This is a genomic window from Pseudomonas sp. MPDS (assembly GCF_013283895.1).
GTDB lineage: Bacteria > Pseudomonadota > Gammaproteobacteria > Pseudomonadales > Pseudomonadaceae > Aquipseudomonas > Aquipseudomonas rhizophila.
The window spans coordinates 937,501-1,168,186 of sequence record NZ_CP054128.1; the positions used below are offsets into that span (position 1 = coordinate 937,501).

Annotated in this window: 203 protein-coding genes, 6 tRNA genes, 3 rRNA genes, 1 other RNA gene and 3 pseudogenes (2 of these 216 running past the window's edge); 149 read left to right on the forward strand and 67 right to left on the reverse strand. The window is 59.5% G+C overall.

Going from position 1 to position 230,686, the window contains the following annotated elements:
* From HQ912_RS04010 to bfr, 55 genes are all read left to right on the forward strand, one after another.
* Positions 1-286: ribosomal RNA gene (locus HQ912_RS04010) — 16S ribosomal RNA — on the forward strand; it begins 1,233 nt to the left of the window's first position.
* Between the two features lie 65 nt (positions 287-351).
* A tRNA-Ile gene (locus tag HQ912_RS04015) sits at positions 352-428 on the forward strand.
* Positions 429-455: 27 nt separating this feature from the next.
* Positions 456-531 (forward strand) — tRNA-Ala (locus HQ912_RS04020).
* 248 nt (positions 532-779) lie between these two features.
* A 23S ribosomal RNA gene (locus HQ912_RS04025) occupies positions 780-3,671 on the forward strand.
* Between the two features lie 150 nt (positions 3,672-3,821).
* A 5S ribosomal RNA gene (gene rrf / locus HQ912_RS04030) occupies positions 3,822-3,937 on the forward strand.
* Together the 16S, 23S and 5S rRNA genes with 2 tRNA genes alongside form the textbook arrangement of a ribosomal RNA operon.
* A gap of 132 nt (positions 3,938-4,069) precedes the next feature.
* On the forward strand, positions 4,070-5,026 hold the full coding sequence (gene birA / locus HQ912_RS04035; RefSeq protein ID WP_047230554.1) for a bifunctional biotin--[acetyl-CoA-carboxylase] ligase/biotin operon repressor BirA: 957 nt from the start codon (positions 4,070-4,072) through the stop codon (positions 5,024-5,026).
* Positions 5,016-5,765: a pantothenate kinase gene (locus tag HQ912_RS04040; protein ID WP_047230553.1), complete on the forward strand. Its 750-nt coding sequence runs from the start codon at positions 5,016-5,018 to the stop codon at positions 5,763-5,765. The genes birA and HQ912_RS04040 overlap by 11 nt, the downstream gene beginning before the upstream one ends.
* 7 nt (positions 5,766-5,772) lie before the next feature.
* Positions 5,773-6,225, forward strand: coding sequence for a hypothetical protein (locus HQ912_RS04045; RefSeq protein ID WP_047230552.1), 453 nt, complete (start codon positions 5,773-5,775; stop codon positions 6,223-6,225).
* 142 nt (positions 6,226-6,367) lie between these two features.
* Positions 6,368-6,452 (forward strand) — tRNA-Tyr (locus tag HQ912_RS04050).
* Positions 6,453-6,476: 24 nt separating this feature from the next.
* Positions 6,477-6,550, forward strand: a tRNA-Gly gene (locus tag HQ912_RS04055).
* Between the two features lie 26 nt (positions 6,551-6,576).
* Positions 6,577-6,652 (forward strand) — tRNA-Thr (locus tag HQ912_RS04060).
* An 84-nt stretch (positions 6,653-6,736) separates the two neighbouring features.
* Positions 6,737-7,930 carry an elongation factor Tu gene (tuf, locus tag HQ912_RS04065; protein WP_003186103.1) on the forward strand — a complete coding sequence of 398 codons (1,194 nt, stop codon included), beginning with the start codon at positions 6,737-6,739 and terminating at the stop codon, positions 7,928-7,930.
* 53 nt (positions 7,931-7,983) lie between these two features.
* Positions 7,984-8,059, forward strand: a tRNA-Trp gene (locus HQ912_RS04070).
* Between the two features lie 45 nt (positions 8,060-8,104).
* Positions 8,105-8,473, forward strand: coding sequence for a preprotein translocase subunit SecE (secE, locus tag HQ912_RS04075; protein ID WP_003186101.1), 369 nt, complete (start codon positions 8,105-8,107; stop codon positions 8,471-8,473).
* A 9-nt stretch (positions 8,474-8,482) separates the two neighbouring features.
* Complete coding sequence (nusG, locus tag HQ912_RS04080; RefSeq protein ID WP_003186097.1) at positions 8,483-9,016, forward strand: transcription termination/antitermination protein NusG; 534 nt, start codon at positions 8,483-8,485, stop codon at positions 9,014-9,016.
* Between the two features lie 117 nt (positions 9,017-9,133).
* Positions 9,134-9,565: a 50S ribosomal protein L11 gene (gene rplK, locus HQ912_RS04085; RefSeq protein WP_003176435.1), complete on the forward strand. Its 432-nt coding sequence runs from the start codon at positions 9,134-9,136 to the stop codon at positions 9,563-9,565.
* Positions 9,565-10,260, forward strand: a complete 696-nt coding sequence (gene rplA / locus HQ912_RS04090) for a 50S ribosomal protein L1 (RefSeq protein ID WP_003186095.1) — start codon at positions 9,565-9,567, stop codon at positions 10,258-10,260. The genes rplK and rplA overlap by 1 nt, the downstream gene beginning before the upstream one ends.
* Before the next feature lie 198 nt (positions 10,261-10,458).
* Positions 10,459-10,959 (forward strand): 50S ribosomal protein L10, encoded by a 501-nt coding sequence (rplJ, locus tag HQ912_RS04095; RefSeq protein ID WP_047230484.1) that lies wholly within the window; start codon positions 10,459-10,461, stop codon positions 10,957-10,959.
* Positions 10,960-11,037: 78 nt separating this feature from the next.
* Entirely contained in the window at positions 11,038-11,403 is a 366-nt protein-coding gene (gene rplL, locus HQ912_RS04100; RefSeq protein ID WP_027617682.1) for a 50S ribosomal protein L7/L12, read from the forward strand.
* A 220-nt stretch (positions 11,404-11,623) separates the two neighbouring features.
* A complete protein-coding gene (gene rpoB / locus HQ912_RS04105) occupies positions 11,624-15,697 on the forward strand; it encodes a DNA-directed RNA polymerase subunit beta (RefSeq protein WP_047230483.1) in 4,074 nt (1,357 codons plus the stop codon).
* Between the two features lie 64 nt (positions 15,698-15,761).
* On the forward strand, positions 15,762-19,961 hold the full coding sequence (gene rpoC / locus HQ912_RS04110; protein ID WP_047230482.1) for a DNA-directed RNA polymerase subunit beta': 4,200 nt from the start codon (positions 15,762-15,764) through the stop codon (positions 19,959-19,961).
* A gap of 216 nt (positions 19,962-20,177) precedes the next feature.
* Entirely contained in the window at positions 20,178-20,549 is a 372-nt protein-coding gene (gene rpsL / locus HQ912_RS04115) for a 30S ribosomal protein S12 (RefSeq protein ID WP_003186084.1), read from the forward strand.
* A 102-nt stretch (positions 20,550-20,651) separates the two neighbouring features.
* Complete coding sequence (gene rpsG / locus HQ912_RS04120; RefSeq protein WP_003186074.1) at positions 20,652-21,122, forward strand: 30S ribosomal protein S7; 471 nt, start codon at positions 20,652-20,654, stop codon at positions 21,120-21,122.
* Between the two features lie 30 nt (positions 21,123-21,152).
* Entirely contained in the window at positions 21,153-23,258 is a 2,106-nt protein-coding gene (fusA, locus tag HQ912_RS04125; RefSeq protein ID WP_047230481.1) for an elongation factor G, read from the forward strand.
* A 30-nt stretch (positions 23,259-23,288) separates the two neighbouring features.
* Positions 23,289-24,482, forward strand: coding sequence for an elongation factor Tu (tuf, locus tag HQ912_RS04130; protein ID WP_003186103.1), 1,194 nt, complete (start codon positions 23,289-23,291; stop codon positions 24,480-24,482).
* A gap of 155 nt (positions 24,483-24,637) precedes the next feature.
* Entirely contained in the window at positions 24,638-24,949 is a 312-nt protein-coding gene (rpsJ, locus tag HQ912_RS04135) for a 30S ribosomal protein S10 (protein ID WP_003186070.1), read from the forward strand.
* Positions 24,950-25,029: 80 nt separating this feature from the next.
* The gene (gene rplC, locus HQ912_RS04140; RefSeq protein ID WP_003186059.1) at positions 25,030-25,665 is read left to right on the forward strand and encodes a 50S ribosomal protein L3; all 636 of its coding nucleotides are present in this window, start codon (positions 25,030-25,032) and stop codon (positions 25,663-25,665) included.
* 12 nt (positions 25,666-25,677) lie between these two features.
* Complete coding sequence (gene rplD / locus HQ912_RS04145; RefSeq protein ID WP_003186057.1) at positions 25,678-26,280, forward strand: 50S ribosomal protein L4; 603 nt, start codon at positions 25,678-25,680, stop codon at positions 26,278-26,280.
* Positions 26,277-26,576, forward strand: coding sequence for a 50S ribosomal protein L23 (gene rplW, locus HQ912_RS04150; RefSeq protein WP_002555488.1), 300 nt, complete (start codon positions 26,277-26,279; stop codon positions 26,574-26,576). Before rplD ends, rplW begins: the two co-directional genes overlap by 4 nt.
* A 14-nt stretch (positions 26,577-26,590) precedes the next feature.
* Positions 26,591-27,415 (forward strand): 50S ribosomal protein L2, encoded by an 825-nt coding sequence (gene rplB, locus HQ912_RS04155; RefSeq protein ID WP_003186055.1) that lies wholly within the window; start codon positions 26,591-26,593, stop codon positions 27,413-27,415.
* A gap of 16 nt (positions 27,416-27,431) precedes the next feature.
* A complete protein-coding gene (gene rpsS / locus HQ912_RS04160) occupies positions 27,432-27,707 on the forward strand; it encodes a 30S ribosomal protein S19 (protein WP_002555486.1) in 276 nt (91 codons plus the stop codon).
* Positions 27,708-27,718: 11 nt separating this feature from the next.
* On the forward strand, positions 27,719-28,051 hold the full coding sequence (gene rplV / locus HQ912_RS04165) for a 50S ribosomal protein L22 (protein ID WP_003103908.1): 333 nt from the start codon (positions 27,719-27,721) through the stop codon (positions 28,049-28,051).
* Positions 28,052-28,064: 13 nt separating this feature from the next.
* Positions 28,065-28,751: a 30S ribosomal protein S3 gene (gene rpsC / locus HQ912_RS04170; RefSeq protein ID WP_003176422.1), complete on the forward strand. Its 687-nt coding sequence runs from the start codon at positions 28,065-28,067 to the stop codon at positions 28,749-28,751.
* 12 nt (positions 28,752-28,763) lie between these two features.
* Positions 28,764-29,177 (forward strand): 50S ribosomal protein L16, encoded by a 414-nt coding sequence (gene rplP, locus HQ912_RS04175; RefSeq protein WP_003186052.1) that lies wholly within the window; start codon positions 28,764-28,766, stop codon positions 29,175-29,177.
* Positions 29,177-29,368 (forward strand): 50S ribosomal protein L29, encoded by a 192-nt coding sequence (gene rpmC / locus HQ912_RS04180; RefSeq protein ID WP_002555481.1) that lies wholly within the window; start codon positions 29,177-29,179, stop codon positions 29,366-29,368. The genes rplP and rpmC overlap by 1 nt, the downstream gene beginning before the upstream one ends.
* Positions 29,369-29,370: 2 nt before the next feature.
* The gene (gene rpsQ, locus HQ912_RS04185) at positions 29,371-29,637 is read left to right on the forward strand and encodes a 30S ribosomal protein S17 (protein ID WP_003194644.1); all 267 of its coding nucleotides are present in this window, start codon (positions 29,371-29,373) and stop codon (positions 29,635-29,637) included.
* A gap of 23 nt (positions 29,638-29,660) precedes the next feature.
* On the forward strand, positions 29,661-30,029 hold the full coding sequence (gene rplN / locus HQ912_RS04190) for a 50S ribosomal protein L14 (protein ID WP_002555479.1): 369 nt from the start codon (positions 29,661-29,663) through the stop codon (positions 30,027-30,029).
* An 11-nt stretch (positions 30,030-30,040) separates the two neighbouring features.
* Complete coding sequence (rplX, locus tag HQ912_RS04195; RefSeq protein ID WP_003186046.1) at positions 30,041-30,355, forward strand: 50S ribosomal protein L24; 315 nt, start codon at positions 30,041-30,043, stop codon at positions 30,353-30,355.
* Between the two features lie 20 nt (positions 30,356-30,375).
* Complete coding sequence (gene rplE, locus HQ912_RS04200) at positions 30,376-30,915, forward strand: 50S ribosomal protein L5 (protein ID WP_003186044.1); 540 nt, start codon at positions 30,376-30,378, stop codon at positions 30,913-30,915.
* Between the two features lie 13 nt (positions 30,916-30,928).
* On the forward strand, positions 30,929-31,234 hold the full coding sequence (rpsN, locus tag HQ912_RS04205; protein WP_003186042.1) for a 30S ribosomal protein S14: 306 nt from the start codon (positions 30,929-30,931) through the stop codon (positions 31,232-31,234).
* Between the two features lie 210 nt (positions 31,235-31,444).
* Complete coding sequence (gene rpsH / locus HQ912_RS04210) at positions 31,445-31,837, forward strand: 30S ribosomal protein S8 (protein WP_017848802.1); 393 nt, start codon at positions 31,445-31,447, stop codon at positions 31,835-31,837.
* 12 nt (positions 31,838-31,849) lie between these two features.
* Positions 31,850-32,383 carry a 50S ribosomal protein L6 gene (rplF, locus tag HQ912_RS04215; RefSeq protein ID WP_003186039.1) on the forward strand — a complete coding sequence of 178 codons (534 nt, stop codon included), beginning with the start codon at positions 31,850-31,852 and terminating at the stop codon, positions 32,381-32,383.
* A gap of 10 nt (positions 32,384-32,393) precedes the next feature.
* A complete protein-coding gene (rplR, locus tag HQ912_RS04220) occupies positions 32,394-32,744 on the forward strand; it encodes a 50S ribosomal protein L18 (RefSeq protein ID WP_003186037.1) in 351 nt (116 codons plus the stop codon).
* Positions 32,745-32,747: 3 nt separating this feature from the next.
* Positions 32,748-33,248, forward strand: a complete 501-nt coding sequence (gene rpsE / locus HQ912_RS04225) for a 30S ribosomal protein S5 (protein ID WP_003186035.1) — start codon at positions 32,748-32,750, stop codon at positions 33,246-33,248.
* A 2-nt stretch (positions 33,249-33,250) separates the two neighbouring features.
* The gene (rpmD, locus tag HQ912_RS04230; protein ID WP_003186033.1) at positions 33,251-33,427 is read left to right on the forward strand and encodes a 50S ribosomal protein L30; all 177 of its coding nucleotides are present in this window, start codon (positions 33,251-33,253) and stop codon (positions 33,425-33,427) included.
* Positions 33,428-33,430: 3 nt separating this feature from the next.
* Positions 33,431-33,868: a 50S ribosomal protein L15 gene (gene rplO, locus HQ912_RS04235; protein ID WP_003186032.1), complete on the forward strand. Its 438-nt coding sequence runs from the start codon at positions 33,431-33,433 to the stop codon at positions 33,866-33,868.
* Positions 33,869-35,197 (forward strand): preprotein translocase subunit SecY, encoded by a 1,329-nt coding sequence (secY, locus tag HQ912_RS04240; protein WP_047229771.1) that lies wholly within the window; start codon positions 33,869-33,871, stop codon positions 35,195-35,197.
* 30 nt (positions 35,198-35,227) lie between these two features.
* Positions 35,228-35,344 carry a 50S ribosomal protein L36 gene (rpmJ, locus tag HQ912_RS04245; protein ID WP_002555468.1) on the forward strand — a complete coding sequence of 39 codons (117 nt, stop codon included), beginning with the start codon at positions 35,228-35,230 and terminating at the stop codon, positions 35,342-35,344.
* 130 nt (positions 35,345-35,474) lie between these two features.
* Entirely contained in the window at positions 35,475-35,831 is a 357-nt protein-coding gene (gene rpsM / locus HQ912_RS04250) for a 30S ribosomal protein S13 (RefSeq protein ID WP_047229770.1), read from the forward strand.
* 30 nt (positions 35,832-35,861) lie between these two features.
* Positions 35,862-36,251 carry a 30S ribosomal protein S11 gene (rpsK, locus tag HQ912_RS04255; RefSeq protein WP_002555466.1) on the forward strand — a complete coding sequence of 130 codons (390 nt, stop codon included), beginning with the start codon at positions 35,862-35,864 and terminating at the stop codon, positions 36,249-36,251.
* A gap of 18 nt (positions 36,252-36,269) precedes the next feature.
* Positions 36,270-36,890: a 30S ribosomal protein S4 gene (rpsD, locus tag HQ912_RS04260; RefSeq protein ID WP_003176404.1), complete on the forward strand. Its 621-nt coding sequence runs from the start codon at positions 36,270-36,272 to the stop codon at positions 36,888-36,890.
* 22 nt (positions 36,891-36,912) lie between these two features.
* Positions 36,913-37,914 (forward strand): DNA-directed RNA polymerase subunit alpha, encoded by a 1,002-nt coding sequence (locus HQ912_RS04265; RefSeq protein ID WP_003186012.1) that lies wholly within the window; start codon positions 36,913-36,915, stop codon positions 37,912-37,914.
* Between the two features lie 42 nt (positions 37,915-37,956).
* Complete coding sequence (rplQ, locus tag HQ912_RS04270) at positions 37,957-38,343, forward strand: 50S ribosomal protein L17 (RefSeq protein WP_003186009.1); 387 nt, start codon at positions 37,957-37,959, stop codon at positions 38,341-38,343.
* Positions 38,344-38,567: 224 nt separating this feature from the next.
* Positions 38,568-40,016, forward strand: coding sequence for a catalase (locus tag HQ912_RS04275; RefSeq protein ID WP_076383443.1), 1,449 nt, complete (start codon positions 38,568-38,570; stop codon positions 40,014-40,016).
* 157 nt (positions 40,017-40,173) lie between these two features.
* Complete coding sequence (gene bfr / locus HQ912_RS04280) at positions 40,174-40,638, forward strand: bacterioferritin (protein WP_025215751.1); 465 nt, start codon at positions 40,174-40,176, stop codon at positions 40,636-40,638.
* A 123-nt stretch (positions 40,639-40,761) separates the two neighbouring features.
* Here the strand turns inward: bfr and uvrA are convergent, their stop codons facing one another.
* Positions 40,762-43,596: an excinuclease ABC subunit UvrA gene (uvrA, locus tag HQ912_RS04285; protein ID WP_047229768.1), complete on the reverse strand. Its 2,835-nt coding sequence runs from the start codon at positions 43,594-43,596 to the stop codon at positions 40,762-40,764.
* 179 nt (positions 43,597-43,775) lie between these two features.
* Between uvrA and HQ912_RS04290 the strand changes: the two genes are divergently transcribed.
* A complete protein-coding gene (locus HQ912_RS04290) occupies positions 43,776-45,173 on the forward strand; it encodes an MFS transporter (RefSeq protein ID WP_076383444.1) in 1,398 nt (465 codons plus the stop codon).
* Positions 45,174-45,182: 9 nt separating this feature from the next.
* Positions 45,183-45,701 carry a single-stranded DNA-binding protein gene (locus tag HQ912_RS04295; RefSeq protein WP_047229766.1) on the forward strand — a complete coding sequence of 173 codons (519 nt, stop codon included), beginning with the start codon at positions 45,183-45,185 and terminating at the stop codon, positions 45,699-45,701.
* 108 nt (positions 45,702-45,809) lie between these two features.
* On the opposite strand, the gene HQ912_RS04300 is transcribed toward HQ912_RS04295, so the two are convergent.
* Entirely contained in the window at positions 45,810-46,364 is a 555-nt protein-coding gene (locus HQ912_RS04300) for a cysteine hydrolase family protein (protein WP_139049050.1), read from the reverse strand.
* A 96-nt stretch (positions 46,365-46,460) separates the two neighbouring features.
* Between HQ912_RS04300 and HQ912_RS04305 the strand changes: the two genes are divergently transcribed.
* The 3 genes from HQ912_RS04305 to HQ912_RS04315 all read left to right on the forward strand — a co-directional run bounded on the left by HQ912_RS04305 (position 46,461) and on the right by HQ912_RS04315 (position 49,523).
* Positions 46,461-47,453, forward strand: a complete 993-nt coding sequence (locus HQ912_RS04305) for a GlxA family transcriptional regulator (RefSeq protein ID WP_173406491.1) — start codon at positions 46,461-46,463, stop codon at positions 47,451-47,453.
* Positions 47,454-47,665: 212 nt separating this feature from the next.
* Positions 47,666-48,775, forward strand: a complete 1,110-nt coding sequence (locus HQ912_RS04310; RefSeq protein ID WP_173406492.1) for a DUF3182 family protein — start codon at positions 47,666-47,668, stop codon at positions 48,773-48,775.
* Positions 48,765-49,523, forward strand: a complete 759-nt coding sequence (locus HQ912_RS04315) for an alpha/beta hydrolase family protein (protein WP_047229762.1) — start codon at positions 48,765-48,767, stop codon at positions 49,521-49,523. Before HQ912_RS04310 ends, HQ912_RS04315 begins: the two co-directional genes overlap by 11 nt.
* 153 nt (positions 49,524-49,676) lie before the next feature.
* Here the strand turns inward: HQ912_RS04315 and HQ912_RS04320 are convergent, their stop codons facing one another.
* From HQ912_RS04320 to HQ912_RS04340, 5 genes are all read right to left on the reverse strand, one after another.
* A complete protein-coding gene (locus HQ912_RS04320) occupies positions 49,677-50,693 on the reverse strand; it encodes a lysylphosphatidylglycerol synthase domain-containing protein (RefSeq protein WP_047229761.1) in 1,017 nt (338 codons plus the stop codon).
* On the reverse strand, positions 50,680-51,978 hold the full coding sequence (gene clsB, locus HQ912_RS04325) for a cardiolipin synthase ClsB (protein WP_047229760.1): 1,299 nt from the start codon (positions 51,976-51,978) through the stop codon (positions 50,680-50,682). The genes HQ912_RS04320 and clsB overlap by 14 nt, the downstream gene beginning before the upstream one ends.
* Positions 51,975-52,787, reverse strand: a complete 813-nt coding sequence (locus HQ912_RS04330; protein WP_076383448.1) for an endonuclease/exonuclease/phosphatase family protein — start codon at positions 52,785-52,787, stop codon at positions 51,975-51,977. Before HQ912_RS04330 ends, clsB begins: the two co-directional genes overlap by 4 nt.
* Positions 52,784-53,710, reverse strand: a complete 927-nt coding sequence (locus HQ912_RS04335; protein WP_047229758.1) for a DUF72 domain-containing protein — start codon at positions 53,708-53,710, stop codon at positions 52,784-52,786. Before HQ912_RS04335 ends, HQ912_RS04330 begins: the two co-directional genes overlap by 4 nt.
* Positions 53,711-53,918: 208 nt before the next feature.
* On the reverse strand, positions 53,919-58,232 hold the full coding sequence (locus HQ912_RS04340; RefSeq protein ID WP_173406493.1) for a DEAD/DEAH box helicase: 4,314 nt from the start codon (positions 58,230-58,232) through the stop codon (positions 53,919-53,921).
* A 293-nt stretch (positions 58,233-58,525) separates the two neighbouring features.
* On the opposite strand from HQ912_RS04340, the gene HQ912_RS04345 reads away from it, so the two are divergent.
* Together HQ912_RS04345 and HQ912_RS04350 are read left to right on the forward strand one after the other, a co-directional pair.
* Positions 58,526-59,410 carry a sugar nucleotide-binding protein gene (locus HQ912_RS04345; RefSeq protein ID WP_076386543.1) on the forward strand — a complete coding sequence of 295 codons (885 nt, stop codon included), beginning with the start codon at positions 58,526-58,528 and terminating at the stop codon, positions 59,408-59,410.
* Entirely contained in the window at positions 59,403-60,332 is a 930-nt protein-coding gene (locus HQ912_RS04350) for an NAD-dependent epimerase/dehydratase family protein (RefSeq protein ID WP_076383450.1), read from the forward strand. Before HQ912_RS04345 ends, HQ912_RS04350 begins: the two co-directional genes overlap by 8 nt.
* A gap of 135 nt (positions 60,333-60,467) precedes the next feature.
* Here the strand turns inward: HQ912_RS04350 and HQ912_RS04355 are convergent, their stop codons facing one another.
* The 5 genes from HQ912_RS04355 to HQ912_RS04375 all read right to left on the reverse strand — a co-directional run bounded on the left by HQ912_RS04355 (position 60,468) and on the right by HQ912_RS04375 (position 64,682).
* Entirely contained in the window at positions 60,468-61,166 is a 699-nt protein-coding gene (locus HQ912_RS04355; protein WP_107321784.1) for an OmpW/AlkL family protein, read from the reverse strand.
* Positions 61,167-61,422: 256 nt separating this feature from the next.
* Positions 61,423-61,941, reverse strand: a complete 519-nt coding sequence (locus HQ912_RS04360; protein WP_047229754.1) for a DUF3299 domain-containing protein — start codon at positions 61,939-61,941, stop codon at positions 61,423-61,425.
* A gap of 11 nt (positions 61,942-61,952) precedes the next feature.
* On the reverse strand, positions 61,953-63,218 hold the full coding sequence (locus HQ912_RS04365) for an ABC transporter permease (RefSeq protein ID WP_047229753.1): 1,266 nt from the start codon (positions 63,216-63,218) through the stop codon (positions 61,953-61,955).
* A gap of 1 nt (position 63,219) precedes the next feature.
* A complete protein-coding gene (locus HQ912_RS04370) occupies positions 63,220-63,930 on the reverse strand; it encodes an ABC transporter ATP-binding protein (protein WP_173406494.1) in 711 nt (236 codons plus the stop codon).
* A gap of 161 nt (positions 63,931-64,091) precedes the next feature.
* Positions 64,092-64,682, reverse strand: a complete 591-nt coding sequence (locus HQ912_RS04375; RefSeq protein WP_047229751.1) for a DUF2796 domain-containing protein — start codon at positions 64,680-64,682, stop codon at positions 64,092-64,094.
* 132 nt (positions 64,683-64,814) lie between these two features.
* Between HQ912_RS04375 and HQ912_RS04380 the strand changes: the two genes are divergently transcribed.
* Positions 64,815-65,162, forward strand: coding sequence for a hypothetical protein (locus HQ912_RS04380; RefSeq protein WP_047229750.1), 348 nt, complete (start codon positions 64,815-64,817; stop codon positions 65,160-65,162).
* Between the two features lie 67 nt (positions 65,163-65,229).
* On the opposite strand, the gene trxA is transcribed toward HQ912_RS04380, so the two are convergent.
* The 3 genes from trxA to HQ912_RS04395 form a co-directional block, all read right to left on the reverse strand.
* Positions 65,230-66,102, reverse strand: coding sequence for a thioredoxin (gene trxA, locus HQ912_RS04385; RefSeq protein ID WP_076383454.1), 873 nt, complete (start codon positions 66,100-66,102; stop codon positions 65,230-65,232).
* Between the two features lie 183 nt (positions 66,103-66,285).
* Positions 66,286-66,939 (reverse strand): class I SAM-dependent methyltransferase, encoded by a 654-nt coding sequence (locus HQ912_RS04390; RefSeq protein WP_076383455.1) that lies wholly within the window; start codon positions 66,937-66,939, stop codon positions 66,286-66,288.
* A complete protein-coding gene (locus HQ912_RS04395) occupies positions 66,936-67,406 on the reverse strand; it encodes a YbaY family lipoprotein (protein WP_173406495.1) in 471 nt (156 codons plus the stop codon). The genes HQ912_RS04390 and HQ912_RS04395 overlap by 4 nt, the downstream gene beginning before the upstream one ends.
* A gap of 127 nt (positions 67,407-67,533) precedes the next feature.
* Between HQ912_RS04395 and nrdR the strand changes: the two genes are divergently transcribed.
* The 12 genes from nrdR (at position 67,534) to HQ912_RS04455 (ending at position 76,203) form a co-directional block, all read left to right on the forward strand.
* A complete protein-coding gene (gene nrdR, locus HQ912_RS04400) occupies positions 67,534-67,998 on the forward strand; it encodes a transcriptional regulator NrdR (protein WP_024778359.1) in 465 nt (154 codons plus the stop codon).
* Positions 67,995-69,128, forward strand: coding sequence for a bifunctional diaminohydroxyphosphoribosylaminopyrimidine deaminase/5-amino-6-(5-phosphoribosylamino)uracil reductase RibD (ribD, locus tag HQ912_RS04405; protein ID WP_047229746.1), 1,134 nt, complete (start codon positions 67,995-67,997; stop codon positions 69,126-69,128). The genes nrdR and ribD overlap by 4 nt, the downstream gene beginning before the upstream one ends.
* Before the next feature lie 46 nt (positions 69,129-69,174).
* Positions 69,175-69,837 carry a riboflavin synthase gene (locus HQ912_RS04410; RefSeq protein ID WP_047229745.1) on the forward strand — a complete coding sequence of 221 codons (663 nt, stop codon included), beginning with the start codon at positions 69,175-69,177 and terminating at the stop codon, positions 69,835-69,837.
* Between the two features lie 16 nt (positions 69,838-69,853).
* Positions 69,854-70,945 carry a bifunctional 3,4-dihydroxy-2-butanone-4-phosphate synthase/GTP cyclohydrolase II gene (gene ribBA / locus HQ912_RS04415; RefSeq protein WP_076383459.1) on the forward strand — a complete coding sequence of 364 codons (1,092 nt, stop codon included), beginning with the start codon at positions 69,854-69,856 and terminating at the stop codon, positions 70,943-70,945.
* A 90-nt stretch (positions 70,946-71,035) separates the two neighbouring features.
* Positions 71,036-71,512, forward strand: coding sequence for a 6,7-dimethyl-8-ribityllumazine synthase (ribE, locus tag HQ912_RS04420; RefSeq protein ID WP_047229743.1), 477 nt, complete (start codon positions 71,036-71,038; stop codon positions 71,510-71,512).
* A complete protein-coding gene (gene nusB, locus HQ912_RS04425; protein ID WP_047229742.1) occupies positions 71,509-72,009 on the forward strand; it encodes a transcription antitermination factor NusB in 501 nt (166 codons plus the stop codon). Before ribE ends, nusB begins: the two co-directional genes overlap by 4 nt.
* 18 nt (positions 72,010-72,027) lie before the next feature.
* The gene (thiL, locus tag HQ912_RS04430; RefSeq protein WP_173406496.1) at positions 72,028-72,993 is read left to right on the forward strand and encodes a thiamine-phosphate kinase; all 966 of its coding nucleotides are present in this window, start codon (positions 72,028-72,030) and stop codon (positions 72,991-72,993) included.
* On the forward strand, positions 72,990-73,493 hold the full coding sequence (locus tag HQ912_RS04435; protein ID WP_047229740.1) for a phosphatidylglycerophosphatase A: 504 nt from the start codon (positions 72,990-72,992) through the stop codon (positions 73,491-73,493). Before thiL ends, HQ912_RS04435 begins: the two co-directional genes overlap by 4 nt.
* 11 nt (positions 73,494-73,504) lie before the next feature.
* The gene (locus tag HQ912_RS04440; protein WP_076383461.1) at positions 73,505-74,263 is read left to right on the forward strand and encodes a substrate-binding periplasmic protein; all 759 of its coding nucleotides are present in this window, start codon (positions 73,505-73,507) and stop codon (positions 74,261-74,263) included.
* 109 nt (positions 74,264-74,372) lie between these two features.
* Positions 74,373-74,990, forward strand: a complete 618-nt coding sequence (ribA, locus tag HQ912_RS04445; protein WP_047229738.1) for a GTP cyclohydrolase II — start codon at positions 74,373-74,375, stop codon at positions 74,988-74,990.
* The gene (locus HQ912_RS04450; protein WP_047229737.1) at positions 74,987-75,406 is read left to right on the forward strand and encodes a hypothetical protein; all 420 of its coding nucleotides are present in this window, start codon (positions 74,987-74,989) and stop codon (positions 75,404-75,406) included. Before ribA ends, HQ912_RS04450 begins: the two co-directional genes overlap by 4 nt.
* Positions 75,406-76,203: a cobalamin-binding protein gene (locus HQ912_RS04455; RefSeq protein WP_107321786.1), complete on the forward strand. Its 798-nt coding sequence runs from the start codon at positions 75,406-75,408 to the stop codon at positions 76,201-76,203. The genes HQ912_RS04450 and HQ912_RS04455 overlap by 1 nt, the downstream gene beginning before the upstream one ends.
* Before the next feature lie 137 nt (positions 76,204-76,340).
* Here HQ912_RS04455 and HQ912_RS04460 read toward each other — a convergent pair.
* The 4 genes and pseudogenes from HQ912_RS04460 to HQ912_RS04475 all read right to left on the reverse strand — a co-directional run bounded on the left by HQ912_RS04460 (position 76,341) and on the right by HQ912_RS04475 (position 81,493).
* Positions 76,341-78,214: pseudogene (locus HQ912_RS04460) on the reverse strand (TonB-dependent receptor domain-containing protein).
* A 148-nt stretch (positions 78,215-78,362) separates the two neighbouring features.
* Positions 78,363-80,261: a 1-deoxy-D-xylulose-5-phosphate synthase gene (gene dxs / locus HQ912_RS04465; RefSeq protein WP_173406497.1), complete on the reverse strand. Its 1,899-nt coding sequence runs from the start codon at positions 80,259-80,261 to the stop codon at positions 78,363-78,365.
* Between the two features lie 105 nt (positions 80,262-80,366).
* Positions 80,367-81,254, reverse strand: coding sequence for a (2E,6E)-farnesyl diphosphate synthase (gene ispA, locus HQ912_RS04470; protein ID WP_047229734.1), 888 nt, complete (start codon positions 81,252-81,254; stop codon positions 80,367-80,369).
* Positions 81,251-81,493 carry an exodeoxyribonuclease VII small subunit gene (locus tag HQ912_RS04475; protein ID WP_047229733.1) on the reverse strand — a complete coding sequence of 81 codons (243 nt, stop codon included), beginning with the start codon at positions 81,491-81,493 and terminating at the stop codon, positions 81,251-81,253. The genes ispA and HQ912_RS04475 overlap by 4 nt, the downstream gene beginning before the upstream one ends.
* Before the next feature lie 497 nt (positions 81,494-81,990).
* Between HQ912_RS04475 and HQ912_RS04480 the strand changes: the two genes are divergently transcribed.
* From HQ912_RS04480 to HQ912_RS04540, 13 genes are all read left to right on the forward strand, one after another.
* Positions 81,991-82,779, forward strand: coding sequence for a YfaP family protein (locus tag HQ912_RS04480; RefSeq protein WP_047229732.1), 789 nt, complete (start codon positions 81,991-81,993; stop codon positions 82,777-82,779).
* A 35-nt stretch (positions 82,780-82,814) separates the two neighbouring features.
* Positions 82,815-84,524, forward strand: coding sequence for a DUF2138 domain-containing protein (locus tag HQ912_RS04485; protein WP_173406498.1), 1,710 nt, complete (start codon positions 82,815-82,817; stop codon positions 84,522-84,524).
* Entirely contained in the window at positions 84,509-85,168 is a 660-nt protein-coding gene (locus HQ912_RS04490; protein ID WP_047229730.1) for a DUF1175 domain-containing protein, read from the forward strand. Before HQ912_RS04485 ends, HQ912_RS04490 begins: the two co-directional genes overlap by 16 nt.
* Positions 85,165-89,733, forward strand: a complete 4,569-nt coding sequence (locus tag HQ912_RS04495; RefSeq protein ID WP_173407510.1) for an alpha-2-macroglobulin family protein — start codon at positions 85,165-85,167, stop codon at positions 89,731-89,733. The genes HQ912_RS04490 and HQ912_RS04495 overlap by 4 nt, the downstream gene beginning before the upstream one ends.
* Before the next feature lies 1 nt (position 89,734).
* On the forward strand, positions 89,735-91,354 hold the full coding sequence (locus tag HQ912_RS04500) for a DUF2300 domain-containing protein (protein ID WP_173406499.1): 1,620 nt from the start codon (positions 89,735-89,737) through the stop codon (positions 91,352-91,354).
* 3 nt (positions 91,355-91,357) lie between these two features.
* Positions 91,358-92,173, forward strand: a complete 816-nt coding sequence (locus tag HQ912_RS04505) for a YfaP family protein (protein ID WP_047229728.1) — start codon at positions 91,358-91,360, stop codon at positions 92,171-92,173.
* A gap of 332 nt (positions 92,174-92,505) precedes the next feature.
* Positions 92,506-93,087: a YjfI family protein gene (locus HQ912_RS04510; protein WP_092394936.1), complete on the forward strand. Its 582-nt coding sequence runs from the start codon at positions 92,506-92,508 to the stop codon at positions 93,085-93,087.
* 24 nt (positions 93,088-93,111) lie between these two features.
* Positions 93,112-93,810: a PspA/IM30 family protein gene (locus HQ912_RS04515; protein WP_047229446.1), complete on the forward strand. Its 699-nt coding sequence runs from the start codon at positions 93,112-93,114 to the stop codon at positions 93,808-93,810.
* A gap of 376 nt (positions 93,811-94,186) precedes the next feature.
* Positions 94,187-95,224, forward strand: coding sequence for an ion channel (locus tag HQ912_RS04520; protein ID WP_047229447.1), 1,038 nt, complete (start codon positions 94,187-94,189; stop codon positions 95,222-95,224).
* A complete protein-coding gene (locus tag HQ912_RS04525; protein WP_047229448.1) occupies positions 95,211-95,885 on the forward strand; it encodes a DUF2491 family protein in 675 nt (224 codons plus the stop codon). Before HQ912_RS04520 ends, HQ912_RS04525 begins: the two co-directional genes overlap by 14 nt.
* Positions 95,886-95,900: 15 nt before the next feature.
* On the forward strand, positions 95,901-96,329 hold the full coding sequence (locus HQ912_RS04530) for a DUF350 domain-containing protein (protein WP_047229449.1): 429 nt from the start codon (positions 95,901-95,903) through the stop codon (positions 96,327-96,329).
* An 18-nt stretch (positions 96,330-96,347) separates the two neighbouring features.
* A complete protein-coding gene (locus HQ912_RS04535; protein WP_076383471.1) occupies positions 96,348-97,067 on the forward strand; it encodes a DUF1190 domain-containing protein in 720 nt (239 codons plus the stop codon).
* Between the two features lie 12 nt (positions 97,068-97,079).
* Positions 97,080-98,237, forward strand: a complete 1,158-nt coding sequence (locus HQ912_RS04540; protein ID WP_047229451.1) for a glutathionylspermidine synthase family protein — start codon at positions 97,080-97,082, stop codon at positions 98,235-98,237.
* A gap of 246 nt (positions 98,238-98,483) precedes the next feature.
* Here HQ912_RS04540 and HQ912_RS04545 read toward each other — a convergent pair whose 3' ends face one another.
* The 6 genes from HQ912_RS04545 to HQ912_RS04570 form a co-directional block, all read right to left on the reverse strand.
* A complete protein-coding gene (locus HQ912_RS04545; RefSeq protein WP_047229452.1) occupies positions 98,484-99,416 on the reverse strand; it encodes a phosphatidate cytidylyltransferase in 933 nt (310 codons plus the stop codon).
* A 1-nt stretch (position 99,417) separates the two neighbouring features.
* Complete coding sequence (locus HQ912_RS04550) at positions 99,418-100,038, reverse strand: lysophospholipid acyltransferase family protein (RefSeq protein WP_047229453.1); 621 nt, start codon at positions 100,036-100,038, stop codon at positions 99,418-99,420.
* A 175-nt stretch (positions 100,039-100,213) separates the two neighbouring features.
* Positions 100,214-100,669 carry a hypothetical protein gene (locus HQ912_RS04555; protein WP_173406500.1) on the reverse strand — a complete coding sequence of 152 codons (456 nt, stop codon included), beginning with the start codon at positions 100,667-100,669 and terminating at the stop codon, positions 100,214-100,216.
* Positions 100,659-102,002, reverse strand: a complete 1,344-nt coding sequence (locus tag HQ912_RS04560) for a phosphatase PAP2/dual specificity phosphatase family protein (protein WP_173406501.1) — start codon at positions 102,000-102,002, stop codon at positions 100,659-100,661. The genes HQ912_RS04555 and HQ912_RS04560 overlap by 11 nt, the downstream gene beginning before the upstream one ends.
* Positions 102,002-103,759: a bifunctional alpha/beta hydrolase/class I SAM-dependent methyltransferase gene (locus HQ912_RS04565; protein WP_173406502.1), complete on the reverse strand. Its 1,758-nt coding sequence runs from the start codon at positions 103,757-103,759 to the stop codon at positions 102,002-102,004. The genes HQ912_RS04560 and HQ912_RS04565 overlap by 1 nt, the downstream gene beginning before the upstream one ends.
* A gap of 10 nt (positions 103,760-103,769) precedes the next feature.
* Entirely contained in the window at positions 103,770-104,393 is a 624-nt protein-coding gene (locus HQ912_RS04570) for a CDP-alcohol phosphatidyltransferase family protein (protein WP_173406503.1), read from the reverse strand.
* Between the two features lie 662 nt (positions 104,394-105,055).
* Here HQ912_RS04570 and HQ912_RS04575 point away from each other — a divergent pair.
* The 11 genes from HQ912_RS04575 to brxL all read left to right on the forward strand — a co-directional run bounded on the left by HQ912_RS04575 (position 105,056) and on the right by brxL (position 123,785).
* Entirely contained in the window at positions 105,056-105,415 is a 360-nt protein-coding gene (locus HQ912_RS04575; RefSeq protein WP_173406504.1) for a DUF6124 family protein, read from the forward strand.
* Between the two features lie 494 nt (positions 105,416-105,909).
* Positions 105,910-107,184: a glycoside hydrolase family 68 protein gene (locus HQ912_RS04580; protein ID WP_173406505.1), complete on the forward strand. Its 1,275-nt coding sequence runs from the start codon at positions 105,910-105,912 to the stop codon at positions 107,182-107,184.
* A 592-nt stretch (positions 107,185-107,776) separates the two neighbouring features.
* On the forward strand, positions 107,777-108,136 hold the full coding sequence (locus tag HQ912_RS04585; protein WP_173406506.1) for a DUF6124 family protein: 360 nt from the start codon (positions 107,777-107,779) through the stop codon (positions 108,134-108,136).
* Positions 108,137-108,350: 214 nt separating this feature from the next.
* Positions 108,351-109,244, forward strand: coding sequence for a WYL domain-containing protein (locus HQ912_RS04590; protein WP_173406507.1), 894 nt, complete (start codon positions 108,351-108,353; stop codon positions 109,242-109,244).
* Positions 109,244-110,023: a hypothetical protein gene (locus tag HQ912_RS04595; protein WP_173406508.1), complete on the forward strand. Its 780-nt coding sequence runs from the start codon at positions 109,244-109,246 to the stop codon at positions 110,021-110,023. Before HQ912_RS04590 ends, HQ912_RS04595 begins: the two co-directional genes overlap by 1 nt.
* Positions 110,016-110,561: a BREX protein BrxB domain-containing protein gene (locus HQ912_RS04600; RefSeq protein ID WP_095018751.1), complete on the forward strand. Its 546-nt coding sequence runs from the start codon at positions 110,016-110,018 to the stop codon at positions 110,559-110,561. Before HQ912_RS04595 ends, HQ912_RS04600 begins: the two co-directional genes overlap by 8 nt.
* A 65-nt stretch (positions 110,562-110,626) precedes the next feature.
* Complete coding sequence (gene brxC / locus HQ912_RS04605) at positions 110,627-114,091, forward strand: BREX system P-loop protein BrxC (RefSeq protein ID WP_173406509.1); 3,465 nt, start codon at positions 110,627-110,629, stop codon at positions 114,089-114,091.
* Positions 114,091-117,588, forward strand: a complete 3,498-nt coding sequence (locus HQ912_RS04610; RefSeq protein ID WP_173406510.1) for an Eco57I restriction-modification methylase domain-containing protein — start codon at positions 114,091-114,093, stop codon at positions 117,586-117,588. Before brxC ends, HQ912_RS04610 begins: the two co-directional genes overlap by 1 nt.
* A gap of 3 nt (positions 117,589-117,591) precedes the next feature.
* The gene (locus tag HQ912_RS04615; RefSeq protein ID WP_173406511.1) at positions 117,592-119,385 is read left to right on the forward strand and encodes a DUF262 domain-containing protein; all 1,794 of its coding nucleotides are present in this window, start codon (positions 117,592-117,594) and stop codon (positions 119,383-119,385) included.
* A gap of 32 nt (positions 119,386-119,417) precedes the next feature.
* Complete coding sequence (gene pglZ / locus HQ912_RS04620) at positions 119,418-121,736, forward strand: BREX-1 system phosphatase PglZ type B (RefSeq protein ID WP_173406512.1); 2,319 nt, start codon at positions 119,418-119,420, stop codon at positions 121,734-121,736.
* Between the two features lie 6 nt (positions 121,737-121,742).
* Positions 121,743-123,785 carry a BREX system Lon protease-like protein BrxL gene (brxL, locus tag HQ912_RS04625; protein ID WP_222129870.1) on the forward strand — a complete coding sequence of 681 codons (2,043 nt, stop codon included), beginning with the start codon at positions 121,743-121,745 and terminating at the stop codon, positions 123,783-123,785.
* A gap of 502 nt (positions 123,786-124,287) precedes the next feature.
* Here the strand turns inward: brxL and HQ912_RS04630 are convergent.
* The 9 genes from HQ912_RS04630 to HQ912_RS04670 form a co-directional block, all read right to left on the reverse strand.
* Positions 124,288-125,019 carry a helix-turn-helix transcriptional regulator gene (locus HQ912_RS04630; protein ID WP_173406514.1) on the reverse strand — a complete coding sequence of 244 codons (732 nt, stop codon included), beginning with the start codon at positions 125,017-125,019 and terminating at the stop codon, positions 124,288-124,290.
* Positions 125,020-125,215: 196 nt separating this feature from the next.
* The gene (ppa, locus tag HQ912_RS04635; protein ID WP_123448269.1) at positions 125,216-125,743 is read right to left on the reverse strand and encodes an inorganic diphosphatase; all 528 of its coding nucleotides are present in this window, start codon (positions 125,741-125,743) and stop codon (positions 125,216-125,218) included.
* 111 nt (positions 125,744-125,854) lie between these two features.
* On the reverse strand, positions 125,855-126,667 hold the full coding sequence (locus HQ912_RS04640) for a zinc-dependent peptidase (RefSeq protein WP_173406515.1): 813 nt from the start codon (positions 126,665-126,667) through the stop codon (positions 125,855-125,857).
* Between the two features lie 7 nt (positions 126,668-126,674).
* A complete protein-coding gene (locus tag HQ912_RS04645) occupies positions 126,675-127,331 on the reverse strand; it encodes a DedA family protein (RefSeq protein WP_047229470.1) in 657 nt (218 codons plus the stop codon).
* A gap of 466 nt (positions 127,332-127,797) precedes the next feature.
* Positions 127,798-128,259, reverse strand: a complete 462-nt coding sequence (locus HQ912_RS04650; protein WP_092394658.1) for a GNAT family N-acetyltransferase — start codon at positions 128,257-128,259, stop codon at positions 127,798-127,800.
* Positions 128,260-128,365: 106 nt separating this feature from the next.
* Positions 128,366-129,190, reverse strand: a complete 825-nt coding sequence (gene eutC, locus HQ912_RS04655; RefSeq protein ID WP_173406516.1) for an ethanolamine ammonia-lyase subunit EutC — start codon at positions 129,188-129,190, stop codon at positions 128,366-128,368.
* A 27-nt stretch (positions 129,191-129,217) separates the two neighbouring features.
* Positions 129,218-130,612 (reverse strand): ethanolamine ammonia-lyase subunit EutB, encoded by a 1,395-nt coding sequence (locus tag HQ912_RS04660; RefSeq protein ID WP_047229473.1) that lies wholly within the window; start codon positions 130,610-130,612, stop codon positions 129,218-129,220.
* A 57-nt stretch (positions 130,613-130,669) separates the two neighbouring features.
* Positions 130,670-132,118 carry an ethanolamine permease gene (gene eat / locus HQ912_RS04665; protein ID WP_107321810.1) on the reverse strand — a complete coding sequence of 483 codons (1,449 nt, stop codon included), beginning with the start codon at positions 132,116-132,118 and terminating at the stop codon, positions 130,670-130,672.
* 224 nt (positions 132,119-132,342) lie between these two features.
* The gene (locus HQ912_RS04670; protein ID WP_092394646.1) at positions 132,343-133,863 is read right to left on the reverse strand and encodes an aldehyde dehydrogenase family protein; all 1,521 of its coding nucleotides are present in this window, start codon (positions 133,861-133,863) and stop codon (positions 132,343-132,345) included.
* Positions 133,864-134,361: 498 nt separating this feature from the next.
* On the opposite strand from HQ912_RS04670, the gene HQ912_RS04675 reads away from it, so the two are divergent.
* From HQ912_RS04675 to HQ912_RS04690, 4 genes are all read left to right on the forward strand, one after another.
* A complete protein-coding gene (locus HQ912_RS04675; RefSeq protein ID WP_107321811.1) occupies positions 134,362-136,266 on the forward strand; it encodes a sigma-54-dependent Fis family transcriptional regulator in 1,905 nt (634 codons plus the stop codon).
* Positions 136,267-136,526: 260 nt separating this feature from the next.
* Positions 136,527-137,876 (forward strand): UDP-N-acetylmuramate:L-alanyl-gamma-D-glutamyl-meso-diaminopimelate ligase, encoded by a 1,350-nt coding sequence (gene mpl / locus HQ912_RS04680; protein ID WP_173406517.1) that lies wholly within the window; start codon positions 136,527-136,529, stop codon positions 137,874-137,876.
* Positions 137,873-138,520: a flavin prenyltransferase UbiX gene (ubiX, locus tag HQ912_RS04685; RefSeq protein WP_047229478.1), complete on the forward strand. Its 648-nt coding sequence runs from the start codon at positions 137,873-137,875 to the stop codon at positions 138,518-138,520. Before mpl ends, ubiX begins: the two co-directional genes overlap by 4 nt.
* Positions 138,513-138,797 carry a YceK/YidQ family lipoprotein gene (locus tag HQ912_RS04690; protein ID WP_047229479.1) on the forward strand — a complete coding sequence of 95 codons (285 nt, stop codon included), beginning with the start codon at positions 138,513-138,515 and terminating at the stop codon, positions 138,795-138,797. The genes ubiX and HQ912_RS04690 overlap by 8 nt, the downstream gene beginning before the upstream one ends.
* A gap of 146 nt (positions 138,798-138,943) precedes the next feature.
* Here the strand turns inward: HQ912_RS04690 and HQ912_RS04695 are convergent, their stop codons facing one another.
* The 3 genes from HQ912_RS04695 to HQ912_RS04705 all read right to left on the reverse strand — a co-directional run bounded on the left by HQ912_RS04695 (position 138,944) and on the right by HQ912_RS04705 (position 141,884).
* The gene (locus tag HQ912_RS04695; protein WP_047229480.1) at positions 138,944-139,585 is read right to left on the reverse strand and encodes an oxidoreductase; all 642 of its coding nucleotides are present in this window, start codon (positions 139,583-139,585) and stop codon (positions 138,944-138,946) included.
* Positions 139,586-139,612: 27 nt separating this feature from the next.
* Positions 139,613-141,331, reverse strand: a complete 1,719-nt coding sequence (locus HQ912_RS04700; protein ID WP_173406518.1) for a C13 family peptidase — start codon at positions 141,329-141,331, stop codon at positions 139,613-139,615.
* Between the two features lie 97 nt (positions 141,332-141,428).
* The gene (locus HQ912_RS04705; RefSeq protein WP_047229482.1) at positions 141,429-141,884 is read right to left on the reverse strand and encodes a MaoC family dehydratase; all 456 of its coding nucleotides are present in this window, start codon (positions 141,882-141,884) and stop codon (positions 141,429-141,431) included.
* Between the two features lie 193 nt (positions 141,885-142,077).
* Here HQ912_RS04705 and HQ912_RS04710 point away from each other — a divergent pair, with 193 nt between their 5' ends.
* From HQ912_RS04710 to HQ912_RS04720, 3 genes are read left to right on the forward strand one after another with little or no spacing between them, the layout of a single operon-like run.
* Entirely contained in the window at positions 142,078-142,443 is a 366-nt protein-coding gene (locus HQ912_RS04710; RefSeq protein ID WP_047229483.1) for a CidA/LrgA family protein, read from the forward strand.
* Positions 142,440-143,156: an LrgB family protein gene (locus tag HQ912_RS04715; protein WP_173406519.1), complete on the forward strand. Its 717-nt coding sequence runs from the start codon at positions 142,440-142,442 to the stop codon at positions 143,154-143,156. The genes HQ912_RS04710 and HQ912_RS04715 overlap by 4 nt, the downstream gene beginning before the upstream one ends.
* Before the next feature lie 10 nt (positions 143,157-143,166).
* The gene (locus HQ912_RS04720; RefSeq protein WP_047229485.1) at positions 143,167-143,757 is read left to right on the forward strand and encodes an LON peptidase substrate-binding domain-containing protein; all 591 of its coding nucleotides are present in this window, start codon (positions 143,167-143,169) and stop codon (positions 143,755-143,757) included.
* Positions 143,758-143,961: 204 nt separating this feature from the next.
* On the opposite strand, the gene HQ912_RS04725 is transcribed toward HQ912_RS04720, so the two are convergent.
* Together HQ912_RS04725 and HQ912_RS04730 are read right to left on the reverse strand one after the other, a co-directional pair.
* Positions 143,962-145,278, reverse strand: a complete 1,317-nt coding sequence (locus tag HQ912_RS04725; RefSeq protein WP_107321814.1) for a bifunctional DedA family/phosphatase PAP2 family protein — start codon at positions 145,276-145,278, stop codon at positions 143,962-143,964.
* 157 nt (positions 145,279-145,435) lie between these two features.
* The gene (locus HQ912_RS04730; protein WP_047229487.1) at positions 145,436-146,116 is read right to left on the reverse strand and encodes a DNA-3-methyladenine glycosylase; all 681 of its coding nucleotides are present in this window, start codon (positions 146,114-146,116) and stop codon (positions 145,436-145,438) included.
* Positions 146,117-146,302: 186 nt separating this feature from the next.
* Between HQ912_RS04730 and HQ912_RS04735 the strand changes: the two genes are divergently transcribed.
* From HQ912_RS04735 to HQ912_RS04800, 14 genes are all read left to right on the forward strand, one after another.
* Positions 146,303-147,574 (forward strand): glutamate-5-semialdehyde dehydrogenase, encoded by a 1,272-nt coding sequence (locus HQ912_RS04735; RefSeq protein ID WP_047229488.1) that lies wholly within the window; start codon positions 146,303-146,305, stop codon positions 147,572-147,574.
* 1 nt (position 147,575) lies between these two features.
* Positions 147,576-148,262, forward strand: a complete 687-nt coding sequence (gene nadD / locus HQ912_RS04740) for a nicotinate-nucleotide adenylyltransferase (protein ID WP_047229489.1) — start codon at positions 147,576-147,578, stop codon at positions 148,260-148,262.
* 73 nt (positions 148,263-148,335) lie between these two features.
* On the forward strand, positions 148,336-148,830 hold the full coding sequence (rsfS, locus tag HQ912_RS04745) for a ribosome silencing factor (RefSeq protein WP_014340379.1): 495 nt from the start codon (positions 148,336-148,338) through the stop codon (positions 148,828-148,830).
* Positions 148,831-148,839: 9 nt separating this feature from the next.
* Positions 148,840-149,307 (forward strand): 23S rRNA (pseudouridine(1915)-N(3))-methyltransferase RlmH, encoded by a 468-nt coding sequence (rlmH, locus tag HQ912_RS04750; RefSeq protein WP_173406520.1) that lies wholly within the window; start codon positions 148,840-148,842, stop codon positions 149,305-149,307.
* A gap of 10 nt (positions 149,308-149,317) precedes the next feature.
* Positions 149,318-151,213: a penicillin-binding protein 2 gene (gene mrdA / locus HQ912_RS04755; RefSeq protein WP_047229491.1), complete on the forward strand. Its 1,896-nt coding sequence runs from the start codon at positions 149,318-149,320 to the stop codon at positions 151,211-151,213.
* A 31-nt stretch (positions 151,214-151,244) separates the two neighbouring features.
* Positions 151,245-152,348 (forward strand): rod shape-determining protein RodA, encoded by a 1,104-nt coding sequence (gene rodA / locus HQ912_RS04760; protein ID WP_047229517.1) that lies wholly within the window; start codon positions 151,245-151,247, stop codon positions 152,346-152,348.
* A gap of 17 nt (positions 152,349-152,365) precedes the next feature.
* On the forward strand, positions 152,366-153,376 hold the full coding sequence (gene mltB, locus HQ912_RS04765) for a lytic murein transglycosylase B (protein WP_047229492.1): 1,011 nt from the start codon (positions 152,366-152,368) through the stop codon (positions 153,374-153,376).
* Positions 153,376-154,401, forward strand: coding sequence for a septal ring lytic transglycosylase RlpA family protein (locus HQ912_RS04770; RefSeq protein ID WP_047229493.1), 1,026 nt, complete (start codon positions 153,376-153,378; stop codon positions 154,399-154,401). Before mltB ends, HQ912_RS04770 begins: the two co-directional genes overlap by 1 nt.
* A 170-nt stretch (positions 154,402-154,571) precedes the next feature.
* Entirely contained in the window at positions 154,572-155,729 is a 1,158-nt protein-coding gene (locus tag HQ912_RS04775; protein WP_047229494.1) for a D-alanyl-D-alanine carboxypeptidase family protein, read from the forward strand.
* A gap of 81 nt (positions 155,730-155,810) precedes the next feature.
* On the forward strand, positions 155,811-156,086 hold the full coding sequence (locus HQ912_RS04780) for a DUF493 domain-containing protein (protein WP_047229495.1): 276 nt from the start codon (positions 155,811-155,813) through the stop codon (positions 156,084-156,086).
* Entirely contained in the window at positions 156,086-156,733 is a 648-nt protein-coding gene (gene lipB, locus HQ912_RS04785) for a lipoyl(octanoyl) transferase LipB (protein ID WP_047229496.1), read from the forward strand. The genes HQ912_RS04780 and lipB overlap by 1 nt, the downstream gene beginning before the upstream one ends.
* Position 156,734: 1 nt before the next feature.
* Positions 156,735-157,757, forward strand: coding sequence for a lipoyl synthase (lipA, locus tag HQ912_RS04790; RefSeq protein WP_047229497.1), 1,023 nt, complete (start codon positions 156,735-156,737; stop codon positions 157,755-157,757).
* Between the two features lie 502 nt (positions 157,758-158,259).
* Positions 158,260-158,661 carry a hypothetical protein gene (locus tag HQ912_RS04795; protein ID WP_173406521.1) on the forward strand — a complete coding sequence of 134 codons (402 nt, stop codon included), beginning with the start codon at positions 158,260-158,262 and terminating at the stop codon, positions 158,659-158,661.
* A gap of 160 nt (positions 158,662-158,821) precedes the next feature.
* Positions 158,822-159,778 (forward strand): LD-carboxypeptidase, encoded by a 957-nt coding sequence (locus HQ912_RS04800; protein WP_173406522.1) that lies wholly within the window; start codon positions 158,822-158,824, stop codon positions 159,776-159,778.
* Positions 159,779-159,881: 103 nt separating this feature from the next.
* Here the strand turns inward: HQ912_RS04800 and HQ912_RS04805 are convergent, their stop codons facing one another.
* From HQ912_RS04805 to leuS, 5 genes are all read right to left on the reverse strand, one after another.
* Entirely contained in the window at positions 159,882-161,204 is a 1,323-nt protein-coding gene (locus HQ912_RS04805) for a lytic murein transglycosylase (RefSeq protein WP_107321819.1), read from the reverse strand.
* A gap of 73 nt (positions 161,205-161,277) precedes the next feature.
* Positions 161,278-161,442 (reverse strand): alternative ribosome rescue factor ArfA, encoded by a 165-nt coding sequence (gene arfA / locus HQ912_RS04810; RefSeq protein ID WP_076383504.1) that lies wholly within the window; start codon positions 161,440-161,442, stop codon positions 161,278-161,280.
* 275 nt (positions 161,443-161,717) lie between these two features.
* The gene (holA, locus tag HQ912_RS04815; protein WP_047229501.1) at positions 161,718-162,755 is read right to left on the reverse strand and encodes a DNA polymerase III subunit delta; all 1,038 of its coding nucleotides are present in this window, start codon (positions 162,753-162,755) and stop codon (positions 161,718-161,720) included.
* A gap of 39 nt (positions 162,756-162,794) precedes the next feature.
* Positions 162,795-163,400 carry an LPS assembly lipoprotein LptE gene (gene lptE / locus HQ912_RS04820; protein ID WP_107321820.1) on the reverse strand — a complete coding sequence of 202 codons (606 nt, stop codon included), beginning with the start codon at positions 163,398-163,400 and terminating at the stop codon, positions 162,795-162,797.
* An 88-nt stretch (positions 163,401-163,488) separates the two neighbouring features.
* Complete coding sequence (gene leuS / locus HQ912_RS04825; RefSeq protein WP_173406523.1) at positions 163,489-166,095, reverse strand: leucine--tRNA ligase; 2,607 nt, start codon at positions 166,093-166,095, stop codon at positions 163,489-163,491.
* Between the two features lie 293 nt (positions 166,096-166,388).
* Here leuS and HQ912_RS04830 point away from each other — a divergent pair, with 293 nt between their 5' ends.
* Positions 166,389-166,709 carry a hypothetical protein gene (locus HQ912_RS04830; RefSeq protein ID WP_047229504.1) on the forward strand — a complete coding sequence of 107 codons (321 nt, stop codon included), beginning with the start codon at positions 166,389-166,391 and terminating at the stop codon, positions 166,707-166,709.
* Between the two features lie 103 nt (positions 166,710-166,812).
* Positions 166,813-167,574: a YdcF family protein gene (locus HQ912_RS04835; RefSeq protein ID WP_047229505.1), complete on the forward strand. Its 762-nt coding sequence runs from the start codon at positions 166,813-166,815 to the stop codon at positions 167,572-167,574.
* A 141-nt stretch (positions 167,575-167,715) separates the two neighbouring features.
* Here HQ912_RS04835 and lnt read toward each other — a convergent pair whose 3' ends face one another.
* The 5 genes from lnt to miaB form a co-directional block, all read right to left on the reverse strand.
* Positions 167,716-169,239, reverse strand: coding sequence for an apolipoprotein N-acyltransferase (gene lnt / locus HQ912_RS04840; protein ID WP_173406524.1), 1,524 nt, complete (start codon positions 169,237-169,239; stop codon positions 167,716-167,718).
* A gap of 27 nt (positions 169,240-169,266) precedes the next feature.
* Complete coding sequence (locus HQ912_RS04845) at positions 169,267-170,106, reverse strand: HlyC/CorC family transporter (protein ID WP_025215634.1); 840 nt, start codon at positions 170,104-170,106, stop codon at positions 169,267-169,269.
* A gap of 40 nt (positions 170,107-170,146) precedes the next feature.
* On the reverse strand, positions 170,147-170,605 hold the full coding sequence (ybeY, locus tag HQ912_RS04850; RefSeq protein WP_047229507.1) for an rRNA maturation RNase YbeY: 459 nt from the start codon (positions 170,603-170,605) through the stop codon (positions 170,147-170,149).
* Entirely contained in the window at positions 170,598-171,608 is a 1,011-nt protein-coding gene (locus HQ912_RS04855; protein WP_047229508.1) for a PhoH family protein, read from the reverse strand. The genes ybeY and HQ912_RS04855 overlap by 8 nt, the downstream gene beginning before the upstream one ends.
* A 215-nt stretch (positions 171,609-171,823) precedes the next feature.
* Positions 171,824-173,152: a tRNA (N6-isopentenyl adenosine(37)-C2)-methylthiotransferase MiaB gene (gene miaB, locus HQ912_RS04860; RefSeq protein ID WP_172833785.1), complete on the reverse strand. Its 1,329-nt coding sequence runs from the start codon at positions 173,150-173,152 to the stop codon at positions 171,824-171,826.
* A gap of 133 nt (positions 173,153-173,285) precedes the next feature.
* On the opposite strand from miaB, the gene HQ912_RS04865 reads away from it, so the two are divergent.
* Positions 173,286-173,615 carry a DUF1820 family protein gene (locus HQ912_RS04865; protein WP_016773045.1) on the forward strand — a complete coding sequence of 110 codons (330 nt, stop codon included), beginning with the start codon at positions 173,286-173,288 and terminating at the stop codon, positions 173,613-173,615.
* Positions 173,616-173,755: 140 nt separating this feature from the next.
* On the opposite strand, the gene HQ912_RS04870 is transcribed toward HQ912_RS04865, so the two are convergent.
* From HQ912_RS04870 to HQ912_RS04885, 4 genes are all read right to left on the reverse strand, one after another.
* Positions 173,756-174,310: a tetratricopeptide repeat protein gene (locus HQ912_RS04870; RefSeq protein WP_047229510.1), complete on the reverse strand. Its 555-nt coding sequence runs from the start codon at positions 174,308-174,310 to the stop codon at positions 173,756-173,758.
* Positions 174,311-174,528: 218 nt separating this feature from the next.
* Entirely contained in the window at positions 174,529-175,812 is a 1,284-nt protein-coding gene (hemL, locus tag HQ912_RS04875; RefSeq protein WP_047229511.1) for a glutamate-1-semialdehyde 2,1-aminomutase, read from the reverse strand.
* Positions 175,813-175,836: 24 nt separating this feature from the next.
* Complete coding sequence (thiE, locus tag HQ912_RS04880) at positions 175,837-176,463, reverse strand: thiamine phosphate synthase (RefSeq protein WP_173406525.1); 627 nt, start codon at positions 176,461-176,463, stop codon at positions 175,837-175,839.
* 16 nt (positions 176,464-176,479) lie between these two features.
* Positions 176,480-177,277, reverse strand: coding sequence for a hydroxymethylpyrimidine/phosphomethylpyrimidine kinase (locus HQ912_RS04885; RefSeq protein WP_076383510.1), 798 nt, complete (start codon positions 177,275-177,277; stop codon positions 176,480-176,482).
* Between the two features lie 313 nt (positions 177,278-177,590).
* Here HQ912_RS04885 and HQ912_RS04890 point away from each other — a divergent pair, with 313 nt between their 5' ends.
* The 4 genes from HQ912_RS04890 to HQ912_RS04905 all read left to right on the forward strand — a co-directional run bounded on the left by HQ912_RS04890 (position 177,591) and on the right by HQ912_RS04905 (position 185,308).
* Positions 177,591-179,975, forward strand: a complete 2,385-nt coding sequence (locus HQ912_RS04890) for a hybrid sensor histidine kinase/response regulator (protein ID WP_173406526.1) — start codon at positions 177,591-177,593, stop codon at positions 179,973-179,975.
* 74 nt (positions 179,976-180,049) lie between these two features.
* The gene (locus HQ912_RS04895) at positions 180,050-181,699 is read left to right on the forward strand and encodes an acyl-CoA dehydrogenase family protein (protein WP_173406527.1); all 1,650 of its coding nucleotides are present in this window, start codon (positions 180,050-180,052) and stop codon (positions 181,697-181,699) included.
* Positions 181,700-183,084: 1,385 nt separating this feature from the next.
* A complete protein-coding gene (gene amn, locus HQ912_RS04900) occupies positions 183,085-184,584 on the forward strand; it encodes an AMP nucleosidase (RefSeq protein WP_160893475.1) in 1,500 nt (499 codons plus the stop codon).
* Between the two features lie 157 nt (positions 184,585-184,741).
* Entirely contained in the window at positions 184,742-185,308 is a 567-nt protein-coding gene (locus HQ912_RS04905; RefSeq protein ID WP_173407511.1) for a pseudouridine synthase, read from the forward strand.
* Here HQ912_RS04905 and HQ912_RS04910 read toward each other — a convergent pair.
* Complete coding sequence (locus HQ912_RS04910; RefSeq protein ID WP_047230243.1) at positions 185,303-185,512, reverse strand: DUF2788 domain-containing protein; 210 nt, start codon at positions 185,510-185,512, stop codon at positions 185,303-185,305. The genes HQ912_RS04905 and HQ912_RS04910 overlap by 6 nt on opposite strands.
* Positions 185,513-185,641: 129 nt before the next feature.
* Positions 185,642-187,087 (reverse strand): SulP family inorganic anion transporter, encoded by a 1,446-nt coding sequence (locus HQ912_RS04915; RefSeq protein WP_173406528.1) that lies wholly within the window; start codon positions 187,085-187,087, stop codon positions 185,642-185,644.
* Positions 187,088-187,432: 345 nt separating this feature from the next.
* On the opposite strand from HQ912_RS04915, the gene HQ912_RS04920 reads away from it, so the two are divergent.
* The 4 genes from HQ912_RS04920 (at position 187,433) to HQ912_RS04935 (ending at position 191,649) form a co-directional block, all read left to right on the forward strand.
* Positions 187,433-188,782, forward strand: a complete 1,350-nt coding sequence (locus HQ912_RS04920) for a gluconate:H+ symporter (RefSeq protein ID WP_047230241.1) — start codon at positions 187,433-187,435, stop codon at positions 188,780-188,782.
* A 27-nt stretch (positions 188,783-188,809) separates the two neighbouring features.
* Complete coding sequence (locus HQ912_RS04925) at positions 188,810-189,670, forward strand: MurR/RpiR family transcriptional regulator (protein WP_047230240.1); 861 nt, start codon at positions 188,810-188,812, stop codon at positions 189,668-189,670.
* Between the two features lies 1 nt (position 189,671).
* A complete protein-coding gene (locus HQ912_RS04930) occupies positions 189,672-191,144 on the forward strand; it encodes an N-acyl-D-amino-acid deacylase family protein (RefSeq protein WP_173406529.1) in 1,473 nt (490 codons plus the stop codon).
* A 136-nt stretch (positions 191,145-191,280) separates the two neighbouring features.
* Positions 191,281-191,649 (forward strand): glyoxalase superfamily protein, encoded by a 369-nt coding sequence (locus tag HQ912_RS04935; protein WP_047230238.1) that lies wholly within the window; start codon positions 191,281-191,283, stop codon positions 191,647-191,649.
* 150 nt (positions 191,650-191,799) lie between these two features.
* On the opposite strand, the gene HQ912_RS28045 is transcribed toward HQ912_RS04935, so the two are convergent.
* The 3 genes and pseudogenes from HQ912_RS28045 to katG all read right to left on the reverse strand — a co-directional run bounded on the left by HQ912_RS28045 (position 191,800) and on the right by katG (position 196,350).
* Positions 191,800-192,663, reverse strand: a complete 864-nt coding sequence (locus tag HQ912_RS28045) for a methyl-accepting chemotaxis protein (protein WP_409936843.1) — start codon at positions 192,661-192,663, stop codon at positions 191,800-191,802.
* A gap of 42 nt (positions 192,664-192,705) precedes the next feature.
* Positions 192,706-193,722: pseudogene (locus HQ912_RS28050) on the reverse strand (methyl-accepting chemotaxis protein); the annotation flags it as partial.
* A gap of 363 nt (positions 193,723-194,085) precedes the next feature.
* On the reverse strand, positions 194,086-196,350 hold the full coding sequence (katG, locus tag HQ912_RS04945; RefSeq protein WP_173406531.1) for a catalase/peroxidase HPI: 2,265 nt from the start codon (positions 196,348-196,350) through the stop codon (positions 194,086-194,088).
* A gap of 362 nt (positions 196,351-196,712) precedes the next feature.
* On the opposite strand from katG, the gene HQ912_RS04950 reads away from it, so the two are divergent.
* From HQ912_RS04950 to HQ912_RS05015, 14 genes and pseudogenes are all read left to right on the forward strand, one after another.
* The gene (locus tag HQ912_RS04950; RefSeq protein WP_107321829.1) at positions 196,713-197,303 is read left to right on the forward strand and encodes a hypothetical protein; all 591 of its coding nucleotides are present in this window, start codon (positions 196,713-196,715) and stop codon (positions 197,301-197,303) included.
* Between the two features lie 117 nt (positions 197,304-197,420).
* Positions 197,421-198,449: a homoserine dehydrogenase gene (locus HQ912_RS04955; protein WP_173406532.1), complete on the forward strand. Its 1,029-nt coding sequence runs from the start codon at positions 197,421-197,423 to the stop codon at positions 198,447-198,449.
* A 400-nt stretch (positions 198,450-198,849) separates the two neighbouring features.
* On the forward strand, positions 198,850-199,536 hold the full coding sequence (locus HQ912_RS04960) for a hydrolase (RefSeq protein ID WP_047230248.1): 687 nt from the start codon (positions 198,850-198,852) through the stop codon (positions 199,534-199,536).
* A gap of 272 nt (positions 199,537-199,808) precedes the next feature.
* On the forward strand, positions 199,809-201,647 hold the full coding sequence (locus HQ912_RS04965) for an amidohydrolase (protein WP_047230233.1): 1,839 nt from the start codon (positions 199,809-199,811) through the stop codon (positions 201,645-201,647).
* Positions 201,648-201,649: 2 nt separating this feature from the next.
* Positions 201,650-203,248, forward strand: a complete 1,599-nt coding sequence (locus HQ912_RS04970) for an MFS transporter (protein WP_173406533.1) — start codon at positions 201,650-201,652, stop codon at positions 203,246-203,248.
* 24 nt (positions 203,249-203,272) lie between these two features.
* Positions 203,273-203,377: pseudogene (locus tag HQ912_RS04975) on the forward strand (LysR family transcriptional regulator); the annotation flags it as partial.
* Between the two features lie 11 nt (positions 203,378-203,388).
* A complete protein-coding gene (locus HQ912_RS04980; protein WP_173406534.1) occupies positions 203,389-204,171 on the forward strand; it encodes an alpha/beta hydrolase in 783 nt (260 codons plus the stop codon).
* Positions 204,137-207,310, forward strand: coding sequence for a sensor histidine kinase (locus HQ912_RS04985; protein ID WP_260990063.1), 3,174 nt, complete (start codon positions 204,137-204,139; stop codon positions 207,308-207,310). Before HQ912_RS04980 ends, HQ912_RS04985 begins: the two co-directional genes overlap by 35 nt.
* Positions 207,311-207,333: 23 nt before the next feature.
* Positions 207,334-207,945, forward strand: coding sequence for a response regulator transcription factor (locus tag HQ912_RS04990; protein ID WP_218938993.1), 612 nt, complete (start codon positions 207,334-207,336; stop codon positions 207,943-207,945).
* A 108-nt stretch (positions 207,946-208,053) separates the two neighbouring features.
* Positions 208,054-208,668 (forward strand): helix-turn-helix transcriptional regulator, encoded by a 615-nt coding sequence (locus tag HQ912_RS04995; protein ID WP_173406535.1) that lies wholly within the window; start codon positions 208,054-208,056, stop codon positions 208,666-208,668.
* Positions 208,669-209,399: 731 nt separating this feature from the next.
* Complete coding sequence (locus tag HQ912_RS05000) at positions 209,400-212,192, forward strand: class I SAM-dependent DNA methyltransferase (RefSeq protein WP_173406536.1); 2,793 nt, start codon at positions 209,400-209,402, stop codon at positions 212,190-212,192.
* Positions 212,189-213,250 carry a YhcG family protein gene (locus tag HQ912_RS05005; protein ID WP_173406537.1) on the forward strand — a complete coding sequence of 354 codons (1,062 nt, stop codon included), beginning with the start codon at positions 212,189-212,191 and terminating at the stop codon, positions 213,248-213,250. Before HQ912_RS05000 ends, HQ912_RS05005 begins: the two co-directional genes overlap by 4 nt.
* Before the next feature lie 95 nt (positions 213,251-213,345).
* Positions 213,346-215,361, forward strand: a complete 2,016-nt coding sequence (locus tag HQ912_RS05010) for a DEAD/DEAH box helicase (RefSeq protein WP_260990064.1) — start codon at positions 213,346-213,348, stop codon at positions 215,359-215,361.
* The gene (locus tag HQ912_RS05015) at positions 215,354-216,544 is read left to right on the forward strand and encodes a GIY-YIG nuclease family protein (RefSeq protein ID WP_173406539.1); all 1,191 of its coding nucleotides are present in this window, start codon (positions 215,354-215,356) and stop codon (positions 216,542-216,544) included. The genes HQ912_RS05010 and HQ912_RS05015 overlap by 8 nt, the downstream gene beginning before the upstream one ends.
* A 420-nt stretch (positions 216,545-216,964) precedes the next feature.
* Here the strand turns inward: HQ912_RS05015 and HQ912_RS05020 are convergent, their stop codons facing one another.
* Complete coding sequence (locus tag HQ912_RS05020; RefSeq protein ID WP_173406540.1) at positions 216,965-218,191, reverse strand: three-Cys-motif partner protein TcmP; 1,227 nt, start codon at positions 218,189-218,191, stop codon at positions 216,965-216,967.
* 28 nt (positions 218,192-218,219) lie between these two features.
* Complete coding sequence (locus tag HQ912_RS05025) at positions 218,220-219,005, reverse strand: phage Gp37/Gp68 family protein (RefSeq protein ID WP_173406541.1); 786 nt, start codon at positions 219,003-219,005, stop codon at positions 218,220-218,222.
* Positions 219,006-220,195: 1,190 nt separating this feature from the next.
* Between HQ912_RS05025 and HQ912_RS05030 the strand changes: the two genes are divergently transcribed.
* From HQ912_RS05030 to HQ912_RS05045, 4 genes are read left to right on the forward strand one after another with little or no spacing between them, the layout of a single operon-like run.
* A complete protein-coding gene (locus tag HQ912_RS05030; RefSeq protein ID WP_173406542.1) occupies positions 220,196-221,596 on the forward strand; it encodes a YfjI family protein in 1,401 nt (466 codons plus the stop codon).
* On the forward strand, positions 221,589-221,942 hold the full coding sequence (locus HQ912_RS05035; protein WP_173406543.1) for a hypothetical protein: 354 nt from the start codon (positions 221,589-221,591) through the stop codon (positions 221,940-221,942). Before HQ912_RS05030 ends, HQ912_RS05035 begins: the two co-directional genes overlap by 8 nt.
* Positions 221,926-222,906, forward strand: coding sequence for an integrase domain-containing protein (locus HQ912_RS05040; protein ID WP_173406544.1), 981 nt, complete (start codon positions 221,926-221,928; stop codon positions 222,904-222,906). Before HQ912_RS05035 ends, HQ912_RS05040 begins: the two co-directional genes overlap by 17 nt.
* Complete coding sequence (locus tag HQ912_RS05045; protein WP_173406545.1) at positions 222,903-223,172, forward strand: hypothetical protein; 270 nt, start codon at positions 222,903-222,905, stop codon at positions 223,170-223,172. The genes HQ912_RS05040 and HQ912_RS05045 overlap by 4 nt, the downstream gene beginning before the upstream one ends.
* Before the next feature lie 146 nt (positions 223,173-223,318).
* On the opposite strand, the gene HQ912_RS05050 is transcribed toward HQ912_RS05045, so the two are convergent.
* The 7 genes from HQ912_RS05050 to HQ912_RS05080 all read right to left on the reverse strand — a co-directional run.
* Entirely contained in the window at positions 223,319-224,575 is a 1,257-nt protein-coding gene (locus tag HQ912_RS05050) for an integrase domain-containing protein (protein ID WP_173406546.1), read from the reverse strand.
* A gap of 187 nt (positions 224,576-224,762) precedes the next feature.
* Positions 224,763-225,156: a transfer-messenger RNA gene (ssrA, locus tag HQ912_RS05055) on the reverse strand.
* 99 nt (positions 225,157-225,255) lie between these two features.
* Positions 225,256-225,543: a hypothetical protein gene (locus HQ912_RS05060; protein WP_047229080.1), complete on the reverse strand. Its 288-nt coding sequence runs from the start codon at positions 225,541-225,543 to the stop codon at positions 225,256-225,258.
* A 97-nt stretch (positions 225,544-225,640) separates the two neighbouring features.
* On the reverse strand, positions 225,641-228,508 hold the full coding sequence (locus tag HQ912_RS05065; protein ID WP_173406547.1) for an FAD-binding and (Fe-S)-binding domain-containing protein: 2,868 nt from the start codon (positions 228,506-228,508) through the stop codon (positions 225,641-225,643).
* Positions 228,505-229,176 carry a lactate utilization protein C gene (locus tag HQ912_RS05070; RefSeq protein ID WP_076383522.1) on the reverse strand — a complete coding sequence of 224 codons (672 nt, stop codon included), beginning with the start codon at positions 229,174-229,176 and terminating at the stop codon, positions 228,505-228,507. Before HQ912_RS05070 ends, HQ912_RS05065 begins: the two co-directional genes overlap by 4 nt.
* Positions 229,173-230,630 (reverse strand): LutB/LldF family L-lactate oxidation iron-sulfur protein, encoded by a 1,458-nt coding sequence (locus tag HQ912_RS05075; protein WP_047229077.1) that lies wholly within the window; start codon positions 230,628-230,630, stop codon positions 229,173-229,175. Before HQ912_RS05075 ends, HQ912_RS05070 begins: the two co-directional genes overlap by 4 nt.
* On the reverse strand, positions 230,627-230,686 hold the 3' portion of the coding sequence (locus tag HQ912_RS05080; protein WP_107321857.1) for a (Fe-S)-binding protein. It continues 765 nt past the right edge of the window; 60 of the gene's 825 nt are visible here — the last part of the coding sequence; its start codon lies off the right edge, out of view; its stop codon occupies positions 230,627-230,629. The genes HQ912_RS05075 and HQ912_RS05080 overlap by 4 nt, the downstream gene beginning before the upstream one ends.

Consider the following 230,686-nt stretch of genomic DNA (forward strand, 5'->3'; position numbering starts at 1 on the left):
TGCCAAGCCGCGAGGTGGAGCTAATCCCACAAAACCGATCGTAGTCCGGATCGCAGTCTGCAACTCGACTGCGTGAAGTCGGAATCGCTAGTAATCGCGAATCAGAATGTCGCGGTGAATACGTTCCCGGGCCTTGTACACACCGCCCGTCACACCATGGGAGTGGGTTGCACCAGAAGTAGCTAGTCTAACCTTCGGGGGGACGGTTACCACGGTGTGATTCATGACTGGGGTGAAGTCGTAACAAGGTAGCCGTAGGGGAACCTGCGGCTGGATCACCTCCTTAATCGACGACCGCAGCTGCTTCATGAGCTCCCACACGAATTGCTTGATTCATTGAAGAAGACGATTGGGTCTGTAGCTCAGTTGGTTAGAGCGCACCCCTGATAAGGGTGAGGTCGGCAGTTCGAATCTGCCCAGACCCACCAATTTCATGGTGTTCCCTGTAGCGATACGGGGCCATAGCTCAGCTGGGAGAGCGCCTGCCTTGCACGCAGGAGGTCAGCGGTTCGATCCCGCTTGGCTCCACCATTACAGATTGGCACCAACGTTTAAAGCTTAGAAATGAGCATTCCACCAAGACGGTGCTGAATGTTGATTTCTAGTCTTTTGATTAGATCGTTCTTTAAAAATTTGGGTATGTGATAGAAAGATAGACTGGACGTTACTTTCACTGGTAACGGATCAGGCTAAGGTAAAATTTGTGAGTTGCTCTTAGAGCATGCGAATTTTCGGCGAATGTCGTCTTCACAGTATAACCAGATTGCTTGGGGTTATATGGTCAAGTGAAGAAGCGCATACGGTGGATGCCTTGGCAGTCAGAGGCGATGAAAGACGTGGTAGCCTGCGAAAAGCTTCGGGGAGTCGGCAAACAGACTTTGATCCGGAGATGTCTGAATGGGGGAACCCAGCCATCATAAGATGGTTATCTTGTACTGAATACATAGGTGCAAGAGGCGAACCAGGGGAACTGAAACATCTAAGTACCCTGAGGAAAAGAAATCAACCGAGATTCCCTTAGTAGTGGCGAGCGAACGGGGACTAGCCCTTAAGTGGCTTTGAGATTAGCGGAACGCTCTGGAAAGTGCGGCCATAGTGGGTGATAGCCCTGTACGCGAAAATCTCTTAGTCATGAAATCGAGTAGGACGGAGCACGAGAAACTTTGTCTGAATATGGGGGGACCATCCTCCAAGGCTAAATACTACTGACTGACCGATAGTGAACTAGTACCGTGAGGGAAAGGCGAAAAGAACCCCGGAGAGGGGAGTGAAATAGATCCTGAAACCGTATGCGTACAAGCAGTGGGAGCCCACTTTGTTGGGTGACTGCGTACCTTTTGTATAATGGGTCAGCGACTTATTTTCAGTGGCGAGCTTAACCGAATAGGGGAGGCGTAGCGAAAGCGAGTCTTAATAGGGCGTCTAGTCGCTGGGAATAGACCCGAAACCGGGCGATCTATCCATGGGCAGGTTGAAGGTTGGGTAACACTAACTGGAGGACCGAACCGACTACCGTTGAAAAGTTAGCGGATGACCTGTGGATCGGAGTGAAAGGCTAATCAAGCTCGGAGATAGCTGGTTCTCCTCGAAAGCTATTTAGGTAGCGCCTCATGTATCACTGTAGGGGGTAGAGCACTGTTTCGGCTAGGGGGTCATCCCGACTTACCAAACCGATGCAAACTCCGAATACCTACAAGTGCCGAGCATGGGAGACACACGGCGGGTGCTAACGTCCGTCGTGAAAAGGGAAACAACCCAGACCGTCAGCTAAGGTCCCAAAGTTATGGTTAAGTGGGAAACGATGTGGGAAGGCTTAGACAGCTAGGAGGTTGGCTTAGAAGCAGCCACCCTTTAAAGAAAGCGTAATAGCTCACTAGTCGAGTCGGCCTGCGCGGAAGATGTAACGGGGCTCAAACCATACACCGAAGCTACGGGTATCACTTAGGTGATGCGGTAGAGGAGCGTTCTGTAAGCCTGTGAAGGTGAGTTGAGAAGCTTGCTGGAGGTATCAGAAGTGCGAATGCTGACATGAGTAACGACAATGGGTGTGAAAAACACCCACGCCGAAAGACCAAGGTTTCCTGCGCAACGTTAATCGACGCAGGGTTAGTCGGTCCCTAAGGCGAGGCTGAAAAGCGTAGTCGATGGAAAACAGGTTAATATTCCTGTACTTCTGGTTATTGCGATGGAGGGACGGAGAAGGCTAGGCCAGCTTGGCGTTGGTTGTCCAAGTTTAAGGTGGTAGGCTGGAATCTTAGGTAAATCCGGGATTCTAAGGCCGAGAGCTGATGACGAGTTACCCTTTGGGTGACGAAGTGGTTGATGCCATGCTTCCAAGAAAAGCTTCTAAGCTTCAGGTAACCAGGAACCGTACCCCAAACCGACACAGGTGGTTGGGTAGAGAATACCAAGGCGCTTGAGAGAACTCGGGTGAAGGAACTAGGCAAAATGGCACCGTAACTTCGGGAGAAGGTGCGCCGGTGAGGGTGAAGCACTTGCTGCGTAAGCCCACGCCGGTCGAAGATACCAGGCCGCTGCGACTGTTTATTAAAAACACAGCACTCTGCAAACACGAAAGTGGACGTATAGGGTGTGACGCCTGCCCGGTGCCGGAAGGTTAATTGATGGGGTTAGCTAACGCGAAGCTCTTGATCGAAGCCCCGGTAAACGGCGGCCGTAACTATAACGGTCCTAAGGTAGCGAAATTCCTTGTCGGGTAAGTTCCGACCTGCACGAATGGCGTAACGATGGCGGCGCTGTCTCCACCCGAGACTCAGTGAAATTGAAATCGCTGTGAAGATGCAGTGTATCCGCGGCTAGACGGAAAGACCCCGTGAACCTTTACTATAGCTTTGCACTGGACTTTGAATTTGCTTGTGTAGGATAGGTGGGAGGCTTTGAAGCGTGGACGCCAGTTCGCGTGGAGCCATCCTTGAAATACCACCCTGGCAACTTTGAGGTTCTAACTCAGGTCCGTTATCCGGATCGAGGACAGTGTATGGTGGGTAGTTTGACTGGGGCGGTCTCCTCCTAAAGAGTAACGGAGGAGTACGAAGGTGCGCTCAGACCGGTCGGAAATCGGTCGTAGAGTATAAAGGCAAAAGCGCGCTTGACTGCGAGACAGACACGTCGAGCAGGTACGAAAGTAGGTCTTAGTGATCCGGTGGTTCTGTATGGAAGGGCCATCGCTCAACGGATAAAAGGTACTCCGGGGATAACAGGCTGATACCGCCCAAGAGTTCATATCGACGGCGGTGTTTGGCACCTCGATGTCGGCTCATCACATCCTGGGGCTGAAGCCGGTCCCAAGGGTATGGCTGTTCGCCATTTAAAGTGGTACGCGAGCTGGGTTTAGAACGTCGTGAGACAGTTCGGTCCCTATCTGCCGTGGACGTTTGAGATTTGAGAGGGGCTGCTCCTAGTACGAGAGGACCGGAGTGGACGAACCTCTGGTGTTCCGGTTGTCACGCCAGTGGCATTGCCGGGTAGCTATGTTCGGAAAAGATAACCGCTGAAAGCATCTAAGCGGGAAACTTGCCTCAAGATGAGATCTCACTGGGACCTTGAGTCCCCTGAAGGGCCGTCGAAGACTACGACGTTGATAGGTGGGGTGTGTAAGCGCTGTGAGGCGTTGAGCTAACCCATACTAATTGCCCGTGAGGCTTGACCATATAACACCCAAGCAATTTGTTGACCCGATACAGGGCACCAGATTGCGGTGTGTGAAGACGCTATGAACCGAAAGTTCGCACAACACACAAACCTATCACATACCCATTCGCTGGAACGTGACCGCAAGGCACGCGCTGGCTACCGAATTTCTTGACGACCATAGAGCATTGGAACCACCTGATCCCATCCCGAACTCAGCAGTGAAACGATGCATCGCCGATGGTAGTGTGGGGTTTCCCCATGTGAGAGTAGGTCATCGTCAAGATTAAATTCCGAAACCCCTATCTGCTGACGCAGGTAGGGGTTTTGTTTTGCCCGCAGGAAAGACCATTTGTGTTTCTATGCAACGGTCTTGCGCATCGCTATCATGCGGGCCTCATTATCAGGTGCAGTTTGCATGCTCACGTTGCTTAAACTTCTGAAAGATGGCCGCTTCCACTCGGGTCAGGCGCTGGGTACTGCGCTGGGTATCAGTCGTAGTGCTGTATGGAAGCAGTTGCAGCACCTGGAGGCGGAGTTAGGGCTATCTGTTCATAAGGTTCGAGGTAGAGGTTATCAGCTGGCTAAGCCGCTGCTGCTTTTGGACTCGGCTGAGATTAGCGCCAAAGAGTCCTGTGAGTGGCCCATCCATATATTTGACTCCATTGATTCGACCAACGCTGAAGCGCTTCGCGCCATAGAGCGTGGAATGGGCGCGCCATTTATGATTTTGGCCGAGCGACAGACAGCCGGTCGTGGTCGTCGTGGTCGCAAGTGGGTGAGTCCGTTTGCCGACAATCTTTACCACAGTCTGGTGCTGCGAATTGATGGTGGCATGCGCCAAATTGAGGGGCTCAGCCTGGTTGTGGGGCTTGCAGTTATGCACGCCTTGCATGATATGGGGATCGCGGGGGCTGGGCTGAAGTGGCCTAACGATGTCCTGGTAGGTGATAAGAAAATCGCGGGCATCTTGCTTGAATTGGTGGGGGATCCAGCAGACGTTTGCCACGTTGTTCTCGGCGTAGGGATTAATGTGAATATGCGGTCGACCGATGAGGTCGACCAGCAATGGACGTCCATGTGCCTTGAGGCGGGCAGGGATTTTGATCGAAACGAGCTGGTTGGACGGCTGGCCGCGAAGTTTCAGCATTACCTCAGGCTCCACCAGGTGTCGGGTTTCTCCGCGATCCAGGAGGAATGGGAGCGATACCATCTGTGGCAGGGGCGGAATGTTTCCCTGATTGCCGGTATCAACCAGGTTGACGGGGTTGTGATGGGCATTGATCGTCAGGGCGCGCTGCGTTTGAAGGTAGATGGCGTGGAAAAAATCTTTAGCGGTGGTGAGCTCAGTTTGAGGTTGCGTGATGATTCTTGAGCTCGATTGCGGCAATAGCTTTATCAAGTGGCGTGTCCTTGACTTCGACGGCGTAACACCGATCGAAGGAGGGGTGGTTGGTACCGATAGTGCCCTGCTGGCAAGCTTGAGTGACGCCGATAAATTTAAGCTCAAGAAATGCCGTCTCGTTAGCGTGAGGACTCCGCAAGAGACGGATTCGTTGGTTGCTCTACTAATTGATGTTTTTGGAGTGTCTGTCTCACGCGCTGTGCCTGTTCGGGAGTTGGCCGGTGTTAAGAACGGTTACAACGATTACGAGCGGCTAGGGCTCGATCGATGGTTGGCTTTGCTTGGGGGCTTCCATCTTGCTTCGGGAGCCTGCCTGGTGCTCGATTTCGGTACGGCCGTTACAGCGGATTTCGTGGCTGCGGACGGTGAGCATCTAGGGGGGTTCATTTGTCCTGGTATGCCTTTGATGCGTAATCAGTTGCGCACTCATACCCGACGGATTCGCTATGACGATACGGCTGCCGAGCGGGCTCACGAGAGCCTCGCCCCTGGTCGCGAGACTGTAGAGGCGGTGGAGCGCGGTTGCATGCTCATGCTCAGAGGATTTGTCCTGACTCAGCTTGAACTGGCTAAAGAATATTGGGGGAACGACTTCGTAGTATTTCTCACGGGAGGAGATGCCAATTTGGTATCCGGTGTTGTGCCTGATGCCAAGGTAGTGCCTGATCTGGTTTTTGTTGGTTTGGCGATGGCCTGTCCTTTGTCTTGAGGTTCCTATGCGGTGGCTTTTTCTGCTGTTGGTGGTTTTGAATGTCTTTTATTACGTCTGGCATCAACAGGAGGCTCCGCTTCGGGCAAAAGATGTGACTCCGTTGAGTTTGTACCGGGGCTCGCAGCAGGATATTCATCTCTTGAGCGAAACGGCAGATGCGCTTGTAAGGCGGGATTCAGGCAAGTCTGCTGGTCGAGGCGCATGTGTTTATCTTGGTGGCTTCACCCGGATTGAAATGGCGCGCCAGCTGGAGCAGCGGCTCGCGGCATCCGGGATCGCGGCTCGCTCCATTGCGCAGGGCTCACCGAATCTGCCTGAGGGAGAAGGATTTTGGGTTCTGATTTCGCCAGATAGCGCGATGAAGGTGAATGAAACGCTGCTTCAAAACCTTTCTAAAGAATTCAATGAGTTAAAACATAAAATAATGCCCTGTGAGGGGGTTGCACCCGCAGGGTAGTTTGCATAGAATGGCGCCCGCTTCGCAGCGAAGGCCTTCAATGGCTAGCGCCACGAAGCGGCGTCAACGCAGCTAACCTCAGGTTTTTTATGAGAAAATGCTTGACAGAAGGCTGGCATGATATAGAATGCCGGCTCGCTTAGGAGGGGTTCCCGAGCGGCCAAAGGGATCAGACTGTAAATCTGACGTCTACGACTTCGAAGGTTCGAATCCTTCCCCCTCCACCAGTTTTAGCGTGAGCTGCAAGCTCCGCGGGTATAGTTTAGTGGTAGAACCTCAGCCTTCCAAGCTGATGATGCGGGTTCGATTCCCGCTACCCGCTCCAAGTTTGCAGGTTGTGCATAGTGTTTCGCTCTTGTAGCTCAGTTGGTAGAGCACACCCTTGGTAAGGGTGAGGTCAGCGGTTCAAATCCGCTCAAGAGCTCCATATAACAAGGCAGATATGAAAATATCTGCCTTTGTTTTAATGGTTTGTGTGACTTGCTAAATTCTTCTCCTAGGGGTGATTTCGATGGCTAAGGAAAAGTTCGAACGTAATAAGCCGCACGTCAACGTTGGCACCATCGGTCACGTCGACCACGGTAAAACCACGCTGACCGCTGCTCTGACCCGTGTCTGCTCCGAAGTTTTCGGTTCGGCCAAGGTTGACTTCGACAAGATCGACAGCGCCCCGGAAGAGAAAGCTCGCGGTATCACCATCAACACCGCTCACGTTGAATACGATTCGGCCGTGCGTCACTACGCACACGTTGACTGTCCAGGTCACGCCGACTACGTAAAAAACATGATCACTGGTGCTGCCCAGATGGACGGCGCGATCCTGGTTTGCTCGGCCGCTGATGGTCCGATGCCACAAACCCGTGAGCACATCCTGCTGTCCCGTCAGGTAGGCGTTCCGTACATCGTTGTCTTCCTGAACAAGGCTGACATGGTTGACGACGCTGAGCTGCTGGAGCTGGTTGAGATGGAAGTGCGCGATCTGCTGAGCACTTACGACTTCCCAGGTGATGACACTCCAATCATCATCGGTTCGGCTCTGATGGCTCTGAACGGCCAAGACGACAACGAAATGGGCACCACCGCTGTCAAGAAGCTGGTGGAAACTCTGGACAGCTACATCCCAGAGCCAGAGCGTGCTATCGACAAGCCGTTCCTGATGCCAATCGAAGACGTGTTCTCGATCTCCGGTCGCGGTACTGTTGTGACTGGCCGTGTTGAGCGTGGCATCGTCCGCATCCAGGAAGAAGTTGAGATCGTCGGTCTGCGCGACACTCAGAAAACTACCTGCACCGGCGTTGAAATGTTCCGCAAGCTGCTCGACGAAGGTCGTGCAGGCGAGAACTGCGGCGTACTGCTGCGCGGCACCAAGCGTGACGACGTTGAGCGTGGCCAGGTTCTGGTCAAGCCAGGCACCGTCAAGCCGCACACCAAGTTCACTGCAGAAGTTTACGTTCTGAGCAAGGAAGAAGGCGGCCGTCATACTCCGTTCTTCAAAGGCTACCGTCCACAGTTCTACTTCCGTACAACTGACGTGACCGGTAACTGCGAGCTGCCAGAAGGCGTTGAAATGGTAATGCCAGGTGACAACATCCAGATGACTGTCACTCTGATCAAGACCATCGCGATGGAAGACGGTCTGCGTTTCGCTATCCGTGAAGGCGGTCGTACCGTCGGCGCTGGTGTCGTAGCCAAAGTCATCGAGTAAACAGTTGTAATGTCTTTTTCGGGCCGGCATAATGGTCGGCCTGATTTTGTTTTAGGTCAGTAGCTCAATTGGCAGAGCGACGGTCTCCAAAACCGTAGGTTGGGGGTTCGATTCCCTCCTGACCTGCCAGATTCACTTGGTGTGTCTGGCTTTCTTTTCACAGGATCTTCATAGATGACTCCTAAAGCTGAAGCTCAAGGCTCTCGCTTCGATCTGCTCAAGTGGCTAGTGGTAGTCGCTTTGGTGGTTGTTGGCGTTGTTGGCAATCAGTATTACTCTGCTTCGCCGATCCTGTACCGTGTACTTGCATTGCTTGCCATTGCCGCTGTTGCTGCCTTTGTGGGGCTGCAAACGGCTAAGGGCAAGTCTTTCTTTGTACTCGCTAAGGAAGCTCGCACCGAGATTCGTAAAGTCGTATGGCCGACTCGCCAAGAAACCACGCAGACCACGTTGATCGTTGTGGCTGTTGTTCTGGTAATGGCGTTGCTGTTGTGGGGGCTCGATTCCCTGCTCGGCTGGCTTGTTTCCTTGATTGTTGGCTAAGGGTGTCCCGTGGCTAAGCGTTGGTACGTTGTGCATGCTTACTCGGGTTACGAGAAGCATGTCATGCGCTCGCTGGTAGAGCGCGTAAAGCTGGCTGGCATGGAAGATGGCTTTGGCGAGATTCTGGTCCCCACTGAAGAAGTGGTTGAGATGCGTAATGGCCAGAAGCGCAAAAGTGAACGCAAGTTCTTTCCAGGCTACGTGCTGGTACAGATGGATATGAACGAAGGGACTTGGCACTTGGTCAAGGATACCCCTCGGGTGATGGGCTTCATCGGCGGTACCGCTGACAAGCCTGCACCGATTACAGATAAAGAGGCAGAAGCGATTCTGCGTCGCGTCGCTGATGGTAGCGATAAGCCGAAGCCAAAAACACTGTTTGAGCCAGGTGAAGTTGTTCGGGTCACTGACGGCCCATTCGCTGACTTTAATGGCACGGTTGAAGAAGTTAACTACGAAAAGAGCCGGATCCAAGTGGCAGTGCTCATTTTCGGTCGCTCTACTCCGGTAGAGCTAGAGTTCAGTCAGGTCGAAAAGGTCTGATTGAACAGGCATCCCAACCCCGCAGCCCTAGGCTGTGGGGTTTTGTCGTCACTGGGATAAACGCGCAAGTAACCGGGGAGCCTTTCGAGGCGCTAGAACCCGTAATTGGAGTGCCTCATGGCCAAGAAAATTACCGCTTACATCAAGCTGCAAGTGAAGGCCGCTCAGGCTAACCCAAGCCCACCTGTTGGTCCTGCCCTGGGTCAGCACGGCGTGAACATCATGGAATTCTGCAAGGCCTTCAACGCCCGTACTCAGGGTCTTGAGCCAGGTCTGCCAACTCCAGTGATCATCACTGTCTACAGCGACCGTAGCTTCACCTTCGAAACTAAAAGCACCCCTGCTTCGGTTCTGCTGAAGAAGGCTGCAGGTTTGACCAGCGGTTCCGCTCGTCCAAACACCGTTAAGGTTGGCACCGTTACCCGTGCCCAGCTGGAAGAAATCGCGAAAACCAAAAACGCGGATCTGACTGCAGCTGATATGGATGCAGCCGTGCGTACTATCGCCGGTTCTGCTCGTAGCATGGGCCTTAACGTGGAGGGTGTGTAATGGCTAAGCTGACCAAGCGTCAAAAGGCTATCGCCGGCAAAATCGAAGCAGGCAAGGCCTACAACTTTGTAGACGCCGCCGCTCTGCTGGCCGAGCTGTCGACTGTCAAGTTCAGCGAGTCGTTCGACGTTGCTGTAAACCTGGGTGTTGACCCGCGTAAATCCGACCAGGTCGTTCGTAGCGCTACCGTGCTGCCACACGGCACTGGCAAGACCGTTCGTGTAGCTGTTTTCACCCAGGGCCCAGCAGCTGAAGCTGCTCTGGCTGCTGGTGCTGACCGCGTAGGCATGGACGATCTGGCTGCTGAAATGAAAGGCGGCGACCTGAACTATGACGTAGTTATCGCATCCCCGGATGCCATGCGCGTTGTGGGTCAGTTGGGTCAGATCCTCGGTCCACGTGGTCTGATGCCTAACCCTAAAGTCGGCACCGTAACGCCAGACGTAGCTACCGCGGTTAAAAACGCCAAGGCTGGTCAGGTTCGTTATCGCACCGACAAGAACGGCATCATTCACACCTCCGTTGGCAAGATTGGCTTCGACGCCGTCAAGTTGAAGGAAAACGTAGAAGCCCTGATCGCTGATCTGAAGCGTATCAAGCCAGCTTCTTCGAAAGGCATCTACGTCAAGCGCGTTACCCTGAGCACCACTATGGGCCCAGGTCTGGTCATCGATCAGAGCTCGCTCGACGCGTAAGACTCAGATTGGCGCAAGCGATTGCGCCAATCGAAAAATTGGGGTCCCTGCCTGGCGGGGGCTGTCCAAGACCGTAGGCGACGCAAGTCTTAAACCACAAGCCTACGCAGATGGTGCTCCCGGTTCCTTACCGAATCAGACACCAAAACGACATTCGGTTTCGACCGAATGAAACGGTAACAAGCAGGAGTTAAACCCGTGGCAATTAATCTCGAAGACAAGAAGGCCATCGTCGCTGAAGTCAACGAGGCTGCCAAAGTCGCTCTGTCCGCTGTCGTGGCTGATGCCCGTGGCGTAACAGTAGGCGCAATGACCGGACTCCGTAAAGAGGCCCGTGAAGCTGGTGTTTACGTACGTGTCGTACGTAACACCCTGCTCAAGCGCGCAGTTGCTGACACTGAATACAGTGTTCTCAACGACGTGTTCACCGGCCCGACCCTGATCGCGTTCTCCAAAGATCATCCAGGCGCTGCTGCCCGTTTGTTCAAGGAATTCGCCAAGGGTCAGGACAAGTTCGAGATCAAGGCAGCTGCGTTCGAGGGCAAGTTCCTCGCAGCTAATCAGATCGATGTACTGGCAACACTGCCGACCCGCGACGAAGCCATTTCGCAGCTGATGAGCGTGATTCAAGGCGCTACCAGCAAGCTGGCTCGTACTCTGGCTGCAGTTCGCGAGCAAAAAGAAGCTGCCGCAGCCTAAGGCTGAGCACTTCCTCTCGCGCTTTTTTGTTTATTTCGATGGCCGCGTAGGCCGTCCCCCAATTCAGGAAATACAGTAATGTCTATCTCCCAAGACGATATCCTCAACGCCGTAGCTGAAATGTCGGTTCTGCAGGTTGTTGAGCTGATCAAAGCTTTCGAAGAGAAATTCGGCGTTTCCGCTGCCGCTGCTTCCGCTGGTCCAGCTGCTGCTGCCGCCGTTGTTGAAGAGCAAACCGAATTCAACGTCATGCTGACCGAAGCTGGCGAGAAGAAAGTAAACGTGATCAAGGCAGTACGTGAACTGACCGGTCTGGGCCTGAAAGAAGCCAAGGCTGTAGTTGACGGCGCTCCTGCCATGGTTCTGGAAGCTGTTGCCAAAGACGCAGCTGACAAAGCCAAGGCCGCTCTGGAAGAAGCAGGCGCTAAAGTCGAGCTGAAGTAAGCATCGACTTTGCGTCTCCAGCCCGAGCGTTAAGCGACAGGCTGATGGCTGGTGGCTTTTGCCACCGGCCTTTTTCCGTTATTGGCAGCCGACTGGGTCGGTGCTTATAGCGCGCTGTATCCACCCGATGTGGTGGCGCAAACCATGGGGTTTGCACGATTTTCTGGCTGCTCCCGTCGGGAGGGGCCAAACAAGCAGGTGACCAAGCTGGGGAACGCTGATGGCTTACTCATATACTGAGAAAAAACGTATCCGCAAGGACTTTAGCAAGTTGCCGGACGTCATGGATGTGCCGTACCTCCTGGCCATCCAGCTGGATTCGTATCGTGAATTCTTGCAAGCGGGAGCGACTAAAGATCAGTTCCGCGACGTGGGCCTGCATGCGGCCTTCAAATCCGTTTTCCCGATCATCAGCTACTCCGGCAATGCTGCGCTGGAGTACGTCGGTTATCGCCTGGGCGAACCGGCATTTGATGTCAAAGAATGCGTATTGCGCGGTGTGACTTACGCCGTACCTTTGCGGGTAAAAGTGCGCCTGATCATTTTCGACAAAGAATCGTCGAACAAAGCGATCAAGGACATCAAAGAGCAAGAAGTCTACATGGGTGAAATCCCCCTGATGACTGAGAACGGTACCTTCGTAATCAACGGTACCGAGCGTGTAATCGTTTCCCAGCTGCACCGTTCTCCGGGCGTGTTCTTCGACCACGACCGTGGCAAGACGCACAGCTCCGGCAAACTGCTTTATTCCGCGCGCATCATTCCTTACCGCGGTTCGTGGCTGGACTTTGAGTTCGACCCGAAAGACTGCGTATTCGTGCGTATCGACCGTCGCCGCAAGCTGCCTGCATCGGTACTGCTGCGCGCGCTCGGCTATACCACTGAGGAAGTGCTGGACGCGTTCTACACCACCAACGTTTTCCATGTGCAGGGTGAGAATCTCAGCCTGGAACTGGTGCCTCAGCGCCTGCGCGGTGAAATCGCTGTCCTCGATATTCAGGACGACAAAGGCAAGGTTATTGTCGAGCAGGGTCGTCGTATCACCGCTCGCCACATCAACCAGCTGGAAAAAGCCGGGATCAAAGAGCTGCAGGTGCCGATCGACTACGTTCTGGGTCGCACCACGGCCAAGGTCATCGTGCATCCAGCTACCGGCGAAATCCTGGCAGAGTGCAACACCGAGCTGAACACCGAGATCCTGGCAAAAATCGCCAAGGCCCAGGTTGTTCGCATTGAAACTCTGTACACCAACGATATCGACTGCGGTCCGTTCATCTCCGACACGCTGAAGATCGATTCCACCGGCAACCAGCTGGAAGCCCTGGTCGAGATCTATCGCATGATGCGTCCAGGCGAGCCGCCAACCAAAGACGCAGCCGAGACCCTGTTCAACAACCTGTTCTTCAGTCCTGAGCGCTATGACCTGTCTGCGGTCGGCCGGATGAAGTTCAACCGTCGTATCGGTCGTACCGAAATCGAAGGTTCGGGCGTGCTGAACAAGGACGACATCGTTGCGGTGCTCAAGACCCTGGTCGACATCCGTAACGGCAAAGGCATCGTCGATGACATCGACCACCTGGGTAACCGTCGTGTCCGCTGCGTAGGCGAGATGGCCGAGAACCAGTTCCGTGTTGGCCTGGTGCGTGTAGAGCGCGCGGTCAAGGAACGTCTGTCGATGGCTGAAAGCGAAGGCCTGATGCCGCAGGATCTGATCAACGCCAAGCCAGTGGCTGCTGCGGTGAAGGAGTTCTTCGGTTCGAGCCAGCTCTCTCAGTTCATGGACCAGAACAACCCGCTGTCGGAGATTACCCACAAGCGTCGTGTATCTGCACTCGGCCCGGGCGGTCTGACCCGTGAGCGCGCAGGCTTCGAAGTTCGTGACGTACACCCGACTCACTACGGTCGTGTATGCCCGATTGAAACGCCGGAAGGTCCGAACATCGGTCTGATCAACTCGCTGGCAGCCTATGCTCGCACCAACCAGTATGGCTTCCTCGAGAGCCCGTACCGTGTGGTGAAAGAAGGTCTGGTGACCGACGAGATCGTGTTCCTGTCCGCTATCGAAGAAGCCGATCACGTGATCGCTCAGGCTTCGGCGACCATGAACGAAAAAGGTCAGCTGATCGACGAGCTGGTAGCTGTTCGTCACCTGAACGAGTTCACCGTCAAGGCGCCAGAAGACGTCACCTTGATGGACGTTTCGCCCAAGCAGGTTGTTTCGGTGGCGGCATCGTTGATTCCGTTCCTCGAGCACGACGACGCCAACCGTGCGTTGATGGGCTCGAACATGCAGCGTCAAGCTGTACCGACCCTGCGTGCCGACAAGCCGCTGGTAGGTACCGGCATGGAACGTAACGTTGCCCGTGACTCCGGCGTTTGCGTCGTGGCTCGTCGTGGTGGCGTGATCGATTCCGTCGACGCCAGCCGTATCGTGGTTCGTGTTGCCGATGACGAAGTTGAAACTGGCGAAGCCGGTGTCGACATCTACAACCTGACCAAATACACCCGCTCCAACCAGAACACCTGCATTAACCAGCGTCCGCTGGTGAGCAAGGGTGATCGGGTTCAGCGTAGCGACATCATGGCTGACGGCCCGTCCACCGATATGGGTGAACTGGCACTGGGCCAGAACATGCGCATCGCGTTCATGGCATGGAACGGCTTCAACTTCGAAGACTCCATCTGCCTGTCCGAGCGTGTTGTTCAGGAAGATCGCTTTACCACGATTCACATTCAGGAACTGACCTGTGTGGCTCGTGACACCAAGCTTGGCCCAGAGGAAATCACTGCGGACATCCCTAACGTGGGTGAAGCCGCACTGAACAAGCTGGACGAGGCCGGTATCGTTTACGTAGGTGCTGAAGTAGGCGCAGGCGACATCCTGGTTGGTAAGGTCACTCCGAAAGGCGAGACTCAACTGACTCCGGAAGAAAAACTGCTGCGTGCCATCTTCGGTGAAAAAGCCAGCGACGTTAAAGACACCTCCCTGCGTGTGCCTACCGGCACCAAGGGTACCGTCATCGACGTACAAGTCTTCACCCGCGACGGTGTAGAGCGTGACGCTCGTGCACTGTCTATCGAGAAGACTCAACTCGACGAGATCCGCAAGGACCTGAACGAAGAGTTCCGTATCGTTGAAGGCGCAACTTTCGAGCGTCTGCGCTCCGCTCTGGTCGGCCACAAAGCCGAAGGCGGCGCCGGTCTGAAGAAAGGTCAGGAAATCACCGACGAAGTTCTCGACGGTCTTGAGCATGGTCAGTGGTTCAAACTGCGCATGGCTGAAGATGCTCTGAACGAGCAGCTCGAGAAGGCCCAGGCCTATATCGTTGATCGCCGCCGTCTGCTGGACGACAAGTTCGAAGACAAGAAGCGCAAACTGCAGCAAGGCGATGACCTGGCTCCAGGCGTGCTGAAAATCGTCAAGGTTTACCTGGCAATCCGTCGTCGCATCCAGCCGGGCGACAAGATGGCCGGTCGTCACGGTAACAAGGGTGTGGTCTCCGTGATCATGCCGGTTGAAGACATGCCGCACGATGCCAATGGCACCCCGGTCGACGTCGTCCTCAACCCGTTGGGCGTACCTTCGCGTATGAACGTTGGTCAGATCCTTGAAACCCACCTGGGCCTCGCGGCCAAGGGCTTGGGCGAGAAGATCAACCGTATGATCGAAGAGCAGCGCAAGGTTGCTGATCTGCGTAAGTTCCTGCACGAGATCTACAACGAGATCGGCGGACGCAACGAAGAGCTGGATACCTTCTCCGACCAGGAAATCCTGGATCTGGCGAAGAACCTGCGCGGCGGCGTTCCAATGGCAACTCCGGTGTTCGACGGTGCCAAGGAAAGCGAAATCAAGGCCATGCTGAAACTGGCAGACCTGCCGGAAAGCGGCCAGATGCAGCTGTTCGACGGCCGTACCGGCAACAAGTTCGAGCGCCCGGTTACCGTTGGCTACATGTACATGCTGAAGCTGAACCACTTGGTAGACGACAAGATGCACGCTCGTTCTACCGGTTCTTACAGCCTGGTTACCCAGCAGCCGCTGGGTGGTAAGGCGCAGTTCGGTGGTCAGCGTTTCGGGGAGATGGAGGTCTGGGCACTGGAAGCGTACGGTGCCGCATACACTCTGCAAGAAATGCTCACAGTGAAGTCGGACGATGTGAACGGCCGGACCAAGATGTACAAAAACATCGTGGACGGCGATCACCGTATGGAGCCGGGCATGCCCGAGTCTTTCAACGTGTTGATCAAGGAAATTCGTTCCCTCGGCATCGATATCGATCTGGAAACCGAATAACACGTGACGCGAATCGAGAGCGGGGCTGTTTTGCCCGCTCTCTGCTCCGCCAGGAGGAAAGGCCTTGAAAGACCTACTGAATTTGCTGAAAAACCAGGGTCAAGTCGAAGAGTTCGACGCCATCCGTATCGGATTGGCCTCGCCTGAGATGATCCGTTCGTGGTCGTTCGGTGAAGTTAAAAAGCCGGAAACCATCAACTACCGTACGTTCAAACCCGAGCGTGACGGCCTGTTCTGCGCCAAGATCTTTGGCCCGGTAAAGGATTACGAGTGCCTGTGCGGTAAGTACAAGCGCTTGAAGCACCGTGGTGTGATCTGCGAGAAGTGCGGCGTTGAAGTCGCGCTGGCAAAAGTTCGTCGTGAGCGCATGGCGCACATCGAACTGGCCTCGCCGGTTGCCCACATCTGGTTCCTGAAATCGCTGCCGTCCCGTATCGGCTTGCTGATGGACATGACCCTGCGTGATATCGAGCGCGTTCTCTACTTCGAGAGCTATGTCGTTATCGACCCGGGCATGACCACCCTTGAAAAAGGTCAGCTGCTCAACGACGAGCAGTACTTCGAAGCGCTGGAAGAGTTCGGCGACGATTTCGATGCCCGCATGGGTGCCGAAGCTGTCCGTGAACTGCTGCACGCGATCGACCTGGAGCACGAGATTGGCCGTCTGCGTGAAGAAATTCCGCAAACCAACTCCGAAACCAAGATCAAGAAGCTGTCCAAGCGTCTGAAGTTGATGGAAGCCTTCCAGGGTTCCGGCAACCTGCCTGAGTGGATGGTGCTGACCGTTCTGCCGGTTCTGCCGCCAGACCTGCGTCCACTGGTTCCGCTCGATGGCGGTCGTTTCGCGACTTCCGACCTCAACGATTTGTATCGTCGAGTGATCAACCGTAACAACCGCTTGAAGCGCCTGCTCGATTTGTCCGCTCCGGACATCATCGTGCGCAACGAAAAGCGTATGTTGCAGGAAGCTGTCGACGCATTGCTCGACAACGGTCGCCGTGGCCGCGCTATCACCGGTTCCAACAAGCGTCCTCTGAAGTCCCTGGCTGACATGATCAAGGGTAAGCAGGGTCGTTTCCGTCAGAACTTGCTCGGTAAGCGTGTTGACTACTCCGGTCGTTCGGTAATTACCGTAGGCCCGACCCTGCGTCTGCACCAGTGCGGTCTGCCTAAGAAAATGGCTCTGGAGCTGTTCAAGCCGTTCATTTTCGGCAAGCTGGAAATGCGTGGTCTCGCGACCACCATCAAAGCCGCCAAGAAGATGGTCGAGCGCGAGCTGCCAGAGGTTTGGGACGTTCTCGCCGAAGTGATTCGCGAACACCCAGTGCTGCTCAACCGTGCACCGACCCTTCACCGTCTGGGTATCCAGGCGTTTGAACCGGTACTGATCGAAGGTAAAGCCATCCAGCTGCACCCTCTGGTCTGTGCTGCGTACAACGCCGACTTCGACGGCGACCAAATGGCCGTGCACGTACCGCTGACGCTGGAAGCCCAGCTCGAAGCGCGTGCGCTGATGATGTCGACCAACAACATCCTGTCGCCAGCCAACGGTGAGCCAATCATCGTTCCGTCGCAGGACGTTGTATTGGGTCTGTACTACATGACTCGTGAAGCGATCAACGCCAAGGGCGAAGGTCGTGTGTTCGCGGATCTGCAGGAAGTTGACCGTGTGTTCCGTGCCGGCGAAGCCGCACTGCACGCCAAGGTCAAAGTGCGGATCAACGAAACCGTGAACGATCGTGATGGCGGCAGCGTGACCAACACCCGTATCGTCGACACCACCGTCGGCCGTGCGCTGTTGTTCCAGGTTGTGCCAAAAGGTCTGTCCTTCGACGTCGTCAACCTGCCGATGAAGAAAAAGGCGATCTCCAAGCTGATCAACCAGTGCTACCGCGTGGTTGGTCTGAAAGAGACCGTGATCTTCGCTGACCAGTTGATGTACACCGGTTTTGCCTATTCGACCATTTCCGGCGTTTCCATCGGTGTTAACGACTTCGTTATCCCGGACGAAAAAGCCCGCATCATCGGTGCTGCTACCGAGGAAGTGAAAGAGATCGAAAGTCAGTACGCCTCCGGCCTGGTAACCCAGGGCGAGAAGTACAACAAGGTGATCGACCTCTGGTCCAAGGCGAACGACGAAGTGTCCAAGGCGATGATGGCCAACCTCTCGAAAGAGAAGGTCATCGACCGTCATGGCAACGAAGTCGACCAAGAGTCCTTCAACTCGATGTACATGATGGCCGACTCGGGCGCACGGGGTTCTGCTGCGCAGATCCGTCAGCTCGCCGGTATGCGTGGCCTGATGGCCAAGCCGGACGGTTCTATCATCGAGACCCCGATTACCGCGAACTTCCGTGAAGGTTTGAGCGTACTCCAGTACTTCATCTCCACTCACGGTGCTCGTAAGGGTCTTGCGGATACCGCGTTGAAAACGGCGAACTCCGGTTACCTGACTCGTCGTCTGGTAGACGTTGCGCAGGATCTGGTCGTGACCGAGATCGATTGCGGCACCGAACACGGCCTGGTAATGACTCCGCACATTGAAGGCGGTGACGTTGTAGAGCCGCTGGGTGAGCGCGTATTGGGTCGTGTCATCGCCCGTGACGTATTCAAGCCGGGTACCGAGGACGTAATCGTTCCTGCCGGCACCCTGGTTGACGAGAAGTGGGTCGAGTTCATCGAACTCAACAGCATCGACGAAGTGATCGTACGTTCGCCGATCAGCTGCGAAACCCGCTACGGCATCTGCGCCAAGTGCTACGGTCGCGACCTGGCTCGTGGTCACCAGGTGAACATCGGTGAAGCGGTCGGCGTTATCGCTGCCCAGTCCATCGGTGAGCCGGGTACCCAGCTGACGATGCGTACGTTCCACATCGGTGGTGCGGCCAGCCGAACCTCCGCAGCTGACAGCGTTCAGGTGAAGAATGGCGGTACTGTCCGTCTGCACAACCTCAAGCACGTAGAGCGCGTGGACGGTCACCTGGTGGCTGTATCCCGTTCCGGTGAGCTGGCGATCGCTGACGACTTCGGTCGCGAGCGCGAGCGCTACAAGCTGCCGTACGGTGCTGTGATTTCGGTCAAGGAAGGTGACAAGGTCGACGCTGGCGCTATCGTGGCCAAGTGGGATCCGCACACCCACCCGATCGTGACCGAAATGAAAGGTACCGTGACCTACGTGGGCATGGAAGAAGGCATCACGATCAAGCGTCAGACTGACGAATTGACCGGTATGACCAACATTGAAGTACTTGACGCGAAAGATCGTCCAGCTGCTGGCAAGGACATCCGTCCGGCCGTGAAGATGGTCGACGACAACGGCAAGGATCTGTTGCTGCCAGGCACTGACGTAATCGCTCAGTATTTCCTGCCAGCCAACGCCCTGGTCGGTGTTGCGGACGGTGCGCGGATCGCGATCGGTGATGTTATCGCTCGTATCCCGCAGGAAACTTCGAAAACCCGCGACATCACCGGTGGTCTGCCGCGTGTTGCCGACTTGTTCGAAGCCCGTCGTCCGAAAGAAGCCTCGATTCTGGCTGAAGTCAGCGGCACCATCGCGTTCGGTAAAGAGACCAAGGGCAAGCGCCGTCTGGTCATCACGCCGAACGACGGTAGCGATCCGTACGAAGAGCTGATTCCGAAGTGGCGTCACCTGAACGTCTTCGAAGGCGAACAGGTAAACCGCGGCGAAGTTATCTCCGACGGCCCGAGCGATCCACACGACATCCTGCGTCTGCTGGGTGTGAGTGCGCTGGCCAAGTACATCGTGAACGAGATCCAGGACGTTTACCGTCTGCAAGGCGTGAAGATCAACGACAAGCACATCGAGACCATCCTGCGTCAGATGCTGCGTAAAGTTGAGATCGCTGAATCCGGCGATTCGAGTTTCATCAAGGGCGACCAGATGGAGCTGACTCACGTACTGGTGGAAAACGAGCGCCTGGCGACGGAAGACAAGTTCGTCTCCAAGTTCACTCGCGTGCTGCTGGGTATCACCAAGGCGTCGTTGTCCACCGAATCGTTCATCTCGGCGGCTTCCTTCCAGGAAACCACCCGTGTACTGACCGAAGCGGCGGTAACCGGCAAGCGCGATTACCTGCGCGGCCTGAAAGAAAACGTGGTCGTGGGTCGTCTGATCCCGGCTGGTACCGGTTTGGCCTATCACAGCGAGCGCAAGCGTCGTCGTGATGCAGACAAGCCGTTGCGCGTAAGCGCCAGTGAAGTGGAAGCTGCACTGACCGAAGCACTGAACTCGAGCGGTAACTGAGTTCTGCGGTAATTAAGTGCCTGGCCCTGGTCATCCCGTTTGCTGGATCGAGACAAAATGTCGAGATCCGGCGGGCGGGGAGGTCGGGGCCTTGCCTTGACTGGGAACAAGATCCTCTTTAGACTCTTGATCCCCTAAATTTGGCGGGAATTCGTTCCTGCCATTTTGCTTTTCTTGTAAGACAATAGCGTCGCAAGACAACAGTGGAGCTAGTAGATGGCAACTATCAACCAGCTGGTACGTCAGCCGCGTAAGCGTATCGTCGAGAAATCCGACGTGCCTGCGCTGCAGAACTGCCCGCAACGTCGTGGCGTATGCACCCGTGTGTATACCACCACGCCGAAAAAACCTAACTCGGCACTGCGTAAAGTATGCCGTGTGCGTCTGACCAACGGTTTCGAGGTTTCCTCGTACATCGGTGGTGAAGGCCACAACCTGCAAGAGCACAGCGTGGTACTGATCCGCGGCGGTCGTGTAAAAGACTTGCCAGGTGTTCGTTACCACACCGTTCGCGGTTCTTTGGATACTTCCGGCGTTAAAGGTCGTAACCAGGGTCGTTCGAAGTACGGTACCAAGCGTCCGAAGTAATCGGCCGTTTTGCAGTTTTTCATTTTATTGAGTCGATAAGAGTAAGGTCGGGCACGCATTAGCTGTCCCGGGCTAACCTGAAGACCGTTTGAGGGCTTATCAATGCCAAGACGTCGCGTAGCAGCCAAACGTGAGATTCTGGACGATCCGAAATACGGAAGCCAGATTCTCGCCAAGTTCATGAACCACGTAATGGAAAGCGGCAAGAAAGCCGTTGCCGAGCGTATTGTTTATGGCGCACTGGACAAAGTTAAGGAACGCAAGAACAGCGATCCCCTGGAAATCTTCGAGAAAGCTCTCGACGCCATCGCTCCGCTGGTCGAAGTGAAGTCGCGCCGTGTAGGCGGTGCTACTTACCAGGTTCCGGTCGAAGTTCGTCCGTCCCGTCGTAACGCCCTGGCAATGCGCTGGTTGGTAGACTTCGCCCGCAAGCGCGGTGAGAAGTCCATGGCTCTGCGTTTGGCTGGCGAACTGTTGGACGCTGCTGAAGGTAAAGGTGCTGCAGTTAAGAAGCGTGAAGACGTGCACCGTATGGCTGAAGCCAACAAGGCTTTCTCGCACTACCGCTTCTAATTCTAGCGTCACTCAATTTGCGAGGGCTTTATGGCTCGTACTACACCGATTAATCGCTACCGTAACATCGGTATCGTTGCCCACGTGGATGCTGGTAAAACCACCACCACTGAGCGCGTCCTTTTTTACACTGGCAAAAGTCACAAGATGGGCGAGGTGCATGATGGCGCCGCGACCACCGACTGGATGGTGCAGGAGCAGGAGCGTGGTATTACCATTACTTCTGCTGCCATTACCGCCTTCTGGAAGGGTTCCGAGAAGCAGTATCCGCACGAGCATCGCTTCAACGTTATCGATACCCCGGGTCACGTGGACTTCACCATTGAAGTTGAGCGTTCCCTGCGTGTACTCGACGGCGCTGTGGTTGTGTTCTGCGGTACCTCGGGTGTTGAGCCTCAGTCGGAAACCGTATGGCGTCAGGCCAACAAATACGGTGTTCCACGTCTTGTTTACGTAAACAAGATGGACCGTGCTGGTGCCAACTTCCTGCGCGTGATCGGTCAGATCAAGCAGCGTCTGGGTCACACTCCGGTGCCGATCCAGCTGGCTATCGGTTCCGAAGACAACTTCCAGGGTCAGATCGATCTGATCAACATGCAAGCTGTCTACTGGAACGATTCTGACAAGGGTATGGTTCCTGTTCGCAAGGACATCCCGGCAGAGTTGCTGGAAGAAGCCGAGAAGTGGCGCGGCAACATGGTTGAGGCTGCGGCCGAAGCCAACGAAGAGCTGATGAACAAGTACCTTGAGGGTGAAGAGCTCACCAACGAGGAAATCAAGGCCGCTCTGCGTCAGCGTACCATCGCTGGTGAGATCGTTCTGGCTGTTTGCGGTTCTTCCTTCAAGAACAAGGGTGTTCCCCTGGTTCTCGATGCTGTGATCGACTTCCTGCCTGCTCCAACCGACATTCCTGCTATCAAGGGTTCCAACCCTGATAACGAGGAAGAGGAAATGGAGCGTCATGCAAGCGACGACGAGCCTTTCGCGGCCCTGGCGTTCAAGATCGCTACCGACCCATTCGTGGGCACCTTGACCTTCGTTCGGGTTTACTCGGGCGTGTTGAACTCCGGCGACGGCGTGATCAACTCTGTTAAAGGCAAGAAAGAGCGTGTGGGTCGTATGGTGCAAATGCACGCAAACGCCCGCGAAGAGATCAAGGAAGTGCGCGCTGGCGACATCGCGGCCTTGATCGGCATGAAGGACGTCACCACCGGTGAAACCTTGTGCAACGCTGACAAGCCGATCATCCTGGTTCGCATGGACTTCCCGGAGCCGGTTATTTCGGTTGCCGTTGAGCCAAAAACCAAGGATGACCAGGAAAAAATGGGTATCGCTCTGGGCAAGCTTGCTCAGGAAGATCCATCTTTCCGCGTCAAGACTGATGAAGAGACCGGTCAAACGATCATCTCTGGCATGGGCGAGTTGCACCTGGACATCCTGGTTGACCGGATGCGCCGTGAGTTCAACGTCGAAGCCAACATCGGCAAGCCTCAGGTTTCCTATCGTGAGCGCATCACGAAGAACTGTGAAATTGAAGGCAAGTTCGTTCGCCAGTCCGGTGGTCGTGGCCAGTTCGGTCACTGCTGGATTCGTTTTGCGCCGGCTGACGAAGGTCAGGAAGGTCTGCAATTCGTGAACGAAGTCGTAGGTGGTGTGGTTCCTAAGGAATACATCCCGGCGATCCAGAAGGGTATCGAAGAGCAGATGAAGAACGGCGTTGTTGCCGGCTATCCGCTGATCGGCCTGAAGGCGACTGTGTTCGATGGTTCTTACCACGACGTCGACTCCAACGAGATGGCGTTTAAGGTGGCTGCTTCCATGGCGACCAAGCAACTGGCCCAGAAGGGCGGTGGTGAGTTGCTTGAGCCGATCATGGCGGTAGAGGTTGTTACGCCTGAAGACTACATGGGTGATGTCATGGGCGACCTTAACCGTCGTCGTGGCATGATTCTGGGTATGGAAGATACGGTTTCCGGCAAGGTCATTCGTGCCGAGGTTCCGTTGGGTGAAATGTTCGGTTACGCAACCGACGTTCGTTCCATGTCTCAGGGTCGCGCGAGCTACTCTATGGAATTCAAAAAATACAATACAGCTCCGTCGCATATCGTCGAAACTGTTACCAAAAAGCAAGGCTGATTCAGCCCTTTAAGCTAGGAGTTAATTGTCGTGGCTAAAGAAAAATTTGAACGGAACAAACCGCACGTCAACGTTGGCACCATCGGTCACGTCGACCACGGTAAAACCACGCTGACCGCTGCTCTGACCCGTGTCTGCTCCGAAGTTTTCGGTTCGGCCAAGGTTGACTTCGACAAGATCGACAGCGCCCCGGAAGAGAAAGCTCGCGGTATCACCATCAACACCGCTCACGTTGAATACGATTCGGCCGTGCGTCACTACGCACACGTTGACTGCCCAGGTCACGCCGACTACGTAAAAAACATGATCACTGGTGCTGCCCAGATGGACGGCGCGATCCTGGTTTGCTCGGCCGCTGATGGTCCGATGCCGCAAACCCGTGAGCACATCCTGCTGTCCCGTCAGGTAGGCGTTCCGTACATCGTTGTCTTCCTGAACAAGGCTGACATGGTTGACGACGCTGAGCTGCTGGAACTGGTTGAGATGGAAGTGCGCGATCTGCTGAGCACTTACGACTTCCCAGGTGATGACACTCCAATCATCATCGGTTCGGCTCTGATGGCTCTGAACGGCCAAGACGACAACGAAATGGGCACCACCGCTGTCAAGAAGCTGGTGGAAACTCTGGACAGCTACATCCCAGAGCCAGAGCGTGCTATCGACAAGCCGTTCCTGATGCCAATCGAAGACGTATTCTCGATCTCCGGTCGCGGTACTGTTGTGACTGGCCGTGTTGAGCGTGGCATCGTCCGCATCCAGGAAGAAGTTGAGATCGTCGGTCTGCGCGACACTCAGAAAACTACCTGCACCGGCGTTGAAATGTTCCGCAAGCTGCTCGACGAAGGTCGTGCAGGCGAGAACTGCGGCGTACTGCTGCGCGGCACCAAGCGTGACGACGTTGAGCGTGGCCAGGTTCTGGTCAAGCCAGGCACCGTCAAGCCGCACACCAAGTTCACTGCAGAAGTTTACGTTCTGAGCAAGGAAGAAGGCGGCCGTCATACTCCGTTCTTCAAAGGCTACCGTCCACAGTTCTACTTCCGTACAACTGACGTGACCGGTAACTGCGAGCTGCCAGAAGGCGTTGAAATGGTAATGCCAGGTGACAACATCCAGATGACTGTCACTCTGATCAAGACCATCGCGATGGAAGACGGTCTGCGTTTCGCTATCCGTGAAGGCGGTCGTACCGTCGGCGCTGGTGTCGTAGCCAAAGTCATCGAGTAAGTCTCTTGTAGAGTCAGCTTGATGAGTTGAAGAGCCCCCGCCTAGCGGGGGCTTTTTTATTGGGTTGACACCTATCAGGGGCGTCTATAGAATTGCGCCTCCTTTTAACGGGCGTATTGCGCTCGGTGGGAATAGCAGCCGGAGTCTGAAATCCAATGCAAAATCAGCAAATCCGTATCAGGTTGAAGGCTTTTGACCATCGCCTGATCGACCAATCCACCCAGGAAATCGTGGAAACCGCGAAACGTACTGGTGCTCAAGTGCGTGGTCCAATTCCACTGCCTACCCGTAAAGAGCGGTTCACCGTTCTGGTCTCCCCGCACGTCAACAAAGACGCGCGTGACCAGTACGAGATCCGTACTCATAAGCGCGTTCTGGACATCGTCCAGCCAACGGATAAAACCGTTGATGCACTTATGAAGCTTGATCTTGCGGCCGGTGTGGAAGTGCAGATCAGCCTCGGCTAAGACTCGGTCTTGGTCGTGTAACGCTCTGAAATGGGCGGCCATAGCGGGTGAAAGCCCCGTACACTCATGAGGTTTACAACATGACTATTGGTGTAGTCGGTCGTAAATGCGGTATGACCCGTATTTTCACCGAAGAAGGTGTCTCCATTCCGGTCACGGTCATTGAGATCGAGCCGAATCGCGTCACCCAGTTCAAAACTGAAGAGACCGATGGCTATCGTGCAGTGCAAGTCACTGTCGGCGAGCGTCGTGCTTCGCGTGTAACAGCTGCTCAAGCTGGCCACTTCGCCAAGGCGAACGTTGCCGCTGGTCGTACCGTAATGGAATTCCGCCTTGAAGAAGGCGAGTACCAGGCCGGCGATCTGATCAACGCTGAAATCTTCGCTGCTGGTCAACTGGTTGATGTAACCGGTCAGTCCAAGGGTAAAGGCTTCCAGGGTACGATCAAGCGTTGGAACTTCCGCGGGCAAGATAACACCCACGGTAACTCCGTATCCCACCGCGTTCCAGGCTCTATCGGCCAGTGCCAGACTCCTGGTCGTGTATTCAAGGGCAAAAAAATGTCCGGTCATATGGGCGCTGAGCGCGTGACCGTGCAGTCCCTCGAAGTAGTGCGCGTGGACGCTGAACGCAATCTGTTGTTGGTCAAGGGCGCTGTTCCTGGCGCTACTGGCGGCAACTTGGTTGTACGTCCAGCAGCCAAGGCTCGCGGTTAAGGGGAAGCTGACATGCAATTAAATGTAAATGACGCTCAAGCGATCGAAGTTTCCGAACTGACATTTGGCGGCGAATTCAACGAGACGCTGGTTCACCAAGCAGTCGTGGCCTACATGGCTGGCGGCCGTCAAGGTAGCAAGCAGCAAAAGACCCGTTCCGACGTTTCTGGTGGCGGTAAGCGCCCATGGCGTCAGAAAGGTACTGGCCGTGCTCGTGCCGGTACTATCCGTAGCCCAATCTGGCGTGGCGGCGGTACCACTTTTGCAGCTCGTCCTCAGGATCACTCCCAGAAGCTGAACAAGAAGATGTATCGCGCAGCAATGCGTTCCATCCTTGCTGAGCTGGTGCGTACTGATCGTCTGGTCGTGGTTCAGGACTTCGCTGTTGAAGCACCGAAAACCAAAGATCTGCTGAACAAGCTGAACGGCATGGGCCTGACTGACGTCCTGATCGTGTCTGACGCTGTTGATCAGAACCTGTACCTGGCTGCTCGCAACCTGCCACACGTTGATGTTCGTGACGTGCAAGGTTCCGATCCGGTCAGTCTGATCGCATACGACAAGGTGTTGATCACCGTGTCGGCCGTGAAGAAATTCGAGGAGCTGCTGGGATGAACCAGGAACGCGTATTTAAAGTTCTGCTTGGCCCGCACGTTTCCGAGAAGGCTACGGTTCTGGCAGACAAGAAAGGCCAGTTCGTTTTCAAGGTTGCTACCGACGCAACCAAGCTGGAAATCAAGAAGGCCGTCGAAAGCCTGTTCAGCGTGAAAGTAGAGCGCGTTACTACCCTGAATGTTCTGGGTAAGAGCAAGCGCACTGCTCGCGGTCTGGGCAAGCGTAATGACTGGAAGAAGGCAGTTATCTCCCTTCAGCCAGGCCAAGATCTCGATTTCAGCAGCAGTGCTGAGTAAGGAAGGGGTGCATCATGGCAATCGTTAAATGCAAACCGACTTCCCCTGGCCGCCGTTTTGTGGTCAAGGTGGTCAACCAGGAGCTGCATAAAGGCGCTCCTCACGCACCGCTGCTCGAGAAAAAATCGAAGTCTGGTGGTCGTAACAACAATGGCCGTATTACCACTCGTCACATCGGTGGTGGTCATAAGCAGCATTATCGTCTGGTCGACTTCCGTCGCAACGACAAGGATGGCATCGCTGCCACCGTCGAGCGTATCGAATACGATCCAAACCGTACTGCTCACATCGCTCTGCTGCTGTACGCAGATGGCGAGCGTCGCTACATCATCGCCCCTAAAGGCGTGAGTGCTGGCGACCAGCTGATCGCAGGTGCTTTGGCACCGATCAAGCCGGGCAACGCTCTGCAGCTGCGTAACATTCCAGTTGGTAGCACCGTACACGGCATCGAATTGAAGCCAGGTAAAGGCGCACAGATCGCTCGTTCCGCTGGTGCTTCGGCTCAGTTGATCGCTCGTGAAGGTGTCTACGTGACCCTGCGTCTGCGTTCTGGTGAGATGCGTAAAGTACTGGCTGAGTGCCGTGCGACCCTGGGCGAAGTCTCGAACTCCGAGCACAGCCTGCGTTCGTTGGGTAAAGCTGGTGCCAAGCGCTGGCGTGGCGTTCGCCCAACCGTTCGTGGTGTTGCCATGAACCCGGTTGACCACCCACATGGTGGTGGTGAAGGTCGTACCTCTGGTGGTCGTCATCCGGTATCGCCATGGGGCTTCCCGACTAAGGGCGCGAAGACTCGTGGTAATAAGCGTACCGACAAAATGATCGTCCGTCGTCGCAAGTAAATAGAGGGATACGACAGTGCCACGTTCTCTGAAAAAAGGTCCTTTTATTGATCTTCACCTACTGAAGAAGATCGAAGTGGCGGCGGAAAAGAACGATCGCAAACCAGTTAAGACCTGGTCGCGTCGTTCGATGATCCTGCCACAAATGGTCGGTCTGACCATCGCAGTACACAACGGTCGCCAACACGTCCCAGTTCTCGTTAACGAAGACATGGTCGGCCACAAACTGGGCGAGTTTGCCGGTACCCGCACATACCGTGGGCACGTGGCTGACAAGAAAGCCAAGCGTTAAGGGGTAAGGAAATGGAAGTAGCCGCTAAGTTGTCGGGCGCTCGAATCTCCGCCCAGAAAGCCCGCTTGGTCGCCGACCAGATCCGCGGGAAGAAGGTGGGCGAAGCGCTCAACCTGTTGGCTTTCAGCAGTAAGAAAGCCGCCGAGATCATGAAGAAAGTGCTGGAGTCGGCCGTAGCCAACGCCGAGCATAACGAAGGCGCAGATGTTGATGACCTGAAGGTCAGCACCGTTTTCGTCAACGAAGGGCGTTCGCTGAAGCGCATCATGCCACGTGCCAAAGGCCGTGCTGATCGCATCGTCAAGCGGTCTTGCCATATCACTGTCAAGGTTGCTGACAAGTAACGGAGTCGAAGAGATGGGTCAGAAAGTACATCCCATTGGCATTCGCCTGGGAATCGTCAAGGAGCACACCTCCGTCTGGTACGCAGACGGTCGGACTTATGCGGACTACTTGTTCGCTGATCTGAAGGTGCGTGAGTATCTCCAAGACAAACTAAAAAGCGCGTCCGTAAGCCGTATCGATATCCATCGTCCGGCGCAGACTGCACGCATCACCATCCACACTGCTCGTCCAGGTATCGTTATCGGGAAGAAAGGTGAAGATGTTGAGAAGCTGCGTCAGGACCTGACCAAGCAAATGGGTGTGCCTGTGCACATCAATATCGAAGAGATCCGCAAGCCGGAGCTCGACGGTATGCTGGTTGCGCAGAGCGTAGCTCAGCAGCTGGAGCGTCGTGTAATGTTCCGTCGCGCTATGAAGCGCGCTGTACAGAACGCAATGCGCATTGGTGCCAAAGGCATCAAAATCCAAGTGAGCGGTCGTCTCGGCGGTGCTGAAATCGCACGTACTGAATGGTATCGCGAAGGTCGTGTGCCACTGCACACCCTGCGTGCCGACATCGACTATGCCAACTACGAAGCTCACACCACCTACGGTGTGATCGGTGTAAAGGTTTGGATCTTCAAAGGCGAAGTAATTGGTGGTCGCCAAGAAGAGCTGAAGCCACAAGCACCAGCGCCTCGTAAAAAAGCTGCTAAGTAAGGGGTACGCCAAATGTTGCAACCAAAGCGTACGAAGTTCCGCAAGCAGATGACCGGTCACAACCGTGGCCTGGCATTGCGCGGTAGCAAAGTCAGCTTCGGCGAGTTCGCGCTGAAGTCTGTTGCTCGTGGTCGTCTCACCGCTCGTCAGATCGAGTCAGCGCGTCGTGCTCTGACCCGTCACGTAAAACGTGGCGGCAAGATCTGGATCCGTGTATTCCCGGACAAGCCTGTCACCAAGAAGCCACTCGAAGTTCGGATGGGTAAAGGTAAGGGTAACGTGGAGTACTGGGTTGCCCAGATTCAGCCAGGCAAAGTCCTGTATGAAATCGAGGGTGTTTCTGAAGAGCTGGCGCGTGAGGCTTTCGCCCTGGCTGCTGCAAAGCTGCCGCTCGCCACCTCCTTTGTTAAACGGACGGTGATGTGATGAAAGCGAATGAACTTCGTGAAAAATCAGCACAGCAGCTGAACGAGCAACTGCTCGGCCTGCTGCGCGACCAGTTCAATCTGCGTATGCAGAAAGCAACTGGCCAGTTGGGGCAGTCTCATCTGCTCTCGCAAGTTAAGCGTGACATCGCTCGCGTGAAAACTGTGCTCAACCAGCAGGCAGGTAAGTAATCATGGCTGAAGCCGAAAAAACTGTCCGTACGCTGACTGGCCGTGTTGTCAGCGACAAGATGGACAAAACCATCACCGTTCTGATCGAGCGTCGCGTTAAGCACCCGATCTACGGTAAATACGTTAAGCGTTCGACTAAGCTGCACGCGCACGACGAAACCAATCAGTGCCACATCGGCGACAAAGTCACTATTCGTGAAACTCGTCCGATGGCCAAGACCAAGTCTTGGGCGCTGGTTGATGTTCTCGAACGCGCTGTGGAAGTCTAAGGGCTAGGGGTCGGAGAAATTATATGATTCAGACTCAATCCATGCTCGATGTGGCCGATAACAGCGGCGCTCGCCGTGTTATGTGCATCAAGGTGCTGGGTGGCTCCCATCGTCGTTACGCTGGTATTGGTGACATCATCAAAGTTACCGTCAAGGAAGCAATTCCTCGCGGTAAGGTGAAAAAAGGCCAAGTGATGACTGCTGTTGTAGTCCGCACTCGCCACGGTGTTCGTCGCGCTGACGGCTCCATCATCCGCTTTGATGGCAACGCTGCTGTTCTGTTGAACAACAAGCAAGAGCCAATCGGCACCCGTATCTTTGGGCCAGTGACCCGTGAGCTTCGTACTGAGAAGTTCATGAAGATCGTCTCGCTCGCCCCAGAAGTGCTGTAAGGAGATCCGACATGCAAAAGATTCGTCGTGACGACGAGATCATCGTGATCGCCGGCAAGGACAAGGGTAAGCGCGGTAAGGTGCTGAAGGTTCTCGCTGACAACCGTCTGGTTGTTGGTGGCTTGAACCTGGTCAAGCGCCATACCAAGCCTAACCCGATGTCGGGCGTACAGGGCGGTATCGTCGAGAAAGAAGCGCCACTGCACGCTTCCAACGTCGCCATTTTCAACGGCGAAACCAACAAGGCTGACCGCGTTGGTTTCAAAGTAGAAGACGGTAAGAAAATTCGTGTCTTCAAGTCGACCCAAAAAGCGGTTGATGCTTGAACACTGCTAGGTAGAAGACCATGGCACGACTAAAAGAGATTTACCGGAAGGAAATCGCACCGAAGCTTAAGGAAGAACTTAAGCTTTCGAACGTGATGGAAGTTCCGCGCGTTACCAAAATCACCCTGAACATGGGTCTGGGCGAAGCGATCGGCGACAAAAAAGTCATCGAGCACGCTGTTGCTGACCTGGAAAAGATCACCGGTCAGAAAGTCGTTGTGACTTACGCTCGGAAATCCATCGCTGGCTTTAAAGTCCGTGAAGGTTGGCCGATCGGCGTCAAAGTGACCCTGCGCCGTGAGCGTATGTACGAGTTCCTGGATCGTCTGCTGTCGATCTCCCTGCCTCGGGTTCGCGACTTCCGCGGCCTGAATGCCAAGTCCTTCGATGGTCGTGGTAACTACAGCATGGGCGTTAAAGAGCAGATCATTTTCCCGGAAATCGATTACGACAAGATCGACGCTCTCCGCGGTCTGGACATTACCCTGACCACCACTGCTCGGACGGATGACGAAGGTCGCGCACTGCTGCGCGCTTTCAAATTCCCGTTCCGCAACTGATTGGAGTAGGAAAATGGCCAAGAAGAGCATGAAAAACCGTGAGCTGAAGCGTCAGCTCACCGTTGCCAAGTACGCCACCAAGCGTGCAGCGCTGAAAGCTATCATCGTTGATCTGAACGCAAGTCCAGAAGCGCGTTGGGAAGCTACCGTAGCACTGCAGAAGCAGCCACGTGACGCAAGCGCTTCGCGCATGCGTAACCGCTGCCGCCTGACTGGTCGTCCGCACGGCGTGTACCGCAAGTTCGGCCTCGGCCGTAACATGCTGCGTCAAGCTGCAATGCGTGGTGACGTTCCAGGTCTGGTTAAAGCCAGCTGGTAAGCACTGTCAATGTCTCGGTGTTCGGGGTCGCAAGATCCTGACCGCCGGTGACCTTGAACTTGAATCAAGCCCCTTTTGGGGCTTGATTCATTTGTGGGGTGTGTCTAGAATACCCGGCTCGCCTGAGCCCGTGCTTTTATCGCGCGGATGTACTCGGCGACACGTAGTAGCCGAAAGGCTAATTTTTTGTGTATTAGGAGCGTCTAGCCCATGAGTATGCAGGACCCGTTAGCGGACATGCTAACTCGTATCCGTAATGCCCAGATGGCTGAAAAGTCCGTCGTAAGCATGCCATCTTCTACTTTGAAGGTAGCTGTTGCCAAAGTCCTGAAGGACGAAGGTTACATTGCGGGTTATCAGATCAGCAGCGAAATCAAGCCACTGCTGTCCATCGAGCTGAAGTACTTCGAAGGCCGTCCGGTCATCGAGGAAGTGAAGCGCGTTAGCCGTCCAGGCCTGCGTCAGTACAAGTCCGTCGAGGATCTGCCAAAAGTTCGTGGCGGTCTCGGTGTGTCTATCGTCTCCACCAACAAAGGTGTGATGACGGATCGTGCTGCGCGCGCTGCCGGTGTCGGCGGCGAAGTTCTTTGCACTGTGTTCTAAGGGGGGATAAGCATGTCACGCGTCGCTAAGAACCCCGTTAAGCTGCCAGCCGGTGTCGAAGTCAAATTCGCAGGCCAACAGCTTTCGGTGAAGGGTGCCAAGGGCACTCTGCAACTGAACATCCATTCGTCCGTTGAGATTGTTGAAGAAGCTGGTGAGCTGCGTTTCGCTGCTCGCAATGGCGATCAACAGACTCGCGCAATGGCTGGTACCACTCGTGCGTTGGTAAACAACATGGTCCAAGGCGTAAGCCAAGGCTTCGAGCGCAAGCTCCAGCTGGTCGGTGTTGGTTACAAGGCGCAAGCAAAAGGCACAGTGCTGAACCTGGCTCTTGGCTTCTCGCACCCAGTGGATTATGAACTGCCGGAAGGCATCACCGCTGAGACTCCTAGCCAGACCGATATCCTGATCAAGGGCATCGACAAGCAGCTGGTAGGTCAAGTGGCCGCCGAGATCCGCGACTTCCGTCCACCAGAGCCGTACAAAGGCAAAGGTGTGCGCTACGCGGACGAAGTCGTCCGTCGTAAAGAAGCCAAGAAGAAGTAGGGCATAGCAAATGACCGACAAAAAAGTTACTCGACTGCGTCGCGCTCGCAAAGCACGCCTGAAAATGCACGAACTCGAAGTCGTGCGTCTCTGCGTGTTCCGCTCGTCGCAGCACATCTACGCCCAGGTCATTTCGGCCGACGGCAACAAAGTCCTGGCGAGTGCCTCGACTTTGGATAAAGAACTGCGTGATGGCGCCACTGGCAACATCGACGCGGCCACTAAGGTTGGCCAGCTGGTCGCTACGCGTGCTAAAGCCGCTGGCGTCTCGCAGGTGGCTTTCGACCGCTCTGGCTTCAAGTACCACGGCCGCGTCAAGGCGCTGGCTGATGCTGCTCGTGAAGCTGGGCTGGAGTTCTAAGTTATGTCAAATAACGACCAAAAGCGCGACGAAGGCTACATCGAGAAGCTGGTTCAAGTTAACCGCGTAGCCAAAACCGTTAAAGGCGGCCGTATCTTCACTTTCACCGCGTTGACCGTGGTTGGTGATGGTAAAGGGCGTGTTGGCTTCGGCCGTGGCAAGTCGCGTGAAGTGCCTGCTGCGATCCAGAAGGCAATGGAAGCTGCTCGCCGCAACATGATCCAGGTTGATCTGAACGGCACCACTCTGCAGTACGCAATGAAGTCCGCCCATGGCGCTTCGAAGGTGTACATGCAGCCTGCTTCTGAAGGTACCGGTATCATCGCTGGCGGCGCTATGCGTGCTGTCCTCGAGGTTGCTGGCGTTCAGAACGTTCTGGCCAAGTGCTACGGCTCGACTAACCCAGTAAACGTGGTTCACGCCACTTTCAAGGGTTTGAAAGCAATGCAGTCTCCTGAATCCATTGCCGCCAAGCGTGGCAAAAGCGTCAAGGAGATCTTCTGATCATGGCTACCGTAAAAGTTACGCTGATCAAAAGCATGACCGGCCGCATCCCTAACCACAAACTGTGCGTTAAGGGTTTGGGTCTGCGTCGCATCGGTCACACTGTAGAGGTCCTGGATACTCCCGAGAATCGCGGGATGATCAACAAGGCCTACTACATGCTGCGTGTAGAGGGTTAATCGATGAAACTCAATGATCTGAGTCCAGCGCCGGGTTCCCGTCGCGAAAAGCATCGTCCGGGCCGTGGTATCGGTAGTGGTTTGGGCAAGACCGGTGGCCGTGGCCACAAAGGTCAAACCTCCCGCTCCGGTGGCACCATTGCTCCAGGCTTTGAAGGCGGTCAACAGCCGCTGCATCGTCGCCTGCCGAAGTTCGGTTTCGTTTCCCTGAAGGCCATGGATCGCGCAGAAGTGCGTCTGTCCGAGCTGGCTAAAGTGGATGGCGACATCGTCACCGTGCAGTCCCTGAAGGATGCCAACGTGATCAACCAGAACGTACAGCGTGTGAAAATCATGCTGTCGGGCGAAGTTGCTCGCGCTGTCACCATCGGAAAGGGAATCGGCGCCACCAAAGGTGCGCGTGCGGCTATCGAAGCAGCTGGCGGCAAGTTCGAGGAATAAATGGCTAAGCAAGGTGCTCTCTCTGCGCTCGGCAAAGGCGGTATGTCTGAACTCTGGGCTCGTCTGCGTTTTCTGTTCCTGGCGATTATCGTCTACCGAATAGGCGCACACATCCCGGTTCCAGGGATCAACCCGGACCGACTCGCGGACCTGTTTCGACAGAATGAGGGGACCATTCTTAGCTTGTTCAACATGTTTTCCGGCGGTGCGCTGGAACGGATGAGTATCTTTGCTCTGGGGATCATGCCGTACATCTCGGCATCGATCATCATGCAACTGATGACCGCCGTCAGCCCACAGCTGGAACAGTTGAAGAAGGAAGGTGAAGCTGGCCGTCGCAAGATCAGCCAGTACACCCGCTACCTCACCGTCGTCCTTGCTCTTGTCCAGGCTGTTGGCATGTCCATCGGTCTGGCAGGGCAAGGCGTAGCGTTCACTGGTGACTTTGGCTTCCATTTCGTCGCAGTAACCACGTTTGTGGCGGGTGCGATGTTCATGATGTGGCTGGGTGAGCAGATTACTGAGCGTGGTGTTGGCAACGGTATCTCGATGTTGATTTTCGCAGGTATCGTCGCCGGTCTTCCGAGAGCGATCGGGCAGTCTTTCGAGTCTGCGCGTCAGGGTGACATCAACATTTTTGCCCTGGTTGCGATCGGTTTGCTGGCAGTAGCGATTATCGGTTTCGTGGTGTTCATTGAGCGTGGTCAGCGTCGTATTGCTGTTCACTACGCCAAGCGTCAGCAGGGCCGCAAGGTATTTGCTGCGCAGACTAGCCACTTGCCGCTGAAGGTGAATATGGCCGGTGTTATCCCGGCTATTTTTGCGAGCAGCATTTTGCTGTTCCCGGCTTCGCTGGGTGCCTGGTTTGGTCAGTCTGAAGGTATGGGCTGGCTGCAGGACATCTCGCAGTCGATCGCTCCTGGTCAGCCGTTGAATATTCTGCTGTTTAGTGCAGGGATTATTTTCTTCTGCTTCTTCTATACGGCGTTGATGTTCAATCCGAAAGACGTAGCGGAAAACCTGAAGAAGTCCGGTGCCTTTATTCCGGGTATCCGTCCAGGCGAGCAGTCGGCGCGCTACATTGATGGCGTTTTGACTCGTTTGACCTTGTTCGGTGCTCTCTATATGACGGCCGTCTGCTTGCTTCCCCAGTTCCTGGTGGTTGCGGCAAACGTTCCGTTCTACCTTGGCGGGACCTCGTTGCTGATCGTGGTCGTGGTTGTGATGGACTTCATGTCCCAAGTACAATCGCACCTCGTTTCGCACCAGTACGAATCCCTGATGAAGAAAGCCAACCTGAAGGGCTACGGCAGCGGCATGTTGCGCTGAGTAGCGTCCATAAGGTTCGAGGAGTTGGTGATGAAAGTTCGTGCATCGGTGAAAAAGCTGTGCCGTAACTGCAAGATTATTCGCCGCGAAGGCGTTGTTCGGGTAATTTGCAGCGCGGAACCGCGTCACAAACAGCGCCAAGGCTGAGTGTGATTGTGCTTTAAGCCCGGCAGCTAGTGCGCTGCCGGGTTGATTATTTGTTATTACAGCGATATTATCTCGCGCCCTATTTCTTGGCTTCCGGGGCGTAGGTAGCTGTCAATTGGAGTCCCACTGAATGGCCCGTATTGCAGGCGTTAACATTCCAGATAACAAGCATACTGTTATCTCGCTGACCTACATCTATGGTGTTGGTCGCACTACTGCACAGAAAATTTGTGCAGTGTCTGGGGTAAACCCAGCGGCAAAGATCAAAGATCTGAGCGACGAGCAGATTGAACAGCTGCGTGGCGAAGTGGCGAAGTTCACCACTGAAGGTGACCTGCGTCGCGAAATCAACATGAAAATCAAGCGCTTGATGGACCTCGGTTGCTATCGCGGTCTGCGTCATCGTCGTGGTCTTCCAGTACGCGGTCAGCGTACCAAGACCAACGCGCGTACCCGTAAAGGTCCGCGTAAGCCGATCCGCAAGTAATCGCCCCAGCGAATCGACAGGAATTTAATCATGGCAAAACCTGCTGCTCGTCCTCGTAAAAAAGTTAAAAAGACAGTGGTTGATGGCATCGCCCACATCCATGCTTCTTTTAACAACACCATCGTGACCATTACCGACCGTCAAGGTAACGCTCTTTCCTGGGCAACCTCCGGTGGTTCGGGTTTCCGCGGTTCCCGCAAGTCCACCCCGTTCGCTGCTCAAGTAGCTGCTGAGCGTGCTGGTCAAGCTGCGCTGGAATACGGTCTGAAAAACCTCGACGTTAACGTCAAGGGTCCAGGTCCGGGTCGTGAATCCGCAGTCCGCGCTTTGAACGGCTGTGGCTACAAGATCGCCAGCATCACCGACGTGACGCCAATCCCGCACAACGGGTGCCGTCCGCCGAAGAAGCGCCGCGTGTAATCCAGGAGATTGTAAAGAATGGCTCGTTACATTGGTCCAAAATGCAAACTCGCTCGTCGCGAAGGCACCGATCTTTTTTTGAAGAGCGGCGTGCGCGCGATCGAATCGAAGTGCAACATTGAAGCAGCACCTGGTATCCACGGCCAACGCCGCGGTCGCCAGTCCGATTACGGCACCCAACTGCGTGAAAAGCAGAAGGTCCGTCGTATCTACGGCGTTCTCGAGCGTCAATTCAGCGGCTACTACAAAGAAGCAGCTGGCAAGAAGGGCGCAACCGGCGAAAACCTGTTGCAACTGCTCGAATGCCGTCTGGACAACGTTGTATACCGTATGGGTTTCGGTTCTACTCGTGCCGAATCCCGTCAGCTGGTATCGCACAAGTCGATCAGCGTTAACGGTCAGACCGTAAACGTTCCGTCCTACCAGGTTCGTGCTGGTGACGTGGTTGCTGTTCGCGAGAAAGCAAAGAACCAACTTCGCATTGTCCAAGCTCTCGATCTGTGTGCCCAACGTGGCCGCGTAGAATGGGTAGAAGTAGACACTGAGAAGAAGTCGGGCGTTTTCAAGAACGTTCCTGCTCGCAGTGATCTGTCCGCCGACATCAACGAAAGCCTGATTGTCGAGCTCTACTCCAAGTAAGGGCTAGAAAATAGGTGCATCCATGCAGATTTCGGTAAATGAGTTCCTGACACCCCGCCATATTGATGTGCAGGTTGTCAGTCCAACCCGCGCCAAGATCACACTCGAGCCTCTCGAGCGTGGTTTCGGCCACACCCTGGGCAACGCGCTGCGCCGCATCCTGTTGTCCTCAATGCCCGGCTGTGCAGTAGTCGAGGCCGAGATTGACGGTGTGCTCCATGAGTACAGCGCCATCGAAGGTGTACAGGAAGATGTAATTGAAATCCTGTTGAACCTTAAAGGTCTGGCTATCAAGCTGCACGGTCGTGACGAAGTTACGCTGACCTTGTCGAAGAAGGGTTCGGGGGTGGTTACCGCTGCCGATATTCAGCTGGATCATGATGTCGAGATCGTTAACCCCGATCACGTAATCGCTAACCTGGCGTCTAACGGCGCCCTGAACATGAAGCTCACCGTAGCTCGTGGTCGTGGTTATGAACCGGCAGACTCGCGTCAGAGCGATGAAGACGAAAGCCGCAGCATCGGTCGCTTGCAGCTCGACTCTTCGTTCAGCCCGGTTCGCCGTATCGCATACGTGGTGGAAAACGCCCGTGTCGAACAGCGTACCAACCTGGACAAGCTGGTTATTGATCTGGAAACCAACGGTACCCTGGATCCTGAAGAGGCCATTCGCCGCGCTGCAACCATCCTGCAACAGCAGTTGGCTGCGTTCGTCGACCTCAAGGGTGACAGTGAGCCAGTGGTTGTCGAGCAGGAAGACGAGATCGATCCGATCCTGCTTCGCCCGGTTGACGATCTGGAACTGACTGTACGTTCGGCTAACTGCCTTAAGGCGGAAAACATCTACTACATCGGCGACCTGATTCAGCGCACCGAAGTAGAGCTGTTGAAGACTCCGAACCTTGGCAAGAAATCCTTGACTGAAATCAAGGACGTTCTGGCCTCCCGCGGTCTGTCCCTCGGCATGCGCCTCGACAACTGGCCGCCTGCAAGTCTTAAGAAGGACGACAAGGCGACTGCCTGATCGTCGTAATCACCGAACGTTGTGTTTGGTAAGGAATGAACCATGCGTCATCGTAAAAGTGGTCGTCACCTGAGCCGCACCAGCTCGCACCGCAAGGCCATGTTCCAAAACATGGCGGTGTCGCTGTTCGAGCACGAGCTGATCAAAACTACACTGCCGAAAGCCAAAGAACTGCGCCGCGTTGCTGAGCCGCTGATCACTTTGGCCAAGACAGATAGCTTGGCTAACCGCCGTCTGGCTTTCGACCGTACTCGTTCGAAAGCTATCGTTGGTAAGCTCTTCAACGACCTGGGCAAGCGTTACGCTACCCGTGAGGGTGGCTACCTGCGCATCCTCAAGTGCGGTTTCCGCGCTGGCGACAACGCGCCTATGGCGTACGTCGAGTTGGTTGATCGTGCTACCAGCGGTGAAGCTGTATCCGCTGAGTAAGTCGGCAACATACAAATAACCGGGCCTTGTGCCCGGTTTTTTGTGCCCGGTCAAAAAGTGGCAGTCACCTCTGATGGCTGGCTTGCGCTTGGCAATGCGACAGCATTAGATAATGACTATCGATGTCCATGATTTAATGAATTTGGATACTGTCATTAACATGATCAATACTCCTTTCCAGCCGATTAGCCGGCAGTTTGAAGACCGACCTAGGAAGATTGAGCATGAGCCAGACCAAAACGCTTACGACCGCCAGCGGCGCTCCTGTCGCCGATAACCAGAACTCTCGCTCCGCTGGCCCGCGTGGCCCGCTGTTGCTCGACGACTTCCACCTTATCGAGAAGCTCGCTCACTTCAATCGCGAGAACATTCCCGAGCGCCGTGTACACGCTAAGGGATCGGGCGCTTACGGCACATTTACCGTAACCCGGGATATTACCCAGTACACCAGCGCCAAGCTGTTTGAGTCGGTCGGCAAACAGACCCCGACGTTCCTGCGTTTTTCCACCGTGGGTGGCGAGCGTGGCTCTGCCGATACTGAGCGCGATCCACGCGGTTTCGCCCTGAAGTTCTACACCGAGGAAGGGAACTGGGACATCGTGGGTAATAACACCCCTGTGTTCTTCATCCGCGATCCGCTGAAATTCCCCGACTTCATCCATACGCAGAAGCGCCTGCCCCAAAGCAATCTGAAAAGTGCCCAAATGATGTGGGATTTCTGGTCGCATTCGCCCGAGGCTTTGCACCAGGTCACCATTCTGTTCTCTGATCGTGGCATTCCCGATGGCTACCGTCACATGCACGGCTTCGGCAGCCACACATATAGTCTGATCAGCGCCGAGGGTGAGCGTCACTGGGTGAAATGGCACTACAAGACCAAGCAAGGGATCAAGAACCTGACGCCGGCTGAAGCTGCACGTCTGGCGGGCACCGACCCGGATTACGCTCAGCGTGATCTGTTCAATGCGATCGAGCGTGGCGATTTCCCGAAGTGGAGCGTCTGCATCCAGATCATGACCGAGGCCCAGGCGGCGGCCCATTACGAGAACCCGTTCGACGTGACCAAGACCTGGTCGCAGAAGGAGTTTCCGTTGATCGAGGTCGGCGAGTTGGAACTCAACCGTAACCCGCTGAACTACTTCGCTGAAGTTGAGCAGGCGGCGTTCGGGCCGAGCAATATGGTTCCAGGGGTTGGCCTTTCGCCAGACCGCATGCTGCAAGGTCGTGTGTTCGCCTACGCTGATGCACACCGCTACCGTGTGGGTACCAATCACCAGCAATTGCCAGTCAACGCCCCGCGCAGCCCGGTCAACACTTACCAGCGCGACGGAGCCATGGCGTTCGGCAGCAATGGCGGTGCAGCACCGAACTACGAGCCCAACAGCTACGTCGAGGCCCCCAAGCAGGCTCCGCGTTATGCTGAACCGGCGCTGGCGCTCGGTGGTTCGGCAGACCGTTACGATCACCGCGAAGATACCGACTACTACAGTCACGCCGGTGCGCTGTTCCGCTTGATGAATGATGCCCAGAAAGCGCTGCTGATCAGCAACATCGCGGGTGCGATGGCCGGTGTATCGGCGGATGTCGTCGATCGTCAGTTGCAGCACTTCTTCAAAGCGGATGTCGCTTACGGTGAAGGCATCGCGAAAGCGTTGGGCGTACAGCTTAACTAAGTCTAAACGAGAAGCAGAACCGCCCTCAATTGGGCGGTTTTTGCGTTATTTAACCGGCTTTTCTCGGATTTTCTTCGCTTTTATCGCGATAGGCGAGTGACCTTGCGGTCAGCTTGGTTCAAACTAGAGCCTTCAAAGCTTGTGGAGATGTAGGGCGATGCAAGGTCACCCAGACGTAATCGATTACCTCAACACGCTGCTGACAGGCGAACTGGCAGCCCGTGATCAATATTTCATCCACTCGCGGATGTACGAGGACTGGGGTTTTACCGAGCTCTACGAACGTATCAACCATGAGATGGAAGAAGAGGCCCAGCACGCCGATGCGTTGATGCGCCGGATCCTCATGCTCGAAGGTACGCCACGCATGCGCCCTGATGATCTGGACATCGGCACCACGGTGCCAGACATGCTCGCGGCCGACCTGCGCCTGGAATACAAAGTCCGTGCCGCGCTGTGCAAGGGCATTGAGCTCTGCGAACAGCACAACGATTACGTGACCCGCGAGATCCTGCGCATCCAGCTCAACGACACCGAAGAAGACCATACCTACTGGCTCGAGAAGCAGCTGGGCCTGATCAAGTTGATAGGCCTGGAAAATTACCTGCAGTCGCAGTTCTGATTGCAGGGAAAGGGAACGCAGAGCGTCCCAAGCTGCATTCCCACGCGGAGCGTAGGAACAATCAAACAAAAAAGCCCCTGTCATTGATGAGATGACAGGGGCTTTTTCGTGGCCGGGGAAAAATCAGTCCCGGTCACGCTCCAGCAACGGCTTGAGGTAGTAGCCAGTGTACGACTGCTTCATCTCGGCCACTTCCTCGGGGGTACCCACCGCGATGATCTGACCACCCTTGGAGCCGCCTTCCGGCCCCAAGTCCACCAGCCAGTCCGCCGTCTTGATCACATCGAGGTTGTGCTCAATTACCACCACGGTGTTGCCATGGTCGCGAAGGCGATGCAGGACGTCGAGCAATTGCTGGATATCAGCGAAGTGCAAGCCCGTGGTCGGCTCGTCGAGGATGTACAGGGTCTTGCCGGTATCACGCTTGGACAGCTCGCGAGACAGCTTGACCCGCTGGGCCTCGCCGCCGGACAACGTGGTTGCCGATTGCCCAAGCTTGATGTACGACAGCCCCACATCCATCAGCGTCTGGAGCTTGCGCGCCAGGGCCGGCACCGCGTCGAAGAACACCCTGGCCTCTTCGATGGTCATCTCGAGGGTTTCGTGGATATTCTTGCCCTTGTACTTGATCTCCAGGGTTTCGCGGTTGTAGCGCTTGCTCTTGCACACGTCGCACGGCACATAGATGTCCGGCAAGAAGTGCATCTCGACCTTGATCAGGCCGTCGCCCTGGCAGGCTTCGCAGCGCCCGCCCTTGACGTTGAACGAGAAACGCCCTGGGCCATAGCCGCGTGAACGGGACTCCGGCACGCCGGCGAACAGCTCGCGAATCGGCGTGAACAGCCCGGTATAAGTCGCCGGGTTGGAGCGCGGTGTGCGACCGATGGGGCTCTGGTCGATGTCGACGACCTTGTCCAGATGCTCCAGGCCCTTGATGCTGTCGTGGGCGGCGGCCTCCAGGGTCGTGGCGCCGTTCAGGGCCGTAGCGCTGAGGGGGAACAGGGTGTTGTTGATCAGCGTCGATTTGCCGGAGCCGGACACACCGGTCACGCAAGTCAGCAGCCCAATCGGGATGTCCAGGTCAACGTTGCGCAGGTTGTTGCCACGGGCGCCCTTGAGGCTCAGCGACAGCTTCTTGTTGCGCGGCGTACGCTTGGCCGGCACCTTGATCTTCACCCGGCCCGACAGGTATTTGCCGGTCAGGGAGTCGGGATGCGCCATGACTTCGGCGGCTGTGCCTTGGGCAACGATATGCCCGCCATGCACCCCCGCACCCGGACCGATGTCCACGACGTAATCCGCCAGGCGGATCGCATCCTCGTCGTGTTCGACCACGATCACCGTGTTGCCGATGTCCCGCAGGTGCTTGAGCGTCCCGAGCAGTCGATCGTTGTCCCGCTGGTGCAGGCCAATGGACGGTTCGTCGAGGATGTACATCACCCCCACCAGGCCGGCACCGATCTGGCTGGCCAGGCGAATACGCTGGGCTTCGCCGCCGGACAAGGTATCTGCGCTGCGATCGAGGGTCAGGTAGTCCAGGCCAACGTTCACCAGAAATTGCAGGCGCTCGCGGATTTCCTTGAGGATCTTGTCGGCAATTTCGCCCCGGCGGCCGGTGAGCTTCAAGCCGCCGAAGTAGTCGGTGGCGTCCCCAATCGGCAGGTTGGTCACCGCCGGCAGGGTTTTCTCGCCGACCCACACATGTCGCGCCTCCCGACGCAAGCGGGTACCGCGGCAATCGGGGCAGGGCTGGGTGCTGAGGAACTTGGCCAGTTCTTCGCGCACGCTGGCCGATTCGGTCTCGCGATAACGCCGCTCCAGGTTCGGCACGATACCTTCGAACGGGTGGGAGCGTTTGACGATATCGCCACGGTCGTTCAGGTATTTGAAGTCGACACTTTGTGAGCCGCTGCCGTGCAGGATGAATTTCTGCTGGTCGGCGGGCAGTTCATTGAAGGGTTTGTCCAGGCTGAACTTGTAGTGGGCCGCCAGCGACCCGAGCATCTGGAAGTAGTAGACGTTACGCCGGTCCCAGCCGCGAATCGCGCCCTCGGCCAGGGTTAGTTCGCCATTGACCAGGCGCTTGGTGTCGAAGAACTGCTTGACCCCCAGGCCATCGCAGGTCGGGCACGCGCCGGCCGGGTTGTTGAAGGAGAACAGCTTGGGTTCCAGCTCGCTGATGGCGTGGCCGCAGATCGGGCAGGCGAAGCGCGCCGAGAAGATGATTTCCTCGCCGGGCTCGTCGTCCATCGGCGCTACCAGGGCGATGCCGTCGGCCAGCTTCAGCGCGGTCTCGAAGGATTCGGCCAGACGCTGTTGCAGGTCGGCCCGGACCTTGAAGCGGTCGACCACCACATCGATCGAATGCTTTTTCTGTTTATCCAGCTTCGGCAGTTCGTCCAGCTCGCACAGCTTGCCGTTGACCCGTGCCCGAACGAAGCCTTGGGCGCGCAGTTCTTCGAAGACCATCAGGTGCTCGCCCTTTCGCTCGCGGATGACCGGCGCCAGCAGCATCAACTTGCTGCCTTCGGGCTGGGCCAGCACCAGGTCGACCATCTGGCTGACGGTCTGGGCTTCCAGCGGGATGTCGTGGTCGGGACACCGCGGAATACCGACCCGCGCATACAGCAAACGCAGGTAATCGTAGATCTCGGTGATGGTGCCGACGGTTGAGCGTGGGTTGTGGGAAGTCGATTTCTGTTCGATGGAAATCGCCGGCGACAGGCCTTCGATGGTGTCGACGTCGGGTTTTTCCATCATCGACAGGAACTGCCGGGCGTAGGCCGACAGCGATTCGACATAGCGCCGCTGGCCTTCAGCGTACAGGGTGTCGAAGGCCAGGGATGATTTGCCGGATCCGGACAGGCCGGTGATGACGATCAGCTTGTCCCGTGGCAGGGTCAGGTCGATGTTCTTCAGGTTGTGGGTACGGGCCCCACGAATCAGGATCTTGTCCAAAGTGGCCTCGCTCGGCGGGCGTCGAAAACGTAGGAGTATACGGGCAAATACTGGATGGATGCACACTATTGAAAGTGAGTTTGCAGTCATACATGAAGACTGCGCGGCAAACGGTCGCGATATACCCCCTCAATCGATGGGACTGGTAGAATCGCCGCCGGTTCACACGAGGTTTTTCCATGCACGATCCCCACAGCGAACGCATGAGCAGCGGCGAGACACGCGCAGCAAGCGGTCTGGCTCTTGTGTTCGCCTTCCGTATGCTGGGCATGTTCATGGTGTTGCCGGTGCTGGCGACCTATGGGATGGATCTGGCAGGCGCGACCCCGGCCCTCATCGGGTTGGCGATTGGCGCGTACGGCCTGACCCAGGCGATTTTCCAGATCCCGTTCGGGGTCATTTCCGACCGCATAGGCCGGCGTCCCGTCATCTACCTGGGCTTGATTGTCTTCGCCCTGGGCAGTGTGCTGGCGGCCAATGCCGATTCGATCTGGGGCGTGATCGCCGGACGCATCCTGCAAGGCGCCGGGGCGATTTCCGCAGCCGTCATGGCTTTGCTGTCGGACCTGACCCGCGAACAGCATCGGACCAAGGCCATGGCCATGATCGGCATGACGATCGGTCTGTCGTTCGCCGTCGCCATGGTCGTCGGGCCGTTGCTGACCCGCGCCTTTGGCTTGTCGGGGCTGTTTCTGGTCACGGGGGGCATGGCGCTGGTGGGCATCCTGATCGTGGCGTTCATGGTGCCGCGCTCCACCGGGCCGTTGCAGCACCGCGAATCAGGGGTGGCTCGCCAGGCGCTGATGCCGACGCTCAAGCACCCGGACCTGCTGCGTCTGGACCTGGGCATCTTCGTGCTCCACGCCATGTTGATGTCCAGCTTCGTTGCCTTGCCGCTGGCGCTGGTGGAGAAGGCCGGCCTGCCCAAGGAGCAGCACTGGTGGGTTTACCTGACTGCGCTGCTGATTTCGTTTTTCGCCATGATTCCCTTCATCATCTACGGCGAGAAGCGACGCAAAATGAAACGAGTTTTGCTCGGCGCCGTCGTGACGCTGATGCTCACTGAGCTATTCTTCTGGCAGTTCGGCGACAGCCTGCGGGCCCTGGTGATCGGCACAGTGGTGTTCTTCACCGCGTTCAATCTGCTGGAGGCGTCGCTGCCGTCGCTGATCAGCAAGGTTTCACCGGCGGGTGGCAAGGGCACGGCGATGGGGGTTTACTCCACCAGCCAGTTCCTCGGTTCGGCGTTGGGCGGGATCCTCGGCGGCTGGTTGTTCCAGCATGGCGGTTTGTCGGTTGTGTTCCTGGGATGCGCCGCGCTGGCTGCACTTTGGCTGGTCTTTGCTGTTACCATGCGCGAACCTCCGTATGTGACGAGCCTGCGCTTGCCGTTGTCGCCCGAAGCCATCCGCGAAGCAGGCCTGACCGAGCGCCTTAAGGCCGTCGTTGGAGTAACCGATGCAGTGGTGGTCGCCGACGAAGCGGCCGTTTATATCAAACTGGACACCGAATTATTGGATCGCGCGACGCTCGAGCGCCTGGTGAACAACCCGGCCCCGACCACGTGCGAAGCCTAGGAGAACGTTATGGCCCGTGGGGTTAACAAAGTCATATTGGTCGGTACTTGCGGCCAGGATCCCGAAGTTCGCTACCTGCCCAATGGCAACGCTGTGACCAACCTGAGTCTGGCGACCAGCGAACAGTGGACCGACAAGCAGACCGGCCAGAAGGTCGAGAAGACCGAATGGCACCGCGTGTCGATGTTCGGCAAGGTGGCCGAAATCGCCGGCGAATACCTGCGCAAGGGTTCGCAGGTGTACATCGAAGGCAAGCTGCAGACCCGCGAGTGGGAAAAAGACGGCATCAAGCGCTACACCACCGAAATCGTGGTCGACATGCAAGGCACCATGCAACTGCTGGGCGGTCGTCCACAGGGTGACCAGCAGCAAGGTGGCAACAACTACCAGCAGGCTGCTCCGCGTCAGCAAGCACCTCGCCCGCAGTCGGCGCCTCAGCCACAGCGTGAACGTCCAGCGGCTCCGCAACAGGCCGCGCCACAACCGGCTCCGGACTTCGACAGCTTTGATGACGATATTCCGTTCTAAAGCCGCTGGAAGCTCCAGGCAGCGAGCTTCAAGCTAAAAACAAAACCGCGCTTCGGTTTACGAGGCGCGGTTTTTTTTTAGCCTTGAATTTGCCGCTTGGGGCATCACTCAGTGGCGGGCAGCCAAAAACTGTTCAGTGCTCACCACATCCGCATAGGCAAAACCCAGGGCCGACATGAAGGCCGCATGTACTTGAGCCGCCGGGACGACGAGCCCATTGAATTCCAGATCGCGGCTGGCACAAGCATCGTGAATCACCGTGACCTCATAGCCCATGTCCGCCGCCGCTCGGGCGACCCCGTCGATGCACATGTGGCTCATGCTGCCGACGATCACCAGGTGCTTAATGTCGTGGCGGTCAAGGATGGCTTGCAATTGGGTTTCGCGAAACGAGTTGACGAAGTGCTTGAGCACCACCGGTTCGTCGGTGCGGTTGAGCACTTTGGGATGCAGTTGCGCACCTTCAGAGCCTGGGGTGAAGAACGGTGCGGAATCGGAGGTGAATTCGTGACGGATGTGCACCACCTGATCCGCGGCCTGGCGAAAGGCTTCGATCAGTCTGGCGGCGTTATCGGCGGCCGCTTCGGCACCGACCAATGGCCATTTTCCCTGGGGGAAGTAGTCGTTCTGGATATCGACTACGATGAGCGCTTGCTTGGACATAAGGCTTCCTCGATCAGTGGGGTCTGAAGCCAGTATTGGCTCATGCCACCGGTTTCAGAATGGGCCGTAACGACAATAAGCGAGGGAAAACTGACAATGACGCAGCAAAGGGCAGTCGCTGAGCTCGGGGTGCTCATCTACCCCGGCGCGCAACTGGCGGCGGTGCATGGCTTGACCGATCTGTTCGCCGTGGCGCAGCGGATTGCCGACGAGCAAGCCAGTTCTCAGTTGCCGCGCCTGCGGGTCAGTCATTGGCGAGCGCAGGAGGGAGAAGTGCCGACCCGGGTGTTCGAGAGTTTCGCCGGTCCTCAGGGCAGACTGGTTGCGCTGCTGATTCCACCGTCCATCGCCGGTTTCAGTGAGGGGCTGGTGTCGCAGGCGCTGATGACCTGGTTGCGAGCGCGGCATGCCGACGGCACGGTGCTGGGTGGGGTGTGTGTCGGTTCGATGCTGTTGGCCGAAAGCGGCCTGCTCGATGGGCGCAGCGCCACGACCCACTGGACCTCGGCCAAGACCTTTGCCGCGCGTTATCCGAAGATCAAGCTCGACGCTGATAAACCCATCGTCGACGATGGCGACCTGATTACCACGGCCGGGCTGATGGCCTGGTCAGAGCTGGGGCTACGACTGGTGGACCGCCTGCTCGGCCCCAGCATCGCCACGCGCACGGCGCAGTTTCTGGTGATCGAACACAGCGACAGCGCCAGCCAATGTGGCAGTAACTTTGCGCCCATCCTCGGACACGGTGACGCGGCCATTCTCAAGGTCCAGCACTGGTTGCAAGGCAGCGGCGCAGTGGACGTTTCCCTCGGCGCCATGGCCGAACAGGCCGGGCTGGAGGAACGCACCTTCCTGCGCAGGTTTCGCGCCGCCACCGGGCTCAAGCCCACCGAATACTGTCAGCACTTGCGCGTCGGCAAGGCCCGGGAAATGCTGGAGTTCACCAATGGCACCATCGACCACATTGCCTGGACGGTGGGGTATCAGGACCCGGGGGCTTTTCGCACGACGTTCAAGAAAATTACCGGGTTGGCGCCCAGTGATTATCGGGCTAGGTTTGGGGTCAGCCCGATGAATGCGCCAAAGTAGTCATCAATCCCTCGCCACAGGGGCTGTTACCGGCGCAGCCGTCGTGCAATTTGCCGGATGTCCTCAGGGTGTCGTGCAGAATGAAACAGGCCCGGTGCTATCAATTCTCCCTCCGACGCCCGTTTCGCTGCTCGTCCTGGCTCGCAACACCGTTGGCCTGATCTCTGCACCCCTTTACCTAAAGCCATCGAGCGCAGTTAAAAGGGCACCGCATGACGACGGTCAATCGCAACAAACTGGTAGTGGATCATTCGATCAACCCTCACGCGCCGCTTCATGAAGTCGAAACCAATCGGGCGCTGGCCCGCTGGCTGGCGCAGATTCTCGGGCTTGAATACGGCGGCAGCTATGACCAACAGCATCATGCGGGTCATGATCTGTACTTGCTGCCCACGCAAACCGTCATAGGTGCCGAAGCCGCCCTGCGCTTGGGCGTCAAAGGGCCGGAGGATCTATGGGGCGGTTACGTCGAGCATGATTTTATCTGCACCAAGGCAATCACCCACGGTCTGCTGAACAGGCACGCGGTCGCGCCCTTGGGCTGGTCGCCGTTGTTTGCCAAGTTGACTCGGGGGGCGGTGCTCGATGGCGTGACTGTGTTTGCGCTTCAGGATGCGCGCCAGGCGGCTGAGCACCTGCTGTACACCGGAACGATCCGCTTCAAGCCTATCCATGCCTGTGCCGGACGCGATCAGCGGGTGATCAAGAGTCTGGCGCAATTCGATGAAATCGCCGCCGGCCCCGAGGCTCAAGCGCTGTTTCGCGACGGTGTGGTGCTTGAGCAGAACCTCGAACAGGTCAAGACCCAGAGCGTCGGCCAGAGCTTCATCAACGGCAAGGTCTTGAGCTATTGCGGTGTGCAACATTTGACGCGGGACAGTGAAGGGCTGGAGGTTTACGGCGGCTCGGACCTGTTGGCGGTGCAGGGCGGCTATATTGAATTGCTCAAGCTTGAGCTGCCCGACGATGTGCGTGAGGCGGTGCGGTTGGCGCAGGTGTTTGACGATGCCGCCAATCAGGCTTTTCCAATGTTCTTTGCCTCGCGGCGCAACTACGACATCGCCCAGGGCATTGACGTCAGTGGTCAGCCTCGCGGTGGTGTGCTGGAGCAGTCATGGCGCATGGGCGGCGCCAGCAGTGCTGAGCTCGCGGCGTTGCAGGCGTTCATTGAGGATCCTACGTCCAGCGCGGTCCGTGTGTCCTCGGTGGAGACCTACACTGACCAGCCCCTGCCTCCTGGGGCCAGGGAGGTCTATCGCGGCCCGGCGCACAATGGTGACTTTCTTCTTAAATACGTAACGGTTCATTCCTATGACGGCTAGAAGCGAAACCATTCAGATCGAGATCGACGACGAATACATGAACGGCACCTTTCTGAGCCCTAAATCCAAGGTTCCAGGGGTGTTGTTCGTCCACGGTTGGGGCGGTAGCCAGGAGCGTGACCTGGAACGCGCCAAAGGCATTGCCGGTCTGGGTTGCGTCTGTCTGACCTTTGACTTGCGCGGGCATACCGGCGGGGCTGGCATTCCGTTATCCCGGGTAACACGGGAAGATAACCTGCGGGATTTGCTCACCGCCTATGACCGGCTGCTCGCCCATCCAGCCTTGGACACCTCGGCGATCGCCGTGGTGGGCACCAGCTACGGCGGTTACCTGGCGGCGATCCTGACGTTGCTGCGGCCAGTGCGCTGGCTGGCTTTACGAGTGCCGGCGCTGTATCGCGACGAGCAATGGCACACGCCCAAGCGTGACCTGGACAAGACTGACCTGCTGGATTATCGCAGTACCCTGGTGCACGCCGACACCAATCGCGCCTTGCATGCGTGCTCGCAGTTCACCGGTGATGTGTTGCTAGTGGAATCGGAGACCGACGACCATGTGCCCCACGCGACGATCATGAGCTACCGAGCGGCGTGCCAGCAGACCCATTCGCTGACGCACCGGATCATCGACGGCGCCGACCATGCCTTGAGCGACCCAGTGTCCCAACAGGCCTACACCTCAATCCTGGTGGACTGGATCACCGAGATGGTAGTGGGTGAGCGGTTGAGCATTATTCAGGCGCGGTGATTGCGCTGTGTTCATGCGGGCCTTATCGCGAGCAGGCTCGCTCCCACAGGAGATCTTTGGTGGACAGGAATCCTATGTTCGCCGCAGATCAATTGTGGGAGCGAGCCTGCTCGCGATAAGGCCCGCTCAGACAACCCATAACTCAGAACCCCGTCACTTAGGCCCCGGCTTGACCCGCAACGCCTTGGCCTTCGCCTCGATCACCAGGTACATCACCACCGTGATCAACAACGGCAAGATGAAGTAGATCGCTCGATAGGCAATCAGCCCCGCCAACAGGCCTCCGCGAGAAACCTCGTGCTGCAGCAGGGCAATGAACACCGCCTCCAGCACCCCCAATCCCGCCGGAATGTGCGTGATGACCCCGGCAATGCTGCTGATCATCAGCACCCCGAGCACCACCGGATAATCCAGCTTGCCCGGCAGCAGGGTGAAGATCACCGCCGCCATCAGCGACCAGTTCAACGCCCCCAGCGCCAGTTGCAGCCCCGCCATGCGCAGCGACGGCAGGTTGATTTCCATGCCGCGGATGGTCCAGGCCCGACGTTTGGAAAACCGACAGGCCACCAGGTAACCGGCACTGATGCACAGCAGCAGCACGCCCACGCCTTGCAGCGCAGTGCTGCTCAGTTTCCACCCCGGCGGCATCGTTACCAGGCCACTGCTGAACACCACCCCGGCCAACGTCATGTAGCCAAACCAGTTCGTGGCCAGGCTCAGGCCGAGGATCTTGGCGATGTTCCCGTTGCTGACCCCCAGCCGTGAATACAGCCGGTAGCGCATGGCGATGCCGCCGACCCAGGCACTGAGGTTCAGATTGAAGGCGTAGCTGATCACCCCCACCGGCAATATCTGCCGCCAGCCCAGTTTCTGCCGTATGTAGGTGCGGCCGATCAGGTCGTAGCAAGCGTAAGTGATGAAACTGGTAACGGTGAGCGCAGCGGCAATGAGCAACGTGCGCAGTTTGAAGTCCGCCAGGGTCGCGAACACTTCGGCCCAGTCAATGCGCCGGGCCAGGGCAGTGAACAACACGATCAGCAGCAGGAAGAAGGCCAGGGTCAGTGGGCGTTTCCAGCGGCTCCAGCGTGATTTGGGTTTGCTGTGTTCGGCCGCGTGGGCATCAGATGCGTGGGCATCACTTGGCGCCGTGTGCGCGTCAGAGTGGTTCATGGGGTTCGCTCCGAACCGCCGTGGGCGGCGAAAAAGGTTTCAGGCGCGGCTTATGGGCTGGCAGCCAGCCGGCCCAGGCCGGAAAGTGGCGCAGGAAGTGAAACACCATGAAGCCGATGGTCATGCGCCACAGCAGGCCCCGAGGGGCAGGGTTGGCCGGCATGACGGTGCAATGGTTGCGGCTCAGATCATCGAGGCGCTCGAACAATTCACGGTTGAAGGCCCGGTCGCGGATCAGCACATTGGCTTCCAGGTTCAGGGACAGGCTCAGGGGGTCGAGGTTACTTGAGCCCACCGTGCTCCAGTCCTCATCCACCAAGGCGACTTTGCCGTGCAACGGCCGTTCGCAATACTCGTAGATCACCACGCCGGCCTTGAGCAGATAGTTGTACAGCATCCGCGCTGCGAGCTTGGCGATCATCATGTCCGGCTGGCCCTGCAGGATCAGTCGTACTTCCACGCCACGCCGCGCGGCATTGCGGATCTCGCGCAGCAGCCGGAAACCGGGGAAGAAATAGGCATTGGCAATGACCACGCGTCGCTGGGCGCTGCGCAATACTTGCAGGTACACCTCTTCGATGTCGGTCTGATGCTCATGGTTGTCGCGATAGACCAGCCGCACCTGACCATCATGATCGTTGAAGGCCAACTCGTTGCGGCGGCTGCGGCGGCGTTGCCACCAATATTTGGCCCGGCTGGGCCGACCGCTCTGCAACAGCGCGAAGTGATGGATATCCACCACCGCCGGTCCTTTGACCTCCACGGAATAATCCTGCTTGGCCTCGGGACCGAAGTCGCCCAGATGGTCTGCGGAAAAATTGATCCCGCCGATAAACGCGATCACACCGTCCACCACGACGATCTTGCGGTGCAGGCGCCGGAACCAGTTGGTGCGGATGCCCAGGTGCCGGGGTGCGGGATCGAATATCTGCAAACGCACCCCGGCGTCGCTCAATGTCGCCAGAAATTCCGGGGTCAGCTCGCCGCAGCCAAAACCGTCCAGGCTGACGGTGATGCGCACGCCACGTCCGGCCGCGTCGACCAACAGGTCCCGTAGTTCGATACCGACTTTGTCCTCGAACAGAATGAAGGTCTCAAGGAGGATTTCCTTTTCGGCCCGGCGTATGGCCTCAAAGACCCTGGGAAAATATTCCTCGCCGTTCTCCAAAAGCGTGACCCGGTTATTGCCGTGCCAACCGTACTCGATGTCCACCAGCGCCGGATTGCGCTCGGTCGGCGGAACCTCTACCTGTTCCACCGTCGCCTTGTTCATAGTCGCGCTCATAATTCGATCTCCACCGAAAGCGGTGCATGGTCGGAAAGGTGCGACCAGGGGCGTACGTTCAATACCTTGGGATGACGGGCCTTGAGGTTGCGCACGTAGATGCGGTCCAGACGCAGGACCGGCAGGCGCGCCGGAAAGCTGCGGGCCGGCTTGCCCCATTGCTCGGCGAACACCTCCCGCAGGCCGCTGGGTTCAAGCAGCTCGCTGGCTTTGCCGCGCCAGTCATTGAAATCCCCGGCGACGATGACCGGCGCCTCGGGCGGCAGTTCGCTCAAACGCTGGCAAAGCAGTTTCAATTGCTCGACACGATGCCCCTCGCGCAACCCCAGGTGCACGCAGATGGCGTGGATTTCCCGCTCATCGCCGCCCGGCAGACGCAGCACGCTGTGGAGCATGCCGCGGCTTTCATGGCCGCTGATAGACACGTCCAGGTTGTCGTGGCGAATGATCTGGAATTTGGACAGCAATGCGTTGCCATGGTCCCCCGCCGGGTACACCGCGTTGCGCCCGTAGGCGAACTGTGGCCAGAGGCTATCGGCGAGGAATTCGTATTGCGGCATGCTCGGCCAGTTGGAATAGCGCTGCGGGTGGTGTTCGTGGGTGCCGTGGACTTCCTGCAAGAACACCACGTCGGCGGACACACTGCGCACCGCCTCGCGCAGTTCCGGGAGGATGAAGCGCCGGTTCAGGGCGGTGAAACCTTTATGGGTGTTGACCGTCAGGACGGTGAAGCGATTGATCCGGTCGAGGTCTTGCGTCCGTTCCTGGGTTGGATCGCGGGTCGTTTCGGTGAACTCCGGGATGCTCATGGCAATACCCCCTCGGCCGGGCGCTCGCCGGGCGTGGTGGCCAGGTCCTTGTCCAGGTCGAAGTGCTCCAACAAGTGACGCGCGTCATAGGGCGCACGGACTTTGATGTCATTGTCGAAATAGCAGAACACCTCCCGGCTCTTGCGGGCGCGGGGTTTCTTTTTCGGGTCGATCAAATGGGCATCGCGCGGTTGTGTGCCGTGGCTCCAGGCCTCGATCCGCTCGCCCCAGCGTTTCAAGGCCGCATCGGTGTAGCCGCTGGCGTATAGCTCCTCGGCTCCGTGCAGGCGCAAGTACACAAAGTCGCTGGTAACGTCTTCGCGATACGGCCATTTTCCCGCGGTGTCAGCGATCACCAGTGCCACGTCGTAGCGTTTGAGCAAGGTGATGAAGTGTGGATCGATAAAGCTTTCATGACGGATCTCCACCGCGTGACGCAGCGGCCGCTTCTTGTCGGCCTGGGTGCTGGCGTGGCCGTTCAGGCGCGGTTCGTGCTCCCGGGCCAGGGCGGCGGCATCTTCGGTGTTGTGGGGCAGTTGCTTGAGAAAGTCTTCGAACAACTCGGGATCGAATTTGAAACTGGGAGGAAACTGCCAGAGGATCGCGCCGAGTTTCTCCTTGAGCTCCAGCACGCCGGAAGCGAAGAAATTGGCCAACGGCTTGTGAATGTCCCGAAGACGTCTGATGTGGGTGATGAAACGCGGCGCCTTGACGCTGAAGACGAAGCCGGGCGGGGTCTCGGCGTACCACTGGGCATACCGTTCGGGGCGTTGCAGGGCGTAGAACGATCCATTGATTTCGATGCTGTTGACCGCTCGCGAGGCGAATTGCAATTCCCGTTTCTGGGTCAGCCCCTTGGGGTAGAAATCCCCCCGCCAAGGCGTATAACGCCAACCGGAAATGCCAATGTGGATCGCCGTCATGTGTCCCTCCCGTGCCAATGACCTCGTACCGCCTGTGTCTTTTGATGACTGTCGCGCGGGGTAGAAAGTTTCGATGGAGTTACCGACGGTGAGGGCAGGTGAAGTCCTGCAGTCTTGTTCGCTGTGTTTCAGTAGTTGCTGAATGGGCCCCCAGCGCAGATCAAATGTGGGAGCGAGCCTGCTCGCGATGAGGTCCGTCCAGACACCCTCAACTTCTCTGGATCAGCTTGTTCCTTACCTCAGTCATGCCCTGCGCATCCAGCTCCAGCCACACATGCTGTTTGCCCGCGATCTGCGCCGCCGCCGGCAGGCCATCGCGATACACCAGCCGATTGCTCGCCAGCGCCGGTACTTTCGCTCCCGGCAACAAGGTGCCGGCCAGGTTCAGCGGGTCGACACCGCACACCGCGACCAGGGCGCCGTCGCTGGGGCGGCGGCGCACTTCCCGCAGCAATGGAATGGCTTCGGGCAGGGCGAATTGCTCGCCCGCCAGACCGCTGACAAAACGTCCGCCACGAATCTCTCCCCGCGCCTCCAGGCGATGAAACGTGCGCAGTAACTCGCGCCAGCTCGGCAACCAATCCGCCTCCCGCTCCAACAGGCGCCAGAACACCACGCCATAACGGCGCAGCAAGGTCATGGCGATGTGTTCGAGGGTGTCGGGTGGTATCGCCGCTGGCCGGTTTCCTTCCTCGGGCTCTGGTGTGCTACGGCGTAACAAGGCCCAGCGTCCGGCATCGTCCATGCCGCCAACGAATGCCCCGCGCCCGCGCCGACTGCTGCGCGCCTGGCGCTTACTGGCAGGGGTGATCAACGCGCGCAACCCGGCGAAGCTGTCGGCATTTACCAGCCCGGCGCCTACCAGTTCCTGTAGCGCGATTTCCAGCTCGCTGCGCAGCAAGTGCGCCTCGTGCAACAACTCATCGAAAAACAGCGCGCCGTGTTCGCTGAGGGCCTTATGGACTTTTTGCGTCTTGGGTGACAGCTCGCTGGGTGGGGTCTGTTCAGTCAGGCTGCTCCAGAGGGCGACCTGATTGCGCGGCAGCAACACAATCGGCGTGCTGCGCAAGGCGCTGGAAGATTGCTTCTGACGAGCGCTCAGGCGAGTCCACACCAGCTTGCCGCTGCGGCACAGCTCATCGAGCCAGTTCGGGGAATAGTCCTTGATCCGCGCCGGCAACAGGTCGCTGTCCCACGCCGAGGCGGCGGCCGGATAGCCTTCGAACTGACTGATGATCGACGGCAGCACCGCGTTGCCCCGGCCTTGGGTGGACGGCGACAGATGCTGCCAGTCGAACAGGAACCGCATGAAATCCTGCAACATCACCGGCTCGATTTCCCGGCGCAGGCGCTTGACGGTGTAGCGGTGGATACGCGCCAGCAAATGCCGCTCGCACCATTCTTCCTGTCCGCTGCCGGGGGTGAATCGGCCACGCAGCACGTAGCCTTGCTGTTCCAGTTGCGCCAGGGCCTGGGTGATGGGCGGGGGCGTTAGCCCCAGCGGGTAGGCGATGGCCTCCAGCGGCAGTGGACCAAAGGCGCTGAGCCGCGCGCGCAGTACCTCCACCATGGCCTCATCGCGGTCCCAGGGTTCATCGAAACCCGCCAGCGGCGTCAGCGGCGGTCGCCATTGAGCCTGTGGATAAATGGCTTGCAGACACGTCAGTCGTTCCAGCGCCACCCACACACCTCGTTCGGCGCTGATCTGTACATGACTGGCGCGGCCGCGCTCGGCCAGGGCCTGCAGCCAGTCCAGCCACGACGGCTGAGCACCTGCCTCGCTGTCGGCGATGCAGGCCAGGCTCATCAGTGCTTCGTGCATTTCATCGAGGTTGGTGGGGGCCGGCCAGGCTTCGTCCCGTACCGCCTGGATGGCGTCGGCGTCGAGTGCACCGAGGTCGTCGGTAGACTGCGGGTCGCTCCAGCGCCGGTTGATCACCGCTTGAGTGCGGCGTTCTTCCAGCGGGGCGTCGTCGAGAAAGGTGTAGGGCCGGGCGCTGAGGATTTCCGCCGCCAGGGGCGAGGGCGCCGGCAGATCGCGGCTGATCAGGCGAACCTCGCCGGCTTCCATGCGCCGCAACAGCGTCAGCCAGCCTTCGCTGTCCATGGCTTCGTGCAGGCAGTCGTCGAGGGTCTGTTCCACCAGTGGGTGATTGGGGATTTCCCGTTCGCCGGCGAGGTTCTCCAGGCAGGCGATCTGGTCCGGGAATACGCTGGCGATCAGGTCTTCGCTTTTCATGCGCTGGATCTGCGGAGCGACTTTGCGTCCGCCCGAATAGCGCGGCAAGGCCAGGGCGACACTGGCATTCCAGCGCCAGCGCACGCCGAACAGCGGCGCATCCAGCACTGCCTGGATCAATATCTGTTCGGCACTATGGCTATTGAGATAGCGCCAGACCTCGTCCAGCTCGAAGCTGTGGCTGGTGGACAGCGACAGCACAATGGCGTCTTCGCTGGCGGCGGCCTGCAATTCGAAATTGAAGGTGCGGCAGAAACGCTTGCGCAGGGCCAAGCCCCAGGCGCGGTTGATGCGGCTGCCGAACGGCGTATGGATGATCAGTTGCGTGCCGCCGGACTCGTCGAAAAACCGCTCCATCACCAGTGTGTCCTGGGACGGCAGGGCGCCGAAGGCCAGGCGTGCCGGGGCCAGATAGTCCACCAGTTGTTCGGCACTGGCCAGGTTCAGTTGCAAGGTGCCGGTCAGCCAGTCGAGGGCCGGTTGCAAGTTGCCCGGCGTGGCACCGAGCAGTTGGTCCAGTTGGGCTTGCAGGCGGGCTACCGCCAGGGACAACTCGGCGCTGCGGCCGGGGGCTTCGCCAAGCCAGAACGGAATGGTCGGCGGCTGGCCCTGGGCGTCCTCGACCCGCACCCGACCGGTCTCCACGCGAATGATGCGGTAAGAGGTATTGCCCAGTTGGAACACGTCGCCGGCAATGCTCTCCACGGCGAAGTCTTCGTTGACGCTGCCGATGTTCAATCCTTGGGGTTCGAGCAGCACGCTGTAGTCGGCGTTGTCCGGGATAGTGCCGCCGCTGGTCACGGCGGTCAGCTTGCTGCCCCGGCGCCCGCGCAGGGTGCGGGTGACGGCGTCGCGATGCAGGTACGCACTGCGCACGCCCTGACGACCATTGAGGCCCTCGGCGAGCATGTGCAGCAGCGCCTGATAGTGGCCGTCGTCCAACTCGGCATAGGGCGCGGCGCGGCGAAAGGTTTCCAGCAGCGCCTGTTCCGGCCATTCCTGGCAACTGACCTCGGCGACGATCTGCTGGGCCAGCGCATCCAGTGGCGCCTTGGGGATGTGCAGAATGTCCAGCTCTCCCCGGCGCACGCAATCGAGCAGGGCGACGCATTCGATCAAGTCGTCGCGGGTGGTGGCGAACAGGCGTCCCTTGGGCGTGCCGCCAACCTGATGGCCCGAGCGGCCGACCCGTTGCAAAAACGCCGAGATCGACCGCGGCGAGGCGATCTGACACACCAGGTCGACGTCGCCGATATCGATGCCCAGTTCCAGGGACGCGGTGGCGATCAACACCTGCAACTCGCCGCGCTTGAGCCGTTGTTCGGCGTCGAGGCGAAACTCCTTGGCCAGGCTGCCGTGGTGGGCGGCCACGGCGTGCTTGCCCAGGCGTTCGCTCAAATGACGGCTCAGGCGTTCGGCCAGTCGCCGGGTGTTGACGAAAATCAGGGTGGTGCGGTGTTCCCGGGCCAGTTCGGCGAGGCGGTTGTAGACCAGTTCCCACACATCATTGGCCATCACCGCCGAGAGCGGCACGGGTGGCACTTCTATGTCCAGGTCCCGGGGGCGGGCGTGGCCGATGTCGACGATTTCACAGCTGCGCCCCTGGCCAACGAGAAAACGCGACACCGCTTCGATGGGTTTTTGCGTGGCGGACAGACCGATGCGCATCAACGGTTCGGCGCACAGCGCTTGCAAACGCTCCAGGCTCAAGGCCAGGTGACTGCCGCGTTTGCTGGCGGCGATGGCGTGGATCTCGTCGACAATCACGGTGCGGGTGCTGGCGAGCATTTGCCGGCCGGAATCGGAGCCGAGCAGCACGTAAAGCGATTCGGGAGTGGTCACCAGAATATGCGGCGCGGTCTTGCGCATCGCTGTGCGGTCTTTTTGTGGCGTGTCTCCGGTGCGCACGGCGGTGGTGATGTGCAACGGCGGCAGGCCCATCTGCCGCAATTGTTCGGTAATGCCGGCCAGTGGGTTTTGCAGGTTGATCTGGATGTCGTTGCTCAGTGCCTTGAGCGGCGAGACGTAGACCACCAGGGTCTGGTCCGGCAGACCGCCCTGTTCCAGGCCTCGGTGTACCAGGTCATCCAGTACGGCAAGAAATGCTGTGAGGGTCTTGCCCGATCCCGTGGGCGCAGCCACCAGGGTCGAACGGCGCTGCCCGATCAGCGGCCACGCCCGGGCCTGAGCGGCCGTGACCGCCGGGAATGTCTGGCTGAACCAGGCGCGAACGGCGGGATGAAAGCCTGCCATGGCGTGGTCGGCTGGGAAGGGCAGATTCATATGGGCAGTTATGCGGGTGGGATGGGGAAGATGCAAGTACCTCTGAGCGATGCCTGGCCTGGGAGGGCCTCATCGCGAGCAGGCTCGCTCCCACCGCATTCTTTCTGAAGAGACTCGCTCCATTGTGGGAGCGAGCCTGCTCGCGATAGAGCCTGTGAACCTTACACAAATACCGGATCTGCACTTTACGGATGACGGTTGCGCACTAAACCCGCAAAATGCAACGATTCCGACAACGCCTGCGGGCGTTGTCGACCCAATTCTTTTGCCAACAGACCGGGCCTGCTGACTTTATGCGAATGCGCCTTATGTTACTGGGCGGCGGAAATGCCCTTGGGCAGGCGCTGATTCGCCTCGGTGCGGAAGAAGACATCGGTTTTCTTGCCCCCCGCCCCCCCGAAGACGGCTGGGATGCCGCGAGCCTGACGCAGCTGCTGGACGACACTCGACCGGACGCCTTGATCAACCTGGCGTACTACTTCGACTGGTTCCAGGCTGAGACCGTCAGCGAGCAGCGCCTGGCCAGCCAGGAGCGCGCCGTCGAGCGGCTGGCCGAGCTGTGCCAGCATCACAACATCATTTTGCTGCAACCGTCGAGCTATCGCGTGTTTGATGGATCCCGCGCTACGGCGTACAGCGAAAAGGACGAACCTGTGCCCTTGGGGCTGCGCGGGCAGGCGTTGTGGCGGATTGAGCAGAGCGTGCGCGCCACCTGTCCACAACATGTGCTGTTGCGTTTCGGCTGGCTGCTGGACGACAGCGCCGACGGCATCCTGGGACGTTTCCTGGCCCGGGCCGAACAACCCGAAGACCTGCTGTTGGCCGACGACCGTCGGGGCAATCCGACGCCGGTGGACGACGCGGCGCGGGTGATCATCTCGGTGCTCAAGCAACTCGATTGCGCCGCGCCGTTGTGGGGCACCTACCACTATGCCGGGCATGAGGCGACCACGCCGCTGGCGCTGGGGCAGGCGATCCTCACCGAAGCCCGGGCCCTGCATCCCCTGGCAATCGAATCGCCTACTCCCCAGGCACACGCCGCACGGCCGGACGCCGCGGAAGAACCGCAGCATGCGGTGCTGGCCTGCAAGAAAATTCTGCACACGTTCGGGATCAAGCCCCGCGCCTGGCGCGCTGCACTCCCGGGCTTACTGGATAGGTTTTATCGTCATGGCTGAAGGTCCTGTTTTAATCACCGGCGGCGCTGGTTTCATTGGTTCGCACCTGACCGACGCCTTGCTTGCCAAGGGCCATTCGGTGCGCATCCTCGATGACCTGTCCACCGGCAAGCGCAGTAACCTGCCGCTGGACAACCCTCTGGTTGAACTGATCGAAGGCGACGTGGCCAATGCGGCGCTGGTAGCCCGGGCCGTGGCCGGTTGCAGCGCCGTGGCGCACCTGGCAGCGGTGGCTTCGGTGCAGGCCTCGGTGGACGACCCGGTGCGTACGCACCAGAGCAATTTCATCGGCACCCTCAATGTCTGCGAAGCCATGCGCCAGGCCGGGGTGAAGCGGGTGCTGTTCGCCTCCAGCGCAGCGGTCTATGGCAACAACGGCGAAGGTGAGTCCATCGACGAAGACACGCCCAAGGCTCCGCTCACGCCATATGCTTCGGACAAGCTGGCCAGCGAGTTCTACCTGGACTTCTACCGCCGCCAGCACGCACTGGAGCCGGTGGTGTTCCGCTTCTTCAACATCTACGGCCCGCGCCAGGATCCGTCCTCGCCCTATTCCGGGGTCATCAGCATCTTCAGCGAACGGGCACAGAAAGGCCTGCCGATCACGGTGTTCGGCGACGGCGAGCAGACCCGGGATTTTGTCTACGTCGAAGATCTGGTGGACCTGTTGGTGCAGGCTATCGAAACACCTGAGGTGCAAGTGGGCGCGGTGAACGTCGGCTGGAACCAGGCCACGACCCTCAAGCAATTGCTCCAGGCCCTGGCCACGGTGGTGGGCGATCTGCCGCCGATCAGCTACGGCCCGGCGCGCTCCGGCGACATCCGCCATTCCCGGGCTGACAATCGCCGGCTGTTGGAGCGCTTCAGCTTTCCACAACAGACGCCGATGAGCGTGGGGCTGGCGCGGCTGCTGGGACGCTGAATCCTACGCCACCAAAAACTGTGGGAGCGAGCCTGCTCGCGATAGCGGTTTGTCAGCTGGCATCAATGCCGGCTGATCCAACGCAATCGCGAGCAGGCTCGCTCCCACAGGTTTTTTCTTACTCTCAAGAATGAGTTAGAACTTGTAACCCAACCCCACCATGTAGATCCAAGGGTCCACATCGACATTCACCTTGGCCCGGGTACCGCTGGCCACGGCGTTGTTGTCCACATAGGCGGTGGTGTCGATGTCGATGTAGCGAATCTGGCCGTTGACCATGATGTTGTCGGTCAGCATGTAGTCGGCGCCCACTTGCCACGCCATGCCCCAACTGTTGCTCGCCCGGAAGTTGCTGAAGCCGTTGGCGCTGGCTTCGCTGCCGACGTGTTCATCGTAGATCCAGGTGTAGTTGATGCCGGCGCCGACGTAAGGCTGGAAGGCCGACGTGGCGTCGAGCGGGTAGTAGACCAGGCTCAGGGTTGGCGGCAGGTGCTTGAGGGTACCGAGCTTGTTGTTGGCCGCACCCAGGGCGGTGCCTTTGATCTTCACATCGTGCTCGAACGGCGATGCGGCCAGCAGTTCGATGCCCAGGTTGTTGGTGATCATGTAGGCGAAGTTCAGGCCTAGCTGTGTGTCGCTGCTCATGGTTGCCTTGCCGCCCAGGTCGGCGCCGGCCAGCGGGCCACGATCGACCTTGACGCTGGAACTGTCGGCTTCCGGGTTGACGGTGATGGCGCCGGCGCGAACGATGATGTCGCCAGCGGTATGAGCCTGGGCGAGCGGGGAGGCGAGCGCGAGGGCCACGAGGGAAGCGCTGAGCAGAGACTTTTGCATGGGGGCTCCAGAGGGCATCTAAAATTGATGTCTCATGGTACGCAGCGCTCTAGGGCGGTCTTTTGACTCAGCTCAATGAGTCTGGGTCTATTAATTGACTCAGCTCAATAAAATGATGATGAGGAAATCTTGAGGGCCCCATCGCGAGCAGGCTCGCTCCCACATTGGACCGGATTCCTTCTGAAGCAACTCGGTCAACTGTGGGAGCGAGCCTGCTCGCGATAGCTATTCCATTGCCAACACATCACCACCAGATTCACTCCGGCAGCTCATACACATAAATCTTCTCAGCCGCCATCTGATACCCGGCATCGGCCAGTTCACTGGTGGACGGCTTGACCTGCATCGGCCCTTCGACCCAGTACGGCTGGTACAACTCGTCGAGCTTGACCCCGATTTCACTTTTCACATGCACGATCTGATTCGACGGCGGTGGCGGTACGTGGATGCAAGCGCCGAAATACGGCACCAGCAAAAAGTCCGTGGTGCGGCCTTCTTCGCTGACTTCCAGCGGCACGATGTAACCCGGCAAACGAATCTGCTGGCCGTCGAGTTCCTTGACCACCGGCGCGTTGGGCAGATCCTGCTTGGCCGCGGGGGCCGCTTCGGCGGCCAGGGCATCGCTCATCTGCGACAGGTCGTGCAGCGGCGTCATGTTCGGCACTTCCGGCGGTGCGTCCGGCGGGATCATTTCCTGCCACGACAAGTCCCTCGGTTCGGCCGCCCACAGCGGTAGGGCGACCGTCATCAACAGCGCAAGCAAAGCGCGGGGCATCTTCAACGTCCTCATAAACGGATCGACAGGCCATCGGCCAACGATTGGCGATAGGCGCGCCAGGCCGGCACGCTACCCATCAGTAGAGCGGCGACCAGAATGCCAGCCATCAGCGTCCATTCATATTCACTTGGCCAGGCCAATGGCAGATACAACCCATAGGCCGACTGCACATAACCCTGCGCGGCGGCGATGCCGATGTACAGCAGGGCCAGCCCGGCGGCGACCCCGGCCAGCGCCAGGGCGAAGGCTTCGAGCACCAGCAGGGTCGCGATGTGCCACGGCCGCGCGCCCACCGAGCGCAGGATCGCCATCTCCCGCCGCCGCTCGTTGAGGCTGGTGAGAATCGCCGTGAGCATGCCGATCAGACCGGTCAGCACCACGAACAGCGAAATCACGAACAAGGCTTTTTCCGCCGTGCCCATCAGGCTCCATAACTCCTGCAACGCCACGCCGGGCAGGATCGCCAGCAACGGCTCGCCGCGGAACTCGTTGATCTCGCGCTGCAGGGCGAAGGTGGAAATCTTGCTATTGAGGCCAAGCATGAACGCGGTGATCGCCTTGGGCGTCAGGTCCATGTTGCGGGCCTGGTCGGCGCTGATGCGGCCCTTGCCCTGGGCCGGCACACCGTTTTTCCAGTCGATGTGGATCGCTTCCATGCCGCCGAGGCTGATGTGCAGCGTGCGGTCCACCGGGGTGCCGGTGCGCTTGAGAATACCGACCACGGTGAAGGGCTTGTCATCGTGCTTGACCAGGCTGACCACCGCCACGCCGTGGGCCAGCACCAGTTTGTCGCCCAGCGTGTAATGCAGCGCCTCGGCCACTTCGGCGCCGAGCACCACTTCGAATGGATCGGTGGCGAAGGCGCGGCCCTCGGCCAGCGCCAGGTGTTGCCGGCGACCGTATTGGTAATGCTCGAAGTAGGCCTCGGTCGTGCCCATCACCCGGTAGCCGCGATGGGAATCGCCCAGGGACATGGGGATCGCCCACTTCACTTTCGGGTTACTGGCGAACTGCTCGAAGCTGTCCCAGCGGATGTTGTTGGTGGCGTTGCCGATGCGAAACACCGAATACAGCAGCAGGTTCACCGAACCCGAGCGGGCACCGACGATCAGGTCGGTGCCACTGATGGTGCTGGCGAAACTGGCCCGCGCCTCGGTGCGTACCCGCTCTACCGCCAGCAGCAGGCACACCGAAAGGGCAATGGCGAATGCGGTGAGGATCGCGGTGAAACGGCGGTTCGCCAGGCTGGCCATGGCAAGACGGAACAAATACATCTCAGACCTCGAGTGGCGTGGCGGCGCGATTGAGATCGGCCAGCGAGAGGTTGCGGTCGAACAGCGGCGCCAGGCTCTGGTCATGGCTGACGAACAGCAGGCTCGATCCAGCCTCGCGGCATTCAGCGAACAGCAGCCGCAGGAAGTTTTCCCGGGCGTCGTAGTCCAGTGCCGAGGTGGGTTCGTCGGCGATCACCAGTTCCGGCTGGCCGATCAATGCCCGGGCGGCTGCTACCCGTTGCTGCTGGCCGATGGACAGCGAGTCGGCGCGGCGCCTAAGCAGATTCGTGTCGGTCAGGCCCAAGTGCGCCAGCAGCGTGGCAGCAGCTTGATCGACGCTGCCGTGACGCTGGATCGCCCGTTGTGCACGCAGTTTCGAGAAGTGACAGGGCAGTTCAACGTTCTCGCGCACCGAGAGAAACGGCAGCAGGTTGAATTGCTGGAAGATGTAGCCGGTGTGGTCGACGCGAAAGCGGTCACGGGCCCCGGCGCCCAGTTCGGTGAGTTCCTGGCCGAGCAGGCGAATGCTGCCCCGGTCCGGTGTCTGCACACCGCCCAGCAGCCCCAGCAGCGTGGTCTTGCCGCTGCCGCTGGGACCTTTGAGAAACAGCGTCTCTCCCGCTTCCAGGCGAAACGCCGGGATATCCAGCAAGGGTGGATGTCCGGGCCAACTGAAGCCCAGGTCGGACAGTTCGATGAGTGCTTGAGTCATGTTTGCGGGTTCAAAAGATGAATACCTGTGGGAATACCGGTGGAAGCAAAGCTTGCTCGCGATGAGGCCGTCACATTCAACTTGGGTGTCGACAATCGAACCGCCATCGCGAGCAAGCTTTGCTCCCACCAGGCTCGCTCCCACATTGGTTTTGCGGTCAATCAGAATTTCAGGGTGGGTGCCTTGGCCGTCACTTCCACGCCTTGCTGGCCGCTCGGGCTGATCAGTTGTACCTGAATTTTCTGGGTCGCCGGGAAGGTTTTGAACAGGGTCGCCAGGTCCAGGTTTTTCAACGCGCCCGGGGTGGCGCAGGTGAACTGGTAGTGGGCATGGATTTCACTGTGTTCGCCGTGGTGTTCGTCGCCATGCTCATCTTCGTCGTGGTCATCGTGGTCCGGTTCATCGCCAAACAGCGGACTCTCCAGTTCCTGCTGGGCCACGGTGCATTTGGCGGCGGCGGGCAGGCTGAACAGCGCCAGCGGCTTGTCCAGTTGCGCACGCACGGCGGCGACCTTGGCCTTGTCGGCATCGCTGGTGGCGGCGTGTTCGAAGCCCACCAGGTTCATCGCCGGGCTTTCCAGCTCCAGTTCCAGGGTTTGGCCATCCAGGGCGGCATTCAGCCGGCCGACTCCGTGTTCATGGGCGCCGAGGCTGCCGTGCTCGTGATCATGATCGTGGTCATGCTCGACCGCCGCATGGGCGACAGCCAAGGGCAGCAGGGCGAACGGCAGGGCGAGAAGCAGACGGCGCATGACGAGTCTCCAGATAAAATGAGTGTTCTGTTATGTAATCTTATAACGAAAGTGCGCAGAGTTTGACCGGCTGCTTGGCGTCGCGCAAGGCCCATGGGAGCATGGGCACATGAAATTTTCAGGAGCACGGTAATGTTGCGGATACGCGGAACCGTCGGTGATTGGCCGGTGGACTTGTCGATCGACATGGATGAGGGCGACTGGGCGCAGCTCGGCGCGCAGTTGCAAACGGTCAGGCCCGATAACACGGCGACGGCTGCGGCCAGGCCGGCCAACCAGGACGATGCCTTGTGGCAGATCGCCAGGGAATTGCTGCGCAAGGCCGGGCAACTGAGCGGTCCGGACCTGCTGGAACAGCTCGAAGGCCTGACCGGCAGCGCCCCGGCCGGCAAACGCCTGTTAGTGCGCTTGCGCCATAGTCCGGACGTGAAAGTCATCAGCGGCGGCGATACACCGCTCTACAGCTGGCACGCAGATTGAGCCGCAAGCCCCAAGCTGAAACGAATCGCCGCTTGCAGCTCGAAGCTTGCAGCTTGCAACGGCACCTCTAGTACAACGCCGCAAACAGCTTGCGGCGATAGGTCGTCACCAGCGGATGGTCGTTGCCCAGCAATTCGAAGACTTGCAGCAACGTCTTGTGAGGTAGGCCTTCGCTGTAGCTGCGGTTGCGGATGAACAGCTTGAGCAGCGCGTCGAGGGCCGGCTCGTACTGCTGGCGGGCCAATTGCTGGATTGCCAGTTGATACACCGCTTCGTCGTCCTGCGGATCTTTCGCCAGGCGGGCCTTGAGATCGGCGGCGTCCGGCAGATCCTTGGCCAGGCCGAGAAACTGGATCTGCGCCTTGGCCCCGGCCAGCGCGGCCTTGTGCTCGTCGCTTTTCACCGCGTCGAGCACGGTTTGTGCCTCAGTCAGCTCACCGCGCTCGGTCAGGCAGCGGGCATACAGGATCAGCGCCTTGGCGTTGGTATTGTCTTCCCCCAGCAGTGCAGTGAGCACGGCCTCGGCATCAGCGAAACGCCCCTCGTCGAACAGCGCCTGGGCCTGTTCAAACGGGTCGGCGGCGGCCGGAGGCGGCATCTGTACATGAGGTTCGAGCATCGCCCGCACGGCGGACTCCGGCTGGGCCCCGGCGAAACCGTCGACGGGCTGGCCGTCCTTGAACAGCACCACGGTAGGCAAGCTGCGAATGCCGAAGCGGGCGACGATGTCCTGCTCGATGTCGCAGTTGACCTTGGCCAGCAGCAGTTCGCCCTGATAGCTCTCGGCAATGCCTTGCAGCATCGGCATCAACGCCTTGCACGGTGCGCACCACTCGGCCCAGAAATCCACCAGCACCGGTTTGTGAAAAGAGTTGGCGATCACCGACTGGTCGAAGTCGGCGGTGGTGGCGTCGAAGATGTACGGGGTGTCCTGGGTCATGGGGAATCTCGTAGAACGCTTGAATGGGGCAACTATATGGCTTGGTGGGGGGCGGCTGAAAGCGGGGGGTTGCGGTGCCTTATCGCGAGCAGGCTCGCTCCCACATGGGATTTGTGATGAACACACATTTTGTATTCGACACAAAACCCTGTGGGAGCGAGCTTGCTCGCGATGCTCTTGAGGCTAACGCCGCGCGTGGTACAGGCTCACATGCCGAAACTCCTCGGGCTCGGCCAGATCCGGCAAGGTCATGGCTTCGAGCATTTCGATGCGCCGGTACAGCGGATGCTGGAAATCCCGCACCCGGGAGTCGGCCACCAGGGCCTCGCGGCCGCGACTGAGGAACTGGTCGAGCAACGGCAGGTTGGCGCGGTCGTAAAGCACATCTGCGACCAGGATCAGGTCGAAGCGATCGTCCTCGGCGAAAAAATCCTCCGAGTACCCAAGCGTTACGTCATTGAGCAGGGCATTGGCCTGGCACGCAGCAAGCGCCAGAGGATCCAGATCACAGGCCACCACCTCCAGCGCCCCGGCCTTGAGCGCGGCAATACCCGCCACGCCGGAACCGGCGCCGAAGTCCAGCACTCGCTTGCCTGCGACCCAATGCGGCTGTTCGACCAGATAGCGTGCCATGGCCAGGCCGCTGGCCCAGCAGAAGCTCCAGTAAGGTGGTTCGTGGAGAATGCGCCGGGTTTCTTCCGGGCTGAACGCGCGGTCCATGTTGTCGCCGTCGATCAGCCACAGTTTCAGCTCAGTCTCAGGCAGTGGGCAAGCCACTAGGCGCGCGTCTCCAAGCAACTGGCCCAACGCGTGTTGCAGGTCTTGCGGTGAATTCATGGCGCTTTGACAAATTGCAGCGCGCCCAGCGCCTGAGTGGTCGGCTGGCTGATGCGTTGCTCCGGCAGATGCAGGATCAACTGGCCCGACTGGCTGGCGCGGCCGCGCAGTTCCACACGGGCGCCAACCGGGAAGGCTTCGGGGTTGAAGCGCAGACGAAAGGGCAGCGCCTGGTTGGTGCCGATCAGGCTGGAGCTGGCGAGCAATTGTTGCGGACGGTCCTTGTCATCGATCACCAGCAGCGCCAGTTCGACCTCGGCCCCGGCCGGTATCCCTTGCAGGGTGCCGCTCAACTCCCGCTGGTGCGCCGGTAGCGGCCCCAGTTCGGCGGCCTGGCGGGCTTTTTCCTGGGCCTGTTTCGGCGCAGGGGGCTTGGCCGGGGCGGGGGCATCGGGTTTGGGGGCGTCGCTGCTGCACGCCATCAGCAGGCTGAATAGACTGAGCAAAACGAGCGATCGTAGCGGCATGTGTGGCTCCAGCAAGGTAAATTCCAGGGGGCTGACGGTAACCCCGTCTGTATACCGTAAACCCTATGGCTTGTCTTGCCAGTGGGATGCGCTACCATGGCCCTCCCTTTTTTTGTTGCCTGCCACCATGCACTGTCCCTTCTGCGGTGCCAACGACACCAAGGTCATCGACTCGCGACTGGTCGCCGAGGGCGAACAGGTCCGCCGCCGGCGCGAATGCCTGGCCTGCGGCGAGCGTTTCACGACGTTCGAGACCGCTGAACTGGTGTTGCCGCGCCTGATCAAGACCGACGGCAGCCGTCAGCCGTTCGACGAAGACAAACTGCGCGCTGGCATGCAGCGCGCCCTGGAAAAACGCCCGGTGAGCGTCGAGCGCCTGGAAGCGGCGCTGGTGCACATCAAGCACAAGCTGCGGGCCACTGGCGAACGCGAGGTCAAATCCCTGGTGGTCGGTGAACTGGTGATGGCCGAGCTGCAGAAGCTCGATGAAGTCGCCTACATCCGTTTCGCCTCGGTCTATCGCCGTTTCCAGGACTTGAACGAATTTCGCGAAGAAATCGACCGCCTGGCCCGCGAACCGGTGAAAGAATGACCAGCCCGGCGCAGCAGGCGGTCCTCGACGCCCAACACATGGCCCGTGCCCTGGAATTGGCGCGGCGCGGTCACTACACCACGCACCCCAATCCCCGGGTAGGTTGCGTGATCGTGCGTGACGGTCAGGTTGTCGGCGAAGGTTGGCACATTCGCACCGGCGAACCCCATGCCGAAGTCCATGCCCTGCGCGCCGCCGGTGAACAGGCTCGGGGCGCCACGGCTTACGTGACCCTCGAACCCTGTAGTCATCACGGGCATACGCCGCCCTGTGCCGATGCGTTGGTCAATGCCGGCGTGGCGCGGGTGGTGGCGGCGATGCAGGACCCGAACCCGGAAGTCGCCGGGCGCGGCCTGCAGCGGCTGGCCCAGGCCGGTATCGCCACCGAAAGCGGCGTGCTGGAAGGCGAAGCCCGCAAGCTCAATGAAGGTTTTCTCAAGCGCATGGAGCACGGCTTGCCGTTCGTGCGGGTCAAGCTCGCCATGAGCCTCGATGGCCGCACCGCCATGGAAAGCGGCGAAAGCCAGTGGATCACCGGCCCGGCTGCACGTTCGGCGGTGCAACGCCTGCGCGCCCAGGCCAGTGTGGTGCTGACCGGTGCCGATACGGTGCTGGCCGACAACGCCCGGCTGACCGTGCGCGCCGATGAACTGGGCCTGGATGCGCAGCAGACCGCGCTGATCATGAGTCGTCCGCCGTTGCGGGTACTGGTGGACGGTCGTCTGCGCGTGCCGCTGGACGCACCTTTCTTCAAGGCTGGCCCGGCGCTGGTCGCTACCTGCATGGCGGTGGAAGAACAATACGCCAATGGCCCAGAATGCATGATCGTGGCGGGCGACGATGGCCAGGTCGATCTGCGTCGCCTGCTGATGGAGCTGGCGGGCCGCGGCGTCAATGAAGTGCTGGTGGAAGCCGGCCCACGCCTGGCGGGGGCTTTTGCCCGGCAAGGATTGGTGGATGAGTTCCAGATTTTCATCGCCGGCAAGTTCCTTGGCTCTTCGGCACGACCGTTACTGGATTGGCCGCTGGCGCAGATGAAAGATGCCCCGGAGCTGAAAATCACCGAAATCCGTGCCGTGGGCGATGACTGGCGAGTCATCGCCGTTCCCGTTTCGCAGGCCCGCGTATAATTCCCGGCTTTCGCTCAAGCGGCGGCCCGTTCTCGAGGAGGACTCCATGTTTACCGGCATCATCGAATCCATCGGCAGCATCCGTGCACTGACCCCCAAGGGCGGCGACGTGCGGGTTCATGTCGAAACCGGCAAGCTCGACCTGAGCGACGTCAAACTGGGCGACAGCATCGCGGTAAACGGCGTGTGTCTGACCGCCGTCGAACTGCCGGGCAATGGTTTCCTGGCGGACGTCAGCCGCGAAACCCTCGACTGCACCGCCATGAACGATCTCAAGAGCGGCAGCCCGGTCAACCTGGAAAAAGCCCTGACCCCTACCACCCGCCTGGGTGGACATCTGGTCAGTGGCCATGTCGACGGCGTGGGTGAAGTGGTTGCGCGCAGCGATAACGCCCGGGCCGTGGAGTTTCGCATCCGCGCCCCGAAAGAGCTGGCCAAGTACATCGCCCATAAAGGCTCGATCACCGTCGATGGCACCAGCCTGACGGTCAATGCGGTGGATGGCGCCGAGTTCCTGCTGACCATCATTCCGCACACCTTGAGCGAAACCATCATGGCCTCGTATCGGCCCGGTCGCCGGGTCAACCTGGAGGTTGACCTGCTGGCCCGTTATCTGGAGCGCCTGCTGTTGGGTGACAAGGCAGCAACGCCTGCAGCCGGTAACATCACTGAAAGCTTTCTGGCCGCCAACGGCTACCTCAAATCCTGACCCAAGGGGGTGCCGCGTGGCGCTCAATAGCATCGAAGAACTGGTTGAAGACATCCGCCAAGGCAAGATGGTCATCCTCATGGATGACGAAGACCGCGAGAACGAAGGCGACCTGATCATGGCCGCCGAGTGCTGCAAGGCCGAACACATCAACTTCATGGCCAAGCACGCCCGTGGCCTGATCTGCATGCCCATGACCCGCGAACGCTGCGAGCTCTTGAAGCTGCCATTGATGGCGCCGCGCAACGGTTCCGGCTTCGGCACCAAGTTCACCGTGTCCATCGAGGCCGCCGAGGGCGTGACCACCGGTATCTCCGCCGCTGACCGTGCCCGCACTGTGCAGGCGGCCGCTGCGAAAGACGCCAAGGCCGAAGACATTGTCAGCCCCGGCCACATCTTCCCGCTGATGGCCCAGGCCGGCGGCACCCTGGCCCGTGCCGGCCACACCGAAGCGGCGTGCGACCTGGCGCGCATGGCTGGTTTCGAAGCCAGCGGCGTGATCTGCGAAGTCATGAACGACGACGGCACCATGTCCCGTCGCGCGGAACTGGAAGCCTTTGCCGCCGAACACAACATCAAGATCGGCACCATCGCCGACCTGATCCACTACCGGATGATCCACGAACGTACCGTTCAGCGGATTGCCGAGCAGCCGCTGGACAGCGAACTGGGCCAGTTCAACCTGGTGACCTACCGCGACTCGGTGGAAGGTGACGTGCACATGGCGCTGACCCTGGGCACCGTGTGCGCCGAAGAACCGACCCTGGTGCGCGTGCATAACATGGACCCGCTGCGCGACCTGCTGATGGTCAAGCAGCCCGGCCGCTGGAGCCTGCGGGCCGCCATGGCCGCGGTGGCCGAGGCCGGCAGCGGCGTGGTCCTGCTGCTCGGACACCCGCTCGATGGCGACGTGTTGCTGGCGCACATCCGTGAAACCGGCGATAACACCATCGTGAAAAAACCGACCACCTACAGCATCGTCGGCGCCGGTTCGCAGATCCTGCGGGACCTGGGCGTACGAAAAATGCGCCTGATGAGCGCACCGATGAAATTTAATGCGATATCCGGTTTCGACCTGGAAGTTGTAGAATACGTGCCCTCCGAATAATGGCCCGGGATTTCCGGCTCAGTATTCGCGGCTAATATCACTAAGGAGCGCGTATTCGAACGCGCTCTGGCTCTTTAAGAGATCTGACGAATGACCCTGAAGACCATCGAAGGTACCTTCATCGCCCCTCAAGGCCGCTACGCTCTGGTAGTGGGCCGTTTCAACAGCTTCGTGGTTGAGAGCCTGGTTGGCGGTGCGGTCGATGCCCTGGTTCGCCATGGCGTGAGCGAAAGCGACATCACCATCATCCGTGCGCCTGGCGCCTTCGAAATTCCGCTGGTTGCGCAGAAAGTCGCTCAAAAGGGCGAATATGCGGCGATCATCGCTCTGGGCGCGGTCATTCGTGGCGGTACTCCGCACTTCGAATACGTGGCCGGCGAATGCACCAAGGGCCTGGCCCAGGTGTCCATGGAATTCGGCGTGCCGGTCGCCTTCGGCGTGCTGACCGTTGATTCCATCGAGCAAGCCATTGAACGTTCCGGCACCAAGGCCGGTAACAAAGGCGCCGAAGCTGCCCTGTCCGCCCTGGAAATGGTCAGCCTGCTGGCGCAGTTGGAGGCCAAGTGATTAGCGACGAAAGCGATCGTTTCAACCCGCGCGATCCCAAGCCAGCCGATGCCGGCAAGCCTTCGAAGAGCGTCAAGCGTCGCGAAGCCCGTCAGCTCGCGACCCAGGCGCTGTATCAATGGCACATGGCCAAGCAATCGCTGAACGAGATCGAAGCGCAGTTTCGGGTCGACAACGATTTCAGTGACGTTGACGGCGCGTACTTCCGCGAGATCCTGCATGGCGTCCCGGCCCACAAGACCGAAATCGACATTGCCCTGGCTCCTTGCCTGGACCTGACCATCGAAGAGCTGGACCCGGTTGAACTGGCCGTGTTGCGCTTGTCCACCTGGGAGCTGATGCAGCGCGTCGACGTTCCGTACCGCGTAGTGATCAACGAAGGGATCGAGCTGGCGAAAGTCTTCGGGTCCACCGATGGGCACAAGTTCGTCAACGGTGTACTCGACAAGCTGGCCCCGCGTCTGCGTGAAGCTGAAGTGAAGGCGTTCAAGCGCTGACCGGCGTTTGCAGCGACTATGGGCGAATTTGAGCTGATCCGTCATTACTTCGCCGCCGCGTCTTGTGCGCAGGGCGGCGAGGGCGTTGCGCTCGGGATCGGCGACGACTGCGCCTTGCTGGCCGTTCCACCCGGGGAGCAGTTGGCGGTGTCCACCGATACCCTTGTGGCCGGTGTGCATTTTCCAGACCCTTGCGACCCGTTCCTGCTCGGCCAGCGCTCGCTGGCCGTGGCGGTCAGTGACCTGGCCGCCATGGGCGCTACTCCTTTTGCATTTACCCTGGCCCTGACCTTGCCGACGGTGACCGCCGATTGGTTGCAAGGCTATGCCCGTGGTTTGAACCAGATGGCCCAGGCGTGTGATGTCGCGCTGGTGGGCGGTGACACGACACGTGGGCCGCTGAGCATGACCCTGACGGTGTTCGGTCGCGTGCCGTGCGGCCAGGCCCTGACTCGCGGCGGCGCGCAGCCCGGTGATTGGCTATGTGTCGGTGGCGAGTTGGGCAATGGCGCTGGCGCATTGCCGCTCGTGCTGGGGCAGCGCACCGCCGAACCTGATATCGCCGAGCCGCTGCTGGCGCATTATTGGTCGCCACGCCCGCAAATCGACCTCGGCCTGGCGCTGCGGGGCAAGGCTGGCGCGGCGATGGATATCTCTGATGGCCTGCTGGCCGATTGCGGGCATATCGCCCTGGCGTCAGGTGTGGCGTTACACGTTGAACGTGACCGCCTGCCATTGTCCAAGGCTTTGGTAGCGTTCCTGGGCCGAGCGAATGCCGCGCACGCCGCGTTGAGCGGTGGTGACGATTACGTGTTGCTATTCACCTTGCCATCTGTCCGACTGATGGCGTTGCAGGCCGAGGGCTGGCCGATCCATGTGATCGGTCGCGTGGTGGCCGGGCAAGGTGTTGCGCTGCTCGACAGCGATGGACACGACATCACCCCGCAAATCCGGGGCTATCAACATTTTCGGGAGACACCGTGACAGATCATCCCAACCAGGTCCCGGCGGAATTCGTTCCGCCCTCGGTCTGGCGTAATCCCTGGCATTTCCTGGCGTTCGGCTTCGGTTCGGGCACTTTACCTAAAGCTCCGGGCACCTGGGGCTCGCTGGTTGCGCTACCCTTTATACCGTTGTGGCAGATGTTGCCGGACTGGGGCTACTGGCTGATGCTCGGCATCACCATGCTGTTCGGCTTCTGGCTGTGCGGCAAGGTGGCGGATGACCTGCGGGTGCACGATCATGAGGGCATCGTCTGGGACGAAATGGTCGGCATGTGGATTACCCTGTGGCTGGTGCCTGAAGGGTGGTATTGGCTGTTGGCGGGTTTTCTGATGTTCCGCTTCTTCGATATCCTCAAGCCATGGCCGATCCGCTGGATCGACCGCAAGGTGCATGGAGGCGTAGGCATCATGCTTGACGATGTATTGGCCGGTGTCTTCGCCTGGCTGGCGATGCAAGGATTGGTGTGGTGTTTCTCCTGAGGGATTCAGGCATGGGCGCAAGCCGCGCACTCTTACTGCTGTTGTGTCTGGTGGGCTGCTTCGGCGCGCGGGCGGCCGAGCCGACGGCACTGCCCGACAAGGTGCGCGCGGCCAGCGAGGAATGGGCGGATTACTCCCAGGCTGATGGCAAGGGCATGGCGTGGGACATCTTGCGTGAAGTGTTCGAGCCCGCAGGCGTGAGGCTGGAAACCCGCAGCGTGCCGTACACCCGTTCAATCGGGCTGGTGCAGCGCGGTGAGGTCGATGTGCAGGTGGGCGCTTATCTCGATGAGTCGGAGGGGGTGCTTTATCCTCAATGGCACTACGATGTCGATCACATCTACGCCTTGGGGCTGGCCTCCAAACCGTCTCCTACATTGGCAACGGTCGGCAACTATCGGCTGGTGTGGATGCGTGGCTACGAATACGACAGCTACCTGCCTAACATCCGCAAATTCAACGAAATTCACCGTGCTGTGGGCATCCTGCCGATGCTGGTCCATGATCGCGCCGATTTTTATATCGATGCGTTGATGGAAATCGAGAACGTACTTGCCAAGGCCGAGAACCCACAGCAATTCAAACTTTCGCCGCTGATCAATCTGCCGCTCTATCTGGGGTTTGCCAACACCGAAAACGGTCGGGTGCTACGGGGCCTGTTTGACCGGCGCATGGCTGAGCTGGTGAAGAACGGTCGACTGAAGCCGATTTTTGCACGCTGGAAACAACCCTATCCCTTCGACGAGCACGGCAGGCCACCAAAGCCGTAATCAATCTTTTCGATGTTTATGGCCGATAATTCAGCCTGAGCGTCGGTCGGGACGTGCTGTTACAATGCCCGCCTCTGCGAATCTCCAGTAATAGATCAGGAGCACACCGGTGCCTGTCGTTTTTGTTGCCGCTTCCAAGCTGCCAACGCCTTTTGCGCAATTCACCATGCATGGTTTTCTCGATGAAGCCACTGGCCGCGAGCACGTCGTGCTGAGCCTGGGTGATTTCGCCGACGGTGCCCCGGTACTGGGCCGCCTGCACTCTGAATGCCTGACGGGCGATGCCTTGTTCAGCCAGCGCTGTGATTGCGGCTCGCAACTTGAGGCCGCGCTGCGGGCCATTGCCCGCGAAGGGCGTGGCGTGCTGCTTTACTTGCGCCAGGAAGGCCGCGGCATTGGCCTGCTGAACAAGATTCGCGCCTATGAGCTGCAAGATGGCGGCGCCGACACGGTCGAAGCCAACGAGCGCCTGGGGTTTGCGGCCGACCTGCGTGACTACAGCATCTGCCTGCCGATGCTCGAGCATCTGGGCGTCAAGTCGCTGCGCTTGATGACCAACAACCCGCGCAAGGTCAAGGCGATGTCCGATATGGGCATCGTGGTGGCCGAACGCGTGCCACTGCACACCGGGCACAACCCCCACAACAAGCTTTACCTGGCGACCAAGGCCAGCAAGCTCGACCACATGATGGGCAACGAGCACCAGGGCGAGGTTGATCGGGCGTGACGCGCGGTCAGGTTCGGCGGCGACTGTCCGTCAGTTGGTGGCAATACCTGGCGCTGGCCTTGCTGCCGCTGTTCGTGATCAACGCGGTATTCGGCCAGGGCGAAGCGATTCTGCCGGTGCTGGCGATGCCGCTGTTTATCGCTGGCGTGGCCTCCATGTTCGTCAGCCTGCGCTTCTTTGGCGCTTACAAACACGCTTTGATCGCCACCCAAAAAGCCCTCGACACCCCCGAAGAGCCTCAAGCCTGGATCGCCTTGGCGGCCCGGCGGCGTGTGGCCTTTCTCGCTGCTGGCCTGCCGGCCTGGATCGGCGCCCTGGCGGTGTTCGTGGGCCTGGAAGCGGTGCCGTTGATGCTGCTGGCATTGTCCACGACGGTCTTGTTCTACCTGTATCGCATCCCGCGTCAGCTCGGTTGATGATCCGCTGGCTGGCGGTCCTGCTGTTGGCCGTCAGCGCCTCGACGGTGGCGGCCCAGCGTGTGGTCAGCCTGGCTCCGTCCCTGTCTGAAATCGTGGTTGAACTGGACTCCGCCGATCTGCTGGTGGGCGTGTTGGATGGCGGCGATCGGCCCTTGGCGTTGAAAGACCTGCCTTCTGTGGGGCGTTATGGGCAATTGGACATGGAGCGCTTGCTCAGTCTCAGGCCCGATCTACTCCTGCTCTGGCCCGGCAGTGTCGGCCACGCCCAGCGCCGGCAGCTCAAGGGATTGAAGATTCCTGTCTACGTCGCCGAACCCCACAGTCTCGACCAGCTCATCACCCAAATCGAAGCCATCGCCACGCAACTCGGCCGCCCGGAACGGGGCGTGGAGCGAGCGGCGCAGTTGCGCGGGCGTCTTGAGGCGTTGCGTCAGCGCTACCGGCGCGACACGCCGTTGCCGGTGTTCTATCAGGTCTGGGACCGGCCGCTGTACACCGTTGGCGGCGAGCAGATCATCAGTGATGCGCTGGCGGTTTGCGGGGCGCGCAATGTGTTTGCCGACCTGACCTTGCCGGCGCCGCAGGTGAGTGTGGAGTCAGTGTTGCAGCGCAATCCGCAGATCATCCTGGCCACGGACCAGGCCCAGCTCGACGCGTGGAAAGCCTGGCCGCAGCTGGCGGCGGTGGCGCAGGGGCGGCTGCTGTTGGTCAGTGACAAGGGGCTGGAGCGACCCAGTGGGCAGATGATCGAGGCGACGGCGCGGTTGTGCGGGCTAATTGCGCCGGACAGATAAACCGCGGTGCTCCCAATCGCGAGCAGGCTCGTTCCCACAGGGATTTGTGGCACCGCTGATTTTGTACTCACATCGGATCAAATTGTGGGAGCGAGCCTGCTCGCGATGAGGTCAGTCCCGGCACCACAATCTCTGGATCAGAGCGCCGGCGTCCAGGTTACCCCAAACAACCAGGCCCGGCCTTCCTCACGATACCCATACTGCCCACCTTCATGGCTATACAGCGCCCGGCTGTAGCCCTTGTCCAGCAGGTTATCGACCTTCATCTCCAGCTTCACCTCGCGGTTCAACGTCCAACTGCCGCGCGCAGGGCGTATCCGCCCAGGGCATTGCGGTTGTTCTCATCGTCGTAGCTGCTGCTCACCGCTTGCCAGGTGGCGCCCAGGCTCAAGCGGTCAAACTGGCGGTCCAGGTCCAGGCTCAAGGTCCGGCGGGCGCGGCGGGCCAGGGTGTGGCCGCTGTCGCGGTCCCGTGGGTCGATGATGGCCAGGCCCAAATTGCCCTGCCAGCCGAATAACTCCTGGCTCAGGGCTGCTTCGAAACCGTTGATTCGTGCCGAGGCGACGTTTTGTGGGCGTGAGTTGCTGCCGAAAATAATCGCGTCTTCCAGGTCGGTGCGGTACAGCGAAGTCTCCAGGCGGGCGCTGTCGCTCAGTTGGCTGCGCCATTGCAGTTCGTAGCTTTTGGCGGTTTCGGGCGCAAGGTCCGGGTTACTGAAGTCCGGGTAGTACAGGTCGTTGAAGGTCGGTGCGCGGAAGCTTTCGCTGTAGGTCAGCAGTACATCATTGTCCGGATTCACCGGCAGGGTGAACGTGCCGCTCCAACTATTCTGGGCGCCGAATTGCTGGTTCTGGTCGCGGCGCACGCCCAGTTCGGTGGAGAACGTTTCGCCCCGGAAACGATGCTGGATAAACGCCGCACGGTTCCAGCGGCTGTCTTCGTCATACGGCGTGCTGCTGTTGATCCGATCCTCATACCAATCACCACCGACAATCAGGCTGTTGCGATCGTCCAGCGTTACATCGTTCTGCCAGGTCAGCGAGTCGCGGTAGGTGTTGAACACTTCCCGGACATCGCTGAGCTTGTCGAAGGTTTTTTCACGGTTTTCGCTGTGGCCCAGTTCCAGGCGCGATTTCCACGCGTCGTTTATGCGCCCATCGACATAAGTGCTGAAACTGCTCACCGCAAATTCACTGTAGGGCTGCTGGGGCAACGACTCGAAGGTGTTCGGGTCGAAGCGGCCGAACGGGTTGTCGTATTCGCTTTTGCCGCGGTTATCCAGCAGGTTCAGGCCCACTTCCAGGTCAGCGTTGAGCTCATGACTCAAGCTCAGGCTCAAGGACTGGTTGCGGTTGGCATCAAGGTCACGGTCGCTGGCGTAGGACTCATGGGTGCGATTGGTCCCATCGCTTTCATCCAGGCTGGCGCCGAGGCTGAAGCGTGTTCGATCATCACCGCCGGACAGGCCCAGGCTGCGCTCCCAGGTCTGGTGGCTGCCGAAACCCAGGTGCAAGCGCGGTTGCAGGCCTTGTTCGTTACCGCGACGGGTGAAGATCTGGATCACCCCGCCCACCGCGTCGGCGCCGTAGATCACTGAGCGCGAACCGCGCAGCACTTCCACCCGTTCGATCTGGTTGATGTTCAGGCGTTGCAAGTTGCTGTCGCCGGAGGTGGAGTTGCCGATGCGCTGGCCGTCCACCAGCACCAGGCTCTGGGCCGATTTGGTGCCGCGAATGTAAATCCCCGGCAGGCTGCCACGCCCGCCCAGCGGCGCCACCTGAACCCCCGGCACACGGCTGAGCAGGTCGGTCACGCTGGCCGGTTGCAGGCGTTCGATGTCGTCACGGGTGAATACCGTGTTGGCGGCGCTACTGTCGTTGCGGGCCTCGACCTGGCGATTGGCGCTGATGACCACGTCGGGGAGCTTGAGGGCCTGGTCGCGTTCGAAGGTGTCGGCCAGCAGCTCGGTGGTTGGTAGCAGTGAGAAGGTCAGGGCGAGGCGCAGTTTCATGGGTGTTCCGAGAAATATGGCTCCACGCATACCCCTGTGGGAGCGAGCCTGCTCGCGATGGCGTAAGACCAGTCGACATCTATATTGACTGACGCACCGCTATCGCGAGCAGGCTCGCTCCCACAAGGGATTTGTGTGGTCTGAAGATTTACCGGCCCAGCACCTGCAACCGCTGGCGCACGGCCGCTTCGATCCCGGCCTCGTCCAGCCCGCATTCAGCCAGCATCTGCGCCGGTTTGGCGTGTTCGACGTAGATGTCCGGCAGGCCCAGGTGCAGCACCGACTTGAGGATGTTTTCCCGGGCCAGGAACTCGCTGACCGCCGCTCCGGCGCCGCCCATGATGGCGTTTTCCTCGACGGTCACCAGCAGTTCGTGACTGCCGGCCATCTCGCGCACCAGGGTTTCGTCCAGGGGTTTGACGAAGCGCATGTCCACCACGGTGGCGTCCAGGGTTTCGGCGACCTTCAAGGCCTCGGCCAGTTGCACGCCAAACACCAGCAGGGCGGTCTGCTTGCCCTGGCGGCGAATCACGCCCTTGCCGATTTCGATCGGCTCAAGATCAGCATCAATGGTCGCGTTCGGGCCGCTGCCGCGAGGGTAGCGCACCGCCGCCGGGCCATTGAACAGGTGCCCGGTGGTGAGCATTTTGCGCAACTCGTTTTCATCGCTCGGCGTCATCAGCAACATGCCGGGGATGCAGCGCAGGAACGAAAGATCGAAGCTGCCGGCGTGGGTCGGGCCGTCTTCGCCTACCAAACCTGCACGGTCGATGGCGAACAGCACATCGAGGTTCTGCACCGCGACGTCATGAACAAGCTGGTCGTAGCCGCGTTGCAGGAAGGTCGAATAAATCGCCACCACCGGTTTTGCGCCTTCACACGCCATGCCGGCGGCGAGGGTGACAGCGTGCTGCTCGGCAATCGCCACGTCGAAGTAGCGCTGCGGGTAGCGCTCGCTGAAGGCCACCAGGTCCGAGCCTTCCTTCATCGCCGGGGTAATGCCCACCAGGCGTGGGTCGGCGGCGGCCATGTCGCACAGCCATTGGCCGAACACCGCGGAATACTTCGGTCCGCTGGCCTTCTTCGGGGCGGTGGCCGGGGCGTCCACCGGCTCAAGCTTGGTGATGGCGTGGTAACCGATCGGGTCGACTTCCGCCGGGGCGAAGCCTTTGCCTTTCTTGGTGACCACATGCAGGAACTGCGGGCCTTTGAGATCGCGCATGTTGCGCAGGGTGGCGATCAGAGTGGGCAGATCATGGCCGTCGATGGGGCCGATGTAGTTCCAGCCCAGCTCCTCGAACAGCGTACCGGGCACCAGCATGCCCTTGGCGTATTCCTCGGTGCGGCGGGCGATTTCCCAGGCGCCTGGCAGGCGTGAGAGCACCTTTTTACTGCCTTCACGCATGCTGGCGTAGGTGCGGCTGGAAAGAATCTTCGCCAGGTAGTTGGACAACCCGCCGACGTTGCGCGAGATCGACATGTCGTTATCGTTGAGGATCACCAGCATGTTGGCGTTGACTTCCGGTGCGTGGTTCAGCGCCTCGAAAGCCATGCCTGCCGTCAGAGCGCCATCACCGATCACGGCAATCGCCTTGCGCTCGCTGTTTTGCAGACGGGCGGCAATCGCCATGCCCAGGGCGGCGCTGATGGAGGTGCTGGAATGGCCGACACCAAAGGTGTCGTACTCGCTCTCGGAGCGCCGCGGGAATGCTGCCACGCCGTCCTTCTGGCGCAGCGTGCCCATGCGCTCGCGACGGCCGGTGAGGATTTTGTGCGGATAGGCCTGATGACCGACGTCCCACACCAGCCGGTCGTCCGGGGTGTCGAATACGTAATGCAGCGCGATCGTCAGCTCGATGACGCCAAGGCCGGCGCCAAAGTGGCCACCGGTCTGGCCGACCGTGTAGAGCAGCTCCAGGCGCAACTCATCGGCCAGGGTTTCCAGCTCGGCTTCACCCAGGCGACGCAAGCCGTCCGGCGTGTTGGCGCGGTCCAGCAGCGGCGTGGTCGGGCGTTTGCGGGGAATCTCTTGAAACGTCGTGGGCATCAGGCGAATCGTTATAGGTATAGAAAGAGGCGGCAGTTTACCTTATGCATCGCAAGCTGCCCACGCGTAGGCCGGAACTTGGCCGATACGCAGTCTGACCCCGTATCAGCTACGGCGTTCGACGATATATCGGGCCAGCTCGCGCAACGGCTCGGCCGCCGCGTCAAAGGGTCGCAGCGCGCTCAAGGCCTGGTCGCGCAACTCCAGGGCATAGGCCTTGGCAGCGTCGAGGCCGAGCAGGGCCGGGTAGGTCGGTTTGTCGCGAGCGATATCGGCGCCCTGGCGTTTGCCCAGGGTCTGGGTATCGCTTTCGACGTCAAGGATGTCGTCCTGCACCTGGAACGCCAGGCCAATGGCCCGGGCGTAGGTCTGCAAGGCTTGCAATTGGTCAGGCGTGGCCCGACCGCTGGCCAGGGCACCGAGTTTGACGCTGGCCTCGATCAAGGCGCCGGTCTTGTGCCGATGCATGTATTCCAGCGCGCTCTGATCCAGCTTGAGGCCCACCGAACCGAGGTCGATGGCCTGGCCGCCGACCATTCCGGCCGGGCCTGCCGCCAGCGCCAGGGCGCTGACCATGTCCAAGCGAATCTGCGCCGGGCAATCGTTCAGCGTCGGCTCCAGCAGGGCGCTGAACGCCAGGCTCTGCAAGCCGTCACCGGCCAGGATCGCGCAGGCTTCGTCGAATTTCTTGTGGGTGGTGGGTTGGCCGCGACGCAAATCGTCGTCGTCCATGGCCGGTAAATCATCATGGACCAGCGAATACGCGTGGATCAGCTCCACGGCGCAGGCCGCGCCGTTGGCCTGTTCAGGCGCACCGCCCAAGGCTTCGCACGCCGCGTAGGCCAGCAGCGGACGCACGCGCTTGCCGCCGTTCATCACGCTGTAGCGCATGGCCTCGTACAGCCGCGCCAGCTCAGGGCTTGGGGCGGTGAACAGGGTGTCCAGTGCCGCGTTGACCCGGGCCTGACTGCCGGCCTGATAAGCGCCGATCATTCAGGCTGGTCCGCGTCGAAAGGCTCTTCGGTCAGCTCACCATCGCGTTCGAGCAACAGTTGTACCTTTTGCTCGGCCTGGGCCAGCGCCGCCTGGCAGTCGCGAGTCAAGCCGATACCCTGCTCGAAGGCGGTCAGCGAGTCTTCCAGCGACAACTCGCCGTTCTCCAGCCGCTCGACCAGCGTTTGCAGGTCGGCCAGAGATTGTTCGAAGTCCAGTGCAGCTTTTTTGCGGGCCATGGCGGCGATTCCGGTTGACTGTTAAACGGGCGCGACACTAGCAGACATGGGGTATTGGGGCAATCAGAGCAGGACCTGCGCGGTCTGTGAAACACTGCTTTTTGGTAAGGGGCAAGCTCCTGCTGGACTTGTAGGAACTGTCGAGTGCAACGAGGCTGCGATCTTCCCCCTGCCAATTGAATCTTGAGCGAAAGTTAAAAGATCGCAGGCTTCGCCAGCGCCAATAGAGGCAACGGGATTACCTCCGAAGCTACGTCAGTTTCCGTATTCGGCTCATTTCGTGAGCCGAATAGCCGCGCTAATCGGCTCACGCCCCCCTCAGTACGTGATTTCCCACACAGATTCGCGCGTTCCCTGATTGTGAATAATCCGCCGAATCGCTAACCTTCGCCGCATCTACGGGCCCCTTGTGGCGGGGCCTTCAGACGTAACCCGAATAATGACAGGCAGCGCCGAGGAAGGGCGCCGGGTTGGGTCATGCATGGCAGGAGGCAGACATGCGTTTTCTTTCATTGTTGATCGTGCTGGCGGGCGCGCCACTGGCGTGGGCCGAGCCTGCCGCCGAGCTGTCGGAACCGGTGGGCGGCTGGCGCTACAGCGGCTTGCTCGATCGCACTGAAAACCCACGCGTGGCCTATCCCACGCCGCCCATCGACCGCGGCGTGCAGCGCAATCGCACGATGATCGAGGGTCGGCTCAAGGCCATGGGCACGGCCCGGGCGCCCCACAGCCTGGCCGTCAACGGCAATCCACTGAATCTCTATACCGACGATGAAGGGCGTTTCGCCCGCCCGTATGCCTTTGGTGCTGGCTCCAACAGCGTCGAGGTACGCAGTTCCGCAGGCCAGTCCCTCAAGCGCGTGCAGTTCTATGAAGCCAACAATCAGCGAACCCCGGCGCAGATCCGCGTGGTGCTGGGCTGGGACGATCCCAAGGCCGAGCTGGACCTGCACATCGTCACCCCCGACGGCCAGCATGCGTTCTTCGGCCGGCCGGCGCTGAGCAACGGCGGCGGCCTCGACCCCGATGGCGTCGATGGCCCTGGCCCTGAGATGTTCACCATGACCGCGCCGATGCACGGTACCTACCTGGTCTACGTGAACTACTGGGGCAACTACAGCAACGGTGGCTACAACTTCGAAGAAACCAGCAACCAGAACGAGGTGATCACCTCGCAGATCAACCTGGTGCTCAACGAAAACACCGTCGATGAAAAACGCGAAACCTTTGTCGTGCCCCTGCGCGCCATCGGCGATCTGTTGCTGGTCAAGACTTTCAACTACTAAGTATCCGCTCCACGGATGAACAGGCCCTTGTGAATATGAGCGACAACACTGCTTCCCCGACCGCGCCGGCCCCCGCCACCAAACCTGTGCGCCGCTGGCCGGCGCTGCTGATCGGGCTGTGCCTGGTGGCCGGTGTCGCCGCCGGACTGGGTTGGTTCATGACCAAGCCCAAGGCACCGCCCATGGAACTGGCGTTGGAAAAACTCGGCCTGAGCCGCCCCGACGGCCTGCTCGAGGCCCACTCCCTGAGCCAGTTGCCCAAGGACTTGCTGGCGGTGCCGTTCCTCAAGGCCACGCTCACCGAGGATTTCGTCTTCTATTACGAAACCCATGCCGACCGCCTCGGGCTGATCGGCAGCCTGCGGCGGATCATCTACGAGCATGATCTCAAACTGCAGGACAGCCTGATCGAGCAGCTTTTCGACCAGCCGGCCGATGTAGCGCTATGGCGCGGCGCCGACGGGCGGCTCAAGGATTTTCTGCTGGTGATGGATCGCGGTGGCCTGGCCAAGGTGCTGGAGCCGCTGGCAAAAGTGGCGCTGGATGATTCGCAACTCAGCCAGCTCGGTGAGATGAACGTGGCCGGCGACGTGGTGCCGGTCTATCAACTCACCTATAACGCCAGCAAAGCCCTGATATTCGCTTCCCATGGCGACAAGCTGGTGGTGTTGTCCAATCCGACCAGACTCTACGACCTGGGAAGTGGCCCCACCGACGAACCCGGCATGGTCTCGACCCAGGCCCTCGAAGCGCTGCTGGCCGGTGAAAAACTCTTCCCCGAAGCCTTTGGCCTGCTGCCCAAGGCGCCTGAGGTCAAGCAACGCATCTCGGTCAATGCCAGCGTGCTCGCCATGGGCTACCAGCGATTCATCCCGAACTTCGCCGGGTTGCGTTTCGACATGGACGACAAGGGCTGGCACAGCTTCCTGGCCATGGACGAGCTGGAAGACCAGCCAGACTTCGACTTCAAGCCAATCTGGCAAGCCATGCCCATGGGCGCCAGCGCCTGTGTCGCTTTGCCCCTGGCCGCCGAACAACAGAAGCCATTGCTGGTGAAACTCGGTGCCGACGACAACGCGGCCCAGGCCATGATCGAGCACATGGCCGGCGCGGCGGGGCTGTGCTGGTACGCCGATTCGCGGCTTTACACTCCACTGCTGGTGGCGAACCTGAACGATGACGGCGGCAAGCTCGATGCCGACCTGGGCAACCTGTTCGGTTCGATGGTGGGCGCCTACGAAAACAACGTGGCCGAACATGCGTTTCCCGTTGTTGAGACACAGGAAGGCCCGATGCACCGCTGGCAACGCCAGGTCAGCTCCAACTTCGGCCCTTACCCGGCCAAGGACGCCGCGCAGCCCGAGTCGATCACCGGCAAGGCGTTCATGCAAGTCAGCCTGGCGCGGCACGGTTCGACCCTGTTGTTTTCCTTCGACGACAAACTGGTAGACAAGGCCCTCGGCACCCTCGACAAACGTTTCCCGCCCATGGCCGACGTGGTGCCCAAGGACCTGCTGATGCCGGTCTACTTCGGCCCGGATGCCATGGCGCAACTGATGCAACGCGAAACCCTCGACAGCTTGCCCCAGGACATGGAACCGGTGTTCTACAACGCCGCGCAAACCTACCTGATTCCGAAGCTGCGCACCCTTGGCGGATACGGCAAATACGCCCTGACGTTGCCTGAAGGCAGCGAACCGGACGGCCACTGGCAGTGGTTGCCACTGGAATGGAAAGCGCTGTGACCGGGTTGATCCGCCGCCCTGGATGGGTATTGATGCTGGCGCTGCTGCTGGGCGGGCAGGCGTTTGCCGCTCAGACACCCGCGCTGGATGTGCAGCAATCGAAGGTCTTTCGTGCCTGGTTCGTGCGCATTGCCCAGGAACAACTGACCAAAGGCCCGAGCCCGCGCTGGTACCAACAGGACTGCGCCGGGCTGGTGCGCTTTGCGGCCAATGAAGCGCTGAAGGTCCACGACCAGAAGTGGTTGCGCAGCAATGGCCTGTCCAATCGCTACCTGCCGCCAGAGCTTGAACTGAGCGATGCCCAGCGACGTCTGGCCCAGCAGTGGCAACAGGGCGGCGGCAAGGTCGGACCCTACGTCAACGCCATCAAGCTGATCCAGTTCAACAGCCATCTGGTGAGCCGGGATGTCACCCAGGCCCGTCCGGGCGATCTGATGTTCTTCGATCAGGGCGATGACCAGCACCTGATGATCTGGATGGGCCGCAACATCGCCTATCACACCGGCACCACCACCCCAACCGACAACGGCATGCGCTCCGCAAGCCTGCAGCAACTCATGAACTGGAAGGACACCCGATGGATACCCGACGCAGCCAACCCCAACTTCATCGGCGTCTATCGACTCAACTTTCTCTCCCAATGACCGGTGCCCGCATGCTGCGCTTGTGTTCAAAATTGCCCCTGCTGTTGGCCCTGTTGCTGGCGCCGATCGTTCATGCCGAAGACACTGTGCAGCCCAGCGGCTACACACCGTTGGCCGGTGAAAGCTTCTTCCTGCTGGCCGACAGCAGTTTTGCCAGTGACGAGCAAGCCATGGTCCGCCTCGAAGCGCCGGGGCGCGACTATCGGAAATTCCGCATGGAGCCGTACGGCGGTGCCGATATCCGCGTTTATCGCATCGAAAAACCGCTGGATTTCCTCAAGCGCCAGAAGAACCTGCACCGGGTGGTCAGCGACGGCCAGTTCAAGGGCGAAGGGCTGTCGAACACCCTGGCGTACCTGTGGGACAATTGGTACCGCAAATCCCGTCGGGTGATGCAGCGGGCGTTTTCCTACGAGTCGCGTCAGCAAGTCACCGAGCAAGTGCCGGAACTGAAAATGGGCAGCGCCATCGCCGCGCCGACGCCGTACGACGCGCAACCACAGTTCGCCCTGATTCCGGGTTTGCCGGTGGTCAGCCAGTTCCGTTATCCGCTCTGGCAGGCCAAGCCGATCCAACCGCCAGCGGGGGTCAACCTGGCGGGTTCGTCGAGTGAATTCATCAGCGTCGCGCCAGGCAACGTCTACGTGCCGCTGGGCCAGTTGAAACCGGGGCTGTATCTGGTGGAAGCACTGATCGGGAAATACCGGGCCACCACCATGGTGTTTGTCTCCAACACCGTAGCGGTGAGCAAGATCGCCGGGGACGAGCTGCTGGTCTGGGCCGCGCGTAAACACGAAGGTCGTTCGGTGCCCAAGGTCAACGTGCTGTGGACCGACGGCCTGGGCGTGATGAGCAGCGGCGCCACCGATGAAGACGGCTTGCTGCGCCTCAAGCACGTCAGCCCGGAGCGTTCGTTTGTCATCGGCGAGGACGAGGAGGGCGGGGTATTCGTCTCGGAAAACTTCTACTACGACAGCGAAATCTACGACACCAAGCTGTTCGCCTTCACCGACCGGCCGCTGTATCGGCCGGGGGATTGGGTGTCGCTGAAAATCGTCGGCCGTGAATTCAAGAATGCCCGGGACTCGGTGCAGCCGACGGCCGCCGACGTCAATGTCAGCGTGCTGGATGCCACCGGCACCGAGCTGCAGACCCTGGCCCTGAAGCTGGACTCCAAGGCCGGCACCCAAGGCCGTTTCCAGCTGCCGGAAAACGCCGTGGCCGGTGGTTATGAGTTGCGCTTTGGCTACAAGGACCAGCTCTACAGCAGTGCCTTTCGCGTGGCCGAATACATCAAGCCACACTTCGAGATCGCGCTGAACCTCGCCAAGCAGGATTACCGCACCGGCGAGCCGGTCAAGGGCGCTCTCGTGCTGCTGTACCCGGACGGCAAACCGGTGGCCAACGCCAAGGTGAGCCTGAGCCTGCGGGCCCAGCAACTGTCGATGGTGGATAACGAGCTGCAATATCTGGGGCAATTCCCGGTGGAGCTGACCAGCAGCGAAGTGACCACCGATGCCAAGGGCAGCGCCACCCTCGAACTGCCGGCCGCCGACAAGCCGAGTCGCTATACGCTCACTGTGTTTGCCAGCGATGGCGCGGCGTATCGAGTTAAGACCACCAAGGAAATTCTCATCGACCGTGGCGCGGCGAACTTTCGCCTGAGCGCGCCCCAGCGTTTCAGCGCCGCCGGCGAGAACGTCTCGTTCAGCTACACCAACGAGGGTGGCAACGCGCAAAGCAACGCCGTGACGCCGGGCAGCTACGCCTGGGTGCGGCTGGAAGACCAGACCACCGGCGAAGGCAAACTGGCGGCCAAGGACAAGGGCTTCAGCCTGACCTTCGAGCGTCCGGGCACCTACAACCTGACCCTCAAGGATGACCACGGTCGAGTCATTGGCGCCACTGGCCATTCGGTGACCGGCGAAGGTATCAAGGCCGTGCCGGGCACGGTCGAGATCGTCCTCGACAAAGCCCAGTATCAGGCCGGTGACGAAGCCCTGGCGCTGATCACCTTCCCGGAGCCGGTCAGCGATGCGCTGCTGTCACTGGAGCGGGACAAGGTCGAGGCCACGGCGCTGCTGTCCAAGGGCGGCGACTGGCTGAAAATGGAAAAGCTCAGCGACACTCAATACCGCGCGCGCATCCCGGTGAAAGACGCTTTTGCGCCAAACCTGACCTTCTCGGTGCTGTACACCAAGGGCGGCCAATACAGCTTCCAGAACGCCGGTATCAAGGTGGTCGCGCCGCAGATCGACGTCGCCATCGTTACCGACAAAGCCACTTATCGGCCTGGCGACACGGTGACCGTGGACCTGAGCACCCAGTTCGTCGGCAAGGCGATCCCGGCGCACCTGACCGTCAGTGTCGTGGATGAAATGATCTACGCCCTGCAACCGGAAGTGGCGCCCACCATCGATCAGTTTTTCTACCATCCGCGCCGCAACAACGTGCGCACCAGCGCCAGCCTGTCGTTCATCAGCTACGACGTCGCCCTGCCGGGCAGCCCCGGCGCGCCGGGCAAGGCCAACCGCAGCGAGCGCGGGGTCAAAGTGCTGGAGCGGCCTCGTCGTGAAGATGTCGACACTGCCGCGTGGCAACCGGAGCTGGTCACCGACGCCAACGGCAAGGCCCGCTTCACCTTCAAGATGCCGGACTCCCTGACTCGCTGGCGCATCACCGCCAGGGCCATCGCCGACGACGGTCAGGTGGGGCAGAAAAAGCAATTCATCGGTTCAGAGAAACCGCTGTACCTGAAGTGGAGCGGCCCGACCCGGTTCCGCAGTGGTGACAAACCGCAAATGGGCCTGTTCGCTTTCAGCCAGTCCGAACAGCCGTTGAAGGCCGAACTGCTGATCCGTTACGCCGGTACTGAACAGCGCGTGGTGGCGGACCTGAAGCACGGCATCAACTATGTGGCGCTACCGTCTCTGGAGTTGAGCAACGGCGACTTGAACGTGCAGTTGCAGGTCAATGGCGAAACCCAGGACACCCTGGCCGTGCAACTCAATGCCATTGGCAACGGTTGGCAAGTCACCCAGAGCCAGCGCCTTGACGTGGCGAGCGGTGACACACCGCTGAGCCTGCCGCTTGATGCCAGCGATATCCGCCTGCGCCTGGACGACAGCCCGCAAGCGCTGTTCCGTTCGGCCCTGGATGACTTGTTGAGCTACCCCTACGGCGGCGTCGAGCAAACTGCCAGTCGTCTGCTGCCGCTGAGCATCGCCTACCCGACCCTGGCGGCGAACCCGCAGATTCGCGATCGCTTGCGGCTGATCATGCAAAACAGTCGCCTGCGCCTGGTGCAAATGGCCGGGCCTGCGGCGAGCTTCACCTGGTGGGGCCAGGCTGGCGAACCGGATGCGTTCCTCACGGCCTACGCTTATTACGCCGACTGGCACGCCAGCCAGGCCCTGGACCTGAGCCTGCCGCCGGAGCACTGGCAGCGGGTGCTGGAGGTCTACGCCAAACAGGCCGGCGATACGCCGTTGCTGCAGCGTGCGCTGATCCTGTCGTTCGCCAAACAGATGCAACTGCCGGTGAACACCTTGCTCAGCGGCTTGATGGACGACCTGGCGAAAGCCGGCGAGGGCGGCGATTCGAGCGTGATGGACAGTGGCGAAGACAGCCTGGTCATGAGCGCGCCGGATTCGGCCCTGGGCTTGGCCAGCGCCCGCATGCTGACGGCGTCCCTCGCCAGGCAGGTGAAGGTGCCGCTGCCGGAGGCCTTCAGCCGGCAACTCGACGCCGCACAACAGCAACTGGACGTCAGCTCCCAGCCGTTCGTCGAGGCCTTGAGCCTGTCACTGCAAAGCTTCGATCAGGCGCGTGCCAAGGCATTGCTCGAACGTCTGCTGCCGCAGCAATCGACCCTTGAACGGGCCCTGGCCTTGACCTGGCTGCAACGCAGCATCGAGCAGGCCGCGCCCGCCGTGGCCCTGACCCCGGGCGAAGGCTGGAAGGCCCGGCAAGGCGCCACCGGTGAAACCTACTGGCAATGGCAGGGCGCGCAGCTACCGACCCTGCTGACCTTAAGCGGCGCCGAGGAGCGCCCGCTGCAAGCGGCACTGAGCTTCCAGAGCCAGCAAGCGCCCGTGACGCCGATGGCGGTGACCATTACCCGGCGCTTGTCCCGCCTGGTACCGGGCGACGAGGCCTTCACCTTCAAGCTCGAAGCCGTGGGCAGCAAGCCGCTGTCCAGTGACAGCCTTTATCTGGATGAAGTGATCATCAACAGCAAGGCGCCTACGCCGCTGCGCTACGGCATGCTCGAAGTGCCGCTGCCGCCGGGTGCCGATGTGGAGCGCACCACCTGGGGCATCCAGTTGCTGGGCAAGGCCGGCAGTGAGCCGACTTCCCTGGAGAAGGCGCGCTTCGAGCCGGGTCAGATGGGTTACGCGGTGCCGCTGGACGCCCTGAGTGGCGAGCTGCGCCTGCGGCATCTGGTGCGCTTCTCCCATAAGGGCCAGTTCAGCTTGCCGCCGGTGCGTTTCACCCAGGTCTATGCGCCGCAGCATCAGGCTCTGGAACAGAAACCTGCGCTCGGTCAGGTCACGGTCAACTGACATGCGCTGGCCGCGCCTTGGGTGGTTGTTGTGCTTGATCCCTGCGCTGGGCACAGCGCAGGAGGAACCGTTGCGCCTGGCTTTCGATGGTCAGTTGCTGCGGGTGAGCCAGACCCAGGTGCTGGACCGTCAGCCCTTGCCCGAGGCCTTGCAGGCGCCGCTGGGCAGTGTGTGGAAGCTATTTGTCTACGCATGGCTGGTGGACACCGGCGCTCGCGAACCGGCATATGAATGTCGCGGTGAGTCCAAAGAGGAAGTCTATTGCTGTAGCGCCGGGCAGAGCATCGGTCGCGATCAGGCGTTGGTGAAATCCTGCGGTCTGTATTTCGAGCCGCAGCGACTTGGGCTTTCGGCTTCGAACTGGCGCGATTACTGGCAGGCCCGCCAAGCGCCGTCGTGGCTGCTGGACCTGCCGAGCCTGCAACCGCAAAAACAGGTACGCGTGGCTGAACTGCTCAAGGCACTGGCGATGCTGCCGGCTCAGGATCAGGCCCGTCGGGTACTGCTGGACGTGGTGCTCAACGCGGCGGATGGGCGTCTCGTCGGCCAGTTGGGCAGTCGTCTGCGGGTCAAGACTTGGAGTTGGCTGGGTGAGCAGGATCCTTCATCGCGTCAGGGTGGTTTCGCTGGGTGGCTGGCCGACGGCACGCCGGTGTGGGCCGGTGGGCGTGGCACCAGCGAGCAGATATTGAAGGCATACGGTGATGGATTGGCGGCGGCGCTGCCGTCCCGTTGGCCGGCGGAAACGGGGCGATGTGTGGAAGTTGAGCTGTTCGCCCGGTATCCCTTGCAGCGGGTGATGGCGGGTGACGGGCCGGCCACCCCAGGCCCGTTGCGCGGCGATTACCGTGTCGAATTCGCCAATGGCAACCAACTGGATATCCACAGCGACGGCGAGCTGTTTCTGCTGCCCGGCAAACTGGTGGCGCGACTGGATCGGGAAGAGTACGTCGCCCGGGTCCTGCAGCGCGAAGCCAAGGCTGAACCCGTCGAAGCGGCCAAGGCCCTGGCCGTGGCGATCCGCAGCTACCTGCTGCAAAACGCCCAGCGTCACGGCGATTGCCTGAGCATCGATGACAGCAGTCATCGCCAGCGCGTCGCCCCACGTCCGGCGGCGCCGCAAACCCGCGCCATCGCCGCCTGGACCAGCGATCTGGTGCTGGCGGGCACCGACGTGACCTACCACTCTGACCAATCCGCCCCGGACAAACTGTCCTGGGCGCAAGCCGTGGAGCAGGCCAGCGCCGGCCAGCGCTACGACGCCATCCTGCTGCATGCCTACCCGCGCGCCAGCCTCAGCCGCTGGGACAATCCGGTGGCGTCCTGTGAAGCGCTGCCCGCCGCCCAGGACTGGCTGTTGAAACAGCGACGCGGCTGGCGCCCCCGTCTGGCAGGTGAAGTGGGTTACAACGAAATCAGCACGTTCGCCGTCTGCCGTGTTGCCTTCGGCCGGCCCTATGTCGACCGCGAACGCCGGCGCATCTACGTGCGCGGTGTGCTGTCGCTGCAAGACCGCCTCGACCTGACCCACGAATACTTGCACCTGGCCTTTGAAGCTCACCCCAATGGTCAGGACGAAACCTACATCGAAGGGCTCGCCCGTCACCTCTTGCTGGAATAGACCATGACACTCCGTTATCCACAGGCCTTGCTGTTGTTCTGCGCTTTGGCCGTGTTGCCGCCGGCCATTGCGGGCGAGGGCATCAAACTCGACACCCCGGTTGGCGGCTGGCGCAGTGGCGCGCCGGGCGGTGAAGGCGAAAGCTTCAGCCAGACCGTCAACTACCCGGCTTCGTCGGTCAACACACCCCAGGGCCAGGCCAATACTGCCCGCATCAGTGGCCAGATCAAAGGCACGCCCAAGGACAGTAACGAGCCGGGCAAACTCATCATCAATGGCGTGACCCTGCCGCTGAAACTCGACCCGCAAGGGCGCTTCGACCGACCGTTCTCGTTCCCCAATGGCAGCAACAGCATCGAAGTGCGCAGCCCCGACGGCCAGCAACGCCACCGTACGCAATTTCTCAACACCAGCGGCGGCGCCACCCCGGCCAAACTGCGGGTCTTGTTGACCTGGGACAGCGACGGCACCGACCTGGACCTGCACCTCGTCACCCCGGACGGCGCCCACATCTGGTACGGCGACCGCGTCGTCCCCAACGGCGCCGCGCTCGACGTCGATGTCACCACCGGCTACGGCCCGGAAATCATCGCCATGCCCGCGCCGATCAAAGGCCAGTACCTGGTGTACGTGAACTACTACGGCGGCGGTTACCGCAGTGACGAGGACGGCGAGCAACAAGCGGCACAAGCCCTGACCACGGCGCAGATCACCGTCATCACCGAAGAGGGCACGCCAAGCGAGAAGATGGAAACCTTCGTGGTACCGATGCGCACGGCGGGGGAGTTGATGTTGGTCAAGAGCTTCAGTTACCCCTAAGGCCGCGCCAGAGTCGTTTGTGAGTGTGGGAGCGAGCCTGCTCGCGATAGCGGTGTGTCAGACACCCTGATGCTGAACGTGCTGTCGCTATCGCGAGCAGGCTCGCTCCCACAGGGGGTGTCCGTGGTTTGTGACAATTAGAAATCTCACGCGTGAGCTATTGAGGGGGCTGGGTATTCCCTGTAGTGTTTCTCACGCGTGAGTTTTTTCGCAGTGAGGTCAGCACCATGAACAGCCGCTCTCCAACAGATCCTGCGGGGTCTGCTACCGATTCAGCGAGCCGCAAGGGAGAGCGCTCGAAACCGTCCGTGAAAAAACCATCCAGCTTTTACATGAAGCAGATGCGCGCGGGCTTGAGTGCCGCCGGGTATGTGAAACACGAAACTTGGGTGCTTCCCGAAAACCGGAGCCTGCTCAAGCAGATGGAGAAACAGCTACGCCAACCGATTCTGGCTGGCTCATTCATGTCGGAGAATTACATGAGCGCAGGTAACAACTGGAACATTGATCGCCTCTTCAGTGCCCTTCAGGCCCTCGACGAAGTGGTGGCGAACGACATCACGCTTTCCCTTGTTCAAGGCTCCGAGTCCAGCATCAAGTTGGAAATGAACGATTTTGGCGGCTTGCCGATTTACATCGCAGTGGTGGGTGATCAGATCATCGTCGACACCGTTCTGGTGGATGTCGAATCGATCAATGACGTCGCGGCCTTCAATGATGCCGTGCTGCGCAGCCGGGAAATGTTCCCGCTGTCCTCGATCGGTATCGAGTCCATGCCCAACGGGCAGATTGTCTACAACATGTTTGGCGCACTGAGTTCCGACTCCAGCCTGACCAACGTCGTGACCGAGGTCAAAACCCTCGTCGACAACGTCCAGCGCGCCAGCGAAGCCTTCGAACGTTTCTTCATCTAATTTTTCGGGAACAGGAAATATCCAATGACTCAGTCCATCTGGAGCAAATTGTTCACCGCGCTGCGTGGTGGTGCCAACGAAGTCGGCGAGTCGATCGTCGATCAACAGGCCCTGCGCATCCTCGACCAGGAAATTCGCGATGCCGACAGCGCGCTGGCCAACGCTAAGCGTGAGCTGGTCACCATCATGGCCAAACACAAACTGTCGACTGACCGCGTCAGCGAGTACAACGCCAAGATCCAGGACCTGGAGTCCAAGGCGCTGGCGGCCATCCAGGCCAACCGTGAAGACCTGGCACTGGAAGTGGCCGAAGCCATTTCGACCCTGACCTCTGAGTTGGACGCCGAGCAAAAGCACGCGACCGAGTTCGGTGGTTACGCTGAAAACATGCGCAAGGACATCGTCAAGGCCGAGAACCGCATCAAAAGCCTGCGTCAGCAAGTGGACATGGCCAAGGCCCGTGAGAGCGTGCAGAAAGCCCAGGTCAGTGCTTCGATTGCCAGCGGCGGCGCCAATGGCAAGCTGGAAACCGCCGTCGGTACGCTCAACCGCCTGCAGGCCAAGCAACAGCAACGTGCCGCTGAACTGCAAGCCCAGGACGAACTGGCCGAGGCTTCGACCGGCAACGACCTGGAGCGCAAACTGCGCGATGCCGGCATCACGCCGAACGAAGGCAGCGCCAATGCGATTCTGGAACGCCTGAAGAAAAAATCGGCGGAGTAATCGGCTGGGCTTTGCCTTGGTGGGGACAGGCCAAGGCAGCCAGGCACAGACCTTGTGGCGAGGGGATTTATCCCCGTTGGGCTGCGAAGCAGCCCTGAAACCTGACACCCTCGGTGTGTCAGTTGGGTCGAGTTCGCTGTTATTGGGGCTGCTCCGCAGCCCAGCGGGGATAAATCCCCTCGCCACAGGGATTTGTGTTCAGCTTCAGGTTTTGTGTCTTAGTCCTGTTTTCCTGAAAATTCCCGGATTTATTGTCACCAAAGCTCTTCTATCCAATCCCCGCAGCAGGTTTAATGCTGCCCCGTGACCGCACTTGAGCACTCCGCTGCCCGTGCGATGACGTCGCCAGGAATGAACCCACGGAGTCAGGGACGAAATGTCGATTTTCCTTTTGCTGCGAACCTACGCCTCGTCCTTCTTCCATCGGTTCGGCTGGGCGGGCCTGGCCATTGCGTTGGGCATACACCTGTCCATCGCCTGGATCGGCCTGGTGCTTCTGGGCGAACAGCACCTCATCGCTGCCGCCACGTTTATCTACTTCTATCTCACCACCACGCTCACCGTCGGCTATGGCGATCTGTTGCCACAGACATCCGCCGGGCGAATTTTCGTGGCCACCTGGATCATGCTCGGGGGCATTGCCCTGTTGACGACGGTCATCGGCAAAACCACCAGCAGCGTCATTGATGTATGGAGAAAAGGCATGAAGGGCAAAGGCGATTTCACCGGCAAGACCGGCCACACCGTTCTCATCGGCTGGGAGGGCGCCTCCAGCGAACGGGTCATCGAGCTGCTCCTGCAGGACGAGACGTCCAATGACAACCTGATTGTCATCTGCGATTGCGTGCTTGAAGAAAACCCCATGCCCGGCAAGACGACTTTTATCAAAGGTGAAAGCCTGTCCTCTGTCGCACTTTTGCAGCGTGCCGGTGTGCCGGGTGCCGAACGCGTCCTGGTGCGCACCCACTCAGACGATCTGACCCTGTCCACCGTGCTGGCGGTCAATCAACTGAACCCGGTCGGGCATGTGGTCGCCCATTTCAATGACAGTGAAGTGGCCGCCCTCGCCAGCGCCTACGCGCCCAGCCTGGAGTGCACCTCCAGCATGGCCATCGAGATGTTGGTGCGTGCTTCACAGGATCCGGGTTCGTCAGTGGTCATCAATGAATTGCTTTGCGTGGGCGAGGGCGCCACTCAGTACCTGATGAAACTGCCCGAAGCGTTTGATGCCGCGTTCGGCGATCTGTATGTGCAGATGAAAGAGCACCACAACGCCATTCTCATCGGCTACCGCGCCAAAGGCGCCCGGCACCCGTCGATCAACCCGCCCTGCGACACGCGGGTCGGGGGCGGCGGCGACCTCTTCTATATCGCCTCCGCGCGTCTCAAGGAAATCTCCAATGGGCTGGTTTAAACGGTTGATGGGCATGGAGGCGCCGAACTCGGGCAAGGACTCCAAATGGGTCGCCAACCCAATCCCGGCCTCCGTCGGGCCGCTGGGCCTGGCATCTGGCAAAGAACTCAGGTTCGATAGCACGCTGAAGTTGTTGCTCGACGGCAACACCGGCGTGGTCATCCCGGATGCCCAGCAGATCTGGAGCACCGGCATCGTCGACCTCGGGCAATCGAACTGGCTGACGCGCTGTTACATGAACGACGAGGACTACTGGTTGCAAGTGCACACCAGCGGCGATGTCGCCGGGCAGGTCGAGTCGGTGATCCTGTTCAATTACCTCAGTTACGTCACCCTCAACAGTGAAGCGGAGTTGCGACGCCTGGCCGGGCCCGAAAGCCTGATCGGCCTGCCGACCTACAACCACGACGGTGTCGAGTACAGCCGCGAATGGGGCACCGAGGAAGGCCAGACAGAACTGGTGGCGTTGAGCGAGCGCGTGAGCAATCCGGATGAGTCCTACAGCGTCGAGCACCGCTCAATGCTGTATGCCCGCGAAACCGGCCTGACCGATCGCCGGGAATTCCTGCTGTTTTCCGTCGAAGAAGATGCCGAAGGCACCATCAGCTTGAGCACGTCGCTGGGCATTTCGCTGTACACCACTGACCTGAACACTTTTTAAAAAAGGAAGAAGTCCATGCTTGAAGCGCTCTCGATTTCCCTGAACAAAGCCGCCGTGCTCGGGTTTGTGTTGTACATCCTCGGTGCGGCCGTGCTGTTCGCGCTGTACCAGTTCATCTACACCCGGATCACGCCGCACAAGGAATTCGAACTGATCCGTTCGGGCAACGTGGCCGCCGCCATCGCGCTGGGCGGCGCCATCATCGGTTTCGCCATCCCGGCCAGCAATGTGATTGCCTATTCCGTCAGCATTCTGGACTTCGTCGTCTGGGCCGTGATCGCAGCGTTCGTGCAACTGCTGGCGTTCCTGGTGACCAGCCTGGTGCTCAAAGGCGCCTCTGAACGCATTAAAAAGGGTGAACTCGCCGCGGGTATTTATATCGCGGCAGTGGCCATCAGCGTCGGCATGTTGAACGCCGCGTGCATGACGCCTTCCCAGAACTGATTGCGCCACGGAGATCCCATGAAACGAAGCAAGTACGTTCAGCTCTCGCTGGCCGCGTCGGTCGCCATGGCGATATCAGGCTGCGGCCCGACGGAAAAAACCTACCCGGTACAGAAGAAGTACAACTTCCAGTCCGTGCAGCAATGTGCCGATGAAAAACTCCCGGTAGACGTGTGCTCCGACGCCTACATGACCGCCATGGCCGAGCATCGCCGCATCGCACCGACGTACAGCAACCAGGCCGATTGCGATGCCGACTTTGTTGCCGATTGGTGCCAACAGGATTCCACCGGCCAGTTCATCCCCAGGCTGGGTGGTTTCGAACTGACCGCCGATGGCCAGGTTACCCAAGCCCAGGTGGACGCGGCCAAGGCACAACTGCCGGCCTCCGAAGCCAATGCGCAAGGCTCAGGGTTCTCCGGCACCAGCCTGCTGACCGGGTTGCTGATCGGCAACATGCTGAGCAGCAACCGCAACAGCTATTACTCCCAACCGGTCTACCGCTATCGCGATGATCGCGGCAACTACGCGTCCTCAACGCTTGCCCAGCGGATTTCCAAAGGTTCGACCTTTACCAAGTCCAATCAGGCGAGGTATGGCAACTACACCGACACGGTCCGGTCCGCCAGCAAGCCGATCTCTGTTGCTTCCTCCACCTCCCGTGGCGGTTTCGGCAGCAAAGCCAGCGCCCGCAGCGGTTGGGGCGGATCGAGCAGCTCCGGGCGATCGAGCAGTTAAGGAACGCGCGTCATGAAGAAAGTCCATTGCGCCGAACGTCATGACTGGAAACAGACCGCCGAGAGTCTCGGCTTTCTGTTCCACACCATCGACGACGAACCCTATTGGGACGAGAGCGCGTACTACCAGTTCACGCTCAAGCAGATCGAAGACGATCTGGAAGACCCGACCACCGAGATCCATGAGATGTGCATGGACCTGGTGGCCCGAGTGGTTCAGAGCGAGGAGCTGCTGGAGCGCCTGAGCATTCCTGCGCCGTTCTTCGACATGGTTCGCACCTCATGGCTCGAAGGGCATCCGCACCTGTATGGGCGCATGGACTTCTCCTACAACGGCAGCGGCCCCGCCAAGCTGCTGGAACTGAACTACGACACGCCGACCAGCCTGTATGAGGCGTCGGCGTTTCAGTGGGGCTGGTTGGAGCAATGCATCGAGCGCGGACTGTTGCCTGGGCATGCCGACCAGTTCAACAGCATCGACACCAAGCTGCATCAGGTCTTTGCCCAACTGCAACTCAAGCAGCCTTTTTACTTTGCGTCGATGAAAGACTCGATCGAAGACAAAGGCACCACCGACTACTTGCGCCTGATCGCGGAAAAAGTCGGCATCGAATCGCGGCACATCGATATCGAGGATATCGGCCTCACAGGTGAGGGCCGTTTCGTCGATCTGGAAGATCGCTGGATCCCTCACCTGTTCAAGCTGCATGCCTGGGAGTTCATCTTCCACGAGCCTTTTGGTGCGGCGATTGCCCAGAGCGACACGCAGTTTTTCGAGCCGGCCTGGAAGTCGATCATCTCCAACAAAGGCATCCTGCCGTTGCTGTGGGAATTCAACAAAGGTCACCCGAACCTGCTCGCAGCCCATCTCGACACTGACTCGAGCAAAGCCGTACCCAAGGGCTGGGTACGCAAACCGTTCTTTTCCCGGGAAGGCGCCAACATCGAGCTGCAAACCGCTGATGGCCTGATCGTCAAAGAAGACGGCCCCTACACCGACGCCCCCTTCATCCTCCAGGAATTCGCCCCGTTGCCGAAGTTTGGCGACAGCTACACATTGATCGGCTCCTGGGTCATCGGCGACCAGGCCGCCGGCATCGGCGTGCGGGAAGACAATAGCTTGATCACCAAGGATTCGAGCCGGTTTCTGCCGCATTTGATTCTCGACTGATTGCTCCCAAGCAGCCAATTCAATCAGCTTGACAGTCTGCGGTGCTTGGTTTTGGGGCTGCTTCGCAACCCAGCGGGAGCAAGCTCCCTCGCCACAAGGGCGGTGTGTCAGTGGGCTAGGCGCTGAACCCATGTGGGAGCGAGCTTGCTCGCGATGGCGGTGGATTAGCCAACATCAATGTCGACTGACTTTCCGCTATCGCGAGCAGGCTCGCTCCCACTGGTCAGGTGTTCACCACAGATTTTTTCAGGTCCACCAGTACCGCACCAAATGAAAGAAGATCGGTGCGGCGAAGCACACCGAATCCAGCCGATCCAGCATGCCGCCGTGGCCTTCGATCATGTGCCCCCAATCCTTGACGCCACGGTCGCGCTTGATGGCCGACATGACAATCCCACCGGCAAACCCCAGCAAGTTGATCAGCAAGGCGATGAGGAACGACTGCCACGGATTGAACGGCGTGATCCACCACAACGCGCCACCGATCAGCGACGCCAGCAGAATGCCGCCGACAAAACCCTCGACGGTTTTCGACGGTGACAGGTTCGGGGCGATCTTGTGTTTGCCGAACAACTTGCCGCACACGTACTGCAGCACATCCGACAACTGCACCACGATCACCAGGTAAGCGATCAGCAACAGGTTGCGCCCTTCGAAACCAGCGATGTCCAACGTCAGCAGTGCCGGCACAAAGGAGATGCAGAACACCGCGATCATCAGCCCCCACTGGACCTTGGAAGCGCGCTCCAGAAAGTGCGTGCTGTCGCCGCCCAGGGACGCCAGGATCGGCAGCAGCAGGAACACGTACACCGGGATAAAGATGGAAAACAGTCCGTACCAATCAAAATAAATCAGCAGGTATTGCAGCGGCAGTGCCAGGTAAAACGCCGCCACCAAGGCCGGGTAGTCGCTGCGCCGGGTCGGTGTCAGGGTCAGGAACTCCCGCAGGGCGTAAAACGACACGGCGTAGAACAACAGGATGACCGCGGCGTTGCCCAGCCAGAACGCGGTGCCGATCACCAGCACCATCACCCACCAGGCGTTGATCCGTGCGTTGAGGTTATCGATGACCGAATTCGGCGCGCCTTTTGTCCGCAGTTTGAGAATGAAACCAATCACGGAGGCCAGCAGCAGAATTGCGCCGATCCCGCTAAACAGCATCAGGGTATGTCTATCCATGTCAGACGTGCTCCGGGGCCAGTGCCAGCAGCGCGGCCCGGCTGCGTTCAAGAAATTGCTCTTTGCCTTCATCTTCTTCGATGCACAGAGGCGCGCCGAAACTGGTGGTGCACAACAGCGGCAGCGGCAGCACTCGACCCTTGGGCATGACGCGGTTGAGGTTGGCGATCCACACTGGAATCACCTCGACTTCAGGGTGGCTTTTCATCAAGTGATAGATCCCGCTCTTGAACGGCAGCAGGCCGTCCTCCGGGTTGCGCGTGCCCTCGGGGAAGATGATCAGCGAGTCGCCGTTTTCCAAGGCATCGAGCATCGGCTGCAAAGGGTTGTACGAAGGGGCCTTGCGCTCGCGGTCCACCAGCACGCCGTTGAACACCCGGTTGATGATGTAGCGCCGCAGCGGGCTGGTCTGCCAATAATCGGCGCCCGCCACCGGCCGGGTAAGCTTGCGCAGCGCCGGCGGCAACGAGGCCCACAGCAGCACGAAGTCGCCGTGGCTGCTGTGATTGGCGAAGTAGATCCGCTGCACCGGTTGCGGCGCGCAACCGAGCCACAGGCTGCGAGCGCCCGTGACCATGCGGGCGGCGGAGGTGATGAGGCTGGCGACCACGGGTTCGAACATGAGGATTCCTTGTCCTGAGAAACATAAGCGTAACTGTGGCGAGGGAGCTTGCTCCCGCTGGGCTGCGCAGCAGCCCCCAAGAGGCTGAACACAATCAATCTGATACACCGCAGTGCTTGGTTTTGGGGCTGCTTCGCAGCCCAGCGGGAGCAAGCTCCCTCGCCACAAAAGCTATCTAGATACCTGAAGTTAGCCAGGGACTTGCGAGGATCACGCCCAGCGTCAAGACAACTTGCGTGGCCAGCAACAACGACTGGCGGCGCAGCAGTAACAACGCGCCATGCCGGCGCTCGGTCCAGAGGCGACCGCTGCGTTCGACCGGTTGCAGGCCGAGGGCGGTGAGGGCTTGATCCAATGTATAGGTTCGTTCGGCCAGCGATTGGGTGCTGTCCGCCATGCGCTGGAACAGGTCGGCATCAAACGCCACGCGCTGCGCCCAGTACTTTTGCAGCACGCCAAGCATGAATATCACGACGCTAAAGCACAGCAGCCACGGATTGACGCTACCGACCAAAAGTTGAGCCAGCCCCAGCAGCGCCGCCAACAGGGTCAGCCCCGTGGAAAGCTGATCCAGCGAGTGACCTCGGCGCAACAGGCTCGCCACCGTGTGGAGTTCCATATCACTGATCATGGTCATTCCTCGTGCTTGTGGATAACCGTTCCAACGCCCGACGGTGCGCCGGATGCAAAACAACCTGCGGGCGGACCCGCTGGATTTGGACGATGGCCGCATCGACGCTGGCGGCCCGGCCAGTGTGCAACAACCACGCTGCCACAGCGCTGGCGCTGCGTGAATAACCCAGGGCGCAGCAGACCAGCAGCGGCCCATGCTGACGCAGGTTCTCGATCATCCGTGCAGCTTCCAGGCACTGCTCGGCACTGGGCGCGGTCAGGTCAAGCACTGGCAACGCGCGATAGGCGATGCCGGTGCTGTCCATGGACATTTCGGCGCAAAGGTCGAGCACGCCGGTAAACGCACTGTCCTTCAATTCCATTGGCGTGGGAATGCGCCCCAGCCAGACGTTATCGGCCACCTGATCGGCCTGCGGATGCCTGCGCGTCCACCATCGGGAATTGACCCAGGCCGCCGCCAGATAAGGCGCCAACAGCCAGCGCACCGCCGGGCTCAATCGGCCATCCGCGCGCTTCTGAAAGCCATCGGCACCGAACACCAGGTAATTCAGCGCCACCCCCAGCACCGCCACCGCCGGCCAGATCAACCAGAGCCACGCGCCACCCAAGGCAAACGCCGGAACAAAAAACGCCGCAGCCCCTAAACCATAGCGCAAAGCCAATCGCAGACGAGCCGGGTCCGTGGTCACACGCGCATTTTTCAACGGGCTGGGCCGATCCAGCGGCCACAACCAGACACACAACCACCCGGCCAACGCACCTGTGGGCAGGTCAATAAAGTGATGTTGGTACGTGGTCAGCACCGACACGCCAATCAGTGCGAACCAACCGTGCATCAGCCAACGCCAGAGCCCTTGCAGGTGCCGCTGATAACACACCCACAGCACCACCAACAACGCGATGTGCAGCGACGGCGCCTGATTGAACGGCTTGTCGAACCCGGCCAGCACGTCGAACAGCCAACCGAACACCCCATCCATTTCCGGCCGAGCGAAGGTGAAACGCAACGGCCAGATCAGAAAACAACTGACCGCAATCGCCTGGGCCGTGAGCAGGCGCAAGGCGTGGCGTTTGAGTTCTTCGCGGCTGTTGGGCAACAGCAACGACAGGCCGTACAGCAGGTCAATCGACCAATAGGGCACGATGGTCCAGGCCATGAACGGCATGTAGCTTTCCCAACCAAACACCAAACTGCCCACGTCGTCCCGCTGAGACGTCACCCAAGTGGCGAAGCCATAGGTGCTGAAAAACAACGGCGCCAACAGCAGCAACCACAGCACCGCCGGTTTCAGCAGGCCGGGCTCGCGGGCTGGGGCGATGACGGCGCTCATCACTGCACTCGCTGAGCCAGCGAAACGCTGAAGATGCCCCACTCATCGACCCGCAAAGTGATCTTGCGGAAACCCGCCGCCTCCACCAGTTGATCCATCTCCGCCTGCGTGCGCCGGCGCATCACCCAGGCCTGCCCGGCGCGGTGGCTGGTGAGGGCGCGGGCGATCAGTTCCAGTTGCGGGTGCCACGGCTGCCCGGTGTAGACCAGGAACCCGCCAGGCTCCACCGCTTCGGCCAGGCCGGCGAGGGAGTCACCGACCATCTGATTATCGGCAAACAACTCATACAACCCGGACACCACCGCGAGCGTCGGTTTGGGCTCCAGCGCCGCCAGATCCGAGCGATCAAAGGCATCACCTTTGACGAACCGAGCGATATCGCCCAAGCCCTTCTCAAGAATCAGCGCACTGCCGTCCCGCACGTTGATGTCGCTGTAGTCGCGCAGCAGGATCGACTCCGGCAACGGACTGACGCCTTGCAGCGCTTCGAGAATGTAACGGCCATGACCCGCGGCGATGTCGACAATGCGCACTTCGCGGTCCTGCTCGCGCAACCTGCCCATGGCCAAACGCAGCAGCTCCTCGACGTGTAACTTGCGCTGACGAATCCCGCGCCAGCCGATGGAGTTCAGGTAATTCTGGTCAATCATCCGTCCCACGGCCGAGGTGCCGGTGGGGCGATTGCGGTAAACGTAATCCAGCGTGCTGCCGGAATCGAAGCCGGTGTCGAAACCCAACTTCACCCCAGCCGACAACTTGCTGCCAAAGCGCATGCTGGCGCGGGTCATGCGCCAGTACAGGTCGCGCAATGAATTGTGCGGCAGCGGCGTCGCCAAGGCTTCGGACTCGGCGCAGGTCGCACCCAGGCGATCAGCGTCCAGCAGGGAAGGGCGGTCCAGCGGGCGGGCAAAGTTTTGCAGAATGAACCGACGGGCACTGGCAATGGCCGGCGCACGGTTCTTCTCGCCGAGGGTGTCGTGGAAGAACCCCGGCAGAATGTGTTTCTCCTTGTGCACACTGCCCAACCGCTCGAAGAACTGCTCCTGGGGTTTGCGCTGCACCACAAAGTCGGAACCTGAGATCAACAACTGCGTCGGCACCTGAATCGCCTGGGCGTCGGCCACCACGCGGTCGGCGGCTTCGTACAGACCCAGCAGCACGTTCACCGAAATCGCCTTGGTGATCAGTGGATCGCTGTCGTAGGACGCCACCCGCTCCGGGTCATGGCTGAGGAATTTCGCCTTGACGTAACTGTTGACGAAAAAGTTGCCGCGAAACCGACGCATCAGCGCCAGGCCCGGACGAGCGAAAGGCACGTAAAGCTTGACCTTGAACGCCGGCGACGCCAGCACTAGCGAGCGAATGCGCGGCGCGTAATCGTGAACCCAGGTCGACGCAATCACCGCCCCGACACTCTGCGCCACCACGGCGATGTTCTGCTCGTCGATCTGATGCGTTGCGCCGATGTGATCGCAAAACGTCTGCACATCCCGCGCACTGGTGGCAAAACTCGGACTGTCGCCGCGCGCGCCCGGCGACTGGCCATGACCCCGTGCATCCCAGGCAAAGAAGTCGAACCCGGGCAAATCCAGCTCATCCACCAGATGCGCAATGCGCCCGGAGTGTTCATGACCCCGATGAAACAACAACACCGCCTGACGAGGCTCACCCGGCGCCGCATCGACGGCCGGCCAATGCCGGTAAAACAAATCCACGCCGTCAAAGGTGGTAAACGTCAGTTCCTGGGCTTCGCGCATTGCAACTTCCTTATGCTGAGGGAGCGTTTTCCGTCACTTGATTCAGGCCATGACGCACCCGATTGACCAAGGTATAAACCAGCAGGGCGGCTACCATCGCCATCACACCATCAACCCAGAGTGTCCCGAGCCAACCCAGGGCAATCCCGGTCGCCAGCACGCCCAACACAAAGGCGCGATCACTCTTGCCCATCGGCCCGTCATAGCGCCGCGAAGCCCCGACCATCGCCCCCAGCACACCGGCGTATTCGCTGAACAACGCCAACAGCGTGACCAACAACACCAGCAACAGACTGGCGTCGGCAAACAGGGCAAAAGGCAGGATCAAGGCAGCGTCGGCGATGATATCGCATAGCTCATTGAGGTAGGCGCCCAGATGCGATTGCTGCCCGAACTCCCGCGCCAACATGCCATCCACCGCGTTCAACGCCATGCGCAGAAGCATCCAGATCGGCACCAGGATAAACACCCCCGGATGATTGGCGAACCACGCCACCACGGCCCCCACCAGCACAGAGACAACGCCGGCGAGCAGGGTGACCTGATTGGCGGTGATGCCCTTGTCGTAAAGACGCTGGACCATGGGGCGCAGCAGGTTCTGGAAGGCGGGTTTGAGCTGGTAGATGGAGGGCATGGGAATGAAATCTCGGCCGGTTGCAGGGCTGGGCTTGTTCAGCTGCGAGATTACGATAGTTGGGGTTTGGTTGGAGGGGTAATTCTCCAGAATGCGCGCGGGTAGGCACCTAAAACGAAATTCCCTGCGCAAAACATAACCAATGTGGGAGCGGGCTTGCTCGCGAATGCGGTATGTCAGTCAACATCAATGGTGGCTGACCCACCGCATTCGCGAGCAAGCCCGCTCCCACCGAACCTATGCCCGCCGCAATCCTCTGTGGGAGCAAAGCTTGCTCGCGATAGCGGTTTATCAGCCAAACAAGGCAACAGCCTGCCCACCAACCAGCAACCCCCGACACAACCCCAACAGCCACCCGACGCTGCCTTGCGCCATTGCCTACAACTACGCCAGAATCCGCCGGCTTGTGCGCCTTGGGTCGCGTCGGTAATTTGGATCCTGTCACTGCCCATCAGTGATCGGGTTTAGTCGCCCGTCGTTGCTAAGTCGCTCAAGCGTCCATCAGTCAGGTATCCCTATTCCTGCACTCGATGGTGGCTGTGCGCAGGGCGCCCTCGGGCGCGCCGATTCCTTAGCTCGTCGGTCGACTAACCTGCGTACAGCTGCCTCCCAATCGTTTAGTCGCGAGCGGGTCGTAGCCTCAACCAAAGAGAGCTAAGGCTATGGTCAAAATTACACCCAACCCCCCAGCTACAGACGAAACCGTGTCTCGTGTTCAGTCTGCTCGTAACAAGAAACTTGATGACGCTGCCAATCGGGCTTTGGATTTCTACCTGAAGCCCACGCCTGAGAAGGAAACGTCTGACAATCCCAACACCATCTTCCGTATTGATCCTGATGTTGACTCCGAATGTCTGCTGGCCAATCTCAGTGAAAACCTGGCGTCGGCGAATGCCATGATCAGTGATTTGGCGTTTGATCTGGACGGCTCGCGGCGGCGTGTTGCGATGGGGATTCTGCAGGTGATTGAGGTGAGTGAACTGTTGGCGAATCGGGCTTTAGATATTGTTGAGGTGAGGTAACAAGGGGCCGCGCTTACCCCAGGTAGGAAAAAAGGTCTTGCTCTGCAAGGCCTTTTTTTGTGGCCGAGCCCCATCAAGCATCTGACCCACCGCCATAGCAGTCCTTTCGCACACCCCTGTGGGAGCGAGCCTGCTCGCGATAGCGATACACCAGTCAACCTCAGCGCCACTGATTCGCCACCTCGCGAGCAGATCCCGACGATCCGCTCCCTCCATGCATTGCCTCCCATTGCGCAGTTACGCGCGCCTTCCACCAATCAGCGATTCAAAGCACCGAGCGTGCAGGCAACGTCGCCGATCTCCCTTGGAACTAACTTCTGCAAACGTTCATGGCTGAAACGTATCAGCTCGAACAAAAAACCAAAATATGCACAAATGCATTTTTTCGCTTGACCCACATGGGTGAGCCTCTATAAGGTGGTTTCACTGTATGCACATACAGTATTTCTAAAGCGTTATTTATTTGAATCCATTCATGGACGAGGCACTACCTTATGAAAACCAACACTGAAAAATTCGGTGTAACACCCCATCAACCGAGCCTCTGGACCCGCGCTGACGCGTTGAAAGTCCGGGCGGATGATCCCACCACCACTCAGCCGCTGGTCCGCGCGGATTTCCCGGTACTGAACAACGACGTGTTCATCTGGGACACCATGCCCCTGCGCGACCTGGACGGTAACGTGACGTCCGTCGATGGCTGGTCGGTGATCTTCACCCTCACGGCCGATCGTCATCCAAACGACCCGCAGTACCTCGACGAGGACGGTAACTACGACATCCTCCGCGATTGGAACGATCGTCACGGTCGGGCAAAGATGTACTACTGGTTCTCTCGTACCGGCAAGAACTGGGAATTCGGTGGCCGCGTGATGGCCGAAGGGGTTTCGCCGACCGCTCGCGAATGGGCCGGTACGCCGATTCTGTTGAACGACCGAGGTGAAGTGGACCTGTATTACACCGCCGTCACCCCGGGCGCGACCATCGTCAAGGTGCGCGGTCGGGTGGTGACCACAGAACACGGTGTCAGCATGGTCGGTTTCGAGAAGGTCAAGCCGCTGTTCGAGGCCGACGGCAACATGTACCAGACCGAAGCACAAAACGCGTTCTGGGGTTTCCGCGACCCATGGCCATTCCGCGACCCGAAAGACGGCAAGCTGTACATGCTGTTCGAGGGCAATGTGGCCGGTGAGCGCGGCTCGCACAAAGTGGGAGAGGCAGAAATCGGCGATGTGCCGCCGGGTTATGAAGATGTCGGCAACTCGCGCTACCAGACCGCCTGTATCGGCATCGCCGTGGCCCGCGACGCGGACGGTGACGACTGGGAAATGTTGCCGCCACTGCTGACCGCTGTGGGAGTCAACGACCAGACCGAGCGCCCGCACTTCGTGTTCCAGGATGGCAAGTACTACCTGTTCACGATCAGCCACACCTTCACCTACGCCGACGGCGTGACCGGGCCGGACGGCGTGTACGGTTTCGTCGCGGACTCGCTGTTCGGCCCTTACGTGCCGCTGAACGGTTCCGGCCTGGTGCTGGGCAACCCGTCCTCCCAGCCATTCCAGACCTACTCGCACTATGTAATGCCAAACGGCCTGGTGACCTCCTTCATCGACAGCGTACCGACCGACGAAACCGGCACGCAGATTCGGGTTGGTGGCACTGAGGCACCCACGGTGGGCATGAAAATAAAAGGGCAGCAGACCTTCGTGGTGGCTGAGTACGACTACGGCTACATCCCGCCGATGCTCGACGTCACACTCAAGTAATAGCGACGCAGGGGTTTCAGGCAACGGGTTTGCGGTCGATGACAAAACCGTTGTGGATATGATCGAGATATCCCGCCTGATTCATTGCGACGTTGCTCGCAAGCTCCATTGAACAATGAGTCGTAACCCTCTTCGCGACTGGCTGCAAGGATGCAGCCAGTCGCGAGTGCGTTCCACAGCGACGTATGTGCACGAGCTCCTCTGTGGGAGCGAGCCTGCTCGCGATAGCGGTATATCAGCAACATTCCGGCCAGCTGTTTATCGTGACTCCACGAGACCAGTCACGACCGACATCGCCTTGCGCCATTGCCTACAACTACGCCAGAATCCGCCGGCTTGTGCGTCCTTGGCCGCGTCGGTAGTTTTGATCCTGTCACTGCCCATCAGTGATCGGGTTTAGCAGCCCGTCGAGTTGAGTCGTATCAAGCTTCATCAGTCAGGTATCCCCATCCCTGCACTTGATGGTGGCTGTGCGTGGGGCGCCCCCGGGCGCGCCGATTTCTTAACTCGTCGGTCTGCTAACCCGCGTACAGCTGCCACCCACTCGTTTAGCAGCGAGAGGGTCGTGGCCTCACCAAAGAGAGTTAAGGCTATGGTCAAAATTACACCGAACCCTCCGACTGCAGATGAGCATGTGTCTCGCGCTCAGTCGGCTCGTAACAATAAGCTTGATGAGGCTGCCAACCGGGCGTTGGATTACTATCTGAAGCCTACGCCGAAGAGCGAAACGTCTGACAAGCCCAACACCATCTTTCGTATCGCACCGGATGTTGATTCGGAATGTCTGCTTGCCAACCTCAGTGAAAACCTGGCTTCGGCGAATGCCATGATCAGTGATTTGGCGTTTGGTCTTGAGGGATCACGACGGCATTTTGCGCTGGGGATTTTGCAGGTGATTGAGGTGAGTGAGCTGTTGGCGAATCGGGCTTTGGATATTGTTGAGGTGAGGTAGCAAGGGGTATCGCTTGCCCCGGGTTTGAAAAAAGGTCTTGCATCGCAAGGCCTTTTTTGTTTGAGAGCTTGACGGTCTCTCATGCCTTTACTGTCCTCTGCGACAAGGCGGCTGCGCACCTGTAATCAATGGAGTGCCGTCTGTACTGAAATATTTTTTTCGACACCGTCTTGGCCTGTTATCATCATTTTTAGCACTACTAAAGGATCAAACAATGCCGAACCTGGCCCCAGGCGGAGCCTCTTCTAATCAACGCGAACGATTATGGCAGATCGATTTTTTAACGCGTTTCCGTGGAGAGGTAACCCGGCAGGACTTAGTGCTCCGGTTTGGTATTGCACTGTCAAACGCCACGCGGGACTTCACTCTCTATCGTCAATTAGCACCTGATAACCTTAAGTATGATCACCGTGACAAAGTATATCGTCGGGCTAAAGGGTTTCAGCCACTGTTCATTTACGATTGCGCTCATACGCTGCAAACCCTGACTTGGGGTCAAGGCGTGGGATTGGAAGTTTGTAACCAGCCGATTTTAGTTGAGTCTGTGCCAACACTGAGTCAGCCGGACCTGGATATTTTGGCAGCGATATCCCGCGCTATGTATGCAGCTAAGGCGCTAACAATCCGGTATGTGTCTGTTGGCAGCGGTGAGTCTGTACGTGAGATTGTGCCGCACAGCTTGGTTAATACAGGCCAGCGCTGGCATACGCGTGCCTACTGTAGGGTGCATTCCAAGTTTAGGGATTTTGTGCTAACCCGCATCACCGCTGCAGATGAATTAGACGGTTTAATCAATGCAGCGGTTGAGTCTTTGGCTCAGGATCATGAGTGGAACCGTGAAGTGGAGCTGGAGCTGGTCCCGCACCCACGCGCAACCTATTCTCGAGCCATTGAGTTGGATTATGGTCTCGAATCCGGACAATCCATCAAGCTGTCAGTCCGAGCAGTAATGGCCGGTTATTTGCTGCGGTGTTGGGGTGTCGACTGCAGCCCCAATGCAACATTGCAGCCTGACGAGTATCAACTGGCGTTGCGTGCCCCCGATTGGATCGCAAACCAAGTCAGCCTGCAAATTGCCCCAGGCTTTAAGAATGAGAAAGGTCTCTGATGAGCTCGACTGAATCCCAACAAAAATTCGGCTTCAAGTTCGGCCGCAGTGGTGCCCACTCCGCCCGTACCATGATGCTCGCTGAGATTAGGGAGCTGTTTCATGGACGTAGCGTTGATGCGACTTTTGCCCAATACCAGGAAGACATAGAACTCTTCAATGTGTTGCATAAGCCCACCGAGAAGGCAAGGAAGTTGACCTGGCGTCATCTTATCGATCTCTATGGAATGGATATCACCATCCCGCTGTTCCGGACCTTTCGCCGTTTATGGGAAAGCGATGAGTCCGCAAGGCCCATGCTTGCTTGCCAAATGGCATTGGCTCGGGACCCGCTGCTGCAACTGTCCCAGGACAAAATCCTTTCATTGACGTTAGGTCAATGTTTGTCTCGTGAGGAGATGGAGCTGGCGCTGGACGAGCAATGTCCAGATCGCTACAGCAAAGCGATGCTCAAGTCGCTGGCGCAGAATGTGAACGGGACCTGGACGAATGCCGGTTTTCTGAAAGGGCGCATAAGAAAGCATCGTGACGAACCCGACGTGCGCCCGGTCAACGTGGTGTTTGCCTTGTTTCTCGCTTATTTGCAGGGCGCCACCGGCAACAGACTGTTTACCAGCAAATGGACCCTCCTGCTTAGCCGCCGCCAGGAGCGATTGCTGGAGTTGGCCCGTCAGGCCAGCTACAGCGGAATGATTAATTTCAAACACTCCAGTGAAGTGGTGGAAGTGACCTTCCCCGACTACCTGAGCAAGGAAGAGGAGTCCTGGTTGCATGAGTAACCGACTGAATCGCCTGATCAAGAGCTACGCCAACCATATCAGCCTGCCTTGGATGAAGGGCTTGGCCAATGAACAGCGGGTGTTATTTGCCGTTTATCACAAAGAGGACGAACTCAAACTGCGTGCCAGGGTTGAAGAGTTTCGACTGGCCACTGAAAGCGCCGGCCACCCCTGGCTAGAGCTGGATGTTACCCGTCTGTTCTCTGACTGGATGGCCAAGCAGAAGTACCGCGAAGACTACTTTGAAGATCCGGATACCCTGGCTCCCAAGTACAAGACCTTTGTCCGCCAGTCCGTCGAAGAACTGGCTGCGCGAATTAACAGCCAAGCCGATGAAAAAACCGTCGTGGCGCTCATGGGCTGCGGCACCCTGTTTGGTTTTGCCTCCGTCTCGGACTTTGTTAAGCAGCTTGCGGAGCATGTTCCTGGCCGCCTGTTGGTGCTTTTCCCTGGCGAGTACATCAATAACGGCTACCGCCTGCTCGATGCCCGCGACGGCTGGGGTTACCAGGCTACGGCGATCACTGCTGATAATTGAATTCAGTCGTATAAAGACACTAACGCATAGATTGGCGCAGTAGGCGCAAAGGGAGCATGCCCAGGATGTTGAACCGCGAGATTTACCAGCTCGACCCCCAGCAGAATCGCCTGGAAAACAATGGTGTTGCTGAAGTTAAGGACGACCAGTCAGCCCAGGCACTCAAGACCCTGCGCTACGAGTTGCAAACCTTTGTCTGCGATGGTGAGTACCAAGCCGGGCTCGACAAAATCCTGTCTGCCTACCTGCGTAATTTGGGCGGCCAGCACGAACAGCCCGGCGTGTGGATATCTGGCTTCTTCGGTTCAGGTAAATCGCACCTGGCCAAAATGCTACGCGCACTGTGGACTAACCAGCCGTTCAGCGATGGAGTTTCTGCTCGTGATATTGCCGATTTGCCGCAGGAGGTCAAAGATCACTTTAAAGAGCTGAGCAACGCCGCAAAACGCCATGGCGGTCTGCATGCCGCCTCTGGTACTTTGGGCTCCGGTGCTAACAACAACGTGCGTCTGGCGCTGCTCAACATTGTGTTCAAGTCCGCCGGTCTTCCCGAGCAGTACCATCAGGCTCGCTTTGTGCTGTGGCTGAAAAAGCAGGGTATTTTTGATCAGATCAAAGACAAGGTCGAAACTGCGGGCGACAGTTGGGACGACGAGCTAGAAGACCTCTACGTCTCCCGAAGTATTGCCGGGGCGCTGCTTGAGGTAGATAGCACCTTGGGCGATGACGTCAAAGGTGTGCGCCAGCTACTGCGCGAGCAGTACCCAAACGTTCAGGATGTCACCAACCAGCAGATGGTTGATGCTATTTACGACGCCCTATCCAAAGAAGGTCAGTTCCCGCTAACCCTGGTGGTGCTCGATGAGGTGCAACAGTACGTCGGCTCCGATACCGACAAAGCGCACCAAGTCCAAGAAGTAGTAGAAACCTGCTGCAAGCATTCCATCTTCCAGAACAAGCTGCTGTTTGTTGCCACCGGCCAGAGCGCTCTGTCGGGCATGCCTAATCTGCAGCGTCTGCTTGGTCGCTTCCAGATTCCAATTCAGCTATCCGATACCGATGTCGAATCGGTGATTCGTAAGGTCATCCTGCAGAAAAAAGCCTCGGCCAAGCCGCAGTTGGAGCAGATGCTGCAATCGCATTTGGGCGAGATCTCGCGCCAGCTGCGTGGTACCAAAATCGAGCATCATCAAGATGACGAAAAAGTCATGTTGGCCGATTACCCGCTGCTTCCTGTGCGCCGCCGCTTCTGGGAGCGGGTGCTGCGTATTGTCGACACCACCGGCACTGTTTCGCAATTGCGTAACCAGCTCAAGGTCATCCACGAGGCCGCACAGGCCACCGCCGATCTCCCGTTGGGCCATGTGGTGCCCGCGGACTTCATATACAACCAGATCGCAGTCAACCTGCTACAGACTGGCGTAATTTCCAAAGAAATCGCTGAAACCATTGGTCGCCTGTCCGCCGGAGATGCTGACGAAAAGCTCAAGTCGCGTATTCTCGGGCTGGTGCTGCTGATCGGTAAACTGCCTTCAGATCCCACCGCCGACTGCGGAGTGCGGGCCACCGCGGACATGCTGGCTGACCTGCTGATTGATGACCTCAATAGCGGTAAAGATTCTATTCGTACCAGCGTGCCTAAACTGCTGCAGGCATTGGCCGACGAAGGTCTGGTGATGTCTATGCAAACCAGCACTGGCACCGAGTTCCGTTTGCAAACTCAGGAGAGTGCGCAGTGGTACGACACACTTCGCCAGGAAGAAGCCGACCTGCGCGGCAATATGCAGCGTATCGAAAATATCCGCGTGGACCTGTTGCACAAAGAACTACGCCGCCAGGTAGCCCAGGTGCGTCTCACCCAGGGCAAGTGCAACGAGCCACGCCAAGTTATCCCTTGCTTTGACCCCGAGTTGCCCAAAGACGCTAAAGAAAAGGTCTATGCCTGGATACAGGACGGCTGGAGTATCGATGAGAAGAGCTTCCTCGCCGATGCCCGCAGCCGCCAGCCGGGCGAACCAACTATTTTCGTCTTTGTCCCCGCGCGCAATCGCTCCGAGCTGACCAGCGCCATCATTGCTGAGAACGCCGCTCACGCCACTCTGGAAAAGCGCGGCATCCCCAACACTGATGCCGGCAAAGATGCCCGCAGCGCGATGGAAACTCGCTACCGCGATGCGCAAAAGCAGGTACAAGCTCTGCTGCGCGAAATTTTCGACGGTGTGCAAGTGCTTCAGGCCGGGGGTAACGAAGTAGATGGCAGCACTATTGCGGACCGGGTAGAAACTGCTGCTAAAGCCTCGCTGATTCGCCTCTACCGCGACTTCGATGCCGCTGACCATACCGGCTGGGGCAAAGTTTATGACCGCGCCAGTAAAGAGGGTGGGCAAAATGCCTTGGAAGCACTGAGCTACAGCGGTGATGCCGAGCAGCATCCCGTGTGCGCTGCCATTAAGCGCTATATCGGGGTTTCGAAAAAGGGCAGCGAGATTCGTGAGCACTTTTTGGCGGCACCTTACGGCTGGCCGCAGGACGCTATCGACGGAGGCCTAGCCATTCTGATGGCCACTGGTGTTCTCATCGCCTACGACAACCGCAACAATCCAGTTACTGCCACAACGCTGGATCGCAAGCAGATCACCCAAACCAGCTTTAAGCCGGAAAGCATCACCATCCGCCCGGTAGACTTGATCAAAATACGCGGTGTACTCAGCAGCAGTGGTATCGATTGCCAGCCCGGTGAAGAAGCTACCAAATTGCCTCTTCTAGCTGAAAAGGGCCGTGAACTGGCCAAGCGAGCAGGGGGGGAAGCTCCTCTGCCCAAAACCCCGGACAGCCGTATTTTCGATGAGCTAGCGCGCCACTCTGGTAACGCACAGCTCAAGCATGTGCTGGATGAGCAAGACACTATTAAGCAGGCGGTCAAGGATTGGACCGACATTGCTCAGCGCATCGAAGCGCGGCGCGGTGACTGGGCGCTGCTGAAAAACCTGCTCGACCTTAGTCGCGGTTTGTCTTTCCATGCCGCTATCCAGACCGAGGTGAATGCCATAGTCAGCCACCGGTCTTTGCTGGATGATCCGAATCCGGTATCCGGCCTGGTTCAGCAGCTGGTCAATAAGCTGCGCGATGCTATTCAGTTCCATCTGCAGGCCTATCAAGATCGGTATACCGAGTGCCTGGCTCAACTGCATGCCGACAGCCACTGGTTGCAACTCAGCGAGCAGCAACAGAGCGACATCCTTGGCAAACGCAAACTGCTTACCTTGGCGCAACCGGTGCTGAACGACGCCGACGCCATCATCGACAGCCTGAATGATGTCAGCCTGGAGCAGTGGAGCGATCGCACCGAATCGCTGGCCAGTAAATTCGATAGCGCTCGCATGGAAGCCGTTCAGTTGCTGCAACCCAAACTGCAGCGCATCAGCCTGCCGCGTAAAACCTTTGAGACCGAGGCCGACGTTGACGCCTGGATGGCTGAAGTGAAGCAGCAGATTCTCGACAAACTCAACGATGGACCGGTGACTTTCTGATGACTCGACAGCCCCTTGGTAAGTCCCTGCGCCGTGCGCTGGAAGCCACCGTCGTCAAAGCCCGCGACATCGCCGAGCAAGCATCTACCCAAGCCGTCACACGACTTGGCGTGGGCGATGCTAAGCCGGCCGACTACCTCAGCGATGAACAGCGTAAGCTGCGCACCCGCCTGCGCGCCCACGGGCGCCAGTTGGGTGATAGCAAAGACGACAACGGCCAGCAGTCGATCCACAAGCTGGTCACTGAGGTCGCCTACGAACACTGGCATCGCATGTTGTTCGCGCGTTTTCTGGAGCAGAACGGTCTGCTTATGTACGACGAGCACACCCAGCTGACTCTGGCCGAGTGCAGCGAGTTGGTGCAAGACCCGGATGTGGCCCGTGACGATCTTGAGCGTCGCTGCCAAAGCGGCTGGGAGCTAGCCGGGGTGCTGGCCTCCAAGATGCTGCCGCAGATCTTCCGCGTCGACTCGCCTGTATTCGAGTTGGAGTTGGCCCCAGAGCATCAGCGCAGTCTGGAGCAACTGGTGACTTGCCTGGCCTTAGAAACCTTTCAGGCCCAGGATAGCCTTGGCTGGGTCTACCAGTTCTGGCAGAGCAAGCGTAAGGAAGAGGTTAATAAGTCCGAGGTTAAGATCGGTGCTGACGAGCTCTCTCCGGTTACCCAGCTATTTACCGAACCTTATATGGTCAGCTTTCTGCTGGATAACAGTCTAGGTGCCTGGTGGGCCGGCCAGCACTTAAGCGACTGCGACTGGCAGCGCGCCAATAGTGAACAGGAGCTGCGCGACAAAGCTGCTATTCCTGGCGTGCCTCTGAGCTATCTGCGTTTTGTAAAAGATGAAGCCACCCAGCAATGGCAGCCCGCCTCCGGCACCTTTGACGCTTGGCCTGAACGGCTCCGTGAACTGAAAGCTCTCGATCCCTGTTGCGGCTCCGGCCACTTTCTGGTCGCCGCTTTTTTGATGTTGGTGCCCATGCGCATGCAGGCGGAAAGCCTCACGGCGCAGCAAGCTATCGACAGCGTGCTGCGTGAAAACTTGCACGGCCTGGAACTGGATCAGCGCTGTGTAGAATTGGCGGCCTTTGCTGTTGCACTGGAGGCTTGGCGTTACCCGCAGGCCGGAGGCTACCGCAGCCTGCCCGAGTTGCATCTGGCCTGCAGCGGCCTGTCCATCGCCGCCGCTCGCGACGAGTGGAAAGAACTCAGCCGCAAAGCTGGCAAACAGAACCTGACTATCGCCTTGGACTGGATGTACCAGATCTTCCAGGATGCGCCGGTACTAGGCAGCTTGATCAATCCTCGTCGCAGTAAAGCCGCGCAAATCGCCCAATGGAGCGAATTGCAGCAACTGTTGGGCGAAGTGCTTTCTCGGGAATATGTCTCGGCGCAACAGAGTGAAGCGGACACAAATGCAGAGCAAAGTCGTCTAGAGGCCGGCATCATTGCCCAAGGGCTGGCCAAGGCTGCCGCATTGCTATCAGGTCAGTACACCTTGGTGTTCACCAATGTACCGTATCTACTTCGGAGTAAGCAGAACGATGCTCTTAAGGAGTATTGCGAAGCTTATTTCTCTGAAGGAAAAAATGATCTGGCAACTGTGTTTCTAGATCGCTGTCTTGAATTCTGTGCTCATGGTGGCACCGCCAGTGTTGTCTTACCGCAGAACTGGCTCTTTCTAACCAGTTATCGCAAGTTTCGGGAGAAACTATTACAGAACGATAGTTGGCACATGATTGCCCGCCTAGGCGCTGGAGCCTTCGATACCGTCAGTGGCGAGGTAGTTAAAGCCATTCTGATCGCCCTGAGCCGCGGGTGTGGGACGGAGCAGCCGTTGGATCTGCTGCGCAACAACGAGCAGGTTAACTGGATTCGTGGAGTTGATGTATCTGAGTCACGCACGGCATCAGACAAGGCCGCAGCGCTACTTGCGAACGAACTGAAAAGTATAGAACAGGGTAAGCAACTGGAGAATCCAGACTCGAGAATAACTATGGATGGTTGTTCGGAAGTTTCGTTGTTAAGTGAGTGTGCCAATTCGTACCAGGGAATCACAACCGGGGATAATCCCCGGTTTATTTTTACGTTTTGGGAAACCAACAGCATCAAGAGCCAATGGTCTACGTTCCAGTCTACTGGTGATGTGCCCGAGCACTACTCGGGGAGGCATCAAGTATTTCTTTGGGAGAACGGCGGGGGATATTTATCTTCATCTCCGGCCGCTAGAATTCAGGGGCAGGGTGCATGGGGTGTCAAAGGGGTGGCAGTAAGCCAGATGAGCAATTTGGCGCCTACGCTTAACCTAGGAAGTCCATGGGACATGAATTGCGCAACTCTCATACCCAAAAAAGAAATGTATCTTGCGGCTCTTTGGTGTTTTTGCTCGTCTCAAGAATACCCAAGTATCGTACGTGAAATAGATCAGTCACTAAAGGTCACAAATGCAACCTTAGTCAAAGTGCCTTTCGACCTTGACTACTGGACCAAAGTCGCCGAAAAGCAATACCCCAACGGGCTGCCTCTGCCCTACACCAACGATCCTACCCAATGGATATTCCACGGTCATCCTTGCGGCTCGGTAATCTGGGACGAATACAGCAGATGGACCGTCCACGACGAACTCCGCGTAGATGACAGCGTGCTGCAAGTAGCCGTCGCCCGTCTGCTTGGTTACCGCTGGCCGGCAGAGTTGGACTCGCAGATGGAGTTGGCTACAGAGCAGCGTGAATGGGTACAGCGATGCCAGCAGCTGGATGCCTATTCGGATGATGATGGCATCGTCTGCCTGCCTGCTGTGCGCGGGGAAAAGGCGGCCGACCAACGCCTTGAAGCTCTGCTGCAAGCAGCCTACGGCGACGCCTGGACCACCCCGCTGAAAAACCGTTTGCTGGAAACTGTCGGAAGCAAATCCCTAAGCCTGTGGCTGCGCGACAAGTTCTTCGAGCAGCACTGCAAACAGTTCCAGCACCGGCCGTTTATCTGGCATATCTGGGATGGCCTTAAGGACGGCTTCAGCGCACTGATCAACTACCACAAGCTCGACAAAGCGGGCCTCGAACGCCTGATCTACACCTATCTGGGCGACTGGATCCGCACCCAGCAAGCTGGCATGGCCAACGGTGAAGACGGTGCTCAGGAGCGTCTCGCAGTCGCCGAAGCGCTCCAGTGCGAGCTGGAGGCCATCCTCGAAGGTGAGGCACCTTACGACATCTTCGTGCGCTGGAAGTCCAAGGCCGAGCAACCTATAGGCTGGACCCCCGACCTCAACGACGGCGTGCGCCTCAACATCCGCCCGTTCATCTACGCCCGCGACGTCGGCAAAAAAGGCGCCGGCATCCTGCGCTGGACACCCAACATCAAATGGACCAAAGATCGCGGCAAGGACGTCGAGTCCACCCCCTGGTACACCCTCGGTCTGCAATATGACGAAGGCGAAGGTGCACGGATCAACGATCACCATTTGTCCTTGGCTGAAAAGCAGGCGGCAAGGAGCTAGTCCATGATTAAGTCCGTATACAATTACCCGGTTTCCACGCTGCTCGATATCGAGAGCGGGGTGGTCTATGCCATCCCCCGTTATCAGCGTGAATACACCTGGAGTCGGGCGCAGTGGGATGCGTTATTCGAGGATTTGCTGGACAACGAGTTGCATTATTTCCTGGGTTCGATCATCTGTATCAACCAGTCGCAAGATGCATTGACGGTGCAAAGCCTGGAGCTGGTAGACGGACAACAGCGCATGACCACGCTGTCTTTGCTGCTGGCGGCTATTTATCAGAGTCACCGTACTCTGCCGAATCTGGGTGTGGAGCAGCAGATTGAGCTCTATAACCTCAAGCACAAACTGGTGCTGAAGAAAAAGACGGATCAGCCGCGCCTGATTCCCCAGGTGCAAAACAACAACCAGCAAGACTACTTTGCGGTGCTCGGACAGACCGGCATTTTAGACGATGTGGATACTGTTCCGAATGCGGGTAACCGTCGTGTGTTGAAAGCCTTCCGGCATTTTGTCAGTCGTATTGAACTGTACTTGGAGCACAGCACTGACCCCATCGCCAGCTTGCAAACCCTGCTGGAGAAGGTAAACACCGCCACCCTGGTAAAGATTGAGGTCGCCGGGCATTCCGACGCCTATACCCTGTTTGAGTCGCTGAACAATCGCGGCGTACCGCTTACGGCCATTGACCTGATCAAGAACAAGTTACTGGCAGTTTTGGAGTCCAAAGACCCCGGCAGTATCGATACGCAATACAACCGCTGGAAGAAGGTGATTGACGCCCTGGGTGATGACTATGCCGTGCAGGAGCGTTTCTTCCGCCAGTACTATAACGGCTTCAAGACCGATTTGAAGGATGTCGTTTCAGTACCAGTGGCTACTAAGTCGAACCTTATGCAGGTGTATGAAAAGTTGATCGCTCATGATGCTGAGGGCTTTTTGCACGCAATGATTCGTCTTTCCAGCCGCTATGCTCAAATTGTCGGCTACCGTGCTGTGCCTGAGCAGCCAAAACTCTCCAGCCTACTGCTTTCGCTGGACCGCATTCAGGGTGCCGCCGCATATTTGCTGCTGATGGTGTTGATGGAGCGCCAAGCTGAGCTGGAGCTGAAGCATGAGCACCTTGAACAGGTCGTGAGTTTTCTGATTGCCTTCTTTGTTAGGCGCAATACGACCGACTTGCCGCCTACCCGTGATTTGACCCGTATCTTCATGGATGTGGCTGAGACCATCCGGGAGCTGAGTGCCGGCGATGTGGTCAGTCATATTCAGCACAGACTTAAAGCAGAAAGTGCCAGTGATGAGCAGTTCGAGAAAAGCCTCAAAGGTCCGATTTATGAAGACAATAAGGCAGTCTGTCGCTTTGTGCTCTGCGCCCTTGAAGAAAGCCGCATGACCCGGGAAACCCAAGTAGATCTGTGGGCGCTGAAAGGTAAACAGTACGTATGGACCATCGAGCATATCTTTCCCCAGGGTGAAAACATTCCTGACAGTTGGGTGCAGATGATTGCCGATGGGGATGCGAACGTGGCCGAGCAACACCGTCAGACATACGCCCACTGCCTGGGTAACCTAACCATCTCGGGCTACAACAGCGCTCTGGGCAACAAGAGCTTTGGGGAGAAGCAAAACCGCACCGACAGCCAGGGCCGAGAGGTTGGCTACAACAACGGCCTCTATCTGAATCAAGCACTGGCCACTGAGGACAGTTGGACAGTGGAGAAGCTAAAGGCGAGAACGGTACAGTTGGTGCTGGAAGTGCAGGCGAAGTATCCATTGGTTATTACGGTCGCATGATCAAGCCTGCTTAATGAATCCCAAGGATTGATATGAAACTGATTGATTTGCTGGCAACCGAAATCCGGAACAGCGCTGCCTACAACTCCAACGTGCAAGTTGCTCCCAGCGTAATTCTGTGGACGGACACCCTGCGCCAATGGGAGCCAGCATTGCCATTGCTGCAAGCTGCAATGCCGGAACTGATCGTGTTGGGTGACTACGCCCCCGAAAAGAAAGTAGGTCCTGCCATATGGATCAAATGTGTTGTGGAGAATGCGCTGCCCAGCATCGAGCTCCCAGCCGATCGAACACCGATCCTGTATTTACCGGGTGTGGAACGCCGTGACCTGCGTGCAATCGGTGCTTGCTCGGACTACCTCAAACCGCTGGCTGAGCTGCAGTATCGAGGTTGTTGGTGGATCTACAACAACTCTGGCCGTGATTGGACGGTGAACGCCTTTTTGATCTCCAGTAACGGCGGAGCAGGGCTGGATGTTGCCAAGGATGAGAAATCCCAACAAGCCATGCTACGTGTTTTACCTGAGATTCTGGAAAGTGAGCGTGATGAGCTGTGCAACCGCCGGCTCGAGGCAGCAGATTTCAATAAGTTAGTGAGCAGCGACCCGGTGCGTGATTTGCTCAGTTGGATGAATGACAGCAAAAGCTGCCGTGGCCGCTGGGACGGGTCACGCTGGCAAGCACTGGTTGGCATCTGCGAAACCGAATATCACTTCAATCCTGAGCAGGACGGGGAGCTGACGGCTGCCGAACTGCTGTGTCAACGTCAGGGGATTTGGGAGAGCGTATGGCAACGCTATGCTGAGTCTTGCCGCCACTACCCGTTCTTGCCGCATTTATTGCTCAAGGTCCAGCCTGATTTGGCTTCCAGCGGTGAAAGCTATCCGGCTATCAATTTGAGTGAAGAGGGATATCTGGAGCAGACGCTACAGCAGTTGCTTGAGCAAGATGCGGCCCTGGTTCGCCAAAACCTGCAGACCCTTGAGCAACGACATGCACAACGGCGTAGTTGGATTTGGTTTGAGCTTGATCTGGCTCCGTTGGCAGGCGTTCTTGGCCACCTGAGCCAAGTGGCTCAGAAGACCACAAAGGTCTTCTCCGGCGTTGATGCAGAGGAAATGGCGGCGCAGTATCGGGAGCACTATTGGCAGGTTGATGATCAGATGCTCCAAGCCTTGGCTTCACCCTTGTCCGCAAGCCAGCAAGTTCTTGTGCAGCAGATCCTCGCGCTGATCTACACGCCATGGTTGGATGAGGTGACGCGCAATTTCCAAGGTGTGATCAAATCTAAGGGCTATCCGGGTAGCAACCAGGTGAATGAAGCGACGGCTGAGTATGCCGTGGGTGGTGAAGTGGTATTTTTCGTAGACGGCCTACGTTACGACATCGCCCAGCGCCTGAATCAGGCTCTGCAAGGATTGGGAACAGTAACGCTTTCGACAAACTGGGCAGCTTTGCCTTCAGTGACGTCTACCGCGAAAGCAGCCGTGACACCGGTGCATAACCGGTTGACTGGCAGAACCACCGACCGGGATTTTGAGCCCAGCTTGCTGGACGAAGATAAGGACTTTTCAGCTTATTACCTGAAGAAGTTTCTGCAGGAAAAAGGCTGGCAATATTTGGATGAGGGCGATTCAGGCGACCCAACATCCAATGCTTGGGTTCAAAGCGGCGATATTGACAAAGAAGGCCATGTGAAGGGGCTCAAGTTGGCGGCGCGAGTTGATACCTTACTGGCTGAAGTCGTTGAGCGGGTTGAAGAACTCCTTGCTGCAGGCTGGCGCAAAATTCGTATCGTCACCGATCACGGTTGGATGCTGACGCCCGCACCTATGGTTAAGGTCGAATTGGCCAAGCATTTGACTGAAACGCGCTGGGGCCGCTGCGCGGTCATCAAGGACTCTGTGGACAGCGGTTATCAGCAGGTAGGTTGGTACTGGAACGGTGCTGTCAGCATTGCCATGGCTCCAGGTGCCTGTAGTTTCAAGTCAGGACAGCACTATGATCACGGTGGCCTAAGCCTGCAGGAGTGTTTGACGCCGGTGCTAGAGGTACGGAGCACACAAGCTCCAGTCAAGACCTCCGCGATCTCTGCAACACTTTCGGATCTGCGCTGGGTGGGATTGACCTGTAAAGTCCAGGCGCAAACCAGTGCTGGAGGGGTACTAGCGGTACTCAGAGCGCACCCGGCTGACCCGGATTCAGAGATCACCAAGCGCAAGCCGCTGAAAGAAGGCAAGTGCACTCTATTGGTAGATGATCAGTATGAGGGCACTACTGCTGTATTGGTGCTGCTGGATGACCAGGGCAATGTGCTGGCGAAAAAACCAACTCTGGTAGGAGATGAGTAATTGGAAATGGATACGCTGGACCGTAAGTCCGCGGAGGTCTTTGAGGGGTACTTGGTTCGCAAAGACCTGGTGCGCACTTTTGCGCGTCAATTTCCGGTTCCGACCTATGTCGTCGAGTTCATGCTGGGTAGATATTGCGCCTCAACCGATCCCATTGAAATCGAAGAGGGTTTGGAAATCGTTCAGCGGCAGCTGTCCGATCGTACTGTGCGTGCCGGCGAAGAAGAGCTGTTCAAGGCACGCGCCTATAAAACCGGCTCTGCCAAACTGATCGATATTGTCAGCGTGCGGTTTGTAGAAAAGGAAGGTGGCTACCTGGCGTCGTTGCCCAGCTTGAATCTCAATCGTGTGCGCATCCCAGACAAAATTGTTGATGACAACGAGCGTCTGCTGACCGGTGGCTTTTATGCTGAGGTGACGCTGGAGTACGACAGCATCATTGCTGAAGAAAAGGGGCACGCCTTTGGCATTGCAGAGTTGCGCCCCATCCAAATGTCCAAGCGCAATGTGTTGGATATCATGGCAGAGGCGCGTACCCGATTTAGCAGCGAAGAGTGGCGGGATTTCCTCACCCGCTCCATCGGCCTGGAGCCAAGCGCGCTGTCACCGCGAGCTATAGACGCCATCATGCTCCGCATGGTGCCGTTCGTGGAGCGCAACTACAACATGGTCGAGCTGGGGCCGCGGGGCACGGGCAAGAGTCACCTATTTCAGCAGATATCGCCCTACGCGCATTTGATCTCAGGCGGCAAGGCGACCATCGCCAAGATGTTCGTCAACAACGCCAGCGGGCAGCGCGGCTTGGTGTGCCAGTACGATGTGGTTTGCTTTGATGAGGTGAGCGGGATCTCCTTCGATACTAAGGAAGGGATCAACATCATGAAGGGCTACATGGAGTCCGGCGAGTTCAGCCGTGGGAAGGAAAGCATTCGAGCCGATGGCTCCATGGTGTTTGTCGGCAACTTCGATGTCGATGTCGAACACCAACAACGCGTAGGCCATCTGTTTGGCCCACTCCCAGCGGAAATGCGTGATGACACCGCCTGGATGGACCGGATCCATTGCTATCTCCCTGGTTGGGATGTACCTAAAATGAACAAGACTCTGACCACTGACCACTTTGGCCTGGTCAGTGACTTCTTCTCCGAATGTATGAGTCGCCTGCGTTTCCAGAGCCGCGTGTCTGCCATGCAGAATCGCGTTCACCTGGGCGGAGCACTCAGTGGTCGCGATACCAATGCGGTCAACAAAACCGTCTCCGGCTTGCTCAAGCTGATGTATCCAGGTCAGGACATGGTTGTGTCCGACGAAGATTTGGAATGGGCTACTCGTTTAGGGCTTGAGGTACGGCGTCGGGTCAAGGAGCAGCAAAAGCGAGTCGGAGCCGCCGAGTTTCGTAACACCCACTTCAGTTACTTCATTGGTGATGACGGGGTCGAGAAGTTCGTGGCTACGCCGGAGCTGCGCGCCGACAACGAAATCGGTGATGACCCATTGGAACCGGGCCAGATTTGGACCATCAGCGAAGGTGGGGCGGACATCGACGACAACGCTGGCCTGTATCGCATCGAAGTGAATGAAGGCCCTGGCTCTGGAGTACGCATCCTCAACAATCCTGCACCCGCAGCCTTCAAGGAGTCGCTGCGCTATGCCGAGCAGAATTTGTATGCTCGCGCAACTCAGCTTATCGGGGCCCGCGACCCACGCGCCCATGAGTTCTCCGTTCAGCTCCGAGCCTACGACGCCGCCAAACGCGGTTCTAAATTGGGGATGGCCGCGCTGATTGCTATGTGCAGCAGTTTGCTAAAAAAATCGGTGAAGGGCGGAGTAATCGTCGTCGGCGAAATTAACCTGGGCGGCTCTATCGAACCGATCAGCAGCGCAGTGAACATTGCTGAGCTGGCAGTAGAAAAGGGCGCGAGTGTGCTGCTCATGCCTGTCACAGCCAGGCGCCAGCTGTATGACCTGTCGGATGACATGGCAACCAAAATCGACATCCAGTTCTACCAGGATGCACGGGATGCGTTATTGAAAGCGATTGTGGAGTAGGGGGCACGCAAGCCAGTTGCGTACCGTTTAGCAAGTTATTGAAGAAGGGATAAAGAATGCCCTTCTTCTGCATAGTAAGCCCAGCGGGAGTTGCTACTAAAGATGGCATGAAAAGACGTTAATTAACCATGACTAGTCAATTAAAAAGCCGGCTTATGGCCGGCTTCTCGTTGACTAACTCAGTTCGTTTTTGACAAACCTCACCAGCCTTCAAAACGTACATCCGGCTCTTGCGGCCGGCTGTGGGACTTGGTCAGAAAGTGATCTGCCTTGTCGGTGCGAAGCGTGGGCTCGCAAATGTGGGGCGGAGGATACGCGGGTTTGCTTCAGAATCCCAGTGGTAAGTGGTGTGGAATCATTGGGTTAGGGGTGATTCAGGTGAAAAGCAGGGGGCTGCTGCGCAGCCCAGCGGGGATAAATCCCCTCGCCACAAAAGCTCCTGCCACAGCTCCTACTGCAGCTCCTACTGCAGTTCCTGCCACGGTTTCTGGTCTTGGGTGGGTTAGTCGAACACCGGCGGTCTCCGTTTGTTCAGGGTTGACCACCAGAACACCCAGCCAATCACCCGTATGTTCTGCGCATCGATCTGTTCAGCGCTGAAGACCTCGTCAGGATACGCAGCACAGTTATGACTACGCAGCCGTAACCGATTACCGGGAACGCGATGCAGGTATTTGATGCGCAGCATGCCGTCGTGTTCAAGCGCATAGATATGGCCGTCGACGATTTGCGTCAGGCCGCGGTCGATGGCGAGGGTGGAGCCGTCTTCGATGCGTTCGGCCATGCTGTCGCCGACCATGGTGATGCAGATGGCGTCGCCGGGGTCGATTTCCAGGGATTCGAGGTGGCTGCGGGGCAGGCGGATGGATTGGTCGGGGATTTCGACGATGTGGGTTTTGGTTTCGCCGGGGGCGATGGGGGCTTCCTTGTAGAAAGGCAGTTCGATGTCCGTGGGTTCCAGCACGGTGTAGACGCCGTCGTTTTCGGCGGCTTCATAGGTGGTGCCGGGGCCGAGGCCCAATGGGGTTTGGGGGCCTTCGCCGTGGGCGAGCCACTCCGGGCTGACGGTCAGCAGGCTGGCGATGGAGTGGATGCGCCCGGGCGGGATGCCACGGTTGAACCAGTTGTTCACGTGCTGGGATTTCACGCCGTATAACTTCGCGAAGTCGGCGGAACGAATATGGGCTTCTTTTAGAAGGGCTCTGAAGCGGTCGCCACTGGAGATCTTTTTCATAAACGGAAAGTTTAGGGGCGACTGTGTTTTCGGCAATAAACATGTCGTTCAAATATATAAGACGATCTTTCCGTTTGCAGGATCTGAAAGGGGCGGGCTAAACGCTGTTAAACAGTATTAATACAAGTTGGTATTAAGCATCATTAAGGCATAAAAAAACCCCGGTGCAAACCGGGGTTCTTCTGCAAATTCAGTTTCAGCCTTTGTAGGCGGCAACCGATTTGGTGATCGCTTCGCGGGCGGCGTCTGCACCGGCCCAGCCTTCGATCTTGACCCACTTGCCTTTTTCGAGATCTTTGTAGTTCGCGAAGAAGTGCTCGATCTGCTGGATCAGCAGCGGTGGCAGATCGGTGTATTCCTTCACGTCGACGTACAGTTGCGACAGTTTGTCGTGTGGCACTGCGATGACTTTGGCATCGCCGCCGCCGTCGTCGGTCATGTTCAGGATGCCGACTGGACGGGCGCGGATGACCGAGCCTGGGGCCACTGGGTATGGGGTCACGACCAGCACGTCGAGGGGGTCACCGTCGTCGGCCAGGGTGTTGGGGATGAAACCGTAGTTGGCCGGGTAGAACATGGGGGTGGCCATGAAACGGTCAACGAACAGGCAGTCGCTGTCTTTGTCGATTTCGTATTTGATCGGGGCGTGGTTGGCCGGGATTTCGATCGCGACGTAGATGTCGTTCGGCAGGTCTTTGCCAGCCGGAATCTTGCTGTAGCTCATTGGGCGGTGCCCCCGTTAGTTGACCAAATGACTGGTCGGATTGACCAAAAAGTGGCGGCGATTATAGGCATATTCGGCCGTCGATGCCACGTTACAAGGGTCTTAGAGACCTTAGTATGACGCCTGATAGACCGGATCTTCGGCTTGAAGTTGCCGCAGCCGGGCCAGCGGGTCCTGGCGGTAGAACGCCTTGAGCTGTTCATAGACCCGCGGGTACGCCTGGTGCAGCAGGTCTGGGGCGCTGAAGAAGTATTCGCTGGTGACGGCGAAGAATTCCGCAGGGTTTTCGGCGGCGTAGGGGTCGATGACGGTTTGTGCGTCGGGGTTGTGGTCCAGTTGCCGGTTGAGGTCGTCGAAGGCCTGTTGCATGGCGTCGGCCCAATCCTGGACGCGCATGTCGGCGTGCAGTGGCGGCAGGCCGTTGGCGTCGCCGTTGAGCATGTCGAGTTTGTGCGCCAGTTCGTGGATCACCAGGTTGTAGCCGTCCCAGCCGCCGCTGGCGAGCACGCCGTCCCAGGCCAGGATGATCGGGCCCTGGGGCCAGGCTTCGCCGCTGTGTTCGCCGTCCCATTCGTGCTCGATGCCGCTGGCGTCACGGTAGCGCTGGGGGCTGAGGAAGTCGTCGGGGTAGAGCACGATTTCGTGGAAGCCCTGGTACCAGTTCAAGTCGCCGAGGTGCATCAGCGGCAATTGGGCCTGGGCGGCGAGCAGCAGGCGTTGTTCCTGGAGCAGTTCGACGCCGGGCAGGGCGCTCAGGTGTTTGTCATGCAGGAACAGTACGCAGGCTTCGCGCAGCCATTGGTCCTCGGTGGCGCTGATGCCGTCGAGAAAGCTCAACTGGTGACGCACCCGCTGCCAGGTTTCCTCGCTGACGGGATGTTTGGCGAGGGTGCGTTGCCGGCGCCAGCCGCTCAGGGACCACATGGGGCGATCAGCGCGGATGGGCTTTCGAGGCGCTGGCGGCGAGGCGGCTGCGGATCACGCCGACGATCATTGGTACCAGCGACAGCAGGATGATGCCCAGCACCAGCAGCGACAGGTTCTGCTTGATGAATGGCACGTTGCCGAAGAAGAACCCGAGGGTGACCAGGCCGCCGACCCACAGGATGGTGCCCAGGACGCTGAAGGCGAAAAAACGCGGGTAGGGCATTTTTGCAACGCCGGCGACGAAGGGGGCGAAGGTGCGGATGATCGGCAGGAAGCGCGCCAGGGTCACGGTTTTGCCGCCGTGCTTGTCGTAGAAGTCGTGGGTTTGTTGCAGGTAGTCGCGGCGGAAGATTTTCGAGTTCGGGTTGCTGAACAGCCGTTCGCCTGCGGTGCGGCCAATGATGTAGTTGGTGCTGTCGCCGAGGATCGCCGCCAGCATCAGCAGGCCACCGAGTAGCACCGGGTCCATGCCGCCGCCGGCGGCTACCGCGCCGGCGATGAACAGCAGGGAGTCGCCCGGCAGGAAGGGCATCACCACCAGGCCGGTTTCGCAGAAGATCACCAGGAACAGGATGGCGTAGATCCACGGCCCGTAGTTGGTCACCAGCAGGTCGAGGTACACATCGAGATGCAGAATGAGGTCGAGGGGGTTGAAATCCATGCAAAGCACCTGTGGTCGCGGCCTGACTGGGTGGGGCCTGTGGGTCGGGCTTCGAGTAAGGCTACAGCGCGTGTAGCTTTTTCTTACAAGCCGGGAAGAGCGGCATTATACGAGGTCGAGGGTGGTGTGCGTGGTGAGTTTGTAGCTGGGGATGTCGGGAGGCTTCTGGCTGGGTGAAGAACTCTGTGGCGAGGGAGCTTGCTCCCGCTGGAGCGCGAAGCGGTCCCAAATGCAGCCAACCCGGTCTGCCTGATGCACCGCGTGCTCAGGTTCTGGGGCTGCTGCGCAGCCCAGCGGGGATAAATCCCCTCGCCACAACATTTCACCCAACCACAGGGGTTATCGATCGTTCCTACGCTCCGCGTGGGAATGCATCCCGTGACGCTCTGCGTCAAGCGGAACGCGGAGCGTCCCTGGCGGCATTCCCACGCGGGAGCGTGGGAACGATCAGTCCGCGGTAATCGGGTCAGAGCTCTTCGCTGATCGGCAACACGTAGTTCTTGAACTCGGTGTCTTCCTTGAAGCCGATGGACTCGTAGGTTTTCTGCGCCACGTCGTTGTTGCTGCTGGTGGAGACGCGCATGCGTACGGCGTTGGTTTCCTTGGCCATTTTTTTCGCGGTGCGGATCAGGTTGTCGGCCACCAGTTGGCGGCGGGCGTCTTCGGCGACGTAGATGTCGTTGAGGATCCACACGCGCTTGAGCGACAGTGACGAGAAGCTTGGATAGAGCTGGCAGAAGCCCAGCAACCGGTTGTCATCGTCATCGGGCAACGCCAGGTAGATCACCGATTCCTTGCGGCGCAGGCGTTTTTCGAGGAAGGCTCGGGACGAATCCGGGTAGGGCAGCGAGCCATAGAATTCCCGGTATTTGACGAACAATGGGGTCAGCAGGTCCAGGTGTTCCAGGGTCGCTTGGATAATCCGCATAGTAGGTCTCGTCTGCAAAGGTCGACAGATACTCGGACAACAACGGCGTTCTGCCGTGCTTCGATGCTGCCTGAAAGCGGATCAAAAACGCAAACTTGTAAACGGATCAGCTTCGGGGCGGCATCAGTAGGAAGTTACCTTTCATATCGGCGGTGTTTTCCGAGTCTAGAGTTTGGACCTGGGCTTCGTCCTTCAGGTTGACCCCCGAGAGCTGTCTGCGGCAGGCCTCGCGCATCAGGTAGATCAGGCGGTGGGCGGCCATGCCGTAGCTCAAACCTTCGAGCCGGACGTTGGAGATGCAGTTGCGATACGCATCGGTCAGGCCGACCTTGGGGTTGTAGGTGAAATACAACCCCAGGCTGTCGGGGGAACTGAGGCCGGGGCGTTCGCCGATCAGGATCACCGACATTTTTGCGCCGAGCCGCTGCGCCACCTCATCAGCCACCGCGACGCGGCCCTGTTCCACCAGAATCACCGGCGAGGTTGACCAACCATCAGCGGCGGTCTGTTCTTCCAGCCGCGCCAGGAACGGCAAGGTATGCCGATGCACCGCCAGCGCCGACAGGCCGTCGGCCACCACGATGGCCAGGTCTACGCCGCCGGGATTGGCCGCTGCGTAGTCCTCCAGGATTTGTACGGAGGACTCGTCGAGCCGTCGGCCCAGGTCCGGGCGCTGCAGGTAGCTGTTGCGGTCGCTGGCGGCGCTGTGCAGCAGCAGGCTTTCACGGCCGCGCTCAGTCAGTTGCGTGCGAATGCCTTCATGGTCGAAGGCCAGGTGCACGGCGTCCCGAGCCTGGGCGTGGGCGTACTGGAAGTCCAGTTGCGCCGAGGTCGGCAGGCTGGTGCCGGTGCGGCCCAGGGCGATGCGCGCCGGGGTGAGGTTGCGCAGATTCAGCCAAGGGTTTTGTGGATCTACAGGTTTTTTATCCATGGGCAGTTCTCTCATCCCAAATGCGGCTTATCCCAAATGAGCTAATGCGTGACGAAACGCCGGTGGCAGGTTGTCGCCGAACCGCACCCGGCCATCGGCCTGGGTGAAAATGCCCATGTTCGCCAGCCACGTTTCGAATTCCGGCGCCGGCTTCAGGCCCAGGGTCTGGCGGGCGTAGAGGGCGTCGTGGAACGAGGTGGTCTGGTAGTTGAGCATGATGTCGTCGGAGCCGGGGATGCCCATGATGAAGTTGATCCCGGCCACGCCCAGCAGGGTCAGCAGGGTGTCCATGTCGTCCTGGTCGGCTTCGGCGTGGTTGGTGTAGCAGATGTCGCAACCCATCGGCACGCCCAAAAGCTTGCCGCAGAAGTGGTCTTCGAGGCCGGCGCGGATGATCTGTTTGCCGTTGTACAGGTATTCCGGGCCGATAAATCCTACGACGGTATTCACCAGAAACGGCTTGAAATGCCGTGCGACGGCGTAGGCCCGGGTTTCGCAGGTCTGTTGATCGACGCCGTGGTGGGCGTTGGCTGACAGGGCGCTGCCCTGGCCGGTTTCGAAATACATCAGGTTGTTGCCCAAGGTGCCGCGATTCAGGCTCAGCCCGGCGTCGTAGCCTTCCTGCAAGACGTTCAGGTTGATGCCGAAACTGGCGTTGGCCGCTTCGGTGCCGGCGATGGACTGGAACACCAGGTCCAGGGGCACGCCACGGTTCGCCGCTTCAATGGAGGTGGTGACGTGGGTCAGCACGCAGCCTTGGGTCGGGATGTCGTAGCGCTGGATGATGGCGTCGAGCATTTCCAGCATGGCGCAGATCGACGCTGTGCTGTCGGTGGCCGGGTTGATGCCGATCATGGCGTCGCCATTGCCGAAGAGCAGGCCGTCGAGGATGCTCGCGGCGATCCCGGCGGGTTCGTCGGTGGGGTGGTTGGGTTGCAGGCGGGTCGACAGCCGCCCGCGCAGGCCGAGGGTGCCGCGAAATTTCGTCACCACGCGGATTTTCTGCGCCACCAGCACCAGGTCCTGCACGCGCATGATCTTCGACACGGCGGCGACCATTTCCGGGGTCAGGCCCGGGGCCAGCGCCCGCAGGCTGTGTTCGTCGGCCGCATCGCTGAGCAGCCAGTCGCGAAAACCGCCGACGGTGAGGTGGCTGACGGCGGCGAAGGCCTGTTTATCGTGGGTGTCGACGATCAGTCGGGTGACTTCGTCGTCCTCGTAAGGAATCAGCATTTCTTGCAGGAAATGGCTGAGGGGCAGGTCGGCCAAGGCCATTTGCGCTGCTACGCGTTCGCCATCGTTGAGCGCCGCGACCTCGGCCAGAAAATCCCCGGAACGCGCCGGGCTGGCCTTGGCCATCAGGTCTTTGAGGCTGTCGAAGCGGTAGGTCTGGGCGCCGACCGTGTGTGCAAAACTGGCCATACAGGTTCTCCGTGACGGCGCCGCTGGGCGGCGCCGTGGTTTTCGGCGTTTTACAACTTAGTGCAAGGCTTCTTCAGCTTTCTGAATGGCCGCGAATTCTTCTTCGGGCGTGCCTGCTACCAAGTGATGCCGACTGTAGAACGCGAAGTAAGCAATTAACACTCCATAGATGATCGCCGCGCCGATGACCACCCGCGGATCCACCAGAAAGCCCGCTACTACGGCGATGCACGCCAGCACCAGGGCCACGCCCGAGGTGAAGATGCCTCCCGGTGTGCGGTATGGCCGGTCCATTTTGGGGCGGCGGATGCGCAGGGTGATGTGCGCGGCCATCATCAGCACGTAGGAGATGGTGGCGCCGAACACCGCCACCAGAATCAGCAGATCGCCCTGGCCGGTCAGGGACAGCCCGAAACCGATGATGCCGGGGATGATCAGCGCCAATACCGGTGCTTTGCTTTTATTGGTTTCGGAGAGCTTGCGTGGCAGGTAACCGGCGCGAGACAACGCGAAGATCTGCCGCGAGTAGGCGTAGATGATCGAGAAGAAGCTGGCGATCAGGCCCGCCAGGCCCACCAGGTTGACGAAGTTGCCCATCCAGGTCGAGCCGCCGTAGGCCTTGGCCAGGGCTTCCACCAGCGGGTTGCCCGAAGCCATCAGCGCATTGGAACCCGCACCGCCTGGGCCGATCACCAGAATCAGCAGGGCAAACGCCACCAGCACCAGCATGGCGCCGATCAGGCCGCGCGGCAGGTCGCGCTTGGGGTTCTTGGTTTCTTCAGCCGCCAGCGGTACGCCTTCCACGGCCAGGAAAAACCAGATGGCATACGGAATGGCTGCCCACACGCCGACATAGCCGAACGGCAGGAATGGGCTGGCGCCCGTGGCTGCGGTGACCGGGATGTCCAGCAGGTTGGCGACGTCGAAGTGCGGCACCATCGCTACCAGAAACACGCCCAGTGCCAGGGCAGCGACGGCAGTGATGATGAACATCAGTTTGAGGGCTTCACCCACGCCGAATATGTGGATGGCGATGAAGATGATGTAGAACGCCAGGTAGATCATCCAGCCGCCAATGCCGAATAGCGATTGGCAATACGCGCCGATGAACACGGCAATCGCCGCCGGGGCGATGGCGTATTCGATGAGGATCGCCGTGCCCGTGAGAAACCCGCCCCAGGGCCCGAATGCGCTACGGGCAAAGCCATAACCACCGCCGGCGGTAGGAATCATCGAGGACAGCTCGGCCAGGGAAAAGCACATGCACAGGTACATCGCGGCCATCAGCAGCGTGGCAAGAAACATCCCGCCCCAACCGCCCTGGGCCAGGCCGAAGTTCCAGCCGGCGTAGTCCCCGGAAATGACATACGCCACCCCCAGGCCCACCAGCAGGACCCAGCCCGCCGCGCCTTTTTTCAGTTCACGTTGTTGGAAGTATTCGGAGCCGACTTTTTCAAAGTCGACCGAGGACGTTGCCGGTTGCGGGTTTGCTTGATCGCTTGGCATAAGGGTTTACCTGTTTTTATTGTTTTTTGGCCCTGTTGGAGCGGGGCTGCTCTTGGAACCGGTGTGTTGCATACAGCAGGGATGCAAGCTTGATTGTTCCCACGCTCTGCGTGGGAACACAGCCAGGGACGCTCCGCGTCCCAAAGAGCCGAACGCGGAGCGTCCGTAGAGGCGTTCCCACGCAGAGCGTGGGAACGATCGGCCGGGCACAAATTTCCCGTAGGTTAGAAGAACCCCAACGGATTGATGTCGTAGCTCACCAGCAGGTTCTTGGTCTGCTGGTAATGGTCGAGCATCATCTTGTGGGTTTCACGACCCACGCCGGACTTCTTGTAACCACCAAACGCCGCATGAGCCGGGTAGAGGTGGTAGCAGTTGGTCCAGACGCGACCGGCCTTGATCGCCCGGCCCATGCGATAGGCGCGGTTGATGTCGCGGGTCCAGAGACCGGCGCCGAGGCCGAACTCGGTGTCGTTGGCGATGGCCAGGGCTTCGGCTTCATCCTTGAAGGTGGTGATGCTCACCACCGGGCCGAAGATTTCTTCCTGGAACACGCGCATCTTGTTGGTGCCCTTGAGCAGGGTTGGCTGGATGTAATAACCCGTGGCCAGGTTGCCCTCGAGTTTTTCCACCTTGCCGCCGGTCAGCAGTTCGGCACCTTCGCCCTTGGCGATTTCCAGGTACGAAAGAATCTTGTCGAATTGCTGCTCGGACGCCTGGGCGCCGACCATGGTGTCGGTGTCCAACGGGTCGCCGCGCTTGATCTGCAGGACTTTGTTCATCACAACTTTCATGAACTCGTCGTAGATCGACTCCTGCACCAGGGCGCGGGAAGGGCAAGTGCAGACTTCACCCTGGTTGAAGAACGCCAGCACCAGGCCTTCGGCCGCTTTCTCAATGAAGCTCGGCTCGGCCTGCATGATGTCTTCGAAGAAGATGTTCGGCGACTTGCCGCCCAGTTCCACGGTGGACGGGATGATGTTCTCAGCCGCGCATTTCATGATGTGCGAGCCGACCGGGGTGGAGCCGGTGAAGGCGATCTTGGCGATGCGCTTGCTGGTGGCCAGAGCTTCACCGGCTTCCTTGCCGAAGCCTTGCACCACGTTCAGTACGCCAGGCGGCAGCAGGTCACCGATCAGCTCCATCAGCACGCAAATGCCCAATGGGGTTTGCTCGGCGGGCTTGAGCACCACGCAGTTACCGGCGGCCAGGGCCGGGGCGAGTTTCCACGCGGCCATCAGCAGCGGGAAGTTCCACGGGATGATCTGCCCGACCACGCCCAGCGGTTCATGGATGTGATAGGCCACGGTGTTGCCGTCGATCTCGGCGGCGCTGCCTTCCTGGGCGCGCAGGCAACCGGCGAAGTAACGGAAATGGTCGGCGGCCAGGGGGATGTCGGCGTTGAGGGTTTCGCGCACGGCCTTGCCGTTGTCCCAGGATTCGGTGATCGCCAGAACCTCAAGGTTTGCTTCGATGCGGTCGGCGATTTTCAGCAGGACCAGCGAACGGGCCTGGGCGGACGTGGCGCCCCAGGCATCGGCAGCGGCGTGGGCGGCGTCCAGGGCTTTTTCGATGTCTTCGGCCGTGGAACGCGGGAATTCGGCAATGGGCTGGCCATTGACCGGGGAAGTATTGGTGAAGTACTGACCTTTGACAGGCGCGACGAACTCGCCGCCGATGTAGTTACCGTATTTGCTCTTGAACGAAACGATAGCGCCTTCAGTACCGGGGTGAGCGTAACGCATGATGAGTTCTCCTTGGCTTTTGTGCTTATACGGGAGGCCGCGCAAAATTGAGCGCTGGTAATTAAGCCTAGAGCAAAGGTCGGGCCACTGCCTTGCAGGGCCCGTAAATCAAGACTTTAGGAGCAGTTCGTCGGACAAACGGATGCCCTGCGTGACGATAGCGATACAGCGGGTGTGACAGTTTGTGCCAGATGCGAGACAGTCTGTGACTGACAGGTCGCGCCAGCATTGCAAAGGTGGGTGGGCTGGAGGATGCTGGGCCTCACCAGTTGGCCTGCCCAGCAAAGTTGTGGCGAGGGGATTTATCCCCGTTGGGCTGCGAAGCAGCCCCCAAAGCAGCCAACTCGATCAATCTGATACACCGCATGCTTAGGTTTCAGGGCTGCTTCGCAGCCCAGCGGGGATAAATCCCCTCGCCACAGGTTAAGTGTTGAACATTGGTTAAATGTTAAACAGTTGCTCCAGTGAGGCAGGTCCTTCGAGGAGAAATAATAAGAAATGCACAGCAACCACTTGAGTCGCCATGCCCAACAAGTCCTGACGGTCACCCAGGGCAAGGCCCATTTGCAGGGCCCTGGCAGCGATCCGTCGATTGCCCGTTCCTGGCTGCGCTGCCTTGAGGACTATCACCTCGACCCGGCGCAAAACCTGGCGCCGACGGTGCTTGAGCATGGCCGGGTGCTGGAAAGCCGCGAGCGCCTGCAACAGGTGTTGCACATCGCCGGCACGGAAATGACCAGCCTGCATCAACAACTCTCCGGCGCCGGCCACGCGGTGCTGCTGACTGACGCGCGCGGCGTGATCCTCAACTGTGTCACCGCCCCCAGCGAGCGCAAGATTTTCGAACGGGCCGGCCTCTGGCTCGGCGCCGACTGGAGCGAAGCCTGCGAAGGCACCAACGGCATCGGCACCTGCCTGGTGGAGCGCCAGGCCCTGACCATTCACCAGGAAGAACACTTTCGCGGCCGCCACACCGGCCTGACCTGCTCGGCCAGCCCGGTTTTCGATCCCCATGGCGAACTGCTCGCGGTGCTGGATGTGTCATCGGCCCGGCCGGACGTGTCGCGCCAGAGCCAGTTCCACACCATGGCCCTGGTCAACCTCTCGGCGAAGATGATCGAGAGCTGCTATTTCCTGCGCTGCTTCGACAATCAATGGCTGCTGCGTTTTCACTTGCAGGCCGAGTCCGTGGGGTTGTTCAGCGAGGGGCTGCTGGCGTTCGACGGCGAAGGGCGGATCAGCGCGGTCAACCAGAGCGCGCTGAACCTGTTGGGGCATATTCGCGGTGGCTTGCTGGGTCAGCGGGTGGAAGACTTTTTCGATTGTTCACTGGATGAGCTGCTCGGACGGGCCAGCACCCAGGCCAGCGCCAGTTGGCCGTTGCGCACCCGTGACGGGCGGCACTTGTTTGCCGTGTTGCGGGGGCAGCCGCGCAGTGTGCCGGTCCCGGTCGTCCCTGCGTTTAAAGCCATCGAGCCCGCCCGGTTACCGGGCATCTGCCTGGGGGATGCGGTGTTGCAAGAGCATTTTCGCAAGGCGCTGCGGGTGTTCGAGCGCGATGTGCCGCTGCTGATCCATGGCGAAACCGGCTCTGGTAAAGAAGCCTTCGCCAAAGCCGTGCATCACGCCAGCCAGCGTGCCGGGAAAAACTTCGTGGCGCTTAACTGCGCAGCCATCCCGGAAAGCCTGATCGAGAGTGAGCTGTTCGGTTATCGCGGCGGCAGCTTCACCGGTGCGCGCAAGGAAGGCATGCGCGGCAAGCTGCAACAGGCCGACGGTGGCACGCTGTTTCTGGATGAGATCGGTGACATGCCCCTGGCCTTGCAGACCCGTTTGCTGCGGGTGCTGGAAGATCGCCAAGTGGTGCCCATCGGTGGCGAACCCGAAGCGGTGAACGTGCGCATCATCAGCGCCACCCACCGTCAGTTGCTTGATCGGGTGCGCGACGGCAGTTTTCGCGAGGACTTGTACTATCGCCTCAACGGCCTGGAGATCCCTTTGCCGGCGTTGCGCGAGCGCAGCGACAAGTCCCAGTTGCTGGATTTTCTGTTGGCCGAAGAAGCGGGCGCCGAAGCAGTTGCCATCGACGAACCGGCGCGCCAGGCATTGTTGAGTTTTGATTGGCCGGGCAACGTGCGGCAACTGCGCAATGTGCTGCGCACCCTTGCTGCGTTGTGCGACGGCGGGCGGATCGGGCTGGAGGATCTGCCGGCGATGATTCGCCAGTGTCCGGTGGCGTTGGTTGAAACCGTGGCGGAACGCCCGCTGGAAGATGCCGAACGGTTGGCGCTGCTCGATGCCCTGGAGCGCCAGCGCTGGCACATGACCCACACCGCCGAACAACTGGGCATCAGCCGCAATACTCTCTACCGGAAGCTGCGCAAGCACGCCATCGCCCGCTGAACCGCGTCGCGGCCATTCGCGAGCAAGCCCGCTCCCACATTCTGACCGCATTCTTCCTGAAAGAGCTCGGTCAACTGTGGGAGCGAGCCTGCTCGCGATGGCGGCAGCACATTCAGCATCAATGCAAACTGACCCACCGCTATCGCGAGCAAGCTCGCTCCCACAGAGGATTTGCGCTGTTCTGATGGTTGCAGTTCGAAACACAAGGTGCGATTTCCCCCTCCCTACGCTAACCTGCGGCCATGTTTACGAGGTCGACTATGCACATCCATATTCTCGGTATTTGCGGCACTTTCATGGGCTCGATGGCTGTCTTGGCCAAGGAGCTGGGCCATCACGTGACCGGTTCCGACGCCAACGTCTACCCGCCGATGAGCACGCAGCTGGAGGCCCAGGGCATTGAACTGACCCAAGGCTACGACCCGGCGCAACTGGACCCGGCGCCGGACCTGGTGGTCATCGGCAACGCCATGTCCCGTGGCAATCCGGCGGTTGAATACGTGCTCAACAAAGGCCTGCCTTACGTGTCCGGCCCGCAATGGCTGGCCGACCATGTGTTGCAGGGCCGTTGGGTCCTGGCCGTGGCCGGCACCCATGGCAAGACCACCACCAGCAGCATGCTCGCCTGGGTGCTGGAACACGCGGGCATGAGCCCAGGCTTCCTGATCGGCGGCGTGCCGCAGAATTTCTCGGTGTCGGCGCGCCTGGGCGGCACGCCGTTCTTCGTGATCGAGGCCGATGAATACGACAGCGCGTTCTTCGACAAACGTTCGAAGTTTGTCCACTACCGCCCGCGCACCGCGATCCTCAACAACCTTGAGTTCGATCACGCCGACATCTTCCCCGATCTGCCGGCCATCGAGCGGCAGTTCCACCATTTGGTGCGCACCATTCCAAGTGAAGGCCTGGTCATCCATCCGACCACCGAGCCCGCGTTGCAACGGGTGATCGAAATGGGCTGCTGGACCCCGGTGCAAACCACCGGCGCCGGCGGGCAGTGGCAAGTGAAGTTGCTCAAGGACGACGGTTCGCAGTTCGAAGTCATGTTCGAAGGCGTGGCCCAAGGTGTGGTCGATTGGGACATGACCGGCCAGCACAACGTCGCCAACGCCCTGGCCACCCTGGCGGCGGCCCGTCATGTGGGCGTGGTGCCGTCCCTGGGCATCGCCGCGCTGAGTGCGTTCAAAAGCGTGAAGCGGCGGATGGAAAAGGTCGCGGAAGTGCGCGGCATCACCATCTATGACGACTTCGCCCACCACCCGACGGCCATCGCCACCACCCTCGACGGTTTGCGCAAGCGCATCGGCGATGCACCGCTGATTGCCATCATCGAGCCGCGTTCCAACTCCATGAAACTCGGCGCCCACCGCGACGGCCTGCCGGAAAGCGTGGTGGATGCCGATCAGGTGATCTGGTACGCACCGGCCAACCTGGGCTGGGACCTGGGCGCCACCGCCGCGTTGTGCACGGTGCCGTCGATTGTCAGCGATTCCCTGGAAGGCATCATCGAGCGCGTGAAGAGCCAGGCCCAGCCCGGTACTCACGTGGTGATCATGAGCAACGGCGGCTTCGGCGGCCTGCACGGCAAGCTGGCCGAGGCACTGAAATGAACACGCGCCTGGAGAGCAACGGCCCCGACCGCATCACCCTGGCCATGACCGGTGCTTCCGGCGCCCAGTACGGCTTGCGCCTGCTCGATTGCCTGGTGCGGGAAGACCGCGAGGTGCATTTCCTCATCTCCAAGGCGGCGCAATTGGTGATGGCCACCGAGACCGACGTCACCCTGCCGGCCAAGACCCAGATGATGCAGGCCTTCCTCACCGAATACACCGGTGCGGCGGCGGGGCAGATACGTGTGTATGGCAAGGAAGACTGGATGTCGCCGGTGGCCTCGGGCTCCGGGGCGCCGGCGGCGATGGTGGTGGTGCCGTGTTCCACCGGTACGCTCTCGGCGATTGCCACCGGTGCCTGCAACAACCTGATCGAGCGCGCCGCCGACGTGACGCTCAAGGAGCGTCGCCAGTTGATCCTGGTGCCGCGTGAGGCGCCGTATTCGAGTATTCATCTGGAGCACATGCTCAAGCTGTCGAACATGGGCGTGACGATTCTGCCGGCCTCTCCGGGTTTTTATCACCAGCCACAGACTATCGATGACCTGATCGATTTTGTGGTCGCGCGGATTCTCAATCTGCTGAACATCCCCCAGGACATGCTGCCGCGCTGGGGCGAGTACCATTTGAGCAGTGATGAATAAGCTGCTGGTGGTGCTGCTGGCGCTGCAACTGACCGGCTGCGCCACCGCCCGTACCCTGGACGCCGCCAAACCCGGCGCGCCGGTGGTGTATGCGGGCACGCGCCTGGACTTGTATGCGCTTAACGGTGGCTGTTGCGCCAAGGACCGCTTTGGCGCCGAAGCGCCGCGTTACCCAGGCGTGGATCTGCCGGCCAGTGCGTTGCTCGATACCTTGTTATTGCCGTTGTCGTTGCTGACGGTGATTGGCGTGGGGTTTCAGGCTACGGGTGGGTTGTAACCAGCGCTACAATCCAACATGGATGTAAGCTGGGCCACCGCTATCGCGAGCAGGCTCGCTCCCACATTGGTACGCATTCCTTCTGAAGAACTCGGTCAACTGTGGGAGCGAGCCTGCTCGCGATGGCGTCCGCCCAGGCGCCGCAATTATTTGCCCAACTTACGCAACTCATCCGACTCCACCACCCGCACCCCTTCCTGTTCTTCCAGGGCCAGGCGCCACATGGCGCGGGCCAGTTGGCAGGCTTCGATGCCGTGGTACTTGCCGGGGATCAGCCTCGACAAGGGGCCGGCCAATTGTTCGGCCAACCGCGGTTCGGTGCGTTCGCCCAGTAGCAGGGAAGGGCGGCAGAGGGTCAGCTGTGGCCAGTCCTGGGCCTTGAGGGCGGCTTCCATTTCGCCTTTGACCCGGTTGTAGAAAATCGAAGAACTCGGGTCAGCCCCCAGCGCGCTGATCACGATCAGGTGCCTTGCGCCCAGCTCACGGGCACGCTTGGCGAAGGCCACCACCAGGTCCAGGTCCACCGCGCGAAACGCCTGTTCTGAGCCGGCCTTCTTGATGGTCGTGCCAAGGCAGCAAAATGCGATGTCCACCTGGCCACTGAGGCGGGGCAGCAGTTCGGCTGTTTCACCGACCGGGTTTTCCAGGTGTGGATGCTCGGCCAGCGGCCGACGTGAAGGCGCCAATACACGTGTGATGGTCGGCTCGTTGAGCAGCCGGTCCAGTAGATGTTCCCCGGTCAACCCGGAAGCTCCGGCAAGCAAAACATGCTGAGGCGTCAAGTACATAGTGTTTCCCCCTTGATACGATTCAGCTTAGTTGCTCTTTTGGGCCTCGTCGTTCAATGCCGTACTTTGTAATGCTTTTCGCGCCTGTTGCTTGCGCAATAGCTGCCAATGGGAAAGGACGGTCCTGGGCGCCCAGATCTGCGGCTCGGAAGCTTCGAAATTGTCCGCCTGTTCCCGCTCGGCCACGGTGGCCTTGGCACGCTTGAAGGCTTGCTCAAGATCGTCGGTCTGGTTCAGTGCCTGCGCGAACAGGGCGTCGCCGAAGTAGGTGAAGTTGGCCTCCTCGGAGCAGCCGAACGACACCCGATCGGCGCGGGAAGCGGTCATGATCAAGGTGCGTTCATCCTTGAGTGCCGGGATGAAGCCGCCGGAATAACAGGCCGAAATCACCACGATCTTGTCGCGATCCTTCAGCGGCGCCAGCACCACGGCCAGTTCATCGGCGGGCAGGTCGGCCAGCTCCATGCGCGGCTGGTCGAGCACCAGTTCGTGTTCGCTGGTGCCGTGGCTGGTCAGGTAGATGAAGATCAGGTCTTCCGGGCCGCTGCGTTCGGCCAGGGCGCTGGCGGCGCGGCGCAGGCTTTCGCGAGTGGCCATGGGCCGGTCACCGAGGTGATCGCGGTGGTTGACCAGGCGGATCTGGCCGAACGCGCCAAAACGGCTGGTGAGCATATTGGCGACGTAGTCGGACTCGCGCAGGAACACACTCTGCTTGCCGTCGCCGCCCACCGTCAGGCTGTACAGCTCCACCGCAGGGGTCGAGGCCGGGATATTGGCCAGGGCATTTTCCAACAGGCGCCCCTGGGCCAAAAGGCCGAGCTCGAGCACATCCGGCAGTAGCCGCCCGCCAGCGTCGCGTACTCGCAGGCCGTTGGCCCAGGTGCCGCTTTGCACGGTGCCATCGGTCAGCGCCAGGGTGCCGCGCCCGTGGTAGGTGTCGTTCTCGAACTGGCCGATATAAAAGCTGCCGTCGGGCAGGTTCAGCCGGCCCTCGCCGCTAAAGCGCCAGTCATTGAATTGACCGAGGTAGTGGCTGCCGTCGGCACCGATCAGTTGGCCCTTGCCGGTGAGCGCGCCTTCCTTGAACTGGCCAATCCAGACATCGCCGTCGGCATTTTCATAACGACCGCGACCGCTGAGCTGGTTGTTCTTGAACCCGCCGATGTAGACATCGCCCTCGGCGCTGTTGAAGGTGCCTTTGCCCTGGAGCTGGCCGTCGACGAAATTGCCGGTGAACTGGTTGCCACTGGCATCGAAGCGCTGGCCTTCACCGTTGGGTTTGCCGTTGACGAACGGCCCCTGGTATTGGCTGCCGTCCTCAAGCTCCAGGCGCCCGAAGCCGGAATAGCGGTCGGCCTTGAATTCGCCGCGGTAGACCATGCCGTGTTCCTTGAGCGTGCCTTCACCGTCGCGCCGGCCTTGCTTGAAGCCGCCGGTGTAGCTGCTGGTGGGCGTGGTCAGGCTACCCTGGCTGTTGAACAGGCCCTGCTGGAACTGGCCGCGATAGACCTCGCCATTGCTGCCGTGCCATTCCCCGGTGCCGTGCCACTGGCCTTTGTCGAACTGCCCGGCGTACCAACTGCCGTTGGGGTAGTCGACACGCCCCTGGCCTTGCAGCAAACCGTCCACTAGGTCGCCGCGATAGCGTCCGCCGTCGGGCAGGCGCGCGTCGGGAGGCAACAGCGATTCGCCGTCGCCGCAAGCGGTGAGCAGCAGGGTCAGGGCCAAAGGGAGAAATGAGCGCATAACGGGATCCAGATAATCAGGTCACGAGTATGCCGTAGCAATGCGCGTCAGGAGAAGCGATGCGAAACTGCCGCAGCGGCTTCGCATCCGCGAGGGGCTACACGAAGCAGAGCGACAGGGGCTCAGCGATGTAGGCCGGTTTGTCCGAACCTTCGATTTCCAGGGTAGCGGTGGCCTTGAGCAGCCATTGGCCGGGTTTCTTCTCGGTCACGTCCACCAGGTCGACCTTGAGACGGACCTTGGAGTCGACTTTCACGGGCTGAATGAAACGCACGCTGTCCAGTCCGTAGTTGACGACCATCTTCACGCCTTCGGGCAGGATCAGGATGTCTTCCATGAGCTTGGGCATCAGCGACAGCGACAGGAAACCGTGGGCGATGGTGCTGCCGAACGGTGTCTGCGCGGCCTTGACCGGATCGACGTGGATGAACTGAAAGTCGCCAGTGGCTTCGGCGAACAGGTTAATGCGATCCTGATCGATGGTAAGCCATTCGGAACGTCCAAGTTCCTTGCCGACATAATCTTTGAGCGCTGCAACGGGAACGTAGGGCATTGAGACTCTCCTTGGGTTCATCGGTTTTGTCTTTTTTGGAACGGGGATCGGCGTCCCCGGAGAACCACTGTAGATCAACATGACGGGCAGGGCAGGTCATCGACCATGCTTTTTACGAATGCCGACCCATAGCGCGGGCGTGCTTATAATGCGCGCGCATTGTTTGCGTACGTGTTGCTGGGGAGGATGAAGGATGTTGCTACGGGGCCTGACCTGGCTGGTGCTGTTCCAATTGCTGGGCACCGCCATCAATCATTTGTTCCTGCCGGTGCTGCCGGGGCCGATCATTGGCCTGCTGTTGCTGCTGGGCTATCTGGTCATCCGTGGTGAAGTCGGCGAGCCATTGAACCTGGCGGCCGGCAGCCTGCTGCGCTACTTGCCGTTGCTGCTGGTGCCGCCGGCGGTGGGGGTGATGGTGTACGCCCGGGCCATCGCTGCCGATTTCTGGGCCATTGTCGGTGCGCTGGTGCTGTCGTTGATCCTGTCCATGGCGTTTACCGGTGTGCTGATGCAGCGCCTGGCCCGGCGTCACGCCCCCGAGTCGGAGGATGGGCAATGATGCTTGATTGGCAGGGCGCCTGGAGTTCGGTGATCCATCATCCGCTGTTTGGTATCGGCATCACCCTGGGCGCCTATCAACTGGTGCTGGCGGCGTTCGAAAAGACCCGCTGGGTGTTCCTGCAGCCGGTGCTGATGTCAATGTTGCTGCTGATCGGTGTGCTGGTCGGCTGCGGCATCAGCTACGCCGAGTACCGTGAGAGCACGGAAATTCTCAGCATTCTGCTGGGGCCGGCCACCGTCGCGCTGGCGGTGCCCTTGTACCTGAACCTGCGACGGATCCGGCAATTGTTCTGGCCGATTTTTACTACGCTGGTGATAGGCGGGGTGTTCGCCACGGGCTCTGCGGTGGTGTTGGGCTGGGCTTTTGGCGCCGAACACATGATCCTGATGACCATGGCGCCCAAGTCGGTGACTTCACCGATCGCCATGCTGGTGGCCGAGCAGATCGGCGGCGTAGCGGCCATGGCCGCGGTGTTTGTGTTGATCACCGGGGTGCTCGGGGCGATTCTGGGCCCGAGCATTCTGACCAAGCTTGGGGTCCATAGCCCAGAAGCCCGTGGCATGGCCCTGGGCCTGACGGCACACGCGGTCGGCACGTCCGTGGCGTTGCAGGAAAGCGAAGAGTCCGGCGCCTTTGCGGCGCTGGCGATGAGTCTGATGGGCGTGGCCACGGCGGTGTTGCTGCCGTTGGTGGTGTCGATGACGGTTTAAGGAACTGCTTATGAGCTTGCCGCTTTTCCCGTTGAACACGGTACTGTTCCCCGGTTGCATCCTCGATTTGCAGATTTTCGAGGCGCGTTACCTCGATATGATCGGTCGCTGCATGAAAATGGGCGAGGGGTTCGGGGTGGTGTGCATCCTCGATGGCGAGGAAGTCGGCATCGCCCCCGACGGCTTTGCGCGGGTGGGCTGTGAAGCGCGAATCACCGATTTCTCCCAGCAGGACAACGGGCTGCTGGGCATTCGCGTGCAGGGTGGACGACGTTTTATCGTGCACAGCAGCAGTGTCCAGGCCGATCAACTGACCGTCGCTGAAGTCGAGTGGCTGGAGGATGAGCCGGAACAACCGCTGCAGGATGAGGATGCCGACCTGGTGGCGCTGCTCAAGGCCCTGGCCGAACACCCGATGGTCGAGGCCCTGAACATGGGCACCGAAGCCACCGGCCAGCAGTCGCTCGCCAATCAACTGGCCTACCTGCTGCCCTTCAATGAACTGGACAAGCTCGACCTGCTGCAACTCGATGATCCTCAGCAGCGGCTGGATGCAATCCAGGCGTTGCTTGATGAGTTGCAGGGCGAACTGTTCGCCTGAGGGCGCTCATCACTGACCAGGCTGATCTCTTGTGGGAGCGAGCTTGCTCGCGATAACGGTGGCTCAGTTTGCATCAATGCTGAATGTACCGACGTCATCGCGAGCAGGCTCGCTCCCACAGTTGATCTTCAGTGACCACAAAGGGGCGTTTCACGGCCGATTCCCTGTGGGAGCGAGCCTGCTCGCGATAGCTGGCTGCCGGCCTCAATAGGCATACCGCAGCATCCCATTGGGCAGGTGGCGCAGTGCGAAGAAGCTGAATGCCGCCACCATCGCCGGCAGAATCAACCACCAGATTTTCGGCGGCATGGCCGGCAGCGGGGTCTGGCGCTGGCTCAGCCAGAGCATCGCTGCGCAGACACAGGCGGCGAGCATGGCGCCGGCGACGATGTCGCTCGGCCAATGGGCGCCCAGGTACACCCGCGACAGGGCAATGGCCAGCGCCGGCAAACAGCCCAGCAACAGCCAGGTCAGGCGCAGGCGTGGCGGTTGCCCGCGACCGGCCAGGATGGCCAGCGCCAGGAACAGGGCAAAGGCGCCGGAGGCATGACCGCTGGGCATGCTGTAGCTGGTCAGCGGCTCGCTCAGGACTTCCGGGCGTACACGGGCGAAAAAGTGCTTGGTGCCGGTATTGGCCAATGCGGTGAACAGCATCGTGGCCCCGGCAAAGATTGCCTGGCGCCATTGGCGCGCCAGCAATAGCAACCCGGTCAGCAGGGCGCTGAAAATCAGCATGTAGTGGAATTCGCCGATCAGCGTGAAGGTCACGGCGATTTCGTCCATTGTCGGGCTGCGATGTTCCTGGACCAGAGCCACCAGCCCCTGATCGAAAGCTGTGAGGTAGCGAAAGCCGATGAACAGCCCGATCAGGATCACCAGGCCCAGACCTGCGATCAGCGCTGAGGCATGTCGATGGCGCCGCAGGCTGCTGTTGACGCTCAATGCGATCATCACCGCGATGCTGCCAATCACGACACCGGCCTGTGGCCAGAAACCCTCGGGCAACGGCAGGCGGATCGCTGCGCCAGTGGCCCAGCCGGGCAGCAGGTACGCCACGCTCCAGCCGGCGGCGGCCAACAGGCTGACGGCGGCGAAGCGCGGGAAGGGCATGTCGAACATCCCGGCCACCATCGGCAACATGGGCCGCAGCGGGCCAATGAAGCGCCCCACCAGCAGGCTGGCGATGCCGTAGCGCTGGAAATAGCTTTCCGCCGCGCTCATCCATTCGGGGTGATGCCGCAGCCCCGGCAGGCGCCGGATGTTCTGGTGAAAATGCCTGCCCAGGAAATACGACACCAAGTCCCCCAGCAAACCGCCCAGCAGGCCCAGCAGCAAAGTCTCGCCCAGGGACAACGCGCCGCTGCCGGCCAGGACCGCGACCGCAAACAGCAGCACCGTGCCCGGCACGAGCAACCCGGCGATGGCCAGGCACTCTACACACGCAACGATAAACACCGCCGCCGCCAGCCATTGCGGGTTGGCGGTCAGCCAGCCAGTGATGCTATCGAGCCATGGGCCCATAAAAACAACTCCATTTCCATTGAGCATTAAGCGGCATGCATTTTTTACTGTGGGAGCGAGCCTGCTCGCGATAGCGGTGTATCAGCCAACCTCTGATTCGACTGACCTGGCGCCATCGCGAGCAGGCTCGCTCCCACAGGGTTGGGCAGTGTGGCGTTCAGGAAAGCAAAAAATAATCCCGCCCTTCGACCTGTCCGCGACGCAGCGGGTTCCGCGTGCACCAGGGGGCGTAGGCCGCGTCGACGAAGCGGTAGAGCAGGTGTTCATCCCGTCCCAGTGGGATGCCCAGGCGGGTGGTCTGGATCACATTGACTGTCGGCACGCCCACGTCTTCCACCAGCAATCGTTCCGGGTCGAAGCGTTTGGCATCCCACTGCGGCACTTTCAGCCCCAGGGCCTTGCACAACAACGTCTGGCCGGCGCAAAGCTTTTGCGAGGGGCGCGGGCGGCCTTGGGCGTCGGGGTTGTTGAGCAGCATCTGCGCCAGGCTTGCCGGGCCGGAAACAGTATCGACCCACGGGTATGCCGATTTGATCAGCACCGCATTGCCGGGGCCATGGGCGCTGAAATTCAGCGAATCGCCACCCCGGGCGTAATACATATAGATGTGGCCGCCATCCAGAAACAAAGCCTTACGTTTTTCCGTGTAGCCCAGCGAAGCGTGGCTGCCCTTTTCAGCGAAGTAATAGGCTTCGGTTTCGATGATCCGCGCGCTGAGCCACAGGTCACCGACCTTGTGGCGAATGACTTTGCCCAGCAGGTCCCGGGCGAGCACCTGGGCATCGCGATCAAAAAAACCGTCGGGCAGGGCGTTTGGCAGTGGGGGCGAATCGGTCATGGCGTGAGACGAAGGGAGGCCAAAGGAAGCGCGATGATAGCAATGGAAAGCTTAATCGGCGCTGAACAGCGACTATTTGCGCAGGTTTTGCTCTTCCGCCGGTCACCACTGTGAGTCCACGCTGTTAGTCGAGGGATACGACAGCTATAATCTGCCGCTTTCCCCTTTGCCAAGACCACACAGACCATGACTGAGTCCGTTCTTGACTACATGACCCGCCTGGGTCGCGCCGCTCGCCAGGCGTCGCGCATCATCGGCCGTGCCAGCACCGCGCAGAAAAACCGCGCCCTGCTGGCCGCCGCCAATGCGCTGGACGCTGCTCGCGCCGAGTTGTCCGCCGCCAATGAGCTGGACCTGGCCGCCGGCCGGGCCAACGGCCTCGAGCCGGCCATGCTCGAACGCCTGGCGCTGACCCCGGCACGCATCGACGGCATGATCGTCGGTCTGCGCCAAGTCGCGGCGCTGCCGGACCCGGTCGGGGCGATCCGGGACATGAGCTATCGGCCGTCGGGTATCCAGGTCGGCAAGATGCGCGTGCCCCTGGGCGTGGTCGGCATCATCTACGAGTCGCGGCCGAACGTGACCATCGATGCTGCGAGCCTGTGCCTGAAGTCGGGCAACGCGACCATCCTGCGCGGTGGTTCCGAGGCCATTCATTCCAACCGCGCGATTGCCGCCTGCATCCAGCGCGGTCTGGCCGAAGCCGATCTGCCGGCGGCCGTGGTGCAAGTGGTGGAAACCACCGACCGCGCCGCGGTCGGCGCACTGATCACCATGCCCGAGTTCGTCGACGTCATCGTGCCCCGTGGCGGCAAGGGCCTGATCGAACGAGTCAGCCGCGACGCCCGCGTGCCGGTGATCAAGCACCTGGACGGCATCTGCCACGTTTACGTCAGTGCCCACGCCGAGTTGCCCAAGGCCCAGCGCATTGCCTTCAACGCCAAGACTTACCGCTATGGTATCTGCGGCGCGATGGAAACCCTGCTGGTGGACCAGGCCGTTGCCCAGGACTTCCTGCCGGCGATGGCCGCCCAGTTCCGCGAAAAAGGCGTCGAGCTGCGCGGTTGCCAGCGTACCCGGGCAATCATTGAGGCGGCCGAGGCCACCGAAGAAGACTGGAACACCGAGTACCTGGCGCCGATCCTGTCGATCCGCGTGGTCGACGGGCTGGACCAGGCCATCGAGCACATCAATCGCCATGGTTCCCACCACACCGACTCCATCGTCAGCGAACACCAGGGCGAAACCCGGCGTTTCGTGGCCGAAGTGGACTCGGCGTCGGTGATGATCAACACCCCGACCTGTTTCGCCGACGGCTTCGAATACGGATTGGGTGCCGAGATCGGCATTTCTACTGATAAGCTGCACGCCCGTGGCCCGGTGGGCCTCGAAGGCTTGACCTGCGAGAAGTACATCGTGGTCGGTGACGGCCAGTTGCGCGGACAGGAGCCGGTCTGACTTGGGCGACCTTGACCCGTCAGCCGCAGTGACGACGACAACTGCGCCCCAGCGCATCGGTATCCTGGGCGGCACGTTCGACCCAGTGCACATCGGCCATTTGCGCGGTGCGCTGGAAGTCGCTGATGCCCTGGCCCTCGATGAGCTACGCCTGACGCCCAGCGCCAGGCCGCCTCACCGGGATACGCCGCAGGTATCGGCCCAGGACCGTCTGGCGATGGTCGAGTGCGCGGTGGCCGGTGTGGCGCCGTTGGTGGTGGACGCCCGCGAATTGCTGCGGGACAAACCGTCCTACACCATTGATACCCTGGAGCTGATGCGCGCCGAACTGGCCGCCGACGCCCAGGTTTTTCTGCTTTTGGGCTGGGACGCATTTTGCGGCCTGCCCACTTGGCATCGCTGGGAAGAGTTGCTCCAGCATTGCCACATCCTGGTGTTGCAACGCCCGGATGCCGACAGCGAGCCGCCGGATGCCTTGCGCAACCTGCTGGCGGCGCGTTCGGTGAGCGACCCGCTGGCCCTGAAAGGGCCGAGCGGACAGATTGCATTCGTCTGGCAGACGCCGCTCGCGGTATCCGCCACCCAGATCCGTCAACTGCTGGCCAGCGGTAAGTCGGTACGTTTCCTGGTGCCCGACGCGGTCCTGGCCTACATCGATGCGCACGGGCTGTACCGTGCGTCGAACTGAAAAAAGGGCGCGCTTCAAGGCACGTGAATGCGTGTAGCGAAGCGCCCGAACATACGAGCAAAACGAGTTTTATATGACTGACAAAGACGTAAACAAAGTAAAGCGCAAGGGCACATTCAAGAGCGCCCCGCTTCCCGTAGAAGCTCATACTGGCGTGGTACTGGCCGGCGAAGAGCTGGTCAAGGTTGCCGTGGCGGCCCTGGAAGACGTCAAGGCCCAGGACATCCAGGTGATCGACGTTCGCGAGAAGCAGAGCATCACGGACTACATGATCATCGCCACCGGTACCTCCAACCGCCAGATCGGCGCGATGCTGGATAAGGTTCGCGAAGCGGTCAAGGCCCAGGGCGTCAAGCCACTGGGTGAAGAAGGCAAGGGCGACAGCGACTGGGTGTTGCTGGATATGGACGACGTCATCGTGCACATGATGACCGCCTCGGCGCGCCAGTTCTATGACCTGGAGCGCCTGTGGGCCGGTGCCGAGCAAAGCCGTTCGGCCAGCGCCGCGCACCACAGCCCGGAAAACACCCATGAGCACTTCACCAAGCTCAACAAAGACCAGCAATAAGGGATCGCTGTGCGACTGCGCCTGATCGCCGTCGGTTCCCGCATGCCCAAGTGGGTGGAAGAAGGCTGGCATGAATATGCCAAGCGTCTTCCTTCCGAGCTGGCCCTGGAACTGGTGGAAATTCCGCTCAACACCCGCGGCAAGAACGCCGATGTGGCGCGCTTTATCCGTCAGGAAGGCGAAGCCATGTTGGCCAAGGTCGGGCCGAACGAGCGGATCGTCACGCTCGAAGTGCACGGCAAGCCTTGGAGCACCGAGCAACTGGCGGTCGAGCTCGATCGCTGGCGGCTGGACGCGCGCACGGTCAACCTCATGGTGGGTGGCCCGGAAGGGTTGGCACCGGAAGTCTGTGCCCGGGCCGATCAACGCTGGTCGTTGTCGCCTTTGACGTTGCCGCACCCGCTGGTGCGGATTCTGATCGGCGAACAGTTGTATCGTGCCTGGACAGTCCTGTCCGGGCACCCTTACCACAAGTAATCCTGCCCTCATGCCTCAGCCGATCCGCATCAAGGACCACGAAAAAGACGCCCGCCTGGTGCGTGGTCGCGTCGTGTTCGGTGCAATTGCGGTCGTGGCGCTGATTGGTGTGCTGATCGCGCGCCTGTATTTCCTCCAGGTGATTCAGTACGAGTACCACTCGACCCTGTCGGAAAACAATCGCGTGCATGTGCAGCCGATTCCGCCGACTCGCGGGTTGATTTTCGACCGCAACGGCGTGGTGGTGGCCGATAACCGGCCCAGCTTCAGCCTGAGCATGACCCGTGAGCGGTCCGGGGATTGGCAGAAGGTGCTCGACGTGATCGTCGAAGTGCTGCAACTGACCCCCGAGGACCGGGCGATTTTCGAGAAGCGCATGCGCCAGGGCCGGCGCCCGTTTGAGCCGGTGCCGATCCTGTTCGAGCTGACCGAAGAGCAGATCGCCCTGATCGCCGTGAACCAGTTCCGCCTGCCGGGCGTTGAGGTGGTGGCGCAGTTGGTGCGTCACTACCCCCAGGGCGCGCACTTCGCCCATTCGGTGGGCTACATGGGGCGGATCAACGAAAAAGAGCTCAAGAACCTCGACCCGGTCAATTACAGCGGTACCCACCACATCGGCAAGACCGGCATCGAGCGCTTCTACGAGGCCGAGCTGCACGGCCAGGTGGGCTACGAGGAAGTCGAGACCAATGCCCGTGGCCGCGTATTGCGGGTGCTCAAGCGCACCGACCCGATCCCCGGCAAGGATATCGTCCTGAGCCTGGACATCAAATTGCAGGAAGCCGCCGAAGCGGCGTTGGGCGGCCGACGCGGCGCTGTCGTGGCGCTGGACCCGAACACCGGCGAGGTCCTGGCGATGGTCAGCCAGCCGAGTTTCGACCCGAACCTGTTCGTCACTGGCATCAGTTTCAAGGCCTATGCCGAGTTGCGCGATTCCATCGATCGGCCACTGTTCAACCGCGTGCTGCGCGGCCTCTATCCGCCGGGTTCGACCATCAAGCCGGCGGTAGCCATTGCCGGGCTGGACGCGGGTGTGATCACCGCTTCCAGCCGGGTCTACGACCCCGGTTATTACCAACTGCCGAACTACGACCACAAGTACCGCAACTGGAATCGCTCCGGCGACGGGTACGTGGATCTGGAAACGGCGATCATGCGGTCCAACGACACCTACTTCTATGACCTGGCCCACAAGCTGGGGATCGACCGGCTGGCGTCCTACATGGGCAAGTTCGGTCTCGGTCAGAAAGTGTCCCTGGACATGTTCGAAGAGTCGCCGGGCCTGATGCCATCCCGCGAGTGGAAGCGGGCGACCCGCCGCCAGCCGTGGTTCCCGGGTGAGACGCTGATCCTGGGGATCGGCCAGGGCTACATGCAGGCGACGCCGCTGCAACTGGCCCAGGCCACAGCCCTGGTGGCGAGCAAAGGCAAGTGGTATCGCCCGCACCTGGCCAAGACCATCGAAGGCCAGAAGCCCGTGGACCCCAACCCGGTGCCGGACATCATCCTGCGTAATCCGTCGGACTGGCAGAAGGTCAATATCGGCATGCAGCAGGTGATGCACGGCGCCCGGGGCACCGCGCGCAAGGCTGCCATCGGCGCGCAATACCGGATTGCCGGCAAGAGTGGTACGGCCCAGGTGGTCGCGATCAAGCAGGGCGAAAAGTACGACCGTTCCAAGGTTCAGGAGCGCCACCGCGACCACGCCTTGTTCGTTGGTTTCGCACCGGCCGAAAACCCGAAGATCGTCGTGTCGGTGATGGTCGAGAACGGCGAGTCCGGCTCCGGCGTTGCCGCGCCGGTGGTGCGCCAGATCATGGACGCCTGGCTGCTGGATGAACACGGCCAGCTCAAGCCCGAATACGCAAGCCCCATCACTGCGGAGGCTACGGCCCGTGAAGAATAATTTCGACCGGATCCTCTCCAGCGAAGATGTGATGCGTCGTCGCGCCACTCTGTTGCAGCGCATGCACATCGACGGTCCGTTGTTGATCCTGTTGCTGACACTGGCCGCCGGCAGCCTGTTCGTGCTGTATTCGGCCAGCGGCAAGAATTGGGACCTGCTGGCCAAGCAGGCCACTTCATTCGGCATCGGCCTGGTGTCGATGATCTTTATCGCCCAACTGGAGCCTCGGTTCATGGCGCGCTGGGTGCCACTGGCCTATGTGGGCGGCGTGGTCTTGTTGGTGATCGTGGACATCATGGGCCACAACGCCATGGGGGCGACACGCTGGATCAACATCCCCGGGGTGATCCGCTTCCAGCCTTCCGAGTTCCTGAAAATCATCATGCCGGCGACCATCGCCTGGTATCTGTCCAAGCGCACCTTGCCGCCACAGCTCAAGCATGTGGGCATCAGCCTGCTGCTGATTGGGGTCCCGTTTATCCTGATCGTGCGCCAGCCCGATCTCGGCACCTCGTTGCTGATCCTGGCCGGCGGCGCCTTCGTGCTGTTCATGGGCGGGTTGCGCTGGCGCTGGATCCTCAGCGTGATCGCTGCCGCCGTGCCGGTGTCCGTGGCCATGTGGTACTTCGTGATGCACGACTACCAGAAGCAGCGGGTCCTGACGTTCCTCGACCCGGAGAGCGATCCGCTGGGCACCGGCTGGAACATCATCCAGTCCAAGGCCGCCATCGGCTCCGGCGGTGTGTTCGGCAAAGGGTGGTTGCTGGGTACCCAGTCGCACCTGGACTTTCTGCCGGAAAGCCACACCGACTTCATCATCGCCGTGTTGGGCGAAGAGTTCGGTCTGGTGGGTATTTGCGTGCTGCTGCTGATCTACCTGTTGTTGATCGGCCGTGGCCTGGTGATTACCGCCCAGGCCCAGACATTGTTCGGCAAATTGCTCGCGGGCAGTCTGACCATGACGTTTTTTGTTTATGTTTTCGTCAATATCGGTATGGTCAGTGGCCTGTTGCCGGTCGTGGGGGTGCCGTTGCCATTCATTAGCTACGGAGGAACTTCGCTGGTGACGCTACTGTCAGCGTTTGGGGTTTTGATGTCGATCCATACCCATCGCAAGTGGATCGCGCAGGTTTGAATAAGGTGAAGAGTTCAATGCAAGCAATGCGTGGCTGGTCGACGCGATTTGCGCCGTGGGTCGGCCTGTTCGGCCTCCTGGGCGGTGCGTCGCACGCCCTGGCCGGCGAATATGAAGGCTCGCCGCAAGTGGCCGAATTCGTCGGTGAAATGACCCGCGACTACGGTTTTGCCGGTGAACAGCTGATGGGGGTGTTCCGCGAGGCCCAGCGCAAGCAGTCGATTCTCGACGCGATCTCCCGGCCCGCCGAGCGGGTCAAGCAGTGGAGCGAGTATCGGCCGATGTTCATCTCCGAGGCGCGCATCGCCCGGGGCGTGGACTTCTGGCGCCAGCACGAGGCCGTGCTGGCTCGCGCCGAGCAGGAGTATGGCGTGCCGGCTCAGGTCATCGTGTCTATTATTGGTGTCGAGACGTTTTTTGGTCGTAATACCGGGAATTTCCGGGTGGTCGATGCGCTGTCGACCCTGGGCTTCGACTATCCGCCGCGCGCCGAGTTCTTCCGCAAGGAGCTGCGCGAGTTCCTGCTGCTGGCTCGTGAGGAACAGGTCGATCCGTTGACCCTCAAGGGCTCCTATGCCGGAGCCATGGGCTTGCCACAGTTCATGCCCAGCAGTTTCCGCGCCTATGCGGTGGACTTCGACGGCGATGGCCACATTAATATCTGGACCAACCCGACCGATGCCATCGGCAGTGTTGCCAGCTACTTCAAGCGCCACGGCTGGGAGCCTGGCGAGCCGGTGGTCAGCCGTGCAGACGTGCGTGGCGACCAGGTAGACGAAGGCCTGACCACAGGCATCGAGCCGACGAAGACCGTCGGGGAGTTGCGGGCGCTGGGGTGGTCGAGTCATGATGCGCTGCGTGACGACATGCCAGTCACCGCGATTCGCCTGGAAGGCGAACAAGGCCCTGAGTACTGGATGGGCCTGAAGAATTTCTACGCGATTACGCGTTATAACCGCAGTGTGATGTACGCCATGGCCGTGCATCAGCTGTCTGAAGAGCTGGTCAAAGCACGGGGCGTCAAATAATGCAGGCATTGCCTACCTATCAACCCCTGAAAGCCGGACCCCTGAAGCTGGTAGCGCTGGCTGCGCTGTCGTTGCTGGTCGTCAGTTGCTCCACCAGTCGCCCGCCGGCCCAGAAAACCTCCACTGCCGTGCGCGCCACGCCAGGCCTGGACATCAACCGGGCCCACAAGGACGGCGCGCCGTGGTGGGACGTGGATGTTTCGCGCATTCCCGACGCCACGCCAACCCTGCACACCGGCCCGTACAAGGCCAACCCGTACACGGTGCTGGGCAAGACGTATTTCCCGATGGCCGAATCCAAGCGTTACGTCGCTTCGGGCACGGCGTCCTGGTATGGCACCAAGTTCCACGGCCAGAACACCGCCAATGGCGAGGTTTATGACCTGTATGGCATGAGCGCGGCCCACAAGACCTTGCCGCTGCCCAGCTATGTGCGGGTGACCAACCTGGACAACAACAAGGCTGTGATCCTGCGGGTCAATGACCGCGGGCCGTTCTATTCCGACCGCATCATCGACCTGTCGTATGCGGCGGCAAAAAAACTCGGTTACGCTGAAACCGGCACCGCGCGGGTCAAGGTCGAAGGCATCGATCCGCAGGAATGGTGGGCCCAGCGAGGCCGTCCGGCGCCTTTGATGCTCAACGAGCCAAAAGTGGCGCAAAATGCCGCGCCGACCGTGACGGCTTCCACCGGTACGGTCGAGCAATGGTCCCCGCCGCCGCAGCAACATGCCGCCGCCGTGGTGCCCGTGCCGCTCGACGCAAAAAAAAACGCTTCTGCAACAGCGTCTGGCCAGTATCTGCAAGTCGGCGCGTTCGCCAACCCGGACGCTGCCGAACTGTTGAGATCCAAGCTCAGCTCGATGGTCAGCGCGCCGGTGTTCATCAGCTCCATCGTGCGCAACCAGCAGACACTGCATCGGGTACGCCTGGGGCCGATCGGTTCTCCGGATGAAGTCCAGCAGGTGCAGAACAGTGTGCGCCTGGCCAATCTCGGTTCGCCGAGCCTGGTCAGCGCGGAATGATTTGATTGAAGGCCCGCTAGCGGTTGGAGCGGGCCAGGTTGTTGGCTCTACGAATAACAAAAGCCCGGCAAGGGATGTGAGTGAGCAACTTAAATACGCGGCGACCCGTTAGAAGGTTGCCTGTTTAGTTTTGCCTTCGGGCAGTTTCCATTAGCGATTTCGAGAGACGGATGAACATCACCACCTTTGCCAAACGCCTTTGCCTGCTAGTCCCGCTGCTGCTCTCACCTGCCGCGTTCGCGGTCGAGATGATGCCCGCGCCCCCTCAACTGGCCGCCAAATCCTTTGTGCTCATGGATGCCAGCAGCGGCGAGGTCCTGGTGGAGAGCAATGGTGACCAGCGCCTGCCACCGGCCAGCCTGACCAAACTGATGACCGCCTACATCGCCACCCTGGAAATCCGTCGTGGCCAGATCGGTGAAAACGATCCGGTGACCGTCAGCGAAAACGCCTGGCGCACCGGCGGTTCGCGGATGTTCATCAAGGTCGGTTCGCAAGTGACCGTCAGCGACCTGCTGCACGGCATCATCATCCAGTCCGGCAACGACGCCAGCGTCGCCCTGGCCGAGCACATCGCCGGCAGCGAAGATGCGTTCGCCGACATGATGAACAAGACTGCCAGCGACCTGGGTCTGACCAACAGCCACTTCATGAACCCGACCGGCTTGCCGAACCCGGAGCACTACTCCTCGGCTCACGACATGGCGATTCTGGCGCGAGCGATCATTCACGAAGACCCGGCGCACTACGCCATCTACTCCCAGAAGGAATTCTTCTGGAACAACATCAAGCAGCCTAACCGCAACCTGCTGTTGTGGCGCGACAAGACCGTCGATGGCCTGAAGACCGGCCACACCGAAGAGGCCGGCTATTGCATGGTGTCTTCGGCCGTTCGTGACGGCATGCGCCTGATCGCCGTCGTTTTCGGCACCAACAGCGAAGTGGCCCGTGCCGCCGAAACCCAGAAGCTCTTGACCTACGGTTTCCGCTTCTTCGAAACCCAGACCTTCTACCAGAAGGGCACCGAACTGGCCCAGGCCCAGGTGTGGAAAGGCACCACCAATCAGGTGAAGGCCGGTCTGGCTCAGGACCTGACCATGACCCTGCCAAAAGGCCAGCTCAAAAAGCTGGTTGCGACCATGACCATGAATCCGCAAATGATCGCGCCAATCGCCAAGGGCGACGTGATCGGCAAGGTGGAAGTCAAACTGGACGACAAAGTGGTGCACAGCGCCGACCTGATTGCGCTGGACGCGGTCGAGGAAGGTGGTATCTTCCGCCGCATGTGGGATAGCATCCGTCTATTCTTCTACGGCTTGTTCAACTGATTGAAGTGTTGACCTGCATGGCCCCGTTCCTTTCCGGTGCGGGGCCATGTGCGTTATCACGGCTTACGAGGCCGTTACGCCATGACAGACTCAGAAGTAAAGGCGCCAAAGATCGAGTTTCCTTGCGAGGATTATCCGATCAAGGTAATTGGCGACACCGGTGTGGGATTCAAGGACAAGATCATCGCGATTCTTGAAAAACACGCCACCGTTGATCACAAGACCCTGGCCGAACGCCAGAGTACCAACGGCAAGTACACGACGATTCAGTTGCACATCATTGCCACCGGTCAGGAGCAGCTGTACGACATCAACAGCGAGTTGCGAGCGACCGGGTTCGTGCACATGGTGTTGTGATGCCGGGCACGCTGGGCTTTCGCGAGCTGGGCCAGATGGCTTACGAGCCGGTCTGGCATGCCATGCAACGCTTCACCAACGACCGCGGCACCACCGCCGGTGACGAAGTCTGGCTGGTGCAACACCCGCCGGTGTTCACCCAGGGCCAGGCCGGCAAGGCCGAACACCTGTTGCTGCCGGGGAATATCCCGGTGGTGAAGACCGACCGCGGTGGCCAGGTGACCTACCATGGCCCCGGTCAATTGGTGGCCTATCTGTTGCTGGACGTACGCAAGCTGGGGTTCGGTGTACGCGAGCTGGTCACCCGCATGGAGACCTGCCTGATCGAACTGCTGGCCAGCTACGGTGTGATAGCAGCGGCCAAGCCGGATGCTCCGGGTGTCTACGTCGACGGGGCGAAAATTGCCTCTCTGGGTTTGCGCATCCGCCATGGTTGTTCGTTTCATGGCCTGGCGTTGAACGTGGACATGGACATGGAGCCGTTTCGACGGATTAATCCCTGTGGCTATGCGGGGCTGGCGATGACCCAGCTGTGCGATCACACAGGATCGATTGAATTTGCCGAGGTAAGTGCCCGGCTGCGCGCGCAGCTCGTCAAACACCTCGACTACGCTGAGCAGACGACCCTCACGGGCGGAATCGACTGATATGACTACTGATGCTGTGCAAACCATGATCCCGACGCTGGATGTTACCGAGCGTCCGGCCCCGCGTGCCAAGGTCGAGGCCGGCGTAAAGCTGCGCGGCGCCGAGAAAGTTGCACGCATCCCGGTCAAGATCATCCCAACCACCGAACTGCCGAAGAAACCCGACTGGATCCGCGTGCGCATCCCGGTTTCGCCGGAAGTCGACCGCATCAAGGCGCTGCTGCGCAAACACAAACTGCACAGCGTCTGTGAAGAAGCGTCCTGCCCGAACCTGGGGGAATGCTTCTCCGGCGGCACCGCTACGTTCATGATCATGGGCGACATCTGCACCCGTCGCTGCCCGTTCTGTGACGTCGGCCATGGTCGGCCGAAGCCATTGGACGTGAACGAACCCGAAAGCCTGGCCATCGCCATTGCCGACCTCAAACTCAAGTACGTGGTCATCACCTCGGTGGACCGCGACGACCTGCGTGACGGCGGTGCCCAGCACTTTGCCGATTGCATCCGCGAAATCCGCAAGCTGTCACCGAACGTGCAGCTTGAGACGTTGGTGCCGGACTATCGCGGTCGCATGGACATTGCACTGCAAATCACCGCCGCCGAGCCGCCGGATGTCTTCAACCACAACCTGGAAACCGTACCGCGCCTGTACAAGGCAGCGCGTCCGGGGTCGGACTACCAGTGGTCGTTGACCTTGCTGCAACGCTTCAAGCAGATGATGCCGCACATTCCGACCAAATCCGGCTTGATGCTGGGTCTGGGGGAAACTGACGAAGAAGTCATCGAGGTCATGAAGCGCATGCGTGAGCATGACATCGACATGCTGACCCTGGGTCAGTATCTGCAGCCTTCGCGTAGTCACCTGCCGGTGCAGCGTTTTGTGCATCCGGATACCTTTGCCTGGTTTGCTGAGGAAGGGTACAAGATGGGCTTCAAGAACGTTGCTTCCGGGCCGTTGGTGCGGTCTTCGTATCATGCGGATGAGCAGGCGAAGTTGGTCAAGGCTGAGTTGCTCGGGTCTTGATTTTCTAGCGTTGTTTTTTGGAGTGGTGTGTATATCCGTTTCTTCGGTAACGGCTACTTGTGGTTCCGCCCTTACGGCGGGTCACTTTTGAAAATCCGGAAGCTGGCCCAGGCAAAAGTAACCAAAACGCTCTTGCCCCACCACTCGGTGCCTCGCCTAGGCTCGGCATGCCTTCACTCCGGCATTGGTTCGTGGGCCCGCCGCGAAGGGCCATCCATGGCCCAGCGCGGCTAACCCGGCATCCATGCCGGGTTACCCACGAACCAATGCCTGCGTTCAGCCAGCGTGGTTAACGGGGCGCCCCAGATCAACGTCCACCGCGAGGCGGCCTGACAGCCGGCCTGGTTTGGGGGTATCGCGTTTCCCCTGTGGGAGCGGGTTTGCTCGCGAAAGCGGTGGTTCAGTTGCATGGATACTGGCTTTGCTGGCCTCATCGCGAGCAGGCTCGCTCCCACAGGGGGGCTGGGGGTTATATGAGCGTTGTGGCTGTTGAAGATCAAGTGTGGGAGCGAGCCTGCTCGCGATAGTGGTGGTTCTGCCACATAGATGCTGGACATGCCCAGCTCTTGCTTTGCTTTGCTTTGCTTTGCTTTGCTTTGCTTTGCTTTGCTTTGCTTTGGATCTTGATCTTGATCTTGATCTTGATCTTGATCTTGATCTTGATCTTGATCTTGATCTTGATCTTGATCTTGATCTTGATCTTGATCTTGATCTTGATCTTGATCTTGATCTTGATCTTGATCTTGATCTTGATCTTGACGCCCCGTTAAACCACGCTGGCCGAACGCAGGTATTGCGCAGTGGGCATCCCGGCATGGATGCCGGGATAGCCGCGCTGGGCCATGGATGGCCCTTCGCGGCGGGCCCACGGAGCAATGCCTGCGTTCGGGCACACCGAGCCTAAGCGAGGTGCCGAGTGGTGGGGCAAAGCGTTTTTGGTTACTTTTGGTTGGTCCGGCATCCGGCTCTTCCAAAAGTGACCCGCTGTAAGAGCGGAACCGCCAGCCGCCGTTACGCAAAAAACGGATATACACCCATAAGCATGCCTAAAAACCGGGAGACTCATGGAACCCACTCACACCCTAAATCCACATCACCCCGTCCCAGCACTCCCGACCGAAGGCCTGATCGCCGTGATCGCCCCCGCCGGTCCAGCAAACCTGGAAACGGACAAAGCCATCCAATGGATGCGCGCCCGGGGCCATGAGCTGCGTATATTCCCAGGTGTGTACGAAAAGGACGGCTACCTGGCCGGCAGCGACGAAGTACGCCTCAACGACCTGCATGCCGCCTTCGCCGACCCAGAAGTAAAAGCGATCATTTGCCTGCGCGGCGGCTACGGCACCCCGCGTTTGCTGGACCGCATCGATTTCGACCTGTTGCGGCGCAACGCCAAGCCCTTCGTCGGCTACAGCGACATCACCGCCTTGCACCTGGCCATCAGCCGATATGCAGGGTTTGTCACCTTTCATGGCCCGTTGCTCAACGCCGATCTTCTCGGCGACAAGGAACCCTCCACCGTCACTTCTTTTTTCAGCCTGTTGCGTGGGCAGTTGAAGGCCGGCAGTGTGCTGAGCCATCCCGCAGCTTATCCATTGACTACCGTCGCACCCGGCATCGCCTACGGGCGTTTGCTGGGGGGCAATCTGTCGATGATTGCCGCGACCATGGGCACGCCCTACGAAATCGACGCCGAAGGCGTGATCCTGTTGGTGGAAGACATCAACGAGCCGCTTTACCGCATCGACCGTCTGCTGACCCAGTTACGGCTGGCTGGCACGCTGGCAAAGCTGCGGGGTGTATTGCTGGGGGATGTCGCCGGGGTGGACCTTGAGGCGTTGAACAAACTGTTCCAGCAGACCTTCGAGCCGTTTGGTATCCCGGTGTTGTCCGGCTGGCGCAGTGGGCATTGCGATCCGAACCTGACGTTGCCCATGGGCGCGTTGGTGACGCTGGATGCGGGGGAGAAGAGGTTGGTGCTGGAGCAGGATGTGGTGGTCAGCCGAGCGCTTGTTGCCTGAAAGTCCCTCATCGCGAGCAGGCTCGCTCCCACACTGGACCGCGTTTGGTAGTCAGCTGTGGGAGCGAGCCTGCTCGCGATGAGGGCAGCGGCCATAAGGCGATCTAGCGGTTACGCAACCCTTCCAGCAGCTTGTGCGTCGGATAACCATCCGCGGGCCAGCCGAACGACTGCTGGGCGCTGCGTATGGCCTTGCGGGTGTTGGCGCCGATGATGCCGTCGGGCGTGCCTGCGTCGAAGTTGTGTTTGCCTAGCAAGGTTTGCAGTTCGAAGCGTTCGCTACGGCTCAAGGGCAGATCGTCCTTTGGCCATTGCCCGCTGATCAGCCCCGCGCCGGCGAAGCGCTCTGACAGCAAGCTCACCGCCAGGGCGTACGACGAGGAATTGTTGTACTTGAGGATGGCGCGGAAGTTATCGAGCACCAGGAAGGCCGGCCCGCGATAGCCGGCCGGCAGCAGCAGGGCTGCCGACAAGTGTTCGGCGCCGGCTGGGACCTGGCTGCCGTTGGGCAGGCTGACGCCCAGTTGCAGCCATTCGGAGACGGGTTTGCGGATCGCGCCGTCGGCCAGCGGGTAGTCGAACCCTTCTTTGAGCTGTACCTCGAAGCCCCACGGCTGTCCGCGCTGCCAGCCAGAGCTTTGCAGGTAGTGCGCGGTCGAGGCCAGGGCGTCGGTGGCGCTGCCCCAGATATCGCGGCGGCCGTCACCATCGAAATCCACCGCGTGGGTGTTGTACGTGGTGGGAATGAACTGGGTCTGGCCCATGGCTCCGGCCCAGGAACCGAGCATTTTTTCCGGAGCGATGTCGCCGTCTTGCAGGATCTGCAGTGCGGCGATCAGCTGCGCATGGGCAAACCCCGGGCGTCGCCCTTCATAGGCCAGGGTCGCCAGGGAGTTGATCACCGACTTGGTGCCCTGGAACTGACCGAAGTTGCTTTCCATGCCCCACACCGCAACCAAGGCCTGGCGGTCGACGCCATAGCGCTGCTCGATGCTTTGCAGGATGTCGGCATGCTGTTGGACCAGTGTCTGGCCCCGGCGTACTCGCAGCGGCGACAGCGCTCCATCGAGGTATTCCCACACCGGACGGCTGAATTCCGGCTGGCTGCGGTCGGCTTTGATGACGCTCATGTCCGGGCTGACGCCGATAAAGGCGCGATCAAACAGGTCGGCACGGATTCCCGCGGCCAGGGCTTGCTTGCGAAACCCGGCTTGCCATTCGGCGAAAGTTTGCGTGGGGGCGATGACCAGGTTGTCACCGGTCGGGACCACGGGCGGCACGATGGCAGGAGCAGGCACGGCAGGGACGGTCTTGAGCGGTTGGGCGTCGGCGGCGGTAGGTTTTTCTGCGCAGGCGACAAGCAGAACGACGCTTGTGGCTGCAATCAATTGGCGCAGGGGCCAACGACGGGAAAGACAAAAGGGCATGCACGGGTCCAGATAAACAAATCAGATGCTGACCTTATCATGCGCAAAGGAGAATAGGGCTGGTCCGGGTGTTTCAAGCCGCCACAAAGCAAGAAGCCTCCCAGTTGTCAGACTGGAAGGCTTCGCGGCGGTAGCTGCCTTTGCCCTTGGCGGGTCGTTCCTGGCGGCTGCGGAACAGGGGCTGGGCGATGATGGATTTGGCCTTGTTGGGGCCATGCTTGGATGGCTTGTTGCTCATGATGGGATCTCTCGTGGGGTGGTTTTGCGGAGCAAATCATGGGGCAGAGTCGGGAGGTTGTCCAGTCCCTGGGGTGTGCAAGAAGTGTCATCAGACGGACACGCAACTTGTGGTGGAAGATGACCCGTGGCGAGGGGATTTATCCCCGCTGGGGCGCGAAGCGTCCCCATTACAAACTGCCTGACACTCCACGGCGCCTAGTTTTGGGGTTGCTTCGCAACCCAGCGGGGATAAATCCCCTCGCCACAGGTATGCAGTGTGCTTCTGCCGAGTGACTACTCAGCGGGCAAAGGGAGTCGCTGCCCAGCCATCAACAGCGACAAGCGGCTCAGGCTCATCCATGGCGACCCTGCCGCCTGACCTTTGATCTGCGCATCGATGCGCTGGGCTTCGAGCAGCAGTTGTGCCCAGCGCGGTGCCGAGTAGCGTTGCAGGGCCTTGCTCATCAGCGGCTTGCGTTTGTCCCACACCGGCGGACGGGCTTGGCTGAAAGCCTTGTCCAACGGTACACCCTGGCTGTATTGCAATGAGAGGTTGGCCAGCAGGCGCAACTCTCGGGCCAGGGCCCAGAGGATCACCGGAGGCTCGACGCCTTCGCCCCGCAAGCCCTCGAGCATGCGCAGGGCGTGGGCGGCTTCACCGTTGAGGATCGCATCGGTCAGCCCGAACACATCGAAACGCGCACTGTCGGCCACAGCGGCCTGTACCGTTTCCACGGTGATCTGCCCGCCCTCGGCCATCAGCTTGAGCTTTTCGATTTCCTGAGCGGCGGCCAGCAGGTTGCCTTCGACCCGGGCGGCGATCAGTTCCACCGCATCCTGGCTAGCCGATAGGCCGGCCTGGGACAGGCGCTGGCGGATCCAGCTGGGCAACTGGCTGACGTCCACCGGCCAGATCTGTACGAACTGGGTCTGCTGACCTTCAACCAGGGCCTTGCCCCATTTGGTTTTTTGCGCACTGCCGTCGAGTTTTGGCAGGCTGATGAGCAACACCGTGTCTTCAGCCGGTCGTGAGCAATATTCGATCAGCGCGGCGGCGCCCTTGTCACCGGGTTTGCCGGATGGCAAGCGCAGTTCCAGCAGGCGTTTTTCCGCGAACAGCGACATGCTCGCCCCAGCCTGCAACAGCGTGCCCCAGTCGAAACTGGCGTCGGCGGCGAACACCTGGCGTTCGTCGAAGCCTTGCTGACGGGCGGCAGAGCGAATGGCGTCGGCGGCTTCCTGGCACAGCAGCGGATCATCGCCACTGATGATGTAGACCGGCGCGAGGGCGCCTTGCAGGTGTTTGCCGAGTTGGGCGGGAGCGAGCTTCATAAGAGAAGGCGAGCGGGGCGCCGGAGCGCCCCGCAAGGCTTATTCAGAGGGGATTTGCATCGGCGACTGTTGCGGGGTTTCCGCTTCAGCCTTGCGTGCCGCTTCCAGTGCGTCGGCTTCTGCCTTGGCGCGGGCGTCGGCGGTCTGCTGCAACTGGTCCAGTTGGGCTGGGCTCAGTTGTTGCAGGCGCAGCATCATGCGTTGCACGAGGTCACGACGCATTTCGACACGTACTTCGCTCGACTCCTGGTCGGAACCGGTGATGTTGTTGCCATCGTGCAGGTAGACCTTCTGCACTTGCAGTTTGTCGTCCAGCAGCACCAGATTGTTCTGGCCGCGGATCTCATAGCTCAGGACGTTGTTGAGTTCGTACTCGGCCGAGCGACCGGCACCGGCGTAACTCAGGCTGCGCTGGCTTTGCTGTTCACTGGTCAGCACCAGTTTGTACGGCGCGCCGTTGTAGACCTTCACGCCGCTGTTTTCCAGTGAGTCGCGCAGCATCTTCACGGTCTCGCCATAAGCGTCCCGGGCGCTGAGGTCCAGCTCCGTGATGGCCAGCTCGGTGGTGCCGGTGCCGCGCAGCTGGAAGCCGCAGGCGCTCAACAGGACCGCCAGGCCCATTACCAGCAGATTACGTTTGATCATCTTGTTGCTCCCCTTGAAACCCTATGGCTCGACAGTGCGACCCCGCAGGTTATATTCGGCGCCCGGCCCAAGCCGGCGCCCGATCCAATTAGCTTGCGACGATGTTGACCAGTTTGCCGGGCACGACGATCACTTTGCGGATCGTCAGGCCATCGACGAAGCGCAACACGTTTTCATTGGCCCGTGCGGCGGCTTCGATTTCTTCGCGAGTGGCGGCGGCCGGCATTTCGATCTGGCCGCGCAGTTTGCCGTTGACCTGGATGACCAGGGTCAGGCTGTCCTGCACCAGCGCGGTTTCGTCCACCACCGGCCAGCTGGCGTCAATCACCGGGTCAGCGTGGCCCAGGCGGTTCCACAGCTCGTGGCTGATGTGCGGCGTGATCGGAGCCAGCAGCAGCGTCACGGCTTCCAGACCTTCGTGAACCAGGGCGCGATCCTGTTCGGTGCCTTGCGCGGCTTTTTCCAGGACATTCATCAGCGTCATCACCTGGGCGATGGCGGTGTTGAATTTGTGGTTCTGGCCGACGTCATGGCTGGCCTGCTTGATGGCCAGGTGGATCGAACGGCGAACGGCTTTCTGCTCGTCGTTCAGGCCGGCGACGTCCAGTTTGCCCGGCAGGCCCTGAGTGACGTGGGCTTGAGCCAGACGCCAGACGCGCTTGAGGAAGCGGTGCGAACCTTCGACGCCGGAGTCGGACCATTCCGCGCTCATGTCGGGTGGCGAGGCGAACATCATGAACAGGCGGCAGGTGTCGGCGCCGAACTGGTCGATCATCGACTGCGGGTCGACGCCGTTGTTCTTCGACTTGGCCATCTTCTCGGTGCCGCCGATTTCCACCGGCAGGCCGTCGGCGATCAGTTTGGCGCTGATGACCTTGGCTTTGCTGTCGCGTTCGAGTTCGACGTCGGCCGGGTTGTACCAGGTGTAGGCACCGTTGGCTTCGCGACGATAGTAAGTCTCGGCGATCACCATGCCTTGGGTCAGCAGGTTCTTGAACGGCTCGTTGGAGCTCACCAGGCCTTCGTCACGCATCAGCTTGTGGAAGAAGCGCGCGTAGAGCAGGTGGAGAATGGCGTGTTCGATGCCGCCGATGTACTGATCCACCGGCAACCAGTGGTCAGCCGCGGATTTTTCCACCAGGCCGCCTTCATAGTGCGGCGAGGCGTAGCGGGCGTAGTACCACGAGGACTCGACGAACGTGTCCATGGTGTCGGTTTCACGCCGGGCCGGCGCGCCGCATTTCGGGCAACTGCACTCGTAGAAATCGGGCATGCGCGCCAGGGGCGAGCCGGCGCCGTCGGGTACCACGTCTTCGGGCAGGACCACGGGCAGTTGATCTTCCGGTACCGGTACGTCACCGCAAGTATCGCAGTGCACGATCGGAATCGGGCAGCCCCAGTAGCGCTGGCGGCTGATGCCCCAGTCCCGCAGGCGGAACTGGGTGCGGGAGGCACCGAGGTTTTTCTTGATCAGGGCCACTTCGATGGCGTCGAACGCGCCGGGGAAGTCCAGGCCGTCAAACTCGCCGGAGTTGATCAGTTCGCCGTGTTCGCCATAAGCGTCCTGCCATGGCGCCGGGGTCTGGTCACCGGCGCTGGTACGCACCACAGCCTTGATCGGCAGGTTGTACTTGTGGGCGAATTCGAAATCGCGCTCGTCGTGGGCCGGAACAGCCATGACGGCGCCGTCGCCGTAGTGCATCAGCACATAGTTGGCGACCCATACCGGGAGTTTTTCGCCGGTGAGCGGATGCTCGACGAACAGCGAGGTCGGCAGGCCTTTCTTCTCTTGAGTGGCGACATCGGCTTCCGCGACGCTGCCACCTTTGCATTCGGCAATGAACGCCTGCAGCTCGGGGTTGTTGCGGGCGGCCAGGGTCGCCAGCGGATGCTCGGCGGCCACGGCGACATAGGTAGCGCCCATCAGGGTATCCGGACGGGTGGTGAAGACTTTCAGATTGCCCGCTTCGCCAATGGAGGCGACGTCGTAGGGGAACTGCACTTCCATGCCCCGGGACTTGCCGATCCAGTTGCGCTGCATGGTCTTGACCTGTTCAGGCCAGCCGGTCAGCTCGTCGAGACTCTCCAGCAGTTCATCCGCGTAGGCGGTGATCTTGAAGTAGTACATCGGGATTTCGCGCTTTTCGATCAGCGCGCCGGAGCGCCAGCCGCGACCGTCGATCACTTGCTCGTTGGCCAGTACGGTCTGGTCCACCGGGTCCCAGTTCACGGTGCCGTTCTTGCGGTAGATCACACCTTTTTCGAACAGGCGGGTGAACAGCCATTGTTCCCAGCGGTAGTAATCAGGCTTGCAGGTGGTGACCTCGCGGGACCAGTCCACCGCCAGGCCCAGGCTGCGCAGCTGGGTCTTCATGTAGGCGATGTTTTCGTAGGTCCACTTGGCGGGGGCCACGTTGTTCTTCATCGCGGCGTTTTCCGCCGGCATGCCGAAAGCGTCCCAACCCATGGGTTGCAGGACATTCTTGCCTTGCATGCGCTGGTAGCGGGAGATCACATCGCCGATGGTGTAGTTGCGCACATGCCCCATGTGTAGCTTGCCGCTGGGGTAAGGGAACATCGACAGGCAGTAGTAAGTCTCCTTGCCTGGCTGTTCACTGACTTCAAAGGACTTTTGCTCGTCCCAGAACGACTGGGCGGCGGCTTCGATTTCACGGGGCTGATAGTGTTCGTGCATGGCTACTTTTGTACTGAATGGGGTGGCCCAATCCTCTTCGTTGCCATGCTGGACGCAGACGACGCCTGATGCGGCGTTTTCGATGCCCAGCCGAGCTGGAAGTGGAGTTACAGGAAGCGCCGTAGCATACATGACCGTGCTCTGCCGAGGGAAACCCTGATTGCGTGCCGGGGCATTGTCGATACCCGGTGACGGCCGCTGTTCAGGGCCGTTGGTCGCGGCGCCCTGCCGGTTTGCCCAGCGAAGCTAAGCTTCTCAATGGGGAGTGAGTCTTATCTTCAATGAGGTGAGGGATGGTTGAATCACAACGTAAAGTAACTACACCTGAGTTGTACGAAAAACTGATCGATCGTCTCGGGGTGGCCCTGGACGCTGCAAGAACCGCCGGTCGCTTGCGCGATGAACGCCCGGCAGAGCTGGAACTGCGTGGCTTGACCCCCGCAGAGTTCGAGCTGGTCAAGGCTTACCTTGAGCAGGTCGGGCATCAAGCCCCCACAAGTGGGGCTCAGCTACTCAAGCGCCTCGATACGCCCCGTTCGGCCAAGGTTGTATGGCTCAAGGATCGGACGCCCACCAGGGATGCTGTAAAAGTCCGGTCACTGCAGTTCAAGTAAAGCCGGATTCACGCTTGTCGCTTTTTTTGGTTCAAGGTTATTTCGAATCTGTTGTCGCTTTGCGTCAACCCACCTAGGCTTCGGGCATCTATGGAGATGCCCGATGCCGTTTCGCTATTTCATCAAACAACTTTTATTGCCGCCCGGCATTCTTTTGCTGCTGTTGGTGCTTGCCTGGTGGTGGCGCAACTCCCGGCCGCGCCTGGCTCGCCTGTGTTTCATTGCAGGGGTGGGCGGTTTCTGGCTGATGAGTTTGCCTGTGGTGGTGCAATGGAGCGCCAAGGCGCTGGAGCGCGAGCCACCGCTGCCTCGCAGCGAATGGGGGACGCTGGCGCAACGTGCCGATGCCATCGTGTTGCTTGGTTCGGGCCGCGATCGCGGTGACCTGGCCTGGGGTACCGACCAGCCCACCGGCATCGGTCTGGAGCGCCAGCGGTATGCGGCGCGACTGGCCAAGGCATCGGGATTGCCGGTGCTGACCAGCGGCGGCTTGCACTATGGCTCCCCGCCGAGTGAAGCGAAATTGATGGCCGATTCGATGCTCGATGATTTTGGTGTCACCGTGCGCTGGCAGGAAGGGCGCAGTCGCACGACCTGGGAAAACGCCCAGATGAGCGCCGAGATGTTGCTGCCGCAGGGCATCAGACGAGTCGTGGTGGTGACCCATGCGTCGCACATGCCACGGGCAGTCTGGAGTTTCGAGCGCTCGGGGTTTGAAGTGGTTCCTGCACCGGTGGGCTTTCTGGGGCAGGACAATGCCCGCCCGCTGGGCGGCTGGATGCCGGAGTTCAAGTCGATCTGGCAATCGGGGCAGTTGATGAACGAGGCGGTGGGGCAGGTGGGGTATAGGTTGTTTTATCGTTGAAGTGTTCCCGGATCGTTCCCACGCTCCTGCGTGGGTACGCCTCAAGGGACGCTCTGCGTTCCAAGGCGGGCTGGCGTCGGCCACCAATGACGCGGAGCGTCACGGGCTGCATTCCCACGCGGAGCGTGGGAACGAGCAACCTTAAACCGTCTTGGCCATCCGTCCCGCCATCAACGCCCAGCCCAGCAGCAACACGCACACGATGATCAGCGGCCACGAGCGCCATTGCAGGTAGGGCGTCAGCCCGTGCATCGGCACGACTTCGCCGTACAGTACGCCACGCTCGAATTGCGGGATCTGTACGGTGATCTGGCCGAAGGGGTTGATCAGGCCGGTGACGCCGTTGTTGGTGGAGCGGATCATCCAGCGACCGGCTTCCAGGGCGCGCATCTGTGCCATTTGCAGGTGTTGCAGCGGGCCGATCGAGGTGCCGAACCAGGTGTCGTTGCTGATGGTCAGCAGCAGGTCGCTGCGCGCCGAGAGGCCGGCGGCGAACTCCGGGTAGACCACTTCATAGCAGATGAACGGTGCGATCTGGTAACCCTTGGCTTGCAGCAAAGGCTGGTCGGCCGGGCCCCGGGCAAAGTCCGACATGGGGAGATCGAAGAACGCGATCAACCCCCGCAGAATGTCCTGCAACGGCACATATTCGCCAAATGGCACCAGTTTTTGCTTCAGATAAGTGCCGTCACCTTCACCGGTCACGGTGATGCCGTTGAAGTAACGCTTCTGCTGGTGCACCAGTTGGCGAATCGGAACGCCGGTAATCAGCGCTGAATTTCGCTCGGCGGCGAAGGTGCCCATCATGTCCAGATAGCCCTGGGCAGATTCCTTGAGCACCGGCACAGCTGTTTCCGGCCAGATCAGCAGGTCGACCCGTTTGGAGGCAAAACTCATGTCGCGGTACAACGCCAGTTGCGCGTTGAGCTGCTCGGGGTCCCACTTCATGCTTTGTTCGATGTTGCCCTGGATCGCCGCGACGCTCAGCGCATCACCCGAAGGGCTGGTCCAGGCATGGTCTTTGAGCGCCATGCCGGCGACCCACGGGCCGATCAGCAGGATCACGCCCGCTGCGATAAAGCCTTTGCGCCTGGCGCGGATCAACCGTGGCGCGTTGTACAGCAGCGCGGCGGTCAGGGCCAGGGTGAAGGAAATCAGCCACATCCCGCCCAGCGGCGCGAGGCCGGCCAAGGGGCCGTCAAGTTGGCTATAACCGGAATACAGCCACGGAAACCCGGTGAGGAACCAGCCGCGAAAGGCTTCCTGGCCCAGCCACAGGGCGGCGAAGGCCAAGGCGTCGGCCAGCGGGGCCTCGTTACGCCGCAACCACCGGGCCCAGAGCCAGGCGGGCAGGGCGAAAAACCAGGCAATGGCGGCGATGAACAGCAGCATCAAGAAACCGGCGAGCAGCACCGAGGCACCGCCGAAATTGTGAATACTGACGTAGATCCAGCTGGTGCCGGCGCCAAACAGGCCGAAACCGAAGCACCAGCCACGGCCGAGGGCCTGGCGCGGTGAAAGCTCGCGCAGACCGGCATAGAACAGCCCGACCGCCAGCAGTGCCAGCGGCCAGATGTCGAACGGCGCCAGGGCCAGGGTGGTGATCGCGCCAGCCGCCATGGCCAGCAGGTTACCGGGCCAGCCGGGGCGGGTTGTCCAGCGCATGTGTGTCCTTAGCGGGTCTCGCAGGGTTTATCGGGCAATGGGTGACAGGCGCAGCAAGTGAATCCGACGGCTGTCGGCGTTCAGGATGCGAAAGCGCCAGGAACCGATTTCCGTGGTTTCATTGCGCTTGGGCAGGTGCCCGAAAGCACTCATCACCAGGCCGCCGACGGTGTCGAACTCATCGTCGGAGAATTGACTGTCGAAGAACTCGTTGAAGTTTTCGATCGGCGTCAGGGCCTTGATCAGGAAGTCGCCGCTGGGCAACGGCTTGATGTAGCTGTCTTCCTCGACGTCGTGCTCGTCTTCGATGTCGCCGACGATCTGCTCAAGCACGTCTTCGATGGTGACCAGCCCGGCCACGCCGCCGTATTCGTCGATGACGATGGCCATGTGGTTGTGATTGGCGCGGAATTCACGCAGCAGCACGTTCAGGCGCTTGGACTCGGGCACGAAGGTGGCCGGGCGCAGCAAGTCCTTGATGTTAAAGCTGTCGCCGTTCTCCTGAAGGATCAGCGGCAGCAGATCCTTGGCCAGCAGCACGCCCATGACGTCGTCATGGCTCTCGCCGACTACCGGGTAGCGCGAATGAGCGGAATCGACCACGGCGGGCAGGAATTCGCGAGGTGTCTGGGTCGCCTTGATGCTGACCATCTGCGAACGGGGGACCATGATGTCCCGCACTTGCAGGTCAGCGACCTGGATGGCGCCTTCGACGATGGCCAGCGCTTCGCTGTCCAGCAGTTTGTTCTGGTGTGCATCGCGCAGCAGCTCCAGCAGCTCCTGGCGGTTTTTCGGCTCATGGGCAAAAGCCTGGGTGAGCTTGCCCAGCCATGACTTCTGCCCGTTGCTCGATCGATCTTCGCTCATAGCGATTACTCTGAATCCTTTGTCGTTACAGGTTGATGTATCAGTGTTCGTCGCCGGCGTAGGGGTCGGGGTGACCCAGCTCTGCAAGCAACGTTCGTTCCAGCGATTCCATTTCCTCGGCTTCGTCATCTTCTATATGGTCGTAACCCAATAGATGCAAGCAGCCGTGAATCACCAGATGGGCCCAGTGGGCCTCAGCGGTCTTGCCTTGTTCGGCCGCTTCGCGCTCCACCACCGGGATGCAGATCACCAGATCGCCCAGCAGCGGAATGTCGAGCAGTTCGTCGGGCACGTCGGCGGGGAACGACAACACATTGGTGGCGTAGTCTTTCTGCCGCCAGGTGTGGTTCAGCTCGCGGCCTTCGGGCTCGTCCACCAGGCGGATGGTCAGTTCCGAGTCGGCGCTGCGCTGGCGCAGGGCCAGCTCGCACCATTGGCGTAACTGAGCTTCGCTGGGAGCGGGGCGTTCGCTGGCCAGTTGCAGGTCAAGTTCAAGCATCGTGGCGATTGCCCTTCTCAGCGGTCGCCAGCTCATCCTGATGATTCTCGAAGCGCTCGTAGGCTTCGACGATGCGCTGCACCAATGGATGGCGCACGACGTCCTTGGGCATGAAATGCGTGAAACTGATGCCCGGCACGTCCTTGAGCACCTGGATCACATGGTTCAGCCCGGATTTGGTGCCACGGGGCAGGTCGACCTGGGTGATGTCCCCGGTGATCACCGCGGTGGAGCCGAAGCCGATCCGGGTCAGGAACATTTTCATCTGCTCGACCGTGGTGTTCTGGCTTTCGTCGAGGATGATGAAGCTGTTGTTCAGCGTACGGCCACGCATATAGGCCAGCGGCGCGACCTCGATGACCTGGCGTTCGATCAGCTTGGCGACGTATTCGAAGCCGAGCATTTCGTACAGCGCGTCATACAGCGGACGCAAGTACGGGTCGATTTTCTGGGCCAGGTCGCCGGGCAGGAAACCGAGTTTTTCCCCCGCTTCAACCGCCGGGCGCACCAGCAGGATGCGGCGCACCTGTTCGCGTTCCAGCGCATCGACGGCGCAGGCCACGGCCAGATAGGTCTTGCCGGTACCGGCCGGACCGATGCCGAAGTTGATGTCGTTGCCCAGGATTTCCTTCACGTAGCGCTGCTGATTCAAGCCGCGAGGGCGAATCATGCCTTTTTTCGTGCGCAAGGCCACGGCAGGTTCCGACGGAGCGTGGTTCTCGAGTTCTTCGAGGGCCGACTCCTGCAGGAACAGGTGGACGGTGTCCGGCGACAACTCGCTTCCCTTGGTTTCCCTATAGAGGCGGCGCAGCAAGTTTTCCGCGGAGGAGGTGTGCTTGGGTTCGCCGATCAGTTCGAACTGGTTTCCGCGGTTGCGGATCTCGATGGCCAGGCGCTGTTCGATCAAGCGCAGATGCTCGTCGAATTGCCCGCACAGATTGGCGAAGCGGCGAGCCTCAAAGGGCTCGAGAATGAAACGATGTGGTTCGATGGGTGCGTTCAAGGTCGTTTTTAGCCGCCCTGGGGCAATTAAGATGAAATCAAGGATAACGCCAGTAGGCTGGGTGCGAAAGCTCTTAAAGAGGCGAATCTGATCACAGGGCATGGCACGACCACTGTGAGAGCGAGCTTGCTCGCGATGGGGGCTTCACATTCAACATAAGTATTGACTGTCATGCCGCTATCGCGAGCAAGCTCGCTCCCACAGGAAGTGCGGGGTCACTGGACCAACGAACCGCGCAGGGAGTGCGGTTGCGCGGCGTCGATGTGTACGTCGGCGAACTGGCCGATCAAGGCCGGAGTGTCGCAGCGGAAGTTGACGATGCGGTTGTTTTCGGTCCGTCCTTGCAATTCGCCCGGGTCTTTTTTCGAGTAATCGGTCACCAGAATCCGCTGGACGGAGCCGACCATCTGTCGGCTGATCTCGAAACCTTGCTGGTTCAAGCGATGTTGCAAGGCGTTGAGCCGTTCTTTTTTCACTTCTTCTGGTGTCTCGTCCGCCAAATCGGCGGCCGGAGTGCCGGGACGCTGGCTGTAGACGAAGGAATAGGAAAAATCGAAACCCACGTCTTCGATCAGCTTCATGGTCTGCTGGAAATCTTTCTCGGTTTCGCCGGGGAAACCCACGATAAAGTCCGAACTGATGCAGATTCCCGGCACCGCCGCCCGCAGTTTGCGCAGCTTGGATTTGTACTCCAGCGCCGTGTGGTTGCGCTTCATGGCCGCCAGGATCCGGTCGGAGCCCGATTGCACCGGCAGGTGCAGATGCTTGACCAGCTCAGGCACTTCGGCATGGGCCTGGATCAGGCTGTCGGAGAACTCCAGTGGGTGCGAGGTGGTGTAGCGGATTCGGTCGATGCCCTCCACGGCCGCCACCACGCGGATCAGCTCGGCGAGGTCCGCCAGGCGCCCATCGTGGGTCAGGCCGCGATAACCGTTGACGTTCTGCCCCAGCAGCGTCACTTCCCGCACGCCGTGTTCCGCCAGGTGGATGATTTCGGCGATGACGTCGTCGAACGGCCGGCTGACTTCTTCACCACGGGTATAGGGCACCACGCAGAACGTGCAGTACTTGCTGCAACCTTCCATCACCGACACATAGGCGCTCGGGCCGTCGATACGGGGTTCGGGCAGGTGGTCGAATTTTTCGATTTCCGGAAACGAAACGTCGACCTGCGGCAGTTTGGTGATGCGCGCGGCGTCGATCATCTCCGGCAGGCGGTGCAGGGTCTGCGGGCCGAAGACCACATCTACGTAGGGCGCGCGGTCACGAATGGCAGCGCCTTCCTGGCTGGCCACGCAACCGCCCACGGCGATGACCATTTCCGGGTTGGCCAGTTTCAGTTCACGCCAGCGGCCGAGCTGGGAGTACACCCGGTCCTGGGCGCGCTCGCGAATCGAACAGGTGTTGAGCAGGATCACGTCGGCGTCTTCGGCACGGGCGGTGACTTCCAGGGCCTGGTGTTCACCCAGCAGATCGACCATGCGCGAGCTGTCGTACTCGTTCATCTGGCAACCGTGGGTTTCGATGTAAAGCTTCTTGGCCATGGACGGAGTCATCACGTGATTCAAAGAACCGCGCATTATAGGGAACAAGTCACCCGGTTCCTACCGCTGCGCGAGCAGTGGCTATGCTATAGTTCGCGCCCTCATTTTTACCCGCCGATGTGTTTCGCCTGCCATGACCAAACGTGAAGCTCCAATCTACAAGGTGATTTTCCTCAACCAGGGCCAGGTGTTCGAAATGTACGCCAAGCAGATCTATCAAAGTGATCTGTGGGGCTTCCTGGAAGTCGAAGAATTCGTCTTTGGCGAGCGCACGCAAATGGTCGTCGATCCGAGCGAAGAAAAGCTCAAGGCGCAGTTCGAAGGCGTGGTGCGCAGCTTCGTGCCGATGCATTCGATCGTGCGTATCGACGAGGTCGAGCGCCTGGGCACCCCGAAAATCAGCGAAGCCCGCGGCGCGGTCGGCAATGTCATGCCGTTTCCGATGCCGATGCCTGAGAAGTAAGCGCCAAGACTGAGTTGCCCCCAATCGCGAGCGGGCTCGCTCCCACACTGGATCTTCTGTGTGCACATTATTTGTGAACACCGGGGATTAACTGTGGGAGCGAGCCTGCTCGCGATTAGGCTCTCAAGGCCGTGGTGGATTCAGGGCAGTGGCGAGAAGGGCGTGCGCCCGTCGGCGTTCTGCAATTCCATCAGGTATTTGCGGAAGATCTGCCCCAGCACCTGGGTCGCGACTTCCAGTTCGTCGCGGGGCATCTGTTCGGCGACTTCGTCGGCGGTGTCCAGGGCTTCTTCGGCGCCATTGACCGCTGCCATCTTCAAGACAATGTAGGCCTGCACGTTGTTGGCCGGCACGCCTTCGCCATGGAAGAACATGCCGCCCAGCTTGTATTGCGCCTGGGCATGGCCTTGCAGTGAGGCTTTTTCGAAGTAGCTGAGGGCCAGTTTGAGGTCGCGCGGCGCAGCCTTGCCGTCGTAGTAGAACTCGCCCAACTCGTATTGCGCTTGTGCATCGCCCGCGTCCGCCGCTTTTTGACAGGCGTCGAGTGCCGGTGCGAGATCTTGTGGCTGGGTGTTGAGCGTGCAACGGCCCATCGCCGGGATCAACAACGAGTTGCCGCCTGCTTGTGCGTTCGCCAGCAGCGGCTGAAGGAGCAACAGGCAGCCCAGGGCAAGGGTGCGGCCGGTGCGGTTCATGGGAATCGACTTACCTCTGAGGGGCACGCGGACCCTCCGGGGGATCCAATAAGCGCGCATTATGAAATAAGCAGGGCCATCCTTACAAAGTCTTTACTCGTTTTTCTGCTGCGAGGGAGCGCTAACGGCAGCTTCGAGGGGTAATACGTAGGAAAAGGGGCAAGAGGTTGTCGTCAATCACTGACGCCAGCGTCAGCCGGCGTCAGTTATCCACAGCCTTACTTCAACGCGGCGAAGGCCCGCTCAGCGGCGTCGAGGGTGATCTTCAACTCGGCCTCGCCATGGGCGATGGAGGTAAAGCCGGCTTCGAACGCGCTCGGTGCCAGGTACACGCCACCGTCGAGCATCAGGTGGAAGAAACGCTTGAAGCGGTCAGCGTCGCTGGCCATCACATCTTCGAAGGTCACGATGTCATCGGCGCCACTGAAGTACAGGCCGAACATGCCACCGGCCTGGGTGGTCACGAACGGAATGCCCGCTGCGTCGGCACGAATCTGCAAACCGTCGAGCAGACGGGTGGTGTAGTCGGTCAGCTCGGCGTGAAAGCCCGGGCGGCTGATCAGACGCAGGGTGGTCAGGCCGGCGGCCATGGCCAGCGGATTGCCTGACAGCGTACCGGCCTGGTAGACCGGACCCAGCGGCGCGATGCATTCCATGATGGCACGCTTGCCGCCGAAGCAACCGACCGGCATGCCGCCGCCGATGATCTTGCCGAAGGTGCTCAGGTCCGGTGTCACGCCGTAGTGGGCCTGGGCGCCGCCGAGGGCTACGCGGAAACCGGTCATCACTTCGTCGAAAATCAGCACCACGCCGTGCTGGTCGCACAGGCTGCGCAGGCCTTCGAGGAAACCCGGCGCCGGCGGTACGCAGTTCATGTTGCCAGCCACAGGCTCGACGATGATGCAGGCCACTTCCTGGCCGACTTCGCCGAGCATCTTCTCGACTTCTTCGAGGTCGTTGAACGGCAGGGTCAGGGTGTGCTTGGCAAACGCTGCGGGCACGCCGGCCGAACTTGGTACACCTTGGGTCAGCGCGCCGGAACCGGCCTTGACCAGCAGGCTGTCGGAGTGGCCGTGGTAGCAGCCTTCGAACTTGATGATGCTGTCGCGACCGGTGAAGCCCCGCGCCAGGCGAATCGCACTCATGGTTGCCTCGGTGCCGGAGCTGACCATGCGCACCATTTCCATCGACGGCACGATCGAGCAGACCAGGTCGGCCATCTCGGTTTCCATGGCGGTCGGGGCACCGTAGGACAGGCCATGCTGCAACTGGTTGCGCACCGCTTCCAGCACGTCCGGATGGCTGTGGCCGAGGATCATCGGGCCCCACGAACCGACGTAGTCCACATAGCGCTTGTCATCTTCGTCCGTCACGTACGCGCCTTCGGCGTGTTTGAAGAACAGCGGGGTGCCGCCAACGCTCTTGAACGCACGAACGGGGGAGTTCACGCCGCCGGGGATGTGCTTTTGGGCATTGGCAAACAGGGTTTCGGAACGGGACATGGTTGGGCTCTCGAAATCGAAAAATTATTTGATCTGCAACAGATCGTTGAAGGCACGGGCGCGGCGCGTCACTTCCTGGGGGCTGTCGGCGCCGAACAGACCATGGACCACGGCCAGCAGGTCGACACCGTGAGCCACCAGCGGGGCGGCGTTGTCCAGGGTGATGCCGCCGATGGCGCACACCGGTATATGCAGTTTGATCCGGGCCTGGTCGAGCAGTTCAAGGTTTGCACTGGGTGCGCCGGGCTTGGTGTTGGAGTTGAAGAAGCGTCCGAACGCGACATAGCTCGCGCCCTCGCTGGCGGCCTGTTCGGCCAGCTCCAGGCTGGAATGACAGGTGGAGCCGATGATTGCGTCGCGCCCCAGCAGCGCCCGTACTGGCGCCAGAGGGCCATCGGTCTGGCCCAGGTGAACGCCGACGCCCAGGCGCGCGGCCAGTTCGGCGTCGTCGTTGATGATCAATCGGGTCTTGTAGCGCTCGCACAGATTGCGCAGCGCTTCGGCTTCGCGCAGACGGCGGGCTTCGTCGCTGCTTTTATCACGGTATTGCAGCAGGGTGACGCCACCTTCCAGTGCCGCTTGCACATACGCGAGGAATTTGCCGGCCAGCAGTTGGCTATCGGTGATGGCGTAAAGGCCATGTAGTTTCATTCCACAGCCTCCGGGGCTACGAGCAGAAATCCAGCGGCAGGCGACGCGGGACGAACTGGCCTTTGCCCAGCTGTTCGGCATCGCGCAGGGTGCGCCAGGTGTAATCCAGTGCTGTCTTGACCGCGCTGGCGAGGTGTTCGCCCTGGGCCAGTCGTCCAGCCAGGGCGCTGGCCAGGGTGCAGCCGGAACCATGGTAGCTGCCGGGCAAGCGCTGGCAGGTGAAGGTTTCGCGGCGACCATCGCGGCTGTACAGGCGATTGTGGACTTCATGTTCGTCGCCGTGACCACCGGTGATCAACAGGTGCTTGACGAAGGGCAGCAGTTTTTCGGCGCATTCATCGGCGCTGCCCTCTGGCAGTTCGGCGAGGATGCGTGCTTCCGGCAGATTGGGGGTGGCGATGATTGCCAGGGGTAACAGGCGTTCGCGCATGGCGTAGCCGACTTCATCCTTGCCCAATCGTCCGCCGCCACCGGCTCGCAGCACTGGGTCGCAGACCATGGGCAAATGCGGGTGCGCCTGCAGCAGTTCGACTACCGTGTCGACCATTTCCAGTGAGCCGAGCATCCCCAGCTTGACCGCCGCTACCTGCGAATCGTTGAGCACGGCATTGGCTTGCGCCAGCACCCACTCCCGATCGAGCACGCGGAAATCGCTCACGTTAACCGTGTCCTGCACGGTCAACGCGGTAACGGCCGGGGCGGCATGACAACCCTGGGCGAGCAGGGCTTCGATATCTGCCTGCAAACCGGCGCCACCACTGGGATCGTGGCCGGAGAGACAGAGGACAACGGGGCGAGAGCTGTAGATATTCATGGTGCGCGAGCTTACCACCAAACCTGTTTTGTCGGTGGTCGGACTCTGAGGGTTTTATGCTGGACTGCTTGCTCTGATGATTGCTTTTGACCCACCCGTTGCCGACCTGACCAAAGCAACAGCTCTATCTCAATGCTTGGCGCTGGAACGCCCGTTCTAGAGCCATCTGTAGGAAAAATTTCAATGGTGCAAATTGGCCATCAGCGGCTATGCTAGAAATGGATCCAACCAATAACAGGTAATGCCGGTTTTACGTCTACTCAGGGAATGGGGGGCTTCCTGATTCAACCGGACAGGCCACGCTGGGGCTTAAATGCGCTATTTGCTGATGCTGCTGCTGTGCTTGCCCGCTTTGGCAAGCGCCCTCGAATTCGATGAATTCACCCAAAGCCTGCCCTTGGGCCATGCCCTGCAGGTGTTCGAAGACACCCACGGTACGGCTACCATCGACGACGTCCTGGCAGAGGCCGCGGCGGGTCACTTCAAGCCCCATGACAAAGCCACGCTGAACGCTGGTTATTCGCGCTCGGCATTCTGGCTGAAAATAGACCTGCACTACCGTCCCGGCAATCCGGACGCCCAACGCACCTGGTTGTTGGAGCTGGCCTATCCGCCGCTGGACCATTTGGACTTGTATCTGCCTGACAGCGCCGGGGCGTATCGCCTGGTTCGCCAGACCGGCGATGCCTTGCCGTTCGCCAGCCGTGAAATTCGCCAGAACAACTACCTGTTCAGCCTGGACTTCAAACCTGAACAACGTCAGGTCGTGTACCTGCGCCTGCAAAGCCAGGGGTCGATCCAGGCGCCGCTGACGTTGTGGTCGAGCACGGCCTATCTTGAGCAACAACCTGTGCGCTTGTACGTGCTGGGCACCATCTATGGCGTACTGCTGGGGATGCTGGTCTACAACCTGTTCATTTACCTGAGCGTGCGGGACACCAGTTACCTTTATTACATCGTTTATATCGCCTCGTTCGGCTTGTATCAGTTGTCGGTCAACGGAGCGGCCGTGGAGTATTTCTGGCCGGACAACCCCTGGTGGGCCAATGCCGCAACCCCCTTTTTCATCGGCTGTGCGGGTCTGTTCGGCAGCCAGTTTGCGCGCAGCTTCCTGCAAACCGCGCAACACAGTCGTTGGCTTGACCGGCTGCTGCTGGCGCTGATCGCCTACAGCGCGGTAGTGGTGGGCCTGTCGCTGATGACCAGTTACGCCCTGGCCTTGCGCCTGGCGACGGCATTGGCGCTGGTGTTTACCGTGGTGATTTTCGCCGCCGGGCTGTTCGCCTGGTGGCGTGGCCTGCGGGTGGCGCGTTATTTCATCATCGCTTGGTCGGCGTTTCTGCTGGGGGGCGTGGTCAACACGATGATGGTGCTCGGTTATCTGCCGAACGTATTCCTGACCATGTACGCCAGCCAGATTGGCTCGGCCATCGAAGTAGCGCTGTTGTCCCTGGCCCTGGCCGACCGTATCAATGCCATGCGCGAGCAGCAGGCCCAGACGCTGTTCGACGCCGGGCAGAAACTTGAAGTGCTCAACCAGCAATTGGCCCATGGCAACAAACTCAAGGATGAATTCCTCGCCACCTTGACCCATGAGCTGCGCACGCCGATGAATGGCGTGATCGGTTCGCTGGAGTTGATGGAAACCGTCGAAATGAACGAGGAACTGACCCAGTATCAACAGACCGCCGCAGGTTCTGCGCGGGACATGATGCGCATGGTTAACGGCATCCTCACCCTTACCGAGTTGCAGGCCGGCAAGCTCAAGGCCTACCCGGCGCCGTTCAGTCTGCGCGCGATGGTCGACGCCTTGCAGGTGCAGTTCGGTGCCAATGCGGCGGTCAAGAGCCTGGATTTCAAGGTCGACGTGGCACCCGGCCTGACGGACCGGCTGATCGGTGACAGTGGCAAGCTGGCCCAATGCCTGGAATGCCTGCTGGACAACGCCGTCAAGTTCACCCGCACAGGGGGCCTGGCGCTGCGGGTCAGTGGCAGACCGTCGGGGCTCGATCGGCTGGTGCTGTCCTTTGCCGTGATCGACACCGGTATTGGTTTCACGGACCTTGGAGAGGCGAGCTTGTACCAGCGCTTCTTCCAGCTGGACGGTTCCATGACTCGGGAATACGGCGGTCTCGGCGTGGGGCTGGCGATCTGTCGGCAGCTGGTGGAGTTGCTGGGCGGACGCCTGACTCACACCTCCGAACCCGGTCGCGGCAGCCGATTCCAGTTGGATGTCGAGGTGGAAATGGCCGTGCCCGTGGAGGCGCCCACGCCATTTTCGTTCAGCCCGCGAGAAAGCGCGCGGTTGCCCCAGGATTGCACGGTGTTGCTGGCTGACGACAACAGCATTGATCTGCTGGTGATGCGCGGCATGTTGCTCAAGCTCGGTTACCGGGTGCGTACCGCCGACAGCGGCCGCGCGGCACTGGATATGCTGCAGGGCGAGAGTGTTGATGCCGTGCTGCTCGATTGCCAGTCGCCACCGCTGGACGGGGTGTCGGTCTGCTGTCAGATCCGTACGCTCGCCGGCTGTGAGGACTTGCCGGTGTTTGTGGTCAGTCCCAATCCGAATCACGAGCGCTGCACGTCGGGCGCGTTGACCGATTACTTGAGCAAACCGGTGAAATTCGAGGTGTTGCGCACGATTCTGCAACGACGGGTACTTTGTCCAAAACAGGGTGAAAGCGCCGATATTTAGGCGGGTATGACACTTTGTTCGGCCCTGGGGCGGTGCTTAACTGAACCTCTGCTGGCCGACCAAGGAGCCCTGTCATGAACCTGCATCAGTTCGCCGAAACCCACGAGGTCACCAATCAGCCACCGTCCCTGGATGGCGCCAACCTCTATCGCATCGACCTGCCGCTGCAGCAGTGGTCGCAGCGTTTCGGTGCGGGCTGGGCGCAAGGGCGGATCGATGCGTATGGCGCACTGGCCGGCGGGCCGCTGATGGAAGCGGGGTTTCTGGCGAACCAGAACAAGCCGGTGTTTTCCAGCCACGACCGCTACGGCCATCGCATCGATCTGGTGGAATTCCATCCCGCTTACCACCAGTTGATGCGCACCGCCGTCGAGCATGGCTTGCCCAGCCTGCCATGGGCCGACCCGCAACCCGGCGCCCACGTCGCCCGAGCCTCGATGACTTATCTGCACAGCCAGGCTGAAGCCGGCACCGGTTGTCCGCTGACCATGACCTTCGCCAGCGTCCCGGCGTTGCGTTTGCAACCGGACCTGGCCGAGCTCTGGGTGCCCAAAGCGCTCGCCACCGAGTACGACCCGCGAAACGTCGGCATGGCCCACAAGGCCGGGGTGACCCTCGGCATGGCGATGACTGAAAAGCAGGGCGGCACCGACGTGCGGGCCAACACCACCAAAGCTTATCCGGTGGGCGCCAGCGGTCCGGGCCAGGCCTATGAGCTGGTGGGCCACAAGTGGTTCTGCTCGGCGCCGATGTGCGATGCCTTCCTGACCCTGGCCCAGACCGACAAGGGCCTGAGCTGTTTCCTGCTGCCGCGCCATCGCCCGGACGACACCCGTAATCAGTTCTATATCCAGCGGCTGAAGAACAAGCTGGGCAACTGTTCCAACGCCTCCAGCGAAGTTGAATTCCGTGGGGCGCTGGCCTGGATGGTCGGTGAAGAAGGGCGAGGCGTGCCGACCATCATCGAGATGGTCGCCATGACCCGCTTCGATTGCATGGTCGGTTCCAGTGCTCTGATGCGCCAGGCCCTGACCCAGGCCAGCCATCACTGCGCGCATCGCCAGGTCGGTGGCAAGTTGTTGAGCGAACAGCCACTGATGCAAAACGTGCTGGCCGACCTGGCGCTGGAAAGCGAAGCGGCCCTCGCCCTGAGCCTGCGCATGGGCCGGGCGCTGGACCACTTGAGTGACGAACACGAGGCCAAGTTCGCGCGGCTGGTGACTGCGGTGGGCAAATACTGGATCTGCAAACGCGCCCCCGCGATGATCAACGAAGCCGCCGAATGCATGGGCGGCGCGGGTTATGTCGAAGACAGCATCCTGCCGCGCCTCTATCGTGAAGCACCGGTGAACTCGACCTGGGAAGGCTCCGGCAATGTGCAGTGCCTGGATGTGTTGCGGGCCCTGTCCAAGGAACCGGGCGTGCTTGAAGTGCTGTTCACCGAGCTGGGTGACGGCCACGGCGACAAACGCCTGGCTGCCCACATCGATCGGTTGCACGCGGCGTTCAAGGATACCGCTGACATCCAGTACCGCGCCCGGCAATTGACTGAAGAGATCGCCATCGGCCTGCAAGCTAAGCTGCTGCTGGAAGCGGGCAACAGCGACGTCAGCGATGCCTTCATCGCCAGCCGCCTGGGTTCGGCTGGCCGGGCATACGGCGCCTTGCCCCGAGGCCTGAATGTCGAGGCCATCGTGGCACGCTCCACGCCCCAAGGTTTCTAAACGCCGAACCTGTGGGAGCGAGCTTGCTCGCGAAGGCGTAGGCACATCCAACATCTCTGGTGACTGATACAGCGCTATCGCGAGCAGGCTCGCTCCCACAGGGGATCTGCGGTGAATGAAGAATCTGCGGCTGGTGGTGATCAAGGGTGGGAGCGAGCTTGCTCGCGATGGCGGCGGCCCATTCAACATCTCTGGTGACTGATACAGCGCTATCGCGAGCAGGCTCGCTCCCACAGGGGATCTGCGGTGAATGAAGAATCTGCGGCTGGTGGTGATCAAGGGGGGGAGCGAGCCTGCTCGCGATGGCGTCGGCACATCCAACATCTTTGCTGACTGATACACCGCTATCGCGAGCAGGCTCGCTCCCACAGGGATCTGCGGTGAATGAAGAACCTGCGGCTGGTGGCGATCAAGGGTGGGAGCGAGCCTGCTCGCGAAGGCGTAGGCACATCCAACATCTCTGGTGACTGATACACCGCTATCGCGAGCAGGCTCGCTCCCACAGGGGATCTGTGACGAGTGAAGAACCTGCGGCTGGCGGCGATCAAGGGTGGGAGCGAGCTTGCTCGCGATGGCGTCGGCACATTCAACATCTTTGCTGACTGATACACCGCTATCGCGAGCAAGCTCGCTCCCACAGGGGATCTGCGGTGAATGAAGAATCTGCGGCTGGTGGTGATCAAGGGTGGGAGCGAGCTTGCTCGCGATGGCGTCGGCACATTCAACATCTTTGCTGACTGATACACCGCTATCGCGAGCAGGCTCGCTCCCACAGGGGATCTGCGGTGAATGAAGAACCTGCGGCTGGTGGTGATCAAGGGTGGGAGCGAGCTTGCTCGCGAAGGCGTAGGCACATCCAACATCTTTGCTGACTGACACAGCGCTATCGCGAGCAAGCTCGCTCCCACAGGGGATCTGCGGCGAGTGAAGAATCTGCGGCTGGCGGCGATCAAGTGTGGGAGCGAGCCTGCTCGCGATGGCGGCGGCACATTCAACATCTCTGGTGACTGATACAGCGCTATCGCGAGCAAGCTCACTCCCACAGGGGATCTGCGGTGAATGAAGAATCTGCGACTGGTGGTGATCAAGGGTGGGAGCGAGCCTGCTCGCGATGGCGGCGGCACATTCAACATCTCTGGTGACTGATACAGCGCTATCGCGAGCAGGCTCGCTCCCACAGGGGATTTGCGGTGAATGAAGAATCTGCGGCTGGCGGCGATCAAGGGTGGGAGCGAGCTTGCTCGCGATGGCGTCGGCACATTCAACATCTCTGGTGACTGATACACCGCTATCGCGAGCAGGCTCGCTCCCACATGGGGATTTGTGGTGGATGATCGATCGCGCCCAATACGCCACTGTTCCCGTCGGCCGACGATGCAGGCAAGATGAAGGCCTGCAAGTCAGAACACAGGAAGCTGATCGTGACCGAAGCGTTTATTGTCGTTCAAACCGCCGAACAAGCCGTGGATCGTCTGGCGGCCCTGCACGAGCGTGCGACCACTGCGCTGAACCAGGCGCTCAAGCGGTACCTCAAGGATCGCATCGAGCCGGATGCCGAACAGCGGGCGTTGTTTCGCTATCCCGCCCTGCGCCTGACCTATCACTGCCATGGCGAAGTCCCGCAAACCACCCGCGCCTACGCCAAGGTCCAGTTGCCGGGCACCTACAGTGTCACCGTCACCCATCCGGCTGCGTTCCGTAAATACCTGCTGGAGCAGTTGGTCCCGCTGATGCACGACTTTACCGTCACCGTCGAAGTGGGTGTCAGCGAGCAGAACATCCCCTATCCCTACGTGGTGGAGCAGGGTGATGAACTGGCCGGCTCCGGTGTGACTGCCGCGGTGCTGGCCCGAGTGTTCCCCAGTACCGACCTGTCGGCCGCCACCGATGGCATTGCCGACGGCCTCTACGACTGGGAAAACACCGACCCGCTGCCGCTGGCGTTGTTTGACGCGGCGCGGGTGGACTTTTCCCTGCGTCGGCTGGTGCATTACACCGGCAGCGACTGGCGCCATGTGCAGCCGTGGATCCTGCTGACCAACTATCACCGTTATGTGGATCAGTTCATTGTCCATGGCCTGGAGCAACTGCGCAGTGACCCGCGTTTTGTGCGCATGGTCCTGCCGGGCAACGTGATCATCGAAAAGAGCATGGACCACGGTGAAGCCTCGGCGATCGCCGCGGGCGTGGTCTGGCACCGCTACCAGATGCCGGCCTATCACCTGCAGGCCAGCGACGGCCACGGCGTGACGCTGGTGAACATCGGCGTCGGGCCGTCCAACGCCAAGAACATCACCGACCACCTGGCCGTGCTGCGCCCCCACTGCTGGCTGATGATCGGTCACTGCGGTGGGCTGCGGCAGTCCCAGACCATCGGCGACTACGTGCTGGCCCACGCTTACATGCGTCGCGACGGCATCCTCGACCGGGTCGTGCCGCCGAATATTCCGATCCCGGCCCTGGCTGAAGTGCAGATGGCCTTGCAGCAAGCGGCGGCCAATGTCACCGGTGAAAAGGGCGACGAGCTGAAGAAACGCCTGCGCACCGGCACTGTGCTGACCTACGACGACCGCAACTGGGAATTGCGCTGGGCCCAGGAGCGTCCGTTGATCAACCTGTCCCGCGCCGTGGCGGTGGACATGGAAAGCGGCACCATCGCCGCTCAGGGATACCGCTTGCGTGTGCCGTACGGCACGTTGCTTTGTGTCTCGGACAAACCGCTGCACAGCGAGATCAAATTGCCGGGTTCGGCCAACGCGTTTTACGAACGGGCGGTCAACCAGCACCTGAAGATCGGCATCGCGGCGCTGGACCTGTTGCGCAACGAACTCAACTCGCTGCACTCGCGCAAGTTGCGCAGCTTCGACGAGCCGCCGTTCCGCTGATGAACTGATCCCGGTTGAAGGGGCAGTGGTTATTTAACGGTCGGGCCACTAGCATGGTGGGCCCAGACCGTTAGATGTTGTGTTTGCCATGCCTCGTCCGCCACGTCCCGCTTCCCGCCGCCCTGGCGCGAAACCTCCCGCATCCGCCCCGCGTCGTGTGGCCAAGGCCCCGCCGGCCGAGCCGAGGCTGATCCTGTTCAACAAACCCTTCGATGTGCTGACGCAGTTCAGTGACGATCAAGGGCGGGCGACGCTCAAGGACTTTATCGACGTGCCCGGCATTTATCCCGCCGGGAGGCTGGATCGCGACAGCGAAGGGTTGCTGCTGCTCACCAACGACGGGCAGTTGCAGGCCCGCATCGCCGACCCCCGACACAAACTGGCCAAGACCTATTGGGTGCAAGTAGAAGGTGAGCCCAGTGCCGAGCAATTACAGCGACTGTGCGCTGGCGTGGAACTGAACGACGGCATGACCTTGCCCGCACAAGCGCGGCAACTGGATGAGCCGCAGCTATGGCCGCGCAACCCGCCGGTGCGCTTTCGTAAAAGCGTGCCGACCAGTTGGCTGGAACTGGTGATTCGCGAAGGGCGCAACCGTCAGGTACGGCGCATGACCGCCGCGGTGGGCTTGCCGACATTGCGTCTGGTGCGGGTCAGGATCGGTGACTGGACGCTCGACGGGCTGGATCAGGGACAGTGGAAGGAAGTGCCGGCGCGTTTATAAGGTGCCCGTCTCGATCAGGCCGATCACCACGCTCTTGATGACGAATGCCGCCACGCCCAGTCCCAGCACAAAAAACAGGATGAACGAGCCAAAACGCCCGGCCTTGGACTTCTTCGCCAGATCCCAGACGATGAAACCCATGAAAATGATCAGGATGCTGACAAGGCCAGTCATCATCCACTCTTCGAAAACCACAGGATCCATCGAAACACTCCGGCGTGGGCGAGGTTGAAAAGGCGGGGCGAGTATACGGCATGGAAAGAGGGCGAAGGATTGGGCTGCGACGGTGTGTCGCAGCTATTCATCGCCTGGGCTGACGCAGCGGTGTTCTCTTCAGTCGTGGTGGACACCGGCCCGCTTGAGCATCTGTTTGCAGCGTTCGGACAAGTGAAACACCCGCAGGTGCTTGCCGGCCTTGCTATAGCGTTCACGCAGGGTCTTGAGCGCCGCGATGGCCGAATAGTCGACAAAGCTCAAGTGACGGCAGTCCAGGGTCACCTGGGACGGATCGTTGGCCGGGTCGAACTGGTTGAGAAAGGGCGTGGTCGAGGCGAAGAACAGGGTGCCGTGCAGGCGATAGAGCTTGCTGCCGTCCGCTTCCAGATGCGCATCGGCATACAGTTCCCGGGCCTGTTGCCAGGCAAAGTTGAGCGCCGCAATGATAATGCCGCACAGCACGGCGGTGGCCAGATCAGTGAATACCGTGATGGTCGTCACCGCGATGATCACCAACACGTCATTGACGGGCACTTTGTTGATCACCCGCAGCGAGGCCCAGGCAAAGGTCTGCTGGGACACCACGAACATCACGCCTACCAGCGCGGCCAATGGGATGCGTTCGATCAACGGCGACAGAAACAACACGAACAGCAGAACCATCACCCCGGCCACCACGCCGGATAACCGGCCGCGCCCGCCCGAACTCAGGTTGATCACGGTCTGGCCGATCATTGCGCAACCGCCCATGCCGCCGAACAGTCCGGAGGCCATGTTGGCCGCGCCCAACGCTACGCACTCGCGGTCCGGGTAGCCGCGGCTCTCGGTGATCTCGTCGGTCAGGTTCAGGGTCAGCAGGGTTTCCAGCAGGCCGACCATCGCCATCACCACCGCATAGGGCGCGATGATCCGTAAGGTATCCAGGTTCCAGGGAATGTCCGGCCAGACAAAAGCCGGCAGGCCGCCGGCGATATGCGCCATATCACCCAGGGTGCGGGTCGGCAGCCCGAAAAAGTACACCGCTAGGCCAACCCCCAGGATCGCCACCAGGGCCGGCGGAACACTGCGGGTCAGGCGTGGCAACAGGTAGACGATGGCCATGGTCAGCGCCACCAGGCCGATCATCAGGTACAACGGGCCGCCGCTGAGCCAGGTCTCGCCACTCTTGAAGTGCTCCAGTTGCGCCAGCGCAATGATGATCGCCAGGCCGTTGACGAAACCGAGCATTACCGGGTGCGGCACCATGCGCACCAGTTTGCCCAGCCGCAACAGCCCGAACGCCATCATGATCAACCCGCCCAGCAGCACAGTGGCCAGCAGGTATTGCACGCCGTGTTGCACCACCAGCGCGACAATCACCACGGCCATCGATCCCGCCGCGCCAGACACCATGCCTGGCCGCCCGCCGAACAGCGCGGTCAGCGTGCAGATGATGAAAGCGCCGTACAACCCCATCAGTGGGTTGAGATGAGCCACCAGGGCGAACGCGATGCATTCGGGCAGCAAGGCAAAAGAAGTGGTGAGGCCGGCGAGGGCGTCGGCGCGAAGACGTGCTGGTTTCATGATTGTCCTGGCGGGGCAGCGCCTGAGAGTCGACTGCCGTGGGCGTGGTGCAAAAACAGGGTGGGGATGGTACGGAATTGAGTGCGGTGCGGCCAGTGGTTGGTCGTCGTGTGGATGATTTCGGGGCGGCTTCGCAGTGCGCAAGGCGCACGCTTCCTCGCCACGGGAGACGGCCAGGGATGAAAATCCTGCGCTGAATTTACATGGCAGGTGGTGAGCGATGTCCGTCAGCGACATTTCTTGTCTGTGTACGAAAATTACTTTCAGCGCGTTTGAAGATTAATCCTCGAAATGATTTATGAGTTTCACAAACACAACGACGTGACCCCATTCGAGGAGTAACGCATGGCCCCTGCATTCGGTTATTGGCTGTTGGTCTACGCGGCCATCGCCATCATTGCGCTGATCGTTTTGATCGCCCGATATCGGCTTAATCCGTTCATTGTCATTACGCTGGTGTCCATTGGCCTGGCGCTGCTGGCCGGGATGCCGCCGTCCAGTGTGGTCGGGGCGTATGAGGCGGGCGTGGGCAAGACCCTGGGGCACATCGCGCTGGTGGTGGCCTTGGGCACGATGCTCGGCAAGATGATGGCCGAGTCCGGCGGGGCCGAGCGCATGGCGCAAACGCTGATCGAGCGCTTCGGCGAGCGCAACGCCCATTGGGCGATGGTGTGCATTGCCTTCCTGGTGGGGCTGCCGTTGTTTTTCGAAGTCGGTTTCGTGCTGCTGGTGCCCATCGCGTTCACCATTGCCCGGCGCGTGGGCGTGTCAATCCTGATGGTGGGGTTGCCGATGGTCGCCGGTCTCTCGGTGGTGCATGCCCTGGTGCCGCCGCACCCGGCGGCAATGCTGGCGGTGCAGGCGTTCCAGGCCTCGGTGGGGCAAACCTTGCTGTACGCGATCCTGATCGGTATTCCTACCGCGATCATTGCCGGCCCTGTGTATGCCAAATTCATCGTGCCGCGCATCCAACTGCCGGACGATAACCCGCTGGAGCGCCAATTCCTCGACCGCGAGCCCCGCGCCAATCTGCCAGGTTTCGGGATAACCCTGGGGACCATCCTGCTGCCGGTGGTGCTGATGTTGATCGGCGGTTGGGCCAACCTGATTTCCGAGCCGGGCAGCGGCTTCAATCAGTTCCTGCTGTTCATCGGCAACTCGGTGATTGCCTTGCTGCTGGCGACCCTTCTCAGCTTCTGGACGCTGGGCCTGGCCCAGGGCTTCAACCGTGAGTCGATCCTCAAGTTCACCAATGAATGCCTGGCGCCGACGGCCAGCATTACGTTGCTGGTGGGCGCTGGCGGTGGTTTGAACCGGATCCTGGTGGACGCCGGAGTCACTCAACAAATCGTCGGCCTGGCCCAGGAATTTCAATTATCGCCACTGGTCATGGGCTGGCTGTTCGCCGCCCTGATGCGTGTCGCCACCGGCTCGGCCACGGTGGCGATGACCACGGCCTCCGGTATCGTCGCCCCCGTGGCGATCGGTCTGGGCTATCCCCATCCCGAGCTGCTAGTGCTGGCCACCGGCGCCGGGTCGGTGATCTTTTCCCACGTCAACGACGGCGGCTTCTGGCTGATCAAGGAATACTTCAATATGACCGTCACTCAAACTTTCAAGACCTGGACCGTACTCGAAACGCTGATCTCCCTGGTTGCGTTCGGCCTGACCCTAGGACTTGCGCGCTTGCTTTAATCGCAGCGCTCCAACACAGGTGCCGTCATGGACATCCTTTACCAGATTCGCTCCCGTCAGGATTCCTTCAGCGCCGGCGAAGGAAGAATCGCCCGGCTGATGCTCGACGACGTAGGGTTCGCCGCCTCGGCCAGCCTGGATGAACTGGCCCAGCGGGCCGAAGTCAGCAGCGCCACGCTGTCACGGTTTGCCCGTACCGTTGGCTGCCGCGACCTGCGGGACTTGCGCCTGCAACTGGCCCAGGCCAGTGGCGTCGGCAGCCGGTTTCTCGACCCCGCCGGCGCGCCCGAGCAATCGGCGTTTTATGGGCAGATCGTCGGCGATATCGAGACGACCCTGCGTCAGCACCTGTCGGCATTCGAAGAGTCTCGGTTCAGCGACGCGGTGCGGATGCTCGGCAAGGCGCGGATGATTCATGCGTTCGGGCTCGGCGGTTGGTCGGCGTTGTGCGGCGAGGAGTTGCAGGTACGGCTGGTGCGTTTCGGCTACTCGATTGCCGCCTGCCGGGATCCGGTGATGATGCGCATCACCGCCACCTCATTGAGCCAGGAGCATTTGGTCATCGCCTGTTCACTCACCGGCATCACCCCGGAACTGCTCGGCGCGGTGGAACTGGCGCGCAGTTATGGTGCGCCCATCCTGGCCATCACCCGCGCCGACTCGCCGCTGGCCCGGCTGGCCGATGTGGTGCTGCCGCTGCAAGGCGCGGAAACCTCGTTCATTTATAAGCCCACGGCGGCGCGCTACGGCATGCTGCTGGCCATCGATGTGCTCGCCACCGAGCTTGCGCTGGCCCACCCCGAAGACAATCAAGAGCGTCTGCGGCGAGTCAAACTCGCCCTGGACGATTACCGCGGCGGCGACGATCACTTGCCGCTGGGAGACTGAGATGCTGTACGACACGCTTATCCGCAACGCACGGGTCATCGATGGCAGCAACACCCCCGGTTACAGCGCCGACGTGGCGATCCGTGCCGGTCGCATCGAGCGCATCGCCGAGCTGCGCGATGCCCGGGCAATCGAAGAAATAGACGCCGCCGGCCGGGTGCTGGCTCCAGGGTTCATCGATGTGCACACCCACGACGACACGGTGGTCATTCGCCAACCGCAGATGCTACCCAAACTCAGCCAGGGCGTGACCACGGTGATTGTCGGCAATTGCGGTATCAGCGCTTCGCCGGTGAGTTTGCGGGGCGAGCCGCCGGACCCGATGAATTTGCTCGGCACGGCCCAAGCGTTCGTCTATCCGCGTTTCGATGATTATCGTTCGGCGGTGGAAGCAGCCACGCCGGCGGTCAACGTGGCGGCGCTGGTGGGGCACACGGCGCTGCGCAGCAACCACATGGATGATTTGTTGCGCACCGCCAGTGTGAGAGAAATCGCCGCCATGCGTCAGCAACTGCGCGAAAGCCTGGAGGCCGGCGCACTGGGGTTATCCACAGGCCTGGCCTACGCCAACGCCTTTTCGGCCTCCACCGACGAAGTCATGCAACTGACCCAAGAGCTGAGCGCATTCGGTGCGGTCTACACCACCCATCTGCGCAGCGAATTCGAACCGGTGCTTGAGGCCATGGACGAAGCGTTCCAGATCGGCCGTCACGCCCGCAGCCCGGTGATCATTTCCCACCTCAAATGTGCGGGTGCCGGTAATTGGGGGCGCAGTCCGCAGGTGCTCGCGGCGCTGGAGAATGCGGCGAAAACCCATCCGGTCGGTTGTGATTGCTACCCCTATGCGGCCAGCTCCTCGACCCTGGATCTCAAGCAGGTGACCGATGCCCATCGCATCACCATCACCTGGTCGACGCCTCATCCGCACATGGGAGGGCGCGATCTGGCTGACATCGCCGCCGAATGGGATGTGCCGCTGCTGGAGGCCGCGCGGCGCCTGCAACCGGCCGGCGCGGTGTACTACGGCATGGACGAAAGCGACGTACGACGAATCCTCGCCCACCCGTTGTCCATGGTCGGCTCCGACGGTTTGCCGGAGGATCCGTTTCCGCATCCGCGCTTGTGGGGGGCTTTCCCGCGGGTGCTGGGGCATTTCAGCCGAGACATCGGGCTGTTTGCGTTGCACACCGCCGTGCACAAGATGACCGGCCTGTCGGCGGCGCGCTTCGGCCTGAAGGACCGTGGGGAAATTCGGGAAGGGCATTGGGCGGATCTGGTGTTGTTCGATCCTCATACCATCAGGGATGTCGCCGATTTCAACGAGCCGCAACGGGCCGCCGAAGGTATCGATGGGGTTTGGGTCAACGGCGTCTTGAGCTACCGCGAGGGCCGGGCGAATGGGCGCAGGCACGGGCGGTTTCTGGCGCGAGAAGGGGATCTACGCCGTGGATTCAGTTCGTCACCCGGCGCTTGAGAGGTGGAAACACAATGGAATGCCCTTGTGATCTGCTTCTCAGTGGTGGCATTGCGATATTAAAGAAGCCGGTGATATAGCCGAAGCAATGAGTTCAACCCATCTAAACTGGGTCTTTTCAGCCAGGGAGCAACCCATGAGCTTCGGTAAAACCACCCCGATCCTGCGGATCTTCGATGAAACCAAGGCATTGGCGTTCTATGTCGACTTCCTGGGATTTACCGTCGACTGGCAACATCGCTTTGGTGACGATTTTCCGCTGTACCTGCAAGTCTCTCGCGACGGATGCGTGCTGCACCTGTCCGAACATCATGGCGACTGCACCCCGGGCTCGGCACTGCGTATCGAAACGGATGAACTGGAAGCTTTCCAGGCGCAACTGCTGGCCAAGCAATACCCCTTCGCCCGCCCTCAGATTCAGGCTATGCCGTGGGGTAGCCAGGACATGACGGTGGTGGATCCGTTTGGCAATCGGTTGGTGTTTACCAACGGGATTAGTGTGTAACGAGGTTGGATACATTGATGGGCGAGCAGGGGCGTTGGGCTAGATCTGCCGCCATGTGACGAAAGAGCCAAGGTGATGGATCTTTTTGACTGATTGTAATGACATTGCGCAAAGCGCCCATTTCTTCCGGGAAATGGGCGCCTGCCATGATCAAACCCGGAAGTGACTCACCATCATCTGCAACTGATTACCCAAGCGGGCCAGTTCAACACTGGACGCTGCGGTTTCTTCGCTGGCGGCGGCGGTCTGTTCGGACACGTCGCGTACGTTGATGATGCTGCGGCTGATCTCCTCGGCCACGGCGCTTTGCTCTTCGGCAGCGGCGGCGATCTGCTGGTTCATCGACTGGATGTTTGACACTGTGCGGGTGATGTTTTCCAGTGATACACCGGCCTTGCGGGTCAGGGCTACGCTGCTGTCGGTAAGGCTGCGGCTGTTGTTCATCACGGCGGCCACTTGTTGGGTGCCGTTCTGCAGACCGGCCACCAGGCCTTCGATTTCCTCGGTGGACTTTTGTGTGCGCTGGGCCAGGCCACGGACTTCGTCGGCAACCACCGCGAAGCCACGACCGGCTTCACCGGCGCGCGCCGCTTCGATTGCCGCGTTCAGGGCCAACAGGTTGGTTTGTTCGGCGACGGCCTTGATCACGTCCATGACACTGCCGATCTTGTCGCTTTCCTGTTGCAGCACGGTCATGGCGTCGGTGGAGCGCTCCACTTCACTGGCCAGGCGCTCGATCTGGGCGATGGCTTCGTTGACCACCTGGTCGCCGGCACGGGCTTCACCGTCTGCCGCGGCGGCTGCCTGGGATGCCTCTTCGGCGTTGCGGGCAACTTCCTGAACCGTGGCGGTCATCTCGTGCATGGCGGTCGCCACCTGATCGGTCTCGACTTTCTGGCTGTTGACGCCGGCGCTGGTCTGCTCGGTTACTGCGGACAATTGTTCGGCAGCACTGGCGATCTGGGTCACGCCATCACGGATGCCGCTGATCAAATCGCGCAGGGTCACGCCCATGCGTGCGATGCCCTGTTGCAGTACGCCCAGCTCATCGCGACGGGTAACGATGAGGTTGTGCGAGAGGTCGCCACTGGCAATGCGATCGACCACGGCCAGGGTTTCGCGCAGCGGTCGGGTGATCTGGCGAGTGATGATGACCGCCGCGATGATGCCTACCAGCAACGCCAACAACGTGCTGACCAGTTGCAGGGTGCGGGCCTGGGCGCTTTCGGCATCGCGACGGTCGAGCTGGATCTGATACAGCTGTTCGCTCAGGGAGACGATGGTCGTGCCCTGGTCGGTCATTTCCTTGCGGGCCTGCACCGCCTCGGCAATGGCCTGGGTGAAAGCCTGGACGGAGCTGCGGTATTGAGTCAGGGCAGCTTCGAGCTGACGCAGCTCACCTTGCCGGGTGCTGGCGAAATACGCATTCAGCGGTTGGAGCGAAGCGAGGGCGGCATCCAGTTGGGCGACGGCCTTGCGTTCGTTTTCGGGGTTGCTGTTGGCGGTGTAGCCGCGCACTTCATAGCGGGCCAACATGAACGCCTGCTTGGCCTCGGTGATGGCCTGGTACTGTTCCAGGCGCTGGTCGCTCGAGAGCATTTGCTGAACGTCGGTATTGATCGTCTCGATCAGCTGGTAAGCGGTCCCGGCGTTGGCAGTCATCGCGTCGCGGGCGGTGTTGGCGCTGCGGTAGGCGTTGCGCATTTTGTTCAGGGACACCTGATAGGCGCTGATCGTCGCGCTCTGCTCCTTGAGCAGCTTGACGTTTTCCGGGCTCTTGAAGCTGCTCAGCAGCGCGTTCTGTTGCGCAACGAAACTATCGAGGGTGGTTTGCACATTCTGTGCGGCGGTCTCGTCGCCATTGGTGAGCATGTATTGCAGGCGCACGACCCGAAGCTTGGTCAAGCCGGCATTGAGCTTGGTGATGTCGCTCATCCAGTTGCTGCGGTCGATCAGCCCTCCCAGGCTGGTCCAACTGGTCAGTGCCTGGACGCAGGTCAGTACCAGCACCAGGCCAAAGCCCAGGCCCAGTTTCATGTTGACGCTAATGTTGCCAAACCAGCTATTCATCATATTCCTCCAGGAACGTTGTGCTGCTTGATCGTCGGTACGCTGGAAGATTGTTGTTTTTGAGCCAGCTAAAACGTGTAACAGGGCTGTATCGGCTGCCGACTCTGGATCTGAAAGGATTTTTTTGGAGTGTCAGGCATTGGCTGGAGAACTTGCTGCGCGCCTCAGGGTTATCCTGAATTCCAGGCAAAAAAAAGCCCGCGGGAGGGCGGGCTAAAACCTTAGTTTCTTGAATGAGCGAGGGGACTTTACCCAATCACGCGAACGCGTGGGGTGAAGAAAAGTTCATGAGAGGCGGGTGGCAATGAGCAGAGAACGAAGCCCTCAACCTGGATCAGATTGAGGGCTTCTCTGCGCCTGACAACCTCACCTCAGATCAAACCGATCCAGGTTCATCACCTTGACCCACGCCGCGATGAAGTCGCTGACGAACTGCTCCTGCGCATCTGCGCTGGCATACACTTCGGCCAGGGCCCGTAGTTGGGCGTTGGAGCCGAAGACCAGATCGACACGAGTACCGGTCCATTTGACCTGACCGGTCTTGCGGTCGCGGGCTTCGAACGTTTGCTGGTCGTCTGAGAGCGGTTTCCATTCCACGCCCATGTCCAGCAGGTTGACGAAGAAGTCGTTGGTCAACGCACCTGGCCGTTGGGTGAAAACCCCATGCCGGGTTTGGCCGACATTGGTATCGAGTACGCGCAGGCCGCCGATCAGTGCGGTCATTTCCGGTGCACTCAGGGTCAGCAGTTGCGCCTTGTCGATCAGCAGTGCCTCGGCGGATACGCTATACCTGCCCTTGAGGTAGTTGCGAAAGCCATCGGCGATGGGTTCAAGAAAGCCGAACGACTCGACGTCGGTCTGCTCCTGGCTGGCGTCCATGCGCCCCGGCGAAAAAGGCACCGTCACGCTGAGCCCGGCATTCTTCGCCGCCTGTTCAATGCCGGCGCTGCCAGCCAGCACGATCAGGTCCGCCAGGGAGATTTTTTTACCACCGGACTGGGCCCCGTTGAACTCGTCCCGGATTTTTTCGAGAGTCGCCAGCACCTGCGCCAATTGTTCCGGCTGGTTGGCCGGCCAATCTTTCTGCGGGGCCAGACGCAGCCGGCCACCGTTGGCACCGCCGCGCTTGTCGGAGCCACGGAAGCTGGACGCGGCCGCCCAGGCGGTGGACACCAGTTGTGAAACCGACAGGCCCGAGGCCAACAGTTTGCTTTTAAGGGACGCGATGTCGCTGTCGTTGACCAGGGCATGGTCCACTGCCGGGATAGGGTCCTGCCAGAGCAGCTCTTCGTTGGGCAGTTCCGGGCCGAGGTAGCGCGAGAGCGGGCCCATATCGCGGTGGATCAGCTTGAACCAGGCCCGGGCGAAGGCGTCGGCCAATTGGTCCGGGTTCTCCAGGAAGCGCCGTGAGATTTTTTCGTAGATCGGGTCGAAGCGCAGCGCCAGGTCGGTGGTCAGCATGGTTGGATTACGCCGCTTGGACGGATCGTGGGCGTCTGGGATGATGCCCGCGCCAGCACCGTTTTTCGGTGTCCACTGATGCGCACCGGCCGGGCTCTTGGTCAGCTCCCACTCAAACCCGAACAGATTCTCCAGATAATTGTTGCTCCAGCGGGTGGGCGTGGTGGTCCAGGTCACTTCCAGACCACTGGTGATGGTATCGGGGCCTTTGCCGGTGCCGAATGCGTTCTTCCAGCCCAGGCCCTGTTGTTCCAGGCCGGCGGCTTCAGGCTCGGCGCCGACATTGTCCGCAGGCCCTGCGCCGTGGGTCTTGCCAAAGGCATGGCCGCCGGCAATCAGGGCCACGGTTTCTTCATCGTTCATCGCCATGCGGCCAAAGGTTTCGCGGATATCCAGCCCCGCAGCGACCGGGTCCGGTTGACCCTCGGGGCCTTCCGGGTTGACGTAGATCAGCCCCATCTGCACGGCGGCCAGCGGGTTCTCCAGATTGCGCCCCAGATCGGTACGGCTTTCTTCATTGCCCGGCTCGGCCACCAGTTGTCCTTCGCCGGGATCTTGCATCGCGGCTTTATCCGGCTTGCCGTAGCGGGTGTCGCCGCCCAACCATTTGTTTTCGGAACCCCAGTAGACGTCTTCGTCCGGCTCCCAGACGTCGGGACGACCGCCGGAAAAACCGAAGGTCTTGAAGCCCATGGATTCCAGCGCGACGTTGCCGGTGAGCACGATCAGGTCGGCCCAGGATATGTTGCGACCGTACTTCTGCTTGATCGGCCATAACAGCCGGCGCGCCTTGTCGAGGCTGACGTTGTCCGGCCAGCTGTTGAGGGGCGCAAAACGCTGTTGGCCGGAGCCTGCGCCACCGCGCCCGTCGCCGGTGCGGTAAGTGCCGGCGCTGTGCCAGGCCATACGGACAAAGAGCGGGCCGTAGTGCCCGAAGTCCGCCGGCCACCAGTCCTGGGAGTCGGTCATCAACGCATTCAGGTCATTTTTCAGGGCCTGGAAATCCAGGCTTTTGAATGCTTCGGCGTAGTTGAAATCCTCGCCCATGGGGTCGGACAGCGGGGAGTGTTGGTGCAGGATTTTCAGATTCAGCTGGTTGGGCCACCAGTCACGGTTCGTGGTGCCACCACCCGCAGCATGATTGAACGGGCATTTCGATTCGTTTGCCATGAGGAGCTACCTTGGTCGTATTCATCCAGCTATCCAGCCCGAGCGGGCTCTATAGCGACAGGTGAAAATCAATACGTAGATGCAGGGCTCACAGTTCGCTCATTGATCGTTCGGCCTTCCGGCAATCGACGTCGATTGCCCGCATCGTGGCCCACGGCAAGCCCAGTACGTTTCGAACGCTTTCGTATCTCTTATCAGGTCTGATCCGGCCAGCTTACGCTGGCGCTGAATCAAGGCTAGTCCTTCTGTGGCAGATCGCTAATAGCCGCAGTATTAATGGTTAATAGGCAGATTCTTTTACCCGGCTTGCCGGTCGAGGCAGATGATAGGGCCAGCGCTTGGTTACGGGAGAGGACCGGACCATGAACGAACGCCCTCGCAGCACGGCCATCCACGAAGCCGGCCACGCCTTGGCTTTTTGGTGGAACGGCCAGCCTATAAAACGCGTCACCGTACGCACCCGGGCTGAAGCCCGTGCGGGACCGATGTTCGACCTGCTCGGTCACCCGCAACACGCCGAAGGGTTAGTGGAGGCCGATTACCTCGTCCTGCGCCCGGCCTTCACCGCCCGGGGAATTGCTGAATATTTGCCATCGATGGTCGACTTTATTGAGCGCGACCTGATCCATTGCTTTTCAGGGCCTGTGGCCGAAGCGATCTACCGACATCGCCAATCCGACCGGCTGTTCCGAAGCAGTGGCCGCGCAGACCTCGTCCGCGGGCATGAACTGATCAGCCTGCTGCCCCCACGCCTGTTGCTCGACGCCGAATCCCGAGCCATCGCCCGTAGCAGTTGCCTTGTGCATCGTTACTGGTTTGCCGTCCGCGCGGTGGCGGACCTTTTGCAGGAGCAGGGGGCGATCGAGGGAGAGACCGTCACCGCACTGCTGCACGAGATTACTGGGGAGGCGCCGGTGCGGTTGGGGAATGAGGTGAGGAGCCTTGATGCTTGAGTTGTAGCGGATGATGCAAAAGCTTGGTGATGCCGGGGTTTGTGGGGGAAGCGTTGGCTGTGGCAAGCGGCAACCGAGCGGCTTACCATGCCAAGCAGAGGCCAAAGGAGCGAACTCATGCAAACGCTCAAAGTTGCAATCGCCGGATTCGGCGGCGTCGGACGTGCCACAGCCGACCTGCTCCTGTCCCGACGCGAGCGCTATCGCCAGGTTTACGGCGTGGACGTTAGCCTGGTCGCGGTGTGCGGATCACGTGCAGGCCTGGCTGACGCGAACGGCCTGCACCCGCATCAGTTGAATGCACTGCAGGCGGGTCTTTCAGGGCCGGATTTCGTGATGGCGAGCGGCGCAGACGTTCTTATCGAGGCAGGGCCGAGCGATTTTCGCAGCGGCGAGCCGGGTCTTGCCTACCTTCGTACGGCGCTGTCGGCCGGTCTGGACTGCATCGTTATATCGAAGGGCGCTCTGGTCCACAGCGGGCGACAATTGCGCGAACTCGCGCAGGCCTCGGGGGCGATGCTCAAACTCAGTGGTGCAGCCGCTGCCGCCCTGCCGACACTCGATCTTCTCGACCATAGCCTGGCCGGCTGCAAGGTGCTCGCCCTCGAGGGCATCCTCAACGCCACGACCAACTACCTGCTTGACGCCATGGGCACACAGGGCCTCAGCTTCGATGCGGCGTTGCGTGAAGCGCAGGCAGGAGGGTTCGCCGAAGCTGACCCGCGCAACGACACGGAAGGCTGGGATACCGCGTGCAAGCTCCTGCTACTGGCCAACTTCGGTCTTGGTGCCGATCTGACGATGGACGACCTGGTGGTCGAAGGTATTCAGTCGGTCACGGCAGAGCGCATCGAGGCGTGGCGCGAGAGGGGGCTCGTTCCCAAGCTGATCGCCAGCCTCACCCGCGCAGACGGTGTTATCCGCGCCAGCGTCGGCATCAAGGCCTATCCGCTGTCCGATCCGTTCGCCCACGTCAGCGCAAAGAGCAAGGCGATCCGTATCAGCAGCGACGCAATGGGCGAGACGCTGGCAATCGGCTGTGGCGCTGAGCCGATCGCCACCGCAGCGGCCGCGCTGAAGGACCTCGAACACATCCTCATGGCCAGGACTGCTCGGTATTCATCTCTTTCGCAACCCCCATCCTGACCCTGCGTACCTTGCCACTGTGCCGCAATCAGGCCTTCTCTCATGAGGCCAAACGTACTCGGTCTGCAGTTTCATCCCGAAGTCCGTGGCGCACGATGCGAGCACTGGTTACTGGGGCATGCGAGTGGGCTGGCCACGTCAGGCATGGACCCTGTCAAGAAGGGCCTGTAGAAACCAACGGCCCTAAAGCCACACATTCACCTCATAAATGTTCCAGAACCGTAAGCCTGTCCAATTCGCAGGCAGCCGCTCTGGAGATAGTACCCATGGCTTTCAGCAAGATTGAGGGACTGAGGGCCTACTAAAAATTGGCCTATCTACGACATCGCCATGACTGCAGCACTGCGTTTACGCCATGGCGATCATCAGCATTCACGCGCGAACACACCAGGTGATTGAAATGACCAATCCAAAACTCGAAGTGCTGACACCAAGCAATTGCCAAGTGATCTTCATCGATCAACAGCCGCAAATGGCATTTGGGGTACAAAGCATTGATCGGCAGACATTGAAGAACAACACCGTGGGCCTGGCCAAGGCCGCGAAGATTTTCTCTATTCCAACCATCATCACCACGGTCGAAACAGAAAGCTTTTCGGGTCATACCTATCCGGAATTACTGGCCGTTTTTCCTGAGGCACCGATCCTTGAGCGTACCTCGATGAACTCCTGGGACGACCAGAAAGTACGCGATGCGCTGAAAAAGAATGGCCGTAACAAGGTGATCGTCTCTGGCTTGTGGACCGAAGTCTGCAATACGACTTTCGCACTGTCCGCGATGCATGATGCCGGCTATGAAATTTATATGGTGGCCGATGCCTCTGGCGGTACCAGCCAAGCTGCGCACGATTACTCCATGCAACGCATGATTCAGGCTGGAGTTGTCCCAGTGACCTGGCAGCAAGTTCTGCTGGAGTGGCAGCGTGACTGGAAGAACCGCGATACCTACGACGCCGTTATGGCATTGGTCAAAGAGCACTCTGGCGCGTATGGCATGGGCGTCGACTACGCCTACACCATGGTGCACAAGGCTCCTGAGCGGGTAACACACGGGCCGACGCTGGAGCCTGTTGCGGCGAAGATCTGACCTTTGTCGGGTCGGCACTATAGGTCGACCCGACTTCAAATCAGTTCGGGTCTACCCGCCGTAACGGAGCTGGCTGGATTCGAGTGATCGCCAGGCGCCTGGCTCAACCCACAACGCCACGAGGAATGATCATGAGTGAAGATCTGTCAGACAAAGGCCGTCGCCGGTTTCTCGCTACCAGCTCCGTTCTCGGAGCCGCGGGAGCACTCTGGTCTGCCCTGCCTTTTGCCGGCTCCGCCGGCAGCTCTTTCGCCAACCCTGCGGGAGGTTCCATGGAAGCCGATCTGATTCTTTACAACGGCCGTCTGCACACCGTGGATCGTGAAAAGCCGCAAGCAACAGCTGTGGCCATTAAGGACGGAAAGTTCATTGCCGTGGGCAGCGACGCAGAGGCCATGGCGGTCCGCGGAGATGCGACCCAGGTTGTCGACTTGCAAAAGCGTACGGTGATCCCAGGTCTCAATGACTCGCACCTGCACCTGATCCGTGGTGGCCTGAATTACAACCTGGAACTGCGCTGGGAGGGTGTTCCATCTCTCGCTGACGCGTTGCGGATGCTCAAGGATCAGGCTGATCGCACGCCTGCTCCGCAATGGGTTCGGGTCGTGGGGGGCTGGAATGAATTCCAGTTTGCCGAGCGTCGCCTGCCTACCCTGGACGAATTGAACAAGGCCGCACCAGATACGCCGGTATTCGTTCTGCACCTTTATGACCGCGCCCTCCTGAATCGGGCGGCACTGCGCGTTGTCGGCTATACCCGCGATACGCCTAATCCGCCGGGCGGAGAGATTGTCCGCGACAGCAATGGCGAACCCACCGGCATGCTGGTAGCCAAACCCAACGCGATGATTCTCTATTCGACCCTGGCCAAGGGGCCAAAGCTGCCGCTGGAATACCAGGTCAACTCGACACGCCAGTTTATGCGCGAACTCAACCGCCTTGGCGTGACCAGTGCCATCGATGCTGGTGGTGGTTTTCAGAACTATCCGGACGACTATGAAGTGGTCCGCGAGCTGGCCAAGCACAACCAGTTGAGCGTGCGCATCGCCTACAACCTGTTCACCCAGAAACCCAAGGAAGAGCTGACCGACTTCAAGAACTGGAGCGCCATGGTCAAGCCTGGCGATGGCGATAACTTCTTCCGGCACAACGGTGCCGGTGAAATGCTGGTGTTCTCTGCCGCAGACTTCGAAGACTTCCTCGAACCTCGGCCAGACCTTGCGCCGACTATGGAGCAGGACCTGGAACCCGTGGTCCGTCACTTGGTCGAGCAGCGCTGGCCGTTCCGGCTGCACGCGACCTACGACGAATCCATTTCGCGAATGCTCGATGTGTTCGAGCGAGTCAATCGCGACATTCCGTTCAATGGCCTGCCATGGTTCTTCGATCATGCTGAAACCATCAGTCCGAAGAACATCGAGCGGGTACGCGCCCTTGGCGGTGGCATTGCCATTCAGGACCGCATGGCCTTCCAAGGCGAGTATTTCGTCGACCGCTACGGCAGCAAGGCCGCTGAACAGACCCCGCCAATTCAACGCATGCTGGCTGAAGGCGTACCAGTTGGGGCAGGGACTGATGCAACTCGCGTCTCCAGCTACAACCCCTGGACCTCGCTTTATTGGCTGGTCAGCGGCCGAACCGTTGGAGGGCTGGAGCTGTACCCCAACGGTCTTTCGCGTGACACCGCCCTGCAGCTCTTTACCCATGGCAGTGCCTGGTTTTCGTCAGAGCAAGGCAAGAAGGGCCAGATCAAGGTCGGGCAACTGGCTGACCTCACGGCCCTGTCGGCGGACTTCTTCAGTGTCGAGGAAGAGGCGATCAAGTGGATCGAGTCGGTGCTGACCGTCGTCGATGGCAAAGTGGTCTACGGCGCCGCGGAATTCGACCAGCTGTCGCCGCCGAGCCTGCCGGTCATGCCGGACTGGTCACCGGTTGCCAAGGTCCCCGGCCACTGGCGTCCCGCTTCACCGCTACTGACTCAGGTGCATCAATGCTCAGGCCCCTGCGCGGTGCATGCGCATAGCCATGACAAGGTGCGTCGGTCATCCGTACCCGTCAGTAACTACCAAGGTTTCTGGGGTGCCTTCGGCTGCTCCTGCTTCGCTTTCTGAACATGGACACGACTATCGAAAAGCGCTCCCCCTGGAGCGCGCTGCGCCATAGCACTTTCCGCTGGCTATGGCTGGCCAGCATTGCCTCCAATATCGGCACTTGGATGCACGAAGTAGGGGCCGGCTGGTTGATGACGACGCTTTCAGCCAGCCCCATGCACGTTGCCTTGGTGCAGGTTGCAGGCTCCGCGCCGATGTTCTTTCTTGCTCTTCCAGCGGGAGCCATGGCCGACATCGTCGACAAGCGTCGCTACCTGCTTATGGTGCAAGTGTGGATGGCCGCGGTGGCGATGCTCCTGGCTCTGCTCACGCTAAACGGCATGATGACCGTCGCGCTGCTGCTCCTCCTGACCCTGAGCATGGGCGTGGGGACTGCACTGATGATGCCGGCCTGGTCAGCTTTGACGCCCGAACTGGTCGACAAGCGCGACCTCGGTTCGGCCATCGCCCTGTCCAGCCTTGGCATCAACGTCGCCCGGGCCATCGGACCGGCGATTGCCGGGGTACTGGTCAGCCTCACCGGCCCCTGGGCCACCTTCGCGCTGAACGCCGTATCGTTCCTCGCGGTGATGGCGGTGCTGTATACCTGGAAGCGCGAGCAGACACCTGCGTTGTTCCCGGCGGAACGGCTGCTCGGTGCCATGCGCGCAGGCTGGCGCTACAGCCGCAGCTCCCAGCCGTTGCAAGCGGTGCTGGTGCGGTCGGCGGCGTTCTTCGTCGGTGCCAGTGCTGGCATGTCGCTGCTGCCGCTGATCGTACGCGCTGAACTGAACGGCAGCGCCAGCGATTTCGGTCTGCTGCTCGGCAGTGTCGGCGTCGGTGCAGTGCTCGGCGCTACTTTACTGCCGCGCATCCGTGATGCGGTGAACCCCGATCACTTGGTGGCCGGCTCCAGCCTGCTCTACGCCCTGGTGCTTGCCGCGCTGGCCGGGGTGCGCAACCTGTACTGGCTGATACCGGTGATGATGATCAGTGGCGCGGCCTGGATCGCCGTGTTGTCGAGCCTGCAAATGGCAGCACAGACTTCCGTACCCAACTGGGTGCGGGCGCGGGCACTGTCGGTATACATCCTGGTGTTCTTCGGCAGCATGGCGGCCGGCGGCGCGCTGTGGGGCTTCGTCGCCAGCCACCTGTCGATCAGCCTCACCCTGCTGATCGCAGGCGGGGTTCTGCTGGTGGGCATCGTACTGACCCTGCACTTCCATTTGCCGGTCACCGAGACCGAAGACCTGGCCCCGTCCCTGCACTGGCCTGCACCGATCCTTGCCGATGACCAGGACCAGGAACGCGGTCCAGTGATGATCACCCTTGAGTATCAAGTCGACCCGTCGCAGGCAGAACAGTTTCGCCTTGCCATGCAGGATGTACGCAGCATGCGAATGCGCAATGGTGCCTTTTCCTGGGGGCTGGTCCAGGACAGTGAGCATCCGCAACGTTGGCTGGAGTTTTTCTTTGATGAGTCCTGGCTTGAACATCTGCGCCACCACGGCCGGGTAACCCGTGCCGAACAACGCATCGAGGCTGCGGCTCGCCAGTTCCAAGCGGTCGGGGTCGCCATACGCATTCATCACTACCTGACCCCCACTAAGTCCCACACCTGAGCGCATTCACAAAGGAGTCAACGCATGAGCCGCAGTGACATGCGCAAGGTGGATCTCAATCTGCTGATTCTTATTGAGGCGTTGATGCACGAGCGCAATCTCACTCGCGCCTCGGAAAAACGCTTGTTATGGGATCAGGGATGAATACAACCGTGCTATTCATACATGGCGAATGGCTGTCTGCCGCCGCCTGGGATAATTTCTCCAGTCGCTATCGGGCATGCGGCTACACCTGTATTGCGCCACCTTGGCCCTTATCGGAGGGGCCGCCAGAGAGGCTGCGCAGCGCGCCACATACCGATTTCCCACGGCTTGGGATCAGACAAATTATTGAGCACTATGCAGCGCTGATTCGGCGCATGCCTCAGCCGCCCTTGCTGATTGGCCACTCGCTGGGTGGTCTGCTCGTTCAGATGCTGTTGGATCGTGGTCTTGGCTGTGCCGGCATTGCGATTGCAGCGATACCCCCGCGCGGGGTAATACCGCGCTTGAGCGTTCTCTCCAGGGCGATACCCATGCGCATGGCTTGGGGCAGTTGGAAGCGAGTCATGTATTTTCCGCTACCAGAATTTACCCAACAATTTACCCAGGCTATGGCGATCCAGGATATTGCGCTGCTATATGCAAACCATATCGTGCCAGCACCGGGGCGGATTTTCTTTGAAGCGGCTTTCGGTATTGGCACCTATGTCGATTTTGCCAATGACCGCAGAGCACCGCTGCTGTTGATCGCCGCCGAGAACGATCACAGCGTACGGCCATGCGTGGTGACGTCGAACTATCGGCACTACAACCGCTCTGCGGCCAGCACCTCGCTCAAGTGCTTTGCCGGGTTCAGCCATTGGCTCATCACCGAACCAGGTTGGGAGCAAGTAGCTGACTACACAATTGAATGGGCGCAAACTCAGCTGGGTCGTTTTTGATTTTTTTCAGGTTCGCGCGGTGATTAGCGTATTGGGATCTTACCCAACCAAACAGCAGATGTTCACCCCAGGAAATCGCTGGCGCACATGCACGGCGTTGGCAATCCATATGCTGTTGGTTTGCCTGCCATGGTTCAGTACGACGGCAACGGCCTCCGACTACTTACTGGACACGCTGGAGCACCACCGTTGGACCGTCGCTGATGAGGGACCTAGCCAGGTAGGGGCTTTGGCCCAGACCCGAGACGGTTATCTCTGGCTCGGAACCAACGATTCGCTCTATCGCTTTGATGGTCTGGACTTCGCGCGCTATACCCCGCCAGACGGTAACCCGCTTGGCATCATTTCCGTACTCAAGGCGGAGGATGAGGGCCTGTGGGCCGGTCTCCGTACTGGGGGCATAAGCCTGATCACCGACACGGGCATAACCACTTACCCAGTCAGCGCTGGGTTGCCTGGCGGAGTGGTCTATAGCATCGCCAAGGATCACAGTGGCGCAGTCTGGATCGCCGCAAATGATGGCTTGGCACGGTTTGACGGTAACGCCTGGCAACGTATCGGTACCGACTGGAACTTTCCGGGACGACATGCTCGCGCGGTACTCCTCGACCGCGATGGGACGCTATGGGCAGCCAATGAAGATCGCCTGTTCTACCTGCCGTCGGGTGCCCGAGCGTTTGTCGATGCAGGCATTGCGGTGGGTTGGGTGAGTCAAATGGCTCAGGCTCCAGATGGGGCCATCTGGATGGCCGAACGATATGGCGGTTCGCTGCGCCGAATCGTGCCAAGCGAAGGCGATGCGGCGACCCAGGTGACCGTAATCGACGGTGCTAATGGTTTGTTATTCGACAGCGCCGGGGCGATATGGGTGGGTACCAGCGGTAAGGGCGTTCGCTATGTGCCAGCCTCTGCCAGCCTCAACGCGCTATCGATAACTGACGCCTTCGATCACCAAGAAGCGTTTATGGCCAAGGATGGCTTGAGTGCAGATAACGTTCTTCCAATACTCGAAGATGTCGACGGCAATATTTGGGTGGGCACTAGCGCCGGACTAGACCGTTTTCGGCCAAGTGCTATGGTCTCGGCCGCATTTCCACACAACGCCCAGAATTTCGCATTGGTTGCCGGTGCGGCAGGCAGTGTCTGGGCAGGTACCAGCAACCTACCTGCAATGCGCCTGAGCAGTACGGGGCTGACCACTCTGGATATACCGGCACCGATTAGTAATGCCTTTGGTGATGCTAACGGTGATATCTGGATGGCTGGCAGCAATGGTATCTGGCGTGCGCAAGGAGACAAAATCGAGCGAGTTGCCTCATTACCAACTCAGGATGCGCTTGACTCAGCCGTACGCGCGATGACTCTCGATCAGGCGGGCGACCTGTGGGTTTCGATCAACCGCAAAGGGTTGTTTGTTCTTCGAGACGGACGTTGGTCAATCGTTGCCCCGCCTAATGCTGATCCAAGCCAGTTAATGCCTGTCAGCGCTACCACTGATCCTCTTGGCAGGCTCTGGTTCGGCTACCGCAATAACCTGATTGTGACTCACGACGGCAAGGTACAACGACACTGGGGGGCGGACGAAGGCTTAAAGGTTGGTCATGTCACCGCGATGCTACATCAGGGCCATCTCACCTGGGTTGGTGGCCAGCGTGGAGTGGCCTTCTTCGATGGTGAGCGCTTCCACAGCCTTCACCTACCGGACAATGGACTGTTCGACAATATCTACGCGATTCTAGCCGTACCTCCCAGAGAACCTGAAGGTGACGGTAGCTATGATCTCTGGCTCCACGGCAAAGCCGGGGTCTATCAGTTGACCGCTCGTGAATTAAAGCGCGCCATCGCTGACCCGCTATACCAGATAGGTTACCGCAGCTATGAGGTGATTGGTGGCCTGGCCAACGACCCCCACCAAGTACTCCCATTACCCACTGCAGTGCGTAGTACGGATGGACGTCTATGGTTTAGCACCAGTAAGGGCGTGACCTGGATCGATCCAACTCGCTACGTGCAGAGTAAAGCCGCCCCCAAGGTAGTTATCCAATCATTCAATGTCGATGGTAAGGAACCCCCACCCAGTGAGTTGTCACGGCTGGGAGCAGAGCCAAGAAGCATCGAAATTTCTTACACAGCGCTCAGCCTCTCAGGCATGCAAGGCTTGCACTTTCGCTATTTGTTGGAGGGATTCGACACAGACTGGCAGCAGGCGGGTTCAAAACGTAGCGCCATCTATACGGGGCTCGGCCCCGGAGATTATAGGTTCCGCGTATTAGCCTCCAATCAGGATGGGCTACTGAGCACCGAAGAGGCCGTGCTGAGCTTCAGTATTCGACCCGTTTTCTACCACACCCCACTGTTTATCGTATTGAGCGGTCTAGCAGTGGTAAGCGTTTTGTGGATGCTGCATCGCTTCAATATTCGCCGTTCGGCCCAGAATCTGCGGGACCGCCTCGAGGAGCGACACGCCGAGCGCGAGCGAATCGCCCGTGAACTGCATGACACCCTACTCCAGGGTGTGCAGGGCCTTATGTTGAGTTTCCAAGCCGCCACTGAGCAAATACCCAGTACTCATCCGGCTCGAGGCAGAATGGAGAGAGCGCTAGACCGCGCAGATCAGGTTTTGGTGGAGGCACGAGAGCGGGTGAATAATCTGCGTGATCTGAACGAGCCGGCTCTGAACCTGATCGATGCATTTGCCGCTGTCACGAGTGAGCTGCAGCTAGAAGGCAGTACGCGCTTTACCCTGAGCAGCCACGGCACGCCACTGCCGCTGCACCCTATAGTCGGTGAAGAAAGCTACCGGATAGGCTGTGAAGCGATCATGAACGCCTTTCGACATGCCAATGCGCAGAATGTGGAAATCCAGATCGTCTACACCAAACACGCATTTCAGCTGAGCGTTGGCGATAATGGTAGCGGCATCAACCCACAGTATCTGCCGCCCAATATCCGCCCCAATCACTGGGGCTTACACGGCATGCTGGAGCGGGCCGAAAAAATAGGCGGGCGGCTGTCTATTCAAAGAGGAGCCCACAGCGGCACTGAAATTCAACTGACTGTACCCGCGGTAATGGCCTATCGACGTATCCCGCGACGTCTTAGCCAGTGGCTACGTGTATTGACCCAATTGAGGCCCTGAGTGTGCACCCAGAGAATGAACAGATACGCGTGCTGGTCGTCGATGACCACCCTCTGCTGCGCGAGGGTATAGCCGCCGTCCTTGAAGCCCAATCAGACATAGCGCTGGTCGGAGAGGCGACCAATGGGCACGAAGCGCTTCAGCTATTTCGCTTGCTGCGCCCGGACGTCACCCTGATGGATCTACAAATGCCCGAGATGGATGGCATCGAGGCGATTCATGCCATTCGCGCCGAGTTTCCTTGCGCACGCATTGCCATTCTGACCACCTATCGGGGTGATGTACGGGCATTACATGCGATCAAGGCGGGAGCTATCGGCTACTTATTGAAAAGTAGTCTACGCAAGGAGTTGCTGGATGCCATCCGCTCTATTGCTGCAGGCAACAACCATTTCCCGGCAGAGATAGCTGTTGAACTGGCTGATCACCTAAGCCACGACTGCCTGACCGCTCGTGAAATCCAAGTTCTGCAATGTGTGGCTATGGGCAAACCCAACAAGCAAATCGCCGCGGAACTCATGATCACGGAAGACACCATCAAGGGGCATTTAAGAAATATCATGGACAAGTTGGGTGCCAGCAATCGCACCCATGCGGTCACTCTCGGCATTCAGCGCGGCATCATCACTGTGTAATACCCCACTTTTGAGGGGCGCGCGCGCCCCCCATTGTTGTCTTATGTGCGATCAGAGCACGGCGTAGCATGGTGCCATGGACATAAAGATCCACAGTGGAGCACCGCCATGCGTGCCACCTTGCATGCCGTTACCCCGGCAACTGCAGTAGACAGCCAGACTCAGCGCTGTATTTCCGACGAGGCTTATGACGGCGTCATGCAATTGCTTAGAGATGCTCAAGCGCACCTGAGCATTGACCGTGACTCAGCCTGCCTATGCCTGACCCGCGCCCTGGTCATGTTGCAAAAGAGCGATAGTCAGTTAAAAAGCCGCCACGGCTGCCTATCCAGTTGGCAAGCCAAACGGGTGGTTGACTACATCGACGCTAACCTCGACTCATCAATACGCACAAATCAGTTGGCCGCTGTTCTCAGCTTGAGTGTCAGTTACTTCTCGCATGCTTTCAAAAATACCTTTGGTGTAACGCCGCTGGTCTACGTCGCACGTCGTCGCATCGAATCTGCGCGTCAGATCATGCTCACGACCGACTCCTCGCTGACCGACATCGCCCACAGCCACGGATTCTGTGACCAATCCCATTTCATCCGTACCTTCCGCCGCCAGATCGGGGTTACACCTCAGACCTGGCGACGTTTGTGCGATGCCGGGTTATACGAGGAACAGACCAGTTCCACCCCCAGAACACTGGCCATTGTCAGGGCCTCAGCGTGCAACGCATAGCGCAGGGCTATCGCCCCGGATATCGAAGCGCAGGGGCTTGCCGTCAGCGCTCATTCAAATTGCGGAGTTCGAAACAATGAGCCGGGGTAATTTGAATCAGCTCGGTAGGCTATTGATTCATAAAGTTAATATCGGGTTGATTTTCTTACTTGGAATACCAATTGGAATACCGTGCGAATTCTTTTTGTATTCGATCTAATCACAGATTGCATCGGAGTTGGCCTGCACGCTTCGTAACCAAGATTGGCATCGAGCCGCTCGAGCCGCGACCAGCAAGGGGTCACCAAATGTCGACAACGTTTTCCGGGCAGCGGTGCGGCCTACCACCCTGGCAAAGGCTGGCTCGCTTCAAGCGCGTAAAAGAAGTCGAGTTCTCGCTCTCTACACGGCTGTGGGCGGGACCAATCTCCTGGTTTGTTCTGCTCTCAGACAAAACATCCGGCCCCTACTAATCACCGCCGACATTGACTAGAGCTTTTCTTCTGCCATTGCTGGTGGCTCCTGCATTAAACTAGGGGCATCCTGATCCAGCTGCAATGTGGCCATCGCCGCTGCCAGTAACGCTGTTGTCGCCATATGCGATCCCCCCCTCGCTTGAGGGCAGTCGGAGGTATCATGACCAAACCGTGGCCGGCACGAAGGCAGACGCTCTCAGTGGTCTAGCCACAACCACAAAATTGACGGCTAAAGTCGCCGCACTCGCTCATTAGTGATCTGGACAGTGGTAAACCATGAATGCAGTAGAAATTGAGTCCGCAATATCGGAGCTGGCCCTCCAGCCCTTCGACGCGGCGGAGTTCCCGTTCGCCTTCCTGGCCGCTTTTGGCAGTAAGGATACGGCTCTCAAGCGCTTGCGAGCAGGCAACAATAACACTTCAGATGTACCCGGTGGCGTGCTACTACGCAGTAACATCCATATCGCCGTATGCAAAGCCGGCACCGTAGGCGAAACCCTCAAGGCATTGCGTGCCAGTCCGGCCACCACAAAATCCAAAGCCAAGTTCATCCTCGCCACCGATGGTCAGACTCTTGAGGCCGAACAATTAGCCAGCGGCGAAACCATCACCTGTGCTTATCCGGACTTCCCCAACCGTTTCGGCTTCTTTTTGCCCTTGGCCGGCATCTCCACCATCAAGGAGATCAAGGACAATCCCATCGATGTGCGTGCGACGGGCCGTCTGAACAAGCTGTATGTTGAGCTGCTGAGCGAAAACCCAGACTGGGCGAAGGCCGAACGCCGCCATGATATGAACCATTTTATGGCACGCCTGATCTTCTGTTTTTTCGCCGAAGACACCGACATCTTCGATGGCGAGGGTTTGTTCACCCAGACTGTGGAGCAAATGAGCGAGCGCGACGGCTCTGATACCCATGAGGTGTTGGAAGCGATCTTCCGTTCTATGAACATCAAGGTTGCCGAGCGCGCCAATGCTGAACCTCGTTTGCCGAACTGGATCAAGGGCTTCCCTTATGTGAATGGCGGTCTGTTCTCTGGCAGTACTGACGTGCCACGCTTCACGCGCATGGCACGCACCTACCTTATGCACGCTGGCAATTTGAACTGGAAACAGATCAACCCGGATATCTTCGGCAGCATGATTCAGGCCGTGGCCGATGATGAAGAGCGCAGCGCATTGGGCATGCACTACACGAGCGTGCCCAACATCCTGAAGGTGTTGAACCCGTTGTTTCTGGATGACCTGCGTGCACAGTTGAATGAGGCAGGTGATAACGATCGCAAGTTGTTGAACCTGCGCAAGCGCATGGCGCGTATCCGTGTGTTTGACCCGGCCTGTGGCTCAGGCAATTTTCTAGTAATTGCCTACAAGCAGATGCGCGAGATTGAGGCGGAAGTTAACCGCCGTAGGGGAGAGCCACATCTGGGCAGCGAGATCCCGCTAACCAACTTCCGAGGTATCGAGCTGCGCGACTTCCCAGCAGAGATTGCGCGCTTGGCGCTGATCATTGCCGAGTTCCAGTGCGATGTACTGTATCGCGGGCAGAAGGACGCGCTGGCCGAGTTTCTGCCGTTGGATGCGCAGAACTGGATTGTTTGTCACAACGCTTTGCAATTGGATTGGCTAAGTGTGTGCCCACCCACGGGGACTGGCGTAAAGCTGGTGGCAGATGACTTGTTCGGCGCGCCGCTCAATCAGGCGGAAATCGACTTCGAGAACGAAGGTGGTGAGACCTACATCTGCGGGAATCCACCCTATGCTGGATTGAGCTCTCAAACGAACAAGCAAAAGGATGATTTGAAGAGTCTTTTTGATGGAAAGACCACATACTGGAAATCGTTTGATTATGTGATGGCCTGGTTCTGGAAGGCAAATGAATTCATGCGTGGGCAGACGGCCAAGGCTGCATTCGTGTCAACGAATTCAATTTGCCAAGGGCAACTTGTTTCGATGTTTTGGCCCATGATTCTTAGAGATGGAGCACGAATATTTTTTGCTCATACATCATTTAAATGGAATAATTTGGCCGCAAATAACGCTGGTGTTACCGTGGCGATTATTGGTTTGTCAAACTCCGAAGAAAAAACGATTCGTCTGTTTTCAACACAAAATTCTGGAGAGGTAAGCCAAAAAGTTGTCCCTAATGTAAATGCTTATCTTGTCGCTGGCCCAGATATATACGTTGACGCTGAATCGAAACCTTTATTTGATCTTCCCGTGATGTTTTGGGGTAATAAGCCCGTTGACGGTGGCCATCTTTTGATGACCAAGGATGAAGCTCGCGATTTGATAAGAGCTGAGCCGGAGGCATTACCCTACTTGCGCCCGTTTTACGGCTCGGTGGAGTTCATCAGCGGGAAGTCGCGCACGTGCCTGTGGGTTGATGATTCTGAAGTGGAGCAGGCAAATCAACTCGCGAGTCTGCGCGCTAGATTTGAGCAAGTCAGGGAATTTCGATTGTCGAGCAAGGCAAAGGAAACCCGCCCATCAAGCAAATATCCGCACAGGTTTCGGCAGATACAGGGTTCGCCTGGCAATGAGTCCATTGTTGTCCCCATTCATTCCAGCGAATCTCGCCAGTATCTTCCTGTTGGCTTGCTGCCGAAGGGGGCGATAGTCTCCAATGCTGCTTTTGCAATTTACGATGTCTCACAGGTTTGCTTGGCCCTGCTTGCCTCACGCCTACATCTTGTCTGGATAGCTACGGTCTGCGGCAAAATTAAAACGGATTACCGTTACTCTAATACGCTTGGTTGGAACACCTTTCCTGTGCCGCTGCTCACGGAGCAAAACAAGGCCGACCTGACCGCCTGTGCCGAGGGCATTCTGCTGGCGCGAGAAGCGCATTTCCCCGCCACCATTGCCGACCTATACGACCCGGACAACATGCCGGACAACTTGCGCCGAGCCCACGAGCGCAACGACGAAGTACTGGAGCGTATCTATATCGGTCGCCGTTTTAGAAACGACACCGAACGGCTGGAAAAGCTATTTGACCTCTACACTAAGATGACAGCAGATACAGCGAAGGCCATACCGAAAAAGACACGAGGGAAAATGGCATGAGCGACACACCTGCCAGCCTGACAACCCCACCCGAGGGCTACGGCGAGTGGTTGGCCGACCTCAAAAGCCGCATCCACAGCGCCCAGCAGCGCGCCACGCTAGCTGTGAACCGCGAACTAGTGCAGCTGTACTGGCAGATCGGAAATGATATTTTGACCCGCCAGGCACAACAAGGCTGGGGGGCCAAGGTGATCGAGCGGCTGGCGCATGACCTGCGCACCGCCTTTCCTGATATGAAGGGATTTTCCCGCGCCAACCTGATGTATATGCGTGCTTTCGCCGAGGCCTGGCAAGATGCCGCAATTGTCCAACAGGCTGTTGGACAATTGCCCTGGGGGCATAATTTGGTGCTGTTGACCCGACTGAAGGATCCACAACAGCGCCTAGCCTATGCTCAAAGCGCAATTGCACACGGCTGGTCACGCAATGTGCTGAACATCCATATCGAAACTCGCCTGCTGGAGCGCAGTGGTACGGCGGTCACTAACTTCGATGTCAGCATGCCCAAGGCGCAGTCCGACCTGGCCCGCGAGTCTCTGAAAGATCCGTATCGCTTTGATTTCCTCGGTTTGCGCGATGAGGCGCAGGAGCGAGAGATCGAACACGCACTGGTAAAACACGTTACCGAGTTTCTGTTGGAACTGGGCGCAGGCTTTGCATTTGTCGGGCGGCAGGTACTGCTGGATGTAGGTGGCGACGAGTTCTTCATCGACTTGCTCTTCTACCACCTCAAGCTGCGTTGCTATGTGGTGATCGAGCTCAAGACCGGCAAGTTCAAGCCCGAGCACCTAGGGCAGCTTGGGTTTTATATGACGGCCGTGGATCGCCAGGTCAAAGGTGAACACGACAGCCCCACCATCGGCCTTTTGCTCTGCAAGAGCAAAAACAAGATCGTGGCCGAATATGCGTTGGGCGATAAGACCCAGCCCATGGGCATTGCCGAATACAAATTGCTCGAATCTCTGCCTGCCGAATTGCAAACCAGCTTGCCCAGCATTGAACAAATTGAACGTGAACTAGCGGGCGACGGCACCCTCATGGAGGATGAATCACAGTGATTAACACTACCAACCCGACCAACAGCTATACGGTGCCGTCGGTATCCATTGCTACAGCGCACACTGGAGCATCCAGCAAGGCTAACGAGTTGGGCATGCGTACCATGCAGGAGCGTGCCTATGCCAAGCGCGGTGAACAGTACTTGCTGATCAAGTCGCCCCCAGCATCAGGTAAGTCCCGCGCCCTGATGTTTATCGCGCTGGATAAGCTGCATAACCAGGGCTTGCAACAGGTAATTGTCGTCGTGCCAGAGCGCTCCATTGGCGGTAGTTTCGCCGATGAGCCGCTGAGCAAGTTTGGTTTTTACTGGGACTGGCAAGTAGCTCCGCAGTGGAACCTATGCAATGCACCTGGCATTGACGAGCCGCGAGTGGCCAAGTCCAAGGTCGAGGCCGTACGTGCTTTCCTGAATAGCCCCGACAAAATATTGGTCTGCACCCATGCCACCTTCCGTTTTGCTGTGGAAGAGTTGGATATCGAAGCTTTCGACAACCGCGTGATCGCCATCGACGAGTTCCACCACGTTTCTGCTAACCCGGACAACAAGTTGGGTGGCCAGCTAAGTGCGTTTATCAGTCGCGATAAAATACATTTGGTCGCCATGACGGGCTCTTATTTTCGTGGTGACAGCGAAGCCGTGCTGGTACCGGCGGAAGAAAGCAGGTTTGAGACGGTGACTTACACCTACTACGAACAGCTCAACGGCTACCGCTGGCTCAAGTCGCTGGACATCGGCTACTTCTTCTACACGGGCAAGTATGTGGATGCTGTCGCCAGGGTGCTGGACCCAGTGCTGAAAACCATCGTACATATTCCTCATCCTGCTGCGCGTGAAAGCCTCAAAGACAAGGAGCGCGAGGTCAACGAGATCATGAGTTCGCTGGGTGATTGGCAGGGCGTCGACCCAGTTACCGGCTTCCACCTCATCAAAACCAAAGATGGTCGCACACTGAAAGTGGCCGACCTGGTGGATGACAGCGACGCGTCCAGGCGCTCCAAAGTGCTCAGCGCACTAAAAGACCCTGCGCAGAAGAACAACCGCGACAACGTGGATGTGATCATCGCACTGGGCATGGCGAAGGAAGGCTTCGACTGGATCTGGTGCGAGCATGCGCTGACCATCGGCTACCGTTCGAGCCTGACCGAAATTGTACAAATCATTGGCCGCGCCACGCGTGATGCCGAGGGCAAGGAGCGCTCGCGCTTCACCAACCTGATCGCTGAGCCTATGGCCGACCAAGCGGCTGTAGCCGAAGCAGTGAATGATATGCTTAAGGCCATTTCCGCCAGCCTGCTGATGGAGCAGGTGCTCGCCCCACGCTATGAGTTCAGTCCGAAAGATACCGGGCCGAAAGACGGTTTCATTTACAACGGTGGGGAGGGCTATCAATCAGGTGGCGCCAATCTGGGCGTGAATGAAGCCACAGGCCAGTACCATGTCGAAATCAACGGTCTGACCACGCCGCAAAGCACAGAAGCCTCGCGCATCTGCATAGAAGATTTGAACGAAGTGGTAACCAGCTTCCTGCAGGACAAAACCGTGCTGGAACGCGGCCTATTCGACAAGGAAAACACCTTGCCCGAAGAGCTGACCCAACTGCGCATGGGCAAGATCGTGCGCGAGCGTTACCCCGACTTGAGCGACGTCGACCAGGAAGCAATCCGTCAGCATGCTATCGCGGCCATGAACATTACCCAACAGGCCAAATTGATGTTGGCTCAGACCGATGCCAACGAGAGTGGCGCCTTACCAGGCAGTACGTCTCTGCTGGAAGGCGTGCGCAAATTCGTCAACGTGCGCGAGCTAGACATTGATCTGATCGACCGCATCAACCCTTTTGAAGCCGCCTATGCGGTGCTGGCTAAGGCGATGGATGAAAAATCCCTACGCCAGGTGCAGGCCAGCATTGCAGCCAAGAAGGTGAGTATTCCTGAAAGCGAAGCACGAGACTTGGCAATGCGCGCCCTGCAGTTCAAAAACGAGCGTGGCCGGCTGCCAGAAATCAACTCCGCAGATTCCTGGGAGAAACGAATGGCTGAAGGCGTGGTTGCGTTCGCACGTTATCGCGCCCAAGCCAAAGCGGCGCAGGGGGAATCCGCCAATGGCTAAAATGAATGATGACGACCTGCTAAATGCGCTAGGGGTAGAAGTGCCCTCGCTTAAGACAGCCACTCGAACCCCTCGTGAAGAGCGCATCATCGCTGGCTTCGAGGACATTCAGCGCTTCCATCAGACCCATGGCCGCGCCCCCCTGCATGGCGAAGACCGCGACATCTTCGAGCGCTTGTACGCCGTGCGCCTGGATCAGTTGAGAAAGTTACCCGAGGCACAAACCCTACTGGCAGAATTGGATAGCCACGGCTTACTGTCAGGTGCCGCGGTAGCCACGGTAAATGTGGATGACCTAGATGAGGACGCCTTGCTCGCCGAACTGGGCATCGGCAGTGAGTCGGTCCACCAAGACGACATCACCGTGCTGCGGCATGTGCGTTCCAGTGCGGCAATAAAGGCGGCAGAAGAGATTGCCGCACGGAACCCATGTAAAGACTTTGAGAGATTTAAGCCACTGTTTGATGAGGTGGATGCAGGCCTCAAACGAAAACTATGGGTAACCAAGCCCTTTGGAAAGAACGCCAGCATCGAGGCCGGGGACTTCTTCATTCTGAGCGGACTCATTGCCTATGTCGCCGAGGTAGGAGATACCTACAAGACGCCGAATGCGGAGACGAATGGGCGGTTGCGCGTCATCTACTCCAATGAAACAGAAAGCGATCTGCTATTACGATCCTTGCAGCGTGCGCTCTACAAAGACAGTGATGGGCGTGCAGGGTCTCGGATCGTCAAGGTAGATTCCGGCCCACTGTTCAGCGACATAACCGAGCCGGACGACATCGAGGCTGGCACTATCTATGTACTGCGCAGCCAGTCTAGTCACCCATTCGTAGCTAAGCATCGCGAGCTGATCCATAAGATCGGCGTGACCGGTGGAAAAGTAGAAACCCGCATCGCCGCGGCGGATAAAGATGCCACTTACCTGCTGGCAGATGTGGAGGTGGTCGCTACTTACAAGCTGCACAACCTGAACCGGACCAGGCTGGAAAACATCTTCCATCGCCTGTTCGGTGCGGTGCAGCTGGACCTAACCATCGAAGACCGCTTCGGCCATCCGGTCAAACCTAGGGAGTGGTTCCTAGTGCCGCTGCATGTGATCGATGAAGCGGTTGAGCGCATTCGTGATGGATCGATTACCAATTTTACGTACGACCCGCAAACAGCTCGTCTGGTCAGTTAAAGCTCAACAGTCAGCTTCGGGAACAAACCTGTCTGTTCCCGAACTGGGAAACAGGGCGTTTAACTACGTTTCCTTTGGGTTGAGAGTCGCCGCCAGTGAGTGATAGTCCCGTATTCGTCCGGGCATTCCCGCCTTGTTTCAGTACCAACAGAGGTGGTGATATCAAATGCTGCGGCTGACGGTCAAGACGCGAATGCGTACAACGCGCTGGCTATTCGGGATGGTATGCGGTAGTTCCGCACGTACGGATCTATACGGGGGGCAGGCAACTGCCATCCCTACTGCGATCTTTTCGGATTAATTTTCTACGATATCGCGCGTCTGACTGGGGTCACAGTCGTGTAGACACATCGCGTCATTGCGGGAGCGGCCTATACACGGGTGACATTAATTTCACAGCGACACGCCTTGATTTGCTAACTACTTAAACATGAAGCTTCTCTGCTTTTTGAATTCAATATAATCCATAGTGTTGATTTGGCTTGATTTTCGCCTAGTGCCGCCAGTGGAGGTTTTTACCAGTAATTCATTGCTTCCGATTATCGCGGAATTGATGTCATCACTATGAGCCGGGGTGTGGTTGTAGATCATTTCATAGAAGCTTTTTACAGAAAGCGGCTGGCCAGAATCGCAAATGAAGCGCGGGATGTCCTCATGAAGCTCATCTTTTGCTTGGTCTCTGGCCGATGCATCAAAGAGGTAGAGCGTCTTATTTTCATTCGGGTCATGGGCTAGCATATTAAGTCCCGACCTACCATAGTGTGCCTGTGTCTCGCTATTCTGATGCAGGATGTCGTTGTATACCTGTCTGGCCCTATGGGAGTTAGCAAGATGTATTAACCAATATCGCCAGCCATCCGGATTGTTTATCGAAAAGGGGCTGACAAATTTTGCACATTTCTGAAAGGTGTCGAAAACTATCCGTTCAGCAATTCCGAGCCACTCTCGCTTCGAGGCTTGCTTGACCAGAGCCTCAAAATCTTGCTCGGTAAGTTGCAGATAAGACAGCTGTGCTGCCAGAGCTTTCGGATTATTTTGCTCCAAGAACGCCAGCAAAGCAGTAATGACGAACGTATAGAATACCTCAACGGACTCATTTAGGCCCATCATGTCAATCAGGGTCTCAGTTCGAACATGGCTATGACCACATTGGTCAAGATTGAAAATTATGCTTTTATGTCGTTCGGAGCGAATTAAAGACTTTATTGTTGGGTAAACTTCTTCGAAGAAGTTGCTAAAGTAGTGTGTGGTTATTTTTAGGTGGTTGTTGTTGAGCTTGGTATGTGTGAGTGTAGGGGCCAGGTTGACCTTCAATAGTTCTATGACGTTTTTGTCTGCGTCGTTTAGGATAAGGCTGCATTCGATATCAACCAGCGGCATATTGTTCATCGCTCGACGTAGATTGATGTCAGTTATTGCGCGGTTCAGTTCCTCTACAAAAATAATAGGAGAGCCAGCGGCGCCGCAATTGTAGCGACCCGCGCCACTGAATCCATCGACCACCGCCAAACGAAATTTCCTGACAAGTGGTGATGTGCAACGAATTTTTACATAGTTATAAAAATATTCGCGAAGAATCTGATGCTTCTTCCTTGAGTGCTCAGCTAGGGTTGCGCCTTCCTCCCAAGCGTACTTCTTCTCAGCCATGGATTTTCCTTGTCAGGCGACGGTCGATCTATTGGGCCATGCCTACCAATTTAATAGGCATTTCATCCCAAGTCTTGCCACGATATTCTCTACCGTTGGCTTTTTTAGAGCGGCGAACATTGTCTTTACCCCATGTCCCCCACTGTTTAAAGAAAAATGCTGTCCCGCTTTCTAGGCACTGAGTATAAATTTCATCGATCCAACTCTCTTCGATTGGACGCGCTTTGTTTCCGCTTTCACCGCCGACTATTGCCCAGTCGATTTCCGAAAGATCGATACTGCCCACAGGGCCAATGAGGGGCTCGAAGGAAATGAACCGAATCTGGGCCGGAGTTTCTTTCAAATATAGGACTCGCTTAGCCGCGTCAGCATCTTCAATGGAGGTGCCCAACCATACGTTCGGAAGTACCTCAGCGATGACTTCGTTGAGGATCTGCCTCATGCGCTTAGGACGCTTGGTCAAGATCTGGTAGTTGTGATGTGGCGTCTCCCGCATCACTTTCCAGACTGCAACGATGAACTCGTCACTGACCTTCTCATGGAAAAGATCGCTCATGGAGTTCACGAACACTTTTCTCGGCTTCTTCCATCGATACGGGATGGCCAAAGCGTCGCGATCTTCGACAATTGAGCCGTTCCAGACGATGCGCTTATTCTTCTTGCGGGTCAGCCCAACGTACTTTGGAGTGCCCATGGCCTCGAGGCGACGTGCCATCTCCATGGCATAGCAGTTTTTGCACCCGGCGCTAATGATGGAGCAGCCAGCTACTGGATTCCAAGTAGAGTCCGTCCACTCGATCTGTGTCTCTGCCATATCCCTTCCTAGCTCCTCGTTTGCGTTCCTGGCTGGCGCATTTGTCTCCGAGTGAGCAGAGTTCGATGGCCATCATAATGAATTCCTGCCCGTAAGGGCAGTCGTGCGGCTAAGCTGGCGCGCCTAGTTGACATTTGAGGCTTTGCTTTTCCCGCCAAACCCTCCGATCAAGCGATCTTTGATCGCGCTGATCGGAGGGTTCACTCGTTTTTTCTCGAAGCCGCCGCGTTCCACCATTCCATTTTCATATTTGATTAACGCCACGCCTGCTTTCACCCGTCAGTAATTACTCCGCGATTCCCTTTGAACGCAGTGCCATTAAGTGTGTGTGCGAATCTTTTCGTTGAGCATGGATATAGGGGGGGCGACAGCGGCGACGCCGGCGACAACCCACGTAGAACGTGGCCTGGGACATGGCGACAAAAGTGGCGACAGTCGCCACTTTTTGAGCGTGTTGGCCGTGACCCTTGACCGCCTTTTCGAGTGGGTATAAAAATTGGCGTACGGACCGCTGTCGTTGACAGCACCAGCCCAGGTAGCCAGAACCTTTAAGGCTACGCCACTTGCGTGGTGGTTCTTCCCCAAGTGCGATTAGCGTCCGGCGGCTCGCACGGCCACTCCTCAAGAGTGATGGATGCCTACTCTACCAATCTGCCCACTGCGGCAGACAATGGACCGACCTCGCTGCACTGCAGCAACCTCACCTTTTCGGCACACGTCGCTGCGCCAGACCTCGCCCGTCTCTTTCTTTTGGAAAGAGACGGGCGCTCGTACCACTGCTGCAAGCCACGTCGTGCATGGCATTGCCGCAACTCTCCTCGTGACAATCGGCCTGACAAATCCGATTCGTCGCCATCCGCAACGACACAGACACCGGGGCCGCAGCCTACGGAAGGGCTGCACCTGACTGACAGTCAGGCATGCACCAGGTGTCCAGGTCTTTGCTTTCTCCCACCCAGGATCTCCAGGTGCCGAACTCGTCAGTCGGCACAGCCTCCACCCGCCCGCATCTTCGGATGCGACTAAGGAGGCCAGATTCATGGGGTTATGCCATCGCTCCCGGTTGTAAGGAGCCGTTCGTTCCGCGTCAGTGAGCGCCTCACAGGCCGCAGGGGCCTTGATCCCTGATAACACTCAACAACCGTGGCGGGACTACGTGAGGACAACCAGCAATGAACGAGGAGAGGGCCATGCAGCAGTTAGATCCGAAGCTTGAACTACCACGACCACCTCGACCGTTGATTGACTCGAATCCCGTGGCCCAGCCTTATCCGGTGCAGGCACTGGGTGGGATTCTTGGGCCTGCAGTGGTGCGCATGGCCGAGGTCATTGGCGTGCCCCAGGCATTGGCTGCACAATCGGTGTTGGCTGCCTCGGCGCTGGCTACCCAAGGTCATGCCGGCCTACAGCTCGACGGGAGAAATTATCCCCTCTCGCTGTACCTGATCACGGTGGCAGCTTCGGGGGATCGTAAAACGGCGGCAGACCGATCTGCATTGCTGCCAGCACGCCAATGGGAGCGTGAGCAGTGGCAGCGCTACCGCGAACAGCTTGCCCGGTACCGCGCCGCACAGCGCCAGATGCAGCGTATCAACCCTGCCGATCCCGACTCCGCGAACGGTGTACCGCTCGAAGCGGAGCCCTCTGCACCGAGGCTGATTACCACGGACCCAACTATTGAAGCTCTGATCAAAGGGCTCTGCCATGACCTGCCGAGTATGGGGTTGTTCTGCGATGAAGGGGGACAATTCCTCGGCAGCAGCACCATGAGTCGAGATAACCGTTTGAAAGCGGTTACGACCTTGTCGTCACTCTGGGACGGCAGTCCGATAGATCGCGCGCGGTCTATGGCGGGTGAAAGCTTGCGAGCTTACGATCGACGCTTAAGCCTGCACCTGATGCTGCAACCGTATCTAGCCATGCAGTTACTCAGTGACCCATTGCTGCAGGGGCAAGGCATTCTCGGTCGCTGCCTCATCACCTGGCCCACCAGCCTGGCCGGACAACGCAGTTACCAGTCTGTCGACTTGTCCAAAGACCCCGCCCTAATTCGATATCACCACCGTCTTTCGGCTCTGTTTTATCAGCCTTGGTCACTTTCCGCTGGCGGAGCCTTGCAACTGTCAAAGCTGAGCCTCAGTCCGCTGGCGCGTCGTCGCTGGATTGATTTGCATGATGCTATCGAAGCTCAGCTGGGGGAGTTTGGCGAGCTGGCCAGCGTACGGCCCAGCGGATCAAAGGCCGCCGATAACCTGCTGCGCGTCGCCGGCATTCTTGCAGTTGTGGAGGAGAGCAGCGTCGTGGAGGTCGACCATATCCAACGTGCCTCCGCTTTAGTCGGCTACTACCTCACCGAGATCCAGCGCCTGACTGAGCAGGAGCCAGTGTGTCGAGTAAAAGAGGAGGCAGACCGGCTGCTGCGATGGCTACAGGTCAAAGATTGGAAGCGTTTCAGTATTCGTGAATTGAATCGCAACGGTCCCCGCTTTGCCCGCAAGAGCAGTCGTCATGCCGCCAAGCTGCTGGTCGAGTTGATTGATCATCAGTGGTTGATCACCGATGGCCACACCTTCGAGGTGCGCCATGTTTAATCTTGATGAAGCGCTGCGCAACCATCTGGCTCAGCGTCAAAAGGAGCCCAAAGCGCGATTTGTCGCCGCAACTGTCGCCACTTTGTCGCCATGCTCAAAACCAGGCAGGACAAGGGTTGTCGCCGCTGTCGCCAGTGTCGCCACCACCCATAAAGCTATCGCCTCTACGACAGCCATTATTCAATGGTTGAAAGAGCAGGGTGCGCATCTTTACGTCACCGACAACACGCTGTGTTTTCGCCCGACTGATTGGGCTCAGTTCGCGATTGTAAGTGCGCACTGGCGAGCCCTTTTGCATGATCTCGCGGCAGTCGATCAGGAACAGAAAAATGGCTCGGGTCGGTAAGCGAGCGGGGCGCAATTTCGGTTTCGGTCGCCAGCTTAGCTATGCTGGACCGCAAGCACTGAAAGACCTGTTTGGCGACGGTCATTTTACTACCGTCAAAGCCCATAGTGATCGCTGGCAGGCGTTCGTGCGTTGGTGTCTATCCGAGGAAGGGCCGAGGCTCAATGATGCGCGACAGATCGACCGCGAAGTCCTAATGCGGTACGCCGCCCACGTGCGGGGGCAGGTTGATCAGGGCTATGTCGGCATCGCCACCGCGCAGAACCGACTGTCCAGCGTGAACCGAACGATGGCTGCGCTGCGCGGTGATCAATACGTCAAAATCCCGAGTCCGAGCAAGGCGCTTGGCTTGCAGCGCTCAGGCGTACGTAGTGAGGCGCCACAAGGCCAAGACCGTGTGCAGGTCAGGCTGATTGCGCAAGCGCTGTCAGAGCGACAGCAACTGAGGGTGAGTGCCATCGTGCTCCTCGCTCGGGAGACCGGCATGCGCCTGCGTGAAGCGATCTTGGCGGACTTGCCCCGGCTGCAACGTGAAGCTCGGCAACTGGGCAAGATCAATATCCAGGACGGCACCAAAGGCGGTCGATCAGGCGCATCGGCACCGCGTTGGATTGCGGTCACGGATCAAGTTCGTGGCGCCCTCGACATGGCCAGCGAGGCCTCACCCAAGGGCAGTCGGAATCTGTTAACACCTGATGAAAGCTACAAAGATTTCTTACAGACAATCGTACGACCGGCGCGGGAAATCATGCATGAGCGTGGATTGAAAGGCTTTCATGAACTCCGGGCGGCTTACGCCTGTGAGCGCTATGAACAACTGACCGGCTTCTCCGCGCCCATCAATGGCGGTCGTGGTCAACGAGAGGATCGAGCACTCGATCAGCGTGCACGTCAGCAGATCAGCCACGAGTTAGGGCATAACCGCATCGACGTGGTGAGTGCCTACATCGGAGGTCGTCGATGAAGTCCGAGTTCGATATGGCGTTGTTTCTGAACCCCGTGCTCAAAGGTGCGCATGCCACGCGGCAGCGGCATATCAGGCAGGCAGAAAGGATGCACGAGGCGATTCGTGAGCGCTGGAGTTGTGCGACCCCTTGGTCCTGGAAGGAAAAGCACACCAGATGGTTTTTAGAGCACTACCTGCGTTGCTCAGCACCAGCGACCATCTATTACTATGAGTTAACAGCAGAGCTGATCCGCCGCAGAAAGGCGCAACTCGTGGTTGTCTGATAGATCTTTAAGCGTGAGCCCCTAAGTATGGGAATGCGGAGCCTTCCCATACTTAGGGGCTTGGCCGAAGAAGCGCAGGCATGCGGCTGATTTAGCGACAGTCGCCACTTCAGTCGCCCTGCTGCACGGCACGAATTGTCGCCTGCTCAGCGTATCGGCACGACGTTACGATCCCTGGTTTGATTGATGGCGGATGCCGACAGGCTGCCGGTGGCTGCCTTCTGGATATGTTCACTCCACCAGGCCATCATCGGACGCCGGCGTTCGATGTAATCCGCCCGGTTGTAGGCGCTTCGAACTTCGTCTTTATCGACATGCGCCAGCGCGACTTCGATTAGCTCCGGATCCCATCCATGCTCATTCAGAATTGTGCTGGCCATGGAGCGCATGCCGTGGCTGACTAAGCGGTCCTGAAAGCCCATTCGTTTTAATGCCATGTTGGCTGTCTGGCTATTCGCGTGGGTGCGCGGATTTCTATCTGACGGGAACACATATTCCCTGTGGCCGCTATGGGGCTTAAGCGTCTCCAATAACGAGAGTGCATGTTCGGTCAGCGGGACTGTGTGCGGACGACGCTTTTTCATTCGCTCCGGAGGGATGGTCCAGATGCGTTTGTCGAAGTCGATGTCTGCCCATCGAGTGGTGGCCGCCTCGGCAGGGCGTGTCATGGTATGAAGTTGCCATTCGATCAGGCAGCGGGTCGTCCGCTTAATGCTGGCGTTCGCGATTTCCATCATGAGCTCCGGTAGCTCATCAGGAGGTAGCGCGGCCATATTCTCTTTCTTGGGTTTCTTGAACACCGCTCGAATGCCGCTGAGAGGGTTGGCAAAGATCATTCCGGAGTTGACGCCGTAGGTCATGATCTCGTTAAGGCGCTGGCTCACTCGCTTAACCGTCTCGAGGCTGCCTTTGGCCTCAATCGGGCGAAGCAGCTTGATGACCATCGGGGCGTTCACTTCCGATAGCGGCGTTGATTTCATGCTTGGAAATACATGCAGTGTGAGCGATCGCCAGATGTCTTCGGCATACGCGGGCGTGACGGAATCCTTCTTCAATTCGAACCAGGCTGTGGCCACATTCTCGAACGTGTGTTCCGTTTCCGCCCGTTTGGCTTCCAGCAGCTCATTGCGTTGAGCTTTTGGGTCGATGCCCTGTGCAAGCAGCTCTCTGGCCTCAACGGTTTTCTTCCTGGCTTGCGCAAGAGAAACCTCGGGATAGGATCCGAGTGCCATGTTGATTCGGTTCTTGGTTACGGGATGTCGGTAGTTGAAATTCCACTGCATCGAGCGATTGACCCTGACTCGCAGCTGGAGCCCGTCGCCATCCGTGAGGACGTAATCCTTGTCTTTCGGTTTGACCGCCTTGAGCTGGCGGTCGGAGAGGCGGGTGGTTTGAGCGCACATGAGAAGTACTCCATGACACTTTTTGGTATTCCCAAGATTAGCGCCGGGTAGCCGGGAATACCATTGGGAATACCAAATCGCCTGGAACTCAAAAAACCTCGAAAGCCCCCAATAGCCCTGAAACCCCCGCATTTACTGGATTTCAGGCACAAAAAAAGACGTCCATGGACGTCTTTAGATGATGAAATGGTGGAGCCGGGGGGATTTGAACCCCCGTCCGCCAGTACTCCGCTGTCGGTACTACATGCTTAGCCGTGTCTATTAAGTTAACCCTCAGCGACCCGACGGGCAGGGTGCTTTGGGCGAGTTGTGTAAGTTTTAGCCGATTCGTCCACAACGTACTGCACGGCGATTCCGTTCTATATGACAATCACTTTGGGTTTACGGACATCCCCTGGTGATTGCTGGACCCGAAGGTACCAGAAGGGAAGGGCTAAGGCTGCTTACGCAGCGAGAGCGTATTCCCCGTAGGTTTCGTCATTGGCAACTATAGGAAGTTGCAACAGTGGATTTACGAGTTCTGTTACCAACTCGGCATGCACCTAAAGTTTCGCAACCGGCGTCGAATCCTAAACGGCCCCGAGCCTGTAGCTCCGTGAATCAGCTGGAGCGACAAGCCTGTGCAGTGTACGCCAATACGCGGCTGAGGCCAACCCGAAGGTTGGCCTGACGCGAGGTTACTACTGATCGCCTTTGGTGTTGTTCTGCAATTTCTGAATGGCCTGAGTGGTCAGCGAGATGCAGTTCTTGGTGCCTTCCTCGGTGCCTTTGGCCTGTTCCGCCGTGGCTTGTCCGACGGTGGCGTCAATTTCGGTTTTCATGCCTTCGCTCATCTGCTCGGTGCTGACCTGGGCGTCTTTGATTTTCTGCAGATTGATCTGGCAAAGGTCTGCCTGGTTATCTGCGAACACCGGAGAGGCCAACAGTGCCGCGGAAATGAACAAGCCAGCAAATGCGGTGTGCTTCATGTGGATCTCCTTGAACGTATGGTCTCGGTGCTGGCGGATGGACGTGGCCAGGCCCGAGTCAATAAAGGGCCCGACGGCGTCGGGCCTATTCAAGTGACTACAGCGAAACGCAGGAATTCGATTTTTCTTCGGGTGCGATGGGGAGCCCCTCAGCGTCGGCGAATTTGGGCCGGGTGACGCGATCCACCAGATACACCAGGCCGTGGTAGTCGATTTCGCCATGGCGCGTCAGACCGATCTCGCAGGTGCGGCTGGTGGAGACGCCTTCGCTGCAATACTGCACCGCATCCTTGAGGGTTCGCAGTGAGTGGGCGTTGAGCTCGGGTGTGGTGAAGCCTTTGTCTCCGGCAAAACCACAGCAGTGGATGCCTTCGGGGATCACGACTTGCTTGCTGCATTTGCGCGCCAGGTCGATCAGTGCCTGGCTCTCGCCCAAGTGTTGGGTACTGCACGTGACGTGTACGGCAATCGGTGCATCCTGCGGGGTGAATTCGAGACGGTCCATCAAGTGCGTACGAATGAAGCGCACCGGGTCGTACAGGTCCAGTCGAACATTTCCCAGGTCCTGGACCAGACGCAGCGTGCAAGGGCTGGTGTCGCAGTAGATCGGGTCGATCCCGCCACGGCTGGCGTGGAGCAAGGCGCCGATCAACTCCTGGCGTTTGTGCTCGGCCTGTTCCGCGTAGCCTTTGGATGCGAAAGGCTGGCCGCAGCACAGGCTGTCCACGTTGTCTGGAAAGACCACCTGATAACCGGCTTTTTCCAGCAGTCGTTGGGTTTTTTCGTACAGCGACATCTGTTCTTTGTCACCCGCTGCCGGCGCCATGGCGCGCGACACACACGCGGCCAGATAGACCACGCGCGGGCGTTCGTCGCAGACGGCAGGGCTGAAGCGGATGGCTTTTTCCGGCTGCGGTATGGCGTTGTCCCACTGGGGAACCTGACCCTTCGACAGCCGGGTCAGGCCGGCTGACAGGCGGGCCAGTCGCGGCGCGCCCAGCAGCATTCGGGCACCGTTGGCGACGTGCAGGGTAAAGCGTGCGCCTTGCAGGGCGATGGCGAAATTGCTTGCCAGCCAATCGGCGGTTTTCGTACGTGTTGCGCTGCGGCTACGGAGTTTTTTCACCAGCTCGCCGGTGTTGATGCCGACCGGGCAACGTTGTGCGCATAACCCGGTGGCGGCGCAGGTGTCGATGCCGTGGTATTGGTAGGCCGTTTCCAGCGCTGAAGTGTCGATGCCTGCGCGCTTTTTCGCCTGGATGTCCCGCCAGATCACGATGCGTTGGCGCGGGCTCAAGGTCAGGTCTTTGGACGGACAGACCGGCTCGCAGAAGCCGCACTCGATGCACTTGTCCACTATCTCGTCGGCCGCCGGCAGCGGCTTGAGGTGCTTGAGGTGGATTTGTGGATCTTCGCTGAGCACCACGTCCGGGTTGAGGATGCCGTTAGGGTCGAGCAGGCGTTTGAGTTGCCACATCAACTGGTAGGCGTCGCTGCCCCACTCCAGCTCGACGAATGGCGCCATGTTGCGGCCGGTGCCGTGTTCGGCCTTCAACGAACCGCCGAACTCCACCGCCACCAACTGCGCCACGTCATCCATGAACGCTTGATAGCGCGCAACTTCTTCGGCGTTATTGAAGCCTTGGGTGAAGACAAAATGCAGATTGCCTTCCAGGGCGTGTCCGAAAAGAATCGCCTCGTCGTAGTGATGTTTGTCGAACAACTCGATCAGGCGGTTCACGCCAAGGGCCAGTTGCTCGACCGGGAAGGTCACGTCTTCGATGATCACCGTGGTCCCGGTTTTGCGTACCGCGCCCACTGCTGGGAAAGTGTCTTTGCGGATGGCCCAGAGTCGCGCGTTTTCTCGCGGGTCTTCGGTGAAGTCGACCTGTTTTTCCACAGGGAAACCGGCCAGCGATGCCATGATCCGGGCCAGTTGCTCCTGCAGCAAAGATGACGAAGCCGCGCGGGATTCAATCAGCAGGGCGCAGGCATTTGTCGACAGATGCTGTACGAAATCCGGCATGCCCGGTTTGTCCTGCACCGAACGCAAGCTGCGCCGGTCCAGCAGCTCCACCGCCGATACCGGCTGGCTTTTCAACACCGTGACTGCATTGCAGCAGGTTTCCACGTCCGGGAAGACGATCAGCGCCGAGGCTTTGTTCGGGTGATCGATGACGGTGTTGTAGGTCACCGCGCTGATGAAGCCGAGCGTGCCTTCGGAACCCACCAACAGGTGGCTCAAGATATCCACAGGCTCGTCGTAATCCACCAAGGCATTGAGCGACAGGCCGGTGGTATTTTTCAGACGGTATTTGTGGCGAATTCGAGCCGCCAGTTCGGTGTTGGCGCGGGTCTCGCGGCCAAGGGTTGCCAGACGTTCCAGCAGTTCGCCATGGCTTGTACGAAAGGTCGCCACGCTGGTTTCATCTTCAGTGTCCAGACGGGTGCCATCGGCCAGTACCAGGCGGATGCCGGCGAGGGTGTGATAGGTGTTTTGCGCGGTGCCGCAGCACATGCCGCTGGCATTGTTGGCGACGATGCCGCCGATCTTGCAGGCGTTGATCGATGCCGGATCGGGGCCGATCTTGCGGCCGAACGGTGCCAGCCAGGCATTGGCCTGGGCGCCGATCACGCCGGGCTGCAAGCGGATCTGCATGCCCTCGCCGCGAATTTCGCGAGCGTTCCAGTTATCCCCCAGCACGATCAGTACCGAGTCGCTGATGGCTTGCCCGGACAGGCTGGTGCCGGCGGCGCGGAAGGTGACTGGGACCTGGTCGCGCTGGGCCAGTTTCAGCAGGGCGATCACTTCATCTTCGGATTCGACGCGTACCACCAGTTTCGGAATCAGCCGATAGAAACTGGCGTCGGTGCCGAAGGCCAAGGTCGACAGCGGGTCGTCGAAACGGCGCTTTTGCGGGATCAGCTGCTGTACGTCGCGCAGGAAAGGGGCCGGAAGCGTCATTGGTCCTCCAGAATCAGAACCACCAGATCCTTCGGACCATGGGCGCCATAGGCCAGCACCTGTTCGATGTCGGCCGTCTTGGAGGGACCCGAGACTAGCAGCGCGTTGGTGGGCATGCCTTGGGCCCAGGCGAATTCCTGTTGCACTTCATAGAAGTTGTCGCGGATTTCGCTGGCCTTGAGCAAAGCAAAATGCACCGGCGGAACCAGGCTCATCAACCGCGGTTCTTCCCGCGTCGGCCAGAGAATCAGGCTGCCGGTTGCCGCGATGGCACCCAGGGTCCCGGTCAGGCTGGCGGGGGTGTCGTTGAACAGTTCGGCTTTCCATTGCTCGACAGGCCGGTCGTAGGCCTTGAGCGTTGGCAGCTCGGGATTGTTCGCCCAGAACTGTGTGATTTTTTGCCCGTGAGGCGTCGTCGGGGCGATGAGCAGGCTGGGTAATTGACGGTCGCGCAGCAACTGCGCCAGCAGCGCCGGCCAACCTTCGCCAGACGTCAGATGGATCTCGGTGTGCACCGCTTCCATCAGTTTGCGCAGTTGAGCGATGCGCTCCTCGGGGGCGTAGCGATAGGTTTTCGTCACCAGGTCGACATCGAAGTTGTCGGCCACTGGTGTGGTGCCGGTCAGGCTTTTACGCAGTTTGGCGAGGATATTGTCCTTGGCGCTCATCGACGGTCTCCCTGCTGGTTCAGGTGTTCGCGGGCCAGGTCATGCAATGAGCGGGCGGCGGGTTTGGGGGCGCTGTGGTTCTGCGTCCATGGGCCGACGTTGTCGGGCGTCAGGGCGCGCAGGCGCGTGGCGAGGAAAGCGAACAGCCGATACAGGCGCGGCGAACTGTTGAGTCGGGCCCAGGCATTCCAGATGAAGCGCTCCTTGGGCGAATACTTACTGCCCTGGCCACGCATCACCGGGTTTGGACTGTCCGGTGCCTTGACGTTTTCTTCGCGCAGGCGCCGCAACAGCGCCGGAATTGGAATCTTCACCGGGCACACTTCGCCGCAGGCACCGCACAGAGAAGAGGCGCTTGGGTGGTCCGGCACTTTGGCCAGGCCCACCATGTGCGGCGTGATGATTTTTCCGATAGGCCCCGGGTAAACCTCGCCATAGGCATGACCACCGATGCGGGTGTAGACCGGGCAATGATTCATGCAGGCGCCGCAACGAATGCAGTTCAGGGTCTGGCGCAGTTCGCTGTCGGCAAATGCCTGGCTGCGCCCGTTGTCCAGCAGGACCAGGTGCACTTGCTGGGGGCCGTCCAGTTCGTCGGCCTTGCGTGGGCCGGAGATCATGTTGACGTAGGTGGTGATCGGCTGGCCGAGGGCCGAGCGGGTCAGCAGCGAGAGCAGCGGCACCACGTCCCGCAGGTTCTCCACGACTTTTTCGATGCCGGTCACGGCAATGTGAACCGGTGGCACGGTGGTGGACATCCGCCCGTTGCCTTCGTTTTCCACCAGCAGCAACGTGCCGGTTTCGGCCACGGCGAAGTTGACGCCGGATACGCCGATGTCAGCCTCGAAGAATTTCTGCCGCAAGACCTTGCGACCGATCTGAATGAGTTGGTCAACGTCCTTGGTGTACTCCACGCCAAGTTTGTCGTGGAACAAGGACGCGACCTGACCGGCGTTCTTGTGGATCGCCGGCATAATGATGTGTGAAGGCTTCTCGTGGTCGAGCTGGACGATGTATTCCCCCATGTCGGACTCGAGACATTCGATGTCCCGACCCTCGAGGAAATGGTTCATCTCCATCTCTTCGCTGACCATCGATTTGCCCTTGATCACTTGCCGCGCCTCGTGAGCGCGGATGATCGAGAGGACGATGCCATTGGCTTCGTCCACCGTTTCCGCCCAGTGTACTTTCACACCGTTGCGGGTCAGGTTGGTTTCAAGCTGCTCGAGCAGGTCGGGCAACTTCGATAACGCACGAGCGCGGACGGCATTGCCCAGCACTCGCAGATGTTCTCTTTCGTGGGCATCGCTGAAGGACGCTGCCCGCTTGGTCATCAGTGAATCCATCGCTGTGCGAAAGTTGTTTCGCAGTTGCGTGTCGTCCAGTGCCTTGTGGGCCCTGGCGCGAAAATCTTCCTGCACCTCAACGGTCGGAATCAGCGTCGGTGTGCTCATACGACACCCCCGGTGCGCTGCCAGAGGAAGCTCGCCAGGTGCTGCCCCCGTAATGC

Bases quoted from the DNA above. Each gene is read 5' to 3' on its own strand.
- birA (WP_047230554.1), top strand. From the start codon at position 4,070: ATGCTCACGTTGCTTAAACTTCTGAAAGATGGCCGCTTCCACTCGGGT.
- HQ912_RS04040 (WP_047230553.1), top strand. From the start codon at position 5,016: ATGATTCTTGAGCTCGATTGCGGCAATAGCTTTATCAAGTGGCGTGTC.
- HQ912_RS04045 (WP_047230552.1), top strand. From the start codon at position 5,773: ATGCGGTGGCTTTTTCTGCTGTTGGTGGTTTTGAATGTCTTTTATTAC.
- tuf (WP_003186103.1), top strand. From the start codon at position 6,737: ATGGCTAAGGAAAAGTTCGAACGTAATAAGCCGCACGTCAACGTTGGC.
- secE (WP_003186101.1), top strand. From the start codon at position 8,105: ATGACTCCTAAAGCTGAAGCTCAAGGCTCTCGCTTCGATCTGCTCAAG.
- rplK (WP_003176435.1), top strand. From the start codon at position 9,134: ATGGCCAAGAAAATTACCGCTTACATCAAGCTGCAAGTGAAGGCCGCT.
- rplA (WP_003186095.1), top strand. From the start codon at position 9,565: ATGGCTAAGCTGACCAAGCGTCAAAAGGCTATCGCCGGCAAAATCGAA.
- rplL (WP_027617682.1), top strand. From the start codon at position 11,038: ATGTCTATCTCCCAAGACGATATCCTCAACGCCGTAGCTGAAATGTCG.
- rpoB (WP_047230483.1), top strand. From the start codon at position 11,624: ATGGCTTACTCATATACTGAGAAAAAACGTATCCGCAAGGACTTTAGC.
- rpsL (WP_003186084.1), top strand. From the start codon at position 20,178: ATGGCAACTATCAACCAGCTGGTACGTCAGCCGCGTAAGCGTATCGTC.
- rpsG (WP_003186074.1), top strand. From the start codon at position 20,652: ATGCCAAGACGTCGCGTAGCAGCCAAACGTGAGATTCTGGACGATCCG.
- fusA (WP_047230481.1), top strand. From the start codon at position 21,153: ATGGCTCGTACTACACCGATTAATCGCTACCGTAACATCGGTATCGTT.
- rpsJ (WP_003186070.1), top strand. From the start codon at position 24,638: ATGCAAAATCAGCAAATCCGTATCAGGTTGAAGGCTTTTGACCATCGC.
- rplC (WP_003186059.1), top strand. From the start codon at position 25,030: ATGACTATTGGTGTAGTCGGTCGTAAATGCGGTATGACCCGTATTTTC.
- rplD (WP_003186057.1), top strand. From the start codon at position 25,678: ATGCAATTAAATGTAAATGACGCTCAAGCGATCGAAGTTTCCGAACTG.
- rplW (WP_002555488.1), top strand. From the start codon at position 26,277: ATGAACCAGGAACGCGTATTTAAAGTTCTGCTTGGCCCGCACGTTTCC.
- rplB (WP_003186055.1), top strand. From the start codon at position 26,591: ATGGCAATCGTTAAATGCAAACCGACTTCCCCTGGCCGCCGTTTTGTG.
- rplV (WP_003103908.1), top strand. From the start codon at position 27,719: ATGGAAGTAGCCGCTAAGTTGTCGGGCGCTCGAATCTCCGCCCAGAAA.
- rpsC (WP_003176422.1), top strand. From the start codon at position 28,065: ATGGGTCAGAAAGTACATCCCATTGGCATTCGCCTGGGAATCGTCAAG.
- rplP (WP_003186052.1), top strand. From the start codon at position 28,764: ATGTTGCAACCAAAGCGTACGAAGTTCCGCAAGCAGATGACCGGTCAC.
- rpmC (WP_002555481.1), top strand. From the start codon at position 29,177: ATGAAAGCGAATGAACTTCGTGAAAAATCAGCACAGCAGCTGAACGAG.
- rpsQ (WP_003194644.1), top strand. From the start codon at position 29,371: ATGGCTGAAGCCGAAAAAACTGTCCGTACGCTGACTGGCCGTGTTGTC.
- rplN (WP_002555479.1), top strand. From the start codon at position 29,661: ATGATTCAGACTCAATCCATGCTCGATGTGGCCGATAACAGCGGCGCT.
- rplX (WP_003186046.1), top strand. From the start codon at position 30,041: ATGCAAAAGATTCGTCGTGACGACGAGATCATCGTGATCGCCGGCAAG.
- rplE (WP_003186044.1), top strand. From the start codon at position 30,376: ATGGCACGACTAAAAGAGATTTACCGGAAGGAAATCGCACCGAAGCTT.
- rpsN (WP_003186042.1), top strand. From the start codon at position 30,929: ATGGCCAAGAAGAGCATGAAAAACCGTGAGCTGAAGCGTCAGCTCACC.
- rpsH (WP_017848802.1), top strand. From the start codon at position 31,445: ATGAGTATGCAGGACCCGTTAGCGGACATGCTAACTCGTATCCGTAAT.
- rplF (WP_003186039.1), top strand. From the start codon at position 31,850: ATGTCACGCGTCGCTAAGAACCCCGTTAAGCTGCCAGCCGGTGTCGAA.
- rplR (WP_003186037.1), top strand. From the start codon at position 32,394: ATGACCGACAAAAAAGTTACTCGACTGCGTCGCGCTCGCAAAGCACGC.
- rpsE (WP_003186035.1), top strand. From the start codon at position 32,748: ATGTCAAATAACGACCAAAAGCGCGACGAAGGCTACATCGAGAAGCTG.
- rpmD (WP_003186033.1), top strand. From the start codon at position 33,251: ATGGCTACCGTAAAAGTTACGCTGATCAAAAGCATGACCGGCCGCATC.
- rplO (WP_003186032.1), top strand. From the start codon at position 33,431: ATGAAACTCAATGATCTGAGTCCAGCGCCGGGTTCCCGTCGCGAAAAG.
- secY (WP_047229771.1), top strand. From the start codon at position 33,869: ATGGCTAAGCAAGGTGCTCTCTCTGCGCTCGGCAAAGGCGGTATGTCT.
- rpmJ (WP_002555468.1), top strand. From the start codon at position 35,228: ATGAAAGTTCGTGCATCGGTGAAAAAGCTGTGCCGTAACTGCAAGATT.
- rpsM (WP_047229770.1), top strand. From the start codon at position 35,475: ATGGCCCGTATTGCAGGCGTTAACATTCCAGATAACAAGCATACTGTT.
- rpsK (WP_002555466.1), top strand. From the start codon at position 35,862: ATGGCAAAACCTGCTGCTCGTCCTCGTAAAAAAGTTAAAAAGACAGTG.
- rpsD (WP_003176404.1), top strand. From the start codon at position 36,270: ATGGCTCGTTACATTGGTCCAAAATGCAAACTCGCTCGTCGCGAAGGC.
- HQ912_RS04265 (WP_003186012.1), top strand. From the start codon at position 36,913: ATGCAGATTTCGGTAAATGAGTTCCTGACACCCCGCCATATTGATGTG.
- rplQ (WP_003186009.1), top strand. From the start codon at position 37,957: ATGCGTCATCGTAAAAGTGGTCGTCACCTGAGCCGCACCAGCTCGCAC.
- HQ912_RS04275 (WP_076383443.1), top strand. From the start codon at position 38,568: ATGAGCCAGACCAAAACGCTTACGACCGCCAGCGGCGCTCCTGTCGCC.
- bfr (WP_025215751.1), top strand. From the start codon at position 40,174: ATGCAAGGTCACCCAGACGTAATCGATTACCTCAACACGCTGCTGACA.
- HQ912_RS04290 (WP_076383444.1), top strand. From the start codon at position 43,776: ATGCACGATCCCCACAGCGAACGCATGAGCAGCGGCGAGACACGCGCA.
- HQ912_RS04295 (WP_047229766.1), top strand. From the start codon at position 45,183: ATGGCCCGTGGGGTTAACAAAGTCATATTGGTCGGTACTTGCGGCCAG.
- HQ912_RS04300 (WP_139049050.1), bottom strand. From the start codon at position 46,364: ATGTCCAAGCAAGCGCTCATCGTAGTCGATATCCAGAACGACTACTTC.
- HQ912_RS04305 (WP_173406491.1), top strand. From the start codon at position 46,461: ATGACGCAGCAAAGGGCAGTCGCTGAGCTCGGGGTGCTCATCTACCCC.
- HQ912_RS04310 (WP_173406492.1), top strand. From the start codon at position 47,666: ATGACGACGGTCAATCGCAACAAACTGGTAGTGGATCATTCGATCAAC.
- HQ912_RS04315 (WP_047229762.1), top strand. From the start codon at position 48,765: ATGACGGCTAGAAGCGAAACCATTCAGATCGAGATCGACGACGAATAC.
- HQ912_RS04320 (WP_047229761.1), bottom strand. From the start codon at position 50,693: ATGAACCACTCTGACGCGCACACGGCGCCAAGTGATGCCCACGCATCT.
- clsB (WP_047229760.1), bottom strand. From the start codon at position 51,978: ATGAGCGCGACTATGAACAAGGCGACGGTGGAACAGGTAGAGGTTCCG.
- HQ912_RS04330 (WP_076383448.1), bottom strand. From the start codon at position 52,787: ATGAGCATCCCGGAGTTCACCGAAACGACCCGCGATCCAACCCAGGAA.
- HQ912_RS04335 (WP_047229758.1), bottom strand. From the start codon at position 53,710: ATGACGGCGATCCACATTGGCATTTCCGGTTGGCGTTATACGCCTTGG.
- HQ912_RS04340 (WP_173406493.1), bottom strand. From the start codon at position 58,232: ATGAATCTGCCCTTCCCAGCCGACCACGCCATGGCAGGCTTTCATCCC.
- HQ912_RS04345 (WP_076386543.1), top strand. From the start codon at position 58,526: ATGCGAATGCGCCTTATGTTACTGGGCGGCGGAAATGCCCTTGGGCAG.
- HQ912_RS04350 (WP_076383450.1), top strand. From the start codon at position 59,403: ATGGCTGAAGGTCCTGTTTTAATCACCGGCGGCGCTGGTTTCATTGGT.
- HQ912_RS04355 (WP_107321784.1), bottom strand. From the start codon at position 61,166: ATGCAAAAGTCTCTGCTCAGCGCTTCCCTCGTGGCCCTCGCGCTCGCC.
- HQ912_RS04360 (WP_047229754.1), bottom strand. From the start codon at position 61,941: ATGCCCCGCGCTTTGCTTGCGCTGTTGATGACGGTCGCCCTACCGCTG.
- HQ912_RS04365 (WP_047229753.1), bottom strand. From the start codon at position 63,218: ATGTATTTGTTCCGTCTTGCCATGGCCAGCCTGGCGAACCGCCGTTTC.
- HQ912_RS04370 (WP_173406494.1), bottom strand. From the start codon at position 63,930: ATGACTCAAGCACTCATCGAACTGTCCGACCTGGGCTTCAGTTGGCCC.
- HQ912_RS04375 (WP_047229751.1), bottom strand. From the start codon at position 64,682: ATGCGCCGTCTGCTTCTCGCCCTGCCGTTCGCCCTGCTGCCCTTGGCT.
- HQ912_RS04380 (WP_047229750.1), top strand. From the start codon at position 64,815: ATGTTGCGGATACGCGGAACCGTCGGTGATTGGCCGGTGGACTTGTCG.
- trxA (WP_076383454.1), bottom strand. From the start codon at position 66,102: ATGACCCAGGACACCCCGTACATCTTCGACGCCACCACCGCCGACTTC.
- HQ912_RS04390 (WP_076383455.1), bottom strand. From the start codon at position 66,939: ATGAATTCACCGCAAGACCTGCAACACGCGTTGGGCCAGTTGCTTGGA.
- HQ912_RS04395 (WP_173406495.1), bottom strand. From the start codon at position 67,406: ATGCCGCTACGATCGCTCGTTTTGCTCAGTCTATTCAGCCTGCTGATG.
- nrdR (WP_024778359.1), top strand. From the start codon at position 67,534: ATGCACTGTCCCTTCTGCGGTGCCAACGACACCAAGGTCATCGACTCG.
- ribD (WP_047229746.1), top strand. From the start codon at position 67,995: ATGACCAGCCCGGCGCAGCAGGCGGTCCTCGACGCCCAACACATGGCC.
- HQ912_RS04410 (WP_047229745.1), top strand. From the start codon at position 69,175: ATGTTTACCGGCATCATCGAATCCATCGGCAGCATCCGTGCACTGACC.
- ribE (WP_047229743.1), top strand. From the start codon at position 71,036: ATGACCCTGAAGACCATCGAAGGTACCTTCATCGCCCCTCAAGGCCGC.
- thiL (WP_173406496.1), top strand. From the start codon at position 72,028: ATGGGCGAATTTGAGCTGATCCGTCATTACTTCGCCGCCGCGTCTTGT.
- HQ912_RS04440 (WP_076383461.1), top strand. From the start codon at position 73,505: ATGGGCGCAAGCCGCGCACTCTTACTGCTGTTGTGTCTGGTGGGCTGC.
- HQ912_RS04455 (WP_107321786.1), top strand. From the start codon at position 75,406: ATGATCCGCTGGCTGGCGGTCCTGCTGTTGGCCGTCAGCGCCTCGACG.
- dxs (WP_173406497.1), bottom strand. From the start codon at position 80,261: ATGCCCACGACGTTTCAAGAGATTCCCCGCAAACGCCCGACCACGCCG.
- ispA (WP_047229734.1), bottom strand. From the start codon at position 81,254: ATGATCGGCGCTTATCAGGCCGGCAGTCAGGCCCGGGTCAACGCGGCA.
- HQ912_RS04475 (WP_047229733.1), bottom strand. From the start codon at position 81,493: ATGGCCCGCAAAAAAGCTGCACTGGACTTCGAACAATCTCTGGCCGAC.
- HQ912_RS04480 (WP_047229732.1), top strand. From the start codon at position 81,991: ATGCGTTTTCTTTCATTGTTGATCGTGCTGGCGGGCGCGCCACTGGCG.
- HQ912_RS04485 (WP_173406498.1), top strand. From the start codon at position 82,815: ATGAGCGACAACACTGCTTCCCCGACCGCGCCGGCCCCCGCCACCAAA.
- HQ912_RS04490 (WP_047229730.1), top strand. From the start codon at position 84,509: ATGGAAAGCGCTGTGACCGGGTTGATCCGCCGCCCTGGATGGGTATTG.
- HQ912_RS04495 (WP_173407510.1), top strand. From the start codon at position 85,165: ATGACCGGTGCCCGCATGCTGCGCTTGTGTTCAAAATTGCCCCTGCTG.
- HQ912_RS04500 (WP_173406499.1), top strand. From the start codon at position 89,735: ATGCGCTGGCCGCGCCTTGGGTGGTTGTTGTGCTTGATCCCTGCGCTG.
- HQ912_RS04505 (WP_047229728.1), top strand. From the start codon at position 91,358: ATGACACTCCGTTATCCACAGGCCTTGCTGTTGTTCTGCGCTTTGGCC.
- HQ912_RS04510 (WP_092394936.1), top strand. From the start codon at position 92,506: ATGAAGCAGATGCGCGCGGGCTTGAGTGCCGCCGGGTATGTGAAACAC.
- HQ912_RS04515 (WP_047229446.1), top strand. From the start codon at position 93,112: ATGACTCAGTCCATCTGGAGCAAATTGTTCACCGCGCTGCGTGGTGGT.
- HQ912_RS04520 (WP_047229447.1), top strand. From the start codon at position 94,187: ATGTCGATTTTCCTTTTGCTGCGAACCTACGCCTCGTCCTTCTTCCAT.
- HQ912_RS04525 (WP_047229448.1), top strand. From the start codon at position 95,211: ATGGGCTGGTTTAAACGGTTGATGGGCATGGAGGCGCCGAACTCGGGC.
- HQ912_RS04530 (WP_047229449.1), top strand. From the start codon at position 95,901: ATGCTTGAAGCGCTCTCGATTTCCCTGAACAAAGCCGCCGTGCTCGGG.
- HQ912_RS04535 (WP_076383471.1), top strand. From the start codon at position 96,348: ATGAAACGAAGCAAGTACGTTCAGCTCTCGCTGGCCGCGTCGGTCGCC.
- HQ912_RS04540 (WP_047229451.1), top strand. From the start codon at position 97,080: ATGAAGAAAGTCCATTGCGCCGAACGTCATGACTGGAAACAGACCGCC.
- HQ912_RS04545 (WP_047229452.1), bottom strand. From the start codon at position 99,416: ATGGATAGACATACCCTGATGCTGTTTAGCGGGATCGGCGCAATTCTG.
- HQ912_RS04550 (WP_047229453.1), bottom strand. From the start codon at position 100,038: ATGTTCGAACCCGTGGTCGCCAGCCTCATCACCTCCGCCGCCCGCATG.
- HQ912_RS04555 (WP_173406500.1), bottom strand. From the start codon at position 100,669: ATGATCAGTGATATGGAACTCCACACGGTGGCGAGCCTGTTGCGCCGA.
- HQ912_RS04560 (WP_173406501.1), bottom strand. From the start codon at position 102,002: ATGAGCGCCGTCATCGCCCCAGCCCGCGAGCCCGGCCTGCTGAAACCG.
- HQ912_RS04565 (WP_173406502.1), bottom strand. From the start codon at position 103,759: ATGCGCGAAGCCCAGGAACTGACGTTTACCACCTTTGACGGCGTGGAT.
- HQ912_RS04570 (WP_173406503.1), bottom strand. From the start codon at position 104,393: ATGCCCTCCATCTACCAGCTCAAACCCGCCTTCCAGAACCTGCTGCGC.
- HQ912_RS04575 (WP_173406504.1), top strand. From the start codon at position 105,056: ATGGTCAAAATTACACCCAACCCCCCAGCTACAGACGAAACCGTGTCT.
- HQ912_RS04580 (WP_173406505.1), top strand. From the start codon at position 105,910: ATGAAAACCAACACTGAAAAATTCGGTGTAACACCCCATCAACCGAGC.
- HQ912_RS04585 (WP_173406506.1), top strand. From the start codon at position 107,777: ATGGTCAAAATTACACCGAACCCTCCGACTGCAGATGAGCATGTGTCT.
- HQ912_RS04590 (WP_173406507.1), top strand. From the start codon at position 108,351: ATGCCGAACCTGGCCCCAGGCGGAGCCTCTTCTAATCAACGCGAACGA.
- HQ912_RS04595 (WP_173406508.1), top strand. From the start codon at position 109,244: ATGAGCTCGACTGAATCCCAACAAAAATTCGGCTTCAAGTTCGGCCGC.
- HQ912_RS04600 (WP_095018751.1), top strand. From the start codon at position 110,016: ATGAGTAACCGACTGAATCGCCTGATCAAGAGCTACGCCAACCATATC.
- brxC (WP_173406509.1), top strand. From the start codon at position 110,627: ATGTTGAACCGCGAGATTTACCAGCTCGACCCCCAGCAGAATCGCCTG.
- HQ912_RS04610 (WP_173406510.1), top strand. From the start codon at position 114,091: ATGACTCGACAGCCCCTTGGTAAGTCCCTGCGCCGTGCGCTGGAAGCC.
- HQ912_RS04615 (WP_173406511.1), top strand. From the start codon at position 117,592: ATGATTAAGTCCGTATACAATTACCCGGTTTCCACGCTGCTCGATATC.
- pglZ (WP_173406512.1), top strand. From the start codon at position 119,418: ATGAAACTGATTGATTTGCTGGCAACCGAAATCCGGAACAGCGCTGCC.
- brxL (WP_222129870.1), top strand. From the start codon at position 121,743: ATGGATACGCTGGACCGTAAGTCCGCGGAGGTCTTTGAGGGGTACTTG.
- HQ912_RS04630 (WP_173406514.1), bottom strand. From the start codon at position 125,019: ATGAAAAAGATCTCCAGTGGCGACCGCTTCAGAGCCCTTCTAAAAGAA.
- ppa (WP_123448269.1), bottom strand. From the start codon at position 125,743: ATGAGCTACAGCAAGATTCCGGCTGGCAAAGACCTGCCGAACGACATC.
- HQ912_RS04640 (WP_173406515.1), bottom strand. From the start codon at position 126,667: ATGTGGTCCCTGAGCGGCTGGCGCCGGCAACGCACCCTCGCCAAACAT.
- HQ912_RS04645 (WP_047229470.1), bottom strand. From the start codon at position 127,331: ATGGATTTCAACCCCCTCGACCTCATTCTGCATCTCGATGTGTACCTC.
- HQ912_RS04650 (WP_092394658.1), bottom strand. From the start codon at position 128,259: ATGCGGATTATCCAAGCGACCCTGGAACACCTGGACCTGCTGACCCCA.
- eutC (WP_173406516.1), bottom strand. From the start codon at position 129,190: ATGGATAAAAAACCTGTAGATCCACAAAACCCTTGGCTGAATCTGCGC.
- HQ912_RS04660 (WP_047229473.1), bottom strand. From the start codon at position 130,612: ATGGCCAGTTTTGCACACACGGTCGGCGCCCAGACCTACCGCTTCGAC.
- eat (WP_107321810.1), bottom strand. From the start codon at position 132,118: ATGCCAAGCGATCAAGCAAACCCGCAACCGGCAACGTCCTCGGTCGAC.
- HQ912_RS04670 (WP_092394646.1), bottom strand. From the start codon at position 133,863: ATGCGTTACGCTCACCCCGGTACTGAAGGCGCTATCGTTTCGTTCAAG.
- HQ912_RS04675 (WP_107321811.1), top strand. From the start codon at position 134,362: ATGCACAGCAACCACTTGAGTCGCCATGCCCAACAAGTCCTGACGGTC.
- mpl (WP_173406517.1), top strand. From the start codon at position 136,527: ATGCACATCCATATTCTCGGTATTTGCGGCACTTTCATGGGCTCGATG.
- ubiX (WP_047229478.1), top strand. From the start codon at position 137,873: ATGAACACGCGCCTGGAGAGCAACGGCCCCGACCGCATCACCCTGGCC.
- HQ912_RS04690 (WP_047229479.1), top strand. From the start codon at position 138,513: ATGAATAAGCTGCTGGTGGTGCTGCTGGCGCTGCAACTGACCGGCTGC.
- HQ912_RS04695 (WP_047229480.1), bottom strand. From the start codon at position 139,585: ATGTACTTGACGCCTCAGCATGTTTTGCTTGCCGGAGCTTCCGGGTTG.
- HQ912_RS04700 (WP_173406518.1), bottom strand. From the start codon at position 141,331: ATGCGCTCATTTCTCCCTTTGGCCCTGACCCTGCTGCTCACCGCTTGC.
- HQ912_RS04705 (WP_047229482.1), bottom strand. From the start codon at position 141,884: ATGCCCTACGTTCCCGTTGCAGCGCTCAAAGATTATGTCGGCAAGGAA.
- HQ912_RS04710 (WP_047229483.1), top strand. From the start codon at position 142,078: ATGTTGCTACGGGGCCTGACCTGGCTGGTGCTGTTCCAATTGCTGGGC.
- HQ912_RS04715 (WP_173406519.1), top strand. From the start codon at position 142,440: ATGATGCTTGATTGGCAGGGCGCCTGGAGTTCGGTGATCCATCATCCG.
- HQ912_RS04720 (WP_047229485.1), top strand. From the start codon at position 143,167: ATGAGCTTGCCGCTTTTCCCGTTGAACACGGTACTGTTCCCCGGTTGC.
- HQ912_RS04725 (WP_107321814.1), bottom strand. From the start codon at position 145,278: ATGGGCCCATGGCTCGATAGCATCACTGGCTGGCTGACCGCCAACCCG.
- HQ912_RS04730 (WP_047229487.1), bottom strand. From the start codon at position 146,116: ATGACCGATTCGCCCCCACTGCCAAACGCCCTGCCCGACGGTTTTTTT.
- HQ912_RS04735 (WP_047229488.1), top strand. From the start codon at position 146,303: ATGACTGAGTCCGTTCTTGACTACATGACCCGCCTGGGTCGCGCCGCT.
- rsfS (WP_014340379.1), top strand. From the start codon at position 148,336: ATGACTGACAAAGACGTAAACAAAGTAAAGCGCAAGGGCACATTCAAG.
- mrdA (WP_047229491.1), top strand. From the start codon at position 149,318: ATGCCTCAGCCGATCCGCATCAAGGACCACGAAAAAGACGCCCGCCTG.
- rodA (WP_047229517.1), top strand. From the start codon at position 151,245: ATGCGTCGTCGCGCCACTCTGTTGCAGCGCATGCACATCGACGGTCCG.
- mltB (WP_047229492.1), top strand. From the start codon at position 152,366: ATGCAAGCAATGCGTGGCTGGTCGACGCGATTTGCGCCGTGGGTCGGC.
- HQ912_RS04770 (WP_047229493.1), top strand. From the start codon at position 153,376: ATGCAGGCATTGCCTACCTATCAACCCCTGAAAGCCGGACCCCTGAAG.
- HQ912_RS04775 (WP_047229494.1), top strand. From the start codon at position 154,572: ATGAACATCACCACCTTTGCCAAACGCCTTTGCCTGCTAGTCCCGCTG.
- HQ912_RS04780 (WP_047229495.1), top strand. From the start codon at position 155,811: ATGACAGACTCAGAAGTAAAGGCGCCAAAGATCGAGTTTCCTTGCGAG.
- lipB (WP_047229496.1), top strand. From the start codon at position 156,086: ATGCCGGGCACGCTGGGCTTTCGCGAGCTGGGCCAGATGGCTTACGAG.
- lipA (WP_047229497.1), top strand. From the start codon at position 156,735: ATGACTACTGATGCTGTGCAAACCATGATCCCGACGCTGGATGTTACC.
- HQ912_RS04800 (WP_173406522.1), top strand. From the start codon at position 158,822: ATGGAACCCACTCACACCCTAAATCCACATCACCCCGTCCCAGCACTC.
- HQ912_RS04805 (WP_107321819.1), bottom strand. From the start codon at position 161,204: ATGCCCTTTTGTCTTTCCCGTCGTTGGCCCCTGCGCCAATTGATTGCA.
- arfA (WP_076383504.1), bottom strand. From the start codon at position 161,442: ATGAGCAACAAGCCATCCAAGCATGGCCCCAACAAGGCCAAATCCATC.
- holA (WP_047229501.1), bottom strand. From the start codon at position 162,755: ATGAAGCTCGCTCCCGCCCAACTCGGCAAACACCTGCAAGGCGCCCTC.
- lptE (WP_107321820.1), bottom strand. From the start codon at position 163,400: ATGATCAAACGTAATCTGCTGGTAATGGGCCTGGCGGTCCTGTTGAGC.
- leuS (WP_173406523.1), bottom strand. From the start codon at position 166,095: ATGCACGAACACTATCAGCCCCGTGAAATCGAAGCCGCCGCCCAGTCG.
- HQ912_RS04830 (WP_047229504.1), top strand. From the start codon at position 166,389: ATGGTTGAATCACAACGTAAAGTAACTACACCTGAGTTGTACGAAAAA.
- HQ912_RS04835 (WP_047229505.1), top strand. From the start codon at position 166,813: ATGCCGTTTCGCTATTTCATCAAACAACTTTTATTGCCGCCCGGCATT.
- lnt (WP_173406524.1), bottom strand. From the start codon at position 169,239: ATGCGCTGGACAACCCGCCCCGGCTGGCCCGGTAACCTGCTGGCCATG.
- HQ912_RS04845 (WP_025215634.1), bottom strand. From the start codon at position 170,106: ATGAGCGAAGATCGATCGAGCAACGGGCAGAAGTCATGGCTGGGCAAG.
- ybeY (WP_047229507.1), bottom strand. From the start codon at position 170,605: ATGCTTGAACTTGACCTGCAACTGGCCAGCGAACGCCCCGCTCCCAGC.
- miaB (WP_172833785.1), bottom strand. From the start codon at position 173,152: ATGGCCAAGAAGCTTTACATCGAAACCCACGGTTGCCAGATGAACGAG.
- HQ912_RS04865 (WP_016773045.1), top strand. From the start codon at position 173,286: ATGACCAAACGTGAAGCTCCAATCTACAAGGTGATTTTCCTCAACCAG.
- HQ912_RS04870 (WP_047229510.1), bottom strand. From the start codon at position 174,310: ATGAACCGCACCGGCCGCACCCTTGCCCTGGGCTGCCTGTTGCTCCTT.
- hemL (WP_047229511.1), bottom strand. From the start codon at position 175,812: ATGTCCCGTTCCGAAACCCTGTTTGCCAATGCCCAAAAGCACATCCCC.
- thiE (WP_173406525.1), bottom strand. From the start codon at position 176,463: ATGAAACTACATGGCCTTTACGCCATCACCGATAGCCAACTGCTGGCC.
- HQ912_RS04885 (WP_076383510.1), bottom strand. From the start codon at position 177,277: ATGAATATCTACAGCTCTCGCCCCGTTGTCCTCTGTCTCTCCGGCCAC.
- HQ912_RS04890 (WP_173406526.1), top strand. From the start codon at position 177,591: ATGCGCTATTTGCTGATGCTGCTGCTGTGCTTGCCCGCTTTGGCAAGC.
- HQ912_RS04895 (WP_173406527.1), top strand. From the start codon at position 180,050: ATGAACCTGCATCAGTTCGCCGAAACCCACGAGGTCACCAATCAGCCA.
- amn (WP_160893475.1), top strand. From the start codon at position 183,085: ATGAAGGCCTGCAAGTCAGAACACAGGAAGCTGATCGTGACCGAAGCG.
- HQ912_RS04910 (WP_047230243.1), bottom strand. From the start codon at position 185,512: ATGGATCCTGTGGTTTTCGAAGAGTGGATGATGACTGGCCTTGTCAGC.
- HQ912_RS04915 (WP_173406528.1), bottom strand. From the start codon at position 187,087: ATGAAACCAGCACGTCTTCGCGCCGACGCCCTCGCCGGCCTCACCACT.
- HQ912_RS04920 (WP_047230241.1), top strand. From the start codon at position 187,433: ATGGCCCCTGCATTCGGTTATTGGCTGTTGGTCTACGCGGCCATCGCC.
- HQ912_RS04925 (WP_047230240.1), top strand. From the start codon at position 188,810: ATGGACATCCTTTACCAGATTCGCTCCCGTCAGGATTCCTTCAGCGCC.
- HQ912_RS04930 (WP_173406529.1), top strand. From the start codon at position 189,672: ATGCTGTACGACACGCTTATCCGCAACGCACGGGTCATCGATGGCAGC.
- HQ912_RS04935 (WP_047230238.1), top strand. From the start codon at position 191,281: ATGAGCTTCGGTAAAACCACCCCGATCCTGCGGATCTTCGATGAAACC.
- HQ912_RS28045 (WP_409936843.1), bottom strand. From the start codon at position 192,663: ATGGGCGTGACCCTGCGCGATTTGATCAGCGGCATCCGTGATGGCGTG.
- katG (WP_173406531.1), bottom strand. From the start codon at position 196,350: ATGGCAAACGAATCGAAATGCCCGTTCAATCATGCTGCGGGTGGTGGC.
- HQ912_RS04950 (WP_107321829.1), top strand. From the start codon at position 196,713: ATGAACGAACGCCCTCGCAGCACGGCCATCCACGAAGCCGGCCACGCC.
- HQ912_RS04955 (WP_173406532.1), top strand. From the start codon at position 197,421: ATGCAAACGCTCAAAGTTGCAATCGCCGGATTCGGCGGCGTCGGACGT.
- HQ912_RS04960 (WP_047230248.1), top strand. From the start codon at position 198,850: ATGACCAATCCAAAACTCGAAGTGCTGACACCAAGCAATTGCCAAGTG.
- HQ912_RS04965 (WP_047230233.1), top strand. From the start codon at position 199,809: ATGGAAGCCGATCTGATTCTTTACAACGGCCGTCTGCACACCGTGGAT.
- HQ912_RS04970 (WP_173406533.1), top strand. From the start codon at position 201,650: ATGGACACGACTATCGAAAAGCGCTCCCCCTGGAGCGCGCTGCGCCAT.
- HQ912_RS04980 (WP_173406534.1), top strand. From the start codon at position 203,389: ATGAATACAACCGTGCTATTCATACATGGCGAATGGCTGTCTGCCGCC.
- HQ912_RS04995 (WP_173406535.1), top strand. From the start codon at position 208,054: ATGCGTGCCACCTTGCATGCCGTTACCCCGGCAACTGCAGTAGACAGC.
- HQ912_RS05000 (WP_173406536.1), top strand. From the start codon at position 209,400: ATGAATGCAGTAGAAATTGAGTCCGCAATATCGGAGCTGGCCCTCCAG.
- HQ912_RS05005 (WP_173406537.1), top strand. From the start codon at position 212,189: ATGAGCGACACACCTGCCAGCCTGACAACCCCACCCGAGGGCTACGGC.
- HQ912_RS05010 (WP_260990064.1), top strand. From the start codon at position 213,346: ATGCGTACCATGCAGGAGCGTGCCTATGCCAAGCGCGGTGAACAGTAC.
- HQ912_RS05015 (WP_173406539.1), top strand. From the start codon at position 215,354: ATGGCTAAAATGAATGATGACGACCTGCTAAATGCGCTAGGGGTAGAA.
- HQ912_RS05020 (WP_173406540.1), bottom strand. From the start codon at position 218,191: ATGGCTGAGAAGAAGTACGCTTGGGAGGAAGGCGCAACCCTAGCTGAG.
- HQ912_RS05025 (WP_173406541.1), bottom strand. From the start codon at position 219,005: ATGGCAGAGACACAGATCGAGTGGACGGACTCTACTTGGAATCCAGTA.
- HQ912_RS05030 (WP_173406542.1), top strand. From the start codon at position 220,196: ATGCAGCAGTTAGATCCGAAGCTTGAACTACCACGACCACCTCGACCG.
- HQ912_RS05035 (WP_173406543.1), top strand. From the start codon at position 221,589: ATGTTTAATCTTGATGAAGCGCTGCGCAACCATCTGGCTCAGCGTCAA.
- HQ912_RS05040 (WP_173406544.1), top strand. From the start codon at position 221,926: ATGGCTCGGGTCGGTAAGCGAGCGGGGCGCAATTTCGGTTTCGGTCGC.
- HQ912_RS05045 (WP_173406545.1), top strand. From the start codon at position 222,903: ATGAAGTCCGAGTTCGATATGGCGTTGTTTCTGAACCCCGTGCTCAAA.
- HQ912_RS05050 (WP_173406546.1), bottom strand. From the start codon at position 224,575: ATGTGCGCTCAAACCACCCGCCTCTCCGACCGCCAGCTCAAGGCGGTC.
- HQ912_RS05060 (WP_047229080.1), bottom strand. From the start codon at position 225,543: ATGAAGCACACCGCATTTGCTGGCTTGTTCATTTCCGCGGCACTGTTG.
- HQ912_RS05065 (WP_173406547.1), bottom strand. From the start codon at position 228,508: ATGACGCTTCCGGCCCCTTTCCTGCGCGACGTACAGCAGCTGATCCCG.
- HQ912_RS05070 (WP_076383522.1), bottom strand. From the start codon at position 229,176: ATGAGCGCCAAGGACAATATCCTCGCCAAACTGCGTAAAAGCCTGACC.
- HQ912_RS05075 (WP_047229077.1), bottom strand. From the start codon at position 230,630: ATGAGCACACCGACGCTGATTCCGACCGTTGAGGTGCAGGAAGATTTT.